General features: G+C 64.7%; 211 protein-coding genes, 4 pseudogenes and 1 riboswitch (2 of these 216 running past the window's edge). Of the genes and pseudogenes, 112 read left to right on the top strand and 103 right to left on the bottom strand.

The window, feature by feature from the left end:
• Positions 1-1,316 carry the 5' portion of an ABC transporter ATP-binding protein gene (locus IVB28_RS09665; RefSeq protein WP_247525838.1) on the bottom strand. Its footprint begins 487 nt before the window's first position, so only the first 1,316 of its 1,803 coding nucleotides appear in the window; the start codon lies at positions 1,314-1,316; its stop codon lies off the left edge, out of view.
• 118 nt (positions 1,317-1,434) lie between these two features.
• A complete protein-coding gene (gene galE / locus IVB28_RS09670) occupies positions 1,435-2,448 on the bottom strand; it encodes a UDP-glucose 4-epimerase GalE (RefSeq protein ID WP_247525839.1) in 1,014 nt (337 codons plus the stop codon).
• Between the two features lie 127 nt (positions 2,449-2,575).
• Between galE and IVB28_RS09675 the strand changes: the two genes are divergently transcribed.
• The gene (locus IVB28_RS09675; protein ID WP_247525840.1) at positions 2,576-3,613 is read left to right on the top strand and encodes a glycosyltransferase; all 1,038 of its coding nucleotides are present in this window, start codon (positions 2,576-2,578) and stop codon (positions 3,611-3,613) included.
• Positions 3,614-3,792: 179 nt separating this feature from the next.
• On the opposite strand, the gene waaF is transcribed toward IVB28_RS09675, so the two are convergent.
• Entirely contained in the window at positions 3,793-4,863 is a 1,071-nt protein-coding gene (waaF, locus tag IVB28_RS09680; RefSeq protein WP_247525841.1) for a lipopolysaccharide heptosyltransferase II, read from the bottom strand.
• Between the two features lie 160 nt (positions 4,864-5,023).
• Between waaF and rfaD the strand changes: the two genes are divergently transcribed.
• From rfaD to IVB28_RS09710, 6 genes are all read left to right on the top strand, one after another.
• Positions 5,024-6,004 carry an ADP-glyceromanno-heptose 6-epimerase gene (gene rfaD / locus IVB28_RS09685; RefSeq protein WP_247525842.1) on the top strand — a complete coding sequence of 327 codons (981 nt, stop codon included), beginning with the start codon at positions 5,024-5,026 and terminating at the stop codon, positions 6,002-6,004.
• A gap of 26 nt (positions 6,005-6,030) precedes the next feature.
• On the top strand, positions 6,031-7,515 hold the full coding sequence (gene rfaE1, locus IVB28_RS09690) for a D-glycero-beta-D-manno-heptose-7-phosphate kinase (RefSeq protein WP_247525843.1): 1,485 nt from the start codon (positions 6,031-6,033) through the stop codon (positions 7,513-7,515).
• Entirely contained in the window at positions 7,512-8,798 is a 1,287-nt protein-coding gene (locus IVB28_RS09695) for an O-antigen ligase family protein (RefSeq protein WP_247525844.1), read from the top strand. The genes rfaE1 and IVB28_RS09695 overlap by 4 nt, the downstream gene beginning before the upstream one ends.
• Positions 8,799-8,882: 84 nt before the next feature.
• Entirely contained in the window at positions 8,883-10,796 is a 1,914-nt protein-coding gene (locus IVB28_RS09700; RefSeq protein ID WP_247525845.1) for an SDR family NAD(P)-dependent oxidoreductase, read from the top strand.
• 2 nt (positions 10,797-10,798) lie between these two features.
• Positions 10,799-12,019 carry a glycosyltransferase family 4 protein gene (locus IVB28_RS09705; protein WP_247525846.1) on the top strand — a complete coding sequence of 407 codons (1,221 nt, stop codon included), beginning with the start codon at positions 10,799-10,801 and terminating at the stop codon, positions 12,017-12,019.
• Entirely contained in the window at positions 12,016-12,963 is a 948-nt protein-coding gene (locus IVB28_RS09710; RefSeq protein ID WP_247525847.1) for an NAD-dependent epimerase/dehydratase family protein, read from the top strand. The genes IVB28_RS09705 and IVB28_RS09710 overlap by 4 nt, the downstream gene beginning before the upstream one ends.
• Here IVB28_RS09710 and IVB28_RS09715 read toward each other — a convergent pair.
• Both IVB28_RS09715 and IVB28_RS09720 read right to left on the bottom strand, forming a co-directional pair.
• Complete coding sequence (locus IVB28_RS09715; protein WP_247528500.1) at positions 12,951-13,919, bottom strand: glycosyltransferase family 4 protein; 969 nt, start codon at positions 13,917-13,919, stop codon at positions 12,951-12,953. The two genes, IVB28_RS09710 and IVB28_RS09715, sit on opposite strands and share 13 nt — an antisense overlap.
• A gap of 47 nt (positions 13,920-13,966) precedes the next feature.
• Positions 13,967-14,926, bottom strand: coding sequence for a lysylphosphatidylglycerol synthase transmembrane domain-containing protein (locus tag IVB28_RS09720; protein ID WP_247525848.1), 960 nt, complete (start codon positions 14,924-14,926; stop codon positions 13,967-13,969).
• 220 nt (positions 14,927-15,146) lie between these two features.
• On the opposite strand from IVB28_RS09720, the gene IVB28_RS09725 reads away from it, so the two are divergent.
• The 10 genes from IVB28_RS09725 to IVB28_RS09770 all read left to right on the top strand — a co-directional run bounded on the left by IVB28_RS09725 (position 15,147) and on the right by IVB28_RS09770 (position 27,391).
• Positions 15,147-16,136, top strand: a complete 990-nt coding sequence (locus IVB28_RS09725) for an NAD-dependent epimerase (RefSeq protein WP_247525849.1) — start codon at positions 15,147-15,149, stop codon at positions 16,134-16,136.
• Between the two features lie 7 nt (positions 16,137-16,143).
• Positions 16,144-17,556 (top strand): mannose-1-phosphate guanylyltransferase/mannose-6-phosphate isomerase, encoded by a 1,413-nt coding sequence (locus IVB28_RS09730; RefSeq protein ID WP_247525850.1) that lies wholly within the window; start codon positions 16,144-16,146, stop codon positions 17,554-17,556.
• Positions 17,557-17,736: 180 nt separating this feature from the next.
• A complete protein-coding gene (locus IVB28_RS09735; protein WP_247525851.1) occupies positions 17,737-18,738 on the top strand; it encodes a Gfo/Idh/MocA family oxidoreductase in 1,002 nt (333 codons plus the stop codon).
• 9 nt (positions 18,739-18,747) lie between these two features.
• Positions 18,748-19,947 (top strand): DegT/DnrJ/EryC1/StrS family aminotransferase, encoded by a 1,200-nt coding sequence (locus tag IVB28_RS09740; RefSeq protein WP_276576210.1) that lies wholly within the window; start codon positions 18,748-18,750, stop codon positions 19,945-19,947.
• A gap of 189 nt (positions 19,948-20,136) precedes the next feature.
• Complete coding sequence (gene murJ / locus IVB28_RS09745) at positions 20,137-21,663, top strand: murein biosynthesis integral membrane protein MurJ (RefSeq protein ID WP_247525852.1); 1,527 nt, start codon at positions 20,137-20,139, stop codon at positions 21,661-21,663.
• 260 nt (positions 21,664-21,923) lie between these two features.
• The gene (locus tag IVB28_RS09750) at positions 21,924-22,199 is read left to right on the top strand and encodes a DUF1127 domain-containing protein (RefSeq protein WP_247525853.1); all 276 of its coding nucleotides are present in this window, start codon (positions 21,924-21,926) and stop codon (positions 22,197-22,199) included.
• A gap of 49 nt (positions 22,200-22,248) precedes the next feature.
• Entirely contained in the window at positions 22,249-22,773 is a 525-nt protein-coding gene (locus IVB28_RS09755) for a GNAT family N-acetyltransferase (protein ID WP_247525854.1), read from the top strand.
• A 160-nt stretch (positions 22,774-22,933) separates the two neighbouring features.
• Positions 22,934-25,243 (top strand): xanthine dehydrogenase family protein molybdopterin-binding subunit, encoded by a 2,310-nt coding sequence (locus IVB28_RS09760; protein WP_247525855.1) that lies wholly within the window; start codon positions 22,934-22,936, stop codon positions 25,241-25,243.
• Positions 25,244-25,396: 153 nt separating this feature from the next.
• Complete coding sequence (locus IVB28_RS09765) at positions 25,397-25,843, top strand: cytochrome c (protein ID WP_247525856.1); 447 nt, start codon at positions 25,397-25,399, stop codon at positions 25,841-25,843.
• Positions 25,844-26,107: 264 nt separating this feature from the next.
• Complete coding sequence (locus IVB28_RS09770) at positions 26,108-27,391, top strand: cystathionine gamma-synthase family protein (protein ID WP_247525857.1); 1,284 nt, start codon at positions 26,108-26,110, stop codon at positions 27,389-27,391.
• A gap of 73 nt (positions 27,392-27,464) precedes the next feature.
• On the opposite strand, the gene IVB28_RS09775 is transcribed toward IVB28_RS09770, so the two are convergent.
• Positions 27,465-27,881: a CHRD domain-containing protein gene (locus IVB28_RS09775; protein ID WP_247525858.1), complete on the bottom strand. Its 417-nt coding sequence runs from the start codon at positions 27,879-27,881 to the stop codon at positions 27,465-27,467.
• Positions 27,882-28,037: 156 nt separating this feature from the next.
• Between IVB28_RS09775 and IVB28_RS09780 the strand changes: the two genes are divergently transcribed.
• Both IVB28_RS09780 and IVB28_RS09785 read left to right on the top strand, forming a co-directional pair.
• Positions 28,038-28,967 (top strand): cytochrome c, encoded by a 930-nt coding sequence (locus tag IVB28_RS09780; protein ID WP_247525860.1) that lies wholly within the window; start codon positions 28,038-28,040, stop codon positions 28,965-28,967.
• A gap of 152 nt (positions 28,968-29,119) precedes the next feature.
• On the top strand, positions 29,120-30,715 hold the full coding sequence (locus IVB28_RS09785; protein WP_247525861.1) for a nucleotidyltransferase family protein: 1,596 nt from the start codon (positions 29,120-29,122) through the stop codon (positions 30,713-30,715).
• Here the strand turns inward: IVB28_RS09785 and IVB28_RS09790 are convergent.
• The 5 genes from IVB28_RS09790 to IVB28_RS09810 form a co-directional block, all read right to left on the bottom strand.
• Entirely contained in the window at positions 30,690-31,370 is a 681-nt protein-coding gene (locus IVB28_RS09790; protein WP_247525862.1) for a glycosyltransferase family A protein, read from the bottom strand. The two genes, IVB28_RS09785 and IVB28_RS09790, sit on opposite strands and share 26 nt — an antisense overlap.
• A gap of 6 nt (positions 31,371-31,376) precedes the next feature.
• Positions 31,377-32,366 carry a hypothetical protein gene (locus tag IVB28_RS09795; protein WP_247525863.1) on the bottom strand — a complete coding sequence of 330 codons (990 nt, stop codon included), beginning with the start codon at positions 32,364-32,366 and terminating at the stop codon, positions 31,377-31,379.
• The gene (locus IVB28_RS09800) at positions 32,356-32,778 is read right to left on the bottom strand and encodes a PqqD family protein (RefSeq protein WP_247525864.1); all 423 of its coding nucleotides are present in this window, start codon (positions 32,776-32,778) and stop codon (positions 32,356-32,358) included. Before IVB28_RS09800 ends, IVB28_RS09795 begins: the two co-directional genes overlap by 11 nt.
• Positions 32,779-32,868: 90 nt before the next feature.
• Positions 32,869-33,114, bottom strand: a complete 246-nt coding sequence (locus IVB28_RS09805; RefSeq protein ID WP_018317369.1) for an Lrp/AsnC family transcriptional regulator — start codon at positions 33,112-33,114, stop codon at positions 32,869-32,871.
• Between the two features lie 95 nt (positions 33,115-33,209).
• Positions 33,210-35,153: a PAS domain-containing sensor histidine kinase gene (locus IVB28_RS09810; RefSeq protein ID WP_247525865.1), complete on the bottom strand. Its 1,944-nt coding sequence runs from the start codon at positions 35,151-35,153 to the stop codon at positions 33,210-33,212.
• Positions 35,154-35,497: 344 nt separating this feature from the next.
• Here IVB28_RS09810 and thiD point away from each other — a divergent pair, with 344 nt between their 5' ends.
• The 4 genes and pseudogenes from thiD to IVB28_RS09830 all read left to right on the top strand — a co-directional run bounded on the left by thiD (position 35,498) and on the right by IVB28_RS09830 (position 39,092).
• Entirely contained in the window at positions 35,498-36,298 is an 801-nt protein-coding gene (gene thiD / locus IVB28_RS09815; RefSeq protein WP_247525866.1) for a bifunctional hydroxymethylpyrimidine kinase/phosphomethylpyrimidine kinase, read from the top strand.
• A 368-nt stretch (positions 36,299-36,666) separates the two neighbouring features.
• On the top strand, positions 36,667-37,479 hold the full coding sequence (locus tag IVB28_RS09820; protein ID WP_247525867.1) for a UDP-2,3-diacylglucosamine diphosphatase: 813 nt from the start codon (positions 36,667-36,669) through the stop codon (positions 37,477-37,479).
• An 8-nt stretch (positions 37,480-37,487) separates the two neighbouring features.
• Positions 37,488-38,046, top strand: a pseudogene (locus IVB28_RS09825) (glycosyltransferase).
• Positions 38,047-38,108: 62 nt separating this feature from the next.
• Entirely contained in the window at positions 38,109-39,092 is a 984-nt protein-coding gene (locus IVB28_RS09830) for a threonine/serine dehydratase (RefSeq protein ID WP_247525868.1), read from the top strand.
• Positions 39,093-39,261: 169 nt separating this feature from the next.
• On the opposite strand, the gene IVB28_RS09835 is transcribed toward IVB28_RS09830, so the two are convergent.
• Positions 39,262-41,058: a caspase family protein gene (locus tag IVB28_RS09835; protein WP_247525869.1), complete on the bottom strand. Its 1,797-nt coding sequence runs from the start codon at positions 41,056-41,058 to the stop codon at positions 39,262-39,264.
• 165 nt (positions 41,059-41,223) lie between these two features.
• Between IVB28_RS09835 and IVB28_RS09840 the strand changes: the two genes are divergently transcribed.
• Entirely contained in the window at positions 41,224-41,667 is a 444-nt protein-coding gene (locus tag IVB28_RS09840) for an RbsD/FucU domain-containing protein (RefSeq protein ID WP_247525870.1), read from the top strand.
• A gap of 139 nt (positions 41,668-41,806) precedes the next feature.
• A complete protein-coding gene (locus tag IVB28_RS09845) occupies positions 41,807-42,163 on the top strand; it encodes a hypothetical protein (protein ID WP_247525871.1) in 357 nt (118 codons plus the stop codon).
• Between the two features lie 310 nt (positions 42,164-42,473).
• Here the strand turns inward: IVB28_RS09845 and IVB28_RS09850 are convergent, their stop codons facing one another.
• On the bottom strand, positions 42,474-43,970 hold the full coding sequence (locus tag IVB28_RS09850) for a hypothetical protein (RefSeq protein WP_247525872.1): 1,497 nt from the start codon (positions 43,968-43,970) through the stop codon (positions 42,474-42,476).
• A 75-nt stretch (positions 43,971-44,045) separates the two neighbouring features.
• Here IVB28_RS09850 and IVB28_RS09855 point away from each other — a divergent pair, with 75 nt between their 5' ends.
• On the top strand, positions 44,046-45,242 hold the full coding sequence (locus IVB28_RS09855; protein ID WP_247525873.1) for a major facilitator superfamily domain-containing protein 6: 1,197 nt from the start codon (positions 44,046-44,048) through the stop codon (positions 45,240-45,242).
• Here IVB28_RS09855 and dgcA read toward each other — a convergent pair.
• Entirely contained in the window at positions 45,212-46,207 is a 996-nt protein-coding gene (gene dgcA, locus IVB28_RS09860; RefSeq protein WP_247525874.1) for an N-acetyl-D-Glu racemase DgcA, read from the bottom strand. The genes IVB28_RS09855 and dgcA overlap by 31 nt on opposite strands.
• Before the next feature lie 127 nt (positions 46,208-46,334).
• On the opposite strand from dgcA, the gene IVB28_RS09865 reads away from it, so the two are divergent.
• From IVB28_RS09865 to IVB28_RS09875, 3 genes are read left to right on the top strand one after another with little or no spacing between them, the layout of a single operon-like run.
• Complete coding sequence (locus tag IVB28_RS09865) at positions 46,335-47,468, top strand: ABC transporter permease (RefSeq protein ID WP_247525875.1); 1,134 nt, start codon at positions 46,335-46,337, stop codon at positions 47,466-47,468.
• Between the two features lie 2 nt (positions 47,469-47,470).
• Entirely contained in the window at positions 47,471-48,241 is a 771-nt protein-coding gene (locus IVB28_RS09870) for an ABC transporter ATP-binding protein (protein ID WP_247525876.1), read from the top strand.
• 29 nt (positions 48,242-48,270) lie between these two features.
• Positions 48,271-49,146 carry an MlaD family protein gene (locus IVB28_RS09875; RefSeq protein ID WP_247525877.1) on the top strand — a complete coding sequence of 292 codons (876 nt, stop codon included), beginning with the start codon at positions 48,271-48,273 and terminating at the stop codon, positions 49,144-49,146.
• Positions 49,147-49,582: 436 nt separating this feature from the next.
• On the opposite strand, the gene IVB28_RS09880 is transcribed toward IVB28_RS09875, so the two are convergent.
• Positions 49,583-55,414, bottom strand: coding sequence for an apolipoprotein A1/A4/E family protein (locus IVB28_RS09880; RefSeq protein ID WP_247525878.1), 5,832 nt, complete (start codon positions 55,412-55,414; stop codon positions 49,583-49,585).
• Positions 55,415-55,812: 398 nt separating this feature from the next.
• On the opposite strand from IVB28_RS09880, the gene IVB28_RS09885 reads away from it, so the two are divergent.
• Complete coding sequence (locus IVB28_RS09885) at positions 55,813-56,187, top strand: Hpt domain-containing protein (protein WP_247525879.1); 375 nt, start codon at positions 55,813-55,815, stop codon at positions 56,185-56,187.
• Positions 56,188-56,350: 163 nt separating this feature from the next.
• Entirely contained in the window at positions 56,351-56,671 is a 321-nt protein-coding gene (locus IVB28_RS09890) for a 2Fe-2S iron-sulfur cluster-binding protein (protein ID WP_063203190.1), read from the top strand.
• Positions 56,672-56,685: 14 nt separating this feature from the next.
• Here IVB28_RS09890 and IVB28_RS09895 read toward each other — a convergent pair whose 3' ends face one another.
• Complete coding sequence (locus IVB28_RS09895; protein WP_247525880.1) at positions 56,686-57,153, bottom strand: thioesterase family protein; 468 nt, start codon at positions 57,151-57,153, stop codon at positions 56,686-56,688.
• 180 nt (positions 57,154-57,333) lie between these two features.
• Between IVB28_RS09895 and IVB28_RS09900 the strand changes: the two genes are divergently transcribed.
• The 3 genes from IVB28_RS09900 to IVB28_RS09910 all read left to right on the top strand — a co-directional run bounded on the left by IVB28_RS09900 (position 57,334) and on the right by IVB28_RS09910 (position 59,751).
• Complete coding sequence (locus IVB28_RS09900; protein WP_247525881.1) at positions 57,334-58,362, top strand: NAD(P)/FAD-dependent oxidoreductase; 1,029 nt, start codon at positions 57,334-57,336, stop codon at positions 58,360-58,362.
• Between the two features lie 124 nt (positions 58,363-58,486).
• Positions 58,487-59,086, top strand: a complete 600-nt coding sequence (locus IVB28_RS09905; RefSeq protein ID WP_247525882.1) for a DUF2147 domain-containing protein — start codon at positions 58,487-58,489, stop codon at positions 59,084-59,086.
• A 293-nt stretch (positions 59,087-59,379) separates the two neighbouring features.
• The gene (locus tag IVB28_RS09910) at positions 59,380-59,751 is read left to right on the top strand and encodes a hypothetical protein (protein ID WP_247525883.1); all 372 of its coding nucleotides are present in this window, start codon (positions 59,380-59,382) and stop codon (positions 59,749-59,751) included.
• A 9-nt stretch (positions 59,752-59,760) separates the two neighbouring features.
• Here the strand turns inward: IVB28_RS09910 and IVB28_RS09915 are convergent, their stop codons facing one another.
• The 9 genes from IVB28_RS09915 to IVB28_RS09955 all read right to left on the bottom strand — a co-directional run bounded on the left by IVB28_RS09915 (position 59,761) and on the right by IVB28_RS09955 (position 71,758).
• Complete coding sequence (locus tag IVB28_RS09915) at positions 59,761-60,078, bottom strand: hypothetical protein (protein ID WP_247525884.1); 318 nt, start codon at positions 60,076-60,078, stop codon at positions 59,761-59,763.
• A 183-nt stretch (positions 60,079-60,261) separates the two neighbouring features.
• Positions 60,262-61,803, bottom strand: a complete 1,542-nt coding sequence (gene garD, locus IVB28_RS09920) for a galactarate dehydratase (protein ID WP_247525885.1) — start codon at positions 61,801-61,803, stop codon at positions 60,262-60,264.
• Positions 61,804-61,926: 123 nt separating this feature from the next.
• A complete protein-coding gene (locus IVB28_RS09925; protein WP_247525886.1) occupies positions 61,927-63,375 on the bottom strand; it encodes an aldehyde dehydrogenase family protein in 1,449 nt (482 codons plus the stop codon).
• 18 nt (positions 63,376-63,393) lie between these two features.
• Positions 63,394-64,737 (bottom strand): glucarate dehydratase, encoded by a 1,344-nt coding sequence (gene gudD, locus IVB28_RS09930; RefSeq protein WP_247525887.1) that lies wholly within the window; start codon positions 64,735-64,737, stop codon positions 63,394-63,396.
• A gap of 24 nt (positions 64,738-64,761) precedes the next feature.
• A complete protein-coding gene (gene kdgD / locus IVB28_RS09935) occupies positions 64,762-65,706 on the bottom strand; it encodes a 5-dehydro-4-deoxyglucarate dehydratase (RefSeq protein WP_247525888.1) in 945 nt (314 codons plus the stop codon).
• Between the two features lie 130 nt (positions 65,707-65,836).
• On the bottom strand, positions 65,837-66,742 hold the full coding sequence (locus tag IVB28_RS09940; protein ID WP_247525889.1) for a LysR substrate-binding domain-containing protein: 906 nt from the start codon (positions 66,740-66,742) through the stop codon (positions 65,837-65,839).
• A gap of 122 nt (positions 66,743-66,864) precedes the next feature.
• Positions 66,865-68,217: an MFS transporter gene (locus tag IVB28_RS09945; protein ID WP_247525890.1), complete on the bottom strand. Its 1,353-nt coding sequence runs from the start codon at positions 68,215-68,217 to the stop codon at positions 66,865-66,867.
• A 415-nt stretch (positions 68,218-68,632) separates the two neighbouring features.
• On the bottom strand, positions 68,633-70,585 hold the full coding sequence (locus IVB28_RS09950) for a hypothetical protein (RefSeq protein ID WP_247525891.1): 1,953 nt from the start codon (positions 70,583-70,585) through the stop codon (positions 68,633-68,635).
• Positions 70,586-70,675: 90 nt separating this feature from the next.
• On the bottom strand, positions 70,676-71,758 hold the full coding sequence (locus IVB28_RS09955; RefSeq protein WP_247525892.1) for a YbhN family protein: 1,083 nt from the start codon (positions 71,756-71,758) through the stop codon (positions 70,676-70,678).
• A 425-nt stretch (positions 71,759-72,183) separates the two neighbouring features.
• Here IVB28_RS09955 and IVB28_RS09960 point away from each other — a divergent pair, with 425 nt between their 5' ends.
• Together IVB28_RS09960 and IVB28_RS09965 are read left to right on the top strand one after the other, a co-directional pair.
• Positions 72,184-72,690 (top strand): ferritin-like domain-containing protein, encoded by a 507-nt coding sequence (locus IVB28_RS09960; protein ID WP_247525893.1) that lies wholly within the window; start codon positions 72,184-72,186, stop codon positions 72,688-72,690.
• Between the two features lie 50 nt (positions 72,691-72,740).
• On the top strand, positions 72,741-72,905 hold the full coding sequence (locus tag IVB28_RS09965) for a hypothetical protein (protein WP_247525894.1): 165 nt from the start codon (positions 72,741-72,743) through the stop codon (positions 72,903-72,905).
• Positions 72,906-72,907: 2 nt separating this feature from the next.
• On the opposite strand, the gene IVB28_RS09970 is transcribed toward IVB28_RS09965, so the two are convergent.
• Positions 72,908-73,342 carry a hypothetical protein gene (locus IVB28_RS09970; RefSeq protein WP_247525895.1) on the bottom strand — a complete coding sequence of 145 codons (435 nt, stop codon included), beginning with the start codon at positions 73,340-73,342 and terminating at the stop codon, positions 72,908-72,910.
• A gap of 65 nt (positions 73,343-73,407) precedes the next feature.
• On the opposite strand from IVB28_RS09970, the gene IVB28_RS09975 reads away from it, so the two are divergent.
• Entirely contained in the window at positions 73,408-73,995 is a 588-nt protein-coding gene (locus IVB28_RS09975) for a hypothetical protein (protein ID WP_247528502.1), read from the top strand.
• An 8-nt stretch (positions 73,996-74,003) separates the two neighbouring features.
• On the opposite strand, the gene IVB28_RS09980 is transcribed toward IVB28_RS09975, so the two are convergent.
• Positions 74,004-75,347 carry a PLP-dependent aminotransferase family protein gene (locus IVB28_RS09980; RefSeq protein WP_247525896.1) on the bottom strand — a complete coding sequence of 448 codons (1,344 nt, stop codon included), beginning with the start codon at positions 75,345-75,347 and terminating at the stop codon, positions 74,004-74,006.
• A gap of 182 nt (positions 75,348-75,529) precedes the next feature.
• On the opposite strand from IVB28_RS09980, the gene IVB28_RS09985 reads away from it, so the two are divergent.
• Entirely contained in the window at positions 75,530-75,766 is a 237-nt protein-coding gene (locus IVB28_RS09985; RefSeq protein WP_247525897.1) for a DUF1127 domain-containing protein, read from the top strand.
• Positions 75,767-76,275: 509 nt separating this feature from the next.
• Here IVB28_RS09985 and IVB28_RS09990 read toward each other — a convergent pair.
• The 6 genes and pseudogenes from IVB28_RS09990 to IVB28_RS10015 all read right to left on the bottom strand — a co-directional run bounded on the left by IVB28_RS09990 (position 76,276) and on the right by IVB28_RS10015 (position 81,052).
• Complete coding sequence (locus IVB28_RS09990) at positions 76,276-76,470, bottom strand: hypothetical protein (protein WP_247525898.1); 195 nt, start codon at positions 76,468-76,470, stop codon at positions 76,276-76,278.
• Between the two features lie 398 nt (positions 76,471-76,868).
• Complete coding sequence (locus IVB28_RS09995; RefSeq protein WP_247525899.1) at positions 76,869-77,675, bottom strand: transglutaminase family protein; 807 nt, start codon at positions 77,673-77,675, stop codon at positions 76,869-76,871.
• Positions 77,676-77,915: 240 nt separating this feature from the next.
• Positions 77,916-78,920 (bottom strand): alpha/beta hydrolase, encoded by a 1,005-nt coding sequence (locus IVB28_RS10000; protein WP_247525901.1) that lies wholly within the window; start codon positions 78,918-78,920, stop codon positions 77,916-77,918.
• A gap of 286 nt (positions 78,921-79,206) precedes the next feature.
• Positions 79,207-79,891: pseudogene (plsY, locus tag IVB28_RS10005) on the bottom strand (glycerol-3-phosphate 1-O-acyltransferase PlsY).
• A gap of 148 nt (positions 79,892-80,039) precedes the next feature.
• On the bottom strand, positions 80,040-80,465 hold the full coding sequence (locus IVB28_RS10010; protein WP_247525902.1) for a universal stress protein: 426 nt from the start codon (positions 80,463-80,465) through the stop codon (positions 80,040-80,042).
• Positions 80,466-80,515: 50 nt separating this feature from the next.
• Complete coding sequence (locus IVB28_RS10015) at positions 80,516-81,052, bottom strand: histidine phosphatase family protein (protein ID WP_247525903.1); 537 nt, start codon at positions 81,050-81,052, stop codon at positions 80,516-80,518.
• 177 nt (positions 81,053-81,229) lie between these two features.
• Between IVB28_RS10015 and IVB28_RS10020 the strand changes: the two genes are divergently transcribed.
• From IVB28_RS10020 to IVB28_RS10055, 8 genes are all read left to right on the top strand, one after another.
• A complete protein-coding gene (locus IVB28_RS10020; protein ID WP_247525905.1) occupies positions 81,230-82,699 on the top strand; it encodes an FAD-dependent oxidoreductase in 1,470 nt (489 codons plus the stop codon).
• A gap of 87 nt (positions 82,700-82,786) precedes the next feature.
• Complete coding sequence (gene msrB, locus IVB28_RS10025) at positions 82,787-83,299, top strand: peptide-methionine (R)-S-oxide reductase MsrB (protein ID WP_246926655.1); 513 nt, start codon at positions 82,787-82,789, stop codon at positions 83,297-83,299.
• 269 nt (positions 83,300-83,568) lie between these two features.
• Positions 83,569-85,821, top strand: a complete 2,253-nt coding sequence (locus IVB28_RS10030; protein WP_247525906.1) for a flagellar hook-basal body complex protein — start codon at positions 83,569-83,571, stop codon at positions 85,819-85,821.
• A gap of 35 nt (positions 85,822-85,856) precedes the next feature.
• Positions 85,857-87,740: a flagellar hook-associated protein FlgK gene (flgK, locus tag IVB28_RS10035; protein WP_247525907.1), complete on the top strand. Its 1,884-nt coding sequence runs from the start codon at positions 85,857-85,859 to the stop codon at positions 87,738-87,740.
• Between the two features lie 21 nt (positions 87,741-87,761).
• Positions 87,762-89,651, top strand: coding sequence for a flagellar protein (locus IVB28_RS10040; protein WP_247525908.1), 1,890 nt, complete (start codon positions 87,762-87,764; stop codon positions 89,649-89,651).
• Positions 89,652-89,723: 72 nt separating this feature from the next.
• Positions 89,724-90,509 (top strand): hypothetical protein, encoded by a 786-nt coding sequence (locus IVB28_RS10045; RefSeq protein WP_247525909.1) that lies wholly within the window; start codon positions 89,724-89,726, stop codon positions 90,507-90,509.
• A gap of 137 nt (positions 90,510-90,646) precedes the next feature.
• Entirely contained in the window at positions 90,647-91,900 is a 1,254-nt protein-coding gene (locus IVB28_RS10050; protein WP_247525910.1) for a hypothetical protein, read from the top strand.
• Positions 91,897-93,396, top strand: coding sequence for an aspartate aminotransferase family protein (locus IVB28_RS10055; protein ID WP_247525911.1), 1,500 nt, complete (start codon positions 91,897-91,899; stop codon positions 93,394-93,396). The genes IVB28_RS10050 and IVB28_RS10055 overlap by 4 nt, the downstream gene beginning before the upstream one ends.
• A 73-nt stretch (positions 93,397-93,469) precedes the next feature.
• Here the strand turns inward: IVB28_RS10055 and flbT are convergent, their stop codons facing one another.
• Positions 93,470-93,910 (bottom strand): flagellar biosynthesis repressor FlbT, encoded by a 441-nt coding sequence (gene flbT, locus IVB28_RS10060; RefSeq protein ID WP_247525912.1) that lies wholly within the window; start codon positions 93,908-93,910, stop codon positions 93,470-93,472.
• A gap of 314 nt (positions 93,911-94,224) precedes the next feature.
• On the opposite strand from flbT, the gene IVB28_RS10065 reads away from it, so the two are divergent.
• The 4 genes from IVB28_RS10065 (at position 94,225) to flaF (ending at position 102,289) form a co-directional block, all read left to right on the top strand.
• Positions 94,225-96,504: a DUF1522 domain-containing protein gene (locus tag IVB28_RS10065; RefSeq protein ID WP_247525913.1), complete on the top strand. Its 2,280-nt coding sequence runs from the start codon at positions 94,225-94,227 to the stop codon at positions 96,502-96,504.
• A 326-nt stretch (positions 96,505-96,830) separates the two neighbouring features.
• A complete protein-coding gene (locus IVB28_RS10070) occupies positions 96,831-99,119 on the top strand; it encodes a DUF1522 domain-containing protein (RefSeq protein ID WP_247525915.1) in 2,289 nt (762 codons plus the stop codon).
• Positions 99,120-99,338: 219 nt separating this feature from the next.
• A complete protein-coding gene (locus IVB28_RS10075; RefSeq protein ID WP_247525916.1) occupies positions 99,339-101,630 on the top strand; it encodes a DUF1522 domain-containing protein in 2,292 nt (763 codons plus the stop codon).
• Positions 101,631-101,920: 290 nt separating this feature from the next.
• A complete protein-coding gene (gene flaF, locus IVB28_RS10080; RefSeq protein ID WP_247326691.1) occupies positions 101,921-102,289 on the top strand; it encodes a flagellar biosynthesis regulator FlaF in 369 nt (122 codons plus the stop codon).
• A gap of 219 nt (positions 102,290-102,508) precedes the next feature.
• Here the strand turns inward: flaF and IVB28_RS10085 are convergent, their stop codons facing one another.
• The 4 genes from IVB28_RS10085 to IVB28_RS10100 all read right to left on the bottom strand — a co-directional run bounded on the left by IVB28_RS10085 (position 102,509) and on the right by IVB28_RS10100 (position 105,026).
• Positions 102,509-102,865 carry a hypothetical protein gene (locus IVB28_RS10085; protein ID WP_247525917.1) on the bottom strand — a complete coding sequence of 119 codons (357 nt, stop codon included), beginning with the start codon at positions 102,863-102,865 and terminating at the stop codon, positions 102,509-102,511.
• A 159-nt stretch (positions 102,866-103,024) separates the two neighbouring features.
• Positions 103,025-103,522: a hypothetical protein gene (locus IVB28_RS10090; RefSeq protein ID WP_247525918.1), complete on the bottom strand. Its 498-nt coding sequence runs from the start codon at positions 103,520-103,522 to the stop codon at positions 103,025-103,027.
• An 11-nt stretch (positions 103,523-103,533) separates the two neighbouring features.
• A complete protein-coding gene (gene flgJ / locus IVB28_RS10095; RefSeq protein WP_247525919.1) occupies positions 103,534-103,902 on the bottom strand; it encodes a flagellar assembly peptidoglycan hydrolase FlgJ in 369 nt (122 codons plus the stop codon).
• Positions 103,902-105,026 carry a flagellar basal body P-ring protein FlgI gene (locus IVB28_RS10100; protein WP_247525920.1) on the bottom strand — a complete coding sequence of 375 codons (1,125 nt, stop codon included), beginning with the start codon at positions 105,024-105,026 and terminating at the stop codon, positions 103,902-103,904. The genes flgJ and IVB28_RS10100 overlap by 1 nt, the downstream gene beginning before the upstream one ends.
• Before the next feature lie 282 nt (positions 105,027-105,308).
• Here IVB28_RS10100 and IVB28_RS10105 point away from each other — a divergent pair, with 282 nt between their 5' ends.
• A complete protein-coding gene (locus IVB28_RS10105; protein WP_247525922.1) occupies positions 105,309-105,722 on the top strand; it encodes a flagellar assembly protein FliX in 414 nt (137 codons plus the stop codon).
• Between the two features lie 150 nt (positions 105,723-105,872).
• Here IVB28_RS10105 and IVB28_RS10110 read toward each other — a convergent pair whose 3' ends face one another.
• On the bottom strand, positions 105,873-106,244 hold the full coding sequence (locus IVB28_RS10110; RefSeq protein ID WP_247525923.1) for a helix-turn-helix domain-containing protein: 372 nt from the start codon (positions 106,242-106,244) through the stop codon (positions 105,873-105,875).
• A gap of 151 nt (positions 106,245-106,395) precedes the next feature.
• Here IVB28_RS10110 and IVB28_RS10115 point away from each other — a divergent pair, with 151 nt between their 5' ends.
• From IVB28_RS10115 to IVB28_RS10125, 3 genes are all read left to right on the top strand, one after another.
• A complete protein-coding gene (locus tag IVB28_RS10115; protein ID WP_247525924.1) occupies positions 106,396-107,007 on the top strand; it encodes an NAD(P)-dependent oxidoreductase in 612 nt (203 codons plus the stop codon).
• A gap of 217 nt (positions 107,008-107,224) precedes the next feature.
• Complete coding sequence (dksA, locus tag IVB28_RS10120; protein ID WP_008554760.1) at positions 107,225-107,590, top strand: RNA polymerase-binding protein DksA; 366 nt, start codon at positions 107,225-107,227, stop codon at positions 107,588-107,590.
• Positions 107,591-108,053: 463 nt separating this feature from the next.
• The gene (locus IVB28_RS10125) at positions 108,054-108,833 is read left to right on the top strand and encodes a fumarylacetoacetate hydrolase family protein (protein WP_247525925.1); all 780 of its coding nucleotides are present in this window, start codon (positions 108,054-108,056) and stop codon (positions 108,831-108,833) included.
• Between the two features lie 303 nt (positions 108,834-109,136).
• Here IVB28_RS10125 and flgH read toward each other — a convergent pair whose 3' ends face one another.
• The 4 genes from flgH to flgF are packed head-to-tail and all read right to left on the bottom strand — an operon-like array spanning position 109,137 to position 112,618.
• Positions 109,137-109,901: a flagellar basal body L-ring protein FlgH gene (gene flgH / locus IVB28_RS10130; protein WP_247525926.1), complete on the bottom strand. Its 765-nt coding sequence runs from the start codon at positions 109,899-109,901 to the stop codon at positions 109,137-109,139.
• Positions 109,902-109,904: 3 nt separating this feature from the next.
• Positions 109,905-111,041 (bottom strand): flagellar basal body P-ring formation chaperone FlgA, encoded by a 1,137-nt coding sequence (flgA, locus tag IVB28_RS10135; protein WP_247525927.1) that lies wholly within the window; start codon positions 111,039-111,041, stop codon positions 109,905-109,907.
• 10 nt (positions 111,042-111,051) lie between these two features.
• Positions 111,052-111,840 (bottom strand): flagellar basal-body rod protein FlgG, encoded by a 789-nt coding sequence (gene flgG / locus IVB28_RS10140; protein WP_247525928.1) that lies wholly within the window; start codon positions 111,838-111,840, stop codon positions 111,052-111,054.
• A 16-nt stretch (positions 111,841-111,856) separates the two neighbouring features.
• Entirely contained in the window at positions 111,857-112,618 is a 762-nt protein-coding gene (flgF, locus tag IVB28_RS10145; RefSeq protein ID WP_247525929.1) for a flagellar basal-body rod protein FlgF, read from the bottom strand.
• Positions 112,619-112,995: 377 nt separating this feature from the next.
• On the opposite strand from flgF, the gene fliL reads away from it, so the two are divergent.
• The 5 genes from fliL (at position 112,996) to IVB28_RS10170 (ending at position 119,756) form a co-directional block, all read left to right on the top strand.
• Positions 112,996-113,496, top strand: coding sequence for a flagellar basal body-associated protein FliL (gene fliL, locus IVB28_RS10150; protein WP_247525930.1), 501 nt, complete (start codon positions 112,996-112,998; stop codon positions 113,494-113,496).
• Between the two features lie 30 nt (positions 113,497-113,526).
• Positions 113,527-114,729 (top strand): flagellar motor switch protein FliM, encoded by a 1,203-nt coding sequence (fliM, locus tag IVB28_RS10155; RefSeq protein ID WP_247525933.1) that lies wholly within the window; start codon positions 113,527-113,529, stop codon positions 114,727-114,729.
• A complete protein-coding gene (locus IVB28_RS10160; RefSeq protein ID WP_247525935.1) occupies positions 114,726-115,172 on the top strand; it encodes a DUF6468 domain-containing protein in 447 nt (148 codons plus the stop codon). The genes fliM and IVB28_RS10160 overlap by 4 nt, the downstream gene beginning before the upstream one ends.
• Before the next feature lie 10 nt (positions 115,173-115,182).
• Positions 115,183-115,947, top strand: a complete 765-nt coding sequence (locus IVB28_RS10165; RefSeq protein WP_247525936.1) for a flagellar protein FlbB — start codon at positions 115,183-115,185, stop codon at positions 115,945-115,947.
• A gap of 101 nt (positions 115,948-116,048) precedes the next feature.
• Entirely contained in the window at positions 116,049-119,756 is a 3,708-nt protein-coding gene (locus IVB28_RS10170) for a tetratricopeptide repeat protein (protein WP_247525937.1), read from the top strand.
• 185 nt (positions 119,757-119,941) lie between these two features.
• Here the strand turns inward: IVB28_RS10170 and fliP are convergent, their stop codons facing one another.
• Together fliP and IVB28_RS10180 are read right to left on the bottom strand one after the other, a co-directional pair.
• Positions 119,942-120,700 carry a flagellar type III secretion system pore protein FliP gene (gene fliP / locus IVB28_RS10175; protein ID WP_247525938.1) on the bottom strand — a complete coding sequence of 253 codons (759 nt, stop codon included), beginning with the start codon at positions 120,698-120,700 and terminating at the stop codon, positions 119,942-119,944.
• Positions 120,697-121,665 (bottom strand): flagellar biosynthetic protein FliO, encoded by a 969-nt coding sequence (locus tag IVB28_RS10180; RefSeq protein WP_247525939.1) that lies wholly within the window; start codon positions 121,663-121,665, stop codon positions 120,697-120,699. The genes fliP and IVB28_RS10180 overlap by 4 nt, the downstream gene beginning before the upstream one ends.
• A 351-nt stretch (positions 121,666-122,016) precedes the next feature.
• On the opposite strand from IVB28_RS10180, the gene flgB reads away from it, so the two are divergent.
• From flgB to IVB28_RS10230, 10 genes are all read left to right on the top strand, one after another.
• Positions 122,017-122,421, top strand: coding sequence for a flagellar basal body rod protein FlgB (flgB, locus tag IVB28_RS10185; RefSeq protein WP_246931034.1), 405 nt, complete (start codon positions 122,017-122,019; stop codon positions 122,419-122,421).
• Between the two features lie 40 nt (positions 122,422-122,461).
• Positions 122,462-122,887: a flagellar basal body rod protein FlgC gene (gene flgC, locus IVB28_RS10190; RefSeq protein ID WP_063195430.1), complete on the top strand. Its 426-nt coding sequence runs from the start codon at positions 122,462-122,464 to the stop codon at positions 122,885-122,887.
• Between the two features lie 16 nt (positions 122,888-122,903).
• Complete coding sequence (fliE, locus tag IVB28_RS10195; RefSeq protein WP_247525940.1) at positions 122,904-123,212, top strand: flagellar hook-basal body complex protein FliE; 309 nt, start codon at positions 122,904-122,906, stop codon at positions 123,210-123,212.
• Between the two features lie 114 nt (positions 123,213-123,326).
• On the top strand, positions 123,327-123,590 hold the full coding sequence (fliQ, locus tag IVB28_RS10200) for a flagellar biosynthesis protein FliQ (RefSeq protein WP_007612284.1): 264 nt from the start codon (positions 123,327-123,329) through the stop codon (positions 123,588-123,590).
• A gap of 17 nt (positions 123,591-123,607) precedes the next feature.
• Positions 123,608-124,378, top strand: a complete 771-nt coding sequence (gene fliR, locus IVB28_RS10205) for a flagellar biosynthetic protein FliR (protein WP_247525941.1) — start codon at positions 123,608-123,610, stop codon at positions 124,376-124,378.
• A gap of 10 nt (positions 124,379-124,388) precedes the next feature.
• The gene (flhB, locus tag IVB28_RS10210; protein ID WP_247525942.1) at positions 124,389-125,468 is read left to right on the top strand and encodes a flagellar biosynthesis protein FlhB; all 1,080 of its coding nucleotides are present in this window, start codon (positions 124,389-124,391) and stop codon (positions 125,466-125,468) included.
• A gap of 154 nt (positions 125,469-125,622) precedes the next feature.
• On the top strand, positions 125,623-128,202 hold the full coding sequence (locus IVB28_RS10215) for a PAS domain-containing protein (protein WP_247525943.1): 2,580 nt from the start codon (positions 125,623-125,625) through the stop codon (positions 128,200-128,202).
• 227 nt (positions 128,203-128,429) lie between these two features.
• Positions 128,430-129,431, top strand: coding sequence for a Tim44 domain-containing protein (locus IVB28_RS10220; RefSeq protein WP_247525944.1), 1,002 nt, complete (start codon positions 128,430-128,432; stop codon positions 129,429-129,431).
• Positions 129,432-129,574: 143 nt separating this feature from the next.
• Positions 129,575-130,255, top strand: a complete 681-nt coding sequence (locus tag IVB28_RS10225) for a lectin (RefSeq protein ID WP_247525945.1) — start codon at positions 129,575-129,577, stop codon at positions 130,253-130,255.
• Between the two features lie 297 nt (positions 130,256-130,552).
• Complete coding sequence (locus tag IVB28_RS10230) at positions 130,553-131,260, top strand: glutathione S-transferase (protein ID WP_247525946.1); 708 nt, start codon at positions 130,553-130,555, stop codon at positions 131,258-131,260.
• Between the two features lie 168 nt (positions 131,261-131,428).
• Here the strand turns inward: IVB28_RS10230 and IVB28_RS10235 are convergent, their stop codons facing one another.
• Positions 131,429-131,602, bottom strand: coding sequence for a hypothetical protein (locus tag IVB28_RS10235; protein ID WP_018321873.1), 174 nt, complete (start codon positions 131,600-131,602; stop codon positions 131,429-131,431).
• Between the two features lie 313 nt (positions 131,603-131,915).
• Positions 131,916-132,389, bottom strand: coding sequence for a hypothetical protein (locus IVB28_RS10240; protein WP_247525947.1), 474 nt, complete (start codon positions 132,387-132,389; stop codon positions 131,916-131,918).
• Between the two features lie 211 nt (positions 132,390-132,600).
• Here IVB28_RS10240 and IVB28_RS10245 point away from each other — a divergent pair, with 211 nt between their 5' ends.
• Positions 132,601-134,256, top strand: coding sequence for a fumarate hydratase (locus IVB28_RS10245; protein ID WP_247525948.1), 1,656 nt, complete (start codon positions 132,601-132,603; stop codon positions 134,254-134,256).
• A gap of 182 nt (positions 134,257-134,438) precedes the next feature.
• Here IVB28_RS10245 and IVB28_RS10250 read toward each other — a convergent pair whose 3' ends face one another.
• The 6 genes from IVB28_RS10250 to IVB28_RS10275 form a co-directional block, all read right to left on the bottom strand.
• The gene (locus IVB28_RS10250) at positions 134,439-135,362 is read right to left on the bottom strand and encodes an SH3 domain-containing protein (RefSeq protein ID WP_247525949.1); all 924 of its coding nucleotides are present in this window, start codon (positions 135,360-135,362) and stop codon (positions 134,439-134,441) included.
• Between the two features lie 17 nt (positions 135,363-135,379).
• Positions 135,380-135,676, bottom strand: a complete 297-nt coding sequence (locus tag IVB28_RS10255; protein ID WP_247525950.1) for a hypothetical protein — start codon at positions 135,674-135,676, stop codon at positions 135,380-135,382.
• A 105-nt stretch (positions 135,677-135,781) separates the two neighbouring features.
• Positions 135,782-136,336, bottom strand: a complete 555-nt coding sequence (locus IVB28_RS10260) for a septation protein IspZ (protein WP_247525951.1) — start codon at positions 136,334-136,336, stop codon at positions 135,782-135,784.
• A gap of 12 nt (positions 136,337-136,348) precedes the next feature.
• Positions 136,349-136,924 carry a hypothetical protein gene (locus tag IVB28_RS10265; protein ID WP_247525952.1) on the bottom strand — a complete coding sequence of 192 codons (576 nt, stop codon included), beginning with the start codon at positions 136,922-136,924 and terminating at the stop codon, positions 136,349-136,351.
• A gap of 76 nt (positions 136,925-137,000) precedes the next feature.
• Complete coding sequence (locus IVB28_RS10270; RefSeq protein ID WP_247525953.1) at positions 137,001-137,267, bottom strand: hypothetical protein; 267 nt, start codon at positions 137,265-137,267, stop codon at positions 137,001-137,003.
• A gap of 44 nt (positions 137,268-137,311) precedes the next feature.
• Entirely contained in the window at positions 137,312-138,706 is a 1,395-nt protein-coding gene (locus tag IVB28_RS10275) for a carotenoid oxygenase family protein (protein WP_247525954.1), read from the bottom strand.
• Positions 138,707-138,812: 106 nt separating this feature from the next.
• Here IVB28_RS10275 and IVB28_RS10280 point away from each other — a divergent pair, with 106 nt between their 5' ends.
• Positions 138,813-139,544: a TetR-like C-terminal domain-containing protein gene (locus IVB28_RS10280; RefSeq protein ID WP_247525955.1), complete on the top strand. Its 732-nt coding sequence runs from the start codon at positions 138,813-138,815 to the stop codon at positions 139,542-139,544.
• A 15-nt stretch (positions 139,545-139,559) separates the two neighbouring features.
• Here IVB28_RS10280 and IVB28_RS10285 read toward each other — a convergent pair whose 3' ends face one another.
• On the bottom strand, positions 139,560-140,165 hold the full coding sequence (locus IVB28_RS10285; protein WP_247528503.1) for a hypothetical protein: 606 nt from the start codon (positions 140,163-140,165) through the stop codon (positions 139,560-139,562).
• A 161-nt stretch (positions 140,166-140,326) separates the two neighbouring features.
• Here IVB28_RS10285 and IVB28_RS10290 point away from each other — a divergent pair, with 161 nt between their 5' ends.
• Complete coding sequence (locus IVB28_RS10290) at positions 140,327-140,899, top strand: SET domain-containing protein (RefSeq protein ID WP_247525956.1); 573 nt, start codon at positions 140,327-140,329, stop codon at positions 140,897-140,899.
• A gap of 138 nt (positions 140,900-141,037) precedes the next feature.
• On the opposite strand, the gene IVB28_RS10295 is transcribed toward IVB28_RS10290, so the two are convergent.
• Positions 141,038-141,436 carry a hypothetical protein gene (locus tag IVB28_RS10295; protein WP_247525957.1) on the bottom strand — a complete coding sequence of 133 codons (399 nt, stop codon included), beginning with the start codon at positions 141,434-141,436 and terminating at the stop codon, positions 141,038-141,040.
• A 36-nt stretch (positions 141,437-141,472) separates the two neighbouring features.
• Positions 141,473-141,703: a hypothetical protein gene (locus IVB28_RS10300; RefSeq protein WP_247525958.1), complete on the bottom strand. Its 231-nt coding sequence runs from the start codon at positions 141,701-141,703 to the stop codon at positions 141,473-141,475.
• A 101-nt stretch (positions 141,704-141,804) separates the two neighbouring features.
• On the opposite strand from IVB28_RS10300, the gene IVB28_RS10305 reads away from it, so the two are divergent.
• Positions 141,805-142,626, top strand: a complete 822-nt coding sequence (locus tag IVB28_RS10305; protein WP_247525959.1) for a helix-turn-helix transcriptional regulator — start codon at positions 141,805-141,807, stop codon at positions 142,624-142,626.
• A gap of 68 nt (positions 142,627-142,694) precedes the next feature.
• Positions 142,695-143,360 carry a DsbA family oxidoreductase gene (locus tag IVB28_RS10310; protein WP_247525960.1) on the top strand — a complete coding sequence of 222 codons (666 nt, stop codon included), beginning with the start codon at positions 142,695-142,697 and terminating at the stop codon, positions 143,358-143,360.
• Between the two features lie 6 nt (positions 143,361-143,366).
• Here the strand turns inward: IVB28_RS10310 and IVB28_RS10315 are convergent, their stop codons facing one another.
• Complete coding sequence (locus IVB28_RS10315; RefSeq protein ID WP_247525961.1) at positions 143,367-144,536, bottom strand: GNAT family N-acetyltransferase; 1,170 nt, start codon at positions 144,534-144,536, stop codon at positions 143,367-143,369.
• Between the two features lie 306 nt (positions 144,537-144,842).
• Between IVB28_RS10315 and IVB28_RS10320 the strand changes: the two genes are divergently transcribed.
• Entirely contained in the window at positions 144,843-145,271 is a 429-nt protein-coding gene (locus IVB28_RS10320) for a YeeE/YedE family protein (protein ID WP_247525962.1), read from the top strand.
• A 5-nt stretch (positions 145,272-145,276) separates the two neighbouring features.
• Positions 145,277-145,745 (top strand): annotated as a pseudogene (locus tag IVB28_RS10325) (DUF6691 family protein).
• Positions 145,746-145,902: 157 nt separating this feature from the next.
• On the opposite strand, the gene IVB28_RS10330 reads toward IVB28_RS10325, so the two are convergent.
• Both IVB28_RS10330 and IVB28_RS10335 read right to left on the bottom strand, forming a co-directional pair.
• Entirely contained in the window at positions 145,903-146,235 is a 333-nt protein-coding gene (locus tag IVB28_RS10330; protein WP_247525963.1) for a hypothetical protein, read from the bottom strand.
• Positions 146,236-146,342: 107 nt separating this feature from the next.
• Entirely contained in the window at positions 146,343-146,747 is a 405-nt protein-coding gene (locus tag IVB28_RS10335; RefSeq protein ID WP_247525964.1) for a hypothetical protein, read from the bottom strand.
• Positions 146,748-146,900: 153 nt separating this feature from the next.
• Here IVB28_RS10335 and IVB28_RS10340 point away from each other — a divergent pair, with 153 nt between their 5' ends.
• Positions 146,901-147,125: a hypothetical protein gene (locus IVB28_RS10340; protein WP_247525965.1), complete on the top strand. Its 225-nt coding sequence runs from the start codon at positions 146,901-146,903 to the stop codon at positions 147,123-147,125.
• 232 nt (positions 147,126-147,357) lie between these two features.
• On the opposite strand, the gene IVB28_RS10345 is transcribed toward IVB28_RS10340, so the two are convergent.
• Positions 147,358-147,600 carry a PilZ domain-containing protein gene (locus IVB28_RS10345; RefSeq protein ID WP_247525966.1) on the bottom strand — a complete coding sequence of 81 codons (243 nt, stop codon included), beginning with the start codon at positions 147,598-147,600 and terminating at the stop codon, positions 147,358-147,360.
• A 178-nt stretch (positions 147,601-147,778) separates the two neighbouring features.
• On the bottom strand, positions 147,779-148,243 hold the full coding sequence (locus tag IVB28_RS10350) for a PaaI family thioesterase (protein WP_247525967.1): 465 nt from the start codon (positions 148,241-148,243) through the stop codon (positions 147,779-147,781).
• Positions 148,244-148,615: 372 nt separating this feature from the next.
• On the opposite strand from IVB28_RS10350, the gene IVB28_RS10355 reads away from it, so the two are divergent.
• The gene (locus IVB28_RS10355; protein ID WP_247525968.1) at positions 148,616-148,909 is read left to right on the top strand and encodes a hypothetical protein; all 294 of its coding nucleotides are present in this window, start codon (positions 148,616-148,618) and stop codon (positions 148,907-148,909) included.
• Positions 148,910-149,017: 108 nt separating this feature from the next.
• A complete protein-coding gene (locus tag IVB28_RS10360) occupies positions 149,018-149,263 on the top strand; it encodes a hypothetical protein (protein ID WP_247525969.1) in 246 nt (81 codons plus the stop codon).
• A gap of 24 nt (positions 149,264-149,287) precedes the next feature.
• Here the strand turns inward: IVB28_RS10360 and IVB28_RS10365 are convergent, their stop codons facing one another.
• Complete coding sequence (locus tag IVB28_RS10365; protein ID WP_247525970.1) at positions 149,288-149,521, bottom strand: hypothetical protein; 234 nt, start codon at positions 149,519-149,521, stop codon at positions 149,288-149,290.
• Positions 149,522-149,636: 115 nt separating this feature from the next.
• A complete protein-coding gene (locus tag IVB28_RS10370) occupies positions 149,637-149,840 on the bottom strand; it encodes a hypothetical protein (RefSeq protein WP_247525971.1) in 204 nt (67 codons plus the stop codon).
• A gap of 260 nt (positions 149,841-150,100) precedes the next feature.
• On the opposite strand from IVB28_RS10370, the gene IVB28_RS10375 reads away from it, so the two are divergent.
• Entirely contained in the window at positions 150,101-150,358 is a 258-nt protein-coding gene (locus IVB28_RS10375) for a DUF2798 domain-containing protein (RefSeq protein WP_247525972.1), read from the top strand.
• A gap of 582 nt (positions 150,359-150,940) precedes the next feature.
• On the opposite strand, the gene IVB28_RS10380 is transcribed toward IVB28_RS10375, so the two are convergent.
• Positions 150,941-151,141 (bottom strand): hypothetical protein, encoded by a 201-nt coding sequence (locus IVB28_RS10380; protein ID WP_247525973.1) that lies wholly within the window; start codon positions 151,139-151,141, stop codon positions 150,941-150,943.
• Between the two features lie 268 nt (positions 151,142-151,409).
• On the opposite strand from IVB28_RS10380, the gene recA reads away from it, so the two are divergent.
• From recA to IVB28_RS10395, 3 genes are all read left to right on the top strand, one after another.
• Complete coding sequence (recA, locus tag IVB28_RS10385) at positions 151,410-152,498, top strand: recombinase RecA (protein ID WP_247525974.1); 1,089 nt, start codon at positions 151,410-151,412, stop codon at positions 152,496-152,498.
• A 316-nt stretch (positions 152,499-152,814) separates the two neighbouring features.
• Positions 152,815-153,813 (top strand): hypothetical protein, encoded by a 999-nt coding sequence (locus tag IVB28_RS10390; protein WP_247525975.1) that lies wholly within the window; start codon positions 152,815-152,817, stop codon positions 153,811-153,813.
• Between the two features lie 55 nt (positions 153,814-153,868).
• Positions 153,869-154,843 carry a hypothetical protein gene (locus tag IVB28_RS10395; RefSeq protein ID WP_247525976.1) on the top strand — a complete coding sequence of 325 codons (975 nt, stop codon included), beginning with the start codon at positions 153,869-153,871 and terminating at the stop codon, positions 154,841-154,843.
• A 222-nt stretch (positions 154,844-155,065) separates the two neighbouring features.
• Here the strand turns inward: IVB28_RS10395 and gcvP are convergent, their stop codons facing one another.
• The 3 genes from gcvP to gcvT form a co-directional block, all read right to left on the bottom strand.
• Positions 155,066-157,933, bottom strand: a complete 2,868-nt coding sequence (gene gcvP, locus IVB28_RS10400; RefSeq protein ID WP_247525977.1) for an aminomethyl-transferring glycine dehydrogenase — start codon at positions 157,931-157,933, stop codon at positions 155,066-155,068.
• 17 nt (positions 157,934-157,950) lie between these two features.
• Positions 157,951-158,319 (bottom strand): glycine cleavage system protein GcvH, encoded by a 369-nt coding sequence (gene gcvH, locus IVB28_RS10405; protein ID WP_247525978.1) that lies wholly within the window; start codon positions 158,317-158,319, stop codon positions 157,951-157,953.
• Between the two features lie 245 nt (positions 158,320-158,564).
• Positions 158,565-159,713 carry a glycine cleavage system aminomethyltransferase GcvT gene (gcvT, locus tag IVB28_RS10410; protein ID WP_247525979.1) on the bottom strand — a complete coding sequence of 383 codons (1,149 nt, stop codon included), beginning with the start codon at positions 159,711-159,713 and terminating at the stop codon, positions 158,565-158,567.
• Between the two features lie 144 nt (positions 159,714-159,857).
• Positions 159,858-159,948: riboswitch (glycine riboswitch) on the bottom strand.
• A gap of 222 nt (positions 159,949-160,170) precedes the next feature.
• Between gcvT and alaS the strand changes: the two genes are divergently transcribed.
• Complete coding sequence (gene alaS / locus IVB28_RS10415; RefSeq protein ID WP_247525980.1) at positions 160,171-162,849, top strand: alanine--tRNA ligase; 2,679 nt, start codon at positions 160,171-160,173, stop codon at positions 162,847-162,849.
• Between the two features lie 129 nt (positions 162,850-162,978).
• Here alaS and IVB28_RS10420 read toward each other — a convergent pair whose 3' ends face one another.
• Both IVB28_RS10420 and IVB28_RS10425 read right to left on the bottom strand, forming a co-directional pair.
• Complete coding sequence (locus IVB28_RS10420) at positions 162,979-163,473, bottom strand: DUF3455 domain-containing protein (protein ID WP_247525981.1); 495 nt, start codon at positions 163,471-163,473, stop codon at positions 162,979-162,981.
• Positions 163,474-163,572: 99 nt separating this feature from the next.
• Positions 163,573-164,787 carry an NADP-dependent isocitrate dehydrogenase gene (locus IVB28_RS10425; protein ID WP_247525982.1) on the bottom strand — a complete coding sequence of 405 codons (1,215 nt, stop codon included), beginning with the start codon at positions 164,785-164,787 and terminating at the stop codon, positions 163,573-163,575.
• A gap of 336 nt (positions 164,788-165,123) precedes the next feature.
• Here IVB28_RS10425 and IVB28_RS10430 point away from each other — a divergent pair, with 336 nt between their 5' ends.
• Complete coding sequence (locus tag IVB28_RS10430) at positions 165,124-166,314, top strand: TrmJ/YjtD family RNA methyltransferase (RefSeq protein ID WP_247528504.1); 1,191 nt, start codon at positions 165,124-165,126, stop codon at positions 166,312-166,314.
• A 4-nt stretch (positions 166,315-166,318) separates the two neighbouring features.
• On the opposite strand, the gene IVB28_RS10435 is transcribed toward IVB28_RS10430, so the two are convergent.
• Complete coding sequence (locus tag IVB28_RS10435) at positions 166,319-167,470, bottom strand: MFS transporter (protein WP_247525983.1); 1,152 nt, start codon at positions 167,468-167,470, stop codon at positions 166,319-166,321.
• Positions 167,471-167,517: 47 nt separating this feature from the next.
• Complete coding sequence (wrbA, locus tag IVB28_RS10440) at positions 167,518-168,144, bottom strand: NAD(P)H:quinone oxidoreductase (RefSeq protein WP_247525984.1); 627 nt, start codon at positions 168,142-168,144, stop codon at positions 167,518-167,520.
• Between the two features lie 105 nt (positions 168,145-168,249).
• On the opposite strand from wrbA, the gene IVB28_RS10445 reads away from it, so the two are divergent.
• Positions 168,250-169,158, top strand: coding sequence for a LysR family transcriptional regulator (locus IVB28_RS10445; RefSeq protein WP_247525985.1), 909 nt, complete (start codon positions 168,250-168,252; stop codon positions 169,156-169,158).
• 214 nt (positions 169,159-169,372) lie between these two features.
• The gene (gene cynS / locus IVB28_RS10450) at positions 169,373-169,861 is read left to right on the top strand and encodes a cyanase (RefSeq protein WP_247525986.1); all 489 of its coding nucleotides are present in this window, start codon (positions 169,373-169,375) and stop codon (positions 169,859-169,861) included.
• Positions 169,862-170,008: 147 nt separating this feature from the next.
• On the opposite strand, the gene IVB28_RS10455 is transcribed toward cynS, so the two are convergent.
• Positions 170,009-170,332 carry a DUF1476 domain-containing protein gene (locus IVB28_RS10455; RefSeq protein WP_247525987.1) on the bottom strand — a complete coding sequence of 108 codons (324 nt, stop codon included), beginning with the start codon at positions 170,330-170,332 and terminating at the stop codon, positions 170,009-170,011.
• Positions 170,333-170,651: 319 nt separating this feature from the next.
• On the opposite strand from IVB28_RS10455, the gene purC reads away from it, so the two are divergent.
• Positions 170,652-171,419 carry a phosphoribosylaminoimidazolesuccinocarboxamide synthase gene (gene purC, locus IVB28_RS10460; RefSeq protein WP_173015815.1) on the top strand — a complete coding sequence of 256 codons (768 nt, stop codon included), beginning with the start codon at positions 170,652-170,654 and terminating at the stop codon, positions 171,417-171,419.
• Between the two features lie 11 nt (positions 171,420-171,430).
• On the top strand, positions 171,431-171,670 hold the full coding sequence (gene purS / locus IVB28_RS10465; RefSeq protein WP_247525988.1) for a phosphoribosylformylglycinamidine synthase subunit PurS: 240 nt from the start codon (positions 171,431-171,433) through the stop codon (positions 171,668-171,670).
• Positions 171,671-171,826: 156 nt separating this feature from the next.
• On the opposite strand, the gene IVB28_RS10470 is transcribed toward purS, so the two are convergent.
• Entirely contained in the window at positions 171,827-172,843 is a 1,017-nt protein-coding gene (locus IVB28_RS10470; protein WP_247525989.1) for a magnesium and cobalt transport protein CorA, read from the bottom strand.
• 165 nt (positions 172,844-173,008) lie between these two features.
• Between IVB28_RS10470 and purQ the strand changes: the two genes are divergently transcribed.
• Both purQ and IVB28_RS10480 read left to right on the top strand, forming a co-directional pair.
• A complete protein-coding gene (gene purQ, locus IVB28_RS10475) occupies positions 173,009-173,710 on the top strand; it encodes a phosphoribosylformylglycinamidine synthase subunit PurQ (protein WP_247525990.1) in 702 nt (233 codons plus the stop codon).
• On the top strand, positions 173,707-174,678 hold the full coding sequence (locus IVB28_RS10480) for a tripartite tricarboxylate transporter substrate binding protein BugD (RefSeq protein ID WP_247525991.1): 972 nt from the start codon (positions 173,707-173,709) through the stop codon (positions 174,676-174,678). Before purQ ends, IVB28_RS10480 begins: the two co-directional genes overlap by 4 nt.
• Before the next feature lie 37 nt (positions 174,679-174,715).
• Here the strand turns inward: IVB28_RS10480 and IVB28_RS10485 are convergent.
• Positions 174,716-175,104: pseudogene (locus tag IVB28_RS10485) on the bottom strand (RidA family protein).
• 147 nt (positions 175,105-175,251) lie between these two features.
• On the opposite strand from IVB28_RS10485, the gene IVB28_RS10490 reads away from it, so the two are divergent.
• Positions 175,252-175,848 (top strand): TetR/AcrR family transcriptional regulator, encoded by a 597-nt coding sequence (locus IVB28_RS10490; protein ID WP_247525992.1) that lies wholly within the window; start codon positions 175,252-175,254, stop codon positions 175,846-175,848.
• A 24-nt stretch (positions 175,849-175,872) separates the two neighbouring features.
• On the opposite strand, the gene IVB28_RS10495 is transcribed toward IVB28_RS10490, so the two are convergent.
• Together IVB28_RS10495 and IVB28_RS10500 are read right to left on the bottom strand one after the other, a co-directional pair.
• On the bottom strand, positions 175,873-176,841 hold the full coding sequence (locus IVB28_RS10495) for a DMT family transporter (RefSeq protein ID WP_247525993.1): 969 nt from the start codon (positions 176,839-176,841) through the stop codon (positions 175,873-175,875).
• Between the two features lie 76 nt (positions 176,842-176,917).
• Positions 176,918-177,397, bottom strand: a complete 480-nt coding sequence (locus IVB28_RS10500; RefSeq protein ID WP_247525994.1) for a PaaI family thioesterase — start codon at positions 177,395-177,397, stop codon at positions 176,918-176,920.
• A 186-nt stretch (positions 177,398-177,583) separates the two neighbouring features.
• On the opposite strand from IVB28_RS10500, the gene purL reads away from it, so the two are divergent.
• The gene (gene purL / locus IVB28_RS10505; protein WP_247525995.1) at positions 177,584-179,794 is read left to right on the top strand and encodes a phosphoribosylformylglycinamidine synthase subunit PurL; all 2,211 of its coding nucleotides are present in this window, start codon (positions 177,584-177,586) and stop codon (positions 179,792-179,794) included.
• Between the two features lie 118 nt (positions 179,795-179,912).
• Here the strand turns inward: purL and IVB28_RS10510 are convergent, their stop codons facing one another.
• Entirely contained in the window at positions 179,913-181,100 is a 1,188-nt protein-coding gene (locus tag IVB28_RS10510) for an acyltransferase (protein WP_247525996.1), read from the bottom strand.
• A gap of 189 nt (positions 181,101-181,289) precedes the next feature.
• On the opposite strand from IVB28_RS10510, the gene IVB28_RS10515 reads away from it, so the two are divergent.
• Positions 181,290-181,463, top strand: a complete 174-nt coding sequence (locus IVB28_RS10515) for a DUF1328 domain-containing protein (protein WP_092228199.1) — start codon at positions 181,290-181,292, stop codon at positions 181,461-181,463.
• A gap of 83 nt (positions 181,464-181,546) precedes the next feature.
• Here the strand turns inward: IVB28_RS10515 and IVB28_RS10520 are convergent, their stop codons facing one another.
• Positions 181,547-181,906, bottom strand: a complete 360-nt coding sequence (locus IVB28_RS10520) for a DUF427 domain-containing protein (protein WP_247525997.1) — start codon at positions 181,904-181,906, stop codon at positions 181,547-181,549.
• Positions 181,907-182,083: 177 nt separating this feature from the next.
• On the opposite strand from IVB28_RS10520, the gene IVB28_RS10525 reads away from it, so the two are divergent.
• Together IVB28_RS10525 and IVB28_RS10530 are read left to right on the top strand one after the other, a co-directional pair.
• The gene (locus IVB28_RS10525) at positions 182,084-182,320 is read left to right on the top strand and encodes a BolA family transcriptional regulator (RefSeq protein WP_018316584.1); all 237 of its coding nucleotides are present in this window, start codon (positions 182,084-182,086) and stop codon (positions 182,318-182,320) included.
• A 25-nt stretch (positions 182,321-182,345) separates the two neighbouring features.
• Complete coding sequence (locus tag IVB28_RS10530; RefSeq protein WP_247525998.1) at positions 182,346-183,539, top strand: low temperature requirement protein A; 1,194 nt, start codon at positions 182,346-182,348, stop codon at positions 183,537-183,539.
• A gap of 25 nt (positions 183,540-183,564) precedes the next feature.
• On the opposite strand, the gene egtD is transcribed toward IVB28_RS10530, so the two are convergent.
• Complete coding sequence (gene egtD / locus IVB28_RS10535) at positions 183,565-184,536, bottom strand: L-histidine N(alpha)-methyltransferase (RefSeq protein WP_247525999.1); 972 nt, start codon at positions 184,534-184,536, stop codon at positions 183,565-183,567.
• 136 nt (positions 184,537-184,672) lie between these two features.
• Positions 184,673-185,968 carry an ergothioneine biosynthesis protein EgtB gene (egtB, locus tag IVB28_RS10540; RefSeq protein ID WP_247526000.1) on the bottom strand — a complete coding sequence of 432 codons (1,296 nt, stop codon included), beginning with the start codon at positions 185,966-185,968 and terminating at the stop codon, positions 184,673-184,675.
• A gap of 239 nt (positions 185,969-186,207) precedes the next feature.
• Between egtB and grxD the strand changes: the two genes are divergently transcribed.
• The 4 genes from grxD to IVB28_RS10560 are packed head-to-tail and all read left to right on the top strand — an operon-like array spanning position 186,208 to position 189,686.
• Positions 186,208-186,534 carry a Grx4 family monothiol glutaredoxin gene (gene grxD, locus IVB28_RS10545; RefSeq protein WP_094972247.1) on the top strand — a complete coding sequence of 109 codons (327 nt, stop codon included), beginning with the start codon at positions 186,208-186,210 and terminating at the stop codon, positions 186,532-186,534.
• Positions 186,535-186,537: 3 nt separating this feature from the next.
• On the top strand, positions 186,538-187,089 hold the full coding sequence (locus tag IVB28_RS10550) for an O-acetyl-ADP-ribose deacetylase (protein ID WP_247526001.1): 552 nt from the start codon (positions 186,538-186,540) through the stop codon (positions 187,087-187,089).
• Between the two features lie 46 nt (positions 187,090-187,135).
• Positions 187,136-188,422, top strand: a complete 1,287-nt coding sequence (locus IVB28_RS10555; RefSeq protein ID WP_247526002.1) for a serine hydrolase domain-containing protein — start codon at positions 187,136-187,138, stop codon at positions 188,420-188,422.
• Position 188,423: 1 nt separating this feature from the next.
• Positions 188,424-189,686: a serine hydrolase domain-containing protein gene (locus IVB28_RS10560; RefSeq protein ID WP_247526003.1), complete on the top strand. Its 1,263-nt coding sequence runs from the start codon at positions 188,424-188,426 to the stop codon at positions 189,684-189,686.
• Here IVB28_RS10560 and IVB28_RS10565 read toward each other — a convergent pair whose 3' ends face one another.
• From IVB28_RS10565 to murI, 6 genes are all read right to left on the bottom strand, one after another.
• Positions 189,687-190,754, bottom strand: coding sequence for a threonine aldolase family protein (locus tag IVB28_RS10565; RefSeq protein WP_247526004.1), 1,068 nt, complete (start codon positions 190,752-190,754; stop codon positions 189,687-189,689). It abuts the gene before it with no gap.
• An 89-nt stretch (positions 190,755-190,843) separates the two neighbouring features.
• Positions 190,844-191,461 carry a 30S ribosomal protein S4 gene (gene rpsD / locus IVB28_RS10570; protein WP_247497774.1) on the bottom strand — a complete coding sequence of 206 codons (618 nt, stop codon included), beginning with the start codon at positions 191,459-191,461 and terminating at the stop codon, positions 190,844-190,846.
• A 198-nt stretch (positions 191,462-191,659) separates the two neighbouring features.
• Positions 191,660-192,427, bottom strand: a complete 768-nt coding sequence (locus tag IVB28_RS10575) for an acyltransferase (protein ID WP_247526005.1) — start codon at positions 192,425-192,427, stop codon at positions 191,660-191,662.
• 109 nt (positions 192,428-192,536) lie between these two features.
• Positions 192,537-192,920: a cupin domain-containing protein gene (locus IVB28_RS10580; RefSeq protein ID WP_247526006.1), complete on the bottom strand. Its 384-nt coding sequence runs from the start codon at positions 192,918-192,920 to the stop codon at positions 192,537-192,539.
• 67 nt (positions 192,921-192,987) lie between these two features.
• Positions 192,988-193,761 carry an aldolase/citrate lyase family protein gene (locus IVB28_RS10585; protein ID WP_247526007.1) on the bottom strand — a complete coding sequence of 258 codons (774 nt, stop codon included), beginning with the start codon at positions 193,759-193,761 and terminating at the stop codon, positions 192,988-192,990.
• Positions 193,762-193,823: 62 nt separating this feature from the next.
• Complete coding sequence (murI, locus tag IVB28_RS10590; protein ID WP_247526008.1) at positions 193,824-194,621, bottom strand: glutamate racemase; 798 nt, start codon at positions 194,619-194,621, stop codon at positions 193,824-193,826.
• Between the two features lie 184 nt (positions 194,622-194,805).
• Here murI and IVB28_RS10595 point away from each other — a divergent pair, with 184 nt between their 5' ends.
• Complete coding sequence (locus tag IVB28_RS10595; protein WP_247526009.1) at positions 194,806-195,447, top strand: glutathione S-transferase family protein; 642 nt, start codon at positions 194,806-194,808, stop codon at positions 195,445-195,447.
• A 7-nt stretch (positions 195,448-195,454) separates the two neighbouring features.
• Here IVB28_RS10595 and IVB28_RS10600 read toward each other — a convergent pair whose 3' ends face one another.
• A complete protein-coding gene (locus IVB28_RS10600) occupies positions 195,455-196,261 on the bottom strand; it encodes a cyclic nucleotide-binding domain-containing protein (RefSeq protein WP_247526010.1) in 807 nt (268 codons plus the stop codon).
• Between the two features lie 253 nt (positions 196,262-196,514).
• Positions 196,515-197,594, bottom strand: a complete 1,080-nt coding sequence (locus tag IVB28_RS10605; RefSeq protein ID WP_247526011.1) for a preprotein translocase subunit SecD — start codon at positions 197,592-197,594, stop codon at positions 196,515-196,517.
• A gap of 223 nt (positions 197,595-197,817) precedes the next feature.
• Between IVB28_RS10605 and IVB28_RS10610 the strand changes: the two genes are divergently transcribed.
• The 3 genes from IVB28_RS10610 to IVB28_RS10620 all read left to right on the top strand — a co-directional run bounded on the left by IVB28_RS10610 (position 197,818) and on the right by IVB28_RS10620 (position 203,631).
• A complete protein-coding gene (locus IVB28_RS10610; protein WP_247526012.1) occupies positions 197,818-199,725 on the top strand; it encodes an acyl-CoA synthetase in 1,908 nt (635 codons plus the stop codon).
• A gap of 192 nt (positions 199,726-199,917) precedes the next feature.
• Positions 199,918-201,738: a caspase family protein gene (locus IVB28_RS10615; RefSeq protein WP_247526013.1), complete on the top strand. Its 1,821-nt coding sequence runs from the start codon at positions 199,918-199,920 to the stop codon at positions 201,736-201,738.
• A 60-nt stretch (positions 201,739-201,798) separates the two neighbouring features.
• The gene (locus IVB28_RS10620) at positions 201,799-203,631 is read left to right on the top strand and encodes a caspase family protein (RefSeq protein ID WP_247528505.1); all 1,833 of its coding nucleotides are present in this window, start codon (positions 201,799-201,801) and stop codon (positions 203,629-203,631) included.
• 20 nt (positions 203,632-203,651) lie between these two features.
• Here IVB28_RS10620 and IVB28_RS10625 read toward each other — a convergent pair whose 3' ends face one another.
• A complete protein-coding gene (locus IVB28_RS10625) occupies positions 203,652-204,824 on the bottom strand; it encodes a M20 aminoacylase family protein (protein WP_247526014.1) in 1,173 nt (390 codons plus the stop codon).
• 129 nt (positions 204,825-204,953) lie between these two features.
• On the bottom strand, positions 204,954-206,261 hold the full coding sequence (gene purB / locus IVB28_RS10630) for an adenylosuccinate lyase (protein WP_247526015.1): 1,308 nt from the start codon (positions 206,259-206,261) through the stop codon (positions 204,954-204,956).
• A 573-nt stretch (positions 206,262-206,834) separates the two neighbouring features.
• Between purB and IVB28_RS10635 the strand changes: the two genes are divergently transcribed.
• On the top strand, positions 206,835-207,422 hold the full coding sequence (locus tag IVB28_RS10635) for a TetR family transcriptional regulator (protein ID WP_247526016.1): 588 nt from the start codon (positions 206,835-206,837) through the stop codon (positions 207,420-207,422).
• Between the two features lie 28 nt (positions 207,423-207,450).
• Here the strand turns inward: IVB28_RS10635 and IVB28_RS10640 are convergent, their stop codons facing one another.
• The 3 genes from IVB28_RS10640 to IVB28_RS10650 all read right to left on the bottom strand — a co-directional run bounded on the left by IVB28_RS10640 (position 207,451) and on the right by IVB28_RS10650 (position 209,897).
• Complete coding sequence (locus IVB28_RS10640) at positions 207,451-207,756, bottom strand: hypothetical protein (protein WP_247526017.1); 306 nt, start codon at positions 207,754-207,756, stop codon at positions 207,451-207,453.
• Between the two features lie 112 nt (positions 207,757-207,868).
• Positions 207,869-208,519 carry a response regulator transcription factor gene (locus IVB28_RS10645; RefSeq protein WP_247526018.1) on the bottom strand — a complete coding sequence of 217 codons (651 nt, stop codon included), beginning with the start codon at positions 208,517-208,519 and terminating at the stop codon, positions 207,869-207,871.
• Between the two features lie 7 nt (positions 208,520-208,526).
• The gene (locus IVB28_RS10650) at positions 208,527-209,897 is read right to left on the bottom strand and encodes a histidine kinase (protein ID WP_247526019.1); all 1,371 of its coding nucleotides are present in this window, start codon (positions 209,895-209,897) and stop codon (positions 208,527-208,529) included.
• Between the two features lie 186 nt (positions 209,898-210,083).
• Here IVB28_RS10650 and IVB28_RS10655 point away from each other — a divergent pair, with 186 nt between their 5' ends.
• The 5 genes from IVB28_RS10655 (at position 210,084) to IVB28_RS10675 (ending at position 214,434) form a co-directional block, all read left to right on the top strand.
• Positions 210,084-210,869: a MotA/TolQ/ExbB proton channel family protein gene (locus IVB28_RS10655; RefSeq protein WP_247526020.1), complete on the top strand. Its 786-nt coding sequence runs from the start codon at positions 210,084-210,086 to the stop codon at positions 210,867-210,869.
• A complete protein-coding gene (locus IVB28_RS10660) occupies positions 210,866-211,552 on the top strand; it encodes a hypothetical protein (protein WP_247526021.1) in 687 nt (228 codons plus the stop codon). The genes IVB28_RS10655 and IVB28_RS10660 overlap by 4 nt, the downstream gene beginning before the upstream one ends.
• Positions 211,545-212,150: a hypothetical protein gene (locus IVB28_RS10665; protein WP_247526022.1), complete on the top strand. Its 606-nt coding sequence runs from the start codon at positions 211,545-211,547 to the stop codon at positions 212,148-212,150. Before IVB28_RS10660 ends, IVB28_RS10665 begins: the two co-directional genes overlap by 8 nt.
• A gap of 116 nt (positions 212,151-212,266) precedes the next feature.
• A complete protein-coding gene (locus IVB28_RS10670) occupies positions 212,267-213,007 on the top strand; it encodes a metallophosphoesterase family protein (RefSeq protein ID WP_247526023.1) in 741 nt (246 codons plus the stop codon).
• A 5-nt stretch (positions 213,008-213,012) separates the two neighbouring features.
• Positions 213,013-214,434 (top strand): bifunctional serine/threonine-protein kinase/universal stress protein, encoded by a 1,422-nt coding sequence (locus IVB28_RS10675; protein WP_247526024.1) that lies wholly within the window; start codon positions 213,013-213,015, stop codon positions 214,432-214,434.
• Positions 214,435-214,440: 6 nt separating this feature from the next.
• Here IVB28_RS10675 and IVB28_RS10680 read toward each other — a convergent pair whose 3' ends face one another.
• Together IVB28_RS10680 and rpe are read right to left on the bottom strand one after the other, a co-directional pair.
• A complete protein-coding gene (locus IVB28_RS10680; protein WP_247526025.1) occupies positions 214,441-214,833 on the bottom strand; it encodes a hypothetical protein in 393 nt (130 codons plus the stop codon).
• A 314-nt stretch (positions 214,834-215,147) separates the two neighbouring features.
• Positions 215,148-215,849 (bottom strand): ribulose-phosphate 3-epimerase, encoded by a 702-nt coding sequence (gene rpe, locus IVB28_RS10685; RefSeq protein WP_247526026.1) that lies wholly within the window; start codon positions 215,847-215,849, stop codon positions 215,148-215,150.
• Between the two features lie 254 nt (positions 215,850-216,103).
• Between rpe and IVB28_RS10690 the strand changes: the two genes are divergently transcribed.
• A complete protein-coding gene (locus IVB28_RS10690; protein ID WP_247526027.1) occupies positions 216,104-216,901 on the top strand; it encodes an EF-hand domain-containing protein in 798 nt (265 codons plus the stop codon).
• A 13-nt stretch (positions 216,902-216,914) separates the two neighbouring features.
• Here the strand turns inward: IVB28_RS10690 and IVB28_RS10695 are convergent, their stop codons facing one another.
• From IVB28_RS10695 to IVB28_RS10705, 3 genes are read right to left on the bottom strand one after another with little or no spacing between them, the layout of a single operon-like run.
• Complete coding sequence (locus IVB28_RS10695; RefSeq protein WP_247526028.1) at positions 216,915-217,127, bottom strand: KTSC domain-containing protein; 213 nt, start codon at positions 217,125-217,127, stop codon at positions 216,915-216,917.
• A 50-nt stretch (positions 217,128-217,177) separates the two neighbouring features.
• A complete protein-coding gene (locus tag IVB28_RS10700; RefSeq protein WP_247526029.1) occupies positions 217,178-218,173 on the bottom strand; it encodes a P1 family peptidase in 996 nt (331 codons plus the stop codon).
• Between the two features lie 58 nt (positions 218,174-218,231).
• A complete protein-coding gene (locus IVB28_RS10705) occupies positions 218,232-221,039 on the bottom strand; it encodes a PAS domain S-box protein (RefSeq protein ID WP_247526030.1) in 2,808 nt (935 codons plus the stop codon).
• Between the two features lie 232 nt (positions 221,040-221,271).
• On the opposite strand from IVB28_RS10705, the gene IVB28_RS10710 reads away from it, so the two are divergent.
• On the top strand, positions 221,272-221,658 hold the full coding sequence (locus tag IVB28_RS10710; RefSeq protein WP_247528506.1) for a response regulator: 387 nt from the start codon (positions 221,272-221,274) through the stop codon (positions 221,656-221,658).
• An 80-nt stretch (positions 221,659-221,738) separates the two neighbouring features.
• Here IVB28_RS10710 and IVB28_RS10715 read toward each other — a convergent pair whose 3' ends face one another.
• The 5 genes from IVB28_RS10715 to IVB28_RS10735 all read right to left on the bottom strand — a co-directional run.
• Positions 221,739-222,857, bottom strand: a complete 1,119-nt coding sequence (locus IVB28_RS10715; protein WP_247526031.1) for a branched-chain amino acid ABC transporter substrate-binding protein — start codon at positions 222,855-222,857, stop codon at positions 221,739-221,741.
• 161 nt (positions 222,858-223,018) lie between these two features.
• On the bottom strand, positions 223,019-223,762 hold the full coding sequence (locus IVB28_RS10720) for an ABC transporter ATP-binding protein (protein ID WP_247526032.1): 744 nt from the start codon (positions 223,760-223,762) through the stop codon (positions 223,019-223,021).
• Entirely contained in the window at positions 223,759-224,592 is an 834-nt protein-coding gene (locus IVB28_RS10725; protein WP_247526033.1) for an ATP-binding cassette domain-containing protein, read from the bottom strand. Before IVB28_RS10725 ends, IVB28_RS10720 begins: the two co-directional genes overlap by 4 nt.
• Complete coding sequence (livM, locus tag IVB28_RS10730) at positions 224,589-225,884, bottom strand: high-affinity branched-chain amino acid ABC transporter permease LivM (protein WP_247526034.1); 1,296 nt, start codon at positions 225,882-225,884, stop codon at positions 224,589-224,591. Before livM ends, IVB28_RS10725 begins: the two co-directional genes overlap by 4 nt.
• A gap of 27 nt (positions 225,885-225,911) precedes the next feature.
• A protein-coding gene (locus IVB28_RS10735) for a branched-chain amino acid ABC transporter permease LivH (protein ID WP_247526036.1) crosses the window boundary here: on the bottom strand, positions 225,912-225,923 show its end. Its footprint extends 906 nt past the window's final position; the window shows 12 of its 918 coding nt (coding positions 907-918); its start codon lies beyond the right edge, outside the window; its stop codon occupies positions 225,912-225,914.

A 225,923-nucleotide genomic window follows, 5' to 3' on the forward strand; every position in this document is an offset into this window, starting at 1 on the left:
TCGCGGAACAGGTAGACGTCCTGGCCGACATAGGCGGTCTGCGCGCGCAGCGATTTGCGCGAGACCGCGCCGATCGACTGGCCGTCGATCACGATGTCGCCTTGCGTTACCTCGTAGAAGCGCAGCAGCAGCCCCAGCACGGTCGACTTGCCGCCGCCGGAGGGGCCGACCAGCGCGGTGACCTTGCCCGGCTCGGCAACGAAGCTCATGCGGTTGAGCACGGTCTCGCCGGTGCGGTAGGCGAAGCTGACGTCGCGCAGCTCGATGCGTGCGTCGGAGAGCTTCAGCGCTGGCCTGTCGTCGTCGGAGTGCTCGCTCGCCGGGCTGTCGACCACCTCGAGCAGCATGCGGGCGCCGACAAGCTGGCTGTTCAAATCGATGTTGAGCCGCGCCAGCCGCTTGGCCGGTTCGGTGGCCATCAGGAAAGCCGTCATGAAGGAGAAGAACGCGCCGGGCGTGGCGTTGAGCGCGACCACGCTGTAGCCGCCGTACATCAGGCAGCCTGCGACGGCGAAACCGCCGAGCATTTCCATCAGCGGATTGGAACGGTTGGCGACGCGCGCCATCTTATTTGCGTTGCGCTCGACGATCGCGATGTTCTCGTCGATGCGCTTCTGCATCGTGTCTTCGAGCGTGAATGCCTTCACGGTGCGGATGCCCTGCAGCGATTCCTGCATCGTCTCCATGATGTCGGCAGTGCCGGTGAACTGGTTGAAGGCGAGGCCCTTGATGCGCTTGACCAGCTTGCGCAGCACCAGCATCGCGGGCGGCACCACGACGAGGCCGATGAACGACATCACGGGGTCCTGCCACACCATGACGCCGATCATGGCGAGCAGCATCAACAGGTCGCGCCCGATGGCGTTGACTAGCATGTTGAGCACGTCGGTGATCGACTTGGCGCCGGCCGTCAGCCGCGCCAGGAATTCGGAGGAATGGCGCTCGGAGAAGAAGCCGACGCTCTCGCGCATCAGCTTGGCGAAGAGCTGACGCTGGTTGGTAGCGAGGATCGCGTTGCTGATCTTGGTCAGGATCACCATGTGGCCGTAGGTCGCCACGCCCTTGATGAAGAGCAGGATCACAGTGATGCCGGAGAACATCGCGATGCCCGGGATGTTCTTGTCGACGTAGGCCTGGTTGATGACCTGGCCGAGCACATAGGTCGCGCATGCGGTCGCGCCCGCGGCGACCGCCATCAGCGCGAAGGCGACGAGGTAGCGCCGCCAGTAGACGACTCCCTGTTCCGTGACGAGGCGGCGAATCAGGGTCGCTGCCGCATACGGATCGTCGGTGATTTTCTTTGGAAACTGGGCCATCCGCAGTCCATTGACGGCACAGGGAAAGCCTGCCCGCGCGTCAGGGATCGATGCGGCCTCTGTGCCCGCTAAAGCGGGGCTTTTCAAGCCCAATTAAGGGCTTGCGCCGGGATGGAATCTAGGCCGAGGCGGCGTGGCGGACTTCGCCGTGGCGCTCGTGGAACAGCTTGTCCTCCCACGCCAGAGCGTGGGCCGCGATCGTCTCGAGGTCGTCGTATTGCGGCTTCCAGTCGAGCAGTCCGCGGATGCGGCTGGTGTCGGCGACCATGGTCATGATGTCGCCCGGCCGGCGCGGGGCGTATTGCACGGCGAAGCTGCGGCCCGAAACCCGGCGCACGGCGTCGATGGTCTCCAGCACGGAATAGCCGCGACCATAGCCGCAATTGAGCGTCGTCGAGGCGCCGCCATTGCGCAAGTAGGCAAGGGCCGAGCGATGCGCCTGCGAGAGGTCGCTGACGTGGATGAAATCGCGAATGCAGCTTCCGTCCGGGGTCGGATAGTCGGTGCCGAATACGTCGATCTTGGCGCGCTGGCCGGTCGCCGCTTCCACGGCGATCTTGAGCAGATGCGTGGCGCCCGCGGTGGCGAGCCCGATGCGGGCCTGCGGATCGGCGCCGGCGACGTTGAAATAGCGCAAGGTGACGTACTGCATGCCGTAGGCGGCGGCGACGTCGTGCAGCATGATCTCGGTCATCAGCTTCGAGGAGCCATAGGGCGAGAGCGGCCGCGTCGGCGCGTGCTCGGGCACCGGGACCTGGTCCGGATTGCCGTAGACGGCGGCGGTCGAGGAGAAGATGAAGCGATTGATGCCGCGCTTGACTGCGACGTTGAGCAGGTTGCGCGCGGTCATGAAGTTGTTGCGGTAGTAGCCGAGCGGATCGCGCATCGAATCCGGCACGACGACGGAGCCCGCGAAATGGATGATGCTCTCGATGTTGTGCTGCGCGATCACGCCTTCGAGCAGGTTCTCGTCGCCGGCATCGCCGATGAACAGCGGCACGCCCTCAGGCAGATAGGCGGAGAAACCCGTCGAGAGATCGTCGATCACGACGACGTCTTCGCCGGCTTCCGCCAGCGCGAGGACCGTGTGACTTCCGATATAACCGGCGCCGCCGGTGACTAGCACAGTCATGATCTCACCCGTCTTCGATCAACGCGCAAAGCCTAGCGCTTGCGTGGTGAAGAGGGGGTATCGGTGCGGCTGAACTGGTCACTATGCTTAATGTTGCGTATAGGGGATCTTCGAAACGGAGCGTGACGTGGCGAACTTCCGAGGCGATCTCGAAGTAATCGTGCCAAATCTGCACAGGCGCTATTCCGGGGTCACCGCGACCAACCGGATGGTGGCCCCGCGACTGGCGAAACTGTATCGCGCCGCCTGGCTCGGCTCCGATGCGCCGGCGGGCATCGCGCGGCTGACCGTTGCCGATTTCCTGATGCTGTGGCGCCGCAAGCTGCCGCTGATCTGGCACGCGCGGCGCAACAATGAGATGATCGCGGGCGTTGCGTTGCGCGGGCTCGGCTGGCCGTTGAAACTCGTGTTCACCTCGGCAGCGCAGCGGCACCATAGCTGGATCACGCGCTGGTTGATCCGGCGCATGGACGCGATCATCGCGACGTCAGATCTCTCCGCATCGTTCCTGAAGGTGAAAGCGACCGTGATCCCGCACGGCGTCGACACCGAAATCTATGCGCCGCCGACTGACCGCGCCGCCGCCTTCGCGGAAACCGCGCTGCCGGGCCGCTACGCCATCGGGTGCTTCGGCCGCGTGCGGGCGCAGAAGGGCACCGATGTGTTCGTCGATGCGATGTGTCGGTTGTTGCCGCACTATCCGGATTTCACCGCCGTCATCGTCGGTCAGGTCACGGCCGAGCAGACGCCCTTTGCCAATGACCTCAAAAAGCGGATCGAGGCCGCCGGCCTGCAATCGCGCATCGTCATCACCGGCGAGCTGCCGATCGAAGCGGTGCAGCGCTGGTATCAGCGGCTAACGATCTACGCCTTCACCTCGCGCAACGAAGGCTTTGGCCTGACGCTGATCGAGGCGATGGCGGCGGGCAGTGCGCTCGTCGCCGCACGCGCGGGCGCGGCCGAGCTCGTGGTCGAGGATGGCGTGAGCGGCGTGCTGATCCCGACGGGGGACGCAGATGCGCTCGCCGCGGCACTCGAGCCGCTGATGCGCGACGTGGCCGCCGCGGCGGCGATGGGCGAGCGTGGACGGGCGCGGGTGCTCGAACGATTCAGCCTCGATGCCGAAGCGGTGCGGATCGGGGACGTCTATCGGCCGCTGCTCTGAGCACTGCTCTTGGGGCTGTGAAACAAATACTGCGAAAACAACCCCATGCACAGTAGCCGAGGAGAATGAAATCAATGGCTTGGCGGCTGGTGCGATGTGTTGCGGATTTTACGAAATAAATTTGACTCGTCGGGCAAAACACGGGCATGATGTCATCATCGGCGCAGCCTCGACGGCCGTCAGGTCATGACCCGCATGCCAGCCTCACCCAGCACCCGCTGCGCAATCTCCACCACCTCGCTCGCCGCAATATCGCGCATGCAGCGGTGGTCGTTCATCTTGCAGATCGTGCTCTGGCACGGCTGGCACGACAATACGCTCTTGTCCTGGACGACGGTCGCGGCAAGGCCATTGAGCGGTGCCCAGAGATAGGGGCTGGTCGGGCCGAAGATGCCCATGGTGGGTGTGCCCAGGGCCGCGGCGATGTGCATCAGGCCTGAGTCGTTGGAGATCGCGACGCCGGCCGCCGCCATGGCGAGGACGCCGTTGCGCAAATCATTGCCGGTGAGGTCACGCACGCCCGGGCCGCCTGCCGCGCCGATCTCCTGGGCGAGGCCCTTTTCCGAGGGGCCGCCGACCACCCAGACCTCCAGCCCGCGTTCGACCAGGAGCCGGGCCGCCTGCGGATAGTACGTCCAGCGTTTTGAGACCCCGACCGAGCCTGGGGCGAGCGCCACCGCGGCTCCGGCGCCGAGGCCGTTGGCCTGCCGCCAGCGGACGACGTCCTCGGCCGGGACCCGCAATTGCGGCACCGGCCATTCCGGGGGCAGGGGGGCCCCGTCGGGCTGGGCCAGGGCGGCGTTCTTGTCGATGAAACGGGGCAGCTTCTTCTCGCCCCAGCGCCAGCGGTTGAGCAGGCCGAACCGGAACTCACCGACGAAGCCGACCCTTTCAGGGATACCGGCGAGGGCGGGCGCGATGGCCGCCTTCCAGGTCCGCGGCAGCACCAGGGCCGTGCCATAGTTCCGCTCGCGCAGCAGCTTCCCCAGGGCGAGCTGGCGGGCGACGGCCAGGCGGCCGCGCGGCAGGTCCCAGACGATGCCCTCGCGCACGCCGGGCATGTAATCGACCAGCGGGGCGCATAGGGATGTGGTGAGGAGATCGACCGGCCGGTTGGGCCAGCGCTCCTTCAGGACGCGGACCACGGTGTGATTCCGCACGAAATCACCGATCCACATGTAGGGAACGATCAGGATCGGGCGTGTGTCGTCCCGATCAACATCTCCACTTAACTGCGAATCGTTATTCATTTTTTGATAGGGGCCGAGGCGAACCGGTTATAACGGTTCGGTAGCCGCTCCGGCCCGGCAGGTAAAGCCGGCAGCCGTTCAATCCCAAAACCGCTTACACTTTGGCGGCTCATGCGCTAGGGCAGGATCGGGCCGCATAAAGTCGGGCAGGGATTTCGGAATGTTGCTGGTGACCGGCGGGGCCGGTTTTATCGGGTCGAACGTCGTGGCCGCGCTCAATGACGCCGGCCGCAGCGACGTCGTGGTTTGCGACCTGCTGGGCAACGACGGCAAATGGCGCAATCTCGCCAAGCGCCAGCTTGTGGATATCGTTCCGCCGCCCGAGCTGTTGGACTGGCTGAAAGGCCGCAAGCTCGATGCTGTGATCCATCTCGGGGCCATTTCGGCGACCACCGCGACCGACGGCGACCTCGTGATCGAGACCAACTTCCGTCTGTCGATGCGCCTTTTGGACTGGTGCACGATGAACGCGGTGCCGTTCGTCTACGCCTCCTCGGCGGCGACCTATGGCGACGGAACGGAAGGCTTTGACGACGACGCCTCACTGCGGGCGCTGAAGAAACTGCGGCCGATGAATCTCTATGGCTGGAGCAAACACCTGTTCGATCTGGCTGTTGCCGAGCGCGTAGCGAACCGCGATCGGCTGCCACCGCAATGGGCTGGGCTAAAATTCTTCAACGTGTTCGGCCCCAACGAATACCACAAGGGCTCGATGATGAGCGTGCTGGCGCGCCGCTTCGACGACGTCAAGGCCGGCCGCGTCGTGCAACTGTTCAAGTCGCATCGCGAAGGCATCGAAGACGGCGACCAGCGTCGGGATTTCATCTATGTCGACGACGTCGTGCGCGTCCTCATGTGGCTGCTCGCGACGCCGTCGGTGTCCGGCCTCTTCAACGTCGGAACCGGCAAAGCGCGCAGCTTCAGGGACCTGATGCTGGCGGCCTATGCGGCGCTCGGCACCAGCCCCAACATCGAATACATCGACATGCCCGAGCCGATCCGCGACAGTTACCAGTACTTCACCCAGAGCGAGGTCGATCGCCTCCACCGCGCCGGCTATAACGGCGGCTTCACGACGCTCGAGGACGCGGTGAAGGCCTATGTCGGGGATTATCTCGACCGGCCCGACCGCTTCCGCTGAGGCCAAGGACCTGAGGCCCAAAGACCATGCCGACGCCTATTCTCGATTTCGACGCTCTCGCGCAAGCCATTTCGGGCCGCACGGTGCTCTGCGTCGGTGACATCATGCTGGACGAATTCGTCTATGGCGAGGTGTCGCGAATCTCGCCGGAAGCGCCGACGCCCGTCATCGCCGCACAGCGTAGCGAGATCCATATCGGCGGCGCCGGCAATGTCGCGCGCAACGTCGCTTCTCTCGGCGCGCGCTGCATCTTCGTCGGCCTCGTCGGCGAGGACGATGCCGGTGCACGGCTCAAGGCGGCGCTGGATGAGTTCGCTGCAATCGAAAACCTGCTGGTGTGCGACCCGTCGCGGCCGACCACGCGAAAAGTCCGCTTTGTCTCAGAACATTTTTCCACGCACATGCTGCGCGCGGATTGGGAACAGGCGCTGCCTGCCTCCGACGAGATCGAGACCAGGCTGATCGAGACGATCCTGCCGCAGATCGCGCGCGCCGACATCGTGCTGCTTTCGGACTACGCCAAGGGCGTGCTGACGGCGCGCGTGATCCGCCACACCATCGATGCCGCGCGAAAACTCGGCAAGCCCGTGATCGTCGATCCCAAGAGCCTGAACTGGGCGATCTATCGCGGCGCCACGCTGCTCACGCCCAACCGCAAGGAATTTTCGGAAGCGACGCGCAGCCGCGCCGATACGCTGCGGAGCATCGTCGATGCCAGCGAGGACGTGATGCGGCTCGCCGATTGCGAGGCGATCCTGGTCACTCAGGGCGAGCACGGCATGACGCTGGTGCCGCGGCGCGGCGAGGCCGTTCACGTTCCGGCTTTTCCGGTGAAAGTGCGCGATGTTTCCGGCGCGGGCGACACCGTCGCCGCCGCGCTCGCGGTGTCGCTTGCGACCGGCGCGGACTGGGATACGGCGCTGCGCATCGCCAACGCGGCCGCCGCCGTCGCCGTCGGCCAGCAAGGCACCGTCAGCGTGAGCGCGGCCGAGTTGCGCCGTAAGATCCTTCCGCATGCCAGTCTCGCGGCCGAGGAGAAGATCGTGATCGAGCCTGATACGCTCGACGCGCGGCTAGCCGAATGGAAGCGGCAGGGGCAGCGCGTCGGCTTCACCAATGGTTGTTTCGACATCCTGCATCCCGGCCACGTCAAGGTGCTGACCGCAGCGCGCGCCGCCTGCGACCGACTGATCGTGGGGCTCAACAGCGACGCCTCGGTGCGGCGGCTCAAGGGCGCCGAGCGGCCGGTGCAGGACGAGCGCGCGCGTGCCGAGGTGCTCGCCGCGCTCGAGGCCGTCGATCTCGTCGTCATCTTCGAAGAGGACACGCCGATCGACCTGATCAGGCGGATCAAGCCCGGCGTGCTGGTGAAGGGCGGCGACTACAGCCGCGAGCAGGTGGTCGGCCACGAGGTCGTCGAGGAAGCCGGCGGAAAGGTCGTGCTGGTCGACATCCTCCAGGGCTTCAGCACCACGGCGCTGGTGCACCGCGCCCGGGGAGGCGACAAGTGACCGCGCTCGCACGCGAGACGACCGGCGGAATGTTGCTCCGCCGCCTGCGCAGCCCGGCCGCCTGGCGCGAGACCGTCGATATATTCGCGGTCCTGACCGCAGCCTCGCTGCCCTGGTCGACTTCGCTGGCGGGAATCTTCAGTGCGCTGATGCTGCTTTGCATGGTGCCGTTCCTCGACGTCCGCGCGTTCCTGCAATCGCTGAAGCGTCCGATCTGCATTGCGCCGATCGCGCTGGTGCTGCTTGCGCTGGTGGGGACGCTCTGGTCGGACGCGAGTTGGGGCGCACGCTTTTATGCGGTCAGTCCGACCATCAAGCTGCTCGTGTTGCCGGTCCTGCTCTATCATTTCGAGCGCTCGCCGCGCGGCCACTGGATATTCATCGCCTTCCTGGTGTCCTGCGCCTTGCTGTCGGTGATGTCCTGGCTGGTCGCCTTCTATCCGCATCTCGCGCTCAAGACCGATCCGCCCGAACGCGGCATCTTCGTCAAGAACTACATCGACCAGAGCCAGGAATTCGCGCTTTGCGCCGTCGCGCTCGCCTATCCGATCGTGACGCTGCTGCGCGAGAAGCGATACTGGTTCGCCGGGCTCCTCACCGTCCTGGCGCTGAGCTTCTTCGTCAATATGACCTTCGTGGTGGTATCGCGCACGGCGCTTGTCACCGTTCCGATCATGTTCGGTGTGTTCGCGCTGCTTCACCTCAGATGGCGCAGCATTGCGCTCATCTGTGCCGCCTTGCTTGCCGGTGCCGTTCTCGCCTGGCAGACCTCGCCGCAATTGCGCAGTACCGCCGAGACGTTTGGCAGCGACTATACGCGTTATGTGGAAAGGGGCGAGCCGAGCTCGGCGGGCCTGCGGCTCGAATTCTGGCGGAAGTCGCTCGGCTTCTTCGCGGAGGCGCCGATCAAGGGGCACGGCACTGGCTCGACGCGCGGATTGTTCGAGCGCGCCGCGACGCCCGGCGGTCTGTACCAGGCCTCCGCCGAGGTGATCGGCAACCCGCATAACCAGACGCTCAACATTGCCGTGCAATGGGGCGTGATCGGCGTCGCCGTTCTCTACGCGATCTGGATTCTGCATCTGCTGCTGTTTCGAGGCGACGGGGTCGTCAACTGGATCGGGCTCCTGGTGGTGGTGCAGAACGTCTTCAGCTCGCTGTTCAACTCCCATCTGTTCGACTTCCATGAGGGCTGGATGTACGTCATCGGCGTCGGCGTCGCCGGCGGCATGGTGATCGGGGCACAACAGGGCGAGGCGAAGATGGGGGAAGCCGGTTCCTGAGCGGCCGCGCGGCTGGCAAGTCTGGTCCAGATGGGCTATCAGCGCGGTCAGGTTGCATCTAACTGGGTTTTCATCGGTCGGCGGATGACGCGTCTTTCGCATCTCACCTTGCGCAATTTCCTGATCGCGCTCCACGACCTGCTGGCGACCGCGGCAGCGCTTTTTGCCGCCTTCTATCTGCGATTCGAGGGGGGCGACGGCTTCTTCGACCGCTTGCCGCTGCTGTTCCAGATCCTGCCGTACTTCCTCGCCTTCAGCGTGGTCGTGTTCTTCATCTTCAATCTGACCACGACGAAATGGCGCTTCATCTCGCTGCCTGACGCGCTGAACATCATCCGCGTCGCGACCGTGCTGACCGTCGCCCTGCTCGTGCTCGACTACATCTTCGTCGCCCCCAACGTCCGCGGCGCCTTCTTCCTCGGCAAGGTGACGATCGTCCTCTATTGGTTCCTCGAGATCTCTTTCCTCTGCGCGCTGCGCATGGCCTACCGCTACTTCCGCTACACGCGGGTGCGGCGTCACGCGAGAGGCGAGGATGCGGCGCCGACGCTGCTGATCGGCCGGGCCGCGGATGCCGAGGTGCTGCTCCGCGGAATCGAGAGCGGAGCGATCAAGCGCATCTGGCCGGTCGGCGTGCTGTCGCCGTCGAGTTCCGACCGCGGCCAGTTCATCCGCAACGTACCGGTGCTCGGCGGCATCGACGACGTCGAGGATATCGTCGCGGACTTCGCCAAGCGCAACAAGCCGATCGCGCGCCTCGTCATGACGCCGTCGGCATTCGAGCCGGAAGCACACCCGGAATCGATCCTGATGCGGGCGCGCAAGCTGGGTGTCATCGTCAACCGGATGCCCTCGCTCGAAAGCGGCGATACGCCGCGGCTCACCGCCGTTGCGGTCGAGGATCTCCTGCTGCGGCCGAGCGAGACGATCGATTATGCCCGCCTGGAGGCCCTGATCAACGGCAAGGCGGTGATCGTCACCGGTGGTGGCGGCTCGATCGGTTCGGAGATCTGCGAGCGCGTCGTTGCCTTCGGCGCCGCGCGACTCCTGATCGTGGAAAACTCGGAGCCGGCGCTCTACGCCATCACGGAAGCGCTTGCCGCGCGAGGCGCGACCGCCGAAATCGAAGGGCGGATCGCCGACATTCGCGACCGCGAGCGCATCATGCGCCTGATGGCCGGGTTCAAGCCGGACATCGTGTTCCACGCCGCCGCACTCAAGCACGTGCCGATCCTCGAACGTGACTGGAGCGAGGGCGTCAAGACCAACATCTTCGGCTCCATCAACGTCGCGGATGCTGCCGTTGCCGCCGGCGCCGAAGCCATGGTGATGATTTCGACCGACAAGGCGATCGAACCGGTGTCGATGCTCGGCCTGACCAAGCGTTTTGCCGAGATGTACTGCCAGGCGCTGGATCACGACCTCGCAGCGGCGGCGCACGGCGCCAAGCCGCCAATGCGGCTGATCTCGGTACGGTTCGGCAATGTGCTGGCCTCGAACGGCTCGGTGGTGCCGAAATTCAAGGCGCAGATCGAGGCCGGCGGCCCGGTGACGGTGACGCATCCCGACATGGTCCGCTACTTCATGACCATCCGCGAGGCCTGCGACCTCGTCATCACCGCGGCCACGCATGCGCTCGGAACACAGCGTCCCGACGTTTCGGTCTACGTGCTCAACATGGGCCAGCCGGTGAAGATCGTCGATCTCGCCGAGCGCATGATCCGCCTTTCCGGATTGCAACCCGGCTACGACATCGAGATCGTGTTCACCGGCATGCGGCCGGGCGAACGTCTCCACGAGATCCTGTTCGCCTCCGAGGAGCCGACCCGCGAGATCGGCGTTGCCGGCATCATGGCCGCGCAGCCGAACGAGCCGCCGATGCAGACGCTGCGCAAATGGACCGCGGCGCTGGAGCAGGCGATCGCGCGCGACGATCGCACCACCATCAGGACCATCCTCAAGGATGCGGTGCCCGAATTCGGGTCGACCGCGGCCTGACCATGCAGCCTTCCGGCAAGATCGTCGTCGCGAGCCAGCATTATCCGCCGGATACCAGCACGACCGCGGCGATCATGGCCGAGATCGCCTGCCGTCTCGCCGCCGGGCACGACGTCGTCGTGCTCTCGGGCTGGCCGGGTGCATTGCCGGCCTCGCAGACCGGCCCGGGCAAGCCGCGCGTCGTCGCAATCGAGAACCGGATGGCAGGCAAGGCGGCGCTGGTGCGGCGCGGAATGTCCGAGCTTCTGTTCGCCGCGCGCACGTTCTTCGCGTTGATCCGGGAGTTGAGGCGAGGGGACGTCGTGCTCACGGTCACCGCGCCGTTCATGCTGCCTTACGCGGTGGCGGCAGCAGCCAGGTTCAAGGGAGCGCGCTCGGCGCTGATCCTGCACGACCTCTTTCCCGACGTGCTGGTGATGGCCGGCCTATTGAAGCCCGGCTCGCTCGTGACGCGGATGATGCGGGCTGCCAACAGCCTGATGTTCCGCGCGCTCAATGCCGTCATCACCATCGGCCGCGACGCGGAGCGGCCGCTGCTGAGCTATTCCGGAATGAGGCGCAACAAGATCCGCTTCATCCCGAACTGGGCGACGCTGGTGCCCGCGCCGCGGCCGGTCACGCCGGATAATCCGTTCCGCAAGGCGATTCCGGCGCGCTTCATCGTCGGCCTGTCGGGCAATCTCGGCTTCACCCATGATCCGGAGGTCGTGTTCGAGGCGGCGCGGCTTCTCAAGCAAGAGGCGGACATTCACTTCCTGCTGTCCGGCTGGGGCATCGGCTTTGATCGGCTGAAGGAGTTGCAGGCGGCGGCGAGCCTGCCCAATGTCTCCTTTGTCGCGCGCGTCGAGGATTCCGAGCTCGAGGCGCTTCTGGCGTCCGCCGATCTCTGGATCATTCCGTACCGGAAGGACGTTGCGGGGGTGTCGGTGCCAAGCCGGTTCTACAATCTGCTGGCGGTCGGCCGTCCCGTCGTGCTGGTGTCCGAGCCGGAGGCCGAGGCCGCCTTGACGGTGGTGGAGAACGGGCTCGGCTGGGTGGTGACGCCGGGCCGTGCCGATCAGCTCGCTGAAGCGATCCGCGCGGCGTCTCGGTCCGACGACGGCGCCATCGCGGCGCGCGCGGTGAAGGCGGCATCGCGATTCGACAGGGCGAGCGCGATGAATGCCTATGCGGCGCTGATCGATGAATTGTTGCGCAACCCGGATCTGTCGGAGCAACGATGAACGAGAAGAAACCGGTCGTGCTGGTGACGGGAGCGAGCGGCTTCGTCGGCCGTCATATCATACCGGCGCTCGCTCGCGGGGGATGGTCGGTCCGCCGCGCGGTCCGCAGCCCGGAGTGTGTCGACGATGAGGTCGTGATCGAAACGATCGGCCCAGAGACCGATTGGCAGGCCGCGCTGGAAGGCGTCGATGCCGTCGTCCATCTCGCCGCGCGCGTGCACCACAAGCACGAGGAGCACGCGGTCCAGCTCTACCGCAACGTCAACATCGCCGGCACGCTGCATTTGGCGCGCTGCGCGGCGACGTCCGGCGTGCGCCAGTTCATCTTCGTCAGCACCGTGCTTGTGCACGGCCGCAGCAACGACGGCCGCGCCCCGTTCAGCGAGAACGATATCCTGACGCCGCGCGGCCTCTACGGCATGTCCAAGGCGGCGGCCGAGGCGGGCTTGAGAACGCTGGCGCGCGACAATGACATGAAGATCTCGGTGATCCGGCCACCGCTGGTCTATGGCGCGGGCGCCAAGGGCAATTTCGCGCTGTTGACGCGCGCGGTCAATCTCGGGCTGCCGCTGCCCTTTGCGGCGATCCGCAACCAACGGGCCTTCCTCGCCGTGCAAAACCTGTCGTCGTTCATCCTGCGCCGGCTCGGTCATCCCGATCCCGCCAGCAATTTCGAGATCTTCCTCGTGGCCGACAAGGAGCAGGTCTCGACACCCGAATTCATCACCCGTCTGGCCGATGCGTCCGGCAAGAACTTGCGGCTGTTTGCCATGCCGCCGGGCTTGCTCAGCACGCTGCTCAGCGTCATGGGCCGGCAGGATACGCATGACAGCCTGATCGGCTCGCTCGAGCTCGATATCTCCAAGGCGATCGCGACCGGTTGGGAGCCGCAGGTCTCCCTCAACGAAGGCTTACGGCTGGCGCTATCGGCTCAGGATGCCTGAGGGCGCGAGAAGCGCTGCAGCACCAAAGCGACCGCGACCGCGCCTGCGAACAGGGACACGATCGTGAGCGTCAGCGATCCGGCGCGAACGGTGACGATGGCAAGCAACGCCAGCACGAGATTGAGCGCGAACACCTCGCCGATCACCCTCTTGACCGTGAACCCGTTGTCGGTTGCACGTTGATAAAAGTGCGTGCGGTGGGCCGACCAGAACGGCTCGCGCCTGATGATACGCCGAAACAGCGTGAGGGTGGAATCCGCAAGGTAATAGGCCGGCAGCAGCAGCGCCGCAGCGGGGTGCCCGTGCCAGGCAAGCTCCAGCAGGCACCAGCCGAGCAACAGGCCGATCGGCAGGCTGCCGACATCGCCCAAGAACACCTTCGCGAGCGGCTTGTTGAACGGTGCAAAGCCGAGCATGGCACCGCACAGGGCCATAGCGAGCCACGTTGCGGACGGAGAGAGGTCGCCATACCATCCGAGCAATCCGAGCGCGGCCGTTACGGGCACCACCTCCGCCACCGTCATGAGGTCGAGCCCGTCCATGAAATTGACAAGGTTCACGAACCAGACGCCGCCGACGAGAAGGAGGATGCGTTCAACGGCGAGCGGCAGGGCTGGAACGATCCGCAGCGCCTCCGATATCGTGAACACGACGGCGGCCACAGCCCCCGCCTGCAACAGCAGCCGAACCACGACCGGCAGTGGCCTGATGTCGTCGACGAGGCCCACCACAGCGATCAGTACGGCGGAGCCGATCAGGGGCAGGGGAATCCAGGCGTAAATCCAGCCCACAAGCAGGGTAGCGGCGACAACCGCGATGCCCGCACCCTGCGGCGTTGGAAGCTTGTGTGATGAGCGTGCGTTCGGACGCGCCAACGCATAGCGTTGCAGCAGCGGCATGCTGCACCAGGTGATGCCGGCGGAGATCAGTGCAGCCAGCCCGGCTGGCGCAAGCATTAGCAGCAACAGTCCGGCCGCAGGGTCCGGACCCGAGACGAGGGTCGTCACTCCGGCACTCCGATCGGAGCCGAGCCTTGCGCGGCCTTCTCCGCGCTGAGGATCCAGACGAGGCCGCCGAACGCGCCGACGATGAAGGACACGGCGCCGAATAGCAGCGACACGTTGACGCCCTCATTGGCGGCAAGTCCGGCGAAGCCGAACGCCAGCCCCATCGTGGCTTCACGCACGCCCCAGCCGGCGATCGAGATCGGCATCATCGTGATCAGCATCACGGGCGGCACCAGCAGAAAGACGTCGCTGAAGCGAACCGGGGCCGCAATCGACTGCACCACGCACCAGGCGATGACGACGGCGAGCACGTGAACGAGCACCGACAGGATCGCGATGATCGGTCCGCGGCTGCGGTTGAAGATCACGCGGTTCGCGATCACCGCACAGGCGTGAAGGTGATGCGTGGCCCACCAGGTCTTCAGCCAGCGCCAGTTCAGCGCGCCGAAGATCAGGAAGCCGAGGCCGCCGGCGAGCGCCAGGAGATCGACGAACAGGAGCGCCGAGCGTCCGTGCGGATCGGTGATCAGGGTGTAGCTCCAGGGCAGGCTCGCGACGATCACGATGGCGAGCGCGATCAAGCCGATGGCGCGGTCGACGAAGATCGAGTAGGTCGCCGCGCGCCAGCCGGCGCCGGCGCGCGCGACGAGCCAGAGCCGGACTGCATCGCCCCCGATCGCCGACGGCAGGGTCTGGTTGAAGAAGGAGCCGATCACGTTGTAGCGCATGGCGCGGCCGAGCTCGAGCGGCGCGCCGCAGACGGCGCTGATCTCGCGCCAGCGCAGCACGCCGACGAAGATCTGCAGGAACGTGATCGCGATCGCCACGCCGATCCAGAACAGGCTGGTCACGGTAAAGCGCGAAAATAGTTCGGATAGATCGACCTTGCGCAGCGCCAGATAGAGCAGCGCCGCGGAAATCAGGATTTTGGCCGTCGACAGCAGGATTCGGCGCATCTCGTCCGCATGAACAGGGTTTGCGAAGATTTGAGGCAACCCGACGCGAGCGCCGAATTCGGCCGCTTTGGTATGGTTTTGGCGCCGATCTTGCAATAGCCCTGCTTGCAATAGCCCTCGTGGAGGGGCGTTATGGAGTGCATGAGGCGAGGCGGGCCCATTGCGACCGTATCGAGGCAGCGGCTAAACAGGATCGGGCGAGGGATCCCCAGGGAACAGGATGACGGATCAGGCGATTTTGGTTACGGGGGCCGCCGGATTCATCGGCTTTCACGTCGCCCGGCAGCTCCTGGGCGAAGGCCGGTCCGTCGTTGGGCTGGACAATCTCAACGCCTATTACGATCCGGCATTGAAGCGGGCGCGTCTGGCGCTGCTGCAGTCCGACTCCCGCTTTTCCTTCGTCGAGGCTGATCTTGCCGACCGCGAGGCGATGGCGGCGCTGTTTGCGCAGCATCGCTTTACAGAGGTCGTGCATCTGGCGGCGCAGGCCGGCGTGCGCTACTCGATCGAGCAGCCGCACGCCTACGCTGATTCCAATCTGCAGGGCTTTCTCAACGTGCTCGAGGGCTGCCGCAACAACGGCTGTCGTCATCTCGTCTACGCCTCGTCATCCTCGGTTTATGGCGCCAACACAAAACTGCCATTTGCGGTTGCGGACCGCACCGACCATCCCGTGAGCTTCTACGCCGCGACCAAGAAGGCGAACGAGGTGATGGCGCAGTCCTACAGCCATCTCTATCGCCTGCCGGTCACGGGGCTGCGCTTCTTTACCATTTACGGCCCGTGGGGTCGGCCCGACATGGCCATGTTTCTGTTCGTGAACGCCATCCTGGCGGGCAAGCCGATCCGGCTCTTTAACCATGGCAAGATGCGTCGCGACTTCACCTATATTGATGATGTGACGCGTGTAGTATCCAGGCTGATCGATCTTGTGCCCGCGGACGATCCGGCTGCCGCAAATGCGCCGTTTAAGGTCTACAATGTCGGCAATCACCGTCCGGAGGAACTGATGCACGTCGTCGGTCTTCTGGAGCGGGAGCTGGGCCGGACGGCGATCAAAGAATTGCTGCCGATGCAGCCGGGAGATGTGCTGGAAACGTTCGCGGATGTCGAGGATTTGATGCGCGACACCGGCTTTGCACCGTCAACGCCGATCGAGCATGGGGTCCACAATTTTGTCACCTGGTATCGGGACTACTTCAAGGTTTGAGATGACGATGGACAAACGCATAATCCCCCTGATCATGTGCGGCGGTGCCGGCACGCGGCTGTGGCCGGCTTCGCGCGAGGTACGGCCCAAGCAGTTTCTGCCGCTGTTCGGCACCCGCTCGACTTTCCAGGACACGCTGCAGCGCGTCTCCGATCCCCAACTGTTCGACCGGCCGATCGTCATCACCAACGCGTCCTATCGCTTCATGGTGCTGGAGCAGCTCGCCGAGATCGGCATCGAGGCCGACGTGATCCTCGAGCCGATGCGGCGCGATTCAGGACCTGCGATCGCCGCGGGCGCGGTGTTCGCGCAGAACCGCGCCAGTGAAGCCATCGTGCTCGCGCTCGCCGCCGATCACGTCGTGCAGGATACTGCCGCTTTCGTTGCTGCCTGCCGCGAGGGTCTTGTGGCCGCGAGCACCGGGCGCATCGTCACTTTCGGCATCAAGCCGGAGCGGCCGGCAACCGAATATGGCTACATCAACCCGGGCGAGGTGATCTCCGGGGAGGTGCATGCGGTCGCGCGCTTCGTCGAGAAGCCGGACGCAGTGAAGGCATCCGACTACGTCAATTCGGGCTATCTCTGGAACAGCGGCAACTTCATGTTCCCGGCCAGCGTGCTGCTCGACGAATACCGCAGGGTTGATGCGGCAAGCGTCGAGGCGGTCAGCAATGCGGTCAACAATGCCGGCCGCGATCTCGGCTTCGTGACGCTGGAGCCCGAGGCGTTCGGCTCGGCGAAGGCGATCTCGATCGATTATGCCGTGATGGAGAAGACCTCACGCGCCGCTGTCGTGCCGGTGTCGTGCGGCTGGTCCGACGTCGGCTCCTGGCACGCGGTGTGGGAGCTCTCCGACAAGGACGCGCAAGGCAATGCCGCGCACGGCGCCGCGGTGTTCGAGGATTCCCGCAACTGCAACGTCACCACCGACCAGGCGCTGGTCGCGCTCGAAGGCGTGGATGATCTCGTCGTGGTCGCCACCGCGGATGCGGTTCTGGTCTCGCGCCAGAAGGATGCCAACGGCCTGAAGCGTCTCGTGACCAAACTGAAGACGGTCGCGCCGAAGGTCACCGAGGAGCATCTCAAGGTACACCGGCCCTGGGGCAGCTATCAGTCCGTCGACAATGGCGAGCGCCACCAGGTCAAACGCATCGTGGTGAAGCCGGGCGGGCGGCTGTCGCTGCAGAAGCACCATCATCGTGCCGAGCACTGGATCGTGGTCCGCGGCGCAGCCCGCGTCACCGTCAACGAGACCGTGAAGACCGTGCACGAGAACGAGTCGATCTACATCCCGATGGGCGCCGTCCACCGGATGGAGAACCCCGGTAAAATCATGCTGGAACTGATCGAGGTCCAGACCGGAAGCTATCTCGGGGAAGACGACATCATCCGGATTGAAGACGACTACCAAAGGTCGTAACCAGCAAACTCCGAATCACGCGACCCGGGCCAAAGAGGCGGCAATTTTCGGCTTAAGGCCCGGGGAACGTGTAACTTTTTGAATCAAATCGTGTCCGGCCCAGCAGGGCGGCATTCGCCACAAGGTGGCGTCCGTGCTAGAAGCGCGCCGGGGATTTGCGTTAAATCGGGGTTTGCTCAAATGAATTCCAAAGGATCTGCACCGGCAAAGGCCGGCTTGCGCGTCGGCGTCATTGGCGCTGGCGTGATGGGCAGCAACCACGCGCGTGTGCTTAGCGGCCTCCCCGGCGTCAGCCTCGTCGGCATCGTCGATCCCTCGCCGGCGCACCGGATGCGCACCACCGAGCTTGCGAGCTGCCAAGGCTTCGAGACGCTGGACCAGCTCGTTGCCGAAGGCGTCGACGCGGTCACCATCGCAGCTCCGACCCATCTGCATCACGAGGTCGCGCTCGCCTGCATCGCCAAGAACATTCACGTCCTGGTCGAAAAGCCGATCGCGTCGACGGTCGCAGAGGGCCGCGAGATCGTCGCCGCCGCGCAAAAGGCCGGCGTGACGCTGATGGTCGGCCATGTCGAGCGCTTCAATCCGGCAGTCGCCGCCGTCAAGCAGGCGATCGCGGGCGAGGATATTCTCTCCATCGCGATCACGCGCGTCGGCCCGTTCCCGCCGCGCATGTCCAATGTCGGCGTCGTCATCGACCTCGCCGTGCACGACATCGATCTGATCCGCTGGTTCACCGAGTCCGACATCGTCGAGGTGCAGCCGCAATTGTCGAGCGCGGTCGCCGAGCGCGAGGACATCGCGCTTTTGCAGTTCCGCACTGCCAACGGCGTGCTCGCGCACATCAACACCAATTGGCTGACGCCGTTCAAGGCGCGCAGCGTCACGGTCGCGACCCGCGGCAAATACGTGATGGGCGATCTGCTCACGCGCCAGGTCACGGAGTGCTTCGGATTCAAGCCCGATGGCAGCTATTCGATGCGGCATCTGCCGGTCGGCCATGACGAGCCGCTCCGCGCCGAGCTCATCGCGTTCCTCAAGGCGGTGCGCAACGGCGAGACGCCGGCGGTCACCGGCGACGAAGGCGTCGCCAGCCTCGAGATCGCCACGCAGTGCCTCGAAACGCCGTCGCAGCCCGCCGCGTCATCCGCCCGCAAGGGTCCGCGCCGCGTTGCCGGCTGATCATTTTCCATGTCGACCAGTCAAGAAGCCGCCAAGAACCAGACCAAGAACCAGACCATGAACCAGCATCTGCGTTCCGAACCCATTCCCTTCATCGACGTCGCCTCGCAGCGCCGCCGGCTCGGCGCTTCGCTGGATGCCGCGGTCAAGCGCGTTCTCGACCATTGCCAGTTCGTCAATGGCCCTGAAGTCGCCGAGCTCGAAAAGCAGCTTGCGACCTATACCGGTGCCAAGCATGTGATCGGCTGCGCCAGCGGCACCGACGCGATCCTGATGGTGATGATGGCCAAGAATGTCGGGCCGGGCGATGCCGTGCTGTGTCCGTCCTTCACCTTCATCGCGACCGCCTCGCCGGTGGCGCGGACCGGCGCGACGCCTGTTTATGTCGACGTCGACGAAGCGACCTTCAACATGAGCCCGGAGTCGCTGAAGCGTGGCATCGCGACGGCCCGGAAAGCAGGCCTCAAACCGGTCGCGGTCATTGCGGTCGATCTGTTCGGCCAGCCCGCCGATCACGACGCCATCGCGGAGATCGCCAAGGACGAGGGCCTGTTCGTGCTCGACGACGCCGCGCAAGGGTTCGGCGCGAGCTACAAGGGCCGCAAGCTCGGCACTTTCGGGCTCGCCACCGCGACCAGCTTCTTCCCGGCAAAGCCGCTCGGCTGCTTCGGCGATGGCGGCGCGATCTTCACCGATGACGACGAGCTCGCGGCCACACTGCGCAGCATCCGCGTGCACGGGCAGGGCGTCGATAAATACGACAACGTCCGCCTCGGCCTGACCGGCCGGCTCGACACCATGCAGGCCGCGGTCCTGATTGAGAAGCTGAAGATTTTCGACGACGAGATCGCCGCCCGCAATAGGGTCGCGGAGCGCTACGCGCGTGGCCTGTCCAACGTCGTCACCGTGCCGCGTCTGGCGCCCGGCAACACCTCGGTCTGGGCGCAGTACACGATCCGCCTGCCTGAGGGCACCGACCGCGACGGCTTCGCTGCCGCGCTGAAGGCCCACGGCGTGCCGACCGCGATCTATTACGGCAAGTCGATGCATCAGCAGACCGCCTACAAGCAGTATCCGGTCGCCGACGGCGGTCTGCCTGCTTGCGAAAGCCTGTCGCGGGACGTCATCAGTCTGCCGATGCACGCCTATTTGACCGAGTCCGATCAGGAGCGCGTGATCGCCGCCGTGCGCGGCGCGCTGGCGGGCTGATTCTTGCTTCACCTCTCCCGCTTGCGGGAGAGGTCGGCGCGTAGCGACGGGTGAGGCTTCTTTCCTCTTGGGGATTGTCCAGTTGTGGAGACACCCTCTCCCCAACCCTCTCCAGCAGGCGGGAGAGGGGGCGCACCTTCCCCGCCGCTTCCACCTAGACCTAATCGCGCCATGCTCTAAAACAGACGCATGCTCGGACGCATCTTCACGGTTGGTGGTTACACGCTGCTCTCGCGGCTGACGGGATTTGCCCGCGACATCATGCTCGCGGCGATCCTCGGCGCCGGCCCGGTGGCCGACGCCTTTTTCGTGGCGCTGCGGCTGCCCAACCACTTCCGCGCGATCTTCGCCGAGGGCGCCTTCAACGCCGCCTGGGTGCCGGCCTATGCGCATGTCCATGGCGAGAAGGGCGAGGCGGCGGCAAAATTATTCGCCGACCGCATCTTCACGCTGCTGCTGGCCTCGCAAGTCCTGCTGCTGATCGTCGCCTGGCTGTTCATGCCGCAGGCCATGAGCATTTTGGCGCCGGGCTTCGGTGAGGATGCCGAGCAGCGGAAGCTCGCGATCGAGCTGACCCGGATCACCTTTCCTTATCTCTTGCTGATCACGCTGGTGACGCTCTATGGCGGCATGCTCAACGTGATGCAGCGCTTTGCCAGCGCCGCGGCGGCGTCGATCTTCCTCAACGTCGCGATGATGATGACGCTGGCGGTTGCCGTCTGGTTTCCGACCGCGGGCCACGCCGCGGCCTGGGGCGTCCTCATCTCGGGCTTCCTGCAATATTTCCTGCTCGCCGGCGATCTCGCGCGACATGGGGGCCTGCCGCGCTTTGCACCCTTGAAGCTCGACGAAGACGTTCGCGGCTTCTTCAGGGCACTGGGCCCAGCGACGCTGGGCTCGATGGGCACGCAGGTCGCGCTGTTCGCCGATACCATCATCGCGACCTTCCTGCCCGCGGGCGCGCTGTCGGCGCTCTATTATGCCGACCGCCTCAACCAGCTGCCGATCGGCGTCATCGGCATCGCCATCGGCACCGTGCTGCTGCCGGAGATGTCGCGGCGGATCACCGCCAACGACCATGACGGCGCGATGAAGGCACAGCGCCGCGCCTTCGATTTCACGCTGCTGTTCTCGATCCCGTTCGTGGCGGCCTTCCTCACCGTGCCCGACGCGATCATGCGCGCGCTGTTCGCCCGCGGTGCGTTCTCCAAGGCCGATGCCGCTGCCGCCGGCGCCACGCTCGCGGCGTACGCCATCGGTCTGATTCCTTTCGTGCTGATCCGCAGCGCGGTCGCGACGTTCTATGCGCGCAAGGATACCGCGACGCCGGTTCGGGCGTCGCTGACCGGCATTGCGGTCAACGTCGCGCTGAAGGTCGCCCTGATGGGATCGCTCGCCCAGATCGGCCTTGCGCTCGCGACCGCCGTCGGCGTCTGGACTAATCTCTTGCTGGTGTTGTTCTTCGCCGTGCGGCGAGGCTTTCTCGTGCTGGACCGTGCCTGGCTGATATCGCTGAGCAAATTCCTGCTGAGCGGAGTCATCCTCGCCGCCACATTCTGGCTGATCGCGCGCTTCGGCGGTCCCGCGCTAAGTGCGATGCGCTTCCACGATGAGTTCACCCTGGCCCTGCTCGCGATCGGCGGCACGATCATCTATGCGCTCGCGATCCTCATCTTGTTCGGCCGCAAGTGGCTGGTTTCGCTGGTGCGCGGCTAGACGAGCCGGGTACTCGCCTCCAGGCTGCAACCAACGTTCTCACATCTCTTGAATTCGCGCGATCGCCGTGCTATCGACAGCACATGACCAAATGCTCGCGCAACGTTATCCGCAACCACATGACCCGCTTCGGCTGGGCCGTGGGAGGAGTCGTGCGCTAGAAGTTCGACGAGGACATCTCTTCCACCAGGCCCCGCCGGCATCGGACGGGGCCTTTTTCATGGCCACGCTCCCTGCCGGCTCAACAGCAGGAGCATCCGATGCCACCCCAACAGACGAACATTTCACCCGCGATTGAGCGCGACGCCGCGGGGCGCGGACTCGACCTCTCCATCGTCCTGAGCCTGCTCAGGGGATACTGGCTTGCGTTTCAGGAGCGGCGGCTGCGCTCACGGATCACCTTGCAGGACCTCAGCGACAGGGAGCTGATGGACATCGGCTTGACGCGGGGCGAGATCGACAGCATCGCGCCTGAACGCGCCATCGACAGGTTAAGAGACAATGCCCGAACTCTGTTGGGCCGTGGTGGGATGTGATGACCACCAATCCCGGTCGACTTCGCTGCGGCGAGGAGAGGAGGCGATCATGATATCGCATGCTGCGCGTGCTCCGGCGGATGTGGACATCCGCCGATTGACGGTCGACGATCTCGAACTCTTTCGCGACATTCGCGCGGAGGCGCTTCGGACGCACCCCCAAACGTTTGGTTCTCGTGAAGAGGATGAGGGCGGAGAGGCGATGCTGGCGGCCTATCGCCATTGGCTGAGTGGCGTAATCCTTGGCGTCTTCGGGCGCGGAAGCCTGATCGGGGTTGCGGGATTCTACGTCTCGCCGGATCGGCGGTCGAGGCACAGGGGCCACATCTTCACGGTTTACGTCAGGGAAGATGGTCGAGGTCAAGGCGCCGGAAATCGCCTCATCAAGGAGCTTCTCGCCCATGCCGAGGCATGCGTCGAGCAGGTCCATCTTGAGGTCCTGCTCGAAGCAACCGCTGCGATCAGGACCTACAGGCGCAATGAGTTCGAAATCTACGGCACGGATCCGGCTGCCGTCCGTATAGGTGATGCCAACTATGATAAATTTCTTATGGTCAGGAAGTTCGGCCGCTGACACGGCTCTGGCATAGTTACGCGGCATCGTTGCTCCAGAACCGCCGAAGGTGACCTCGAATCATCGATATCCATGGAAAAGCCCCACCTAAACCCGTTTGCCTTGCCAGTTTTTCCACGGCAATATGCCGGCAAAACAACCATGAGAACGGGAAGATAAAATGGCGGCTCCCATCAAGTTCGGCGTTGGCCAAAGCGTGCTGCGCAAGGAGGATGACGCGCTCATCCGCGGCAAGGGCCGCTATACCGACGATTACGCGCCGCAGGCTGCGCTGCGCTGCCTGATGCTGCGCTCGCCGCACGCGCATGCCAAATACACCATCGATGTGAGCCGTGCCCGCGGGCTTCCCGGCGTTGCGCTGATCCTCACCGCCGACGACGTGAAGGATCTCGGCAATCTGCCCTGCCTGTTCAATCTCGAGACCGATCCGTTCACCGGCCCGCCTTACCCGATCCTGGCCAAGGACGAGGTGCGCCATGTCGGCGATGCCGTCGCCTTCGTCGTCGCCGAGACCATCGACCAGGCACGCGACGCGATCGAGGCGATCGACGTCAAATGGAGCTCGCTGCCCTCAGTGACCGGCGTCGTCAACGCCGTCAAGAAGGGCGCGCCGCAGGTCTGGCCGGACAAGCCGGGTAACGTGCTGTTCGACGTCTCGATCGGTGACAAGGCGGCGACGGAAGCTGCCTTCGCCAAGGCGCATACGGTCGCCGAAATCTCGATCGTCAACCCGCGCGTGGTCGCGAACTTCATGGAGACGCGCGCAGCGGTCTGCGAATACGACGCTAAGCGTGACCATCTGACGCTGACGGTCGGCAGCCAGGGCAGCCACCGCCTGCGCGATATCCTGTGCCAGAACGTGCTCAACATCCCGACCGACAAGATGCGGGTGATCTGCCCGGACGTCGGCGGCGGGTTCGGCACGAAGCTGTTTCCTTACAGGGAATACGCCCTGATGGCGGTCGCGGCGCGGCAGCTGAAGAAGGCGGTGAAATGGGCGGCCGACCGCACCGAGCATTTTGTGGGCGATGCGCAGGGCCGCGACAACGTCACCACCGCGAAGATGGCGCTGACTGAAGACGGCAAGTTCCTCGCGATGGATTGCGACTTGATGGGCGACATGGGCGCGTATCTTTCGACCTTCGGCCCCTACATTCCCCATGGCGGCGCCGGCATGCTGCCGGGCCTCTACGACATCCAGGCCTTCCATTGCCGGGTGCGCACTATCTTCACCAACAGCGTGCCGGTCGACGCCTATCGCGGCGCGGGGCGCCCCGAGGCGGCCTATGTCATCGAGCGCCTCGTTGACGCCTGCGCGCGCAAACTCGACATGACGCCAGATGCCGTCCGTCGCAAGAACTTCATCCAGCCGAAGGCGCTGCCCTACAAGACCGCGACCGGCAAGGTCTATGACTCCGGCGACTTCGCCGCGCATCTCAAGCGCGCGATGGAGATCGCCGAGTGGAAGGAGTTTCCAAAGCGCGCCAAGGCGGTCAAGAAGGACGGCCTGATCCGCGGGATTGGTCTTGCCAGTTACGTCGAGGTGTGCGGCACCATGGGTGAGGAGACCGCCAATGTGCGGATGGACCCCAACGGCGACATCACCGTCCTGATCGGCACGCAGTCGAGTGGGCAGGGCCACCAGACCGCCTATGCGCAGATCGTCGCCGAGCAGTTCGGCGTTGCGCCCGAGCGCGTGCACATACACCAGGGTGACACCGACATGATCGCAACCGGCCTCGGCACCGGCGGCTCGGCCTCGATCCCGTCAGGCGGCGTCAGCGTCGAGCGGGCCACGCGCGAGCTCGGGCAAAAGCTCAAGGAGATCGCGGCACAGGCGCTCGAGGCCAGCGCCGGCGACCTCGAGATCTCGGAAGGCGTGGTGCGGATCGCCGGTACCGACCGTTCGATCTCGTTCGCCGATCTCGCCAAGCGGCCCGGCGCCGATCCGTCGAAGCTGAATGCCAGCGCGACCTTCGCCAGCGCCGACGGCACCTATCCCAACGGCACGCATGTGGCGGAGGTCGAGATCGATCCGGCCACCGGCATCATCAAGATCGTCAATTACGTGATCGTCGATGATTTCGGCAAGACGCTCAATCCGCTGCTGTTGGCGGGCCAGGTGCATGGGGGCGCCATGCAGGGCATCGGCCAGGCGCTGATGGAGCAGGTGGTCTATGGGCCCAGTGACGGCCAGCTCATCACCGCGACCTTCATGGACTACGCGCTTCCGCGGGCGGCGGACGGGCCGGCCTTCGTGTTCGAGACTGCCAACGTCCCCTGCAAGACCAATCCGATGGGCGTGAAGGGGGCGGGCGAGGCTGGTGCGATCGGCTCCTGTCCGGCCGTCGTCAACGCCATCGTCGACGCCCTCTGGCGCGAATACAAGATCGACCACATCGACATGCCGGCAACGCCCGAGCGGGTGTGGATCGCGATCAACGAGCACCATCGCCGCCACAGCCTGTAATCCAAGCAAATGCGGAACGCGTTTTGCGGCCCAGCCAAATGCTCCGGAGTGCGACGATTTATCGTCGCGCTCTGGATGGAATGAAATATGCCAATCGGGGTTGGTCCAATGTGGGGTCAGCACGATCCTGTGTCAGCGAAAGGGATTTTGCGAATGAAGCGAGTATTGGCTGTTATGGGCGCGCTGCTGCTCGGTATGGGCGCGGTTTGGGCGCAACAGGACTCCCTCAAGGAGGTCCAGACTCTCATGAAGGGCAACGGCAAGAACGCCGGTGCGGTGTCGGCGATGGTCAAGGGCGAGAAACCCTACGACCAGGCCACGGTGGACAGCGCGCTGGCGCAATTCGAAGATACCGCCAAGAAGCTGCCGAACCTTTTTCCGGCCAGCGCCAAGGGCGTGAAGCTCGACGGCGACTACTCGCCCTCGCCGAAGGTCTGGGAGGACAAGGCCGGCTTCGACGCCAAGGTCGCAAGCTTCGCCAAGGTCGTCAGCGAAGCCAAGGGCAAGATCAAGGATCTGGACTCGCTCAAGGCGAACTTCCCGGCGGTCGGCAAGGAATGCGGCGGCTGCCACGAGACGTTCCGTGTGAAGAACGGCTGAGGCGGAGCAAATTCGTAGTCCGGATGGAAGCAAAAGCCGGGTTCTCTCCTGGCTGAAAGTCTGCCCCGGATTTTGCTTGCGTCTTCGCTCTTGAGCTACGGCGGACAAGTCGCTCCATCACGCTAACGGGACTCAAAAAGGGCGGTTGCGAAAGCAGCCGCCTTTTTCTTCGGCCTTGCACCGCGGGAAATTCTGTTCTCAAGGCCTGACGATTTGCCGTCAGAGCAGTTATCTCTGCTCAATCAGGAACCAGCGAGACAGGCCATGGCAAAACCGTTTCCGTCGAAGACGCACATCGGCAATCACATGCTCCATCCCGAGACGCTGATGCTAACCTATGGCTATGATCCGCAGCTGTCGGAAGGCGCCATCAAGCCGCCGGTGTTCCTGACCTCCACCTTCGTATTCAAGACGGCCGATGACGGGCAGGACTTCTTCGATTTCGTCGCCGGCCGGCGCGAGCCGCCGGAAGGGATGGGCGCGGGCCTGGTCTATTCTCGCTTCAATCATCCCAACAGCGAGATCGTGGAGGACCGGCTCTCGATCTACGAGCGCACCGAGAGCTGCGCGCTGTTCTCGTCCGGCATGGCGGCCATCGCGACCACGATCCTCGCCTTCGTTCGGCCCGGCGACGTCATCCTGCACTCCCAGCCGCTCTATGGCGGGACGGAAACGCTGCTGACGAATACGCTTGCTCGTCTATCGATCGGCGCCGTCGGCTTCGCCGACGGGATCGATGAGGCGGCGGTCAAGCAGGCCGCGGAGGAGGCGATGGCCAAAGGCCGTGTATCCATGATCCTGATCGAGACTCCGGCCAATCCGACTAACGGCTTGGTCGACATCGCGATGATCCGCCGTGTCGCCGATTCCATCGGAAAGACGCAAGGCAATACACCGATCATCGCCTGCGACAATACGCTGCTCGGGCCGGTGTTTCAGCGGCCGATCGAACACGGCGCGGACCTTTCGCTGTACTCGCTCACCAAATATGTCGGCGGTCATTCCGATCTGATCGCGGGCGCAGCGCTCGGCTCGAAGGCGATCATGAAGGGCATCAAGGCGCTGCGCGGCGCCATCGGCACCCAGCTCGATCCGCATTCCTGCTGGATGATCAACCGCTCGCTCGAGACGTTGAGCCTGCGCATGGAGAAGGCCAACGACAATGCGCGCCTCGTCGCGGACTTCTTGCGCGATCATCCCAAAGTCGCCAAGGTCCATTACCTCGGTCATCACGAGGAGTCTTCGCCAGCGGGGCGTGCGTTCGCGCGGCAGTGCCTGGGGGCGGGATCCACCTTCTCGTTCGACATCGTCGGCGGCAAGGAGGCAGCCGTGAAATTCCTCAACGCCCTGCAAATCCTCAAGCTGGCGGTGAGTCTCGGCGGCACCGAGTCGCTCGCGAGCCTGCCTGCGACCATGACCCATTCCGGCGTTCCCGCCGACATCCGCCAGAAAATCGGCGTGCTCGATTCCACCATCCGGCTGTCGATCGGCATCGAGAACCCGTCGGACCTGATCGCCGACCTCACGCAGGCGCTGAATGCGGCTTGAGCGCGGCCCGAATCGAAAAGGCCGGACGCCTCCTCCTGCGCCCGGCCTTCCCGCGACGAAGCAGCGCTGAGGCTTACTTCGTGACCTGACCGCGAATCTCGCCGCCCGGATTGGCCGCGGTGTGGATGTTGACGTAGAGCTTGCCGCCGAGCAGATCGGCGGCCTGCGCGTCGGTGAGCGTCGCTTCGCCCTTGACCGGGCTTGAGGTCGCATTCGGGATCGCAACCGCGACCCCGGCGTTCTTGCCGGCCTCGGCAGGCCCATGGAAATGCGCCGCAGTGGCGGGGCCGGAGAGCCCGGAATAGGTAACGGTCCACGACAGCTTCTTGCTGGCGGCATCATAGTCCAGATCGGCGGTTCCGCTGCCGTTGCTGGTGGTTGCCGGCACTTCCGACTTGCCGTCGAGCGTTGCTTTCAGCTTTTCGGCGCTGGCCGGCCCCGCAAAAGCGACGGCGCCGAGCGCTAACACGGCGATGACGGTGTTGTTCATGACATTCTCCCTGCTGAACCCGTTTGGGCTGTCAAACTTCCAACAGCCGGCATTTCAGTTTATTCCCGTCTCCGAACAGGGCCGGCTAAATTCTTCGTGGCTGGAGCCGCGACGACATTGGTTTTAGGGTTCGCCGCGACGAGTGAATGGATCTGCATGTTGCAACGAACAATTCTCGCAGGGCTGCTCGCGCTGGTCGCTGGCACCGGCACCTATTGGTGGCTCAGCGCGCCGCTTGTGGCAGACGCGGGCAATGCGCCGGCCCATGTGGCTAACCTTGCCAACGGCGAGACGATGTTCAATGCCGGGGGCTGTGCGTCCTGCCATGCCACTCCCGACCAGCCCGATCGTGTCAGGCTTGGTGGCGGCGTTGCGATCAAGTCGCCGTTCGGAACGTTCTACGCGCCGAACATCTCTCCCGATCCGAACGACGGCATCGGCAAATGGACAGACGCCGCTTTCGTCAACGCGGTGATGCACGGCGTTTCGCCGGGCGGGCAGCATTATTTTCCTGCCTTTCCCTACACGTCCTATCGGCACGCAAGACGGGAGGACGTGCTCGATCTCTTCGCCTATTTGAAGACGCTTCCGCCTGTGACCGGCAGGGTGCGCGACCATGACATGCGCTTTCCTTTCGATATCCGGCGCAACGTCGGCATCTGGAAATTCCTGTTTCTGGACGACAAGCCGCTCATTGCCGACGGTACGAAGTCGCCGCAATGGAATCGCGGCGCCTATCTCGTCAACAGTTTCGGCCATTGCGCCGAATGCCACAGCCCGCGCAACGCACTTGGCGGCATTATCTCGCAGCAGCGCTTTGCCGGCGGGCCCAATCCGGAAGGCGAGGGCTGGGTGCCCAACATCACCCAGAAGCGCCTCGGCGAGTGGAGCGTGAAGGATATCGCCTATTTCCTCAAGAACGGCGAATTGCCCGACGGCGACAGCGTCGGCGGCGCGATGACGCGTGTGATCAAGAACACCTCGCAATTGTCCGACGAAGACCTCGCAGCGATGGCGGACTATCTCAAATCGCTGCCGCCGGTGGACGGTCCGCCGCGCCCCAAGCGCAAGGAAGCTGGCGGCTGAAGCCCGCCTTTCCCGATTGACAGGGAGGGGTCGCGCCCGGCATCCTTTACTGCCGGTCGAAAATTGGAAGCGCGTGACAATGCAGTGTCGAATCTGTGCGCGATTGGCCGTTTCGACATTGTCCGGCCTGGCGATCGTGACGCGCAGCTGAGATGGCACCCACATCGATCCTGCCGGCGGTGCTGAATCCGCGCTTTCTGATGCTATTCCAGGCTGCGCTCGGTGAGGGCCAGACGGCCATCGATGCCTATCAGGCCTGGCGCGCCTCCGAGCCGCTCGATGCGGCGGATGAGGTCGTCTACCGCACCATGCCGCTGCTCGTCGCCACCGCCGACAGGGCGGGCATCGTTGATGCCGACACGAGCCGGATGCGCGGCGTCGTCAAGCACGTCTGGCTGTCCAACGCGACACGGGTCCGCGACGTCGTCGAGGCCTGCGCGGCGCTGAAGGCGGTCGGCATCGCCGCGCTGCTGATCAAGGGCGGCGCGCTGTTCGCGCGCGATGCGAGCTATATGGCCAAGCGCATGACCGGAGATTACGATCTCCTGGTTCACCGCGTTGACGCGCCGCGCGCGATCGAGGCGCTGCGCCAGGCCTCGTTCCGCAGCCACGGCATGCGGGTGGAGTTGTTTTCCGAGTCCGATTTCGACCGCGACATCCATGCGGTCGCGATGTCGCGGGCCGGCCTCAACCGCGCCATCGACCTGCACTGGCGCGCGCTGTTCTGGCTCGACGACGAGAGCTTTACCCAGGAGCTGTTTCGTACCGCCGAGCCGGCGAGCTTGCTGACGCACGAGGTGCTGATCCCCGGCCTTGCCGAGCATCTGGCGATTGCGGCGATGCGGCCGGAGCCTGCCGACCAGAAGGAGATGGTGTTCCGCGCGATCGAGGTCGTTCACGTCCTCGAAAGCGCCGCGACCAAGGTCGATTGGGATCGCTTTCGCGCCATCGTGACCCGCTACAATGGCAGCCTGTTCGCGGCGCAATTGCTCGACGTCGTCGCGCGGGAGATGCCGAAGCTGGTGCCGGAGGGACTCGTGGAGCAGCTGTGGCGCTACGCACCGCCCGGGAAATCCGCCGAGATCGCCGTCCGCGCCGTGCCGCGGGCGCAGCGCACCGAATGGCAGCAATTTCGGATCGCCTTCTTCACCGCGCTGCGCGCGCAGTTCAAGGTGCCCTTTCGGCGTGTGGACTGGCTGAGGCTGCCGACCGCCGCCGTGGCGGCGTTCGACGCCAGTATCGTGCATTTTCCTCTGTTTCGGAATGCGATCCTGAAGCGGGTCTGGCAGCAGGCCGCAGGCGCGACCCATCCGCTGCGCGGGAAGGACGTCTGGTTCGGGCAGGGCTTCTCGATTCCGGAGGACGAGGGACGGTGGACCGACCATCAGTTCGCCGTCATCGAAGTGCCGATCGAGACGACGGCGCAGGCCCTTGCTGCTGTCGAGCTCGCGGTGGTGCCGTTCCTGCCGCCGGGCGCGGACAGCTTTCGCTTTGCGGCCTATGGCGGGACGGGTGAAGTTTCACGGGTTACCGCTGGGCGTAGCGATCCGATGCCGTTCAAGCTGGCGCTGAAGGCTGCGATCGTCGGTCAAGACCGGCAGAAGATCGTCGTCTCGCTGCGCATGCTTGATACCAAACGGCCGAGGGATATCGGCCATTCGATCGACTATCGCCTGCTCGGGCTGTTCGTGAAATCGGTGTCGATCGACGGCGTGCCGGTCTTCACTCCTGAGGGCGCCGCGCCTTGATGGCTTGGCGCAGCGCCATCAACGTCTGAAGGTTCTGCGCCTCCGTATGGAGGCGGCCGCCATTGCCGAGATGCAGCCGGCGCCGGACGACGACCTCGTCGACATGCGCGAACTTCAGTCCGCTCTGCTTGGCGCGACCGAGCCAGGCGATGAAGAAGGTCGCGGGCAGGCTCTCGTCGAAGGGGCCGATCCGATCCAGCGTGGCGCGGCGGATCAGCATGCATTGCTTGAGCTCGCCCGGCATGATCTCGACCGCCGGCTCGAGGCGCGCGCGATGCGTCTGCGGCACGTCGGGGCTGACGAATTGCTGCACCATGCCGAACGCGGCCTCGATGTCGCTGTCGTGCGCCAGCAGCGACAGCTGCATCGAAAGCTTGTGCGCGGTCCAGAGATCGTCCGCATCGCAGAAGCCGATCAGCTCGCCGCGCGCCGTCGCGACGCCCCTGTTGACGGCGACGGCCTGGCCGCTGTTGGTCTGGCTCAGCGCGACGATATGGTCACCGAAGCGGTCGAGGCTGGCGCGGGTGCCGTCGGTCGAGCCGTCGTCGAGGACGATGACTTCGAAGGGCGGGACCGTCTGGCCGAGCACGCTCTCGATCGCCTCCGCGATGTAGGCCTCGGCGTTGTAGGCGGCGATGATCACGGAGACGCGCATGCGGCCTCAGAGCCGTTCCAGCTGGCGGGTGAAGGCGGCGGGAATCTCCATCGGCGCGGTGCCGGTGTCGGCGAAGAACACCGGTGCGAGGCCCGCGATCCGCGCCACCTTCTCCGCGATCTCGTTCGGCCAGCCCGGCAGCTCATAGGCCGTGGTCGGCAGCAGTGCGCGAAATGCGTCCGACTGCCGCGCCGGCGTGAACTCAAGCGTTGCAGCGCCGCGCCTTCGCGGGATGAAGATCGCGCGCAGCCGGCCACCGCCGATGCGATCGCCGAGATCGGCAAGGCTCAGCTCGTGGCGCGGCTCGCCGTTGAAGTCGGAGACTTCAGTGGTTTCGCCGATGAAGCTCCGAAAGGTCTCGACCAGGGCAGGGCGCAGCCGGGCCGAGCAGAACAGCGGCTCGATCTGGCCGGTCTCGCTGTTGACTGCAATGAAATCATCGCCGGCATAGAGCCAGCCGGCTTTCGCGCAGGCCAGTGCCGCGGTGGTCTTGCCGCTGTGCCCTTCACCGGCGAGCAGCGTGAAACCTGCGCCGCTTCCCACGGCCGCGCCATGGACTGCGCACCAGGGCGTCTCATGCATCATGGCATGGATCAGCGAGATCGCCGGCCGGCTGCGGATCCACGGCGGCGCTTCACCCTGCGGTAGCCACGCGACGCCGCGCTTTGCCGCGAGGTCGACCGCGAACAGCACGGGAATGACAGCCGGCTGCCACACCGAATAGATGCCGTCCTCGATCAACAGGCGCGGCTTCTCGGCGGCTTCCGGCACCAGCGCGGAGAAATCATGGTGATCCGCGGCACTGAAGCACAGGTCGAGATCGATGGTCTCGGGCGTGCACTGGATGTAGGCCGGCAGGAAGGTGCCGGCCAATTCGCGAGAGGAAAACCCGAGGCGCAAGCCGAACGGGCCGCAGCGGGCCTGGGCTTCGATCGGCATGGCCGTGTTGGCGAAGACCGCCGCGATCTCCTGCCGGATGCGTTGGCTAGCCTTCATGAGGCTCGCGCAGCGGCCAGCCTTCCTCGCCGGAATCATGCACGGGATCCATCAGCAACAGCTCCCGTAGATTGTCGAAGCGCTGGAATTCCGGAGTGACGAATGCGCCGGGTAGCACCGGCGCCCAGGTCTCGACGCGCGCATCGGCGGTCCCTTTGGCAATGAGGCCTTCCGCGAGCATGCCGTCGGTGAATGCCTGCACCGCTTGCGCGATGGAGGCCGGATCGTCGCCGGTCGCATCGGCCAAAGCGCGCGAGATCTCCTCAACAGTTCGGTTGGCCTTAAGGCCGAGCCAGATTTGCGCGGCGCTGCCGTCGAGGTTGTAATAGACGCCGTTCTGATAGTTGGCGAGCACCACTTCGCTATCGAATTGCTGGCTGATCAGCAGCGGCACCGTGGTTGTGAGGGCCATGGTTTGTTCGGTACTCGGTTCAATTCCAAAGACGACGCTAACACAGGCCGCGGGCTGCGCAACCGGGGCCGGTTGCGTCAATCCGGGCAGTCAGCTGGCGCCAAACGCCTTGAAGGTGATGATAGTGAGGGTGTCCTGGATGCCCGGCAGCACCTGCACCTTCTCGTTGACGAAATGGCCGATGTCGGTGTCCTTGTCGACGTAGAACTTCACCAGCAGGTCGTATTGGCCGGCCGTGGAGTAGATCTCGGAAGCGATCTCCGCTTCGGCAAGCGCATTGGCGACCGTATAGGACTGGCCGAGTTTGCATTTGATCTGGACGAAAAAAGGAACCATCGCGGGCACTCCGAAAGCGCATCTGGCGGCTAATAGGCCAAAACCGGCACGGTTTAGCAAGCGGACTTGCCGCCCGCCAGATGCCGGTCAGGCATTCAGGACGTCACGACCGCCGCGGCAAATGCATCCCTGAGCCGCTGGGCGAGCTCGATCTTGCGATAGGGCTTGGTCAGCACGATCGCCTGTGCAGGCGCGCGGCCCTGCTCGACCAGGGTCTCCAGTGCGTAGCCGGAAGTGAACAGGACCGGCAGACCGGGACGGATCCGCCGCGCCTGATCGGAGAGCTCCCAGCCATTCATGCCGCCCGGCATCACGATGTCGGTGAACAGCATGTCGATGCCGGGTTCGGTGCGCAGCTGCTGCAAGGCCTCCTTGCCGTTGACCGCGGCGACGACGCGATATCCGAGCGCTTCCACCCTGCGAATGACGGAGGAGCGGACGAACGGATCGTCCTCGGCGATCAGGATCGTCTCGTATCCTCGCGGCGCCGCGTCCTCCCCATCGGACAGGTCGGCCTGTGATTGTCCGGTGTCCGCGCGCGGGAGATAGATTCGGACCGTCGTGCCAAGGCCTGTCTCGCTGTAGATCGAGACATGGCCGCCCGATTGCTTCGCAAAACCATAGACCATGCTCAGACCGAGGCCCGAGCCCTTGCCGACTTCCTTGGTGGTGAAGAACGGCTCGAAGGCGCGTGCGATGACATCTGGTGTCATGCCTTCGCCGCCGTCAGTGATCGAGATCAATGCGTAGCTGCCTGCTGCGACTTCGGGGTGAAGGGCGCGATAGTCGTCATCGATCGCGGTCAGCTCAGTGCTCAGCGTCAAATGTCCTCCTGCCGGCATGGCGTCCTGCGCGTTGAGCGCGAGATTGAGCACGGCGGATTCGAGCTGGGCGCGATCGGCAAACGCCACAATCGTACCGGGGCCGGTGCTTGTCCTGATCTCGATATCTTCACGCAAGGTGCGCTTGAGCAGCTTGAACATGGAATCGAGCAGTCCGCGGCAGTCGATCATCTGAGGCTGCAGCAACTGGCGGCGGCTGAAGGCGAGCAGCCGCTGCGTCAACTCAGCGCCCCGTTCGCCCGACTGGCAGATGTCGTCGGCGAAGCGCCGCAGATCGGGCCGAGCCTTGAGCTGCTCGCTCAGATGCTCGGCATTTCCGACAATGACGGTCAACAGATTGTTGAAGTCGTGCGCGATGCCGCCGGAGAGTTGACCGACCGTCTCCATCTTCTGCGCTTGCTGGAGCTGCTGCTCAGTCAGCTTGCGCGCGGACAGGTCGTGGACGATGCCGACGAAGATCAGTTCGCCATCCTGCCGCGCCTGGCCGACCGACACGTCCATCGGAAAGGTCGACCCGTCCTTGCGCAGGCCAATGGCCTCGCCGGCGGTCGCGAAATGGCTCGCGGGGCTGTCGGGCGCAGCGCTCGCCTCGGGCATCAGCATCCCGACGTTCCGGCCCATCACCTCGTCGGCGGAGTAGCCGAACAAGTGCTCGCAGGCCGGATTGAACAGCAAAATGCGGTCCTGCGCATCCAACAGGATGACGCCGTCCACCGCGGTTTCGACGATTGCGGTGAGGCGCGCCACGCTCTCGCGCATCGCACGCTGCGCGTCCCTGACTTGCTGGAGCAGCAGCGTGGCGTCCCGGGTCTTGATTTCCTCCTCCTCGAGCGCGGCCTGGACCTGCCGCAGCTCGAACGGCGAGGGGATCGTCAGGATCTTCGGCAGCAGCGGCCAGAGTGCGCCCGCCGTGACCACGGATGCCACCGCGGTCGCCGCCTTGACGATGCCCTCGATGCCGTAGACCGGAACCCAGAGCGTGTAGATCGACAGCACATGGGTCAGGCCGCACGCCATGATGAAGATCGCGAATGCCCAGTAGACCCAGCCGAATTTGAGATCGCGCCGCTTGGTGACCAGAATCGCGAGGGCAAACGGGATCGAAAAATAGGCGGCGGCAATGCAGGCGTCGGCAACGACGTGGAGCCAGATCAGCTCAGGCTCCCACAACAGGCAGATGCCGTGAGGCGAAAGCATGGACGAGTCGAGGAGACGTTCAAAAAAGGCCCACATCGTTTCACCCCAAATTCCGTTCCAGGCGGCTTGTGGGCCGGGGCGGCCCGCAGCATCGGTGAATGGTTCCACCACCTGTCGTCTCACTCATCGGCCAAGCGGTTCGCGAGTCTATCAAGGGTCCGGCGCGGTTGCATTTTCAAGCCCGCGCCTTTGCGGGGCGAAGCCCGCAACATCCGCCTGATTCGGCGTGCGCGTCACGATATCGCGAATGACGGTCGATCGCGTCACAGCGGCGCTTGCCGGTGTTCCAAGGTCGCGCTAGGACAGGCCATGGCGATGTCCCTATCCAGCAAACGTGTCCGGCGATGACGACTCCGGTCGCACTCACCATCGCCGGTTCCGATTCGAGCGGCGGCGCCGGCATCCAGGCCGACCTGAAGACTTTTGCCGCGCTCGGCGTCTATGGCGCTTCTGCCATCACGGCACTGACGGCTCAGAACACGCGCGGCGTCACCGGCATTCACGCCGTGCCTGCCGATTTCGTCACCGCGCAGATCGATGCCGTATTTGCCGATCTCGAGGTCGGAGCAGTGAAGATCGGGATGGTGGCCCAGGTCGCCAGCATCGATGCGATCGCGGCGGCGCTTTCGCGCTGGAAGCCGGGACAAGTGGTGCTCGATCCCGTGATGGTGGCGACATCGGGTGACCGCCTGCTGGCGTCCGAAGCCGTCGACGCGCTGCGCACCAGGCTGATGCCGCTGGCGTCCGTGATCACCCCCAATCTGCCGGAAGCCGCGGCTCTGCTCGACGAGCCGATCGCGGCAAGCGAGGCCGAGATCGAAAAGCAGGGCCGGCGCCTGCTGGCGCTCGGCTGCCGCGCGGTCCTGATCAAGGGCGGGCACGGCGAGGGCGCGGACAGCACCGACTATCTCATCGACGCCGACAACACGATCGCGCTCGCCGCGCCCCGCGTTGCGACCCGCAACACCCATGGCACCGGCTGCTCGCTGTCCTCGGCGGTCGCGGCGGGGCTGGCCAAAGGCGAGGATCTGGAAAGCGCGGTGCGCAACGCCAAGGCCTGGATCAGCGCCGCGATTGCAGCCGCCGACCGCTTCAGCGTCGGCCATGGCCATGGTCCGATCCATCATTTCCACAAGTTCTACTGACGAGAGCCGTCGCGGACGCGATTTCGCCTGCGGCCATCCTTCGAGACGCCCGCCGTGGGCGGGCCCTCAGGATGAGGACTGAGCGCGCGGCTGCAACTTCACAGAAACCGATCCTGCTTAGCCTCATCCTGAGGAGACCGATAAACGGTCGTCTCGAAGGGCGAGGCGCGCGTCAGGTGACGCCAGGCGCCATCCGCAATAGGCGTGCCTCCAGCGGCGAGGACACCCCCTGCGGCGCCATGTCGCCTGATCGTCGCATGCGACTGATATTCGCGGGTGGGCGAGGCAAGGCGTGATTCGTATCTGAAGGTGCCTCAAAAATTCAACTGGTCATCCCCCTGTCACGGGACATTGTTACAGGCTGGTGCATGGGAAGCTACGATGTGAGTGACGAAAGCCCGGAGCGGCGCTTTCGCACCTTGTTCATCTCCGACGTTCATCTCGGAGCCCGCGGTTCTCAAGCCGACCTTCTGCTCGATTTCCTGCGTTTCCACGATGCGGACACGATCTATCTCGTTGGCGACATCGTCGACGGCTGGGCGCTGAAATCGAGCTGGAACTGGCCGCAATCCCATAACGACCTCGTCCAGAAGCTTTTGCGCAAGGCGCGCAAGGGCGCCAAGGTCATCTACATCCCCGGCAATCACGACGAGTTCCTGCGCAACTATTACGGCACCCATTTCGGCGGCATCGATGTGGTCGAGAACACAGTGCACGCCGGCGCGGACGGCAAGCGTTATCTCGTCATCCACGGCGACATCTTCGATCTCGTGGTGCAGAACGCGCGCTGGCTCGCCCATCTCGGCGACAAGGCCTACGACTTCGCGATCCAGATGAATCGCTTCGTCAACTTCTTCCGCCGCCTGTTCAAGGTGCCCTATTGGTCGCTGTCGCAATGGGCCAAGAAGAAGGTCAAGAACGCCGTCAATTACATCGGTGCGTTCGAGCAGGCGCTTGCCGCCGAGGCGCGGCGTCACGACGCCGACGGTGTGATCTGCGGCCACATCCACTACGCCGTGATCCGCGACGAGGGCGGCATTCGCTACATGAATTGCGGCGACTGGGTCGAGAGCTGCACCGCGCTCGTCGAGCATGACGACGGTCATTTCGAGATCATCACCTGGGCGGATCATTTGCAGAAGCCGGCAGCCGTCCCGCAGGTTGCAGCCAGGGCTGCATAGAAGAGGCCATCCTGGTCGCGACCGATGCCTGCACCCGCAAGTCAACGGTGTGGTTCGGACGCTCACCAAGCTCGCTGATGCTGCCGAGACGCTCGGTGTCGAGTTTGCGTTCCCGACGCCGCAATCGTTCCGCACCTTCGTGATGCCGAGCTGTCGCGACGTGCAGCTGGCCATGCCGCGCCCCGCCAGAATCGCGAGGCTGATCGAGGAGGCGCGCCCGGACAGCATCCACATTGCGACGGAAGGGCCGATCGGCCTGATGGTCCGCCGCTATTGCCGCCAGCGCAGGCTGCTGTTCACGACCAGCTTCCATACCCGCTTTCCCGAATATGTCCGCGCCCGCGTGCCGGTTCCGACGTCATTGGCGATGCGCCGGTCGGCACGCTCGATCACGATCTGCGCAGCGCCTGCTTCGCCGCGCTGGACGTCTCCCGGCAGGACTGCGTCCAATTCGCGGCCAACTACACCTGGGAGGCCTCAGCCCGGGCCTTTATCGACAGCATCCAGGCGGTCGGTGCGGTGCTCCCGGGCCGGAACGGGGCGGACCCGGCGCGATTCGTCGCCTGAGAGCCCAAATGCTCGCGCGGAGATGTCTTGCCCGCGCCTCATCCGCCGCGATAACATCTGATATGACCGAACAGCTTCTCCCGATCGGCCCTGCCGATATTGATGCCGCAGCGCGCGTCATCGCGCCCTTCGCCGTCCGCACCCCGCTGCTGTCCTTTCCCGTGCTCAACGAGCGGGTCGGCGCGAAAGTCTATCTCAAGCCGGAGATGCTCCAACGCACCGGCTCGTTCAAGTTCCGCGGTGCCTTCAACAAGGTCGCCTCGATCCCGCAGGACAAGCGCGCCGGCGGCGTCGTAGCGTTCTCCTCCGGCAACCATGCGCAGGGCGTGGCGGCCGCGGCAAAAATCCTCGACATGCAGGCGACCATCGTGATGCCGGCGGATGCGCCGTTGTCGAAGCGTGAGCGCACCAGATCCTATGGCGCCGAGGTCGTGCTGTATGACCGCGACCGCGACGACCGCGAAGCAATCTCGCATGGCATCGCCGAGAAGCGTGGTGCAACGCTGGTCAGGCCCTATGACGATCCCTTCGTGATTGCCGGCCAGGGCACCGCAGGCCGCGAGATCGCGGAAGACATGGCGGCGCTCGGTCTCGCCCCTGATATCGTGGTGGCGCCGGCCTCCGGCGGCGGTCTGATCGCGGGCGTCGCGACGGCCGTGAAAGCGCGCTATCCGCTGGCCGAGATCGTCGTGGCCGAGCCCGAGGCGTTCGACGACCACGGCCTGTCGCTGACCGCAGGTCATCGCGAGCCGCATGGGCCGGCAGGCCGCACCATCTGCGATGCGCTGATGGCCCTGATCCCCGGCGAGATGACGTTTGCGATCAACAGCAAGCTGCTCGCGCGCGGTGTCACTGCATCGGACAAGGAAGTCGGCGCGGCCGTAGCGTTTGCCTATCGCGAACTGAAGCTCGTGGTCGAGCCCGGCGGTGCCGTCGGTCTTGCTGCGCTGCTTGCGGGACGCCTCGACGTTGCTGGCAAGAACGTCATCATCGTGCTCTCCGGCGGCAACGTCGATGCCGATCTGTTCGCGGAGCTGGTGGCCTAGTCGTCATTCCGGGGCGCGCGTTAGCGCGAACCCGGTATCCGTTTCCCGCCGACTCTGCCGCACAATGGATTCCGGGCCGGCGCATCCCGGTATGACGATGGGAAGAGCTGACATGAAGAAGGGGCGGAGCATCGTTGCTCCGCCCCTTGTTTTGCGTACGCTTGCCCGATCAGTGCATGAAGCCCCGGTGGTTGTTGCCGCCACTCATGCTTGGCGCCTGGTTCATCGACTGGCGGAAGTTGTTGCCGCTGTTGACCATGCGGGTCGGCGTCGTGGTGAGCTGGGGACGCTTGTTTTGCACGTTGTTCTGCACTTGCACCTTGTTCACGGGGGTGTTGTCGATCTTCGCACCGTTGTTGATGCGGATCGGGTGGTTCTGCGTCGGAACATTGACCGGCTTCGTCTCGACATTCGTGCCGCCCTTGCCGACATTCACCGGCATGCTCACGATCTTGCCCGAGTTGCCGTTGCCGGCATTCGGCGTGTTGGTGGTCGGGGGCAGGGTCACGATCTTGCCGATGCCGCCATTAATCTTGGTGTTGGTCGGCGCAGGCAGGGTGACGACCTTGCCCGGGGTCTGCGACGGCGTACCGTCCTGCTGGCTCGGCTGGTTGTTGTTGCCCAGGGGCAGGTTGCCGATCTGGCCGCCATTGCCGAGCTTGCCGATGACATTGCCCTCGACCGCCTTCTGCACGACCGGCAGATTGCCGCCCATCTGCGGCCCACCATTGCCCTGCTGCAAGGGCATGTATTTGGGCTGGCCGAGATTGCCGATCTTGAAGGTCGGGGCGATGTTCTGCGGCGCCAGGAACTTGGTCGCCTGCATCAAGGGGATCTGCTTCGGCTGCGCTTGCAGCTTCAGCGCGACTTGCGCATAGGGGCTGTTGCCGTAGCTGTCGTAGAAGCTCTTGTACGCCACGGGCGAGTTCACGAGCACCGCCTTGTGCCAAGCCTGCGAGAGCAGCAGGTTGTTGAGCAGCCAGCGGACGTGGTCGCACAGCGGGTCGTGCGGATACATCCGGATGAACTCCTGATAGTATTCCGGTTGTCCCTCGGACACGACGTAGTCATAGGCCTGGCGCGTCGAGCGGCTCGGCAGGTTGGAAGCCATCTGCACCACCGGCGCCTTGACCGGCGCGCGGTTGGCCGCGACGGCGGTGTCGCCGAAGAAGGTGAAGTCGCTCGTGAGCGAGGAGCTCTCCCACGGAATCTGCGCGCCGCTGGTGGTCTGGTTCACCTGCAGACGCACGCGCTTGAACAGCTGCTCGATCGGCACGTTGGGCTCGCGCGCGACGTTCAGGAAGGCTTGCGTATACGGGCTGTGGCCGTTGGTGCCGTCGAGCGCCTCGGTGCCGGGCGCGGTCGAGTAACCGACGATCGAGCCGTTCGGCGCGTCGACGATCGCAAGGCCGCGGCCGGCGTCGTTCACGCTCGGGAACGGATTGTTGCGGCAGGCATCGAGGATGACGATGCGCATGCGGCTCGGGATCGTCTCCAGCGTCGACATCACGTCGACGAGGCGCACCGAATTGCTGACGAGCTCGGTGGGGCTGGAGACCTTCGCATCGACGGGAACGAGATAGTTCTCCCCGGCGAGCTGCACGCCGTGACCGGCGTAATAGACCATCGCCACCGTGTTCGGGCCGCGCGAAGCAACCTTGGCGGAGAAGTCCTGGACGACGCGGAGCATGTCGTTCTGGGTCAAATCGGTTGCTGAGACCACTTCGAAGCCGGCGGAGTTCAGGAACTGCGCCATCGATTGCGCGTCGTCGTCGGGGTTCGCAAGCTGCGGTGCGTTCTGGTAGTTCGCATTGCCGATCACCAGCGCCACCCGCTGCTCCGGGCCTTGTAGCGCGGTTGGGGCAGGCTGGACCGGGGCGACCTGCGCGGAAGCGGGCCCGCAGGCGAAGCCGAACAGGCTTCCCACGAGGCTCGCAGTCATCAGGAAAGGCTTTAGGTGGAACATGGCGTGCTCCTTTGGCACTGATCTCGATACGAGATTGGTTGCGGAGAAGCCTGGCCGCGTTCGAGTTTGAAGTCCGTGATCGGTGTCACCATCGCGGACAACGTGATCTGAATCACGCTCGGAACCTGCTATGGTTAGCGATCGATTGGGAGGATAGTCCGTCACATGCTGAAATCGATCGATCCGATCCTGACGCCCGATCTGCTCTGGCTGCTGGCCTCCATGGGCCACGGCGACGACCTCGTGGTCGTCGACGCCAACCACCCGGCCACCCGCATCGCCCGCAGCACATCGTCGCAGCGTCTGGTTCAGTTGCCGGGCCTGCCCATGGAGACGGTCGTCCGCGCCATCATGACGCTTTATCCGCTCGATGATTTCGATCCCGATCCGGTGCGCGTGATGACGCCGGTCGATGATCCCGACCGCGTGCCCGAGGTGCAGCGCGCGGTGCTGGCCGAAATCGAACGCGCGGTCGGCCGCCTCATCGCGCCGGGAAAACTCTCGCGGGCGGATTTCTATCGCGCGGCGGCGGCAAGCTTCGGTGTCGTGCAGGTCGGCGACAGCAGGAGCTACGGCTGTTTCCTGATCCGCAAGGGCGTGATCAGCTAGGGCACCTTGCGCTCCGTCACGCACCGCGTTGAAGCGGAGCGGACACGATCCTCGGCTGCGCTATTGTGCGAATGGCGACACACGGCCCTGCACCCGAATTTGAATGGTCTTCGCGCAATCGCCTGTCTATGGTCGATCCATGTGTCGCCTTGCGTGTCTAACTGTTGCCATCATGCTGTCGCTGCTGCCGACCACGGCGTCCGCTGCGTCAAACAAGCCTCCCAAGCCGGTCTGGAAAGGCTACGGCTTCCTGCCGGGCTATCGGCAACCACTGAGCAACAGCATTCCGCTCTACAAGCAGAAGGACGCGATGCGCCGAATGTCGCGCGCCGACCGGCGGCATTGGTACATCGACCCGGTTCCGCAATATTACCGCTGGAACGGTGAGTGGCACTATTTCGGCCGCCCCGGCTTCACCGGCGGCCGCTACAATGGCGGCAGTTTTGGTCCGTGCTGGACGCGGACCCCGATCGGGGCGGTGTGGAACTGCGGATGATCAAGTTGGCGAACGGTCGTTAGTTCGTCATTGCGAGGAGCGAAGCGACGAAGCAAATCCAGAGCCGTTCCGCGAAGAGATTCTGGATTGCTGCCGCCTCGCCAAGGCTCCGGCGGACCAGTCGCTGCGCTCGCAATGAAGATGCGAAGAGACTACGTGCGCGGCATATCGCTCTCGTGTCCCGGACGCAGCGCAACGCTCCTTCAGCGGTGCGCTGCTGAGCCAGGGCCCATGTTGCGGTAGAGGCCGTGGCTCCTGGGTCCCGGCTCTGCGCTTCGCTTGTCCGGGACAGGAGAGTGGGTGCGTTCCCTTACGAGAAGAACGCGATCTTTTCGGCCTGGGTCATGCGGCGGATCGGCGCGAGGGGATCGTTGGCGGGCGCGCGGGGTCTCTGCAGAATGCCGCTGGCGAGGATGGTGGCGCCGAGCGAGGACTCGGGCAAGGATGCGGACAAGGACGCCGACAGGGGCGAGGGCATCGGTGGCAGCGTGGCGGTTGGCGCTGCGGTGAATGTCGCCGTTGCCGCCGCAGCCATGGCCGGGGCCTGCTGCTCCATCACTTCGGCGGCGGCTTCCGCAATGGCGTCGGTGAGGCGCGCGAGCGAGTCCATCGCGATCGGCGCGTCCGCAGCGGGCTCTTCCACGGGGGCAACGACCGGCTGAGATGCGACCGGCTCCGGAAGCTCGGCGGCCACGGACGCTGCGGGCTCGGCTGGTCTCGGCTCCGGAACGGCCGTTTCCATCTCGACCGCTGCGATGATCTCGTCGAACTCCGGATCGGGCGCCGCCATCTCCAGCGCGATGGCCTCGAGCACGGCGTCGTCCTCGGCTTGCGCGGCCGCGTCGTGCGCGAATGCGTCAGCAACGTCCGCGAAGGCAGCGGTGTCCGTGACCGGTTCTTCAAACGACACGTCTTCAGGCGCGGTATCTTCAGGCGCGACAGTCCCAATCGCGACACTCCCGATCGCGACAGGGTCGAGCGCGGCAGTTTCGACGGCGATCTCGCTTTCGGCCGCAATCTCCGGCGCGATCGCCGCATCCATTGCCTGCTCGGCCTCGGCGAACGCTTCGGTGGCGACGGCCGCTTCAACGGCGGCCTCGGGCTCGGCAGCTGCTGCGACGTCCTGCGGCGGCTCCGTAAAAGCCGCGGGGGCGTCGCTGGCCATCGGCGCGGCGGCGGTCGGGGCAGGCGCGGTCTCGGCAGGCGGAGCTTCAGCGGTGGATGAGGACGCCTCCTGCACCGGAGCCGGAGGCGCCGCCTGCGGCGTTGCGCCGCCATCGGTCTGCTCGACCCGATCCCTCAGCAGATCGAAGGCAATCTTGAGCTCGACGCGGGGGTCGATGGCCGAAACCTGTCCGCAGGCGGCCTCGATCGAGGCGAGCTGCGAATCAATGAGGTCGCAGATTCGCCCGTCGGCGCCGATCTCGCGCCAGCGCCAGGAGATCTCCTTGATGATGCGTACCCCGCGCGGAATCGCGGCGAGGCTCGCCTCGAGCGCCGCGGGGTCGCACGCGGCGATCGCGATCGTCTCGGCCTCGCGGATAGCGCGGCGGATCTCGACCAATGCTTCGGGGAGGCGGTCTTCGACGACAGGTTGTCGCTGCGCCGCAAGGGTTTCTTCGATCTTCGCGACCGCATCGAGCACCATGCGCGTGTCGGCATTGCGGTTGCGCTTGGCGTATTCGCCAAGGAACCAGCGGCCGCGCGCGGTCTCCATGAAGGCTTCGCGGATCGCGTCGTAATCCTGCTCGTTCGGCTCGGCCGCGCGGGCAGACATAGGCGAGAGGGCGAATGCTTCGTTGGCCATGGCAATCTCGTCGCGCAAATCACTACGCGGTATTGTAACGATCACCACGATATCGACCGAATCGCAATTGGTTTGATGCAGTCCGAATCACAAATCCCCATCGCGGCATCCAGCAAGCGGCGATTCGCCGTCAGCCTCGCCCTGTTCTATTCGGCCGTGTTCGCGGTCTCGGGCACGCATCTGCCCTTCTTCCCGGTCTGGCTGAAGGCGATCGGCATCGATGCGGCCTGGATCGGGCTCATCAACGCGCTGCCGGCGATCACGCGCTTCACCACGCTGCCGCAAGTGACGGCCTTTGCCGAAAAGCGGCATGCCATCCGCGCCGCCATGATGGTGTCGGTGCTGGCGACGGCAGTCGGATTTACGGCGGTCGGCCTGCAGCAGCAGCCGCTGGCGCTATTCCTGATCTATGCGCTGACCTGCATGATGTGGACGCCGACGATGCCGCTGACCGATGCCTATGCGCTGCGCGGTGTTGCCCGTTACGGGCTCGATTACGGACCGCTGCGGCTGTGGGGCTCCGCGGCGTTCGCCGCCGGCTCGCTCGCCTGCGGCTATCTCATCGACAGCATCGCCGCGCGCGACCTGATCTGGATCATCGTTGCATGGGCGGTCGTCGCGGTCGCAGCCAGCCTGCTGCTTCAGCCCCTCGACGACGTCAGGCGCAAGACGACGGAGCGGCATGCCAACAAGGCGCTGCTGCGCGACGCCGGCTTCCGGGCGATCATCGCATCGGCCGCGCTGATCCAGGGCAGCCACGTCGCCTACTACACCTTCTCGGCCATCAACTGGCAGCTCCATGGGATCAGCGGGTTGACGATCGCGGGACTGTGGACGCTTGGCGTAATCGCCGAAATCGTCGTGTTCGCGCTGTCGCCGCGCTTCTCGCTGCATCCATCCACGATGATCGCGATCGGAGGCGTGAGCGCCGTGGTGCGCTGGATCGTCACCGCGAGCGAGCCGCCACTGGCGCTGCTCGCAATCGTGCAGCTCGGCCACGGCCTCACTTTCGGCATGACGATTGTCGGCACCATGAATCTGCTGGTGCAGCGCGTGCCCTCGCATCAGATCGCGCGCGGGCAGGGCTATTATGCCGCCTGCAACGGCCTCTTGGGCGCCACGACCTCGATTGTGTCGGGCGCGATCTACGCCCGCATCGGCGACGGCCTGTATTACGTCATGGCCGCGATGGCCGCTGGCGGCGCGCTTGTGATCTGGTCGGCGCGGCACCGGCTCAAGGTTCACCCCCAGAGCGAAGCGTCCGGCGGATAGATCAGGCTGTCGTCATAGCGCAGGGCGTGATCGCGGTCGCGTGCCAGCAGCAGCGGGCCGTCGAGATCGACGAAGCGGGCCTGCGGTGTCACCAGCATCGCCGGGGCCATCGACAGCGAGGTTGCGACCATGCAGCCGATCATGATCTCGAAGCCCAGCGCCTGGGCGGCGTCCGCCATGGCGAGCGCCTCGGTGAGGCCGCCGGTCTTGTCGAGCTTGATGTTCACGGCGTCGTAGCGCTCGCGCAAGGGGGCAAGCGAAGAGCGGTCGTGCACGCTTTCGTCGGCGCAGACCGCGAGCGGCCGCTTGATCCGCGCCAGCGCCTCATCCTTCCCGGCCGGCAGCGGCTGCTCGACCAGGGTGACGCCGACAGCCTCGCAGGCGGCGAGATTGTGCTCCAGATTGGCCTCGGTCCAGGCCTCGTTGGCATCGACGATCAGCTCGGATTCGGGTGCGGCCTTGCGCACGGCCGCGATCCGCTGGGGATCGCCGTCGCCGCCGAGCTTGATCTTGAGCAGCGGCCGGTGCGCCGCCTTGGCGGTCGCGGCCGCCATGGCCTCGGGGGTCCCCAACGAGATCGTGTAGGCGGTGGTGCGCTCGCCCGGCACCGGGCGGTCGAGCAGGTCCCAGGCCCGCAGGCCTGCCGCCTTGGCCTCCAGGTCGATCAAGGCGCAATCCAGGGCGTTGCGGGCCGCACCGGGCGGCATGGCGGCCTGCAAGGCCTGCCGGGTGATACCACCGGCGACGGCCTCCTGCATCGCCTGGACGGCGATAAGGGTCGCTTCGGGCGTCTCGCCATAGCGGGGATAGGGCACGCACTCGCCGCGGCCGGTCAGCCCGTGCCGGCTGACCTCCGCCACGACAGTCACGGCCTCGGTTTTGGCCCCCCGGCTGATGGTAAAGCTGCCCGCGATCGGGAAGCGCTCGATTCGCGACGACAGGGAAGCAAATTTTATGGAAGTCATTTTGAACTCTGGCGAAATCTGAACCTGCTAGTTACCTCTAGCAACTAACAATTGGGGACACCTTCTCCGGGTAAGGGCGCGTGCGCAACTCTCTGATTTTCTCTGCCCCGGCACGGGAGCGGACATCTTGAACAGCGATCCGAAGCTGGAACGGATTGCCAAGGGCAAGGCGCTGGCACTTTGCGCCACTGGGACCTGGACCGCGAGCTTCGCACCGGTCCTGGAGCGGATGGTGGCCGACGCCGAGAAGCTCGCCGGCGGCCCCCAGAGCATCTTCATCGACGTCTCCGAGGTCGCCAAGCTCGACACTTTCGGCGCATGGCTGATCGAGCGGCTGCGCCGCAGCCTGACCAAAGGGCCCGTCGAGGCGCAGATCGCGGGGCTCTCCGCCAATTATTCGAGCCTTGTCGACGAGGTGCGGCGGGTCAGGGCGGGGGCCGTGGTCGAGGGCGGCACGGTGACCATCACCGGCATGCTGGAGCAGATCGGCCGGACCGTGGCCGGCGTCGGCGGAACAATCGCGGGCCTCGTCGACATGCTCGGTGCCGTGCTCGCGGCGTGGTTTCGTGTCCTGATCCACCCGCGCACGCTTCGCCTGACCTCGACGGTCCATCACATGGAGCAGGTCTGCTGGCGTGCGGTGCCGATCATCGTGCTGATCACCTTCCTGATCGGCTGCATCATCGCCCAGCAGGGCATCTTCCATTTCCGCCGCTTCGGCGCCGACATCTTCGTGGTCGACATGCTGGGCGTGCTGGTGCTGCGGGAGATCGGCGTGCTCCTGGTCGCGATCATGGTCGCCGGACGCTCGGGCAGCGCCTACACCGCCGAGCTCGGCTCGATGAAGATGCGCGAGGAGATCGACGCGCTGCGCACCATGGGGTTCGATCCGATCGAGGTTCTGGTGCTGCCGCGCATGATGGCCCTCGTGCTCGCGCTGCCGATCCTCGCATTCCTCGGCGCGATGGCCGCGCTCTATGGCGGCGGGCTCGTGGCCTGGCTCTATGGCGGGGTCGAGCCAGAGGCCTTCCTGCTGCGGCTGCGCGATGCCATCTCGATCGACCATTTCATCGTCGGCATCGTCAAGGCGCCGGTCATGGCCGCGGTGATCGGCATCGTCGCCTGCGTCGAAGGGCTCGCCGTGCAGGGCAGCGCGGAATCGCTCGGGCAGCACACCACGGCCTCGGTGGTGAAGGGCATTTTCTTCGTCATCGTCATGGATGGCGTGTTCGCGATCTTCTTCGCCTCGATCGGGATGTGACGATGGCAGGCGAGATGCAAGATCCCATCATCCGCGTTCGCGACATCACCGTGCAGTTCGGCAGCACACGCGTGCTCGACGGCCTCAACCTTGACGTCAAGCGCGGCGAGATTTTGGGATTTGTCGGCCCATCGGGCGCGGGCAAGTCCGTGCTGACGCGCACCATCATCGGCCTCGTTCCGAAGGTCGCAGGCTCCATCGAAGTGTTCGGTGTCGATCTGGATTCCTCCAACACCTCGCAGCGCCGCAACGTCGAGCGGCGCTGGGGCGTCTTGTTTCAGCAGGGCGCGCTGTTCTCCTCGCTCACGGTGCGGCAGAACATCCAGTTTCCGATGCGCGAATATTTGCGCGTTTCGCAGCGGCTGATGGACGAGATCACCATGGCCAAGCTCACCATGGTCGGCCTCAAGCCTGAGGTCTCCGATCGCTTCCCGTCCGAGCTCTCCGGCGGCATGATCAAGCGCGTGGCGCTGGCGCGCGCGCTCTCGCTCGATCCGGACCTCGTATTCCTGGACGAGCCGACCTCGGGTCTCGACCCGATCGGCGCCGGCGACTTCGACGAGCTGGTCCGGACGCTCCAGCGCACTTTGGGGTTGACCGTTTTCATGGTAACCCACGATCTCGACAGCCTTTACACCGCATGCGACCGCATCGCCGTTTTAGGGAACGGTAAGATCATTGCGGCAGGGTCGATCGCCGACATGCAGGCCTCGCAGCATCCCTGGCTGAGGCAGTATTTCCATGGCAAGCGCGCCCGCGCGGTCATGGGGTGAGAAGCTGGGATGAGTAACCGGAGCACCTGATGGAAACGCGGGCGAACTACGTCTTGATCGGGTCGTTCACGCTGGCCGTCATCGCCGCGGCGATCGGCTTCGTGCTGTGGTTTCAGTCGCTGCACACCACCAAGCAGCGCAGCCCCCTGCGCGTCGTGTTCGAGGGCCCGGCGGCGGGCCTGCGCAATGGCGGCAGCGTCAATTTCAACGGTATCAGGGTGGGCGAGGTGGTCTCGGTGAAGCTGGACAACCCGCGGCGGGTTGTCGCACTCGCCATGATCGAGAACAACGCCCCGATCCGCAAGGACACCTTAGTCGGTCTCGAATTCCAGGGACTCACCGGCGTCGCCGCGATTTCGCTCAAGGGGGGCGACGAAGCGGCGGCTCCGGCGCCGCTCGACCAGGACGGCATCCCGACCCTGACCGCCGACCCCAACAAGCTCCAGGACGTCACCGAGGCGATCCGCGGCACGCTGCAGAACATCAACAAGATCGTCGCCGACAATCAGGAATCGGTGAAGAATTCGCTGAAGAATCTGGAGACCTTCACCAACTCGCTCGCCCGCAATTCCGAGAAGATCGACGGCGTGATGGCAAAGGTCGATGGCGTCATGCTCAAGGCCGACAATCTCATGGTCGGCCTCAACACGCTCGCCGGCGGCAAGGATGGCGGCGAGCTGTTCCAGGCGGTGAAGTCGATCCGCGAGCTCGCCGACGATTTCGACAAGCGCTCCGGCGCGCTGATGGCCGACGGCCGTCGTACCCTCGGTGACATCAGCCGCGCCGTGAACAACTTTGACCGCAACCCCACCCGCGTGCTGTTCGGCGCCAGCAACAGCAGCGCGCCGGCCGCCGCTCCGCCGCCGGCCGAGCCGCCGAAGCCGGCCGCAGCGCCCAGGCGGTAGGAGCGGGTAATTTCTCCTCCGTCATTGCGAGCGCAGCGAAGCAATCCAGATTGTCTCCGCAGGGGCAGCCTGGATTGCTTCGTCGCAAGGGCTCCTCGCAATGACGATGTGGAGAGAGTGTGCGCCACTCTCGTGTCCCGGACGCGCTGCAGCGTGAAACGCTGCTGCGCAGAGCCGGGACCTAGAAGCAACGCAGCAATGCCGCGAGATGGGCCCCGGTTCTGCAGCGCACCGCTGAAGAAGCGCTGCGCTGCGTCCGGGGCACGACAGCCTCGTGGCCGGGATGGAGCGCAAGCGTCATAGGAGACTCCTTGCTTGTCCCCCGGTGCCGCTGCGCTCCCGGTCTACGATTCTCCTCGCAACGAGGAGCCCAAACAAAAACGGAGCCCGTGAGGGCTCCGTTCGCTGTTCGCAACTCGCTATTCGCGAGTCTGCCTTACCCGAGCCGTCCAGCCGCGTGCGCGAGCAGCGTGTAGACCAGACCCGTCTCCGAGGTCAGGTGGCTGCGCAGCTCCTGCGGGCCGCGGCCGTCGCGGGCGACTTCGTCGAGCAGGCGCTCGAACTCGGCGACATAGCGGTCGACCGTGCCCTTGAAGCTGCGGTCGGCGCGGTACTTGCGGGCGACCTCGTCGAAGGCCTTCTGGCCGGCGGGCGTATAGAGGCGCTTGGTGAAGGCCTTGTTCTCGCCGCGCTGGTAGCGGTCCCACATCTCGGCGGCGAGGTTGCGGTCCATCAGCCGGCCGATGTCGAGCGACAGCGACTCCAGCGGATTGCTGCTGGCCTGCGGCGCCTGCGGCTGCGGCGCGGGCGCGGCGCGGCCACGGGAGGCCTGACCGGTCGGGGCGCCCTGATTGGCGTCGGTCCGGCTGAGCAGGTCCGACAGCCAGCCGTCGCGGCCCTGGTCGTTGCCTGCAGGCGCGACCGGCGGCGCTTCCGTGCGGCGTGCGGCCGGCATGCCGAGGTCGGGCGGCGGCAGCGTCGAGGCGCTGCCGGTGTCCCGCATCCGGGTCTCGGTGGCGCGGACGCCGACGGCTGCCAGCACCGGCTCTTCCTGGCGCTGCACGCTGGCACGGCTCGTCGTGGTGACGTCGAGGCCGCGGCCATGCTGGGCCACGATGCGGTTGAGCTCGGCCAGAGCCTCGATCTGGTCGACGATCACCTTGCGCATCTGCGCCGTGCTCTCGGCGGCCTCTTGCGGCATCTCGAGCACGCCGCGGCGCAGCTCGTTGCGGGTGGCTTCGAGCTCGTTGTGCATCTCGAAGGCCATCTGCTTCATGCTGGAGACCAGATTGGTGAACTTCTCGGTCGACTGCTTGAACATCGCATCCGCCTCGTCCGTGGTCTGGCGGTAGATGTCGTGCATCGCCTCGACGGTCTGGCGATGCTCCTCCTCGGACGCTGCGCGCACCGCCTCGAACTGGCGGGTGATCGCGGCGGAGCCTGCGCCGGCGGTTTCGGCGACGACACGGGCGATGTCGCGGGCGCGCTCTTCAGCCGCCGCCAGCGATTCATCGAGCAGGCCGGTGAAGCGCGACAGCCGCTGGTCGAGATCGGCCGTGCGCAGGTCGATCGTGGTGACGAGCGATTCCAGCGCCTCCTTGCGCTCGGCGAGCGAGGCGGTGGTGTTCTTGTTGCTCTGCTCGACGACCTGCGCGGCGTCAACCAGCGCCTTGCCGTGCGCGTCGAACTGGGTCGACAGCTCGCCGAGATCCTGGAGCGCCTTCGTGGTCTTGCTGTTGAAGACGTTGAGCTGCTCTTCCAGGTTCTGCGTCGCCGCGCCGTTGCGCGAGGTGACGTCGTTCATCGCCGAGACGAAGTCGGCGACGCGCGTCACCAGCGCCCGCTCGAGCGAGTTGAGGTTGTCGTGCGCACCGGTCAGCACCTCCTGGAGCAGGATGTTGCCTTCGCGCAGACGTTCGAACAGCGCCACCGTGTCGGTGCGCAGGATCTTGCTGGTCTCCTGCATCTCGGTGACGGCCGCGATCGAGACCTGGCGCGACTGGTCGATCGCGGAACGCGAGGCCTGCTCGAGGTCCTTGAGCGACTTGCCGACCGCGCTGGTGGCGATCTCGCTCGCAGCGTTGATGGTGCGGGCGACTTCCGAGCCGTTGCCCATCATGGTCTGCGAGAAGGCCTGGCCGCGCGTCTCGATCGACTTCAGCGCGTCCGAGGTGACGCGGTCGATGTCGAGCGTGAGCTGGCTGCTCTTCGAGCCGATCGCATCGACCAGCGCACCGCGCTTGGCGTCGATCATGTTCGACAGACGGTCCGCCTGCTGCTGCACATAGGTGACGATCTCGTCGGTCTTGCCGGTCATGGCCTGGCCGAAGCTGGAGCTGGCGGCGAGCACCGAACGCTCGACTTCGGACGAGCTCGACTTGACCCGCGAGCTCGCCTCATTCGAGGCCGTGATCAGCGCGTTCTGGGCGTTGAGCGCGCTGGTCTGGATGTCGTTGGTCGCGTTCGCGGTGGCCGCGCTCAGCGTGCGCTCGATCTCGGTCGAGATCGTGCGGATCTGGCTCGCGGCGTCCGCCGAGGTCGAGGTCAGCGAGGTCTGGGCCTCGCGTGCGCTGTTGAGGATGGTCGAGGCGGTGTCGGCGCCGACCGCGGTCAGCGTACGCTCGATGTCCGTGGTCAGCGACTTGATCTGGCTCGCCGCGTCGGTCGAGGCGGAGATCAGCGATCCCTGGGCCTCGCGCACGCCGCTGGTGAGCGCCTCGATGGTGGCGCCGCCGGCGGTTGCCAGCGCGCGCTGCATCTCGGCGGCGAGCGAACGGACCTGGCTGGTCTGTTCGGCCGAAACCGTGAGCAGGGTGCTCTGGGCGTCGCGAGCGCTGGTGGTGATGGTCTCCGCTGTCGACTGGCCGACCTGCGAGAGCGAACGATGCACTTCGGCCGCGAGCGATTTGACCTGGCTCGCCGCCTCGGAGGACGCCGTCACCAGCATGTTCTGCGCCTCGCGAGCGCCAGCGGTGATGGTTTCGGCGGTCGAGGTGCCCGCCATCGTGAGCGAGCGCTGCACATCGGCCGTGAGCGACTTGACCTGGGCCGCCGCATCCGAGGATCCGGCAACCAGGGTGTTCTGGGCTTCGCGCGCGCCGGTGGTGAGGATCTCGGCGGTCGAGGTGCCCGCCATCGTGAGCGAACGCTGCACGTCGGAGGACAGCGCCTTGATCTGGTTGGCGGTCTCGGTCGAGGTCGCGATCAGCGTGCTCTGCGCATCGCGGGCGCCGGCGGTGATCGATTCCGCCGTGGTGGAGCCGGCCATCGACAGCGAGCGCTGCACGTCGGCGGTGAGCGTCTTGACGTGGTTGGCCGCATCCGAGGACGCGGTGACGAGGGTGGTCTGGACTTCGCGGGCGCCGGCCAGGATCGAGGCCGCGGTGGCCGAGCCTGCCGCCGACAACGTGCGTTCGACGTCGGCCGCGAGCCCCTTGATCTGGCTGGAAGCTTCGCTCGACGCTGCGACCAGCGTCGACTGCGCCTCGCGGGCGCTGCTCAGGATCGAGTTCGCCGAACCGGTGCCGACCGCAGTCAGCGCGCGCTCGACCTCGGCGGAGGTCATCTTGAGCTGGGCGTTGACGTCGGAAGAGACCGTCATCAGCGACTGCTGGGCGGTGCGCGCACCGGTCTGGATCGTCTCGCTGGTGTTGACGACGAGGTTGGTGAGCGAGCGCTCGGCGTCCTCGACATGCGAGCGGATCGCGGTCGAGATCATCTCGGCGCGGGACATCATGTCCTCGCTGGCCTGGCGGCCGCTGCTTTCGATGCGGCCGGCGACGGCCTCGACGCGCGAGCCGAGCAGGTCCTCGAACTGCGCCACACGCACGTCGATGTCGCTCGCGACCGAGCCGACCTTGGTCTCGATGGCCTGATGGATCTCCTGGAAGCGCGCCGTGACCGTGTCGGTCAGGTGCGTGCTGCGGCCGTCGATGACTTCGGTGACCCCGGTGATGCGGCGGTCGACCGCCTCGATCGCCTGCGCGGTGCCGTCCGTGAGCGTCGAGGTCAGGAGGGTCAGGCGGGTGTCGATCGACTGCACGGCCTGCGATGCGCCGTTCGTCACCGCGGTGGTGAGGTAGGTGAGGCGGGAGTCGATGGACTCGAGCGCCTGCGAGGCGCCGCCGGTGAGCGTCGTCGTGAGGTGGGTCAGCCTCGTATCGATCGACTGGATGGTCTGGGTTGCGCCATCGGTCAGCGAGGTCGTGAGGTGGGTGAGGCGCGCATCGATGGTTTCGATGGCCTGCGATGCGCCGCCGGTCAGCGACGTCGTGAGGTGGGTGAGGCGGGAGTCGACTGACTGGATCGCCTGCGCGGCACCGTCGGTCAGCGACGAGGCGAGCGTGTTGAGGCGCTCGTCAATGGTCTCGGTGACGGACTTCGCACGGATGTCGAACGACTGTTCGAGCGCGGTGACGCGGCCGCCGAGCTGCTCGTCGAAGGTCTTGATGTGGCCTTCGATCGTCGAGTCGAGGCTGGAGATCTTGCCGTTCAGCGAGGTGTCGAGATTGCTGACACGTTCGCCGATCGTGGTCTCGAACTGTACCAAACGCTGGTCGAGCGCGGCCGTGATCTCGCCGCCGTTGGCGGTGAAGCGGGTGTCGAAATTGTCGACATAGGTCTTCAGCGACTCATGGATGTCCTGCGTGCGCTGGCCCATGCGCTCGACGATCTCGCCGCCGAAGGTCTTCACGGTGCGGTCGAACTCGGAAATGTGGCGCGTGATCAGGGCGCCCAGCGTACCGGAGTCGCGGGCGAACTTCTCGACCAGCTCGGTACCCTGGTTCCGCACCAGCTCGTCGAACGCGCTCATCTGCAGCGACAGCGAGTCGTGCGCGGTCTCGGTCTGGCTGACCACCTTGGCGACAAGCGTGTTGACGGTGGCGTCGAGCGCCTCGCTCGCCTTGTCGCCGCTGGTCAAGATCTGGCCGGCGAGGCGGTTGCCGGCGTCGTCGATCTTGGAGGACAGATCGTTGGAGCGCAGCTCGAGCTCGAGCAGCAGCGAGTCCGAGGAATTCTTCAAGCTGTCGTGCACCTGCTCGGTGCGCTCGGAGATGCCGTCGACGATCGCGGCGGAGCGCTGCTCGAATTCGCCGGTGATGCGGTCGATGCGCTCGTTCAGCATCTCGTGAACGCGGTCGGCGAGGTCGACGAACTCGTCGTGGACGTGGCCGGTCTTGAAGTTGAGGCTGGTGGTCAGACGCTCGCTGGCGTCGAGCACGGCGCGCGTGGTCTCGTTGCTGGCTTCCTCGAGACGGTCGAGCAGGTCGCCGCCGCGTTCGCCGAGCGCCAGGATCATGTTGTCGCCGGCATTGCTCAGTGCGCTGGTGATGTGGGCGCCGCGCTCCTCGAGCGCACCGGTGATGGACTTGGCGACTTCGTCGACGCGCGAGGCGATTGCGTCCGAGATCAGCGCAATGTCGTGGCGCAAATCGATCTGCACGCCGGAGATGGCGCTGCGGACCTGCTCGGCCTGGCCGACCAGATTGTCGCGCTGATGCGCGATGTCCTGGAGCAGGGCGCGGATGCGCACTTCGTTGTCGGAATAGGCGCGTTCGAGCGCGGCGACCTCGTTAGCGACCAGCGTCTCGAGCTCACCGGCGCGTGCGATCGCGCGCTCGATGCCGTCGCCCATCGCCGCGACCTCGCGGCGGATGGCCTGGCCGACGGTGACCATGGAATCGGAGGCCGAGCCCTCGGGCTCGGAGAAGCGGATCGCGACCTGCGCCATCGCCTGCGCGATCATGCGCATTTCCTGGCCGCGCCAAACGAGGCTGGCGAGGAAGTAGAACAGCATGATCGGCGCGAAGAACATCGCGATCAGGCCGGCGATCACGAGCACGCCGCCGCTCTGGCCCATGGCGGCCTGGATCGAGGGCAGGAAGCCGAACGTCAGCGCGGCGCAGGCGGCAAGCCAGACGCCGGCGAAAATGGTGGCGAAGGTATAGACGCTGCGGGCGGGGCGGCCCTTCTGCAGCGCCTGGAGCAACTGGCCGATGGTTTCCCGGTCGTCATTGGCGGCGCGGCGCGAGGTGCGCGGCTCCTCGATCGGGTCGAACACGTTGGCCCGCTGGTTGGCGGCGGGGCGCGCCTCGAAGCTCGGCTCGTCGAAGATCGGGGGCGGCGGCGCCACCGAGGACGCCGTCTCGTTGCGCATCGAGGCGTTGCGGCTGGTGTCCGCAGCCGTGTCGCTGATGTTGAGGGCTTCCTGGATCGCAGAAAGCGCAACTTCTGTGGGGTCTTTGACCTTTTTCGGAGTGTTCGCCATGTTCAGTCCGAGCCCTCGTTACTTGTACGCGTCCCCCCGCGAGCCCTGCGCGCTACGCAAGCCCACAGACCGGATCATGCCGCTTGCGCGGATCTCCGAGCCGTCCCCACCCGGACGGCTTGTCCGCCAATTTCTGCAACATCCTATTGGCAGAGCGTCGCGAATGAAATGCCCGCGATTAAGACATTCTTAATCATCGTTAACAGGATCGCGCCCTAACGCCTTAGCAATAAATGCAATTCTCCACCGGCCGTGACCGATTGCGGCAACTTTTCGTCAATAAACCGGCAGATCTGCGTCAAACGGCCCAAACATTTCGGTAACCATTTCCATGCTTGGGTGAGGTGAAATTCGCCGCCGGACCGGCGGAACCGTCGCGCGATGCCGGGGCCTGCGCCATGACGCCTGAACTGCAACGGATGGACTGGATGCCCTCGCCCCCGCTTGCGCCCATCGACAGTCCGCTCGACCTCGACCATCTCTCCCGGATGACGCTCGGCGACGCGGAGCTGGAACAGGAAGTGCTGGCCATGTTCGCCGAGCAGGCGGTCCGCCTGATGGCGGCGATGGCGACGCTGCCGGCCGAGGCCGGTGCACTCGCCCACAAGCTCAAGGGCTCCGCCCGCGGGATCGGCGCTTTTGCGGTGGCCGATGCGGCAGCCAGCCTGGAGACCGCGATTCAGACCGGCCACAACCAGCGCCACGCCTTCGCCGCGCTGAAGGAGGCCGTGACCGAAGCCCGCGCCGCCATCAAGGCGATCTTGAAGGCTTGAGGCCAAGCGGCCAAGCCGGAGTCTAGTCGCTTGTTTTGACGGATTTTCTTGCCGCAAAGCGGGATTCACGTCGCATCAAAACCCTATGGCGCCCGGCTGATCGACCCGTTATAGGACAGCCCGGACCCTCCTTCATTCCAGCACCGCGGCAGCACGAGCACACATGGCCAAGATTCACTTTGTCGACCACAAGGGCGAAACCCGCACGGTGGAAATCGAGAACGGCGCAACGGTGATGGAAGCCGCGATCCGCAACAGCATTCCCGGCGTCGAGGCCGAATGCGGCGGCGCCTGCGCCTGCGCGACCTGCCATGTGTATGTCGACGAAGCCTGGCGCGAGAAGGTCGGCAGCCCGACACCGATGGAAGAGGACATGCTCGATTTCGGTTTCGACGTGCGCCCGAATTCGCGCCTGTCCTGCCAGATCAAGGTCTCCGACGAGCTCGACGGTCTCGTCGTGACGACGCCGGAACGCCAAGCCTGATCGTCCTCAATAGACTAACTGCTCGGCGGCGCGACCTCGATGCCGCGCTTGTGCCAGGGTCTGAGCTTCTCGACGATCTCCGCGCTGAGCGGCGCAGGCCGCCGCGTCGCCTCGTCGAGCATGACGCCGACCGACATCGCCGAGGCGATGCACTTTTCTTTCGAGAACACCACCTGCTCGAACGTCACTGAGGTTCGCCCCAGCTTCACCACGCCGAGGCCGAGCTCGATCGTGCCCGGCCAGTGCAGCTCGGCGCGGAAATGCATGTCGAGCCGCACCATGATCCACGCAAGCCCCGGCGGGGTCAGGCCGTACTGGGGAAGCTTCATCAGCGTGACACGGCCGGTCTCGAAATAGGTGGCGTAGACCGCATTGTTGACGTGCTGGTTGGGATCGAGATCGCCGAAGCGGACGTTGTCGCTGAGGCGGTAGGGAAAGTCCTCCAGGCGCGGCGTCGTATCGAGGCGACTTGGTGCGTTCACCGATTGATCTCCGTCATATCCTTGCTCGTTACAGCCCAGTTATCCTGCTCCGGCAAGAGGGTGCGGCTGCGGGGCGCTCCCGCTTTTATGCCTTCCCTGATCCATTGCCGTTGGCTAGACAGGCAGGGTCACCTCTGCCCAAGGCGCCGTCCAACTGATAACGACAGACAAAGAGACGACATGAGCGACGCGATCAAAACCGATGTGTTGATTATTGGCGCCGGCCCCTGCGGTCTGTTCGCCGCCTTCGAGCTCGGCCTTCTCGACATGAAGGCGCATTTCGTCGACATCCTCGACAAGGTCGGCGGCCAATGCGCCGAGCTCTATCCGGAAAAGCCGATCTACGACATTCCCGGCATTCCGCAGGTTTCGGGGCAGGGCCTCACCGACGCGCTGATGGAGCAGATCAAGCCGTTCCATCCGGTCTTCCATCTCGGCGAGATGATCGAGACCGTGGAGAAGATCGGCGATCCCCTGTTTCGCTGCACCACGGATGCGGGCAAGGTGTTCGAATGCAAGGTGTTGGTGATCGCGGCCGGTGGCGGCTCGTTTCAGCCCAAGCGTCCGCCGGTGCCGGGCATCGAGGCCTATGAAGGCACTTCGGTCCATTACGCCGTGCGCAAGATGGAAACGTTCCGCGACAAGAACGTGCTGATTGTCGGCGGCGGCGATTCCGCGCTCGACTGGACGCTCAATCTGCATCCAATCGCCAAGCGTATCACGCTGCTGCACCGGCGCGACGAGTTTCGCGCCGCGCCCCACAGCGTCGAGCAGATGCGCGCGCTGGTTGCCGCCGGCAGGATGGATCTGCGGCTCGGCCAGGTCACCGCTCTCTCCGGCGCCGAGGGCAAGCTCGCCGGTGCCACCATCAAGGGCAACGACAACAGTGTGAGCGACATTTCCTGCGACACCTTGCTGCCGTTCTTCGGACTGACCATGAAGCTCGGTCCGGTCGCGAACTGGGGCATTGCGCTGGAGAACAATCTGGTGCCGGTCGAGACCTCCGCGTTCGAGACCAACGTACCAGGCATCTTCGCGATCGGCGACATCAACACCTATCCCGGCAAGATCAAGCTGATCCTGTGCGGCTTCCACGAGGGCGCGCTGATGTCGCAAAAAGCCCATCGCTACGTCTATCCGGAGAAGCGGCTCGTGTTCCAGTACACGACCTCGTCCTCCAGCCTGCAAAAGAAGCTGGGTGTCAACTAACGACGTCCGAGGGGGCGCGCGATGCTCCATGTTTCTGGTGCTGGAACCGTTCGCGAAATCGCCGTAGTCTGCGGCCATTCCGGTCGTGGCTTGGCAACGTGATTGGCTCAGCAAGGTGATGATAATGCGGACTCTCTTTTCCAGCTTTCGGCTGCTCCCCTTCCTCGCGCTCGCATTGTCGCTGGCGGCGGTGACACCGTCTGCGGCGCAGACCGCCGAGCCGACGGCGGCCGGCCTCTGGCAGAAGGTCGAAGACGGCAAGACGGTCGGATGGTTCCTCTTCATCGACCATAACGGCATCTTCGAAGGCGTGATCGCAAAGACCTTCCCGCGACCCGGCGACGATCCGAACGAGATCTGCAGCAAGTGCACCGACGACCGCAAGAACGCGCCCGTGCTCGGCATCTCCTTCGTTCGCAACATGAAGCGCGAAGGCATGAAGTACGAAGGCGGCAACGTGCTCAATCCGCGCGATGGCCAGATCTGGAAGGCCAACATGAAGGTCAGTCCTGATGGCCAGACCCTGACGCTGCGCGGCTATCTCGGATTTTCGCTGCTCGGCAAGGACGAGACCTGGACGCGACTGCCTGACGCCAACATCGCCCAGGTCGATCCCGCCATCGTCGCAAAATATCTGCCCGCGCAGGCCGCGGCCACCAAGCCGCCGGCACCGACGACGAAGAAGAGCGGCGGCGGGATGATGGCGCCGGCGCCCAAGCAGTAAAGGCGTTCGTCGCGCACTGTGCCGCCTGATCGGCGGTAGCTCCGCGCATCGCCATCATTCCTCGTGCAGGCGGGCAAGGGCGAAAGTCGTCGGCGGCCATATCGGCCGAAAGACGAATGCGCCGCGGGCGCGCTCCAGTAGTTGCCCGGAATGCATGCTGGCGCTGGATTTGCATAGCTATCGCAGAGCTGCTGGGGGAATGAGTCGCTGCCCTCCGTGCCTTTCGCCGAGCCGCGGAGGGCGGTCGGTGCACGTTGTCCCAAGCGGCGATCGCTTCGGCCCGCGGAGACGACATGCGACTTGCAGGATTGTGTGTGGCGCCATTGCTGGGCCTGACTGCACTGGGCCTGACAGCAGTTTTTGCGACATCGGCGATGGCGCGCGACGACGGGCGCTACGCCAACTCGCCGTTAAAACCCTGGTTCGAAAGCCTGCACAGCGAATTCGGTCAGTGCTGCACCGACGCCGACGGCTACGTCATTGCCGACGTTGATTGGGAGTCCGATCGCGGCCGCTTCCGCGTTCGCAGCGACGAGGAGTGGGTCGTAGTGCCAGATGGCGCCGTGATCACCGTGCCGAACAAGATCGGCCGCACCATGGTATGGAAGCACTATATCGACGGCCATCCGCGCGTGCGCTGCTTCATGCCGGGCAGCATGACGTAAGCGCGAATGTCATTCCAGTCGGCACCGACCGCCGAACCCGGAACGACAGAACGACGCTTTGCGCGCTTCGCTTCCCGATATCGCGCTCGCGAGCCGCTGGACGCGCGGCGCCAACACCGACAGCTGCGCGGGCGAGGCGGGCATGCCGGCGACGATCATGGTGGGTGCGGCCGACTGCTCCTCGACGCCGGCACCGCCGAGCACCTGCACTTGCGTCGTCGAGATCGGAAACGATGTCACTTCGTAAGAGGGAAGCTCACCAGCGAAGGCGCCGGTCGAACTCGCAATCACGGTGCTCGCGACGGCGATCATGGTGAGAACACGCATTGGAAAATCTCCGTTGAAGACGTCAATCGGAGGTCTGGTCGTGGCGATGCCGGCACAGGTTCGCTCGTGTGCGAACAATCGATTGGCGGTCGGCGCAATAGTGGTTGCGTGATGCGAAAGGACGAACCGATGAAGAAGCTTTTCGCACCAATGTTTCCGGACGGTTTCGCGGCGTCGCAAGCCTCAGGTCACCGGTGCCGGATTGAACAACGTGAGATCGTTGTGGATGCCCCAGCGATCCGACCACGGTTTTGTGCGGCCGGAGGCGACGTCGAGGATCAGGCGGAACAGGTCCCAGCCGGTCTCCTCGATGGTCTTCTCACCGGTGGCGATGCGGCCGGCGTCGAAGTCGATCAGGTCCTTCCAGCGTCGGGCGAGCTCGCTGCGGGTCGCGACCTTGATGACGGGCGCGGCCGCAAGCCCATAAGGCGTGCCACGGCCAGTAGTGAACACCTGCAGCGTCATGCCGGAGGCGAGCTGGAGCGTGCCGCAGATGAAGTCGGACGCCGGCGTTGCCGCGAACAGCATGCCCTTCTGCGTCGCCTTCTCGCCGGGCGAGAGCACGCCGGTGATGGCGGATGATCCGGACTTGACGATCGAGCCCAATGACTTCTCGACGATGTTGGCGAGGCCGCCCTTCTTGTTGCCGGGGGTGGTGTTGGCGCTGCGGTCGGCGCCGCCACGGGCCAGATAAGAATCGTACCAGGCCATCTCGCGCACCAGCGCGCGGCCGACGTCCTCGTTGATTGCGCGCCGCGTGAGCAGTTGGATGGCGTCGCGCACCTCGGTCACTTCCGAGAACATCACGGTGGCGCCGGCGCGCACCAGCAGGTCCGCGGCGAAGCCGACGGCGGGATTGGCGGTGACGCCGGAGAACGCGTCGCTGCCGCCGCATTGCAGGCCGATGACGAGATCGGAGGCCGGGCAGGTCTCGCGGGTGCGTTTGTTGAGGATCTTCAGGCGCGCTTCGGCCTGGGTCATGATCGTATCGACGATCGCGCCAAAACCGTCGAAGGTTTCGTCCTGCATCCGCACGATGGCATCGCTGACGCCTTCCGGCACCAGCCGCTCGGGCGCGAGCTTTTCACAGCCGAGGCTGATGACCAGAATCTCGCCGCCGAAATTGGGGTTGAGCGCGAGGTTCTGCAGCGTGCGGATGGGCACCACTGCGTCGGGCGCGTTGATGGCGACGCCGCAGCCATAGGCATGCGTCAGCGGCACCACGTCGTCGACGTTGGGATACTTCGGCAGCAGCTCGGTGCGGATGCGCTTGACCGCATATTCCATCGTGCCCTTGACGCATTGCACGGAGGAGGAGATGCCCAAAATGTTTTTCGTGCCGACCGAGCCGTCCCGATTGCGATAGCCCTCGAAGGTGAAGCCTTCGAGCGGCGGCAGCGGCGCCGGCACGGCAGTCGAGATTTCGAGCTCGTCGAGGTCAGGGGCCTCCGGCATGCGGATGCGCGCCTCGTCCACCCATTCGCCGGCCAGGATCGGCGACAACGCATAGCCGATGATTTCGCCATAGCGGATGATCGGCGCGCCTTCCGCGATATCGACCAGCGCCGTCTTGTGGCCCTGCGGCACGAAGGCGCGCAGCGTCAGCCCGCAGGCAAAGCGGGAGCCGGCGGGAAGCCCGAAATCATTGACCACGATCGCGACATTGTCGCGCTCGTTGAGCTTGATGTAGCGGGGCTGCTCTTTCGCTGCGACGTCCTGGTCCATCTGCACTTGCCTCCGAAGCCATAGGGTGGGCAGAGGCGCAACGCGCCGTGCCCACCATGCGCTTCACATCCAACGTAAGCGGTGGGCACGCTTCGCGTTGCCCACCCTACGATATCCTCGTCGTTAGCCGGGAAAGGTGTAAGCCGTCTTCACCGTCGTATAGAACTCGCGCGCATACGAGCCCTGCTCGCGGGCGCCGTAGCTCGAGCCCTTCCGGCCGCCGAACGGCACGTGATAGTCGACGCCGGCGGTCGGCAGATTCACCATCACCATGCCGGACTCGCTGTTGCGCTTGTAGTGCGAGGCGTATTTCAGGCTGGAGGTGCAGATGCCGGAGGCGAGGCCGAACTCGGTGTCGTTGGAGATTGCCAGCGCTTCCTCGTAGTTCTTCGCACGAATGACGGCGGCGACCGGTCCGAAGATTTCCTCACGCGCGATGCGCATGTTGTTGTTGGCTTCGGTGAACAGCGCCGGCTGGAGGTAGTGGCCGGGGCTCTCGCGCTTGAGCAGCTCGCCGCCGAAGGCGAGCTTGGCGCCCTCGTCCTGACCGATCTTGATGTAGCGCAGGTCCTGGTCGAGCTGGCTCTGGTCCACGACAGGGCCGATATGCACGCCGGCCTTGAGCGCATCGTCGACCGACAGGCTGTTGAGCCGCTCGGCCACCGCCGCGACGAAGCGGTCGTGGATGCCTTCGGTGACGATCAGGCGCGAGGAGGCGGTGCAGCGCTGGCCGGTGGAGAAATAGGCCCCGTTGACGGCGACCTCGACCGCGGTCTTGAGATCGGCGTCGTCGAGCACGACCAGCGGATTCTTGCCGCCCATCTCGAGCTGGAACTTCTTCATCGGGTTCGAGAGCACGCAGGCCTGCGCGATCTTGCGCCCCGTTTGCACCGAGCCGGTGAAGGAGATCGCGGCGACGTCCGGGTGGTCGAGCAGGGTCTGGCCGACAACGGAGCCGGAGCCGACCACGAGATTGAACACGCCGGCGGGGATGCCGGAGCGGGTGATGATCTCGGACAGCGCATGCGCCGAGCCCGGCACCAGCTCGGCCGGCTTGAACACCACGGTGTTGCCGTAGCAGAGCGCCGGGGCGATCTTCCAGGCCGGGATCGCGATTGGAAAATTCCAGGGCGTGATCATGCCGACGACGCCCATCGGCTCGCGCGTGAGCTCGACGTCGAGACCGGGGCGCACCGAGGCGCCCTTCTCGCCGATCAGGCGCAGCGCCTCGCCGGCGAAGAACGCGAAGATCTGGCCGGCGCGGGCGACCTCGCCGACGCCCTCGGGCAGGGTCTTGCCTTCCTCGCGCGCGAGCAGGCGGCCGAGCTCTTCCTTGCGGGCGAGGATCTCGAGCGAAATCTTGTTCAGGGCGTCATAGCGCGCCTGCGGCGTCGACTGCGCCCAGGCGGGGAAGGCGGCCTTGGCGGCGGCGATCGCCTTCTCGGTCTGCGCCTTGTCGGCCTTGGCGTATTCGCCGACGACGTCGTTGGTGTTGGAGGGGTTGATGTTCCTGGTGACGCCGGAGCCGTCGACCCATTCGCCGCCGATGAAGTTCTTCAGGATCGCAGTCATCGTTTCCTCCAGAGTGTTTTACCGTACGAGGCAGGGACGCTTGTCGTCGAAGGTCCAGCCGGGGATCAAATCCTGCATGGCAATAGCGTCATCACGGGCGCCAAGTCCATGCTGCTTGTAGAGGTCATGCGCCGCATCGATAGCGGCCCTGTCGATTTCGATACCCAGCCCCGGCCTGTCGGGGACGGCAATCTTGCCGCCCTTGATCTGGAGCGGCTCTTTGGTCAGGGCCTGGCCGTCCTGCCAGATCCAGTGGGTGTCGATGGCGGTGACCTTGCCGGGTGCGGCGGCGCCGACATGGGTGAACATGGCCAGCGAAATGTCGAAATGGTTGTTGGAGTGCGAGCCCCAGGTCAGGCCGTTGTCGCGGCAGGTCTGGGCGACGCGTACTGAGCCCTGCATGGTCCAGAAATGGGGATCGGCCAGCGGAATGTCCACCGCGCCCAGGCGCAGCGCATGGGAGAGCTGGCGCCAGTCGGTCGCGATCATGTTGGTCGCGGTCGGCAGCCCCGTGGCGCGGCGGAACTCGGCCATGATCTCGCGGCCCGAGAAGCCGGCCTCGGCGCCGCAGGGGTCCTCGGCATAGGCGAGGATGCCGTGCATGCCCTTGCAGAGGCCGATCGCCTCATCGAGCGACCAGGCGCCATTGGGGTCGAGCGTCACACGCGCGTTCGGGAAGCGTTTTGCGATGGCGGTGACGGCCTCGATCTCCTGCTCGCCGCGCAGCACGCCGCCCTTGAGCTTGAAATCGGCGAAGCCGTAATGGTCGTGGGTGGCTTCCGCCAGCCGCACCACGGTCTCCGGCGTCATCGCCTCCTGATGGCGCAGGTTGAACCATTCCGCCTTGCCGGTCTCTCCCGCGACATAGTCCAGCCTGCTCTTGCGGCGGTCGCCGACGAAGAAGAGATAGCCGAGCGTCTCCACGCTCTTGCGCTGCAGGCCTTCGCCGAGCAGCGCCGCGACCGGCAGGTTGAGGTGCTGGCCGAGCAAATCGAGCAACGCAGATTCGATCGCCGTCACCGCGTGGATCATGACGCGGAGATCAAACGTCTGTTTGCCGCGGCCGCCGGCATCGCGGTCGGCGAAAGCGGTGCGGACGTCGGCGAGGATGTTGTTCATCGCGCCGACGGTCTTGCCGATGACGAGATCGCGGGCGTCCTGGAGCGTCTGCCAGATTTTCTGTCCGCCCGGCACCTCACCGAGTCCGGTGTGACCGGCATTGTCGGTGAGGATGACGATGTTGCGGGTGAAGAACGGCGCGTGCGCACCGCTGAGGTTGAGGAGCATGCTGTCACGGCCCGCGACCGGGATCACCTGCATCGCCGTGATGACAGGTGCTCCGGAGATATTGGTTTCGGCCATTGCATGCTCCTCGCTGGTGTCGTCCTATTCTGCAGCCTGTTGTGACGATCGGATGCCGGGCAGATTCTTCACCAGCGCGGTCACTTCCGCGATCTCCTGCTCGGTGAGATCGGTCAGCGGCGGCCGGACCGGTCCTGAGTCGCGGCCGATGATCTTCATGCCGGCCTTGATGATCGAGACCGCATAGCCCTTCTTACGGTTGCGGATCGCGATCAGCGGCAGGATGAAATCCTTCAGCCCGGCCTGGATCGTGGCGTGGTCGCGCTTGCGCACGGCCGTGTAGAAATTGGTCGCGAATTCCGGGACGAAGTTGAACACGGCGGAGGAATAGGTCGTCACGCCCATGTCGAGATAGGGCAGGGCGAAGGTCTCGGCCGTCGGCAGGCCGCCGACATAGGTCAGGCGGTCGCCGAGCTTGGTGTAGACGCGCGTCATCAGCTCGATGTCGCCGATGCCGTCCTTGTAGCCGACGAGGTTCGGGCAGCGCTCGGCAAGGCGGGCGAGCGTGTCGGGCTGGAGGATAGCGTTGTCGCGGTTGTAGACGATGACGCCGATCTTCACCGAGGCGCAGACCGCCTCGACATGGGCGGCAAGGCCGTCCTGCTCGGCATGGGTGAGATAGGGCGGCAGCAGCAACAGGCCGTCGGCGCCGGCCTTTTCCGCGCCGATCGCGATCTCGCGGGCGATCGCGGTGCCGTAGCCGGTGCCGGCGAGCACGGGCACGCGGCCCTTGGTCTCGTCGACGGCGATCTTGACGACTTGCGGAACCTCGGTCGGCGTCAGCGAGAAGAATTCGCCGGTGCCGCCGGCGGCGAACAGGCCGGCAACGTCGTAGCCGCACAGCCAGTCCATGTTGGAGCGGTAGGTCGCTTCGTCGAAGGAGTAGTCAGCCTTAAACGGCGTGACGGGAAAGGACAGGAGGCCAGATCCGATCTTCCGGGCCATTTCCTGCGGGGTCATCTTGCTCACGGACGCTGCTCCCTTATCGCGTGTTGTGGAGGACGCGGGGCCAAAGCCTGCGGGTCCATGCGCCGTGGTTTAGGAGACCGTTCGATGCGGGTCCAAGCCAAAGCCTATATCGACCGATGCGAAATCAGCATCAATCATCCGATGGCTCCGCGGAAGCGAGTTCACCGGCGATTTTGACCAGCGCCGACAGCAGTGGATTCTCGTCGTCGCGGCGCCAGACCATGAACAACTCGACCGGGACGCGCGTGCGCAGCTTCAGCGGGCGCAAGCGCACGTCGGAAATCTTCAGGCTCGCAGCCGCCGCCGGCACGATGGCAAGACCGAGGCCGGCGCGCACCATGGCGAGGATCGAGTGGATCTGGCTCAAATGCTGGACGTAGCGCGGCAGCACGTCGGTGCGGGTGAACAGCGCCACCAGGAGATCGTGGAAGTAGCGGCTCTCATAGGGCGAATACATCACGAAGGGCTGGTCGTCGAAATCCTTGATGGTGACGCTGTCGGCATTCGCGAGCGGATGCTTCTTCGGGATCGCGGCGAGCAGGGGCTCGGCGACGACGCGGCGGCTGGCGAGTTCGGGCCGCGCGATCGGCGGCCTGAGCAGGCCCGCGTCGATCTGGCCCGAGGTCAGCGCCTCGAACTGGTCGCCCGACACCATCTCCTTCAGCGAGAAGTCGACCTCGGGCAGCCTGGCGCGGCACGCGGCGACGAGCTCGGGCAGGAAGCCATAGGCGGCCGCCGCGGTGAAGCCGATCTTCAGCGAGCCGGTCTTGCCGAGCGCGATGCGGCGGGCGACTTGCGAAGCGCTTTCGGCAAGCTTGAGGATGCGGCGCGCCTCCGGCAGGAAGCTGCGCCCCGCAGGGGTGAGACGGACCGAGCGGCTGGTGCGTTCGAGCAGAGGCGCGTCGATGATATGCTCGAGCACCTGGATCTGCCGCGACAGCGGCGGCTGGGTCATGTTCAGCCGCGCGGCGGCGCGGCCGAAATGCAATTCCTCCGCCACCGTGACGAAACAGCGGAGCTGGTTGAGGTCGAACATCGATACATGCCTTAGATGGATAAGGCGTTTCCCCGGCACTTCTAGCATCGATTACCCCCGAAACAAAGACGGCGGCTGTGAAGCCGCCGTTAAGTTGCCTGATCAAGCTCCCATGGGAGCCCTCAGGAGGAACGTTTGAGCGTCACCCGCTCGATCTTGCCCACGATCACGAGATAGGCGAATGCGGCCACCAGCGCGTTGGCGCCGACGAACACCAGCGCGCCGTTGAAGGAGCCGGTCGCGGCCAGGATGTAGCCGATCACGATCGGGGTGGTGATCGAGGAAAGATTGCCGAAGGTGTTGAACAGGCCGCCCGAGACACCGCCGGCTTCTTTTGGCGAGGTGTCGGAGACCACCGCCCAGCCGAGCGCACCGATGCCCTTGCCGAAGAAGGCGAGCGCCATGAAGCCGACCACCAGCGCCTGTCCGTCGACATAGTTGCAGGCGATGATCGACATCGACAGCAGCATGCCGCCGACGATCGGGATCTTGCGCGCCATGGTCAGCGAGCCGGTTTTGCGCAGGATGGCATCGGAGATGACACCGCCGAGCACGCCGCCGATGAAGCCGCACAGCGCTGGCAGCGTCGCGACGAAGCCGGCCTGCAGGATCGACAGGCCGCGCTCCTTGACCAGATAGACCGGAAACCAGGTCAGGAAAAAATAGGTCAGCGTGTTGATGCAGTACTGGCCGAGATAGACACCGAGCATCATGCGGTTGGAGAGCAGCTGGCGGATGTGGTCCCAGCCGGAGCCGGCCTCGGGCGAACGCGCGCGGGGCAGATCGTCCTTGGGCGCGTCGAGATCGACCAGCGCGCCGCCTTCCCTAATGTACTCGAACTCGGCGTCGTTGATCGAAGGATGCTCCTTCGGGCCATAGATGGTCTTGAGCCAGACGAAGCCCATGACAATGCCGAGCGCGCCCATCACGAAGAACACGAAGCGCCAGCCGTAAGAGTGCGCAATCCAGCCCATCAGCGGCGCGAAGATCACGGTGGCGAAATATTGTCCCGAGTTGAAGAAGGCCGACGCGGTGCCGCGCTCGCTGCTTGGAAACCAGGCCGCGACGATGCGGGCATTGGCGGGGAAGGAGGGCGCTTCCGCGACGCCGACCAGGAGGCGGAGCGCGAACAGCACGACGATGGCCGCGCCGGCGCTGAGGAAGCCGACCCAGCCCTGCATCAGCGTGAACAGCGACCAGATGATGATGCTGAAGGCATAGACGATGCGCGAGCCGTAACGGTCCAGCAGCCAGCCGCCCGGCACCTGCGCCACGACATAGGACCAGCCGAAAGCCGAGAAGATCCAGCCCATGGCGACGGGATCGAGATGCAGCTCCTTGGAGAGCGCCGGGCCTGCGATCGACAGCGTGGCGCGGTCGGCATAATTGACGGTGGTGACCAGGAACAACATGGTCACGATGAGCAGCCTGACGCGAGACCTCCTCGCATCCGTTGCGGACACCACTGCGCTCATCAGGCGCCTCCTTAGAACTCGAACCGTTTCCCCGAGACGAGTCCTAGAGGCGCACGCGGCAAAGTGTCCAAGCTCAAGGCAGTATCGATCGATGCCGTTTTTGGATTGATGGAACGGCAGGTCGGGGGGAACGTTACGCGGAGATCGCGAACCTGCTCGTCGCGCATTCTGCTGTCATTCCCCCCGAAGGCGGGGAATCCAGCACGCCGAGGCTTTTCGATTCAATCACTGCTGCCGCGGCTTACTGGATCGCCCGGTCAAGCCGGGCGATGACGCCGAGAGTGTGGACGGTGCTAGCCAAACTCGTCATTGCGAGCGTAGCGAAGCAATCCAGGAATCTTTCCGTGGAGGGACTCTGGATTGCTTCGTCGCAAGAGCTCCTTGCAATGACGCGTGGCGAAAGCTCGCGCCGGCCCTACTGCCTTGCGCTCGGCAACAGCTGCGGCAGGAATCCGCGCGTCACGCCCGGGGGCACGGCATCCAGACCAAGCACGGCGCTTGCGGCCGGCAGCGCCGCATCTGCCATCGCGGCGTGGCCCTCGGCGCTCGGATGCACGGCGCCGCCATAGACGGCGGAGAGCACGCCCCAGGTCGCGTCGTGGATGTCGGTCGGCTGGCTCGCCGCCGGCAATCCTTGCGGATAGGTCATCGCGGCAAAATAGCTGTCATTGGCGTCGCGGATCCAGCGCCCGCGGGGCAGGTAGGCGCGATATTCCGAGGCGCCGCGGCCGCACAGCATCGGCTGGCTCGCTGCGCTCACGATGTCAGGATTGAAGCTCGGGCCGTTCTCGGCAAAGCAGGCGCGGTCGAATTCCGGATCATTGCCCGAATGGGCGCAAAAACCGTGATCGGCGAACGCTGCCTGATGCGCATCGACGAAGGTCATGCGGTCGGCTTCGGGATCGCGGCACAGCGCACCGCGCGTGCAGGTGGCGAGCCCCTTCAGCTGCGGCAGGAATTCGGTGTCAACGAAGGTCGAGACGCGGGCAAGGCGCTGCGGATCGGCGTTGAAGGACGGATGAATGTCGAAGCCGGCCCGGCCGCCGCGACAGGGCACGCCGCCCTCGGCGAGCGCGGGATTGGCGTAGGAGACATAGACCACGTGCGAGAGGTCGCCGCCGACCAGCGGCTTCAGTGCCTCACGCAGCTTGACGAAATTCTGCGGCAGCTCGCGCGCCAGCGCGTCACGGGAATCGTCGACGCTCGCCATCACGCCGGAGCGGCGGAACAGCGTGCGCTCGGTCGCGGTCTCGACGATCACGTCGGCGACGAGACCGGAGAAATAGACGTCGTTGGCGCCAACCGAGAGCAGCACGAGGTCAAGCGTGCGGTCGGGCTGGCGTTTCTTCGCCGCGGTCAGCGCCTCGCGCAGCTCGGCGACCTGCGCGTTCACGCTGGTGTTGCATACGCCGGTCTTGCCGGGCGGGCATTCGCGGGCGCGCTGCGAGCCGAGCAGCCCGTCGCCGATGCTGGCGCCGGTGCAGGCAAGCGGCAGATAGGTCACCGCGATGTGGGTGTAGCGCACCGCGAGCGCCAGCGCGGTGCGTGTCTGGTAGCTGTACAGCGAGCGGTGGCAGGGCGCGTTGAACCAGAGCGCGCTGTAGCGTTGCCAGTTGGCGAGCGTATCCGGCGCCTCGCAGGCGCGGCCGCCCCTGAAGCCGTGGCGGCTCGGACGGTAGTACTGTGCTCCGGCGGTGCCGAGATAGGAGCGGAAGCAGAAGCCTTCGTCCGAGAGCGCCAGCGGCCGGTCCGGATTGCCTTCGCCTGAAGCGATGCTGTCGCCGAGACCGGCGACGAAAATGTCGCGGACCTGGATCTCGGTCTGGACGCGCTGGCCCGGATCGGAGCCGGAGGAGACGTCGACGGTTGCGACCGTCTGCTTGCCGTAGCGGACACGCAAGTTGATCGGCTCGGCGCAGTCGAAGGTCGATTGTTGCGGGCCGTCGCCGTCGTCGAACGACCAGGCGCAAGTGGCGCCGACCGGCACGGCGCCGACAAGGCGCACGGTGACGGGGTGGTCGATCGGGGTGAGGTAGTTTTCCTTGGTGTTATCGCGGGTGCAGGGCTGGTTGACCCGGCCCTGCAGGTCGATGCAGAGGCGGTTGACCATGTTGCGGGCCCAGCCGCGGCCTTCGCTCTGGAGCTCCAGCGATTGTTCAGCGGCCAGGATGTTGCGGTTGCGCGCGTTCTCGACGTGGAGCAGGAAGTCGCGCTCCTCGCGGAACAGCCGGAAGCGGTTGCGCACCTCCCAGGTGATCTGCAGGGCGCCGGCATCCTGAGCGGCAGCGCGCTCGGGCGGCAAGACGACCAGAATTGCCGCAAGCAGGAGGGCGCCAGCGGAAAGAGTACGAAGGGGATGAGGGATCATGGCCCGCTGTTCAACGGCAAAGTTGAGGCGGAAATAAGAGAGGATTGCTCCCCCGCCTGCAACCTTGGTCTTACGGATTCGAGGATCCGCCTACCGCTTGCCGGCCTGCCGCAGCGCCCGTTCACGCTCGATCGCGGCCACCTGCTTGGGCAGATTAGCCTGGGCACAGGCTTCGGCCAGCCGTCGTCGCTCCTGCCACGGCGCGACCACGTTCATCCAGAGCTCGCGCGTGCCCATGATGGAGATGGCGAGGCCGAACGGGATCACGAAATAGAGGATGCGGAACACCAGCAGCGTCGCCAGAAGCTCCTCGCGGCCGAATTGGGGCAGCGCCACCAGCATGGCGGCATCGAACACGCCGATCGAGCCGGGCGCATGGCTTGCAAAGCCGATCAGCGTCGCCAGGATGAACACCACGGCAAGCGACATGAAGTCGATCGGTGGATTGGCAGGCATCAGCAGATACATTGCCAGGGCGCAGAAGCCGAGATCGACCACGCCGATCAGGATCTGGACCAGCGTCAGCGGCGCCGACGGCAGCACCACCTTCCAGCCCTTTTGGCCGAGCTCCCGTCGCTTCTCGCCCATGCAGAGCCAGACCAGATACGCGCCGATCGCGGCAAGGCCCCCGAGCGCGATCAGCCGGTTGATCGACGACGGCAGCTGATCCATCGAGGACGCCGCATCCGGATGGATGGCCAGGCCGATCGAGAGCACGAAGATGTTACCGAGCCAGAAGGTCAGGCCCGACAGGAAGCAGATCTTGGCGACGTCGATCGCATTCAGCCCGTAATCCGAATAGATTCGGAAGCGGATCGCGCCGCCGGTGAAGACGGTGGCGCCGATGTTGTGGCCGATCGAATAGGACGTGAAGCTGGAGAGCGCCGCAATGCGATAGGGCACGTGCTTCTTGCCGATCGTTCGCAGCGCAAAAAAGTCGTAAAATGTCAGCGTACAGAACGCGAAGAAGACGCAGATCGCCGCCAGCCCGATGCTCCCGCGGGGAATCTCGGTCAACGCGGTCAGGATGACCCCGGTGTCGATGCCCTTGAGGGTCCGCACCAGCGTGGTGATCGCGAAGGCGATGATGAAGACGCTCGCGGCAATGCCGAGCCGTCGCCAGCCGATCCATCTCGTGAAGCCGCGTTTCAGCGCGGTCAGCAGTCCGTGCATTCATCCTCCCGGCGGGGGGCAAGACCGACCGGGCCAGACATTGGCCAGTCGGGTGCGATGATGGCCAAAGCAGGCACCGATCGCTAGGCATGATCAAGCTCATTTAAGGCAAAAACAGCGGCTTGTGCAGCCCTTGACAACAATAGGTTCTGCGCTGGACGGCTACTTTTGTCATACGCGGTTCACATCGCAAGCGCGTTAAGCATAGGAGTCGTGAAACCCGCCGGCTCGCGCATCTCGTGTGCTGACATGATTTCGGATCCCGGCCTCATCCGCCTTGTTCCAGCGCAAGCCTTTTACGAGCCATTTTGGAACGTCGCTGCTGCCCGCTCGTTGTGCCCCATCAGCAATCGAACATGGCGGAATAAGCGGCTTTTCCTGCAAGCTGCTGCCTTCGTGTTCCTGAAACCGAAAGAGGACGAACGATGGGACTGTTCACAAAAGATATCAAAACCATGAACGACCTGTTCGTGCACCAGCTCCAGGACATCTATTACGCCGAGCAGCAGCTGACCAAGGCGCTGCCGAAAATGGCAGACAAGGCCACCGATCCGCAGCTGAAGCAAAGCTTTTTGACGCACCTCGAGGAAACCAAGCAGCACGTCGCGCGGCTCGAGGAAGTATTCAAGATGCATGGCGTCGCGGTGAAGGCGGTCGACTGTCCGGCGATCGACGGCATCATCGAGGAGGCCGACGAGACCGCCGGGGAGGTCGCCGACAAGGCGGTGCTCGACGCCGCGCTGATCAACGCGGCGCAGGCCGCCGAGCATTACGAGATCGTGCGCTACGGCAGCCTGATTGCATGGGCCAAGCAGCTCGGCCGCAACGACTGCGCCAGCGTGCTCGCCAAGACGCTCGAGGAAGAGAAGGCGACCGATAAAAAGTTGACGACACTCGCCGAGAGCAAGGTGAACCTGCGCGCGGCGAGCTAAGCTCAAGACTGACCGGAATGGCGCCGCGCGGTCATCCGCGCGGCGCTTGCATGCCCTGCATCATCGTTGGCGCCGAGTATTCATCGCCGAGCTGTCTGCGCAGCTTCCCGTTCGACAATATCAAGATCGACTGCTCCTTCGTGTCGGAGCTAGCGACGCGCGAGGATTCGATGGCGGTCATGCTGGACCGCGCGCGGCTGTGGGCGTCGGCTTAGGGTTAGCCGCGGCGCAGCGCGAAATGGGCGCCGCAGAATGCCATCACGGCGCCGAGGCACAGCGCGGCGAGGCCGGTCAGCACGCTCGAGACGGTCGGGATCGGGCTCGGTGCCGACGCCACCTGGCCCGCACCCGCAAGCAGCAGCACGCCGACCGCGATCAGGAATTGCCGCATCCGTTGCGGGATCTGGCCGTCGGCGGCGCTCTGCATCAATGTTGCCGCGAAATAGCCGCCGGAGAAGCCGATCGAGGCAATCAGCCACCACGCGATCGCCGCGCCAGCGGGGATGAACTCGTGCGTGTCGGAGCGCCAGAGCCCGCCGAGGTCGAGCCCGTAACGCGCGCCCAGCATGTGCACCGCGAGCGCGAGCAGCACGCCCGATATCACGGCGGCGCCGAGAATCAGGTGGCGCGGAAAAAATGTCGTCTCAGCCATGCCCCGCTTGTAGGATGGGCGAGGGCGCTCGCGCAAGCGGATCGCGGACGGGATTGATTGTGAAGATGCAGGGTTCGCAAGCTGAGGCCACTGCGGCCACGAGCTACGCCTACAAGGCGTCGCTGATCGGCTCGGCGCATCGCTTCGAGCTGACCGAGGACGGGCTTTCCTGGCACATCGCCGGTCGCTCGGGCCTGTGGCCTTATGACGAGATCTCCGCGATCCGGCTGTCGTTCCGCCCGGTCTCGATGCAGCAGCACCGCTTTCGCGCCGACGTCAGTCACAGCAGTGGCCGCCGTATCGCCATCCTGTCGACGAGCTGGCAGACCGCGGCGCTGATGGCGCCGCAGGACTACGGCTTTCGCGCGTTCATCGTCGCGCTGCACGCGCGGATGGCGAAGGCGGGCAGCCGCGCGGCGCTGACCGCCGGGCTTGGCCGCGCGGCCTATGCGGCGGTGCTGGCGTTCCTGGCGGTGCTGACAGTGGCGATGGCGGGCCTGTTGATCCGCGCGCTGGTGATCGGCGAGTTCGCCGGCGCCCTGTTCATTCTCGGTTTTGCTGCGCTGTTCGCCTGGCAGGTCGGCGGCTTCGTGAGGCGCAACCAGCCGCGGAGCTATAGCTTCGATCAATTGCCCCGGTCCTTGCTGCCATAGACCGGTCGCTATTCCGTCGAGTCGAAATCCTCTTCCTTGGTGCCGAGCAGCGACACGATCGTGCGCAGGCCGGAATCGAGCTGCTCGAGGGTGGGCGGGGCGAGTGCGAGGCGCACTGCGTTCGGTGCATGGCCGTGGGCGATGGCGAAGGTGGAGGACGGCGTCAGCGCGATGCCGCGCCGGGCCGCAGCCGCCACGAAGGTCTGCGAGCGCCAGTGCGGCGGCAGCGTCAGCCACAGATGATAGGAGCGCGGGTCGGCGGCGAGCTGGTAGCCGGCCAGCAGCCTTGCGGCGGTCTGCTGGCGCCGCGCGGCGTCGATCCGCTTCAGCCGCGTCAGTTCGGCAACGGTGCCGTCGGCCATCAACCGCTGCCCGGATGCGAGCGCGTGCCCGGAGGCGATCCAGCCGCCGGTCCGCACCGCGCTCATCACGCTTTCGCGCAAATGAGGCGGCGCCACGAGGATACCGAGCGCAAGGCCCGGCGCGACCTTCTTGGACAGGCTGTCGACCACGATGCAGCGGTCGGGCCCGAGTGCCGCCAGCGGCGTATCGTCCGCGAGGAAGCCGTAGACGGCGTCCTCGATGATGGTGAGGTCGAGCTTTTCGGCGACGCGCATGATGTCGGCGCGCCGCGTCGCGCTCATGGTGACGCCGAGCGGGTTCTGGATGATGGGCTGGAGATACAGCGCCGACAGATGCGCCTCGCGGTGCGCCTTCTGGATGGCGTCGGGCCGCGCGCCATGCTCGTCCATGGGAATCGGGACCAGCGTCACACCCAGCCGCGCCGCGATGCTTTTGACGTAAGGGTAGGTCAGCGCCTCGACGCCGCAGCGGCCTCCGGTGGGAACGAGCGCGGCGATCGCGGCCGCGAGCGATTGCTTGCCGTTGGCGGTGAAGACGATCTGCTCCGCCTGCGGCGCGAAATCCTTGCGGGCAAGATAGGCGGCCGCAGCATTGCGTGCGCTCTTGGTACCGGTGCTGGTTGAGACGCGCAGCGCGGATTCAAGCGCCTCGGCGCGCTCGAGGCCCGCAAGGCTCTTGGCGATCATCGCCCATTGCTGGGGCAGCAGGGGATAATTGACCTCGAAATCGATCCGCGCATCGCGCGGTTCGCTCAGTGCCTCGACCTCGCGCCTGATGTCGCCGGAGATGAAGGTGCCGCGGCCGACCTCGCCGACGACGAGCCCACGGCGGAGCAATTCCGTATAGACCCGGCTTGCGGTCGAGACCGCGATGCCACGGTCATAGGCAAAATTGCGCTGCGGCGGCAACCGGTCGCCGGGCCTTAACCTGCCGTTAGCGATATCGACCGCAATGGCATCGGCAAGCTTCACGTACTCGAATTTGGACATTATTGCACCGAGAGCAATGTTTTACTTGCTCCGAGAAGTGTACTGGAGCATTTAAGTTCCATCAAGTTCCGCGATTGAGCCGAGGTGAGCGAGAGCAATCCGACGGCAATGAGGTGCAAGCGCTTGGCGCTTGCGCCAACGGCATCGGCTTTGCCGCGCGGGACGACTGCCGGAGAAGAAAAATGACCCTGATCTCACAAACTGCCGGGCGGAGCTTACGCCCATCCTCATCGAGCGGATTTTTTGCAACTCTCGCCAGTGCCGCCTACGCGCTGTTCGGACGCCTGGAGCGCCGCTCCGCTGTCAAGACATTGAACGAGCTCGACGACCGCGCCCTGCGCGACATCGGCATCACGCGCAGCCAGATCGAGGACGCCGTCTATGGACAGGTCAAGGCCGAGCTGACGCGATATCTGTAGGACGCTTCGAAGATCATCATGCTTGGCCAGGCCGGGCATGATGATCTCTCGTGTGACAATGCCTCCGCATCGTCATTGCGAGCGCAGCGAAGCAATCCAGAATTGTTCCGAGGCGGCAGTCTTGATTGCTTCGCTGCGCTCGCAACGACGGTGTTTGTGGCACTGGCGTCGTTCTCAATTCCTCTTCGAGCGCGGCAGATACCGGATGTCATCCCTTCAGCAGCCGCGGCAAATATTCCTCAGTTTCGCGGCAGTTCGGGCTTCTTCCGCAAGAAATGGATCCTTGTGGGCTGGCGACAAGCCGACGCTGGATTCGGCGGGCTTTCCTGTTCTTGGAGGAAATGCCGCATCGTAACAGGAAAGGCGCGCGCTGGTGCTTTCGATCGCGCGGCAGTTTGGCTCCGCGGCCAAAGCTGCGGGCGTGGATGTGCCGAGTGCACAAGCCAGCAGAAGCAGCGTTGCGATCCATGTGCCTGTTCGAGCCGCCTTCATGGTGAAACACTCCATCGCTACTTGGTTCTACTCGCCCCATTGGGCCGCTCGCCGGTCCAGGCCGGAAGCGCATCCCATTCGGACCAGCGCATCCTGCGTTCCTCGTCTCCGACCCTCACGAAGACAAAGGGCGCATCGTCCCGGCCGGTTTTCGAACCGACGAAAACGGCCGGAACGCCGTAGGCATCCCTGATGGTTGCTGTGTTTGCCATTCCCGCCTCCTGTCTCGGCTCGCGCCCGGCTCGAGTCTTGGTTTTGAGTCCTGGCTTTGAGTTTTGGCTCTGAGTTTTGGCTCTGAGTTTTGGAAGAGCCGCGCCTGTGTTTTGGCGCGGGGCAATTGAACGGACCTGTTGCTATAGAATGGCGACGATCGCGATCAGTAGCCCGAGGAAGATCGGCACTAATAATGGTGGGATGAGCCACTCACGAATGTCGAATTTGACGAATGGGACATCTGACCGCCTTCTTTCGATTGAGGCGGGAGCGCGATGCTCTCAGTCACCGATAACAGCCAGGAAGCGCGCGGTGATGCCAGCTTTGTAGCACCCGCACTGCCGATTAGCGAGGTCAATCTGGTCCGGTTTGCGCGCAATCGACCACAACGAACGGCTCACACAAGTTCATCGGTCCACACCTTGAAGCTGATGAGCTCGCTTGGTCCGAACGTTTGGACAATTGGAACATCCGCCGCATCGCGCCCCTGGGCGATCAGGACTCGGCCGATCCGCGGAGTGTTGTTGCGTGCATCGAAGGTGTGCCAGCGTCCCCCGAGGTAGGCGTCGAACCAACCTGCAAAGTCGCCGGGGGCGTGAGGCGGCGGAATGCCGATGTCGCCGAGATAGCCGGTGCAGTAGCGCGCTGGAATGTTCATGCAGCGGCAGAACGCGATGGCGAGATGCGCATAGTCCCGGCACACGCCTTTTCGCTCGTTGAAGACCTCCCACGCCGTCATGGTCGCCCGCGCGTGCTCGTATCCAAACGCGATGTGATCGTGAACAAAATCGCAGATAGCCTGGACGCGCGGCCAACCGGGCGCCGTTTTCTCGAACAGCTTCCATGCGATGTCGGAAAGCCGATCGGTCTCGCAATACCGGCTGCCGAGCAGATAGAGGATGGTGTCCGACGGAAGCCCCTCCACCGCATGCTGCGCAGCTGAAGGCACGATCACATCGGGCAAACCGCTATCCCGCACGATGCCATCGGCAGAAAGGCGCATACGGCCGGGGGGCGCAACGATCCGGCTGCACCAGTTCCCGAAGCTGTCGCGGTAGGGCGTGACCGGAACAGAAGGCGAGGTGATGAGGTGATCCGGTACAACAATATCGGATGCCCGCGTGTAATGCGTGCCGACCATTGCGATCAATGGCGTGACTTGCTGGAAGTCGTACACCATTTCGAAGCCGACACGGATTTGCATGCTTAGGCCCCGCTCCAACTGCACCGACTGGAATCGGCCGCGAGTCGTGTTGACTCGAATCCTGATCGGCGTCGCGGCGACAGCTCGGTCTGCGTCGTCCCTGAAGAGCAAATGGCTACCCGGCTGGCCGAATGCAATGCCAAGCCCCACAAGACGCTGCGTCCCGTCACCAAAGTATGCCGCATCCCATCATTCCGGCAGCGGAGGCCGCGCGCTGCAGCATTTCGCGGCACCGGTTGCCTAGTGCAACGTCGCGGCAGCGGCTTCGTCGATGGCCGCCATCAAATCCGGCGTCGCAGATTGATGGACCATGTGACCCACGCCGGCGATCCGGTGCAGCTTGCTCTGCTTGATCTCTTCGTGGAGCCTGACCGATTGCTTTTCGGTGTCGATCAGACGGTCGTCCTCACCCCCGATGATGATCGTGGGCATCCTGAGTTCGCTATAGGTCTTCGCAGCGACAAAGGCCGCTGGCACCATCAATGCCGCTTCTGCCGCACTGGCACGCATCTGTGCTGGCCGTACTGCCATTGCTTTAGGGAAGTCGGCGAACTTCTCGGGGACTGCTCGCGGGCCGAATAGTTTTCGCAACATCACAGGCCACATCAACCGCCCGAAAATCGGGGAAACGGTGTAACTGATGAGATCGCCGAGCCCCGGAATTGCAGGTGCCAACGAGACGGCGGCGTCGGTGCGGGCGGTCGGGAAATAATATCCCGACGCCAGCACCAATGCTTCGACCAGTGACGGATGTCTGATCGCCAGCGCCACTGAGACCGATGCTCCCCATGAATGTCCAAGCACTATCGCGCCCTGAACGCCCAGACGGCCGAGAGCCTCCTTGAACAAATCTGCCTGCGTCTCTGGGGTCCAAACCGCATTGCGGGGCCGCAAGCTATGTCCGAATCCCGGGCGGTCGAAGACGATCACCCGATAGTTTTCGGCGGCCAGATCGATCAAGCCGCTCGACTCGAAATCCTGGATCATGCTGCCGTTGCCGTGAAAGAGAACCAGCGGCCGGCCGTTGCCGCGTTCCACATAGTGCAGACGCACGCCATTGACCTCGATGAACCGTCCTTTTGGCGGATTGTCTCGCTGGGCCTTCCTGGCAAGCTGCCGATTGATGAGGGCTACCCCCGCCATCACCATTACTGCCCCAGTAAGCGCGGTAAGCGCGGGATATCGCCTCACGGCGCTGAGGCAGCTGGAGACGAGTGAGGTTGAACGAGATTGCAGCAACGTCATCGGCAGTACCTCATAGGGGGTCTGCACGATGCCTCAGGGCAAAATGAGAAATGTTGCAGGTAACGCAAACGAGCGCCGCGTGCGTTTGGTTCCTGCGCGCAACCGCGATTCCCACTGCGATCGGCGCCCGGCATCGCGTCAGCCTCGCTGTACGGCGGACATGTCGCTGACCGGGGCTTTACTCATCAATCCGGTAGGGCTGTGTCCGTTTAATCCTCACCGGACCTCGCCAGTTTGCCCTGGCTAGTGCGCTAAGGGCCAAAGGCGGCCCCCAGATATGCCTGTGCTAAACCTGCGCTTCCGGTTTCGTATCTCGGCCATTTCGACCCAGCCGCGGCTCCGTTCCCGCCAAAAGTCTTTGGATGTTGGCACGATGGCGGATGATCACTTAGAAGCCGCCTCCGATCACCAGTAACCGATACGGCAATGCGTGCTCGACCGCGCAGACAAGAACGATTGCCGTCAACGCCGCGAGCATCGAGCTCAAGGAAACGATCTGGGTCACAGCCAGCACTACGCCAAAGACGGTTGCAGCCCCCAATCCCACGCGCCACGACAGCGCCAGCAACACACCAAGCCCGGTCGCAGCCGACTTGCCGCCCGTGAAATTCAGCCAGATCGATCGGTTATGTCCTAACAGCACGGCAATTCCAGCCAGACAAACAGCCCATGGCACCCAGATTTGCAGATCAGACGCTGTCGGCGGCGGGGATAGTTCTGCATAGAGCCAAGGACAGAACGAGCGCGCGACGATGATGGCACCCACGCCCTTCAGCACATCGCCGACGAGCACGAACAAGGCAGGCCATTTACCGAGGGTCCGGAAGACATTCGTTGCCCCGGTGGACTTGGAGCCATGCCTTCGAATGTCGATGCCCCCTGAGCAGTTTCCCCGCCAGATAGCCCGTGGGGACCGAGCCGAGTAGATAGGCGATCACCAACCCGACCGGGCTCGCTGTCCAAAAAGCCATGGGTTTATGTCCAGTTTTCTGAACGCTGTTTTATCCCGACTTCGTCTGACCGCTATGGGTCACAAACCGCCAACCGAACTACGGTGGCGGAGTTCGGCTTTGAACTGGCGAGCCGACGTTTGTGAGTCGACGTCCTAGGCAGCGCTCCTCAGTGCCTCACCACCAATACCGAGCATTTGGCGTAGCGGACCACATGCCCGGCGTTGGAGCCGAGGAAATAGGTGCGCATTGCCGGCCGGTGCGAGGTCATCACGATCAAATCGGCCTTCATGTGCGCGGCTTCCTCCAGAATCTCGTGGTAGATGCCGCCCTGGCGCACCACGCTTGAGATCCGCGCTTGCTCGATGCCGGATTCGCGGGCGACGATGGCGAGCGCCTCTTCCGAGGTCTGGCGCTGCTGCTCGTCGAAATCGGCCGGTACATATTCGGCCAGCATCACCGGCGTCATCGGCAGCACGTTGAGCAGGCGCACGACGCCGCTCCAGGTCTGCGACAGCGTTGCCGCAGTCGCGATCGCCGGCTTGGCCAGATCGGTGTCGGCGAGGTCGATGGGCACGAGAATGGACTTGAACATCTGCGCCTCCATATCTTCCGGTCAGCACGCCTTGTCGGCACGTCGCGCGGTCATCCCGATCGAAGCAGCCTGGGGCTGGTGAACAGCACCAGCTTGCCGCGGCGGTAGGCCACGTCACTCCAATCCTTGACGTCAAAGTCGAAGATCGCAAGCCCCGAGGTGGGCAGGTTGTCGGCGAGCGCCCTGGCGCTGGCCGGATCGCCGCTGCCCATCAGCATCAGCGCGGCCTCGTGCATGCCGGGGTTATGGGCGACCAGCAGCAGCTGCTGCGGGTCGGCCGGGGCGGTTGCAGTGCGAATGCAATCCAGGATCTGCGCGGGATCGGCGCCGTAGAGTTCCGGCAGGATCTCGACCTGCGGCGTCGGGACGCGGTCCTTCATCGCCTCCCAGGCGATGTCCCAGGTCTGCCGGGCCCGGACGGCGTGCGACACCAGCACGGCATCGGGGAAGGGCGGATGGGCGGCGATCCAGTCGCCGATCTCGGCGGCATCCTTGCGGCCGCGGTCGTCGAGCCGACGGTCCTGGTCACGGCCGCTCGGCGCGTCAGTTTCTGTCTTGGCGTGACGCAGCAACATCAAACGACGCATGGCATTCTCGAATCGTTCCACGTCCAGAATAATCTACAGGCGCCGGCTGAGGACAAGGTGGCAGGCGCCCGCTACCAGGTTGTTATTTTGAGCATGATCTCCGCGCAAACGCATTTTGTGTTTGTCGCGAGGAAAAACCGCTGCGCGCTTTTCCGGATCATGCTCTAAGAAAGCGATATGAGCGAGACTTTCACAAGCGTGTCCCAGGAAGAAGCCGGCTTTCGCGACCGCACGCGGCTGTCGTTCGACCTCGACGCCGACATCTGCGTCATCGGTGCGGGGCTTGCCGGACTCACCATCGCGCTGGAGGCGGCTCGGCTCGGGGCCAGTGTCGCGGTGCTCGAGGGCCGCCACATCGGCTGGAACGCGTCCGGCAACCAGCTCGGCACCGTGATGCCGGGCTTTGCGCTGCCGCTCACCGATCTGATCGAGCGCGTCGGCTTCGAGGACGCGCGGGAATTGTGGACGCTGTCGAGGGAGGGCGCCGCGTTCGTCCGGGCCGTCGCCACGGAAGAGAACATGCCCGGAATTGCCCCGAGCGACGGCGTCTTGGAGGTCTCCAACGGCGATGCCGGCGACCGGCTGATCAGCCGCTTGCAGATGCTGAATGAGGATTTCGACACCGAGGTCGAGGGTTGGCAGGTCGATCGCGTTCGCGAGGTGCTCAAGACCGATCGCTACTTCCACGGTGTGTATTATCCGAGGGCGTTCCAGGTCGACGGCCGCAAATACGTGCACGGCCTGGCGGCGCTGGCCCGGCGAGCAGGGGCCCGCATCTTCGAGGACACGCCCGTCGTCAGTATCGATCATTCCGGCATCCGCAAACGCATTGTCACGCCCTCGGCGCGGCTGCGCGCAACCCATATCGTGCTGGCGGGCAACATTCATCTCGGCGCGCCCCTGCGGCGCCTGTCGGAGACGCTGCTGCCGGTCTGGCGCTATGCCGGAATCACCGCGCCGCTCGGCGAGCGCGTGCACGAGCTCATCGCCTTCAAGGGATCGGTGATGGATTCCGACGGCGTCGACCATTTCCGCATCGTCGACGGCGACCGGCTGATGTGGGAGAGCCCGGAGACCACCTGGGCCGCGCGTCCGCAGCGCTTTGCAGGCGCCGTCAGGCGGCGGATCCGTACGATCTTTCCGGCGCTCGGCAATGTCGAGATCACCGAGATGTTCGGCGGCGCCACAGGCCAGACCGTGCACGGCATGCCGCAGATCGGCCAGTTGCGCAAAGGCCTGTGGGTGGCGAGCGGGTTCGGCCGCCAGGGCATGAACACCTCGGCCATGGCCGGGCAGTTGATCGCGCGCGGCATCCTGTGGGGCGATGAGCGCTGGAAGCTGTTCTCGCCGTTCGAGCTGGTCTGGGCAGGCGGTGCCACGGGGCGCGTTGCGGGCCAGTTGGTGGGGGTCTGGGGCAGGGCGAGTTCCGCCGCCGCAGGCTCGCTCGCCCGTTACCGCGAACGCGCCAGGGTGAAGGACAGGGAGCGCGAGGCACGCCTCGCCGAAGCCAACCGGGCCGCCGGCACCGGTCCGCGCCGCCAACCGCCCGGCGTCAGGCCACGGCCGGTCCCGCCGCCACAACCTGCGGCCCAAGAAGGAGAACAGGTCACGGAACCGGCCTCGCAGGACGCCGACGCCTCCCGATAAGCCTGAGAAAAATTCCGCCCACAGGTGTAACTTCGGCCACCACAAGCCCGTATCTCAGAGCATAGACGCTCCCGCACGGAGAATGAGATGTTCGACCGCCGCATCCTGTTGACGACAGCCGCCGGCCTGTTCGGCCTTGCGGCCTTCCGCTGGCTCAAGGGAACGCCTGCCGAGGCCGGCGAGAAGGCCGCGGAAAAGTTCGAGATCACAAAGACGGAAGCCGAATGGCGCGCCCAGCTCACGCCGCAGCAATATGAGATCTTGCGCAAGCACGGCACCGAGCGGCCCGGCTCCAGCCCGCTGCTGAAAGAGCATCGCAAGGGCACCTTCGCCTGCGCCGGCTGTGACCTGCCGCTGTTTGCCTCCGAGACCAAATTCGAGAGCGGCACCGGTTGGCCGAGCTTCTACCAGCCAATCGAAGGCAATGTCGGCAAGACCGAGGACCGGGCCTACGGCATGGTTCGCACCGAGGTGCATTGCCGGCGCTGCGGCGGCCACCTCGGCCACGTCTTCGACGATGGTCCGAAGCCGACCGGCTTGCGCTACTGCATCGACGGTTTCGGGCTGGTCTTCCACCCCGCGGCAGCGTCGGCGACATAGCCAATTGGGTGTCATTCCGGAGCGATGCGTCAGCATCGAATCCGGAATCCCGAGATTCCGGATTCGGTCCTTCGGACCGCTCCGGAATGACACCACGTCCCGGCAATTGTTGCCGGTCCCGGCAATTGTGCCCCGGTCATCAGGCCGGGGCTTTTTCATTAAGTCATTGATTTCATGAGAATACCCGCATTGGCATAGGCCTTGCGACTGTCTCCCCCGACTGCGGCCTTGGTCGACCGGCCGCCGAGATCGGATTTGGAGACAAAGTTATGGGTATCTTCGATGCAATGAACACCTCGGTGGGTGGCCTGCAGGCGCAGTCCTACGCCCTGCAGAACATTTCCGGCAACATCGCGAACTCATCTACCACCGGTTACAAGGGCATCGGCACCAGCTTCGTCGATCTCATTCCCGACTCCTCGGTGCCGAGCAAGCAGGTCGCGGGCGGCGTGACGGCCAATGCGAAGGCCACCATCACCACGCAGGGCACGATCTCCGGCTCCAGCGTCGCCACCAACATGGCGATCACCGGCGACGGCTTCTTCTCGATCCAGAAGGCGAGCGGCGTGGTCGACAACGTGCCTGTGTTCACCGGGGTCACCTATTACACGAGGCGCGGCGACTTCCAGCTCAATGCCAACGGCAATCTGGTCAACGGCGCCGGCTACTACCTGATGGGCGTCACGGTCGATCCGAAAACCGGCAACCCGACCGGCAGCGTGGCAAACGTGCTGCAGTTCCAGAACAACTTCGTTCCGGCGCAGGCCACCACCTCGATCGAGTACGCCGCGAACCTGCCGACCCAGCCGAACACGGTGGCGAAAACGACCGCGGCGGCCGGCACGCTGCTGGCGGCCGGCGGGCTGAACCCGTCCGACTTCTCCGCCAACCCGTTGCCGGTCGGCACGCCTCCGGCGCCCTATGCCAACGCCACGGTCTCAGGCGCAGCCGCCACGGGCAACATCCGTTCGCCCTACTCCTCGACGTCGGCCACGGGCACGGTCGCTCTCCAGAACAATTCGTCTGCGGTGGCCTCGACCACGACGTCCCTCGACAATGCGGTCGGCACGCATCTCGCCTCCAGCATTCTCACCGCGTTGAGCGGCCAGACCCTGACCGTCAACGGCAACACGATCACCTTCAACGCCGGCACGACGGTCTCGACGGTCGGCAACAACACCACCATCGGTCTCGGTGCGGGCACGACGGCCACCGTTGCGGACATCCTGAACGGGATCCAGACCGCGGGCGGCGCCGGCGTCACGGCCTCGCTCTCCGCCAGCGGTAACATCGTGATCTCCAGCGGCACCGGCACCGACGTGGCTGTCGGCAGCGGTACGGCGGCCACTGCGCTCGGCATCAGCAGCGTGATCCGTGGCGGCAACGTGCTGTCATCGCCCGCGATCTCGGGCGCGACGGTCCTGAGCGGCAGCGCGACGGCCGGCGGCGCCCAGGTGCTCTCGTCCAGCTTCGTTGCCGGCGACACCATCACGGTGGATGGTCAGACACTGACCTTCATGGCCTCCGGTGCATCGGGCAACAACCAGATCAACGTCACCGACAACATCACGACGCTGCTCGGCAAAATCGACGCCTTGTCCGGCGCGTCGGGATCGACGGTCAGCAGCGGCGGCGTCATCACGCTGAATACCGGCACCGTCTCCAACCTGTCGGTCGCCAGCTCGAACAGCGCTGCCTTCGCCGCTCTCGGCTTCACCTCGACCATCACCAAGAATCGCGACGGCGGTGGCACCGCGGGCACGGGCGGAGTGATCGGCAACGACATCGCGATCTTCACCAAAGAATCGATCAGCGGCGGTGCGGTAACCGCCTACAACGCCGCCGGCACGCCGGTGAACCTGCAATTGCGTTGGGCCAAGACCGACAGCGCCTCGCTGGGCGCGGGCCATTCCGATACCTGGAACCTGTTCTACCAGACCGATCCGAATGCGACCGGCACGACGGTCGGCTGGGTCAATACCGGCCAGGCCTTCGCGTTTGCCGCCGACGGCTCGCTGACCTCGCCAAGCGGATCGGGCATCACCATCAACAACGTCAGCGTCAGCGGTCAGTCGCTCGGCTCCGTCTCCTTCAACATCTCCTCGGGCGGACTGACGCAATATGCCAGCACCAGCGGCGCGGTGACCATCAACACCATCACGCAGAACGGCTATGCCGCCGGTCAGCTTCGCTCGGTCGCTGTCAACAACAACGGCATCGTGGTCGGAACCTTCTCGAATGGCCAGAACCTCAACCTCGCTCAGGTTCAGCTGTCGCACTTCAACGGCACCAACTATCTGAAGGCGTTGGACGGCGGCGCCTATGCCGCGACCGAGCAGTCAGGTGACGCCATCGACGGTGCTTCGGGGAACATCAGCGGCTCGTCGCTGGAGGGATCCAACACCGACATTGCCGACGAGTTCACCAAGTTGATCGTGACCCAGCAGGCCTATTCGGCCAACACCAAGGTGATCACGACCGCGAATTCGATGGTGCAGGATCTCTTGAACGTGTTGCGCTGATCAGCGCGTAACGTAACCAAAGGCGGGTCAGTGATATGGGTTTGAGTTCAGCCCTCGCCAGTGCGATGAGCGGTCTGCGTGCCAACCAGGCCGCGCTCTCGATTGTCTCCTCGAACGTCGCCAATTCGCAGACGCCGGGTTACGTCGTCCAGAGGCCGAACCAGATCGAGGTCACCACCGGCGAGTTCGGCTCGACGGCGATGACCACCGGCGTCAGCCGGGAGCTCGACACCTATGTACTGAACCAGCTGCGCACCGAGACCGGCGGCAGCGGTTATGCCGACCAGATGGCCAACATCCTGAAGCAGCTTCAGAATGTCTATGGCACGCCCGGCAACAGCGGCACGCTCGAAACCGCGCTGAACAAGTTCACCACCGCGTTGCAGGCGCTGTCGACCAGCTCGGGCGCGTCGTCAGCGCAGACCGTTGCGCTTGGCGCGGCACAGGCGCTGGCGCAGCAGCTCAACCTCACCACCAAAGGTATCCAGTCGCTGCGCTCCAACGTCGAGCAGGATCTCGGCACCTCGTCGCTGGCCGCCAACGCGGCGATGAAGCAGATCGCCGACATCAACACCAAGCTCCAGGGCCTGGCCGCCACCGATCCCTCGGCGGCCACGCTGATGGACCAGCGCGACCAGGCTATCAACACGCTGTCGAACTATGTCGACGTCCGCGTCACCACCGATGGTTCGAACCAGGCCAATATCTACACCACGACCGGCATTCAGCTGGTCGGCGCCGGTCTTGCATCGGAATTCTCCTTTGCGTCCGCCGGCGCATTGTCGGCGACCTCGGTCTACAACATCGATCCGGCCAAGTCCGGCGTCGGCGCGTTCAACATCAAGCTTCCGAACGGCTCGCAGGTCGACGTCGTCGCCAACAACGTGGTGTCGTCGGGCCAGATCGCGGCCGACCTGAAGCTGCGCGACGAGATGCTGGTGCAGGCGCAGAATCAGATCGACCAGTTCGCCGCCACGATGTCGAGTGCACTGTCCGACAAGACCACGGCCGGCAGCACCGTCTCCGGTCCGCCGGCCGGGTTCGATCTCGACCTCGCTGGCGCCCTGCCGGGCAATACGGTCAACATCACCTACACGGACACCGCGACCAACACGCAGCGTCAGGTCACGCTCGTCAACGTGACCGATCCGGCGGCGCTGCCGCTTCAGAACGCCGCGAACGCCAATCCGATGCGGATCGGCATCAATTTCGCCGGCGGCATGGGCGCGATCGCATCCGCGCTCAACACCGCGCTGTCAGGCTCGCACCTGACCTTCTCAGCCCCCCCGTCGCCGGCGACAGCCACGACATTGCGGGTGACCGACGACAATTCCGCCCTCGCCAAGGTCAACTCGGCCTCGACCAGCAAGACGATCTCGTCGTTGACCTCGGGCAATCCGCAACTGCCGCTGTTCACCGACGGCGGACAGGCGCTTTACACCGGCGCGATCACCGCCTCGGGCTCGCAGATGACCGGCCTTGCCGGACGCATCGCCGTGAATACGCAGCTGGTCAACGATCCGACCAGGATGTCGGTGTACAACACCTCGCCTGTGACGCCCGCGGGCGACACCACACGTTCCGACTATCTCTACGCGCAGCTGACTTCGGCGGTGTTCACCTATTCGCCGCAGAGCGGTCTCGGCTCGGCGAGCCAGCCCTTCAGCGGCAGCGTCTCGAACTATCTCCAGCAGTTCCTGAGCGTGCAGGCCAACGCCGCGACCCAGGCCACCCAGCTCCAGCAGGGCCAGAGCGTCGTGGTCTCGACGCTCCAGGCCAAGTTCAGCTCGACCTCCAGCGTCAATCTCGACTCCGAGATGTCGAACCTGATCCAGCTCCAGAATGCCTACGCCGCCAATGCTCACGTCATGTCGGTGGTGCAGAGCATGATGAACACGTTGATCCAGGCTCAACTGTAACAAGTAACAGGGCTCTGAAACATGTCGATCAGCAGCATCAACTACTCCTCGTCGGTTCTCGGCTCGCAGATCCGCAACATCAATCAGCAGCTCACCGATTTGTCGACGCAGCTCTCGACCGGGAAGCTGTCGCAGAACTATTCCGGGATGGGCACCAACGAGGGCTTTGCGATCGCCGGGCGCGCGCAGCTCTCCAACATCGCCGCCTATACCGACACGATCACCAACGTCAATGTCAGCATCAACCTCGCCAACACCGCGCTGCAGTCGCTGACCAAGATCCGCAGCACGGTGCAGACAGGCGCCGCCAATACCGCGCAGGATCTCAACGTCAACGGCCAGACCATCGCGCAGAACACCGCCGCCGCCCAATTCGGCTCGATGGTCGGCGTGCTCAACACGCAGACGGGCAACCGCTATCTGTTCTCCGGAACGGCCGTCAACACGCCGTCGGTTGCGAATGCCGGCGACATCATCAACGGCACCACGACTCAAGCGGGATTCAAGACCGTGATGGCGGAGCGCCAGGCCGCCGACTTGGGGGCCAACGGCATGGGCCGGCTGGTGCTCGCAACGCCACAGCCGACCCCGAGCTCGGTCCAGGTCTCCGAAGACGTCGCGGGCTCGCCGTTCGGCCTCAAGATCAAGGCGGTCTCCTCGACGCTGACGGGCGCGACGGTCACCGGCCCGAGCGGCTCGCCGGTGTCGTTCTCGGTCGATCTCAACGGCGTCAATCCGAACAACGGCGACAAGCTCAGCGTCCAGTTCACGCTGCCCGATGGCACGACCGAGCAGATCGACCTGACCGCGTCGACGGCGACGCCGACGCCGCTCGGCAGCTTCGCGATCGATGCGAGCACGCCGGTCAACCCGAACAACACGGCCTTGAACCTCAACAACGCGCTGGACGTCGCGATCAAGAAGCTCGCGGGCACCTCGCTGGTGGCGGCATCCGCGGTCACGGCGGGCGACAATTTCTTCAACACCGCCAGCTCCGCGATCGGCACGCCCGAGACCAGCCAGGCGGGCCCACTCGTACCGATCAGCGGAGCGACGGCGCTGTCCGGTGCGAGCCCCACCGACTCGATCTCGCCGGGTTTCGTCGCAGGCGACACCATCACCGTCAACGGCACCACGCTCACCTTCGTGGCCTCGGGCGCGACCGGCAACCAGCTCAACGTCGGCGACAGCGTCCAGACGCTGATGAGCAAGATCGACGCGATCACGGGGACGCCGAAGCCGTCGACAATTCATGGCGGTTCGATCACGATCAACACCGACGATGCGGCCAGCCTGAACATCACCAGCTCGAATACGGCAGCGCTGGGTTCGCTCGGTTTTGCCTCGACGCCCGTGACCGCCACGCAGCCGCCGCTCCGCGTCGGCTCCTCGCCCGCGAACTCGGCGACGACGCTGGTCAACGGCTCGGCCACTACCGTGAAATGGTACTTGGGCAATGAAGGGCCCGGCTCGCCGCGCTCGACCGCGATGGCGCGGGTCGACGATTCTCTCACGGTGCAGTATGGCGCCCAGGCGAATGAGGATGCGATCCGCCGGCAAATGCAGGCGACCGCGGTGTTCGGGACCTTCTCGACCTCGCCGACCGGACAGTATTCGGGCGGACAGGTCGCCGCGCTGAGCCTGCGGGTGACCCAGGCGCTGACCCAGCAGCCCGGTCAGCAGCGCATCGAGGACATCCAGACCGACATCGCGATGGCTCAGAACACGATGAAGGACGCAAGCACGCGCCAGACCCAGGCCAAGGCGCAGCTCCAGACCATCATCGACCAGGCGGAATCGGCCTCGCCCGACCAGGTCGCGAGCGAGATCCTGGCGCTCCAGAACGCGCTTCAGGCCTCCTACCAGGTGACCTCGAACCTGGCACAGCTCTCGCTCGTCAAGTTCCTGTAGCGCGGCGTTAAGACGCCGTTAACCATGCCTCTTTACCTCTTGGTGAGGATTGGAGCGGGGGCGGAGCTGTCGATGTCGGACAAGATGCAACTGGTGGTGGCCACGCCGTGCTTCGGCGGGCAGGTGTCGAGCATCTATGCGAGCTCGATCTTCGCGCTGCAGCGCGCGGTGCACGGCATGTCCAATCTCGAGCTCAAGGTGCTCCTGCGCGACGGCGACGCGCTGATCACCCGCGCACGGGCCAATCTGGCCGCGATGTTCCTGGACGACCCCAAGGCGACGCATTTCCTGTTCATCGACGCCGACATCGGCTTCAAGCCGGAGCAGGTGTTCCGGCTGATGGAATGCGGCGCCGACGTCGTCGCCGGCTGTTATCCGATCAAGCGAATCAACTGGGACAAGGCCGCGCGGGCGATCCAGTCCGGCCGGGCCGACGTGCCGGCGGCTTCGCTGGATTATGTGCTCGAGATCGAGGATCCCGACCGTATCGTCGTGGTCAACGGCTTTACCCGCGTGCGCTATGCCGGCACGGGCTTCCTGATGATCCGGCGCCACGTGCTGGAGGCGATGTGCCGCCATCCGCACTACGCGAACCTGCAGTTCTTCCGCGAGCATTCGCACGATACGCTTGTGGCGAGCCAGAACCGGTTCGCGCTGTTCGAATGCATGATCGATCCGGCGACCGGCACCTATCTCTCCGAGGACTTCGCCTTCTGCAAGCGCTGGACCGATATCGGCGGCGAGATCTGGGCCGACATCCAGAGCTCGCTCGATCACGTCGGGCCGTCGGTGTTCCACGGCGACATCGCCTCGCAATTCGCAGCCGCGCCCGCGGCGGCGGCAGATGCTGCGGCGTGAGCCTGCCGGAATGAGCGCCGGCGCATCCCGTCTGCCGGCATTGGAGCGCGCATCCGTCGGCGGCTCTGAGATCGTGTTGTGCCCGGCGGAGGCCAACCTCGCGCAAGGGCCGGTAAACTCCGCGTTCGAGGTGTGAGATGCAGCATCCGGTTTCCGCACCAATCGGCATGACCGCGGCGAACTATGCCGACCGCATCGGCTTTGCGCAGCTGACGCGCCAGGCCTTCGAAGGCGTCGACCTGCATCCGTTGCGCGACCGATTGGTGGCGCGGATCGCGGCGGGGACCGCGCTGGCCGGCGAAGCGCTGGATCTGTCCTTGATCAACCAGCTTCTCGGCGACAAGGATCAGGGGCTCGCGATCCAGTCGGAGGTGCTCGCCTTCCATCAATTGTTTCGCACGCCGAGCGCTGCTCCGAAACCGGGCCTGCGCGTGCTCGCGCTTGCAGCCGACATCGACATGGGCGGCAACACGCCGATCGATTTTCTGCTCGAAGGCTCCGACATCGAATTGTTGACGCTCTATGTGATGAAGAGCGTCGGTCTGCCCGAGAGTTTGCCCGAGCACGATGTTGCCATCGTGGTCGCCTCCGATTCCGACGAATGCCGCGAGGCGCTCGCCTTGATCGAGAAGGCCGCGCCGCACTGGCCGCGGCCGCTGCTTAATCGCCCTGATCGCATCGGCAACCTCGATCGCGACAAGCTGCATCGGCTGCTGGCCGGCGTGGCGGGTCTCGACATTCCCGCGACCATCCACGCGACGCGCGCGCAATTGCTGGACCTTTCGCGAGGGCAGATCGCTTGCGAAGACATTGCGGATGAACTGCGCCTTCCGATGATCGCGCGGCCGCGCGGCTCGCATGCCGGCGTCGGGCTCGCGAAGCTCGACGATGCGGCGGCGCTCGCAGCTTATCTTTCCGAGCGGGGCGAACAGGATTTCTTCGTCGCGCGCTTCGTCGATTATGTGAACGCGGACGGGCTCTACCGCAAATATCGTCTCGCGATGGTCGACGGCAAACCTTACGCCTGTCATATGGCGATCGCCGACCGCTGGGATATCTGGTATCTCAACGCCTACATGGCGTTTAGCGAGGAGAAGCGGGCCGAGGAAGCCCTCTTCATGCGCGAATTCGACGACACCTTCGCAGTGCGCCACAGAAACGCGCTCGACGAGATGAGCAGGCGCGTCGGCCTCGATTATTTCATCGTCGATTGCGCCGAGAACCAGGATAACGAGCTCCTGGTCTTCGAAGCCGACAACACCGCCGTCGTGCACAACATGGATTCGCCGGACGTGTTTCCTTACAAGCCTCCGCAGATGCGCAAGATCTTTGCGGCGTTCTCGGCGATGCTGTCGCGGCATGAAAGAGCAGGCGAGGGGAGTGCAACATGAACGAGATCGTCCGCACCGCGCAAAGCTCTGTCGCGCACGCCTCGCTCGACCCGCAGGACTGGAGCGCATTTCGCGCGCTCGCCCATCGCATGCTGGACGAGACGATCGATGGCATCGCCAACGTTCGGACCCGCCCTGTCTGGCAGCCGATCCCCGACGGCGTTCGCGCAGTATTCAAGGCCGACGTGCCGCGCGAGGCGAGCGACCTCGCCGAGGTCTATCGCGAATTCGCCGAGCACGTCGCGCCGTATGCGACCGGCAACCTCCATCCCGGCTTCATGGGCTGGGTGCATGGCGGCGGCACCGCGGTTGGTATGCTGGCCGAGATGCTCGCAGCCGGCCTCAACGCCAATCTCGGTGGACGAGACCACATGCCGATCGAGGTCGAGCGCCAGATTGTCGATTGGATGCGCCGCCTGTTTGCGTTTCCGGACAGCGCGAGTGGCATCTTCGTCACGGGTACGTCGATGGCCAATCTGATGGCCGTGCTGGTGGCGCGCACGGCTGCGCTTGGCACGCTGGCGCGGCAGCACGGCCTCGGCAATGACGGCGCGCTGCTGACGGCCTATACCTCGCACGCCGCGCATGGCTGCGTCTCCAGGGCGATGGACATTGCCGGGCTCGGCACTGATGCGCTGCGCAAGATCGGTGTCGATGCCGATCATCGCATCGATGTAGCGGCGCTACGCGCGCAGATCGCTGTTGATCGCGAGGTCGGCTTCAAGCCGTTCCTGGTGGTCGCGTCTGCCGGTACCGTCGACATCGGTGCGGTCGACGACCTCAAGGCGATCGCGGAGCTGTGCCGCGAGGAGGGGATCTGGTTTCACGTAGACGGTGCTTTCGGTGCGCTCGCGATCTTCTCGCCCGAGCTTGCGCCCAAGCTCGGCGGCATCGAGCTCGCCGATTCCATTGCGCTCGACTTCCACAAATGGGGACAGGTGCCCTACGATGCCGGCTTCCTGCTGGTGCGCGACGGCGAGCAGCATCGACAGGCTTTCGCGCAGCCGGCGGCCTATCTGCGCCGCGAGGCGAGGGGCCTTGCGGCGGGAGCGGTCTGGCCCTGCGATCTCGGACCTGATCTGTCGCGTGGCTTCCGTGCGTTGAAGACGTGGTTCACGCTGAAGACGTTCGGCACCGACCGGCTGGGTGCAACGATCACGCGAAGCTGCGCGCTGGCGAAGTATCTCGAAGCGCGCGTGCTGGCCGAACCGCGGCTGGAATCGCTGGCGCCGGTCAACCTCAACATCGTCTGCTTCCGCTACCGTGCCGATGATGCGATCAATCGCGAGATCGTGGCCGACATCCAGGAGTCCGGAATAGCGGCGCCGTCGAGCACGACGCTGAACGGCAAGTTTGCGATCCGTGCCGCGATCGTCAATCATCGCACGGAGGAGGCGGACATCGATGCGCTGGTCGCGGCCGTGCTGGACCTTGGCCGACGGCGGTGCGGCGACGGCGTGATCGAGGTCGAGGCGCCGCCACTCGCGGCGCAATAGCACTGGCAGGCCTGAAACGACAACGGCCCCGGAGGCGATCCGGGGCCGTTGTCGTTTGCGGGAACGTGCGCGGTCAGGCGGCGGAGCTCACGTCGTCCTTGTCCGCTTCCATCTTGGGATGGGTGGCCTCGAATTGGGTTCGCAGCTTCTCTTCATAGGCGATCAGCTTGCGGGCATCCTTCAGCGCCCGGTAGAGGTCGCCGTTCAGTATGTTGTTGTTGATGGCCTCGATGATCGGCCAGGCGCTCGGCACCGCGGTGACGATGTCGCGCACCAGGTTGAAATAGGTGCCGTGCTGGGTCTGCGGATCCGGCGAGATGTACATCAGCTGGACCGCCAGATAGACGAGCTTGGCGGGCGTATCGGCAGTCTCCGGCGTGAGGATGTCGCGCTCGCGCAGGATCGGCACGTTGTCGCCGTCGATCAGGAGGCGGGCGCGCTGGTCCGTGTTGGTAATCACGCAGTTACCGACGATGATACGTTCGTGCGGTCTGAGCTCGACCTTGAGGGCCATGCCTGTTCTCCATCAACGCTTTCGTAACCGAGCGTTCGTTGCGGCCTATCAGGGCCTGATTCTCGCTCGGAATTAGTTAACGAGTTCTAAATCCCCGCCGTTTGCGCAGAAAAACTCAGCTTTCCCAATGGTGTAGCTGTGTGGCGGCGCAGCGACGCGCGCAGCTTCCCCGGGCGAATCACGCGCGGTCCGGCGAAAGCGCCGGTTTCATTTCATGTTTCGTTAGAGGACTCCGTCCCACCGTCCGCCGGTCGCTGGGTCAGTCTCGATCCAAGCAGACAAGTAACACCGTTTACCAGAAAGGTAACACAGTCATGTCCGGTATCGTCCTCTCCTCCTCGGTTCGCCAGAACCTGCTCTCCCTCCAGTCCACCGCTGACCTCCTCGCCACCACGCAGAATCGTCTGTCGACCGGCAAGAGCGTCAACTCGGCCCTGGACAATCCCACCAACTTCTTCACGGCACAGTCGCTCGACAACCGCGCCAGCGACATCAACAATCTGCTCGACGGCATCGCCAACGGCGTGCAGGTGCTGCAGGCTGCCAACACCGGCATCACCTCGCTGCAGAAGCTGATCGACAGCGCCAAGTCGATCGCCAACCAGGCGCTGCAGACCACCGTCGGCTACTCCACCAAGTCCAACGTCTCCGCCACCATCGCGGGTGCGACGGCGGCCGACCTGCGTGGCACGACTTCGTTCGCCAGCGCCACCGCATCCAGCAACGTCGTGTTCAGCGGCGCGGCGGGCGGCACCACGGCGGCGACCGGCACCACCACGCTCGGCGCCACCATCGGTTCCTTCGCCAGCACGGGCGCAACGGCCGGTGACGGCACCACGGCCCTGACCGGCACCATCACCCTGATCGCCACCAACGGCACGACCGCAACCGGTCTGGCCAGCAACGCCCAGCCCGCGGACGGCGACACGCTGACCGTGAACGGCAAGACCATCACGTTCCGCTCGGGTTCTGCTCCGGCATCGACTGCGGTTGCGTCCGGTTCGGGCGTCAGCGGCAACCTCGTCACCGACGGCAGCGGCAACACCACCGTCTATCTCGGCACCGCGGGTACTCCGGCGGCCAACGTCAACGATCTGTTGACCGCGATCGATCTCGCCAGCGGCGTGAAGACGGTATCCATCACCGCGGGTGCTGCGACGATTGCCACGAGCGTCGGCCAGACTGCCTCGAGCGCTGCTGGCGGTGCCGTCACGCTGAAGAGCTCGACGGGTGCGGATCTGAGCGTCACCGGCAAGGCTGACCTGCTCAAGGCGCTCACCCTGACCACGGCCGTGGGCGGCGGCAACGCCACCGTGAACGTCAACCGGACCACGAGCTCGGGCTCGCTCGGTGCGACGATCGCGGACGGCTCGACGCTGAACGTCGACGGTCACGTCATCACCTTCAAGAACGCGCCGATCCCGGGCTCGACCGGTGCTCCGAGCGTTCCGAGCGGTTATGGTGCGAGCGGTAACGTCCTCACCGACGGCAACGGCAACTCGACGGTCTATCTGCAGGCTGGCACGGTCAACGACGTGCTGAAGGCGATCGACCTTGCCACCGGCGTGCAGACCGCGACGGTCAATGCCAACGGCACCGCGACGCTTGCGACCGCCACTGGCCAGACCAACTCGTCGATCAACGCCTCGGGTCAGTTCAAGATCTCGACCGGCGTCAATGCCGACCTGTCGATCACCGGCACCGGCAATGCGCTGAATGCGCTTGGCCTTGCCGGCAACACCGGCACTGCGACCGCCTTCACCGCGGCCCGTACCTCCGGCGTCGGCGGCATTACCGGCAAGACCTTGACCTTCTCGTCCTTCAATGGCGGCACGGCGGTCACCGCCACCTTCGGCGACGGCACCAACGGCACGGTCAAGACGCTCGATCAGCTCAACACCAAGCTTCAGGCTAACAACCTGACGGCGACGATCGACGCCAACGGCCTGCTGACGGTCTCGACCACCAACGATTACGCGTCCTCGACCATTGGTTCGAGCGCCGCGGGTGGTGCGATCGGCGGCACGCTGACCTCGTCCCTGACGTTCTCGACGGCTTCCAGCCCCGTCCAGGACACGGTTGCCCAGACCTCGCGTGCCAATCTGGTCAACCAGTACAACAACATCCTCAACCAGATCGACTCGACGGCTCAGGACTCTTCGTTCAACGGCGTCAACCTCTTGAACGGCGACCAGCTCAAGCTGGTGTTCGACGAGACTGCCAAGTCGAGCCTGAGCATCACTGGCGTGACCTACAACTCCAAGGGTCTGGGCCTTGCTGCGCTGACCAGCGGTGTCGACTTCATCGACAACGCTGCCACCAACAAGGTGCTGACCAACCTGAACGCGGCATCGAGCACGCTGCGCTCGGAAGCCTCGGCTCTCGGCTCGAACCTGACCATCGTGCAGGTCCGTCAGGACTTCAACAAGAACCTGATCAACGTGCTGCAGACCGGTTCGGCCAACCTGACCCTGGCCGACACCAACGTCGAGGCGGCCAACAGCCAGGCGCTGTCGACCCGCCAGTCGATCGCGGTCTCCGCGCTGTCGCTGGCCAACCAGTCGCAGCAGAGCGTGCTGCAGCTGCTCCGCTAACAAGCGGACGACTTCGCAAAGCAAGATCCGGCGGCGGGGCTTCGGCCCCGCCGCTTTCTTTTTGGCTCGTCTCGCGCCCGTCGCCTTCGGTAGGGCTTTGGAAAAGTAACCAGCGGTTATGGTTAATGGAGCGTAAGCGCAAAGAAACGCCAATGATTTCAGGCTGATTTACCAACCGGCGCGCGGCTGTCGTTCGTTTATGGTGAACCCGCGCTTATGCAGGCGATGTTCGCTTCACCCTTTGTTAGCCATGTCGCGGCACGCTGGCCCCGTCACTCGATCTGAAGCGATCGAACGAAGACGCGTAAGCCAGAAGGGTAAGAGTCATGTCAGGTATCGTTCTCTCTGCGTCGGTTCGCCAGAACCTCCTCTCTCTCCAGTCCACCGCCGATCTCCTCGCCACCACGCAGAACCGTCTCTCGACCGGCAAGAGCGTCAACTCGGCCCTGGACAATCCCACCAACTTCTTCACGGCACAGTCGCTCGACAACCGCGCCAGCGACATCAACAATTTGCTCGACGGCATCGCCAATGGCGTGCAGGTCCTGCAGGCCGCCAACACCGGCCTGACCTCGCTGCAGAAGCTGATCGACAGCGCCAAGTCGATCGCCAACCAGGCGCTGCAGACCACCGTCGGCTACTCCACCAAGTCGAACGTCTCGACCACAATCGCCGGGGCCACCGCAGCCGATTTGCGCGGCACGACTTCATTTGCCAGTGCGACGGCGAGCAGCAACGTGCTGTATAACGGCACGGCCGGCGGCACCACCGCGGCGACCGGCACCACCACGCTCGGCGCCACCATCGGGTCCTTCGCCAGCACGGGCGCAACGGCCGGTGACGGCACCACGGCCCTGACCGGCACCATCACCCTGATCGCCACCAACGGCACGACCGCAACCGGCCTCGCCACCAACGCCCAGCCCGCCGACGGCGACACGCTGACCGTGAACGGCAAGACCATCACCTTCCGTAGCGGCTCGGCTCCGGCAACGGCTTCCGTTCCGGCCGGTTCGGGCGTCAGCGGCAATCTCGTCACCGACGGTAACGGCAACACCACCGTTTATCTCGGCACCGCGGGCACCCCGGCTGCGACTGTCAACGATTTGTTGTCCGCGATCGATCTCGCCAGCGGCGTCAAGACCGTATCCATCACTGCCGGTGCTGCGACGATCACCGTGAGCGCCAGCCAGCCAGGTGCTGCCGTCTCGACCGCTGCTGGCGGCGCCGTCACGCTGAAGAGCTCGACGGGTGCCGATCTGAGCGTCACCGGCAAGGCTGACCTGCTCAAGGCGCTTGCCCTGACCACGTCTACCGGTGCGGGCAATGCCACCATCAGCGTCAACCGGACCACGAGCGCGGCCTCGCTCGGCGCGACCATCGCGGACGGCTCGACGCTGAATGTCGACGGTCACGTCATCACCTTCAAGAACGCGCCGATCCCGGGCTCGACCGGTGCTCCCAGCGTTCCGAGCGGTTATGGTGCGAGCGGTAACGTCCTCACCGACGGCAACGGCAACTCGACGGTCTATCTGCAGGCCGGCACGGTCAACGACGTGCTGAAGGCGATCGACCTTGCCACCGGCGTGCAGACCGCGACGATCAACGCCAACGGCACCGCGACGCTTGCGACCGCCACCGGCCAGTCGAACTCGACGATCAACTCGTCCGGCGCGCTCAAGATCTCGACCGGCATCAACGCCGACCTGTCGATCACCGGCACCGGCAACGCGCTTAACGTGTTCGGGCTCGCCGGCAACACCGGAAACGCAACGGCGTTCTCCGCTGCCCGCACCTCGGGCATCGGCGGCATTGCCGGCAAGTCCTTGACCTTCTCGTCCTTCAATGGCGGCACGGCGGTCAACGTCACCTTCGGCGACGGCACCAACGGCACGGTCAAGACGCTCGACCAGCTCAACACCAAGCTCACGGCCAACAACCTGGCGGCGACGATCGACGCCAACGGCCTGCTGACCATCACCGCGTCCAACGATTACGCCTCTTCGACGCTCGGCTCGACGACCGCCGGCGGCGCGATCGGCGGCACGCTGACTTCGGCGCTCACGTTCTCGACGGCTTCCACTCCCATCCAGGATGGCGTTGCCCAGACGGCCCGCGCCAACCTGGTGTCTCAGTACAACAACATCCTGAACCAGATCGACACGACCTCGCAGGACTCCTCGTTCAACGGCGTCAACCTCTTGAACGGCGACCAGCTCAAGCTGGTGTTCGACGAGACCGGCAAGTCGAGCCTGAACATCACCGGCGTGACCTACAACTCCAAGGGTCTGGGCCTCGCCTCGCTGACCGTCGGCGTCGACTTCATCGACAACGCCGCCGCCAACAGGGTGCTGACCAATCTGAACGCGGCGTCGAGCACGCTGCGCTCGGAAGCGTCGAGCCTCGGTTCGAATCTCTCGGTGGTGCAGATCCGTCAGGACTTCAACAAGAACCTGATCAATGTGCTGCAGACCGGCTCGGCCAACCTGACCCTGGCCGACACCAACGTCGAGGCGGCCAACAGCCAGGCGCTGTCGACCCGCCAGTCTATCGCGGTCTCCGCGCTCTCGCTGGCCAACACCTCGCAGCAGAGCGTGCTTCAGTTGCTCCGCTGATAAGCAACTGAAACTGCTAAATAAAATCGAGCGGCGGGGCCATTTGCCCCGCCGTTCTTTTTTGCGTCCGCAGGCGGGCAGGGGTGTTCACCCGCCCTTAACCCTGTCCCTTAAACCGGCGTTAACCATACTTTAAAGGACAGCCTCTAAGACTGGACAAAGCCCGCTTTCCAGACCCGCGCGGCCGATTCGTATCCGGTTCAAGAGGAAGACTCGCCAATGTCCAACATCGTTCTCTCGGCGTCCGTTCGCCAGAACCTGTTGTCGCTGCAGTCGACGGCCGACTTGCTGGCCACGACGCAGGAGCGGCTGTCGACCGGTAAGAAGGTCAACACAGCGCTCGACAATCCCACCAACTTCTTCACCGCCCAGGGGTTGGACAACCGGGCGAGTGACATCAGTAACCTGCTCGACGGCATCAACAACGGTGTGCAGGTGCTCCAGGCGGCCAACACCGGCATCACCTCGCTGCAGAAGCTGATCGACAGCGCGAAATCGATCGCCAACCAGGCGCTGCAGACCACGGTCGGCTATTCGACCAAGTCGAACGTCTCCACCACCATTCCCGGCGCGACGCCCGCCGATCTTCGCGGCACGACCTCCTATGCGAGCGCGACCGCCAAGAGCAACGTGCTCTATACCGGTGCAGCCGGTGGCACTACCCCGGTCACCGGGACCGCAGCGCTGGGCGCATCGCTCGGCTCGAGCGCCGGCACCTTTACCGGCACGGCGGCGCTTGCCGCCGACGGCACCACCGCGCTATCCGGCACCGCGACCTTGGTTGGCACCACCACGTCCACCACGTTCGGGGCCGCGCCGGCCGACGGCGACACGCTGACGGTGAACGGCAAGACCATCACCTTCCGCACCGGCGCCGCTCCGAGCACCCAGCCGACCGGCTGGGGCCTCGATGCCAGCGGGCACATCGCCACCGATGGCAGCGGCAATTCGATCGTCTATGAGGGAACGGCGGCTGCGCCCGGGGCGACCATCAACGACGTGCTCACTGCGATCGACCTCGCCAGTGGCGTCAAGACCGCCACGATCAGCGCGAGCGCGGCCACCATCGCGGTCAGCGGTTCGGCCGGACCCGTCGGCACGCTTCAGACGGCATCGTCGATCTCGGGCGGCGGCCTGGTCACGCTGAAGAGCTCGACCGGCTCCGATCTGAGCGTGACGGGCAAGGCCGACTTCCTCAACAAGCTCGGTCTGACCCCGGCGACCGGCGCAGGCAATGCGAGCGTGACCGCGGCCCGGTCGACCACCGCCGGCTCGCTGGGCACTCTCGTTCAGGACGGCTCGACCCTGAACATCGACGGCCATACCATCACCTTCAAGAACGCGCAGACGCCGCAATCGGCGGCGAGCGTCACCTCGGGCGGGGTTAGCGGCAACATCGTCACCGACGGCAACGGCAACTCCACCGTCTATATCCAGAGCGCGACGCTGACCGACCTGCTCAACGCGGTCGATCTGGCCACCGGTGTCAAGACCGCGAGCCTCTTCAACGGCGCGGCGACGTTGACCCCGACCGCGGGCCAGATCCCCTCGTCGGTCAACAGCAGCGGCCAGCTTGCGCTCTCCACCGGCATCAATGCCGACCTGTCGATCACCGGCACCGGCAATGCACTGAGCGCGTTCGGCCTCAGCGGCAACACGGGAACGGCGACCGCCTTCACCGCAGCGCGCACCTCGGGCGTCGGCGGCGTCAGCGGCAAGACGCTGACCTTCTCGTCCTTCAACGGCGGTACGCCGGTGAACGTCACGTTCGGCGACGGCACCAACGGCACGGTCAAGACGCTCGATCAGCTCAATGTGCAGCTGCAGGCGAACCACCTGACGGCGACCATCGATGCCAACGGCGTGCTGACGGTCACCACCGTCAACGAATACGCGTCCTCGACCCTCGGTTCGACTGCCGCGGGCGGCGCGGTCGGCGGGACGCTCACAAGCGTGCTCGCCTTTACCACCGCGCAGCCGCCGATTCAGGACCCCGTCGCGCAGACGGCGCGTTCGAGCCTGGTCAGCCAGTTCAACAACATCCTGGCGCAGATCGACACGACGTCGCAGGACTCGTCCTTCAACGGCATCAACCTGCTCAACGGCGACACGCTGAAGCTGGTTTTCAACGAGACCGGCAGCTCGACGCTCGGCATCAACGGCGTGGTGTTCAACGCGGCGGGTCTCGGTCTCAGCAATCTCGTTCCCGGCACGGACTTCATCGACAACGGCGCCACCAACAAGGTGCTGGCCAGCCTGAATGCCGCCTCGAGCAGGCTGCGCTCGGAAGGCTCCTCGCTCGGTTCGAACCTCTCGATCGTGCAGGTGCGCCAGGACTTCTCCAAGAACCTGATCAACGTGCTGCAGACCGGCTCGTCCAACCTGACGCTCGCCGACACCAACGAGGAAGCGGCGAACAGCCAGGCGCTGTCGACCCGCCAGTCGATCGCGGTGTCGGCGCTGTCGCTCGCGAACCAGTCGCAGCAGAGCGTGCTGCAGCTGCTCCGCTAATTCGAGAGCCAAGCTCACCAGTTGAGATTTCGCGGCGGGGCTAATGCTCCGCCGTTCTTTTGAGGGAGATCGCTAAGACAAGATTAGCTGAGATCAGCACGCATCGCGCGAGCGAGTTTACATCGTGCGTGCGTGGATCTAGCGTTGCGCTGACGAAGAGCTCCGCGAACCGTAATTATCCGGAGTGCTTCCAAGCACACACGTAAGCAAATCTTAAGCGGTGCTGCCTAGGGTTGGGAACAAATCCTTAAGCGCTTACAACGCGCTAGGTAACCTCCAGGGTGTGATTGATGTCGAATTCCGCTGCCTCGGCTTATGCGCGTGTTGCAACCACCACCGCATCTCCTCGCGACATCGAGGCGCAGACCCTGCTCAAGGCCGCGAACAAGCTCCAGGATGCCGTGAACGCCGCCGATCCGCTCAGCGAGCAGACCATGCAGGCCCTGATGTTCAACCGCAAGCTCTGGACCATCTTCTTGAGCGAGGCGATGCGCGACAATAATCCGCAGCCGATCGACGTGCGGCAGAAGATCGCCAACATCAGCGTGTTCGTGCTGAGCCAGACCGCCGCGCTCCAGATGAGCCCGCAGTTCGATCACTTCCGTCCGCTGATCGAGATCAACCGCAACATCGCTGCTGGTCTGTCCGGACGCCCGTGACGGGTGGGGGCTGATCACGGCTTGTCGGCTTGCTTCGGGCAACACGACTTTAAAGCGCGATGCGATCTGGATGAATCGCCATCGCGCTTTCGGTTGTTGTTCAAGCATGGTCTTTTCGGAAAACCGCCGCGCACTTTTCCGGATCATGCTTGAGCGCTGACCGGGGCCGGTCAGGCACAGGGCAAGAACATCGTCAAGAATTCCGTCGTCTCGTAAGCGTCAGGCGCTGACGTCCGTGCTGAGCGGACGCGAAGGCTCGGACTGCATATCCAACGCATGAAAATAGGCTCGCCGGCGCAGCATCGCTTCGTCGGGGAACTGGTTGACCACTGCGTCGGTCCTGTCGTTGACGACCTGGAAGACAAAGGACGCGGCCGCCTGGTTGAACACGACCTGGCGCGAGATGTTCTCGCGGTTCGGTAGATCATTGCGCACGGGCGCGCTCGTATCGCTCGCGGCGACCGTCTGGCTCACCGGAAGATCGGTTTGCACGGCCTCGTTCGCCACGTTGGACGTCGTTACGATCTGCACGGGGGCCGGGATCCCCACCGGCCTGATGCTGAAATCTGTACTCATGGCAGCCTCCTGGTTGCCTAGCGTGAGTCAAATCCCAACCCCTCCAATAACGCAACCATGGAACACCAGGACTGAAGACCGGGTAAGTAAACGTACCTAACCGCGCGACGATATCGTCGCGCGGTTTTTCGTAAAATCGTCTCTTGTTTTTGTGTGCGCTCAGAGCGAGCGGCTGACCGCAAGCGGGGTGATGTGGCGCGGGCCTGGAGCTGCGCGCCGACCTGCAGCCGTATAGGTGTTCGGCACGTTGCGCTTCTGGATCTCGGCGTTGACGCCGCGCACGACGCTTTCGGAGACCGCGTGCGCGGTGGCGAGCACGGTGAGATTGACCTGGAGCATCGCGCGGAACGCATCGTGGTGGCGATGCAGCGTCGAGAGCAGCTCCGGCGCGGATTTCGCGAGTTGGGGCTGGTTCGCCTTCAACTGGCTGACGGCGCCGACATAGTTTCGCGACAGCTCCTGCTTCTTGCTCTCGAGCATCATTGCCTCGCGGACCTTGCCGGCGCGAACGAGCTCGGTCTCGCGCTCGATCAATCCGAGCAGGGCGTTCATCGCATCCATCAGGTCTTCGGCGAGCTTGCGCGCCTCGGCGCTGCCGGGCGCGGTGTTCGGACGCTGGGCTTGCACCGGCTGACGTGAGGCGTTGAACTGGTTCATCTCGTTTGACCTTATGCCGTGCGGATCGTTTTCGCCTGCTGCAGGATGAGGGTGCGGTAGACTTCGGTGGCAACGCCGACGCCGCCGGCCTTGGCGAAGTTCTTGGAATATTGCTCGGTCAGCATCGAGCGCCACACGCCGGTGCCGGGCGTGTCGCCGAACGGGCCTTCGCCCTTCAGCCCCGAGGTCATCTGCGAGAACATGCTGTTGAGAAACATCGCCTCGAAGTCGGTGGCGGTCTTCTGCGCCCTGGCCTGCTGCTTCGGCGAGACCTTTTGCAGCGCGCTCGCCAGCTCGAAGTCCGGCCGGCCGTTGCGGCTTTCCACCGAAAAGGCCGAGGAGGTGGCGAGGCGCGGAGTGTTGATCGTGCCGGTCTGCATCACATCACCTCGATATCGGCTTCGATCGCGCCGGCGGCCTTGATCGCCTGGAGAATGCTGATCATGTCGCGCGGGCCAATGCCGAGGCCGTTGAGGCCATCCACGAGCTGCTGGAGCGAGACGCCGTCCTTGACGAGCGCCAGCTTCTTGCCGTCCTCGGTGACGGTGACGCTGCTGCGCGGCGCCACCACGGTGCGGCCGCGCGACAACGGGTTGGGCTGGCTCACCTGCGGGCTCTCGGAGATCGTGACGGTGAGGTTGCCCTGCGCCACCGCGACGGTGGCAACACGGACGTCGCGGCCCATCACGATGATGCCGCTGCGCTCGTCGATGACGATCTTGGCGGCGAGATCGGGATCGACCTGGAGCTGCTCGATCTCGGTGAGAAAGGCGACGACGTTGCCCTTGAACTCCGGCGGGACCGACAGCTGCACCGTGGAGGGATCGATGGGCTCGGCGGTCTTGACGCCGAGATAGTCGTTGATCGCGGCCGCGATCCGTTTCGCCGTGGTGAAGTCGGCGTTGCGCAGCGCCAGGCGCACGTTCGGCAGCCGATTGAGCGCGAACTCGATCTCGCGCTCGATGATGGCTCCGTTGACGATGCGTCCCACGGTCGGAACGCCGCGCACGATTTTCGCGGCTTCGCCCTCGGCCTGGAAGCCGGAGATCGCGAGCGAGCCCTGCGCCACCGCATAGACGTTACCGTCGGCGCCGAGCAGGGGGGTGACGAGCAGCGTGCCGCCCTGGAGGTTCTTGGCATCGCCGAGCGCGGAGACCGTGACGTCCATGCGCGTACCCTGGGTGGCGAAGGCCGGCAGGTTGCCGGTGACCATCACGGCGGCGACGTTGCCGGTGCGGATGGTGGCGCCGCGGATGTTGACGCCCATGCGCTCGAGCATCGCCTGCAGCGACTGCTTGGTGAAGGGGATGTTGTTGAGGGTGTCGCCGGTGCCGTTGAGGCCGACGACGAGTCCGTAGCCGATCAGCTGGTTCTGCCGCACGCCTTCGATGTTGGCGAGGTCCTTGATGCGCGAGGTCGCAGCTGCCGGCGCGACCGACAGCGCCAGCGCCGACAGCGCCGCGCAGGCCACCCCGACAATCCTCACCCAACGAACGCCTGGCATGCTCTGCTCCCCAAGCCTCCTGAAAAGGCCCTCACATCGGAAAGACCTGCACGACACTCCCATGACGAGCCGGTCCGGCGCTGTCCTTGCGAGTGCTGTGCCAACCGGCGCCGGCGAGGTAGGTGGCTGAATAGGTTGAATAAATCTGTTTCGACCGGTGTCAGCGGTCATTCGCCCTGAGGAGCGAAACTGCCGCCGGTCGGCAGATTTTGCCGGGCTGTTTACGCCCCGTTAACCATAAGGCGGCGAAGGTGCTGGCATCGATCACCCGGATTCCTTCCGATGCGCATCTACGGACCGAACGGCACCACGCTTGGAACGCCAGCCAGCCAGGCCAGGCGGACGGGCTCCGGCACCTTCGTGCTGCCCGACACGGCATCGGCGCAGGAGACGCGGAGCGCTGCCGCACCGAAGTCCGCCACCAACATCGATGGGCTGCTGGCCCTGCAAGGTGTCGAGGAGGATCCGGTCGAGCGCCGCAAGCGCTCGGTCGTGCGCGGCAGGACGGCGCTCGACGTGCTTGACGATCTCAAGATGGGTCTGTTGTCAGGCAATCTCGACGCCTCGACCGTGATGCGGCTGCGGGATGCTGCGGCGAACCTGAAATCGTCCTCGGGCGATCCCGGTCTGGATTCGGTGCTCTCCGAGATCGAGCTCCGCGTCGAGGTCGAACTCGCCAAGGCCGGGCAGGCTTAGCGCGCCATCGTCGCCCGGCTCGACCGGGCGACCCGGTATTCCCGAGAAAGCAGTGATTGAGCCGAGAAGCCTCGGCGTGCAGGATGCGCCGGTCAAGCCGGGGCGTGACAGCGCAGTTTCGGGCGAAACTGCGCGTCTCTTCACACACGCTTACGCCGCTTCCTGCTTCTGCTGCGCGTCATAGCGTTGTTGGGCGGCGAGAACGTCTTTCAGATTTTGCTCGGCCCAATCGCGCAGCGGATCGACCGCGCCGGCGAGCGTCAGTCCGAGCTGCGTGATCGAATACTCCACCGTGACAGGCACGGTCGCGATGGCATGGCGCCTGATCAGGCCGTCGCGTTCGAGCGATTTGAGAACCTGGCTCAGCATCTTCTGCGAAATGCCCTCGATCGTGCGGCGCAACTGATTGAAGCGCATCGCATCCTCGCGCAGCAGCAAGAGGATCAGCACCGCCCATTTGTCGCCGACGCGATCGAGGATCTGGCGGGTGGGGCAGTTCGCGGCATAGACGTCGGGTTTCATCGTCGGTCCTCGGAATCCGTTGTCGTCGGCTTGCTGTACGGGTGGGGAGTTACCCCTGTGTAATCAGGTAAGCGCAAAGTGCTCTCTTTACACCAACATTCTATACGATACTTAGTCGCCTTTAGTTACCACAGTAGCAAAGGAGCTTTCCATGAAAATCGCAGTCGCCGGCGCCTCGGGCCGGGCCGGGTCGGAGATCACCAAGGAACTGTCGCGCCGCGGCCACGCGGTCACGGCCATCGCCCGAAACCCGGAGAAGATCGCCGCCCTGCCGAACGTCGCGCCGACCAAGGGAGACGTGCTCGACCAGGCTGGCCTTGCCAAGCTGTGGGCGGGGCACGACGTCGCCGTGAGTTCCGTGCACTTCCTGGCCAGCGACGCGCTCAAGCTGATCGGCGCCGCGAAGGAGGCCAAGGTTGGTCGTTACCTCGTCGTCGGGGGCGCCGGCAGCCTTGAGGTCGCGCCAGGCGTGAAGCTGGTCACGACTCCGAATTTTCCGGCCCAATACAAGGCCGAAGCGGAAGCTGGCTCGGCCTTCCTCGACCTCCTGCGGCAGGAAAAGGAGCTGAATTGGACCTTCATTTCGCCGTCGGCACTGTTCGTCGAGGGCGAGCGCACGGGCAAGTTCCGGCTCGGCACCGACCAGCTTCTCGCAGATGCGAACGGCAAGAGCTGGATCAGCTTCGCCGACTACGCCATTGCGCTTGCCGACGAGATCGAGCGCCCGGCCCATGTGAGGCAGCGCTTCACGGTCGGCTACTAGGCCTTCGGCCGCCCCCGGGTCCCTCCAGGATAAACCTTCCTGTGCAAGGGCTTGGGGGCGCCGATCGGGCAGTGAGGGAAACATTGTCTGTCACAGGAGGCCGCTATATAACGCCCCGCTCAACGGACCCCGTTCCGTTATGCGAGTCGTTGCTTAGACAGATAGGCCGCCCTTGGAAAAGTTGAAAAACTACCGACCGACCGAAAAAGAGCCTTTCATGAACGACCGGCAGAAGGAGTACTTCCGTTTGAAGCTCCTCGCCTGGAAGGATGAGATCCTCAAAGAGTCCAAGCTCACCCTGCAAGCCTTGCAGGAGGAGAACGTGAACCACCCCGATCTCGCCGATCGGGCATCGTCCGAAACCGACCGCGCCATCGAACTCCGTGCCCGCGACCGCCAGCGCAAGTTGATCGCCAAGATCGACGCCGCGCTCCAGCGTATCGAGGACAACACCTACGGCTATTGCGAGGACACCGGCGAGCCGATCTCGTTGAAGCGGCTCGAGGCCCGGCCCATCGCGACGCTCTCGGTGGAGGCGCAGGAGCGCCACGAGAAACGCGAGAAGGTCTATCGCGACGAATAGAGTCCGAGCCGCAGCGATGCGGCTCTTTGTTTTTGGACGCAAGGCGCCGTTTCGCGTCGTGATCAGCATTTTGCCGGTCGCTTGTGCTCGCATGCCTCGGCGCGCGAGCGCAATCGCGAAAACTGAATCGCGATCAATGAGCTAGACTCGATTCCTCCGAGCTCACGTGAGTTCGGATCAGAAACAGCCTTCACTTCAGGTGCGAGAGATTTCGCGAGTCGCATCAACAGGATCGACTCGGAAGTTGAAGCGCCGATCCAGCTGCATCAAGCATCGCTGCAATCGTGGCTCTTGCGCTGTTCGCAGGAGCTGCGAGGCGCGTTTCCTCCATAGAGCCTCCACCAGCTCAATATTTCCTTAAACGCGGGCGAGCCACCGCAATCCTCCGGCCGGGCGCGCTTGTCAGGCCGGAGCGGGGATGCTGAAGTGCCGCCTGCGATTGCGTAGCGTGGAGGCGGCGCCGATGGACAGGATTCTCGAAGCCGCAAAGGCGATCGCGCTGGCGCGCCGCAACCATGCGCCGCTCGCGGCGCTGGAACGTCCGCCCGCTGATGAAGCCGAGGGTTATCAGGTCCAGCGCGCGCTGCATGATCTCCTGCTGCCGCATGCCGGGCCGCTGGTCGGCTACAAGATCGGCTGCACCAGCCAGGTGATGCAGGACTATATCGGCATCCCGCATCCCTGCGCCGGCGGCGTGTTCCAGAAGGGCCTGCATGACAGCGGCGCCAAGCTTGCGGCCTCAAAATATGTCCGGGTCGGTGTCGAATGCGAGATCGCGGTGCGGCTGAAGCGCGACCTCGCCGCCGGCGAGGCGCCGTTCACGGCCGAATGGGTCGGTGAGGCGGTCGAGGCCTATCATCCCGCCATCGAGATCGTCGACGACCGCTACGTGAAGTGGGAGACGATGGGCGCCCCGACGCTGATCGCCGACGATTTCTTCGCCGCAGGCTGCGTGCTGGCACCCCGGGTTGCGCGCTCGTCGGTGCCGGACCTGAAGACGGTCAAGGGCCGCGCCATCCTCAACGGCGAGGAGGTCAGCCACGGCACCGGCGCCGACGTGCTCGGTCATCCCCACAACGCGCTCGCCTGGCTCGCCAACCATCTCGCCGCCGAGGGCAAGGGCCTGCACGCGGGGCAACTCGTGCTCACCGGCAGCCTGGTCAAGACGCTGTGGCTCAAGGCCGGCGACAAGGTGCGGATGGAGCTGGATGGCCTGGGGGCGGTGGAGGCGGAGTTTACGTGAGGGGCGGCGCTTTGGCACTCTCTGTCATTGCGAGGAGCTCTTGCGACGAAGCAATCCAGAATCTTTCCGCGGAGGGATTCTGGATTGCTTCCGCTTTCGCTAAAGCTACGGCGGACGAGTCGCTGCGCTCGCAATGACGGCGTTTGAGCGCGCGATGTAGCGACTCTGGCGCGGACCTGTCTCACAGGCGCTCCACCACCCCGCCAAAATAGATGCGGCCTCCGGCAGGGGAGCTACCGGAGGCCGCGTCGTACATCGTCGTTCGCGCCTAGGTTCGCGAACACGATGTGGGAGCTCTTGAGGCTAGAAGGGCAGCAGCACGTCCATGACCTGCTGGCCGTAGCGCGGCTGTTGCACGTCCATGATCTGGCCGCGGCCACCATAGGCGATGCGGGCCTGCGCGATCTTGGTGGAATCGATGGTGTTGTCGCTCTGGATGTCTTCGGGGCGGACGATGCCGGCGACCACGAGCTCGCGGATCTCGTAGTTGACGCGGATCTCCTGCTTGCCCTCGACCACGAGGTTGCCGTTCGGCAGCACTTGCGTCACCACGGCGGCAACGTTGGTCTGCAGCGCTTCCTGGCGGTTGACCGAGCCCTTGCCGTCGCTGGAGGCGGTGGAGTCGGCGGTGAGGATGCGGCCGGGCAGCACCTTCTGCGCCTGCGCGCCGAGCGTCTTGGCGCCGATGAAGTCGGTGATTCCGGAATCTTCCGAATTGGTGCGGCTGCGTTGGGTCTCGTTGGCGATGTTGGCCTTGTCGGTGATGTTCACGGTCACGGTCAGGAGGTCGCCGACCTGGCGGGCGCGCTGGTCCTTGAAGAAGGCGCGGCTGCCGTTGCGCCACAGCGAGTTCGGATTGTAGGAGGCGACTTCCGGCTTCGGCATCGGCATCTGCACCGGCTTGTAGCCCGGCTGCGTCGTCGGATTGTCGATCGCCGACAGCTTCGGCTGCTCGCCGATCTGCGACAGCCGGTCGATCGAGGAGCAGCCGCCCAGCGCGCAAGAGGCCAGCAGCAGGGCAGAGATCGCGATGCGACGAAGGCGGGAGGCCGAACTGAACGAGGACATGACTTACTCTGACTTGGCTGGAGCTTGCGAGGCGCGAACTTGCGGGATCTGGGCTTGGGCGATTTGAGCCGGCGAGGCGGGAGCCTGGACCAGGCTCCGGACGATGGCTGCAGTGTCGACGGGCGCGGGCGCTTCGCGCTGGAGCGAGGAGGTCTGCTCGACCGCGGCCGCCATCGGTGCGGATTGGCTCGCGCCCTGGATCGTCACCTGGCCGCGTCCGGTGACGACACCGGTCAGCGTGCGCTTGGATTGCAGATTGATCACGCTGACGCTGTCGCCCTCGGCGCCGCTCTCGATCGCCTTGCCGCGCGTGGTGAGATAGACGCCGGGCACCTGGTAGATGATGGTGACGGCCTGATCGCGCGCCACGAAGTCGGGCTTGACCATGTCGGCGACACGGAGCGGCGTGCCCGCCCGCATCGGCCGGCGCAGCTGCATGCCGACGCTGCGATCCCGCGAGGCGGGCTCGCCGGTGACTTCGGCCTTCGGCCGGCGCTCCAGCGCGACGTCCGATGACTTCAGGAGATCGTTACGGTCGATGTCGCGCGTCAGCACGGCCACGTCCACCGTCTCGATCGCGGTGCCGGTGAAGCGGAGCTTGGTCAGTGCCGAATTGTTGTCGTTGGCAATCTCGAAGGCGAGATCGAAACGGCCGCTGCGGGCGTCATAGCGGGTTGCGACCGGCTGCAGCGCGCCGGTGTTGGAGGCGTCCAGCCGCATCTCGGCAACGCTGCGGTCGAACGTGACGGTGATGTTGGCGGCGTCCCCGAGGCCGAAGCGGCGCTCGAGTGCGGCGGCGACGGCGTTTTCGAGATCCTTGCTCGCGAGCGTGCGGGCGAGGCGGGTGACCTGGACTTCCTTGATGTCGCCGGTCATCACGCCGATCACCTGCTTGGCGCGGAGCACCGACAGCACGTGCGCGACCGGCAGCGCGCCGGTGGTGCCGAGATCGGGCGAGCGGTAGACCGGAATCAGCGCCGTCGATCCGGCATTGTCGATGAGATCGCCGACCCGCACCACGTCCGAGGTCACGGTGACGCTCGCGCGCAGCGTCGGCGAGGCGATGAAATCGTCGGCGGCCGCGGCCGGCAAGGCCAGCGCGACAAGAGCGGAGATCGTAGCGAGGCTGGCGCGGATCATCGTTATCACCTCAGCGGAACATCGCCGTGGTCGATTGCATCATCTGGTCGGCGGCGCTGATCACCTTGGCGTTCATCTCGTAGGCGCGCTGGGCGGCGATCAGGTCGCTCATTTCCGAGACGACGTCGACATTGGCCTGCTCGAGGCTGCCTTGCGTGATGTTGCCGTAACCTTCGGCCGTTGCCGTGCCGTCCTGCGGCGGGCCGGAAGAGGGCGTCTCGGTGAACTGATTGTTGCCGACGGGCTGCAGGCCGGCCTTGTTGATGAAGCGGGTCAGGCCGATCTGGCCCTGGATGGTCGAGGTCGACGAGCCCGGCAGCGTCACCGAGACCTGGCCCTGCACGTTGACGGTCAGGCCCGAGGCGTTGTTCGGGATCGTGATCGTCGGCTGCACCGGGTTGCCCTGCGCGGTGACGACGCGGCCCTGATTGTCCATCTGGAAGGTGCCGTCGCGGGTGTACTGGTAGGTGCCGTCGGGCATCAGGATCTTGAAGAAACCTTCGCCGGAGACCGCAAGGTCGAGATCGTTGCCGGTCTGCGACAGCGTGCCCTGCGTCATGCTGCGCGGCGTGCCGACGGTCTTGACGCCGCCGCCGATGTCGACGCCGACCGGCACGATGGTGCCCTGGTCCGACGACTGCGCGCCGACGCGGCGGACGTGCTCGTAGATCAGGTCCTGGAACGCCGCGGTCTGCTTCTTGAAGCCGGTGGTGCGCAAATTGGCGATGTTGTTGGAGATCACCTGAACGTTGAGTTCCTGTGCCGCCATTCCGGTCGCCGCGGTGTGAAGCGCCTGCATGTCAGTTCTCCCTCAATCAGGCCGGAACGTCGGCGAGCTTTTCGATCGCCGATTTGTGAAGGTCGCTCTGCTGCTGGAGCAGGTTGGCGATGGCGGTGTAGCTGCGCATGACTTCGACCATGCGGGTCATCTCGCCGACCGAATTCACGTTCGACTTCTCGACATAGCCCTGGCGGACGGTCGACTTGGTGTCGGGCTGCGCGACGGCGGAGCCGGCGGCGTAGAGATTGGCGCCGAGCTTGGTCAGCTTGGCCGGCGCGTCGAACGAGGCCATGCGGATCTTGCCGCGGATCGAGTCGGTCTTGGCCGTGCCCTCGAGCACCGTGACGGTGCCGTCGGGCGCGATGTTGATGTCGTGGTCGGTCGGCTGGAAGGTGATCGGACCGCCAGTGCCGAGCACCAGATTGCCGTTCGAGGTGACGAGCTGGCCGGTGCTGTTGAGCGAGAATTTGCCGTCTCGGGTGAAGAACTCGCCGCCATTGGCCTGCACCGCGAAATAGGCGTTGCCGTCGATCGCCAAGTCGAGCGGGTTGTTGGTCGCCTCCATCGGCCCCTGGCCGATGTCGCGGAAGGTGCCGCGGTCCTGCACATAGGAGACCCGGCGGTCGGCGCCGACGAAATTGTCCTCACGCGCGTTCGAGTTGAGAAACTCCTCGAACAGCGAGTGGTCGGCCTTGAAGCCGTTGGTGTTGGCATTGGCGACGTTGTTGGCGATGACATCCATCTGCCGTTCCAACGTCATCTGCCGTGACAAGCCGATCAGAAGCGCGTTCTGCATCGGAAATCTCCCCTGAGAGGGATCTGCCATTTCGCTCTCCCAAGCGCCTTGGCGGATCCGTGAACGAGACCTTCAGGTTCTCCCAAACCGTTGGGTCTCGGTCCTCTCTCAGCGAAAGCCATGCCAACTCGGAAAATCAGGCGATTTCAATGCCTTGACGATTTTTGTTGGGCGCGGGAGGGCGGCAGAAAGGTTCTGTTAGCCATGTCTGCCCGGCAGATTTTTCCTAGTGGAGGCCCAATTGAAAGATTCCGTTAACCATTATTACCGTAGCGTTTGCCGTGAAGAGGAGCGCACTCCGCCGGGGCATTTGTATCGCGTCACTGTCTTGAGGCTTCGCTCTTTCGACCCCTTTTAGAGATCCGGGCGCGGCGATCATGGCAGAGAATGAAGCAGAAGGCGGCGCGGCCAGTGAGGGCGCGGAAGCCGCTCCGCCGAAGAACAAGCTGAAGCTCATCATCATGGTCGTCGGCCTGCTCGCCGTCCTCGGCGGCGGCGCTGCGACCTGGTTCTTCTTCTTCCGTCATGGCGACAACGAGCATCATGCCGAGGCAGCCCCTCCACCGAAGCCGCCGTCCTTCGTCGACGTTCCCGACATCATGGTCAACCTCGCCGGCGCGCCGGGCGAGCGCGTGCAATATCTGCGGCTGAAGATCGTGCTGGAGCTGAAGGAAGAGAAGCAGATCGAGGCGATCAAGCCGACGATGCCGCGCGTCACCGACATCTTCCAGACCTATGTGCGCGAGCTGCGCCCCTCCGACCTCAATGGGTCCGCGGGCATCTTCCGCCTCAAGGAGGAGCTGACCAAGCGCGTCAACGCGGCGGTCGCCCCGGTCCAGGTCAGCGCGGTGCTGTTCAAGGAAGTCGTGGTCCAGTGAGCACGCTGCGGAAGGCAATGGGCTAGCGTCATGGCCGGCAACGAGCAAATGGACCAGGATGCGATTGCCGCCCAATGGGAGGCGTCGCTCGATTCCGAGGATCCCGCGGAGGCCGCAAAGGCTGCCGCCGAGAACGAGCTGTCGGAGACCATGGCCCTGCAATGGGCGGCCATGGTCGAGGACGGCAGCCGCGATCTCGGCAGCGGCAAGAACTCCGGTGAGCGGGTGCTGTCGCAGGAGGAGATCGACAATCTCCTTGGCTTCGCCGTCGGCGACGTCACGCTCGACGACCATTCCGGCATTCGCGCCATCATCGATTCGGCGATGGTCTCCTACGAGCGTTTGCCGATGCTCGAAATCGTCTTCGACCGCCTGGTGCGGCTGATGACGACAAGCTTGCGCAATTTCACCTCCGACAACGTCGAAGTCTCGCTCGACCGCATCACCTCGGTGCGTTTCGGCGATTACATGAATTCGATCCCGCTGCCCGCCGTCCTCACGGTCTTCAAGGCCGAGGAGTGGGAAAACTTCGGCATGGCGACGGTCGATTCCAACCTGATCTATTCGATGATCGACGTGCTGCTCGGCGGCCGCCGCGGCACCAGCCAGCTCCGCATCGAGGGCCGGCCCTACACCACAATCGAGACTGAGCTGGTCAAGCGGCTGGTCGAGGTGGTGCTGGCCGACGCCGAGCAGGCGTTCCGGCCGCTGTCGCCGGTGACCTTCTCGATCGACCGGCTCGAGACCAATCCGCGTTTCGCCGCGATCAGCCGTCCTGCCAATGCCGCGATCCTGGTGCGCCTGCGCATCGACATGGAAGACCGCGGCGGCAATATCGAACTGCTGCTGCCTTATGCAACCATCGAGCCGATCCGGGGCGTCCTGCTCCAGATGTTCATGGGCGAAAAGTTCGGCCGCGACCCGGTCTGGGAAGGCCATTTCGCCACCGAGATCGTACAGGCCGAGATCGCCGTCGATGCCGTGCTCTACGAGGCCGACATTCCGCTCAAGCAGCTGATGCGACTCAAGGTCGGCGACACGCTGCCGCTGGACATGCGCGCCGACGCCAACGTCACCGTGCGCTGCGGCGACGTCACGCTGACCGAGGGGCGGATGGGCCGGGTCGGCGACCGCGTCGCGATCCGCGTGACGAAACCCTTGCGCAAGCCAAGTACGACACTTGCGATGTTCGAGAAGGTGGACGAGCAGAACAAGATGATGGAGGCCCCATGAACCACTCCCTGGGAATGGCGATCGAGACGCTGGTGGCTATCCTGCTGATGCTGACGATCGTCTACTGCGTCATGCTCAACAAGCGGCTGACGCGGCTGAAGGCGGACGAGCATTCGCTGAAGGCGGTGATCGGCGAGCTGATCACCGCGACCGAGATCGCCGAGCGGGCGATCGGCGGGCTGAAGCTGGCCGTGCGCGACGTCAACGAGAACCTCGGCAGCCAGCTCGCCGCGGCGACGCAGATGTCGGAGCAACTCCACAGGCAGCTCGGCGAAGCCGACAACGTGGTGCGGCGGCTGTCCAAGATCGCGATCGCCGCACGCCCCATGACCGGTCCGGAAACGGTCGCCGCGCCCGCGGCCAAGCCATCGACGGCGAAGGCGGTCGCGGCGGCAGCCGAAGCCTTCTCCGAGCGCCGACGATCCAACGGCCTTGCCGCATGAACCTCCGGGCATGAAGTCCTTTCGTAACATCCGCGTCATCCCGGTCGTCCTGGTTGCCGTCGCAGGCCTCGCCACGTTGAAAGTCGCGGGCCTCGCGATCAATGGCGGCTATGTGTTCGACTACAAGCCGAACCAGACCAAGAAATCCTGGGCGCAGGAGAATCTGAACTTCCCGAGCCGCCGGGAGGACCCGGAGATCATCACCGGCTCGACTCATGGTGCGCCGAAGGAGGCGCCCAAGCCCGCGGCGCCCGAGACCAAGCCGGAAGGCACCGTGATCAAGGTGGACGAAGCCCAGCCGCAGGTCTCGGCCTCCGAGCGCGCGATCCTCGAGCGGTTGCAGGCGCGCCGCCAGGAGATCGAGGCCCGCCAGCGCGAGATCGACATCCGCGAGAGCCTGCTCAAATCGGCCGAGAAGCGCATCGAGAACAAGGTCGAGGAGATGAAGGCGGTGGAAACCCGCATCTCCGCGACGCAGGCCGAGCAGAAGGCCGCCGAAGCCCAGCGCATGAAGGGCCTCGTCACCATGTACGAGGGCATGAAGCCCAAGGACGCAGCGCGGGTGTTCGACCGGCTGGAGATGGGCGTGCTGATCGAGATCGCCTCGGCCATCGCGCCGCGAAAGATGTCGGACATCATGGGGGTGATGTCGCCGGAGGCGGCCGAGAAGCTGACGGTCGAGATGGCTCGCCGGGCCAATGGCGGCGGCGATCAGTCGGCTTCAGCCGCTGAGCTGCCCAAGATCGACGGCAAGCCGACGCAAAAGCCGAATTGAGAGCTCATACTTAAGAAGTCCTTAATTGGCAAAACCTTAAAGTCGAGGGCAGGGCCGGCATCAATGCCGGCTAAACCGTCGAACCGGAAGACATGCCGCCAATGGCGCGAGAGGCTGCCGATGGATTGTGGTCGCGAGCCCGCGCGTTGGCGCCGGGGCTGTCGCGTCATGTCCGAAAAGCGGGCGTGCTGGCAGTCTGCCTGCTGGTCGGTCTCGGTGCGCCTGCCCGGGCGGCCGATCCTGTCAGGGGCGAGGCGAGTTTTTCGGCCGGCGGCGGCTTTGCCCGCCTCGTCATCAAGCTCGGCGAGGACGTTCCCTCCGAGGTGACGACTGCGGGCTCCATCCTCATCATCCGCTTCGACCGGCCCGTCGACGTCCCTGTCGACCGCGTTCCGGAAGGCGCGCCCAATTACGTCAACTCCGCGCGCCGCGACCCCGATGGCGGCGCCATCCGCCTGTCGCTGGCACGGCGCGTCACCGTCAACACCATGAACGCCGGCGAGCGCACCTTCGTCGACCTCTTGCCCGAGGGCTGGAAGGGGCCGCCGCCGAGCCTGCCCATGGACGTGGTCAAGGAGCTCGCCGAGCGCGCCCGCGTGGCCGAGCGCGCGCTACGCGCCCAGCGCGCCGCGGCCGAGACCAAGAAGCGTCCGCAGATCCGCGTGCGTGCCTCGGTGCAGCCGACCTTCGTGCGCTTCGTGTTCGAGATGCCCGACGGTGTCGGCGTCTCCTCCGTGCTCAACGAACGGAAGCTCACGCTCGCTTTCAACGCCAACCTTAATTTCGATCTGGCGGACGCGGTCGTCGCGGCGCCGCCGAACGTCGCCTCGATCAAGCAGAAGGCCGACCTCGACCAGACCAATGTCGAGATCGCGCTGATCGGCGATTCCGACGTGCATTCGTTCCGCGACGAGAAGAATTACGTCGTCGACATCTCCTTCCAGCCCGACAAGGGCAAGACGGCAGCCGCGACTCCCGAGGCGGCGATCGCGCAGATGAAGCCTGCAGGGCACAGACCGGCGCCTGCGCCGGACAGGCCCGCGGCCGAGAAGCCGAAGGACGCCCATCGCGAGATCGCGCCGCCGACGTCGGAGACGATCGCGCGCGAAGCCAAAATCGGCGGCAAGCCCGAGCTGAAGCCGGAAGCGCCCGCCGCGATGCCGCCCGTTGAAGCTCCGAAACCGGCGCCGTCGACTGAGGCTGTGCACGCTCCGGAGGCGCCCAAGGAAGCTGCGGCGCCGCCTGTTGTCGAAGCCGCGCCAGCCAAGCCCTTGGCTGCCGAAGGGCCGAAAGAGCCCGCGAAGGAGCCGGTCAAGGAAGCCGCCAAGGCGGCGCCCGCCGAGGCCCCGGCCGCGCCGCAGCCGGCTGTCGCCAGCGTTGATGCGCGCCGCGACAGCGACGGCCTGCGCGTGACGTTCCCGATTCAGGTCGCAACGCCCGCGGCGGCGTTCCGTCGGGGCGATACGGTGTGGCTGGTGTTCGATACGCCGAAGCCGATCGATGTCGAGGCCATCCGCACCAAGGGCGGTGCGATGATCGGCGAGGTCGGCCGCATCCCGCTGGACAAGGGGCAGGCGCTGCGCATCCGTCTCACCCGCCCGCTGGTCTACTCGCTGGCGAGCGAAGAGGTCGGCAAGGAGACCAACTGGCTCTTGACGCTGGCCGACAAGATCCAGTCGACGCCGCTGCCGCTGATGATGTCGCGCAACATCACCGACCCCGCGCTCGCCAATATCGCGATCCCCTTCTCCAATCCGGGCGCGCTGCACAAGCTCACCGATCCCGACGCCGGGGACACGCTCTATGTCGTCACCGCGCAGCGGCCGGTGCGCGGCTTCATCAAGCGGCAGGACCTCGTTGATCTCTCGCTGCTGGAATCCGCGCACGGCATTGCGGTCCGGCCGAACTCGGATGAGATCGGCGTCGAGGTAGGCGCCGACAAGGTGATCCTCGGCAAGAAGGGTGGATTGACGCTGTCACCGGTCGACATCTCGGCCGAGCGGGCGCCGACCGCGGTGCGCCCGGTCTTCAGCCCCGAAGGCTGGCGCAAGGGCCAGTCGGAAAACTTCATGGCGCGCCAGGCCGAACTGATGACGGCGATCTCGGCCGTCGAGCCGGCGCTCCGCTCGCTGCCGCGGCTCGAGCTTGCGCAGTTCTACATGTCGCGCGCGATGTATCACGAGGCCAAGGCCGTGACCGAGTTGATGTTGAGCGATCCGCTCAACAAGGAGGAGAGCGGTGCGCTGATCATGCATGCCATCGCCAGCATCCTGATCGGCCGGCCGGCGCAGGGCCTGAAGGACCTCGCCAATCCCGTGATCGGCAACAGTCACGACTCCCAGCTCTGGAAGGCCCTCGCCTATGCGCGCCAGGGTAAGTGGGCCGACGCGCGCGAGAAGTTCAAGAATGTCGAATTCGCCATCGCCTCGCTGCCGCTCGACATCCAGCGCATCGTGACGATGGACGCGATGCGCGCGGCCCTCGAGGTGAAGGACTATGCCGGCGCGTCCAAGCGCCGCAGCGAACTCGAAGTGGTCGGTGTCCCGCCTGAGGCTGCGCCAGGCTTCGCCGTGCTGCGCGGCCGGCTCGCCGAGGCGCTCGGCCACGACAAGGACGCGCTCGACGACTACAAGCTCGCGGCCGCCTCAAGCGATCGGGCGGCTGCGGCCGAGGCCAAGCAGCTCGAGGTCGCGCTGCGGCAGAAGCGCGACGAGATCGGCAAGGAAGACGCGCTGCGCGAGCTCGAGACCCTGTCCATGACCTGGCGCGGCGACTCGATCGAGGTCAAGACGCTCCAGATGCTGTCGCGGATGTTTGCCGAGAACGCGCGCTACCGCGATGCGCTCACCGCGGCGCGCACCGCAACGAAGCTCCAGCCGAACGCCGAAGCCTCGCGTCAGGCGCAGGATCTCGCCTCCGATCTGTTCACGCAGATCTTCCTCGGACCGAAGGGTGACGAACTGCCGCCGGTCGAGGCGCTCGGGATGTTCTACGAATTCCGCGAGCTGACGCCGATCGGCCGCCGCGGCGACGAGCTGATCCGCCGGCTCGCCGACCGTCTCGCCTCGATCGATCTGCTCGACCAGGCCGCCGAGCTGTTGCAATACCAGGTCGATCACCGCCTCGAAGGCGCCGCCCGCGCCCAGGTCGCCGCGCGACTTTCCATGATCTACCTGGCGAACCGCAGACCGGATATGGCGATCACCGCGCTGCGCGCGAGCCGCATCAGTGACCTCTCCGGCGAGCTCAGGCAGCAGCGCCTGCTGCTGGAAGCGCGCGCGCAGAGCGACGTCGGCCGTCACGATCTCGCGCTCGACATCGTCTCCAACGTCTCCGGGCGCGAAGTGCTCCGCCTGCGCTCCGACATCTTCTGGGCGGCCCGGCGCTGGCGCGAATCCGCCGAGCAGATCGAACTCTATTACGGCGAGCGCTTCCGCGACTTCAAGCCGCTCAACACGGTGGAGAAGAGCGACATCATCCGCGCCGCCGTCGGCTATGCGCTCGCCGACGACTCGATTGGCCTGTCGCGCTTTCGCGAGAAATACGCGCCGCTGATGAGCGAGAGCGCCGACCGTCTCGCCTTCGACATCGCCAGCAAGCCGGCCGGGGCCTCCAGCGCCGAATTCGCCGAGATCGCCAAGCTCGCCGCCAGCGTCGATACGCTCGACGGCTTCCTGCGCGAGATGAAGCAGCGCTTCCCCGACGCCACCGCCCGCGCGCCGGGCTCGCCGCAGGCCAAGGAACAGAGCGACCACACCGGTTCGCTGCCGACGATTCCCGTCGTGCGGCAGATCAAGATGGCGCGGTAGACTGCCGCGCGAAGCGCGGCCCAGGACGACGCCAGATCCTCCGCCATTACGAGCGCCGCGAATGCTTCGTCGCATCAGCGCAAAAATTGCTTTGCAATTTTTGTCGCGAGTTCCTCGCAATGACGGGGAGGAGGCTATCCGCGAGAGCGGAGAGGATGTGCCGGCGGGGTGTCGCCGAGCCGGCCTCAGCCCCCGTAGCTCTGCACCAGGCTTCCTGCCACCAGCGACCAGCCGTCGACCAGGACGAAGAAGATCAGCTTGAACGGCAGCGAGATCGTTGCCGGGGGCAGCATCATCATGCCCATCGACATCAGCACGGAGGCGACGACGAGGTCGATGATCAGGAACGGCAGGAACAACAGGAATCCGATCTCGAAGGCGCGCTTCAGCTCGGAGATCATGAAGGCGGGGACGAGGATGCGAAGTGCGAGGTCGTCGGGGGTGGCCGGCAGCGGTTCGCCCGAGAGATCCAGGAACAGCTTGAGGTCTTTCTCGCGCACGTTCTTCTGCATGAAGCCGCGCAAGGGCACCGAGGCGCGCTGGAGCGCATCCTCGACGCCGATCTGGTTGGCGACGAGCGGGCGGATGCCGTCGTCGTAGGATTTCTGCAGCACCGGTCCCATCACGAAGAAGGTGAGGAACATCGCGAGCGCGATGATCACCGAGTTCGGCGGCGCGGTCGCCGTGCCCATCGCGGTGCGCAGCAGCGACAGCACGACCACGATGCGCGTGAACGACGTCATCATGATCAGGATCGACGGCGCGATGGACAGCACGGTGAGCAGCGCGATGAGCTGGATCGCGCGCTCGGTGACGCCACCACCGCCGGCGCCACCGCCGAGATTGATGCTGATGTCCTGCGCATGCGCAAGGCCTGCGAGCGAAGTCGCACCGAACAGGACAGAAAGGAAAAGAACTCTACGCGGGAGGGACGGCAGTCTCACGAAGACGGCTTCGGACGGCCGAGCAGCGAGGCCATCTCGTCTTCGAGGTTTTCAAAGCTGGTCTTTTCCGTGGCCGGCTTCGGCGGCGGGGGCGCCGCCGGCTCGCTGCGAGCCGCCCGCGGGGGAGCGGCCGGCGGCTCAGGTGCGACGGGAGGCGCGACCGTTTCGCCGGCGGGGCGGCGCAACGCAGCCTCGAGCCGCTGTGCCATTTCGGCGAGATTCTGCTCGGCGCTCGACGGGCTCGCGGCGGGCGCCGGCGGTGGAACGGGCGGTGCCGGCGGCATGGGCGGAGGAGGCGGCGGTGCAGGGACACGTTCGGCGCGCGGCGGCGGCATCTTCATCGGCTCGCTCTGGCGCGGCGGACGCGGCATCAGTGGCGACTCGCTGCGCGGAGCGCGCGGCGGCAGCGGCTCGGGCCGCGGTTCGCGCTCGGGACGGGGCGCGACCGGCTCCGGCGGAAAGCCGCCCATCGGCGGTTCGCTGCGGCGCTCGGCCAGCGCGGGAGCGGGCCGGCGCATCTCGTCGGCGAAGGACGGGCGCGCGGACCGCGGCGGCGGCTCGGGCATTTGCGGCTCGGGATGGTCGAGCAGTTCGGGCCGCGGCGCTTCGTCGGCCCAGCCGCCGGCATCAGGCATGGGGGCAAGGCGCGGCGGCTCGGCGGCGTTGGGACGCTGGGGGAGCTGGTCGCGGCCATGCGCGGCGCGAACAATGTTGGGCTCGACGACGATGTCGGTGGGGCCGCCGATCATCAGCAGGTGCTCGACATTGTCACGCCGGACCAGCACCAGGCGGCGGCGTCCGTCGACGGCGGCAGCATCGATCACGGCGAGCCGGGGCATCCTGCCGCGCTGGGTGTTGGCGCCGAGCCGGCTGCTGGCGAATCGGCGAACCAGCCAAGCAGCGACACCGATCAACGCCAGAACGACGATGAACGCGACGATGAAGGTGATAGGGCTGCCTTGCATACTTGTCCCCGACAAATGGCGCTTTTCTCGTGCCCATGGTCAGATGTGCCAACCACCGGCCTACGATGCCCCAAACTTCGATTTCTTAACGTCCCACGGCAAGTTTTGCCGTCCCCAGCTCTTAATAACCTATGAATCGCTCGATCCAAAACGACTTCTTGGCCTGTGCACGCGCCGCCAAACGGTTGGGTTAATGCCACTTTTGGAGGCGTAGAATCACGGGGCGCAAAATCGTGTCCCGCGCGGGGACATGTGTCGGGAACGTTCTTAACCAGCTGTTAACCATACACGCGGCAAATTCTGCCTAGCTTCGGACCCCAAGGTCCGCAAGAGGCGGAAGGAGCCGCGACGATGTCCATCAACGACCTCCCTGTGCTGTCGGCGCTTCGCACCAAGATGCAATGGCACCAGGAACGCCAGCGCGTCCTGTCCGAAAACGTCTCCAATTCCGACACGCCCAAATTCCGGCCGCGCGACCTGGTCGAGCCGAAACTCGACAAAGCCGGGGCCGTCACGGGCTCGATGGGGCCCCTGGCGCTCGCCCGCACCAGCGGGTCTCACATGACGCCATCGGGCGCGGCTTCCGGTTTCGACCAGAACAAGAATGCGGGTTTCGAGACCCGCCCCGCGGGCAATGCCGTCAATCTCGAAGAAGAGATGATGAAGGCCGCCAGCAACCAGATGGATTACGCGGCGGCGACCTCGCTCTATTCGAAGAGCCTGCATCTGCTCAAGACCGCGATCGGCAAGGGCTAGAGCATGATCCGGGAACAAAAAGAGCTAGAGGAGGCGCATCATGGCCAATGACAGCAGCGACTTTGCCCGCTCGATGGCGATCGCGACCTCCGGTCTGCGGGCGCAAGCCGGCCGCATGCGGGTGATTTCGGAAAACATCGCGAACGCCGATTCGACCGCGCAGACATCAGGCGGCGATCCCTACCGCCGCAAGGTTCCGACCTTCTCCTCCGCGCTCGACCGCACGCTAGACGCGCAGGTCGTCACGCTCGGCAAGATCAAGCCCGACCAGTCCAACTTCCGCGTCAAATACGAGCCGAACAATCCGGTCGCGGACGCCAGCGGCAACGTCAAATATCCCAACGTGAACTCGGTGGTCGAGATGACCGACATGCGCGACGCGCAGCGGTCCTACGAGGCCAATCTCAACATCATCAGTGCGACGCGCCGGATGATCCAGCGCACGCTCGACATTCTCAAGAGCTGAACAGGACAATTGAGCCATGGCATCACCGACAATCGCAGCCAATGCTTATGCCAACCTTGCCCGGGTGTTGGAGAACAGCGGTGCCGGCAAAGGCACCGAGGCCAGCGGGCAATCCTTTGCTTCGCTGCTGAAGGACGCCGTCGGCAGCGTCATGGAGTCCGGCCGCAAGTCGGATGCGCAGACCGTCGCGATGGCCGCCGGCAAGGCCAACGTGATGGACGTGGTGACGGCGGTCGCCGACACCGACGTCGCGGTGTCCACGCTGGTGTCAGTCCGCGACCGCGTGATCGCGGCGTATGAGGACATCATGAAGATGCCGATCTGATCGATCCTGTCATTCCGGGGCGGTGCCAAGCACCGAACCCGGAATCTCGAGATTCCGGGTTCTCGCTTCGCGAGCCCCCGAATGACCGAAATTCCTGGAAGTGAGAATTCGCAAATGACCGGCCCCGAAACCCTCGACGTTGCGCGCGATGCGATCTGGACCATCGTGATCGTGTCCTCACCCCTGATGGTGGTCGGTCTGGTCGTCGGCGTCGTCGTGTCGCTGTTCCAGGCGCTGACGCAGATCCAGGAACAGACGCTGATCTACGTGCCGAAGATCCTGGCCATCTTTGCCACGATGCTGCTGGCGCTGCCGTTCATGGCCGACGCGCTTCATTCCCATATGCTGCGGATCTCGTCGCGAATCATCGGCGGCTGAGGCAAGATGCGTCGATTATGCGCATCGACGTCTCGCTGCTGCCGGCGCTCGCCGCTTCCTTCATGCTCGCCTTTGCCCGGGTCGGCGCGATGGTGATGCTGCTGCCTGGGCTGGGCGAGACCAATATTCCGACGCGGATCAAGCTGTCGATCGCGCTGCTGCTCACCCTGATCATCCTGCCGCTGCACCGCAACGCCTACCAGGTCGACATGGGCTCGCTCGCGCCGCTGCTGGTCCTCATGCTGCATGAGATCGCGATCGGCATCGTGCTGGGAGCGACCGCGCGCGTGACGCTGTCGGCGCTGCAGGTCGCGGGCTCGGTGATCGCGCAGCAGATGGGACTCGGTTTCGTCACCTCGGTCGATCCGACGCAGGGGCAGCAGGGCGTGCTGGTCGGCAACTTCCTGACCATGCTGGGGGTGACGCTGCTGTTTGCCACCGACAGCCATCACCTGGTGATCGCCGCGCTGAACGACAGCTACAGGATCTTCTCGCCGGGGGAGACCGTGTCGAGCGGCGACGTCGCCTCGCTCGCGACGCGCGCCTTTGCCGCCGCGTTCCGCCTGGGCTTGCAACTCTCGGGGCCGTTCCTGGTGTTCGGCCTGGTCTTCAACATCGGGCTCGGCGTGCTGGCGCGCCTGATGCCGCAGATGCAGGTCTATTTCGTCGGTGTTCCGCTCTCGATCTTCGCGGGCTTCCTGGTGCTCGCGGTGGTGCTGACGGCGATGATGGGCACGTATCTGGATTACTTCATCGGTGTCATGCACCAATTGATGCCGCTCAGGTAACGAGGGATCGATGGCGGAAGACAACGATCCAGAAAGTCAAACAGAAGACCCGACGCAAAAGCGTCTGGACGACGCTCTCGAACGCGGCGACGTCGCCAAGAGCCAGGAGATCAACACCTGGTTCATGATGGCGGGCGGCACGCTCGTGGTCTCGACCTTCTCGGGCTCGGTGGGCAGCGGGCTGCTGACGCCGATGCGCAATTTGCTCGCCAATTCCTGGATGATCAAGACCGACGGCAAGGCTCTGCTCGCGCTGATGCAGCAGATCGAAGTCGCCTTGCTTGCGGCGATCGGCGTTCCGTTGTTGATGCTGGTGCTGGCGGCGATTGCCGGCAACATGCTGCAGCACCGTATGGTCTGGTCGACCGAATCCCTGACACCGAAGTTCAGCAAGATCTCGCCCGGCGCCGGCTTCAAGCGCATCTTCGGCAAGCAGGCGGCGGCGAATTTTCTCAAGGGCATCGGCAAGCTGGTGCTGCTCGCCGTGGTCATGACCATGATCCTGTGGCCGGAGCGGCATCGCATGGAGGCGATGGTCAGGCTCGATCCGGCCGCCATGCTCGGTGCCAGCACCAGCATGACCATTCATCTGCTCGGCGCGGTGGTCGCGGCGCTCGCGGTGATCGCCATCGCCGATTATTTCTTCCAATACCGCAGCTGGTTCCAGCGGCAGAAGATGTCGCTGCAGGAGATCAAGGAAGAGTTCAAGCAGTCCGAGGGCGATCCGCACATCAAGGGCAAGATCAGGCAATTGCGGCACCAGCGCGCCAAGAAGCGCATGATGGCGGCGGTTCCCAAGGCCTCGGTGATCATCACGAACCCGACCCACTATTCGGTGGCGCTGTCCTACCAGCGCGGCATGTCGGCTCCGATCTGCGTCGCCAAGGGCGTCGACAACCTCGCCTTCAAGATCCGGGAGATCGCGCGCGAGCACGACATCCCCATCGTGGAGAACGTGCCGCTCGCCCGCGCGCTCTACGCGACCGTCGAGATCGACCAGGAAATCCCGACCGAGCACTATCACGCGGTCGCCGAAGTGATCGGCTACGTCATGCGGCTGAAGCAGGGATTCAGCGCAGGGCGGGGATAAGACACCCGAAAAGTACCGGAAATGGCCGTAATCTGGGAATCAGCGTACCTTTCGCCTCCGCTGCCCTTGCACCTCAGGGTCCGATTCAGGCAGGGAGGACCCCACGCGCCCCTTGGCGCGTTGATTCTCTGCCGACAGGCCGCGCCAGCTTGAGATGACAGCCGAGACCGACCACGATCTCCCACGCGAGCCCGTTGCGGCGCACGAGCCGTCGCCGCGCTCGGGCAGCATTGCCCTGGTGCTGCTGGTGGCCGCCGGCCTCGTCGCCGTCGCCATCGGGCTGATGACCCTCGGGCGCGCGCAGGCGCAGCCCTACATTCTCGGCATCCTCGCCGTGCTGGCCATGGTCGGCCTGTTCAATCTGTTCGCCTTCGCCGCCGGCATCATCCGCTTCGCCGACCGCAGTCTCGATGATCCCGTCGTGGGGCGGATCGCCGATCATGGATTCGACGGGCTCGCGGTCACCGATGCCCGCGGCCACGTCGTCTATTCCAATGCCGCCTATCTGACCCTGACCGGGGCCACCGGCCCCCAGGACGTGCGCCCGGTGGAACGCGTCTTCATCGGCAACCCCGATGTCTCCGAAGCCGTGTTCCGTCTGCTGAAGGCCGCGCGCGAGGGCAAGCGTCAGCAGGAAGAGGTGCGCATCTCCGGCCAGGACGGCAGCCAGGGCCGCTGGCTGCGCATGCGGGTTCGTCCGCTCGGCACCGGCAAGCGCGAGTCGAAATACGCGGTGTGGTCGATCGCCGACATCACCCGCGACCGTGAGCGCCAGGAGGACGTGTTCCAGGAGCTTCAGCACGCGATCGAATATCTGGATCACGCGCCTTGCGGCTTCTTCTCGGTCAATCCGGCCGGCGAACTCGCTTATGTCAACGCGACGCTGGCGAACTGGCTCGACTACGACCTCGCCGAGATCGGCTCGGGCGGCCTGAAGCTGACCGACATCGTCTCGGGCGACGGCGCCTCGCTGCTGACCTCGATCGTGGCGGTGCCGGGCGAGGTGAAGACCGAGGTCTTCGACATCGATCTGCGCATGCGCACCGGCAAGACCATGCCGGTGCGGCTCTATCACAAGCTCGCCTTCGGCGCGGACGGGGCGCCGGGGCCCTCGCGCACGCTCGTCATCAGCCGTGCCCGCGACGAGCGCAGCGACCCTGATCGTGCCGCCGAGGTGCGCTTCATGCGCTTCTTCGACCACACGCCGATGGCGATCGCGACTGTCGATCGCGGCGGCAACGTCGTGCGCGCCAATGCGCGCTATGCCAAGCTCGGACAGGCTCTTGGGCTCGACAGCGCCTCCAAGTCGATCTTCCGCGCGGTCAATTCGCGCGACCGGCACCTCCTGATCGCCGCCATCAACCAGGCCGCCGAAGGCAAGGCCGACATCGCGCCGGTCGAGGTGGCGCTGGAAGGGACCAAGGAGCGCTGGGGCCAGTTCTTCGTCACGCCGGTCGATTCGGCCGAGAACGATGCGGAAGCCGCCATCGTGCACATGCTCGAGACCACCGAGCGGCGCGCGCTGGAGAACCAGATCAACCAGTCGCAGAAGATGGAGACCGTCGGCCAGCTCGCCGGCGGCATCGCCCACGACTTCAACAACGTGCTCTCCGCCATCATGATGGCGAACGACTTCCTGCTGAACGCGCACAAGCCGACCGATCCGTCGTTCCAGGACATCATGCAGATCAAGCAGAACGCGACGCGCGCTGCGACGCTGGTGCGGCAGCTGCTGGCGTTCTCGCGGCGGCAGACGCTGCGGCCGCAGGTGCTCGATCTCGGCGACGCCTTGAGCGACCTTGCGATGCTGCTGCGCCGCCTGATCGGCGAGAAGGTCAAGCACGAGACCATCCACGGCCGCGATCTCTGGCCGGTCAAGGTCGACGTCTCCCAGTTCGAGCAGGTGATCGTCAATCTCGCGGTCAATGCCCGCGACGCCATGCCCGACGGCGGCAAGCTGATCATCCGCACCGCAAACGTTACCACCGAAGAAGCGGCCAAGCTCGCCCACAAGGGCATGCCGGCCGCGGATTATGTCCGGATCGAGGTCGCCGACACCGGCACCGGCATTCCCGCCGACATTCGCGACAAGATTTTCGAGCCGTTCTTCTCGACGAAGGAAGTGGGCAAAGGCACTGGCCTCGGCCTTTCGACGGTCTACGGCATCGTCAAGCAGACCGGCGGTTTCATCTACGTGGACTCCGAGCCGGGGCAGGGCACCTCGTTCCACATTTTCCTGCCGCGCCACCATGCCGAGCCCGAAGCGCAGGTCGAGCAGCCGGCGGCTGCGGTCAGCGCGACCAACGGTGCTGGCAAGGAAGCCGCGGGCGTCGAAGCCAAGCCGCGGACCGATCTTACGGGGCAGGGCACCATCCTGCTGGTCGAGGACGAAGAGGGTCTGCGCGCGCTGAACGCACGTGGCCTGCGCTCGCGCGGCTATACCGTGGTCGAAGCCGAGAACGGCGTCGAGGCCATGGAAGTGCTGGAGCAGCAGAGCGGCGCGATCGATCTCGTCGTCTCCGACGTCGTCATGCCCGAGATGGACGGCCCGACGCTCTTGAAGGCGATGCGGGAGGAGAATCCCGACATCAAGTTCATCTTCGTTTCCGGCTATGCCGAGGACGCTTTCGAGAAGAGCCTGCCCGAAGGCCAGCAATTCGACTTCCTGCCGAAGCCATTCACGCTCAGCCAGCTCGTGGCGGCGGTGAAGGAGACGATGACGAAGCAAGGGTGAGGTTTCGTCATGATGGCGTGGTGAGAGGGCTGCGCCCCGCAATGACGGGGAAGGGAATTCCTGCCCAAAACCGCCCGTAACGGGCGACCGTGGTTCCCTTCCGCGACCGGCCATATCCCCGCCCAATACGGGCTTTCTCCACATCCCCGCGACTGAGGGCCGCAGCCACAAGTTCCGAAACCGGCTTCCCTTTTCGGGAAGTCTGCCCATCTTAAGCCCACGTCCCCATGCCGGGGATTTGGGAAACGCACATGAATTTCTCGCTACGCTCCCGCAACCTCGTCAAGACGATCGCCGTCGTGCTGGCGCTTGCGCTCCCGACTGCGCTGGCGATCTCGTCCGCTGATGCGCGCGTCGGCGGCGGCTCCTCCTCGGGTTCGCGCGGCTCGCGCACCTATTCGGCCCCGCCCTCGACCACGACGGCGCCGGGATCGGCCTCGCAATTCAACCGCACCTACACCCAGCCGGGTGCAGGCATGAACTCGGCCGCAGCCGCGCCCGCGCGTGGCGGCCTGTTCGGCCGCGCCGGCGGCTTCATGGGCGGCCTTGCGGCCGGCTTCCTCGGCGCTGGCCTGCTCGGCATGCTGTTCGGCGGCGGCCTGTTCGGCGGCCTCGGCGGCTTGTCGTCGATCATCGGCCTGATCATCCAGATCGCGCTCGTGGTGCTGGTGGTGCGGCTGGCGATGTCCTGGTGGCAGCGCCGTCACACGCCGCAGGCGGCTTATGCCAATGCCAATGCCGATGCTGGCGCAGGTCCCGGACCGCAGCCGAACCAGCGCAGCGGCCTCGGTGGCTTCGGCTTCGGCGCCAATGCCAATAACGCGCCGCTCGAGATCAAGCCGGACGATTACGAGTCGTTCGAGCGCCTGCTCGGCGAGGTCCAGGCGGCCTGGTCGAACGAGGACGTGGCCAAGCTGCACACGCTCGCGACGCCGGAGATGGTCTCTTATTTCGAGCAGGACCTCGCCCAGAACCGCGCGCGCAACGTCGTCAACAAGGTGACCGACGTCAAGCTTCTGCAGGGCGACCTCGCCGAAGCCTGGCGCGAAGGCGAGACCGACTATGCCACGGTGGCGCTGCGCTTTGCGCTCACCGACAAGACGCTGGACCGCAACAGCGCCACGATCGTCGCCGGCAGCGAGCAGCCGGGCGAAGTCACCGAGGTCTGGACGTTTGCCCGGCGGCCCGGCAGCGGCTGGGAATTGTCGGCGATCCAGCAGACCAACTGATCGCGAGCGATTTGAACAAGAAGGGGCGTCGTGCTTCCCGCACGGCGCCCTTTTTCTTTTCGGCTCTCGCGCGGCATTGGAATAAGCGGATGCGCCTTGGGTTGAAATCAGGCGGCCAACGACAAGCACAATGGGAGGACAACATGATCCGCATCGAGAGAACCGTGACGATTTCAGGCCTTGCGCTGGCAATGGCCTTCCTGGCGACGCCATCGGCGCAAGCGCAGTCGGCCGATATGACGTTCTTCGTGACCTCCAGCGGCCCGGGCAAGGGCGCCGATCTCGGCGGGCTCGAGGGAGCGGACGCGCAATGCCAGAAGCTGGCTCAAGCCGGCGGCGCCGGTGCGAAGACCTGGCGCGCCTATCTCTCGACACAGGCCGCCGACGGCAAGCCGGCCGTCAACGCCAAGGACCGCATCGGCAAGGGACCGTGGCAGAACGCCAAGGGCACGGTGATCGCCAAGGATGCAGCCGAGCTGCATGGCGCGGCCAACAACCTCACCAAGCAGACGGCGCTCAGTGAGAAGGGCGAGGTCATCAACGGCCGCGGTGACACGCCGAACCGTCACGATATCCTGACGGGAACGCAACCCGACGGTACCGCGTTCGCCGCCGGTGAAGACAAGACCTGCAAGAACTGGACGTCGAGCACGCAAGGCGCCGCGGTGGTCGGCCACGCCGATCGTCAAGGCCTGCGCGACGATGAGCCCTCGAAATCATGGAACAGCTCCCATCCTTCGCGCGGTCCCGAGGGCGGCTGCTCGCAGGCCGATCTGAAGAGCACCGGCGGTGACGGCCTGCTGTATTGCTTCGCTGCGAATTGAGTAGCTGACTTTCTCCTCTCGTCAGGGCGAGGAGCTCTTGCGACGAAATCCAGAGAATCTCCGCAGAGGGATTCTGGATTGCTTTGCTACGCTAAAGCGCGATGCGATCAGGATGAGTGGTCATCGCGCTTTAGGTTGTTGTTTAAGCATGATCTTTTCGGAAAACCGCTGCGCACTTTTCCGGATCATGCTTTAGGAATGACGGCGTATGTGGCGCCGTCGTTCCGTCTCGCTCTCATGACACCTTCGGTCACATGCTACATTGGTCCGATCGTCCCCACGCTCACGGACTCTCTCATGAAATACGAGCTCTATTACTGGCCCGAGATCCAGGGCCGCGGCGAATATGTGCGGCTGGCGCTGGAGGAGGCGGGGGCCGCTTATGCCGACGTCGCGCGCGGAGCGCGCGGCACGGCTGCGATGATGAAAATGATGGACGCGCAGAAGGATACGCCGCCCTTTGCGCCGCCGTTCCTGAAAGCGGGCAAGCTCGTCATCGGCCAGACCGCCAATATCCTGCTCTATCTCGGCGCCCGTCATGGGCTTGCGCCCAAGACTGAATCCGGCCGGCTCTGGGTGAACCAGCTTCAGCTCACCATTGCCGACCTCGTGGTCGAGATCCACGACACGCATCATCCGCTCGGGCCCTCGCTCTATTACGAGGACCAGAAGCCGCCGGCAAAGAAGCGCACCGCCGATTTCTGGAGCGAGCGCGTGCCGAAATATCTCGGCTATTTCGAGCAGCTTCTCAACGAGAATGGCGGCGCCTATGTCACCGGCCGCAGGCTGACCTATGTCGATCTGTCCTTGTTCCAGATCGTCGCGGGGCTGCGCTATGCCTTCCCCAAGCGCATGACTGCGTTCGAGACAGACATTCCGGGGCTCCTCGGTCTGCACGATCGGGTCGCTGCGCGGCCGAACATCAAGGCCTATCTCGAAAGCCGGCGCCGCATTCCCTTCAATGAGCAGGGCATCTTCCGCCGCTATCGCGAGTTGGATGGCTAGAGCGTTTGCGAGCGAAGTGGATACCGGTTCGGCAACTTCGTTGTTGCGATCATGCGCAGGTCCCCGGGTGAGCGCGCACGATGTTGATCCCGCTATCCGGCGAAGATGCGGCCGGAAGGAGACAGGCCGGATCGACCTGATCGGGCGATCCGTCTTCGAGAGGATCGATCAGGCGAGCTGATCGATCCGCGTGCCCTGACCCGGCGGCAGTGGCGCGGGCGGCTGCGGCTTGTAGGTCGGGTCGGCGTCCTTGGTCTTGGTCTGATCGTCCTGCTGCTTGGTCGTATCGTAGCTCGGAACCACGATCGCGATCGGCGGCGGCGCAACGGTAGAAACCTTCATCCGCAAATCCTCACACATGGAGACAATTCAGCCTGCGCTGTGAGGAGCGAAAATTCCTTCAAGCCAATCGTTAAAATGCGAAGGATTTGGTGCAGTGAGGTGCGCTGTTATTGCGCGTCATCCACGCAGTATGAAGACGAAGCCAAATCTCTCCTCGTCATTACGAGGAGCGCTTGCGACGAAGCAATCCGGAATCCCCCTCTTGGAAAGATTTCGGGATTACTTCGCTTCGCCCGCAATGACAGAGTCCGCGGCAGGCTCCGTCGCACTACAAATGTACGGCATCCGCAGCCGGCGAGGAGGAGAGCCTCGCCTATTCGTCCTTGCCGCGCGTGATCGCGATCGCCGCGTCCTTCTTGGTGCGGGTGCATTCCATGTTGAGCCGCCGATAGCGCATGCTGACCTTGTCGCCGCGGAGCAGGCCCATCCGCTTCAGGCAGCGTGTCGCGCCCGTCGTGGTATCGTCCTTGGTCACGGTGAAGACGATCGCCGCCATCGACCCCACCAGCGCATAGAACTCCGGCGTGGGCTTGCGATCGCCCTTGGCATAAAGCTCGATGGAATATTTGTCGCCGCGGCAGCCGACCGACAGCTCCTTGGCGGCCGGATGCGCCAGGTAAACGACGTTGGCGGCGCGGAAATTCACCTTGAGGCGATCGACCTGGTTCGCCAGCTCCTTGGCGCTGTCGTCGCAGCGGTCGGCGCGCGCAGGCGTGGCGAGGGTCACAAGGCCGGTGATGGCGGCGGCGACCAGGATCGCGCCGCGGACGTTCAGTTTCAATGTCATGATGAAAGCCCCTTAGGGCGCGCATTCAACCGTCGTCGCGCCCGGAGCGCAAGGGTGGATGAGGGCATTTCGCGTGCTGTGTCAGTGCCTTCCCCAGCCCAGGCTGGCCTCCGCCATGCGCGCCGTTCACCTTTCCTTTCCGCTCAAAATGGGCTTAGAACCCTTCTATGCTTAGAGGCCCGCCAGGGCTCCAAACCCCGAGATTCGCTCCATGAACGCTCCCATCGCTTTTCCGGACCAGTCAAAACCCGTTCCGCCCTATAAGCACACCCCGCTGTTCCCGCTGGGCAAGGACGAGACGCCCTACAAGAAGATCACGGCCGAGGGCGTGCGGATCGAGAAGGTCTTAGGGAAAGACATGCTGGTGGTGTCGCGCGAGGCGCTGCGGGCGTTGTCGGAGGCGGCCTTCGGCGACATCAATCATTACCTGCGGCCGGGCCATCTGAAGCAGCTTCGCGCCATCCTGGAGGACGGCGAGGCCAGCCCCAACGACAAGTTCGTCGCGCTGGACTTTTTGAAGAACGCCAATATCGCCGCCGGCGGCGTGCTGCCGATGTGCCAGGACACCGGCACCGCGATCATCATGGGCAAGAAGGGCTGCAACGTCATCACTGACGGTGACGACGAGGCGGCGCTCTCGGAAGGCGCGCGCGATGCTTACCTGCGCCGCAATCTGCGCTACTCGCAGGTGGCGCCGCTCTCGATGTACGAGGAGAAGAACACCGCCAACAACATGCCGGCACAATGCGAGATCTACGCCGAGGGCCACGACGCCTACAAGTTCATGTTCATGGCGAAGGGCGGCGGCAGCGCCAACAAGAGCTTCCTCTTCCAGGCGACGCCTTCGGTTCTGACCAAGGATCGGCTGCTCGCGTTTCTCAAGGAAAAGATTCTCACTCTCGGGACTGCTGCGTGCCCACCCTATCACCTCGCCATCGTGATCGGCGGCACCTCGGCCGAGTTGTGCATGAAGACGGTGAAGCTCGCCTCCGCCCGCTATCTCGATGCGCTGCCGACCCAGGGCTCGCCGGACGGCAACGCCTTCCGCGACGTCGAGATGGAGAAGGAAATCCATGAGATGACGCAGTCGCTCGGCGTTGGCGCGCAGTTCGGCGGAAAATATTTCTGCCACGACGTGCGCGTGATCCGCATGCCGCGTCACGGCGCATCGCTTCCCATCGGGCTTGGCGTGTCCTGCTCGGCCGACCGTCAGGTGCTCGGCAAGATCACCAGGGATGGCGTCTATCTCGAAGAGCTTGAGCATAACCCGGCGCAATATCTGCCTGAGGTCGAAGAGGCGCTCGGCGGCGAGGTCGTCAAGATCGACCTCAACCAGCCGATGAAGGACATCCTGGCGGCGTTCTCGCAGCACCCGATCAAGACGCGGGTCTCGATGACCGGCACCATGATCGTGGCGCGCGATTCGGCCCATGCCAAGCTGCGCAAGCGGCTGGAGAGGGGCGAGCCGCTGCCGGATTATTTCAAGAACCATCCGGTCTACTACGCCGGCCCCGCCAAGACGCCCGACGGCTACGCTTCCGGTGCGTTCGGTCCGACCACAGCGGGCCGCATGGATTCCTTCGTCGATCAGTTTCAGGCCGCCGGCGGCTCGATGGTGATGGTGGCCAAAGGCAACCGGGCGCCTGCCGTACGCGAGGCCTGCAAGAAGTATGGCGGCTTCTATCTCGGTTCGATCGGCGGCGCGGCGGCGAACCTCGCCGAGCACTGCATCAAGAAGGTCGAAGTGCTCGAATATCCCGAGCTCGGCATGGAGGCGATCTGGCGCATCGAAGTCGTCGACTTCCCGGCGTTCATCATCGTCGACGACAAAGGCAACGACTTCTTCAAGGAGCTGAATTTGGGCTGAGGCCACGTTCCCTAGATGCTGCGCAGCACCACAAGCGCGTTCAAGCTGGTCTTCGCCGCGCTATGGTGATGCGCTGCTGATCCGGGCTCCATGGCCGATGCATCGGGGCCGGCTCCGCGGAGCAGCGCTATGCGCTGCATCGCGCCCCGGAACACCCGAGGGTGCCTGGTCGCTCTATTTGCCTAACTGCAATTCGTGACCTGATTCGAGCACAGCGAGCGCCACCAGCCGCGGACGCCGTCATGGCTCTCGACGAGACCCCAGAAGCCGCTGCAGGCCAAGAGGCGCTTCGGGCCGCCGTCGGTGTCGAGCGCGCCGCCGAGCTCGCGCTCGGCTGGCATCCATTTGGCGTCGACGAAGGGGGCCTGAAAGAGTCCGCCCATGCGCGTGGCGCCATTGGCGTAGGACGCGCCCACCTTGTTGGAAGCGACCCAGCCGCGCCCGGCATAGGGCTTTGGTGCGCTGCGCGGATATTGCTTCTCGTCCTCGTAGTCCTTGCCCGGCGGCGTGGCGCCTTCGATCAGGAACCAGCCGTCCTTGAAGCCGATGATGCGGAATTCGGTGAGCCAGCCGCCGTCGGGCGTGTTCTCCCGGCCTCCTAGCTTCAGCCGGTAGGGCGCTGGCAGCGTGCCGAGCACGCGCGCCTTCGCTGACGGCTCGGCGCGCACGTTGAGACCGCTGGTGTCCTTGTCGATCGACCAGGCGCCGAGATCGCAGGGCTCGGTGCCACCGGGCAGCGTTGCGCGCTTGGCGGCGAGATCGGCGTGCAGCTTGGCGAAATCACTGTCGTCGTTATCAGGATCCGGCCCGGTGCGCGGCTTCAGCTCGGCTGACACTGCGCGCGTCGCATCCGGCGTCAGTGTCACGACCAGAGCCTGACGTGCAGCAAAGACGCTTCCCGGTGTCTTCGGATCGTTCGATGTCACGGGATAGACGGCGAGGTAGCCGGACGAGCCATCAGTCCGATAGGCGGCGCCGGCCACAAAGCCCGACGGCACCATGGCGATCGCGCTTGCGCGCCACGCCGGTTCGGTTTCTTCCGCGCGTGCCACCGCCGCTGCTGCGACACACAGCATCGACGCCACGAAGAGTCGGATGGTGGGCATGTGGCGAGGGCGTGGCCTTACGCCCGTACGCCCGTGAAGGGAAAGCTGCCCATCGGACCGATGCCCATCTCGCCGCTGATGCTGTCGCCGGAGACGGTGCCGGCGAATTCGAGCGTGAGCGGCATCGGGTTGGTGATCGAGACCTTCCACGAAACGTTGTCGCCAGAGACGGTGCCGTCGAAGATCTCGGCGGTATTACCTTCCGCGCCTTGCGTACCCGTGAGCGTGCCGCCGGCGGCCTTGAGGCTCAGCGTCGCTTGGCGCTCGCCCATCGGCGTCGTCATGGTTAGATTCCAGTTGCCGTCTACGGCCATTCCCGTCTCCCGAACAAATCCCGGCGGGCCACGACCATCCGCGGCCAGTCCCGGATCAGCCTATAGCGCAACTCCCAGCTCCTGCCTAACGCTCCGACAGGGCATTTAGGCGCGGGCGGCGGCGCGCCTGCGGCTGGTGACGACGAGCCTGAGAACGACGTACTGCACGGCAAAGGCGAGGATCTTGCCGCCGCCTGCGACCACCGTCAGGTAAAACGCCCATAGCTTCAGATCGCCGGTGGAGGCAACCATGATCACGCCGGCGCCGATCACGAACATCAGCGCCGCCCAGGCATAGCCCGCGGCCGTCACATATTCCGGAACGGTCTCGACGACGATCGGTGGCATGTAGCGCAGCATCCAGCCGCGCTTGAGCATGATCAGACCGATCGCGAAATGCGCGATCGCGGGCTTTGCCAGCATGAAGCGGGGATCATTGGTCAGGAGCGTGACCGTGCCCAGCACGACGACGAGCGCCAGGCTCGCATAAGTCATGTAGTTGAGCTGCTGCCCCTTGATGCGCGCGTAGACCACCTGTCCGAATGCGCCAGCGATCGCCACCGACGTCGCCAGTATGACGTTGTCGGTGACGAGGTAGACGACCAGGAAGACGATGGCAGAGAAGAGATCGGCACCGAGGCGGGCGAATACGTCCTTCATCGTCAATCCTGTTCAGCGACCGTTGGGCAATGTGGGGGCGGGCGTACCGTACTTGATCTGGCGATATCCGGGATACCACTTTGTGAAGTAAACCGCGCTGTTGCGCGCGGCAAAGGCGACCGCAAGGCTCGACCACAGCGGCAGGCCCGGGACGTAGAGCAGCACGACATTGGCCGCCGCCATCAAGAGTGTGGCCGCGGTCCAGGCGCCGGTGATGACGTAATTGGCGCGGAGAAAGCCGGGCAGCGCTGCGGTCTCGGCCGGCACCGCTTCGAGCGCATATTGCAGCGTGAAGGGACGGCGGACCAGCATCGAGCCGAGCGAGATCGCGAAGATGCCGAGATCGACCGACAGCTTGACGCCGAGCGCTCCCAGCGTCGGGTCGAGCAGCGCGAGGTAGAAGCCGATTGCGGCGAACACGACCGCCGAGCCCGCCGCCAGCGTCTTTACCGAACGGCCGCACGCGACATCGATGCCGACGGTGGCGAGGCAGATTGTGGCGGCCGCGAACACGCTGATGGTGGCCGAGGTCACCAGCATCAGGAAGGTGTAAGCGCCGTAGGGCGCGAGGATCAGGAAAATCGCCATTGCCCACCTCTGAGAGGCCGATCTTTACGATGTAAAGATCATTAGTCAAGGAAGGGTGCCGGGTTAAGCCAAATCTTTACAGTGTCAAAATAGCGTAAGCAACCTCCAGAAAATGAAGTGCCGCAACGGCTTGATCGGACGCCCCGTCCGCCAATTCCCCCCAAGACAGGCGCGACAGGATCGGCAGCGCGGCGGCGATGAGAAGGAAGGCGGCGAGCAGGATGCCGCCGTCGAAGATGACGTGGCTGCTCCGCCGCCGCCGCCGGATCATCTGGAGCGCGAGCGCAACGCAAGCCAGGGCGAGGACAGCGAGATAGTTCACAGTGATCGAGGGCATGTGCATGCGATATCTCTTTGCTGATGCGTCTGCGCCGTCATTCCGGCGCGCTAAGCCGCGCCCACCCAATTGCCGTGAAAACCATCGGGTACGCGGTGGCCGAGCTGCACCAGCGCGACGGGGCCCGCCTCGACATCGGTGGCGTTGAACACGGCGAGGTCGCTGCGGTTCTCCCGCGCGCGCCAGACCACGGCGAGCAGCCAGCCATCGCCCTCATTCGCATCCTTCGATCGCTCGACGAACACCGGCTCGGAGATGGTGTCGCCGGCGGGCAGCAGATAATGGCCGAGCCGGCGGCCGTCGCCGTCGACATGGACGACGCCGGAGAGCGCGCCGAACATCGGCAGCCGCGGATTGGCGCAGGCGTACCAGCCGTGACGGTTTTTCAGCCCGGCGCGGCGATCGTCGATGCGCGGGAATTCGCCGGTGAGATCGTCCAGATAAGTCTGCTGGAAGCGGTCGGTATGCCCTGAGAGGTCGAAGGTCCAGCGGCAGTGCCGGGCGCGCGACTTCTCCGGATCGGTCGGCCGGCCGTCGGGATGCGGAAACAGCGGCGCCTGCTCGAACTGCATGACGTCGGCGATGATGCGGTTCTGGTCCTCCCACGCATTCATGACGTGGAAGACGTAGCAGGCCTCGCTGCGAAACCAGACGATGTCTTTGGCCGTGCCGCTCCGCTTCATCACGCCGACATAGGCGCCCTTGTCCGGCTCCCAGGCGTAGGGCCGTCCGCTCATGGCGCGCTCCATGCTGCCGGTGATGGGGAGGATCGGAAACAGCACATGGTTCGCGGTGACGATGAAGTCGTGCACCATGCTGGCATAGGGCGCCTCGAACCGCTCGAACCGCGTCGCCTTGCCGGAGGCATCGATCGAGCCGTAGGAGAGGGCAGGCGTCAGCGGACCGGCCGCATTGTAGCCGAAGAACACCAGCTCACCGGTCAGAGGATCGATCTTGGGGTGCGCCGTAAAAGTGCCGGCGACGCGGCCCTGATAGTTGTGATAGCCGCGCGTTGCCAGCGTGCCCGGCTCGATCTCGGTCGGCAGATGCGCTTCTTCCAGCGCCAGCAGCTTGCCGGCATGGAAGATGATGCTGGTGTTGGCGACGCCGCCATCGGTGAGATCAGCCGGGGCATCCGGCAGCTTGCGGCCGAAGCCGCCGAACAAAGCGCGGCCGGCATCGTGCTCGGCGAGCCATTTCGGGGTACGGACCCAGCGGTTGCGGTAGCTCGCGCGCCCGTTCTCGAGCTGGAATGCGTGCAGCATGCCGTCGCCGACGAACCAGTGCGCGCCGGGCGAAGCGAACTGCGGATTGGGGCCATTGCGATAGAGGGTGCCGTTCAGCTCGCGCGGCAATTCGCCGACGATCTTCAGGAATGGCGCGTCCGCTTCGAACGGGATCGGCGCGATATTATTGCGGCTCTCGGTGATGGAGTCGTGCAGCACGGCAGATCCTCCCTTATCTTTACATCGTAAAGATGAGATAGCGCCGATTGCCGCATCGGTCAAGCGAAATCTTTACAGTGTCAATATTGCGTCATATAGCTTGCAAATGACCAAGCCCGAGACCAAGAGCGAAACCGCGCGAAGCTCGCGTGCCCCCAGAAGAACGAGGTCGGCCGCGGCATCGCGTCCACCACGCCGCCCGGGAAGCGCGAAGACCGAGACGCCGTACCATCACGGTGCCCTGCGCGAGGCGCTGCTCCAGGCCGCCGAACGGGTGCTGGAACGCGATGGGCTCGCCGGCCTTACATTGCGCGCGGTGGCGCGCGAGGCGGGTGTCTCGCATGCCGCTCCGACCCATCATTTCGGTGATCTCACCGGCCTTCTCAGCGAGCTTGCGGCGGTCGGCTTTCGCCAGTTCAACGCGGCGATGGCGGCCTCGTCCGATGCCGCCTCCACGCCGCTCGAGCATGCGCTGGCGCGCCCGAAAGCCTATGTTGCCTACGCGCAGGCTCATCCCGGCATGTACGGCATCATGTTCCGCACCGAGCGTCTCGATTATACCAGGCCCTCGCTGCACGAGGCAGCCGAAGCCTCCTTCGCCGGACTTGCAAACGCGGTCGGCATGATGCGGCAAGAGCAGATCAGCGAGGATGCGCTGACGCTGAACCAGGGCGCCGCGATCGCACGTGCCTGGTCGATGGTGCACGGCTTCACTACGCTGCTGCTCGATGGACGGCTAAAGGATATTCTGGAGCGGCTGCCTGAAGGGACCACGGCCGAGCGGCTCCTGGAAGCGATGCTGACCGCACCCATAACGGCAAAGCTGCCAAGCCGCTGATCGATCCGCGGAACCCTAGCGCATCGTCGCAAGCTCGACCGCGCGGCCGCGCGCGCCGACGACCTTCACCTCGTCCTTGCCGCACGTGAAGCCGCGGGCGAAATCATCGGCGGCCTTGCGCGCGAGCTCGTTGGCGGTGGGGTTGGCGACCGCGTCGACATAGGCGACGTGGCAGACTGGGCCTGGGGGCAGCCGGGTCACGACCAGCATGGCCTTGGTGGTCGGCCGCCCCTGCTTGTCGGGATCGGTGCTGTCGGCGATGTGCCAGCGCTGGATGATCGCGAACGGCTTTCCGCCCACGGCGCGCCACTCGACGGTGGTCTCGGATGAATTGAACGGGGGAAACCAGACCTTTGCCGCAGGTTCCGCGGCCGCTTCCTTGCGATTGCGCCCGACCGAGACGATTTCGCGAAGATCGTCCTCGGCAATCAGCACCAGGAGGCCGTCCTTACCCGAACATGCCCTCGTGGTGCTGCCGTCGAGCTCGCTAGGCTTGCTGATCTGGCGGCAATTCTTCGGCGCCGTCGAGGTGTAGGTGCTGCCCACGGATTGGGCGTCGGCCCTGTTCAGGCCGATGCAAATCATCAAGGCAGCGAGGCCAATGCGGGTGATATGGTTCATCAGGGCTTTGACGGTACGGGAACTCCGTACCATCAGACGTCTTCATTGTGGGCAAGGTTCAAACAGGGCCGGGATATACCTGACAGCCGCGCGGAATCGTTCTAGAAGAGCGGCTTCGCTTGGGCTCTTCCAGCCTCGTTCGCGTCCTCGTTTACTAGATCATGCCAGCCACATCGTCGAACAAACCCTATCGCGTCGGCCGCTCCAAGACTGGACTCGGCCTCTTCGCCACCAAGCCGATCAAGAAGGGCACCCGGATCGTCCGCTATTTCGGACCCATCCTGGACTCGCGCATTCCGGCGCACGACGACATCGAGAACAAATATCTGTTCGAGCTCAACGGGCGCTGGACCATCGACGGCTCGGTGCGCAAGAACCTCGCCCGCTATATCAATCATTCCTGCCGGCCCAACGCCGAATCCGACGTCCGGCCGCGCGAGCGCAAGGTGTTCATCCGCGCCATCAAGAACATCGAGCCGGGTGACGAGATCAACTACGATTACGGCACCGACTATTTCAAGGCCTATCTGAAACCGATCGGCTGCAAGTGCGACTCCTGCGAGAAGAAGCGCAAGAAGCTGCGCGCCGAGGCGCGGGCCGAACGTGCCAAGGTGAAGGCGCGCGACGAACGCAAGGCCAAGAAGACGGGGGCCAAGAGCCCTAAAAACAAGGCCGCCAAAAAGAAGAAGCTCAGCGGCCACGCGGTTGGCAAGAAGAACGGCGCGCGGGCGTAGCTCCCGTGCCCCGGACGCAGCGCCGCTGCCGCCGTGCGCTGCAGAGCCGCGGCCAATCCGGCGCGATCCGTACAATCCGCGTCCCGGCTCTGCGCCGCAGCGCCAAAAGCGTTGCAGCGCGTCCGGGACACGAATGGCTCACGCCACCGCCACACTGCCGCTCTTCCGCAATCCCACATATTGCAGCTCGGCGAACACGCCCGTCGCGATGGCCTGCGCCACGACCATGAGTTCGCCGGAGATATTCGGGGACACCGCGCCGGAGAGCAGCAGACCGATGCTGCCGACCGTCCATGCGGCGTTGCCGATGACGACCAGCAGCACGAGCGCCCTGGAAACGGATGGGCGGGACGCGAGCCAGCCGACCAGCGCGGTATAGGCGATCAGGAACAGGCCGGTCTCGCGCAGCAGCGCCTCGGGCAGGTTGAAGAGCGCAGCGAACGCGCTCGCGCCGAAGGTGAAACCGAGAGCGGCAACGCCGCTGAAGATGGCGTCGGCGAGCAGGGCACGGCGCAGGAAAGTGGATGCGTTGATCATCGTGGTTCTCCTTGGTTGGGTTGGGCTCGGGGGAGTTCAGCGCAATCCGCGCCACCAGGCGCGGAGCAGGCGGGCGAGGCGGAACGGACAGAGGCTCCTGCCGACGCCGTGCTCGAAGGCGATGACCTGCGCGACCACATAATCGCCGGTCGAATGCACCAGGGGCTCGGGCATGTTGAGGCTGCGCGCCAGCATCCGGGTTGCTAATGCCATCGCCCAGGGCAAGACGTGGTCTGCGACGGTCCGATAGAGCAGCAGCGCGATCATGGTCATCTCCTGTTGCAACCGAAGATGCGCTGGCCCGAGGAGCAATTCGATTACCTCGCGGGTAATGGAAGGGCCGAAATCCGCATGATAGGTTTCTGGTCATGAACGCACATGCATCTACCGCCCAGGCCGAACGCAGCCAGCCGATCCATATCGGCGATCATTTGCGCGAATGGCGGCAGCGCCGCCGCATGAGCCAGCTCGATCTCGCCGGCGAGGCCGAGATCTCCGCGCGGCATCTGAGTTTCGTCGAGACCGGCCGCGCCGCGCCGTCACGCGACATGGTGCTCAGGCTCGCCGAGCGTCTCGACGTGCCCCTGCGCGAACGCAACGTGCTGCTGGTCGCCGCCGGCTACGCGCCGGCATTCCCGCAGCGCCAGCTGGAGGATCCGGCCTTGAAATCAGCACGCCAGGCGATCGACCTTGTCCTTAGGGCGCACGAGCCCAATCCCGCCCTTGCGGTAGACAGGCACTGGAACCTGGTCTCCGCCAATCGCATGGTGGCGCCGCTGCTCGACGGCATCCCACAGCGTCTGCTCGGCCAACCCTTCAACGTGCTGCGGCTCGCCTTCCATCCCGAGGCGCTGGCGTCGCGCACAGTCAACCTTGCAGAATGGTGCGGGCACCTGTTGGAGCGCCTGCACCGGCAATGCGAGGCGACCGCCGATCCTGAGCTGATCAAGCTCTATAACGAACTGAAGAGCTATCCGATTCCGGCGCGCGCGGCGCCGCTGTCGAGCGACAATGTCGCGATCCCGTTCAAGCTGCGACATGACGGCGAGATCCTCAGTTTCTTCTCCACCACCATGGTATTCGGCACGCCGGTCGACATCACGCTGTCCGAGTTGGCCCTGGAAACCTTCTTCCCGGCCGACGAGCGCACGGCCGAGCGGCTCCGACAAATGGCAGCAGCCATGAGCTAGCGGCCTTGCCTCGGAAAGGGTTCGGCTTATCTTTGGCCACAAACCCGCAACGCCCGAAGGAGGCGCTCATGAGCACCCTAAAGCCGCTCCAGATTGACGTCGTCTCCGACGTGGTGTGCCCGTGGTGCTATATCGGCAAACACCGGATCGAGAGCGCGCTGGCACTGGTTCCCGACGTGCCGGTCAAGCTCAATTTCCGCCCGTTCTTCCTCAATCCCTGGGTGCCGCGCGAGGGCATCAGCCGAGAGGCCTATCTCACCCAGAAGTTCGGCTCGGTCGAGGCCTACAAGGGCATTGCGGGGCGCGTCGTTGCGGCCGCAGGCGAAGAGGGCCTCCTTTACAAGCCCGAACTGGTCGCCCGTCAGCCCAACACGACCGACTGCCATCGCCTCATCCTGTGGGCGGAAGCGATCGGCAAGGCGCCGGAGATGAAGCAGCGCCTGATGGAGCTGTATTTCCGCGACGGCGGCGATCTCACCGATATGGACGTGCTGGTGCAGGCGGCCGCCGACATTGGCCTCGATGCGGACGATGTGCGCAAGCGTCTTGCCACCGACGAGGACGTCGCGCGGGTCTCGGCGGACGCGCAGGAAGCTGCCGAGAAGGGTATCTCCGGCGTGCCGACCTACGTCTTCGCGCAGAAATACGCCGTCTCCGGCGCGCAGGACCCGGACTTGCTCGCGCGCGCCATCCGCCAGGTCTCGGCGGAGATCAACGCGCAGGCGGCGGAGTAGCTTTCGCTATTTGCGGAGCCTGCGAACCGCGGCTCGCGCAGCCTCATGCGCGGCATTGACGCCGACCAGCGCTCCGTGAATGAGCGCCACGACCGGATCGTGCCGCCGGAGCGGGACCAGCACGTCACCAATTGCGAAGCGCCCGCGCCAGATCGGGTTGATCATGGGGTGGTCGGCGCCTGCGGTGGAATCCGCGCTGGCGATGGCGGGATCGGCGCAGAGATGGCGGGTGAGCTCGAGGGTGAGCTGCACGCCCGGCGAATATCTTGCAAAGCGCTCGTCGATGCCGAGCTTGAAGAAGAAAGCGCGGTCCTGGTGGCGCAGCACGATGCCGGCGGCGATCGGCGTTGCGCCGGCGCGAAGCGTGATGATCTCGCATTGCGCGGTCTCCGCCAGGGCCGGGACGGCGCGGCGAATGAAGGTCGCATCGCCCGCATGCTGGACCAGTGCGGTGCCGCGCTTGCCTTTCCAGCCGCTGGCCTCGAGCTGCAAGAATGCTTCGAGCGCAGGCCCGATCTCGTCAGGCCGGCGTGCGACGTCGAACGTAACAGGGCCGTGCTCTTCGAGGCGATGGCGCAGGCGGCGCAGCTCCTTGAGCTTTTTGGTGCCGAGCGCGTCGCGCAGCAGCGTTTCGGCATCCTGCGTCGCGTCGAGGCTGGCACGGATGTAGGACGAAAGTACGCGCGGCCTCAGGCCGTCGCGGCTCAGGACCTGATCGAGTGCGCTCATCGCAGCGCCTTCGAGCGCGATGTCGTTCAGCACGAGCGCATGCGCGCCGGCGTTGCGCGCCTGCTGCAACAGTGACGTAGCCGCCTCGATCGACGCGTCGCGGTCGATCAGCGGACTGCACAATGTGCCGTAAGGATGCGCGCTCACCAGCGCGGGCAGGGGGATCTTCCAGGCCTGCCACAGCGAGATCACCGGCATCAGCCCGATCAGCCGCGTCGAAGAACCGTCGAATGCTGGCAGTGCCGAGGCTTTGGTGCGGCCGCGCGCGGTTGCGCTGACGGCGAGCTCCCAGGCAGGCAGGTAATATCCGTTCGGCTCGACCGCGCGCTGCGCGAGTGCGCGCCATTGGCCGGGGTCGATCGTCGTGAGCGGGACACACGCGCGCGCGGCCGCGGCATCACTTGCCGATGCCGGATTGATCGCCGCCTGCTGCGCGATGTCGACCACGTCCCGTCGTCCCCAATCACGCGGGCCGAGCCCGTGTTACGCGGGTCATCCTTAGCGCAAAGAGTGAAAAATACCGTTGGGACGCCGCTTCAATTCGAGCAACAATATTAACGCCTCGTTGAGCATGCGGCGGCAGGCCCCTGGATGCGCATGCTGCCTTATCGTCTGGCCGTCCCGCCTGGATTTGACCAAGCTGAATGCGCGCATTCTTGCCGAGATGCTGCGAAGCGCCGCCGCGGGTAGGCACGACAACTGATATAATGGTCTTCGCTGCGCGCGAGAGGTGCGCTCGGTCCGGAGGGTCGAATGGTTGCAACGTCTTTCACGCCAATGGCTTCGCTTGTGGGCGGCGCACTGATCGGCCTGTCCGCAGTCCTGCTGATGTGGGCGAGGGGACGGGTCGCCGGGGTCAGCGGCATCGCGGCACGGCTGTTTCCGCCCTACGAGGACGGTGAATTCGCGGGTCGGCTGGCCTTCGTCGCGGGGCTTGTCGCCGCACCCGTGCTGGTGCGGCTCGCCACGGGAAGCCTGCCGCTACAGACGATCGAGGCGGGAACAGTCATCCTGATTGTCGGCGGACTGCTCACCGGCTTTGGCTCGGTGTGGGGCAGCGGCTGCACCTCCGGCCACGGCGTCTGCGGCCTGTCGCGGCTCTCGCCGCGCTCATTGGCTGCGACCGGCATCTTCATGGCAGCCGGCATGGCGACCGTCTTCGTCATGCGGCACTGGAGCTGACGCCGATGGCCATCTTCATTCAATTCGTGATCGGCCTGATCTTTGGTCTCGGTCTCATCGTCTCCGGCATGTCCGACCCAGCGAAGGTTCTGAACTTCCTCGACGTTGGTGGCATTCCGGCGGGGACATGGGATGCGAGCCTTGCCTTCGTGATGGCCGGTGCGGTGGCTGTGACCTTCATCGGCTTTGGCCGTATCCTGCGGCGCGCGCGTCCGTTTTTGGCCGAACGGTTCTATCTCCCAACGCGAACCGACATCGACTCCAGAATCGTCGCAGGTCCCGCGATCCTTCGGGATCGGCTGGGGATTGGCGGGGTTCTGTCCGGGGCCGGCGCTGACGGCGCTCGGATTCGGTTCTTCTTCCGCCCTCATCTTCGTCGCGGCGATGTGTGCCGGCATGATGCTCGCGCGCTTTGTCGCCAACCTGCCGTCGCTGACGCGCTTCGTCGCGCCGGCCGATCCACTCGAAACCTGAGGTCATTGCAGAGAGTAGAGATCACGGACGAGAACTATCCTGAATCGTCAGCCAGATCTCCGCCAACATGCAGAAAGATGCGGAACGACATTCCCGATGACACGAAACGGACCGGACGACGATCTTCGTCCGGTCCCTTTTGCCTTACCTCGCGGTACTACCAGCGGTCGTCGCCGACACCCACGCCGACGCTGACGCCAGGCGCCCGAATGCCGACGCCGGCGCGCGGGCCGTCATCCCAGTCGCGATGATACGACCGGCGCTCGTAATAACGCTCGCGCGGCATGGAATTATAGGACTCGCGCACGATCACGCGCGAACCCCCGCGCGTGCGATAGCAGCGGCCGGCGTCGTCGCAGACAAGCCGTACCTGCTGGACCAGATCCGGATTGGCGTACTCGCTGCTTGTGTAAATATCGGACGCCTTCGCACTGGACGCGGCTGCCAAAGCAGCGACGCCCGCCAAAAGCGCAATCGTAAATGTCTTCATCCTGTCCTCCTCGAAACTGCCCTCGGCGGTAACAAGAAGGGGAGGCGGTGATCGTTCCCGTCCGCGATGCCGGTTTTTCCCGGAACTGCCCGTCTTCGAGGCGGTTCCTAGATCGGCTCGTAAGTCTCGGTCCCGCAGATGTCGTCGGCTTCCGCACGCCGGCGGTCGACGACCTTTCCGCCTGTTATGGTCACGATGTAGGTCTGGGCAGCGAGCGAAGTGCCGGTGGCGGAAGTGAGCTGGGCGCGCACGCAGGAGGTCCAGCCCGGTCCGCGCACCTCACGATGGGGCGGAGCGACGTGCACCTCGCGCGGATAGGAGGTGGTCAGGAAGACGACATCGATCTGCTCGCGTACCACGCGCCTGACGTCGGGAGGCGCTTCGGGCGGCGGCTGCTCGACCTCCTTCATGCGCATGAACTCAGGCACAGGCGCGCGGCTGTCGGCAAAGCCGCAGGCACCGAGCGCGAGCGCGCTGGCGAGCAGCGCCGCATGAGCAATAATCCGCAACATCCGTGAAGGTCCCCTGCGGGCCAACAGATAGGCAGCAATGCGATCCGGCGAAGTCCCTGGCGATCAGGATTTGCTGAAGTGCTGGAATTCGCGGCATTTCATATTCCGGGATTGCAGGCTAAGTTTGTACCCCAGTCGAGGGGGATTGCAGCAATGAGGATTTTGGTCATAGCGGCCGCCGTGCTGGCGCTGACGGTTGCCTCCGCCCAGGCGCAGGGCCGGCGGCCAGCAGCTGACCCGGCCAAGCCGACGGACAACAAGCCCAAGGTCGACGAGAAGGCCTACAAGGCCGCGCTCGAGCGCATTCCCGAGCCTAAGGACAAGTACGACCCCTGGGGCGGAGCCCGCCCGAGCGAACCCGCCAAGAAGCCGAAATAGGCGGCCTCTGGTTCGGATCATTCGAATTCCGCAGCGGCGATCCCCCCGTGCGCCCGCCCGAGGTGACGCGACGAGCAGATCGAGGCGAGCCGGCTGTCCGCGGACGGCACCTGATCTCCTGCTCGCGCTTCAACGAGCTGATTGCGCTCGCCGTGCCTGCAAGGCTGCGCTGACGTCCATCACGCAATCTATCCTGCTGTGGATGCGATGCGAACCGTTCACATCGCGCGCGCTATTGCACGAAGGCGAGGCCGATGCGCTTGTCACTGCGCCAAACTGTGCGGCAATTCCGCACGACATCGTCGCACGCGATCGAAAGCGTGAACGAGGGCGGCAATTTGAGGGGGGCGTCGAGGTCGATGGCCGCGCCGCCCGCCGACATGTTTCGCACCGTGCAAGGGATGCCGTTGTTTTGAAAGGTGATCGTTCCACCTTTGAAAACACGGTAACGCTGTGCAGCACGTTTCTCGATCATCGCGTCGATCCATTACGATGATTGTGAAATAGTGCATAGAAATTACGTTGAACTAAACTCAATACTGGCGCTACTTGCACCGCGCTTCAGACTTCGTTTACGACGTTGGAGCGGCCAGGCAAATGGAGAGCCGCGGTGCGCTTTGCGCTCACGCGGCTCTCTTCTTTTGAGATGATGTTCAGCCCGGCAGCATTGCGAACGCGCTCGACACCATCGCCACCGGCTTGTTGTCGCCAGCCGAGAGCAGCGTGACGCGGCCAAAGCTCATGGTGCGTCCGAGCCGCACCACGCGCGCGTCCGCCAGTACGTCCATTGAGGAGACCGCGCGCATGAAATGCGTGGTCTGGTCGACCGTGGTCATGGGGCGATAACCGCGATTGGCAGCGAGGATCGCGATCACCATCGCGGTGTCGGCGAGCGCCATCAGGGCCTGGCCGCAGACCACGCCGCCGTTCCGGCACAGCCGCTCCGAAAACGGCATGCGCAGGAGCGCGCCTGGCTGCCAGTCCGGCACATCCGCCGGCTGCGCGTGCTCGATGCGCTCGACGGCGAGGTTGAGATCCTGGACCCAGGGCGCAAAAACCTCGCCGAGGATGCGTTTGGCGTCAGGGAGGCCGAATTCGGCGTCTGGCTGCATTTGCATTGCTGTCGCACTCTCCTGTATTGCCTGATGTCTCGGGCATTGTGCGCGCATTGGCGCGGCAAAGTCACCGGTCTCGCGCCGGTCCCGTCGGCTTGAAAATGCCTGACTTGGGCCGGTATGATGCCTGGCTTGGGCAGGGGTGAATGATGTTGCGTCAGTGTGTCCTCATCTTCTCTATGGTCGCGCTCGGCCTCGCGCTGAGCGGGTGCACCAAATGCGGCCCGATCTGGGATGACTGGCTGCACGGGCCCAAATCGTGCCGATCGGATCGGCTCTAGCGGGCCCCAAACTGCTCCGGCGGTCACGACCGGCCGCGACAAGGATGACAAGGCGCGGGCGATCCGTGCCTCATGGATGATCAAGGAGTAGACGATGAAGCTTTTCCGTTTGGCCGCGGTGCTGGCTGTGGTGGCGGGACCTGCCTACGCGCAAATGCCCCAACTCAATTTGCTGCAGGATGCCCCGAGCAAGACGCCGGAGGAGAGGGCCGCCGAAGCCGAGCGTGACAAGGCGTACAAGGAAACGCTGAAGAAGATTCCGGACACCAAGGCGTCCAACGATCCCTGGGGCGGCATGCGCTCCGATCCCCCGAAACAGTCGGCGGCGCCGAAGGCCTCGGCCGCGACTGGCGCGCCGAAGAAGAAGTCCGGCACGGCTGCCAACTGACGCAGCCCCGTTCCGGGGGCGGCAAGGACGCCTTTCGAACAGGACTCCTCTTCATCCGTCCCGCACCCTACATTGGCTGCGAGCGTATTGCGTAGAGGAGGGCGGGGCATGGCCGATCGTCCGCGGGATCTTGCCGAGCGGATGGCGCGCCGGCGCAAGCCGGCCGGCCAGCCGGTCGGCGACGGCTATCTGCGCGAGACCTTCACGCTGCCGCGCGCGGCGGCGCGGGAGCGGGCGCAGGCGTTCTTCGCCCGCTACCCCAAGGCCGGCTATATGAGCGCCGTCGAGACCTGGCGCGAACTGCCCGGCGGCGACATCGAGTTCACCATGCGGCGGCTGCCCAGCGCGGACTGAAGCGGGCTTGATCCGGAGGCGTTGCTAGTCGAGGGTTTCGGCGACGATGCGGATCCGGAACACCGGCTCCTTGGCCTCGTCCAGCAGCTCCATATGCCATTCGGAGTTTTCCTGGAGCTTGCGGGCAAGGCCGGCGGTCATGTCGGCGCAGACGCTCGTCATCTCTTTCCAGGCCGAATCGCGGTCGACAAATTCCGTCGCCTGGTCAGCGCAGCCGGAATAACGGCCATTCCGGATTCGAAAGAAATAGCGTGGCATGCTGGCACCGAATTGCGCGCGGGATGGCCTCGTCCCCAAGGCCATGGGCGCGCGCACTCCAATCACAAACCAGCGTCAGATCAATTCCGGTCGGCTACGGATGAGACCGCCGATCTCATCTGGCCGGCGGTTCAGGGGGCCGTCCGACCCATCGCTTCAGCTCCCGATCGATGCGCAGCTGCACGCGGCGGATCGCGAGCAGGTCGATTTTCGTCTCGGTCCTGCCGGACTTGATCTGCTCGCCGATGCGGAACTGCCACTGCCAGATGCCGGGTATCGCCGTCTTGGCAACGGTGAACTCGATGCCCCTGTGATTCATGGTGGCCTCCACGATTCACGTCCACGGTTGCTAACATGCTGGCCGGCATAATATTCCCGAGACGAGAAAAATCCGTCAGGCGACCTGTCAGGCCCCCGTGGTTCTCCGACCATGAACAGAGTTCCTGGGCTCCGGCCCGGTTGTGTTCGTGCACCGATCGAGCCCGCCCAGGGGTGGTTCCCGCCAAGGCGCGCGTTCCCCGTGCAAGCTGCGGCATGTGCTTTGCTTGGCGTGATGACCGGAAGCAACATGGGCCCGTCATGCTCGGCATTCCCCGCCGCTACAGTCACTTCGTCTTCGGAATCATCCAGTCCGGACTGACCTCGCTGATCGCGGCGGGGATCGCCAGCCTTCCCGCAGGCGGCGCGATGATCTGCGTTGCGCACTGGATGGCGTCGTGGCTGATCGCCTGGGCCGCGATGCTGCCGATCGTGCTGCTGGCGGCGCCTGCGATCCGCGCCTTCGCGCTGCGTCTGACGCTGGAGGAAAGTGATCCGCGCGCCGGCAGCCAGGCATGAAAAAGCCCCGCCTGGGAGAGCCAAGCGGGGCAGAGAGTTATTGGAGGCTGAGGTGCTGGGCTGCAACACCATAGCCGCATCATCCTAGCGGGCTCCGCTTACGGCAGCCTGACAGGCGGCCAATTTCCGCGCGCCTCCCGGGACCGCAGACTGGCCCCGCACCCGTCCAAATTTCGACATCCGTTCGCACAACTGCGGACACACCCGTCGGCAAGATTCCACAGCGCTCGGCGCAGCCATGGGGGAAACGTGGCACGCCGGCAATGGGGTGGCATGATGGATAACGTAGAGCGGTCATTCGCCGCCGCGACAGCGGCTGGCTTCGCGGTGCTGGTCCTCGGCCTCGTGCTGCTGGCGCTGCTGTAGGACAGCGGGCGGGCGGCCGTGTCCCCGCGATGATGGGGGCAGGCGTGCCGCCATTCTCAAAACTGGAAAACAACCCCATGCACAGTAGGGCGCATGGAAATTCCGTTGCACTTTCAGCAACTTGCAGGTAGTATTAAGATACCATTGAATGTGCCCCACGCCTTTGCGCATCTCCCGCCCCAGGGGGACCGGACGAGAGGCACGCCTGTGGCCGCGCTATTTCGGCGGTTGCAGCCCGGAGGAACTGACCCAGTCGTGCAGATGATTTGCCAGCTCGGCCTGGCGCGCCTTCTTGAGCAGAGCGTCCCTTTCAGGGCCGGCTGGAAGCCTGGAGGCGTCTTCCTTGACCTGCTTCACCCATGCGGAGAGCCGGTCTTGAAGGGTCAGTTGTTGCTTGAAACGTCGTCGCTTGAACATGGCGCGCTCCTTTCCGTGGGGAGGACGGCGGGAGCGGAATCAGCGTTCGCATCCCCGATGCAGCCACGGCCCGTGCGGTGACGATCGATTAGGATCCATAAACGGAACGGCGTCTGTTCAGTTGTGCGCAGAATGCGCCTGGGGGGTGAAAGGCCGCAAAAGAACATATTGCGAACCTGGAACAAATGGGGTACATTGCTTTTGTCGCCGAGCCGCCTCGCAACCGTTTGTCCCTCACGCGAATCCTCGCCATAAGGAGCACGACCCAATGTCCACCACTGCCCTGCGTATCGTCGAAGGATCTTCCATGGACAAGAGTAAAGCTCTGGCCGCCGCGCTCTCGCAGATCGAGCGGCAGTTCGGCAAGGGCTCGGTGATGAAGCTCGGCAAGAACGACCGCTCGATGGATGTCGAGGCGGTGTCGTCAGGCTCGCTCGGGCTGGATATCGCGCTTGGCATCGGCGGCCTGCCGAAGGGACGCGTCGTCGAGATCTACGGGCCGGAATCCTCGGGCAAGACCACGCTGGCATTGCATACGGTGGCGGAAGCGCAGAAGAAGGGCGGCATCTGCGCCTTCATCGATGCCGAGCACGCGCTCGACCCGGTCTATGCGAGGAAGCTCGGGGTCAACATCGACGAGCTCCTGATCTCCCAGCCGGACACCGGCGAACAGGCGCTGGAAATCTGCGACACCTTGGTGCGCTCCGGCGCCGTCGACGTACTGGTGGTCGATTCGGTCGCGGCGTTGGTGCCGAAGGCTGAGCTCGAGGGTGAGATGGGCGATGCGCTGCCGGGTCTTCAGGCCCGTTTGATGAGCCAGGCGCTGCGCAAGCTGACGGCCTCGATCAACAAGTCCAACACCATGGTGATCTTCATCAACCAGATCCGGATGAAGATCGGTGTGATGTACGGTTCGCCCGAGACCACGACCGGCGGCAACGCGCTGAAGTTCTACGCCTCAGTCCGCCTCGACATCCGCCGCATCGGCGCGATCAAGGAGCGCGACGAGGTGGTCGGCAACACCACCCGCGTCAAGGTGGTGAAGAACAAGCTGGCGCCGCCCTTCAAGCAGGTCGAGTTCGACATCATGTACGGCGAGGGCGTCTCCAAGATGGGCGAGATCCTCGATCTCGGCGTCAAGGCCGGCATCGTCGAGAAATCAGGCGCCTGGTTCTCCTATGACAGCCAGCGTCTCGGCCAGGGCCGCGAGAACTCGAAAGCGTTCTTGAAGGCCAATCCCGACATCACAGCCAAAATCGAGACCTCGATCCGCCAGAACTCCGGCCTGATCGCCGAGCAGATCCTCGCCGGCCCCCCCGAGCGTGATGCCGACGGCGAGGAGCCGGCGGAGGACTAACCTTAAACGCGGATAGTTTCGCGAGGAGCGGGCGCTGAGGACGTTGAGTTGCCGACGTCATCGGCGCCTGTTTTCGTTTGGCATTGCGTTGATCGGGTGATGCGATGAAGCGTCTGATCTTGACCAGTTCGTCCGGACATCAGCTTGCCACATCGGGGTTGGCGGAAATTGTCGTTGCGTTTTCATTTCGCTTTCCGTGGGGGCCATTGCCTTCATCCGAAATGCTCGCCGCATATTTTGCAGCGCGTTCGGAATCGCTTCCACCCGGTGATCATTGGTCTGACTGGGGCATTCGCTGGCCTGGCGCCATCCGCCCATGACGCGCCTTATTCTGACAACGGATTCGTCCTCTGCTGGTGCCCTGCAATGCGCCGGCCTGGCCGATGTCGTCATTGCGATCGAGCGCCGGCTTGTCTGGGGACCGCTGCCGTCAGAGACGGAGCTGGCGGCGTTCTTCGCGCCGCGCAGCATGCAGCGTCGCGGTCTTCATTGGTTGCATGATACGCCGCCCTGGCGCCTGGAAATGTCCGCAGTGAAAGACCGTGGGCTGATCGAGCTGCTGTCGGAATGCGAGTCGGCCGAATTGTGGATCGGGCCCGAGCCAAATGCGCAATTGATTCTGCTGTGGCTGCTCGACCTCTGCGGCGGCGAGAAAGAGGCGGCTTCCAAGCTCGTGATGCGTCAGCTGGACGGCGCCGCGAGCGACGCCGGCCCCGAGCGATTTGCGAAGCTGAACCCGCCGATTGTCGAGCTCACGCAGGATCGCCTTGAACTGGCGCGTCGTGCGTGGCGGGCCTATCGCGCGTCGACGCCGCAGGCCTGGTTCGACCTCATCGACGCGGATTTGAGTCGGCTTCCGCGGCTGCAGCATTGCGCCCTTGACCTGCTCGAAGAGCTTCCGGGCGTCACAAATGGTCTTGGCGCAACGGAAATGCGGATACTGCAATTGATCGCACCGGGCGAGGTGCATCCCTTTGACGTCTTCCCGGGACATCAGAAACTCAACGAGCGGCGCGCTTTCGACTACTGGGAGGTCGGAGCGCTGCTCGATGGGCTCGCGCGATGTCCGGTGCCGGCCGTATCCGGACTGGAGGAGGGGCCATTCACGTTGGCCCTACATGATGATCCCCTCCGTTACGCAAGATACAAGCAGTCCCGCTTGCGGCTCACGGATCTCGGGAAGGCGGTGTTGGCAGGAGAAGAGGATTTCGGCGGCGACAACCCCATCCACCGCTGGTGGGGCGCCACCGAGTTGACCAACGCACGGCTCTGGCGGTGGGATCGCGAACGCCGATTGTTGGTCGCGCCTGACTGAGCGTGCGTGTGGCTCCAGGTGTTGCTGCATTGCATAATCAATTCTGAGAGGCAACGTGTCACATTTGATCCTGGCAACGAACCATGGAGCGGCCGCTGTGCTTGGCCGCTCCAACTTGGCAAATATCGCCCTCGGCTTTTCCGTGCGCTTCGTCTGGGGCCGATTGCCGTCCGAGGAAGAACTCGCGATAGCGCTGGAGCCACGTTCTGCGAAGCATTCCAGAACGGGCGATCATTGGCTCGACGATGTGGAACGAAATTCGCTGATCGGCTTCGGCTCGCCGGACATCGGCTTTCTTCAGCTCTGCGAGAAGTTCGACTCGATCGAAGTGTGGGCCGACGTGCGGCCGAACGATCAACTCGTGCTGGTCTGGCTGCTCGACTTGCTTCGTCCCTACAGGGAGATCACGACCAAGCTGAGCCTGGTGCATACAGACGACATGGTTGCAAACTATGCTCCGGAGGCGGTCGCAAAATGGAAACTGCCGGTCGTCAAGGTGACCGAGAATCATTTGGTGACGGCAAGCCGCGCCTGGCGGGCCTATCGGGCTGACACGCCGGGCCCCTGTTTCGATCTGCTGATGACGGATATGACGGTCCTGCCGAGACTTCGATCGGCACTTATTGCGATGTTCGAAGAGCTTCCGGACAGCACCACGGGACTCAGTGCCAGCGAAATGGATTTGTTGGAATTTGTGAACGACGGGTACACCGACCCAAGGGTCGTCGAAGAGGCGAGGTGGCTTCGCAATGTGCTCGAAGAACACGAAGCGCGCGAGGCCTTGCTCGAACTTGCGGAACATTCGGTGCCGCCAGTCATGTTGGGCGATCCGGCGTTCGACAATGAGGACCGCTACTTCGGCAGGAGCGAGTGGAAGGTCACGCTGACTGAACTCGGGCGTTCGCTTCTAGCCCGCGAGGAAGACATGTGGCGGCACAACCCGATCAGACGTTGGTGGGGCGGCACCGAGTTGACCAACGAGCGGCTCTGGCGGTGGGATCGCGAATGCCGGTTGTTGATTGCGCCGTAAAGGGCGATGCGATTAGGATGAATCGCCATCGCGCTTCAGGTTGTTGTTCAAGCATGATCTTTTCGGAAAACCGCTGCGCACTTTTCCGGATCATGCTTTAGCGGCGCATTCGGTGCCGTAGGGTGGGCAAAGGCGCGCAAGCGCCGTGCCCACGATCTTTCACTGCATGCAAAGGTGGTGGGCACGCTGTCGCTTTGCCCGCCTTACGAGACCTTCCGGGTCCTACTCCGCCGCTTCCGCGTAATCGCTCACCGGCGGGCAGGAGCACACCAGATTGCGATCACCATAGACGTTGTCGACCCGCCCCACAGGGCTCCAGTATTTGTCGATGCGTGAGCTGCCTGCGGGGAAGCAGCCCTCGGCGCGGGTGTAGGCCCGGCTCCAATTGTCGTCCGCGATGTCGTGCACGGTGTGCGGGGCGTTGCGCAACGGCGAGGCTTCGATCTTGAAGCGGCCGTCTTCGACCTCGGCGATTTCTTTCCGGATCGCGATCATGGCATCGCAGAAGCGGTCGAGCTCGGCCTTGGATTCCGACTCGGTCGGCTCGATCATCAGCGTGCCCGGCACCGGAAAGCTCATGGTCGGCGCGTGGAAGCCGTAGTCGATCAGGCGCTTTGCGATGTCGTCGACGGTGACGCCGGACGTCGTCTTCAGCGCGCGGGGATCGACGATGCATTCATGCGCGACGCGGCCCTTTTCGTTCTTGTAGAGCACCGGGAAGTGCGGATCGAGCCTTGCTGCGATGTAATTGGCGTTGAGGATCGCGATCTCGGTCGCGCGCTTCAGGCCTTCGCCGCCCATCATCAGAATGTAGATGTAGGAGATGGTGAGGATCGACGCCGAGCCGAACGGCGCGGCCGAGACCGGGCCGACCGGCGCGTCTGCCCGCGTCACGGGATGACCCGGAAGGAACGGCGCGAGATGCGCTCTTACGCCGATCGGGCCCATGCCCGGGCCGCCGCCGCCATGCGGGATGCAGAAGGTCTTGTGCAGATTGAGATGGCTGACATCGGCGCCGTAGTCGCCGGGCCTGCTCAGGCCGACCTGCGCGTTGAGGTTGGCGCCGTCGAGATACACCTGGCCGCCATGGCGGTGCACGATGTCGCAGATCTCGCGGATATGCTCCTCGAACACGCCGTGGGTCGAGGGATAGGTGATCATGACCGCGGCGAGATCCTTGGAGTGCTTCTCGGCCTTGGCGCGGAGATCATTGACGTCGACGTCGCCGTTCTTCTCACAGGCGACCACCACCACGTCCATGCCGACCATCGCGGCCGAAGCCGGGTTGGTGCCATGGGCGGAGGAGGGGATCAGGCAGATTTTGCGGTGTGTCTCGCCGCGCGCGGCATGATAGCCGCGGATGGCCAAAAGCCCGGCATATTCGCCCTGCGCGCCCGAATTCGGCTGCAGCGAGATCGCGTCATAGCCGGTGATGTCACACAGCCACTTTTCCAGGCGCGCGAACAACGCGTAATAGCCGCGTGCCTGCTCGGGCGGGGCGAAAGGATGCAACGAGCCGAACTCAGGCCAGGTCAGCGGCATCATCTCGGTGGTCGCGTTCAGCTTCATGGTGCAGGATCCCAGCGGGATCATGGCGCGGTCAAGCGCAAGGTCGCGGTCACTGAGCTTACGCATGTAACGCAGCATCTCGGTCTCCGAGCGATGCGCGTGGAACACGGGATGAGTGAGGAAAGGCGTCGCGCGCTTCAAGCCGTCCGGCAGCGCCTCGCGCGTCTCCGCGTCGATCTCGGCATAGGCAAGCGTGCCGCCGAAGGCGCGCCAGACCGCTTCGACCGTCGCGGGCGTGGTGGTCTCGTCGAGCGCGATGCGCAAGCTGGTCTCGCTGACACCGAGATTGATCTTCTCGGCCGCGGCCCGGGCGATGATCTCGGCGCGCCTGGCGCCAGCATCGACGCTGAGCGTGTCGAAGAAAGTGTCGGACTGCAGCGCAAAGCCGAGCTTGCGCAGGCCGCTCGCGAGCACGGCGGTGCGACGATGGACGTTCCGCGCGATCTGCGAAAGGCCTTCGGGGCCGTGATAGACCGCGTACATCGAGGCGATCACGGCGAGCAGCACCTGCGCGGTGCAGATGTTGGAGGTCGCCTTCTCGCGCCGGATGTGCTGCTCGCGGGTTTGCAGCGCGAGGCGATAGGCCGGCATGCCGCGCGAATCCACGGAGAGGCCGACGATGCGGCCGGGCAGCGAGCGCTTCAGCGCATCGCGCACCGCCATATAGGCAGCGTGTGGTCCGCCATAGCCCATCGGCACGCCAAAGCGCTGCGCCGAACCGATCGCGATGTCGGCACCGAGCTCGCCGGGCGAGGCAAGCAGCGTGAGCGCCAAGAGATCGGCGGCCATGATCGCGAGCGCGCCCTTGGCCTTCAGTGCCGCGATCGCAGGCCGGAGGTCACGCACGGCGCCCGAGCTTCCAGGATATTGCAGCAGCGCGCCAAGCACCTCGCTCTTCTCGAGATCTGTGAGGGGATCGCCGACGATCAGCTCCCAGCCCAGCGGCTCGGCGCGGGTGCGCATCACAGCCAGCGTCTGCGGACGCACGTCCTTGTCGACGAAGAAAGCCTTTGCCTTTACCTGCGAGTGCCGCTCGGCGAGCGCCATGGCTTCGGCGGCGGCGGTGGCTTCATCGAGCAGCGAGGCGTTGGCGACGTCGAGCCCGGTGAGATCGCAGATCATGGTCTGGAAGTTGAGCAGCGCTTCCAGCCGGCCCTGGCTGATCTCAGGCTGATAGGGCGTATAGGCCGTGTACCAGGCCGGGTTCTCCAAAATGTTGCGCTGGATCACCGCGGGCAAAATCGTGCCGGAATAGCCCTGGCCGATCAGCGAGGTGAAGACCTGGTTCAGGCTTGCGAGCTCGCTCATGTGCGCAATCGCCTCGGGCTCGCTGAGCGCCTTGCCGAGGTCGAGCGGAGCGGCCTGCCGGATCGAGGCGGGCAGCGTCTCCGCCATCAAGGCATCGACGCTCTTGGCGCTGACCGTTTCGAGCATTGCGGTGACGTCGCGCGCCGACGGGCCGATGTGGCGGCGAACGAAACTTGCGGCGGGGTCGCCGTTGGTCTTGCGGTGCGCGGTCATCGCTTGCTCCATCGTCCTTAAGCCGTGTGTGCCTTGTAGGCGGCTTCATCCATCAGGCCGCCGAGCTCGCTCTTGTCGGCAATCTTGATCTTGAAGAACCAGGCCTTGCCTTGCGCGTCCGAGTTCACCAGCGCCGGCTCGGCGGCGAGCTCGGCATTGGCCTCAAGCACCTCGCCCGTCACAGGGGCGTAGACGTCGGATGCGGCCTTCACCGATTCCACGACGGCGGCGGCTTCCGCCTTCTTCAGCGCGCGGCCGGCCTTGGGCAGTTCGACGAACACGACGTCGCCGAGCTGCTGCTGGGCGTAGTCGGTGATGCCGATTGTGGCGACATCGCCCTCAATGGCCAGCCATTCATGGTCGGAGGTGTACAGCGTCGTGGTCATTGTCGTTTCCTTGGAGCGGTGAAGTTTGGCTGAAAGCGGCGGGCTGGGTTTACCTCTCCCATAGGGAGAGGTCGTATCGCATCGAGAGATGCGATACGGGTGAGGGGATCCGGTCTCCCTGAGGGTTGCGGCCCCTCACCCGGATTGCACTGGACGATGCTTCGCATCGCCAGGCGCAATCCGACCTCTCCCCGCTGGGGAGAGGTGACCTTGGGGCCGCCAGCTGTGCTCAATCCCATCATGTATCAGCGTTTGTAGGTGTTTTTGACGAAGGGCATGGCGGCGACCTGCAGCGGCAGTCGCTGGCCGCGCACTTCGGCGAACAGTTTTGTGCCGAGTGCGGCGAGGCTCACAGGCACGTAGCCCATCGCCACCGGCGCATTCAGGCTCGGGCCGAAGCCGCCTGATGTGACTTGTCCGACCGGCGCGCCTGCCGCCTCATCCGCGAACAGGAGCGCGCCCTCGCGCACCGGTGCGCGGCCCAGGGCAAGCAGACCGACGCGGCGGCGAGATGCACCGTTATCAAAATGAGCGAGGATTTTTTCCGCGCCAGGGAAGCCGCCGGCACGCGCGCCGCCGCTGCGGCGGCTCTTCTGCACCGACCATTCCAGCGCGGCCTCGACCGGCGTTGTGGCGGTGTCGATGTCGTGGCCGTAGAGGCAGAGCCCAGCTTCCAGCCGCAGGCTGTCGCGCGCGCCCAGCCCGATCGGCAGCACGTCGGGACTTTCGAGCAGCATCTTTGAGAGACGTTCGGCGTCGCCTGCGGGAACCGAAATTTCAAAACCGTCTTCACCGGTGTAGCCGGAGCGCGAGACGAAGCAGTCGATGCCGGCAATCTTGCGCGGGCCGGCATCCATGAATGTCATGGACGGCGCCTCTGCACATAATTTCGCCAGCACCGCTTCCGCCTTCGGGCCCTGCAGCGCGATCAACGCGCGGTCGGCGAGGGACTCGATGACGCAATCATCCGAGAGATTCGCGCGCAGATGCGCCTCGTCTTCGGCCTTGCAGGCGGCGTTGACGACCAGGAACAGGTGATCGCCGAAATTTGCGACCATGAGATCGTCGAGAATGCCGCCATCCGCATTGGTGAACTGGGCGTAGCGCTGCCGCCACTCGGCAATCGCCACGACATCCTGCGGCACCAGCCGCTCCAGCGCGCGGGCCGCGTCCTCGACCTTGCCGGACTTCGGCCGCAGCGCGAGCTGGCCCATGTGGGAGACGTCGAACAGGCCGGCGGCGGCTCGGGTATGGAGGTGCTCCTTCAGCACGCCCGCGGGGTATTGCACGGGCATGTCATAGCCCGCGAACGGCACCATCTTGCCGCCGAGGGAGACATGAAGCCCGTGAAGGGGCGTACGTTTCAGGGAGTCTTGGTCGTCGCGAGCTAGCATCACAGGGGCCCTCGGCGGTTCCCCAGGGACGATTCCCTGAGCCAACCAGTCGAAGCCCCATCTGTCGCTGTGCCTGAGAGTATTATCCCGTCGGCGGGTGCCATCCGGGTCTAGACCCGTCGGCGCCTCTTTCCAGATGCTGTCAAAGCCACGCGGTCCTTTTGCCTGAGAGTTTCCGGGGCGGTTGCTCCTTCGGCGCCGGCTGCCTAAAGCCGGTCTCTCCCGACGTGGCCGTACGATACAGATGGGTACAGACCACAGGGCGGCCAAGCCTGTCAACGCGACTTCTGTGCCTTTCAACCGGATTGCGCTGATACGGCAACCCTCTGATCTCTCTGCACAGTTTCTGGACAGCGAAGCTGGCCTTGTCTAAAAGCGCTTTGGCCCGCAGATATCAGCCTTAACGTTACGGTTTGGATGGCGAGAAGCGGGTCCAAGCACACCCGATTGGATGAACATGAGCGGCGTCAACGAGATCAGGTCGACCTTTCTGAACTTCTTTGCCGAGAACGGCCACGAGATCGTGTCGTCCTCGCCATTGGTGCCGCGCAACGACCCGACCTTGATGTTCACCAATGCCGGCATGGTGCAGTTCAAGAACGTCTTCACCGGCGTCGAGAAGCGGCCCTATCAGCGCGCCACCACGTCGCAAAAATGCGTGCGCGCCGGCGGCAAGCACAACGATCTCGACAATGTCGGCTACACCGCGCGCCATCTCACCTTCTTCGAGATGCTCGGCAACTTCTCCTTCGGCGACTACTTCAAGGAGCGGGCGATCGAGCTCGCCTGGACGCTGATCACCAAGGAGTTCGGGCTCAAGAAGGACAAGCTGCTGGTCACGGTCTACCACACCGACGACGAGGCGGCCGGTCTGTGGAAGAAGATCGCGGGCTTCTCCGACGACCGCATCATCCGCATTCCGACGTCGGACAATTTCTGGGCGATGGGCGACACCGGCCCGTGCGGCCCGTGCTCGGAGATCTTCATCGACCGCGGCGAGCACATCTGGGGCGGGCCTCCGGGCTCGCCGGAAGAGGATGGCGACCGCTTCCTCGAATTCTGGAATCTCGTGTTCATGCAGTACGAGCAGGTGACGAAGGAGGAGCGCGTGCCTCTGCCGCGTCCCTCGATCGACACTGGCATGGGCCTGGAGCGCATGGCCTGCATCATGCAGGGCGTCGACAGCGTGTTCGAGACCGATCTGTTCCGTCATTTAATCGATGCGACGTCGTCCGCGCTCGGCAGCGGGCCGAACGAGCAGACCGTGGCCTCGTTCCGGGTCATCGCTGACCACTTACGCTCCTCGGCCTTCCTGGTCGCGGATGGCGTGCTGCCCTCGAACGAGGGCCGCGGCTATGTGCTGCGCCGGATCATGCGCCGCGCGATGCGCCATGCGCAGCTGCTCGGTGCGCAAGAACCGCTGATGCATCGGCTGGTCTGGGCGCTGGTGCGCGAGATGGGCCAGGCCTATCCCGATTTGATGCGCGCGGAGAATCTGATCGAGGAAACGCTGCGGCTGGAAGAGACCCGCTTCCGCAAGACGCTGGTTCGCGGCCTTACCATCCTCGACGAGAAGAGCGCGTCCCTGAAGAAGGGCGACATGTTCGACGGCGATGTCGCCTTCACGCTGTACGACACCTACGGCTTCCCGCTCGACCTGACGCAGGACGCGCTGAAGTCGCGCGGCATCGGCGTCGACCAGGCTTCCTTCTCCGATGCGATGGAGCGCCAGAAGGCCAAGGCGCGCGAGTCCTGGAAGGGGTCTGGCGAGGCGGCGTCCGAAGCGATCTGGTTCCCGCTGCGCGAGAAGCTCGGCGCCACCGAATTCCTGGGCTACGAGACCGAGAGCGCCGAGGGCGTCGTTTCCGCATTGGTCAAGGACGGCCGGGAGGTTGCCAGCCTCAACGCCGGCGACACCGGCGCGATCGTGCTGAACCAGACGCCGTTCTATGCAGAATCCGGCGGTCAGGTCGGCGACACCGGCGTGCTGACAGGTGAGGGCGGGATCAAGTTCCGCGTCACCGACACGCAGAAGAAGCTCGGCGATTTCTTCGTTCACGTCGGCACGGTCGAGAGCGGCGAGCTGAAGCTCGGCACCGCGCTGCAGCTCGAGGTCGAGCATTCCAGGCGGTCCTCGATCCGCGCGCATCATTCGGCAACGCATCTCATTCATGAGGCGCTGCGCCAGGTGCTCGGCGACCACATTGCCCAGCGCGGCTCGATGGTCGCGCCGGATCGCCTGCGCTTCGACTTCGTGCATCCCAAGCCGATCACGGCCGAGGAACTCGCGCGTGTCGAGGACATCGCCAACGACGTGGTGCTGGAGAACGACGAGGTCACCACGCGCGTCATGGGCGTGGACGAGGCCCGCGAAGCCGGCGCGCGCGCTCTGTTCGGCGAAAAATACGGCGACGAGGTCCGCGTCGTCTCGATGGGCAGGACCGCGCGCGAGCGCGGCGCCAATGCGCTCGGCTGGTCGGTCGAGCTCTGCGGCGGCACCCATGTGCGGCGCACCGGCGATATCGGCCTGATCACGCTGACGGGCGAGAGCGCGGTGGCCTCCGGCGTGCGCCGCATCGAGGCGCTGACCGGCAATTATGCGCGCAGGCACGCCAACGAGACCATGGCGCTGGCGAAGACTGCGGCGAACGAGCTGCGCACGTCCATCGACGACGTGCCGGCGCGCATTGCCGCGCTGATGGAGGAGCGCAAGAAGCTCGAGCGTGAGCTCTCCGATGCCCGCAAGAAGCTGGCGATGGGCGGCGGCGCGGCTGCAAGCAATGGCGCGGCAGCGGGCGTGCGCGAGGTCGGCGACGTCAAGCTGATGGCGCGCGCGGTCGAGGGCATCGAGATGAAGGATCTCAAGAGCCTCGCCGACGACGGCAAGAAGCAGATCGGATCCGGCGTCGTCGCCATCGTCGGCGTCACCGAGGACGGCAAGGCCGGTGTCGTGGTCGGCGTCACCGCCGATCTTACCGCGCGTTTCAGCGCCGTGAATCTGGTGCGCGTCGCCTCCGAAGCGCTGGGCGGCAAGGGCGGCGGTGGCCGGCCCGACATGGCGCAGGCCGGCGGCCCCGACGGCGCCAAGGCGGCCGAGGCGCTGAGCGCGATCGAAAAAGCCATGACTGGCGCGTGAGCCCGTGCGCCCCGTTTGGCGAGGACGTGGCTTGCGCGATCCCAACCTGAGGGATCGCCTCTGCGACTTGCTGGAGCGCTGAGCTGGCGCTCGATTGTGCCGGCAGTCGGAGCAGCCGGTCGGCTGCGATCATCCCCTGCGAAGGAAAATGTAGTCCGCCGAGTAGGGCGCGTTCTTGAACTCGCCGGCCTTCCCGCAAGCGCCGTCAAGCTTGCCGCCATTTGTGTTGATGCGCTGGACGGTGGTGACTGATGTGAGCACGCCGTTGCCGCGGTGGGTGGTGACTTCCAGCTTCAGCCAGGGAATATCGGCGGCCGCTTGGCCCGGCGCGTTGCCGATGGCCTTGCCCACCACGGCGCTGCCGTCGGCGTGCTCCCAGTTCGGCCCGGCATAGTGGCGGCCAATGGTCTTGCCGTCCGAGAGCAGCGTCGCAATCGGTTCGCGGAAAGCCCAGGCGAGCTTGCCGTCAGCGCCCGCCTTGCATTCGTAGACCTGCGCGCCCTCGGCGTGGACGCTGAGCACGACGCTTTCGCCCGGTGCCGCGACGGCGTCCGGGAGCGGTTCGGCGCCCGCAGCCGACCCAGCGAGCAGCAACAGGCACGGGACGGCAAGCTTGATCGACATGGTCGTATCTCCGCGAAAGCTCTCAAAAAAGAAATAGGCCGCGCTTTGAGGCGCGGCCCGTGATGATGTTAGGCCCAGTCGGGCGAAATTGCGGACGGCTTACGCCGCCAGCGCCTTCCCGAGGTTCTCGGCGACCTTGTCGAGGAAGCCGGTGGTCGAGAGCCAGCGCTGGTCGGCGCCGACCAGGAGCGCGAGGTCCTTGGTCATGTAGCCTTCCTCGACAGTGTCGACGCAGACCTTCTCCAGCGTGTTCGCGAACTTGGCGAGCTCGGCATTGTTGTCGAGCTTGGCGCGGTGGGCGAGGCCGCGGGTCCAGGCGAAGATCGACGCGATCGAGTTGGTCGAGGTCTCCTTGCCCTTCTGGTGCTCGCGGTAGTGGCGCGTCACGGTGCCATGGGCAGCTTCGGCCTCCACCGTCTTGCCGTCGGGAGTGAGCAGGACCGAGGTCATCAGGCCGAGCGAGCCGTAGCCCTGCGCCACCGTGTCGGACTGCACGTCGCCGTCGTAGTTCTTGCAGGCCCAGACATAGCCGCCGGACCATTTCAGCGCCGAGGCCACCATGTCGTCGATCAGGCGGTGCTCGTAGGTCAGGCCCTTGGCGTCGAACTCCTTCTTGAATTCGCGCTCGTAGATGTCCTGGAAGATGTCCTTGAACCGGCCGTCATAGATCTTCATGATCGTGTTCTTGGTCGAGAGATAGACCGGGTAGTTGCGCAGCAGGCCGTAGTTCAACGAAGCGCGGGCGAAGTCGATGATCGAGTCGTCGAGATTGTACATCTGCATCGCGACGCCGGCGCCCGGGGTCTTGAACACTTCCTTCTCGATGACGGTGCCGTCCTCGCCGACGAACTTCATCGTCAGCGTACCCTTGCCGGGGAACTTGATGTCGGTGGCACGATACTGGTCGCCATAGGCGTGGCGGCCGATGATGATCGGCTTGGTCCAGCCGGGAACCAGGCGCGGCACGTTCTTGCAGATAATCGGCTCGCGGAAGATCACGCCGCCGAGGATGTTGCGGATCGTGCCGTTCGGCGACTTCCACATCTGCTTGAGGTTGAACTCCTTCACCCGCGCTTCGTCCGGGGTGATGGTGGCGCACTTGACGCCGACGCCGACCTTCTTGATGGCCTCGGCGGCGTCGATGGTCACCTGATCGTTGGTGTGGTCGCGGTACTCCATTCCCAGGTCGAAATACTGCAGCTCGACATCCAGGAACGGGTTGATCAGCTTGTCCTTGATGTACTGCCAGATGATCCGGGTCATCTCGTCGCCATCGAGCTCGACGACGGGATTGGATACCTTGATTTTTGCCATGATCGGGGAAGCCTCTTGGAACGGCGCTTTCGGCGCGCCACGGGAATATCCGCCGCCTCTTAGCACCCGGAGCCGGCGGGCGAAAGCCAAGGGATTATGCAGTTTTAGCTCATCCAGCTTGCCCGGATGGGGGCGGTAGCCGGCCTTCGGCCGAGCCCGGGGAGCACGATCCCGGCGAGATTCAAAAGTCGAATCCAACCCGTTATTTCCCTTGAGAATTTTGTCAGGACAGGCAAACGACAGGCGAGCGGGACGAGGTCGTCCGGAAGGGCGGCTTGAATCAATTCCTAAGGCGGCCTTGCCAAGGCCTTGAGACGAAGAGTGAAAGCGAATCAGATGTCGGGGACTGACAAGAGCAAAGCGGGTTTGTCCCTCGGCGGTCCCATCGTCATCCTGGTCGAGCCGCAGCTGGGCGAAAACATCGGCATGGCCGCGCGCGCCATGGGCAATTTTGCGCTTTCCGCGCTGCGCATCGTCAACCCCAGGGACGGCTGGCCCAACATCGCCGCTCAGCGCGCCGCGGCCGGTGCCGACCACATTCTGGAAAAGGTCGAATTGTTCGACACGGTGGAGCAGGCGGTCGCCGACCTCGACCTGCTGTTCGCCACAACGGCGCGCCCCCACGATCAGGCCAAGCCCGTGGTTGGCCCGGAGGCCGCGGCGAGCGAGATCGCGGGGCACGTCGCGACCGGCGGCAAGGCCGGCATCCTGTTCGGCCGCGAGCGCTGGGGGCTAACCAACGAGGAGGTGGGGCTCTCCAACCGCATCATCACCTTCCCGGTCAATCCGGGCTTCGCCTCGCTCAACCTCGCCCAGGCCGTGCTGCTGGTCGGCTATGAATGGTTCAAGCGGGCGACGTCCGGCGAACTGCCGCACGCCATGCCTGAGCGCTCCGAGCGCGCCTCGCAGCACCAGATGCAGGCCTTCTTCGACAATCTCATCCGCGAACTCGACAAAGTCGAGTTCCTGCGGCCGGCCGAGAAGCGCGACACCATGCTGGTGAACCTGCGCAACATCTTCACCCGCATGGAGCCGACCAAGCAGGACATGCACACGCTCCACGGCGTGGTGATGGCGATCGCGGAAGGGCGCAAGGGCCCGGCCAAGGGCGGCGTGCTCGACGGCGAGCAGGCCACGCGTCTGCGCGCGCTGCTGGCCGAGCACGGCCAAGGCGGCGTGCCCGACAGTGGCTCGACCGTGCGCGGCCTCGCCCGCCTGCTCCGCCGCAACCCGACCGATGCCGAGCGCCTGCTCTGGCAGGCACTGACCCGCGACCGCCGCTTCGCAGGCGGGTTCAAGCGCCAGACCCCGGTCGGGCGGCACATCCCGGACTTCGTCTCGTTCCCGCATCGGATCGCGATCGAGCTGGTCAACCCGGGGGAGGGCGAGGCGATCGCGGCAGACCGCGCGTCAAGGCGGGCGTGGCTGGAAGCGCGGGATTATCGCGTGCTGGAGATCCGCGCGGCGGATGTGGAGCGGGATCTCGAGGCCGAGCTGGTGCGGCTGCAGGCGATGGTCGAGCAGTAGCTTCTCAGCGCCTCGCGCCGTCATTGAAGCGGATGGACAGTGCGGCTACCGCGGCAATCAGCGCAGAGATCAGGATGATGGCCGCTGCGGCTGTCCACCCGTGGGCCTTGACCGCACTTCCCACTGCCACAGGTCCGACCACTTGGCCGAGATTGCTCCCTTGCATCACCAGACCAGTGACCACAGCAACGAGTGTGGCGGACGGCGCGAGCAACGGGATCGATGAGATCAGGACGGCCGGGATCAAGCCTCCAACCGCCGCGAAGAGGATACATAGCAGAAGAGTGGGCATATCGCCGAAGACCTGCAGGAAGATTCCGAGACCCGACAGCCCCATGATCAGATAGGGGGCGACGAGCAGTGCTGAACGCCGGGCGCCACGCGCGAGCAGGTAGCCGGCCGCAACGTTGCCGATGATGTTGCTTGCGGTGGCCAGAGCACTGAGCGAGCCGGCCGCGGCGTGCGGGATCTTCATCCGCTCCATCAGCAGCACCGGAACGAAGCTGAAGAGCGCGAAGAACATCAGGCTGTAAAGGGCAAAACATCCGGCCAGCAGAAGCGGCCCCTTGCCTGCCGCCACTTGCATTGCATCCCGCATCGTGCCCCTCAACGATGCTGAGATGCGCTTTGGGGCAGCCGGGATACCTATCCACACTGCCGTGATAGCGACGGCCGCAAGACCGGCGCTGCCCCACCACAGAGCGCGCCAGTCGCTGAACAACGTTCCGCCGAGCATGGCGAGCGCCATCCCCGCCGGCATGAAACAACTCCACAGAGCAAGCGCAAACTGTTGTTGGTCGGGCCGGACCATCCTGTACAGGATCGCCGGCCCAGCAACGGCGACCATAAGGAATCCAAGGCCTTCCAGGAGGCGCGAGGCGAGAAGTGTTGCATAACCCGTCGCCATCGCGCCGATCACGGCTCCCAGCATGAGTGATGCGAGCCCGAGGGTCAGGATCCGGCGGTCTCCGGCACGAGCGATCAGCGAGCCGGCGGGAATACCGCCCACGACGCCGAGAATCGCAAATATCCCGCTCAGCCAACCGGCAGCCGCGAGATCCAGGCCCAAGTCCTTTTGCAGCATGGGCGTAGCGATGGCGGCTTTCCCAACCTGGATCGCGGCGACCACGCCGGACCCCACCACGATGCTGACCACAGACCAGTGTCGATCTCGCAAGCGCGGGGCAGATGCTGCGATTGCCATCACGCCGCCGCTTTCAGCCGCGCAGCGGCCAGCGCGCGAGCAATCTCGGCCACATGGCGCCCCTGAAAGCGCGCCCCTGCCAGTTCGTTGGCGCTTGGCTGACGGTCCCCGCCGCCGCCGTCGTCGGCCAGGGTAGCCGCGCCGTAGGGCGATCCGCCTGTGACCTCGTCCATGCGCATCTGCCCCTTGAATGTATAGGGCAGCCCGACCACAACCATGCCCAGGTGCAACAGGACGGTATGAACAGACAGAATTGTACTTTCCTGGCCACCATGCTGGCTGCCGGTGGATGTAAAGACACTGCCGACCTTGCCCACCAGCCTGTTCTCGAACCAGAGGCTACCGCACTGGTCCAGAAAGTTCTTCATCTGCGAGGCCATGTTGCCGAAACGCGTCGGCGTCCCGAAGATGATCGCGTCATAATCCGGTAGCTCAGTTACGGCAGCGATCTCGGCTCGCTGATCGCGCTTGTATCCTGCCTTTTGTGCAACATGGTCCGGAACAAGCTCCGGAACCCGCTTGATTGTGACTTGGGCTTCAGCGTCCCGGGACCCTCGGGCGATCTCTTCAGCCATCGCTTCGATGTGACCGTACGACGAGTAGTACAGCACCAACACCTTCGTCATTGTGGTTTCCTTTGTTGTCTCAGAAGGGAGTGCCGGACAACATAGGTCTGTATTTGATTAGCGGGAGCGGCATAAGATCGATGAGTCTGATCGATCGGATAGATCATGCTGGACGTGCTCACGCTGGATCAGTTGCGAACATTCGTCACGGTGGCGGAAAGTGGAAGCTTCCGCTCGGCCGCTGCTCGACTTTCGCGTGTTCAGTCCGCCATCAGCCACGCCATTGCCAACCTGGAGGCTGAACTGGGTCTGGCGCTGTTCGACCGCACGGGTCATCGTCCGGTGCTGACCCCTGAGGGGCAGTCACTGCTCGAGAACGCTCGTGACGTTCTCCTCAGGGTCGATGCGATGCGCGCGAGAGCCCGAGGGCTCGGCGACGGAGTCGAACTCGAGCTCTCATTGACGGTCGACACGTTGTTTCCGATCGGCATGGTTGGATCTGCGCTGACGAAGATGCGCGCTACCTATCCTTCGGTTTCGATCAGGCTTGCCGTCGAGCCGCTGGGTGGACCGATCACGTCGCTGATGGAAAAACGCAGTTCGCTGGCCATCGTGGTCGGCGAGGATTTCCGTGATCCGCGGATCGCACTCGAGGCGATCTCGTCCGTTGAACAGGTTGCGGTCGTCTCAGCTGAGCACCCACTGGCACGGCAGCAATCGAATAAGAAGATCAGACTTCAGGATTTGGCCGATCATCTGCAGATCGTCCTCTCCGATCCGACGCCGTTAACCGAAGGGCGCATGTTCGGCGTTCTGTCGCCGCAGACCTGCCGGGTGACCAACCAGGATACAAAACACGCGATGATTCTCGCTGGACTCGGCTGGGGCCGCCTGCCGTCCTGGCAGGTCGAGCGCGACCTGAGCAAAGGGCGTCTTGTGCGCCTTGCTACCAGCGCGCTTGGCCGAAACAGCCAGGTTGCTGCCGAGGCCTATCTCGCACATCGGCTTGATGAGCCATTCGGACCGGCCGCGCTGGCCTTCCGCCAAGCCTTGATGCGGCTCATTGGGATTTAGAAGTCGCGGGAGGAGTGGAGAACTCGGAGGGCGGCAAAAACCTGAGGTCGCTGCCTTCGCCCGATGTGATCGACTTGACGCGGTCGCGGAGATCCTCGCCGCGAGAATTGCCGCGGAAGGCTCGCCGGTGTGAGGCCTTAGCCTTATTTATTGGCACGTTTCATGCCTCCCAAAGCGGCAGCCCGCCTCAATGTCCAACCAAGGAGACCCTGACATGAAACGCGAAGACCTCACCGAAAAGCTGCTCGACATCAAGCGCGAGAAGGGATGGAGCTGGAAGCACATCTGCGACAAGATCGGAGACTATTCCGAGGTCCTCATCGTCGGCGCCATTCTCGGTCAGATGAAATTGACAAAACCGCAGGCCGCCAATGCCGGCGAGCTGTTCGGCCTCTCAAAGGCGGAAGTTGCGATGCTCAATGAGGTGCCGATGCGTGGCACCGGCACGCCGATGCCGCCGACCGACCCGCTGATCTACCGCTTCTACGAGATGGTGATGGTGAACGGTCCGGCCTGGAAGGCGCTGATCGAGGAGGAGTTCGGCGACGGCATCATGTCGGCAATCGACTTCGACATGGCGATCGAGCGCGTGGCGAACCCGAAGGGCGACCGCGTCAAGTTCACCATGAGCGGCAAATTCCTGCCGTACAAATATTACGGCGCCAGCGGCAACGTGCCGGAATACGGATTCAAGGAGGAGTAGGGCTTCGAAACCGTGCCAAGATCGACAGCACCATTCGTGGCGGCGAGGCGACGAACTTGCTCCCGGTTTTGCGAGGCGTTCGACATTCCGGTAAGGCGCCGCCGGCGCGCAAGACTTGCACGCCGGCGTGCGTTGGCAAGGGAAGGATTATTTCCCCGCCTTCACCTCGGCGGCTGCCACCGCGAGCAGCTCGCTCATCTTGGCGCGAATCGCCTGTTCGGTGACGACGACGTTCTTGGCGGCGAAATCGGCCGTGAGCTTGCGCACGACGTCGGCATCGCCGGCCTCCTCGAAATCGGCCGCGACCACCTCCTTGGCATAGGCGGTGGCGGCATCGCCTGATATGCCGAGTTTTTCAGCCGCCCATAGCCCGAGCAGCCGGTTGCGGCGGGCCTCCGCCTTGAATTTCTGCTCCTCGTCGAGGGCGTATTTTTTCTCGAAACCTTCCTGGCGCTTGTCGAACTCGCTCATGCCTTGTTCCAAATCCCTCTGAATGGCGCGGGGGCCTTCCGTTGCGACCACCCGGCTGCGTGCCTACATAGATAGCACATATCGGCAAAACAACGGGCCGTTAAGCCGCAGGCGAGACGGTATAAGTTGGCGCCGGAGAGTCGGATCGATTGTGCTCGGTCAGCCAATCGGATAGGTTGCCTGAAGGCTTGGTTCCCGTTCTGTTTCCAAGGGTTCTAGACGGGTTCCTGGCCCTTCACGGCAGCTCCGCCGTGGGTCTAAGTCCTGGTAACCGGAGCACACCAAATACATGGATTTCAACAAAACACGGTACATCCCCATGAGCCGTCGGCGTCGCATTTATGAAGGCAAGGCAAAGGTTCTCTATGAAGGCCCGGAGCCCGGTACTCTGATCCAGCACTTCAAGGACGACGCCACCGCGTTCAATGCGAAAAAGCATCAGGTGATCGAGGGCAAGGGTGTCCTCAACAACCGGATCTCGGAGTACCTGTTTCAGCACCTCAACGACATCGGGGTGCCGACCCATTTCATTCGCCGTCTCAACATGCGCGAGCAGTTGATTCGCGAGGTCGAGATCGTGCCGCTCGAGGTGGTGGTGCGGAACGTCGCCGCCGGCTCGCTGTCGCAGCGCCTCGGCATCGAGGAGGGCACGCAGCTGCCCCGTTCGATCATCGAATTCTACTACAAGAACGACCAGCTCAACGACCCCATGGTGTCGGAAGAGCACATCACCGCCTTCGGCTGGGCGACGCCGCAGGAGATCGACGACATCATGGCGCTCGCCATCCGTGTCAACGACTTCCTCACCGGCCTCTTCCTCGGCATCGGGATCCGCCTCGTCGACTTCAAGATGGAGTGCGGGCGCCTGTTCGAGAACGAGATGATGCGCATCATCGTCGCCGACGAGATCTCGCCGGACAGCTGCCGTCTGTGGGACATCAAGTCGAACGAGAAGCTCGACAAGGATCGCTTCCGCAGGGATCTCGGCGGTCTGCTCGAGGCCTATACCGAAGTTGCAAAGCGCCTCGGCATCCTCATGGAGAACGAGCGTCCGCAGGGCTCCGGCCCGGTGCTGGTGAAGAGCTGAGGGGATCTGACGTGAAGGCACGTGTTACCGTTACCTTGAAGACGGGCATCCTCGATCCGCAAGGCAAGGCCATCGAAGGCGCGCTGAAGTCGCTCGGCGTCGAAGGCGTCGCCAGTGTCCGCCAGGGCAAGGTGTTCGACATCGAGCTCGCGGTCGCCGACAAGGCCAAGGCGGAAGCCGCGCTGAAGGATGCCGCAGACAAGCTGCTGGCGAATACCGTGATCGAGAATTATCGGGTCGAGATCGTCTGAGTCTGCCCTGCAGACCCTCATGGTGAGGAGCGCGAGGCGCGTCTCGAACCATGCAGGCCCGGCTCTCACATCTTGGCCTTCATCCTTCGAGACGCGCGCGAAGAGCGCGCTGCTCAGGATGAGGAGCTGGACCGCCGTGACGCAGCCGTCATTCACTTACAGCCAGCCGGCTCTGCGAAAACGCAAGTACAGCGCGGTGCAGGCCGTCAGCATCACGCCGAGCAGCATGTAATAGCCGTAGTCCCATTCCAGCTCCGGCATGTGCTTGAAGTTCATGCCGTAGATGCCGGCCAGCGCGGTCGGGATCGCGATGATCGCAAGCCAGGAGGCGAGCTTCTTGGACACCGCCGTCTCCTGCGCCTGGCCAACCAGCAGGCTCGCCTCGAAGGCGAAGGCCAGCACCTCGCGCATGGAATCGATGCGCTCCTGGATGTTGCGGACGTGGTCGGTGACGTCGCGGAACAGCGGCTGCATGGCCTGCCGCACCATCGACAGCTCGTCATGCTCCAGCCGGCGACAGACTTCCACCAGCGGTCCGATCGCATTGCGCAGCCGCAACAGGTCGCGGCGCAGCATGTAGAGCCGCTCGATCTGGGCCTTGCTGATCGGCTTGGACAGCACGTCATCCTCGATGCCCTCGACCTCGTCGTGAATGCTCTCGAGCACGGGCGAGTAATTGTCGACGATGAAATCGAGGATGGCGTAGAGGATGTAATCCTCGCCCCGGGCGAGCGCCCGCGGACAGCTCTCGCAACGCTCGCGCACCGGCGTGTAAGACGTCGAAGCGCCGTGGCGCACCGAGACCAGGTAACCTTCGCCGACGAAAATGTGCGTCTCGCCGAAGGCGATGCGGCCCTCGATCAATTGCGCGGTGCGGGCCACGATGAACAGGGCTTCGCCATATTGCTCGATCTTGGGCCGCTGGTGGGCGTGGTTGGCGTCCTCGATCGCGAGCTCGTGCAGGTCGAACTGCTTCTGCACCGCGCCAAGCAGCGCCATGTCGGGCTCGTGCAGCCCGATCCAGACCACGTGGCCGGGCTTGGCCCGCCAGCTCGAGGCCTCGCTGATCGCGATATTGGCAATGCGCCGGCCGTCGACATAGGCGCCGGCGGCGATGACGCCCTCGGTGGACACCGGCTCGGAGAGGGATGCGGGCAGCGACGGGACATTCATGGCTTCAATCCCGGGCAAGTCGATCGGCCGAATGGCGCGCTATAGCCTGTGCACAACGCTCGCTGGCAAGGCTAGCACTGGTAAAATCCCCGTCAAATGGTTATGTCTGCTGGCGATTTGGCAGCAGTGCCAGCCCCATTTCAATCCTCGTTCGGAACCTCTGCCATGAAAGCCGCCATCCTCGTCTTTCCCGGAATCAACCGTGAGCGCGACATGGCGCGTGCGCTGAGGTTGATCTCCGGCAGCGAGCCGGCGATGGTCTGGCATGCCGAGACGTCGCTGCCTGCGGGCACGGATCTCGTGGTGGTGCCGGGCGGTTTCTCCTATGGCGATTATTTGCGCTGCGGTGCCATCGCGGCACGCTCGCCGGTGATGGACGCGGTGCGCAATTATGCTGCGAACGGCGGCCTCGTGCTCGGCGTCTGCAACGGTTTTCAGATCCTCTGCGAGTCCGGCCTCCTGCCGGGCGTCTTGATGCGCAACGCGCGGCTGAAATTCATCTGCCACGACGTGCATCTGCGCGTCGAGCGTTCCGACACGCCGTTCACCCGCGGCTACAATGCCGGCCAGGTGATCCGCGTGCCCGTCGCCCACGGCGAGGGCAATTACGCGGCGGACGCGGAAACCATCAAGCGGCTCGAAGGCGAGGGGCGGGTGCTCTATCGCTACTGCTCGGCTGACGGCACGATCGACGACATCAGCAACATCAACGGCGCTGCGCAGTCGATCGCCGGGATAGTCAACGACAAGGGCAACGTGCTCGGCATGATGCCGCATCCGGAAAACCACGTCGAAGACATCATGGGCTGCACCGACGGGCGCGGTCTGTTCGCGGGCCTCACCGCGCATCTGGAAAAGGCCGCGTGATCCGGTTCGTGGCGAAGCGGGCGCTCGCCGCGATCGCGGCGCTGTCGCTTGCGAGCGCTGCGTTCGCGCAGGATTTCCCCAAGCGCCCCATCACCATGATCGTGCCGTTCGCGGCCGGCGGCACTTCGGACGTGATCGCGCGCACGGTCGCCGAGCAGATGGGCATCGCGCTCGGCCAGACCATCGTGATCGAGAACGTTGCGGGTGCCGGCGGCTCGACCGCGCTGGCGCGCGCCTCCCGCGCCGAGCCCGACGGCTACACCATCGCGATCGGCAATGCCGGCACCAATGCCGCGAGCTACACGATCTATCCAAAACTGCCGTTCACGCCGGAGTCCTTCGTGCCGATCGCGATGGTCGCGAAGACGTTCGGCATCGTCGCCCTGCGCAAGGATTTTCCGGCGAAGGACCTGAAAGAGTTCATCGCCTACGCCAAGGCAAATCCCGGCAAGATCAATCTCGGCCATGCCGGCGTCGGCTCCTCGAACTATTTGATCTGCAAGAGCTTCGTGACATCAGCCGGCATCGACACGACGCTGGTCGGCTATCGCGGTGCCGCGCCTGCGCTGACAGATGCCGTCGGCGGCCAGATCGACGGCGTCTGCGATGCCGCAGCCTCCGTCTCGCAGTCGATCAACGAGAAACTGGTGAAGGGGCTCGTGGTCGGCTCGACCGTGCGCCTCGCCACGCTGCCCGATCTGCCGACGTCCGCAGAAGCGGGCCTGCCGGAATTCGAGGCACAGGGCTGGAACGGCCTGTTCGCGCCCAAGGGCACGCCGCCGGCGGTCATCGCCAAGCTCAATGCCGCCGCGCGCACCGCCGTCGAGACCGATGCGGTGAAGAAGCGCTTTGCCGACCTCTCCACCGTTGCACCTGACCCCGACGAGCATGCGCCGGACGTGCTTCAGAAGCTCGTGACGCGAGACGTCGAGAAGTACCGGAAGATGCTGGCGGACGACGCCAAGTAATCGCGCCTTCCGTCGAGCGCATTCCCACCGAGAACGCTCACCCGGCTGCAGGAATGCGGGCGATTGCCTTGATCTCGAAGTCGAAGCCGGCCAGCCAATTCACACCAACGGCGGTCCAGTTCGGATAGGGAGCCTCGCCAATCTCGGTAGCGCGAACGGCCATCACCGTCTCGATCTGCGTGGCCGGATCGGTGTGGAAGGTGGTGACATCAACCACGTGCATCCGGCAGCGGCGAGAACGGCACGCAAATTGGCAAAGGCGAGCCGGACCTGGTCCTCGAACACCGGTTCGGGTGAGCCGTCCTCGCGACTTCCAACCTGCCCCGAGACGAAGAGCAGGTCGCCGGAGCGGACCGCGGCCGAATAACGATGCGCTTCGTACAACGCGTGGCGGTTGGCGGGGAAAATGGCCTGACGCTGGAGCATGTTTAAGCCTTTCGATCGGCGGTGAGGCGGGCAGCGGATGCAGATTGCGTGGCGATGCCGTCCGTGGCATTGATGGGTTTCATATACGCCCCGTATGTGAGATATCGCTCACATACGGGGCGTATGTCAACAGGAAACTGAGCTGGCATGGAAAAGGGGAAGCGCGCTGCCGCCATGGCGGAAAATCGGGCCAAGCTCATCCGCGCTGCGCGCGCGGCATTTGCCACGCAAGGCTATGCAGAGGCCTCCATGGACGAATTGACAGCCTCCGTAGGCCTGACGCGGGGCGCGCTGTATCACAACTTCGAAGACAAGAAGGGGCTGCTCTGGGCGGTTGTCGAGCAGATCGATGGCGAAATGGCGGAACGGCTCCGCATTGCCCGGGAGCAGGCGCCCACCCCCTGGCAAGGCCTGCTCGCAGAGGGGAGCGCCTATATCGAGATGGCGCTCGACCCTGAAATTCAGCGTATCATGCTTCTGGATGGACCTGCCGTGCTCGGTGATCCCTCCAAATGGCCCGGCGAGAACGCCTGCCTCGACATCACCATGCGAACGATCGCCTCGCTGATCGAACAAGGCGTGGTGAAGCCGGTCGATGTCGAAGCGGCGGGGCGATTGCTCAACGGCGCCGCGCTCAGTGCCGCCTTATGGGTCGCCGCAGCCGACGATCCGCCAAGTGTACTGACCAAGGCCGTTGACGCGTTTCGAGAGTTGGCGAGCGGATTGCTGCGCAAGGCGATTTGACTGCGTGTGATACGACTGGTCACATCACCCGCTCTTCCGCAGCTTTAGCCGCTCCGCCGGCACGGTCATGGCCGCAACGCCGGCCATGACCAGCAATAGCCCCAGCGCGAGGTTCGACGGCACGCTCTCGCCGAGCAGCAGCACGGACAGGCCCACGCCGATCGGGATGCGCAAGTACCCTTGCGCATTGGTGGTCAGCGTGCCGAGGCGTCCGAGGCAAACATAGAACAGCATCAAACCCAGCGCGCTCGAGACGATGCCCATGACGATGGTGGCGATGATCGCTGTTTGCGTCGGGTGCAGCGTCCAGGGCTGGTCGATGATCAGCGAGGGCGGCAGCAGGATGAGGCCGCCGAACAGCAGCGAGCCGGCCGCCACGACCATCGGGTCGTATTCCGACAGCCGGAGGCCGAAGATCGTGGCGCAGGCAAAGGAGATGGTGGCGAGCAGGATCGCGATCTCCGCCACAATCTCGCTACCGAAGCCGCGCAGCGCGTCGAGCCCGACGATGGCGACAGTGCCGGCGAGTCCCAAAATCGCGCCGGCGAGCTTGAGCAGCGTTGCCGGCTCGTGCCGGGTGATCAGCGAGGTGATCAGGAAGGCGAAGATCGGCGTGGTCGAGGCCAGCACCACCGTGTTCGAGGCCGGCACATATAGCTGCGACCACGTGATGATCAGGAACGGGAAGGTCGAGTTGATCAATTGCTGTGTGGCGAACAGCTTCCAGGCCCTGGCGTCGGTCGGGATCCTGATGCCGCGCATCCACAGGATCGCGAACAGGAAGGCGGCCGCGATCAGCGAGCGCGCGGAGATGAAAGTGATGGGCGGGATGGTGGGAAGCGCCAGCTTGGCCAACGGATAGGTCGAACTCCAGCAGCAGGCGAGCGCGAACAGGAGCGCATAGTCGCGCCAATTGCGTGCGCCGGTCATGGCAATGGGCGACAGTGGTGCGGCGACCGCCGCGCCCCTCGCGTCCGATGTGCTCTGCGGCACCTTGTTCTTGCTCCACGGCGCGATAGCGCTTGCCCGGAAGTCTGGGCGAGGGCGCGCGAAAAGGGAAGGCGTCGAGCTATGCGTTTGGCTGGGGTTGCGGCTTCCGCTTCATTCGCTTGATCGTGCCGGAAAAGGTGAGCAGCAGGCGCTCGCCGGACATCATCTGGCCGCGCAGGAAGATCAGCGAACCGCCGGCCCGGCTTACTTCTCCGGTGCATTCGATCAGCTCGCCCTCCCGTGCCGCGTCGAGGAATTCGCAGGAAAAATTGGTGGTCACGGCCGGGCTGTCCAGGGCATGGGTGGCGATCGCAAACAGGGAATAGTCGGCAAAGGCCATGTAGCAGCCGCCATGGACATTCCCGGAGCCGTTGAGGTGCTTCTTCTCCACCCGGAAGGCGCCACGGACGCTGCCGTCCGCTTCGATCCGGTGCCAAAAGGGGCCGACATGGGACTCAAAACTGTCGCGAATCCAGGTCCGCCAGCCCTCAAATTCACCCTCGGTGGCGACGTGGAGGTCAGGGCGGCGGGGCGGGGGCGCTTTGGTCAATTCGTGCAAGGAAATGGGCCTTCAATTGCGGGTCTTGAGCCCTTAAATCCGATCCGTCGGCGCCGCGCAATTCCTGTTCCCGCAGGCGGCCTGCCGCAAAATGTGGGACAGCGGGAAAATGCGCCATAAAGAGCTTTTCGCGAGCCCCGGATCTTCCTAAGAACGGCCAAACCGCCGTCGAAAGCCCCTGAAGCCATGAAGAACGAACCCAAGATCACCCCCGAACTGGTTGCCGCCCACGGGCTCAAGCCCGACGAGTACGAGCGCATCCTGAAGCTGATCGGGCGGGAGCCGAGCTTCACGGAGCTTGGCATCTTCTCGGCGATGTGGAACGAGCACTGCTCGTATAAATCCTCGCGCATCCATCTCAAGGGGCTGCCGACCAAGGCGCCCTGGGTGATCCAGGGCCCCGGCGAGAATGCCGGCGTGATCGACATCGGCGACGGCCAGGCCGTGGTCTTCAAGATGGAGAGCCACAACCACCCGAGCTATATCGAGCCCTACCAGGGCGCGACCACCGGCGTCGGCGGCATTTTGCGCGACGTCTTCACCATGGGCGCGCGCCCGATCGCGTGTCTCAATGCGCTGAGCTTCGGTGCGCCCGAGCACGCCAAGACCCGGCATCTCGTCTCCGGCGTCGTCGCCGGCGTCGGCGGCTACGGCAATTCCTTCGGCGTGCCGACGGTCGGCGGCCAGGTGCGCTTCCACACCCGCTACGACGGCAACATCCTCGTCAACGCGATGGCGGTGGGCCTCGCAGACACCGACAAGATCTTCTATGCGGCCGCCTCCGGCGTGAACATGCCGATCGTCTATCTCGGCTCCAAGACCGGGCGCGACGGCATTCACGGCGCCTCGATGGCCTCGGCCGAGTTCGACGACAAATCCGAGGAGAAGCGCCCGACGGTGCAGGTCGGCGATCCCTTCGCCGAAAAGCTGCTGCTGGAAGCCTGCCTCGAGATCATGGAGACGGGCTGCGTCATCGCGATCCAGGACATGGGCGCGGCGGGCCTGACCTGCTCGGCGGTGGAGATGGGCGCCAAGGGCGACCTCGGCGTCGACCTCGATCTCGACGCGGTGCCGACCCGCGAAACCGGTATGAGCGCCTACGAGATGATGCTCTCGGAAAGCCAGGAGCGCATGCTCATGGTGCTCAAGCCCGAGAAGGAAAAGGAAGCCGAGGCGATCTTCAAAAAGTGGGGCCTCGACTTCGCCGTCGTCGGTTACACCACACCGAGCAAGCGTTTCGTGGTCAAGCATGGCGGCGACGTCATGGCCGACCTGCCGATCAAGGAGCTCGGCGACGAGGCGCCGCTCTATGACCGTCCGCACGTCCCCTCCGCCGCTCTGCCGGTCGTGCATGCGCGCGAGGTGCCGGCGCCGACCAGCCTTGGTGCCGCGCTGGAGAAGCTGATCGGCACGCCCGATATGTGCTCCAAGCGCTGGGTATGGGAGCAGTACGACCACGTCATTCTCGGCAACACGATGCAGCGGCCCGGCGGCGATGCCGCCGTGGTGCGCGTCGAGGACGGGCCGAAGGGACTTGCGCTGACCGTCGACGTTACGCCGCGCTATTGCGAGGCCGACCCGTTCGAGGGCGGCAAGCAGGCGGTGGCGGAAGCCTGGCGCAACATCACCGCCGTCGGCGGCAAGCCGCTCGCGATCACCGACAATCTCAACTTCGGCAACCCTGAGCGGGCCGAGATCATGGGCCAGTTCGTCGGCTGCCTGAAGGGCATCTCGGAGGCCTGCCGCACGCTGGACTTCCCGGTCGTCTCAGGCAACGTCTCGCTCTACAACGAGACCAATGGCCGCGCCATCCTGCCGACGCCCTCGATCGGCGGTGTCGGCCTGCTCGACGACTTCACCAAGTCAGCCTCGCTCGCCTTCAAGGCGGAGGGCGAGGCGATCCTGCTGGTCGGAGAGACGCACGGCTGGCTCGGCCAATCCGTTTATTTGCGCGACATCTGCGGTCGCGAGGAGGGCGCGCCGCCGCCGGTCGATCTCGCCGCCGAGAAGCGCAATGGCGATTGCGTGCGCGGCATGATCCATGGCGGTACCGCGACTGCCGTGCATGACCTCTCCGATGGCGGCCTCTTGATCGCGCTCGCCGAGATGGCGATGGCGAGCGGCATCGGCGCAAAATTGCTGGCGGCGCCGACCGCGCTGGTGCCGCAAGCCTATTGGTTCGGCGAGGATCAGGCGCGCTACCTCGTCACAGTGCCGGAAACGGAAGCCGGCCGCGTGCTCGCCAAGATGCGTGGCTGCGAGGTGCCCTGCGTGCGCATCGGCACCACCGGCGGGGATGCGATCGCGATCGCGGGCGAAGCGCCGGTTGCGATCGACGAGTTGCGGAAATCGTTCGAGCGTTGGCTGCCGGAGTATATGGGCGGGAAGGCGGCGTAGGCGCCGCCAGATACTCCGTCATTGCGAGCGCAGCGAAGCAATCCAGACTATCTCCGCAGTGGGATTCTGGATTGCTTCGTCGCAAGGGCTCCTCGCAATGACGTGGAGAGACCTTGGCCTACAACACATGCGACGCCCCCGGAATCTTCCGCAAGGCCGCCGTCAGGCCCCAGCTCAGGATCACCGTGAGCACGAAGCCGACCGTGGCCTTCACGATCGCCGGCAGGCTGTAGTCGAACAACGCGTACTGGATCCACAGCGCGATCGGGTAATGCAGCAGGAAGATGCCGTAGGCGTCCGCCTGCATGCGGTCGAGCAGGTTGGGCCCCGGCGCTTTCGAGTGCAGGAAGAAGGCGAGGATCGCGAGCAGGATCGAGGCCGAGAACAGCACCAGGAACGTGCCGTAGAACACATGATACCAGTGCGGCAGTGGATTGGGATTACCGAGAATCTCGCGCTTGATGTAGATCATGCACCACATCAGGCAGTAGGGGATCAGCGTGACGATCACCCATAGCCAGCGGCTTTCAGGTAACCGGCCGTCGGCGCTGAGGATGCCGCGATCGAAGTTCGCCGAACCGACGCTGGCGCCAATGAAGAAATAGCTGAAGTAGAGGAGGATGCGGCTCGCCTGCACCGAGAACGGCCCGAACTCGAACCATTTGTTGGCGCCGAAATAGACCAGCGCCGGCACGTAGACCAAAACGCTGATCGCGGCGAGCACCAGCCAGAACGCGGCCGGCTGATCGAATCCGCGAAGCGAGACGCGGTTGATAGGGTCGACCAGATGCGCCGAGACCCGGTACAGCAGGCTTGCGGTGAGGTCGAAGGCGAGCAGCACCCACACGAACCAGATCGGGCCGCTCGGCCACGGCCCTGCCGTCACCGTCTTCCACCAGAACGACGTGAAGGTCAGCTCCGGCTCCTGGCGCAGCGCGATGGCGTAATAGGCGAGCGGGATGACGGTGAGGGCCGCGATCGCGAACGGCAGCCCGAGCCGCAACAGGCGGTCGCGCAGGAAGACCTGCGGCGCCTTGCGCGCGATGCCGGGCCAGGTGAACAGACCGGACAGGAAGAAGAACATCGCCATGAAGAAGCTGTCAGTGGCGAGCACGATCACGTCGAAGCCGGCAAAGGAGGCCGGATCGGTGTGACCGAAATGCGTGTAGGGAATCACCGCATGATGCAGCAGCACCACGAGCGTCAGGAAGGTGCGGGCGCGATCGAGCGACAAATTGCGCGCCTTGGCTCTCGGCGCAGCCTGCGCCGCCACGCCGATCGTCGCTGAATGTGACATCGTCATCATGCTGGCCCCGCGCTCCCATCCCCGGCGGGACTGTGCCGCCGGGAACTGGATTCAGCAAGGGTCGTTTGGGCCGGACTTGAGGCCTGATCTGGGGCCCCGGACGTCCTTAGGAACCAGTTCCGCGCAGCGAAGTTAGCGTTCGCCAAAGAGGTGTTAGGGCCGGGAGAACGCGGCAATTCGGAGCTGGCGATGACGATCCTGAAATGGGCGCTGATCTTTCTCTTGATCTCGATCGTGGCCGGCGTGCTCGGCTTCACCGGCATTTCGGCGGCCTCGGCCGATGTCGCCCGCTTCCTGTTCTACGTCTTCGTCGTGATCTTCCTGGTGTTGCTGATACTGGGGCTCACGATCTTCAGGGCGTAGTCTCGCTGCGTCAGCACTCTCAGTCGTCATGCGCGGGCTTGTCCTGGACCAGCCCGGCCATGACGGCGACGCCACAACGTGGCCTACCCCACTTCCTCGATCTTCACCCTGTCCGGATAGAAGGCGAGATGCCCCGAAATCTCCGTCATCGCGGGGAAGGGTGTCTCATAGGTCCAGATTGCGTTGTCCAGCGTCTTGCCCTCGGCCTTGACGCTGTAATAGCTCGCATCCCCCTTATACGGGCAATGCGTGATGCGGTCGGTGCGCTCGAGCAGGGCCATGTTGGTGTCCTCCCGCGGTACATATTGCACCGCCGGATATTTGGCCTCCTTTAGGGTCAGCGCCTTGCTGGTCTCGGCGATCACGATGTCGCCCGCCGTGACGCGGACGCGCCTCGGGTTGTGGGTGATGGTGATGGGGTGGTCGGGCCCTGGGAGCTTCATGATTTCACGCCTTTTCGATCAATCTGCCGCGCGCGGCACTTTGTCGTGCCTTTATCCTGATGGGATCATCGATATAGTGCCGGAAAGCGTGACGCAGAAGGCCGATCACGCTAAGTTTGAGCCTGCCGGCGAGGGGACCTCCGGCGCCGATTCGAGACCAGAAGGAGCCAGACCCGAATGCCCATGGACGCCCACGATATCGAGGCGATGATCAAGGCAGCGATCCCCGATGCCGAGGTGACCATCCGTGACCTCGCCGGCGACGGCGACCACTATGCCGCGACCGTGATCTCCGAATCCTTCCGCGGCAAGTCCCGCGTCCAGCAGCACCAGATCGTCTATCAGTCCCTGCGCGGCCAGATGGGCGGCGTGCTGCATGCGCTGGCGCTGCAAACCGGCGTGCCGGGCGCTTGATCTGATCGCGCGACGAGGGACGACGATGGCTGCGGACAATCCTCGCGGCGCGATGTTTCGCGTCATCGTGCCGAACCAGCACAGCCGCGTCACCAATGTCGAGCTGTTCTTCGACCTCGTCTTCGTCTTCGCCGTCACGCAGGTGTCGCACACCCTGCTGCACCATTTCACGCCACTCGGCGCAGTGCACGTCGCCGTGCTGTTCCTCGCGGTGTGGTGGGTGTGGGTCTATACCGCCTGGGTGACCAACTGGCTCAATCCCGAGCTGACGCCGGTCCGCGTCATGCTCTTCCTGATGATGCTGGGCGGCCTCGTGCTGTCGACGACGATCCCGACCGCGTTCGAGGGACGGGGCCTGTGGTTTGCACTCGCCTACGCGACGATGCAACTCGGGCGCACCGCGTTCTGGCTGTTCGCAACCCCGCGGCATCGGACCGCGGTGCGCCACAACGCGATCCGCATCCTGACCTGGCTCTCGATCTCGGCGATGTTGTGGATCGCAGGCGGCCTGTCCGACGGCGAGACCCGGCTATGGCTGTGGATTGCTGCCGTCGTGTTGGAGTACATTTCACCGGCGGCACGCTTTTGGGTCCCCAAGCTCGGCTTCTCGTCGGTCGAGGCCTGGGCGGTCGAAGGCGGCCACATGGCCGAGCGCTGTTCTCTCTTCGTCATCATCGCGCTCGGCGAAGCCGTCGTCGTCAACGGCGCGACCTTTGCCGAGCTGGCGTGGACCGGGGACAATATCCTGGCCTTCGTCTCGGCGCTGGTCGGCGCCATCGCGATGTGGTGGGTCTACTTCCACAGGGGGGCGGAGGCCGGTGCCGAGCGGATCTCGAAGTCCGCCGAATCCGGTCGCCTGGCGCGGCTCGCCTATACCTATCTGCACATGCCGATCATCGCCGGCATCATCCTGACCGCGGTGTCGGACGAACTGGTGGTGAAGCACCCGAGCGGCCATTCCGATATCAGGACGATCGTGAGCACGATCGGGGGACCGCTGGTGTTCCTGATCGGCACCATCCTGTTCAAGCACGCGATCCGCGGCTTCCTCCAGCTCTCGCACGGCGTGGGCATCATCCTGCTGCTGACGCTGTGGTGGTTCGCCGCCGATCTCTCCCCGCTCGGGCTATCGGTCGCCACGACGGTGATCATGATCGTGGTTGCGGTGTGGGAATCGATGTCGCTGGGATCGAGCCCGGAAGAGGCCGAGGAACATTGAGCCGGCGCCAATGGCGCCGGAACGTTTACTCCGCCACCTCCAGCGCGTGCACCGAGAACATCTTGGCTGCATCGGTCCAGCTCTCGCGCACCCGCCAGCCGGCGCCCTGCGCCAGCGCGGCGAAGCGCTCGAGGCTGTATTTGTAGCTGTTCTCGGTGTGGATGCTCTCGCCCGCACGGAACGAGAAGCTGGTGCCGAGCAGGCGCACGGTCTGGCTCTTCCTGCTGATCAGGTGCATCTCGATGCGGTGCCGCTCGCGATTGTAGATCGCACGATGGGTAAAGGCGGAGAGATCGAAATTGCCGCCGAGCTCGCGGTTGATGCGCACGAGAACATTGAGGTTGAAGCGCGCGGTGATGCCGGCGGCATCGTTATAGGCGTCATGCAGCACGCGCTCTTCCTTTTCGAGGTCGGCGCCGATGATCATCTGCGCGCCCCGGCCCAGGATGGCGCGCGCGCTCTTCAGGAAAGCCTGCGCTTCATGCGGCTCGAAATTGCCGATGGTCGAGCCCGGGAAGAAGCCGACCTTGGGCAGGGAGGCGACCTGCCTGGGCAGTTCGAACGGCGTCGTGAAGTCGGCCGCGACCGGATAGATGCCGAGCGTCGGGAAGTCACGCTTCAGGCCGCTCGCCTGCGCCTTCAGGAACTCGCCGGAGATGTCCACGGGCACGTAGGCCGCGAACTTGCAGTGGCCCAGCAGCAGGCGGACCTTCGTGGTGGCGCCAGCGCCGAACTCGACCAGAGCGGCGTGCTCCGGAATGATCTTGGCGATCTCGCTGCCGCGCTCCTTCAGAATTGCAAGCTCGGTGCGCGTCGGATAATATTCCGGCAGCTTCGTGATCGCCTCGAACAGCTCCGACCCGGTCGCATCGTAAAAATATTTCGGCGACAGCTTTTTCGGTTGCTGCGACAGGTCCTCGATGGCCTCGCGCGCGAAGGCGGTGGTCTGCTCGTCGGGAAGATGGGCTTCGGCCAAAGCGCTGGCGTGCACATTCATGATACTCTCCTGAACGCGCTGTCCGGCGCGCATCTGTCGTCGGATGATCCTAAAACGCGACGAGGTCGCCCTTTAGGGTTTGTTGCCTGCGCATGGTCTTTTCGCAAAACCGCTGCACAGTTTTCCGGATCATGCTCTACTCGTAGTCGGCGAGCCGCAGCCCCGTGAATTGCCAGCGGTGGTGCGGATAGAAGAAGTTCCGATAGGTGATACGGCTGTGGCCTTCCGGAGTTGCAAGCGAGGAGCCGCGCAGCACGAATTGGTTGACCATGAACTTGCCGTTGTACTCGCCGAGCGCGCCCTCGATGGCGCGGTAGCCGGGGTAGGGTGCGTACGCGCTACGGCTCCACTGCCAGACGATGCCGAAGGCGTCGTTGAGCTGGCCTGCGCGGGCCGCGACTTCCCATTCCATTTCGGTCGGCAGATGCTTTCCCGCCCAGCGCGCGAAGGCGTCGGCCTCGTAATAACTGACGTGGCAGACCGGCGCGTCGGGGTCGACCGGCTTGAGGCCGGCGAGCGTCATCACTTGCCACGCGCCATCGACTTCGCGCCAATGGCCCGGGGCCTGCCAGTCTTCCTTGCTGGCTGCGGCAAAGCCGTCCATCAGCCACAGCGTCGCGGTCCGGTAGCCGCCGTCGCGCATGAAGGCGAGCCACTCGCCGTTGGTGACGAGATTGCGCGCGACCTTGACCGGGCCGACCAGGGCGCGGTGCGCCGGCTTCTCGTTGTCGAAATGAAAGTCGTCGTCGACGTGACCGACGGTATGGATGCCTTCGTTCAGCATCAGCCAATCCTCGCCCGAGCGTGTCGCGGCGGGGAAGCGCCAGTCGGGGTCGTAGGCTGGATAGACCGGATTCTGCGCAAAGGCGTGCAGGATGTCGGTGAACATCAACTCCTGATGCTGCTGCTCGTGGTTCAGCCCGACCTCGACCAGCGGCGCGATCTGGTGAAGCGTGTCCGCGCCCGCCTCGCGGAAGAAATTGACGACGGCCGCATCGACATATTTGCGATAGGCGCCGACCTGATCGGCGCTGGGACGGGTGATATCGCCGCGATGATTGCGGGCATGACGCGGGCCGGCGCTGACGTAATAGGAATTGAACAGGAACGCGAAGTCGGGGTGGAAGGGCCGATAGTCCGCAGCGTGTTCGCCGAGCAGGAATTGCTCCCAGAACCAGGTGGTATGCGCCCGATGCCATTTTGTCGGGCTCGCATCGGGCATGGACTGGATCTGCTGGTCCTCCGGCGAGAGCGGCGCGGCCCGGCGTTCGGTCTCGTTGCGGACGGCCATAAACGCGTCTTCCAGCCTCTGGGCGAGGCCGCCCTGACCGGACGGTGACGAAAGCGGGACGGTGGCCGTAGCGGAGGCTGGTTTCGTCACGTTTTTCTCCAGACAGGACAAGAGAACGTTGTTGGCGTTGCCCGGTTCCAAAACCAGGGTTCGTCCTAGATAGGGGCTCCGTTACGGTATGAAAGTCCTCCCGGGCGATGATATTGATGTCATCAGTCTATGGACCGGCTCACTTCAAAATCGGCCACCGGGGACCTGTCGCCGCCATTTTACTTTGGATGCACAACGGTTTGGGCTACATATATGGGCAGGTATCGGTTAGATCGGCTGAGCCGGCCCCGAAGCGATCGGTAAGGGCTCCGCCCCAGAAGGACACGGATATGAGCATTGAGGAATTCATCGCGAACGAAGTGAAGTCGAACGACGTGGTTCTGTTCATGAAGGGCACGCCACAGTTTCCGCAGTGCGGTTTCTCCGGCCAGGTCGTCCAGATCCTCGACCATGTCGGCGTCGGCTATAAGGGCCTCAACGTCCTCGAATCCGCCGAACTGCGCGACGGCATCAAGACCTTCTCCAACTGGCCGACAATCCCGCAGCTCTATGTCAAGGGCGAGTTCGTCGGCGGCTGCGATATCGTCCGCGAGATGTTCCAGGCTGGCGAATTGCAGCAGCTCCTTACCGAGAAGGGCGTCGTCGTCGCGGCTTGATGCGTGACGGGGCTGACGCGCCGGATCGGCGGCGCCGAGCTCGAGGTCGTCGTTGCCGACATCACCACACTGAGCGTTGACGCCATCGTCAACGCGGCCAACACGTCGCTCCTTGGCGGGGGCGGCGTGGACGGTGCGATCCATCGGGCCGCCGGGCCCGATCTGCTCGCCGAATGCCGCATGCTTCACGGCTGCAAGACCGGCGATGCCAAGATCACCAAAGGCTACCGGCTCAAGGCCGCTCATGTGATCCACACCGTCGGGCCGGTCTGGAATGGCGGGACGCTGGGCGAAGACGATCTGCTCGCCTCCTGTTATCGCCGGTCGATGGAGCTGTGCGGGAAGCACAAGCTAACCTCCGTGGCATTCCCCGCGATTTCGACCGGCGTTTTCCGCTTCCCCGCTGACCGGGCCGCCGATATTGCCGTTCGCGCGACGGTCGAAGGGCTTGCTGCCGCGCCATCCCTGGCCCGCGTCGTGTTCTGCTGCTTCTCGGAGCCGAGCGCCACCCTGCATACCGAGGCGCTTGCACGGTACGGCAGCCCTTGTGCGTGATGGGGCGGTCGGTACACTCCGCCGGACCATGTTCCGGGGAGGGGATATGATTTTACAGTCTGGACTGCGTGCGCTGCTCTGCGGCGCGCTGGTGTCGCTCGGCGCAATGTCGCTGGCGCAGGCCGAGGGCACCTACGAGATTCCGGCCGGCGCGCATTTCAATCAGGACAAGCTCGCGAGGATCAGCGACTTCTTCAAGAACGAGGTCGCGACCGGCAAGATCGCCGGCGCGACCGTCCTGATCCAGCAGCGGGGCAAGCCGGTCTATCACGAAGCCTTTGGCGTGCAGGACGTGGTCAGCAAGGCGCCGATCACGGACAAGACGATCTTCCGCCTGTTCTCGATGAGCAAGGCGATCACTTCGGTGGTCGCGGTGCAGATGATCGAGGACGGCAAGATCAAGCTCGATGATCCCGTCTCGAAATACATTCCGTCCTTCGCCAATGTGAAGGTCGGCGTCGAGAAGAAGGCCGAGGACGGCACCAAGTCGCTCGAACTGGTGCCGCCCAACCGGCCGATGACGGTGCACGATTTGATGACGCACACCTCGGGCATCACCTATGGCTTCTATGGCGACAGCCTGGTCCGCAAGGCCTATCGTGACGCCAATATCTATGCCGGCGATTTCGATCTCGCCGAGTTCGCCGAGCGCCTCGCAAAACTGCCACTGCACAACCAGCCGGGCGCGCTGTGGCAATACGGCCATTCCACCGACGTTCTCGCGCGTGTGATGGAGGTCGCGGCCGGCAAGCCGCTGATCGACATCATGCGCGAGAAGCTGCTCGATCCGCTCGGCATGGTCGACACGGGCTTTTTCGTTACCGCCCCGGAAAAGCAGAAGCTTCTGGCGCAGCCGGTGCCGAATGACAGCGATTTCCGGGTCGGCCGGACCAACGATCCAACGGTGGTCAAGAAGATCCAGTTCGCCAGCGGCGGCATGGTGACGACCATGGCGGATTACCAGCGCTTTGCGCAGATGCTGCTCAATGGCGGCAGCCTCGACGGCAAGACCATTCTCAAACCTGAGACGTTCAAGTTGATGGCGACCGATCAGATCGGCCCGGGTTCGGGCGTCGATCGCGATTATTTCTACTTCCCCGGTGACGGTTTTGGCTTCGGCCTCGGGCTCGCGGTCCGCACCGATCCCGGCAACGCCAAGCCGCCACCACCGGGTGATCTCGGTGAATTGAAGTGGGACGGTGCCTCCGGCTGCTATTTCGTGATCGACCCGAAGCAGGACATGTTCTTCGTGCTGCTGGAGCAAACCCCGACCGAGCGCCAGCGCGTGCAGCGGACCTTGAAGCAGTTGGTCTATGAAGCGATGGAGAAATGATATGAGCGGGCGCCGCGCGTTGATCGCGGCGCTCGTTCTTCTGGTCGGCGTGGTCGTTGCGAAGGCGGGCTCCGAGCAGCGCAATCCCCGCACGCTCTCGGCCGAAGGGCTGGCGAAGGTTTCCGACTACATCAGGAACGAGGTCGCGACCGGGAAGATTCCGGGCGCCATCCTGCTGCTCCAGCAACATGGCAAGCCGGTTTACTACGAGAACTTCGGCGTTCGCGACATCGCAACCGAGTTATCGATGAGCGCGGATACGATCTTCCGCCTCTACTCGATGTCGAAGCCGATCACGTCGGTGATGGCGATGATGCTGGTCGAGGACGGCAAGCTGTCGCTCGATGATCCCGTCTCGAAATACATTCCGGCCTTTGCCGACATGAAGGTCGGTGTCGAGAAGAAAGCCGGGGACGGCAAGGTTACGCTGGCGCTGGAGCCGCTCGCGCGCCCGGTTACCATCAAGGACCTGCTGCGCCACACCTCGGGCCTGCCCTATGGCTATCATGGTGGCGACCTGGTGAGCCAGCTCTATGCCGACGCCAACCTGTTCCAAAGCAATCTCAGCAATGCTGACTTCGTTGCGAAGATCGTCACGCTGCCGCTGGCCGAGCAGCCCAGTACGGTGTGGGACTATGGCTTCTCCACCGACGTGCTCGGCCGTGTTGTCGAGGTGGTCTCGGGCAAGACGCTGCTCCAGTTCGAGAAGGAGCGGCTGCTCGATCCGCTCGGCATGACGGAGACGGCGTTCTTCGTCGCCGATCCCGCTAAATTCCCGCGCATTGCCGAGCCGATGCCAGAGGATCGCAACATCAACCCGACAACGCCGGTTCGCGACATCAGGCGGCCGCTGCAGTGGGAATCGGGCGGCGGCGGCATGGTCGGTACAATCAGCGACTATGCCCGGTTCGCCCAGATGCTGCTGAATGGCGGCAGCTACGAGGGGCGGCGCTATCTCAAGCCCGAGACCATTGCGCTGATGGCATCGGACCACATCGGCCCCGAGACCAGGATCACGCGCGACCAGAACTATTATCCGGGCGGCAGTTCCGGCTTCGGCCTCGGCTTCGCGGTACGCACCTCGGTGCCGCCGGGTACGTCGTGGCCGCTTGGCGAGTATCGCTGGGACGGCGTCGGCGGCACTTTCTTCTTCATCGATCCCGAAGATGATCTGTTCGGGATCTTCATGGTGCAGACGCCCTCGCAACGTGGGCGGATTCAGCTGGCGCTGAAGACGCTGATTTACCAGGCGATGGGGCGGTAGCTACGCTCCGCGCACGATCTCGCGCACGTATCCGATCGTCTCCTCGATCTGACTCGCGTCGACATCGAGATGGGTGCAGGCGCGGATGCGGCCGTCCATCATCGCAAGCGTCACGCCGCGCTGGCGCAGGGCCGCGACCATCTTGTCGCCGGCAATGCCGGCGCCGTCGGGCTTGAAGAACACGAGATTGGTCTCGGGCTCCTGCACCTCGATGCCTGAAATCTGCGACAGCCCCCGGGCGAGCGCGCGCGCATTGGCGTGATCGTCGGCGAGGCGCTCGACGTGATGGTCGAGCGCGTAGATGCAGGCCGCGGCGCAAACACCAGCCTGCCGCATCGAGCCGCCGAGGCGCTGCTTCCACTGCCACACCGCGTCGATGAAGGCGCGCGAACCCGCCAGCACACCGCCGATCGGCGCACCCAGGCCCTTGGAAAAGTCGATCCAGGCCGAATCCCAGCCTGCACTCATGTCGCGCGGAGAAATCCCGCTTGCCACGGTGGCGTTGAGCAGGCGCGCGCCGTCCATGTGGGTGACGAGGCCGTGTTGTTTGGCGATTGCGACGATCTCGTCGAGATCAGCCTTCTTCCAGATCGTGCCGCCGCCGATATTGGCGGTCTGCTCGACGCTGACGACGGTCTGCGGCGGCTGGTAGCGCGTGCGCGGGTGCAGCGCTTTCCGGAACGTCTCCGGCGTGAACTGGCCATCGGGGCCCTTGAGCTGGGTGACCTGGAAGCCGCCGATCGCGGCATGTGCGCCGCCTTCGCGAGCAATGATGTGCGCGGTCTCATGCGCCAGGATCTCGTCGCCCGGGCGGCAATGCACCAGCGTCGCGGTGACGTTGCACATCGTGCCCGAAGGCATGTAGACCGCCGCTTCCTTGCCGAGCAGATCGGCCACGCGCTCGCACAGCGCATTCACGGTCGGATCGTCGCCGACCTGCTCGTCGCCGACCTCCGCCCGCGCCATCGCCTCGCGCATCGCAGCCGTCGGCTTGGTCTGCGTGTCCGAGAGCAGATTGATGCGCACGGGCGGCGCCTTGGGATCGATCAGGGGAGGGGTGTAGAGCATGCGACGCCTCCTGCAAGCATGACGGCCACTGAAATGTGGCTCTTAAGCAAAAAGGCCCCGGCGAACCGGGGCCTTTCGATATTCAGATCTTAGCGCGAATAGAATTCGACCACCAGATGCGGCTCCATCTGCACCGGGAACGGCACGTCGGAGAGGTGGGGGATCCGAATGTATTTCGCAGTCATCTTGCCGTGGTCGACTTCGATGTAGTCGGGGGTGTCACGCTCGGGGAGCTGGCTGGCTTCGAGGACGTGGGCGAGCTGCTTGGAGGCTTCCTTGACCTCGATCACGTCGCCAAGCTTGACCTGGTAGCTCGAGATGTTGACCTTGCGGCCGTTCACCTTGACGTGGCCGTGATTGACGAACTGGCGCGCGGCGAAGATCGTCGAGACGAACTTGGCGCGGTAGACCACCATGTCGAGACGGCGCTCCAGCAGGCCGATCAGGTTCTCGCCGGTGTCGCCCTTGAGGCGGCTCGCCTCGACATAGACGCCGTGGAACTGACGCTCGCTGATGTTGGCGTAGTAGCCTTTCAGCTTCTGCTTGGCGCGCAGCTGCACGCCGAAGTCGGAGAGCTTGCCCTTGCGGCGCTGGCCGTGCTGGCCGGGGCCGTACTCGCGGCGGTTGACGGGGCTCTTCGGGCGGCCCCAGATGTTCTGGCCCATACGGCGGTCGAGCTTGTACTTGGCTTCACTGCGCTTAGTCATCGCGTCCTCTTGGGTTCACGGTTTGAGGAAACGCGCCCTCCTGTGTGACAGGCCAAAGCCCGGCACCGACAGGTCCGATCCCCAAAGCGTAGGGGGCAGGACCACGGGTCGCGAAACGCTTCGCGGGCCGAAATCGGCCCGCGAGCAGGGGGCTTTTAGGGGAGTTTGGGGCTCGCTGTCAATGCGAATGGCCCGGAATCAAGTCCCCACCGCCCGGATGGGCTTCGACCCGGCCGCCCGCAATTCGGCAGCGATTTCAGTGTTCAGGACCTGTTCCAGCCGGGTCAGGACCCGGGCGATCGGCGCGGCATCGGTCACCCGGTGATCCCAGCGGACCACGACATGAATGGTCTGGTCCGCCTCGATCGTCCCATAGCTGACGACAAAGGGGCCTGGCGTGATGGGGTGGAGCTCGCCGCCGCCATAGGCGGCCACCGAGCTTACCGCAAAGCTGCCGAACCAATTGCCGCGCTGCCGGCCGAAATTCAGGCCGATTGCCCAGGACAGGCGCCGCAGCGGTAACGGGAGGCGTGTCGCCCGCATGATCTTGCGGAACATGGGGATGTCCTCGGGCGGCGCCGTCTTGGCGCGCCGGATCTCGGCGTCGATCGCTGCCAGCGCCATGATTTCAGGGGCCGCGATTCGCTGCGGGATCACGCATTCCTCTCCATCGTCGACCCGGGCGATGGCCACCAGCGCCACGCTCTTGGGCAGCTCATAGAGGGTCGGCCAAGGCCATTTGGCGTAGACGGTGCGCAGGATCGGCTCGTCCCTGGCCACCAGGGCAAAGGCTTTGACGAACATTGCGGCCCAGCCGGAAGGCGCGGTTGCGCCGGCACGGGCCTCCAGCACAGTGCGGATGTTGAGCGAACGGGATAGCGAAACGAACGGCACGCCCATCGAGGCATGCATGAGGTCGCAAATCAAACGGCGCCGCAGCGAGATGGTCTTGGGCGTCCCGCGCATGGGTCTCCGGTTCCGGATCAAAGATTAAAATATGTGCAGCGAGCGGGCTTCCCACTCGCTGCCTGCTCTAGCATGAACCAACCCGCTTGGGGCCGGTCGGTTCGCCGCATCAGGGCGCCGGCGAGGCCAGCGGCTTGGTCTTGTCGACGACGTAAACTCCCAGCACTTTCATGGCCTTATCACCATGAGCCTTGGCGTCATGCACGACGCCTGCGGGGATCTGGTAGGAATCACCGGCTTTCAGGGTCTTGTCCGGCTGCCCGTCGACGAGGAGGTTGAGCTCGCCTTCCAGGACGTAGCCCGTCTCAATTCCGGGATGGGTATGGCGTCCGGCCGCGCCGCCCGCCGGGACTTCCGCGATTGCGATGATGGTGTTGTAGCCGTCCGGGAACTCGACCTTCTGAAGCGGGGTGCGCTTGATGCCGGGCTGCTGAGCGAAGGCCGCAAAGGCAAGCCCGGCAAAGGACAGGGCGAGCAAAGTCTTTTTGAGCATGGTTTTTCCTCCCTGGAACGACCCTAGCAGCGCGGCTGCTCCCGGCAAGGTGGTATAATCGTCTGGTTCAGCGCCTGATCCCCTCGAACGCCGCCATGATGCCGCGCTGGAACAGCGACCAGTCGAAGCCGAGCGCGATCGCGCGGTAGCCGCGGTCGACGAGGGCATTGGCCTGGTCGGCGGTGCGGGCCACGCCGCCGATCGGCACGCCGCTTCTGAGGATGCCGGCCTCGGCGCGGGCGACCAGCTCCAGCAACTCCGGGTCGTCCATCTGGCCGCGCTTGTTGATTGAGGTCGCGAGATCGCCGGGGCCGATCACCGCGACGTCGATGCCGGGCGTTGCCATGATTTCGTCGATGCGGTTGACGGCATCGACATGCTCGATGGTGATCATGCAGATCATCTCGTCATCGGCTGATGCCATGTAGTCCGGCATCGACTGGCCCCAGCGGAATGGCGCGTGGAACGGTCCCCAGAGGCGATCGCCGCGCGGCGGGTAGCGCACGCTGCGCACCGCCTTCTGGGCATCGGCGCGGTTGGTGATCATCGGAAAGTTGATGCCGAAGGCGCCGATGTCCATCGGCGCCTTCGCAAGCCATGGCTCGTTCGCCGCGATCCGGACCAGGGGCGTGCACGGCGTGCCCGTCGTCGCCGCGATCATCGCATGCGCTTCGGTCAGCCCGATCGGCCCGTGCTCGAGATCGACGATGATCCAGTCCAGCGAGCGCGCCATGATCTGCACGGTCTGCACGCTCGGGATGGTCGCAATGGCGCCGAAGGCGGGACGGCCCTCGCGCCACAGCTGACGGAGGCGGTTGAGCGGCGTGGTCGGGACCAACATGATAAAGGCCTGCGGCTAGGTGACGACGGCAAAACCTAGCAGCGCGCCGTTGCCGCGCAAAGTCAGGCCACGGCGCGACCGCCGAAGAACGGCGTCAGGACGGTCGAAAGCCCGTGCACGCGGTTCGAGGTGAAGATCATCTCGGCGCCCGACTGCGCGATGTCGCAGCTAGGCGGGCCGAGCAGATCCGAGACGCGGCGGGCGATCGCCGGCGCCGGATCGATCCAGTCGACAGGCCAGGGGGCCAGCCGCGTCAGGCGGTCGAGCAGCAGCGGATAATGGGTGCAGGCGAGCACCACGGTGTCGGTGCGTGCGCCGCCGTCCTCGGCATCGCCGACGAAGCAGGGAGCGAGCTCGGCAAGGATGGCCTCGTCGCTAACCGGAGCGCCACTGAGCTCGGCTTCAGCCAGCGAGGCGAGCTCGGGCGAGCCGACCAGCGTCACCTCGCATCCTTGCGCGAAGTCGCGGATCAGAGCCTTGGTGTATTCGCGCTTCACCGTGCCCTTGGTGCCGAGCACAGAGACGCGGCGGGTCCTCGACTGAGCGCAGGCCGGCTTGATCGCCGGCACCGTGCCGACAAAGGGCACGGAATAAGCGGCGCGCAGGTGCGACAGGACCAGGGTGGACGCCGTGTTGCAGGCGATGACGATAAGGTCGGGATCATGCGTGCCGATGAACTCCCCCATCAGCGGCACCACGCGGGCGATGATCTCGTTCTCGCCGTGGTGGCCATAAGGGAAGAAGGCGTCGTCAGCGACGTAGACAAAGTGAGCGTCCGGCCGCGCAGCAACGACCTCGCGGAGCACCGTGAGCCCGCCAAGGCCGGAATCGAACACCAGGATGGTCGGAGTATCGGTCACAGAATTTACCCTAGGCCGCCATGGTTACCATTCGGTTTTTAGGGCCATTTTGCGGCAGGGGACGCTTGGGGCGATTTGGAAGGCTTGAATGTGCCCCGACATATCCGCAAAATTCCGGGAAGCCAGCAATCACGAGCTATGATGCGGCGTCACAGCACTGCCATTCGAGTTCGCAGGAGGCCCCATGCTCACCGTGCATCATCTCGGCAAGTCTCAGTCCGAGCGCATCGTCTGGCTGTGCGAGGAGCTGGGAATCCCATACGAGCTGAAGCGCTACACGCGTGATGCCGCGACCATGCTGGCGCCGGCCGAGTACAAGGCGCTGCATCCGGCCGGCACGGCACCGGTCATCACCGACGGCGAGCTGGCGCTCGCGGAATCCGGCGCCGTCGTCGACTACATCGTTGCAACACACGGGAGCGGTCGACTCGTGCTCGGCCCCGATGACCCAGCCTTCACGCAATTTCTGTATTGGCTTCATTTCGCCAACGGCACCTTGCAACCCGGCATGGGGCGGATGATGATCCTGAGCCGGCTCGATCTCGCCAAGGACAACCCGACGCTGCGCGCAATGAAGGGGCGCCTCGATCGCGCCTACGACCTTCTCGACGCCAGGCTTCGCGAGGCCGAATATCTGGCGGGCAGCGCCTTCACCACCGCCGACATCATGACGGTGTTCTCGCTCACCACCATGCGCTACTTCCAGCCCTATGATCTCCAGCGCTGTCCGAACGTGCTCAGATATCTCGGCCGCATCGGGGACCGTCCGGCCTACCGGCGCGCGATGGAGAAGGGCGATCCGGGCATGGCGCTGCTGCTGAGCTGAGCTGCGGTCACGCGATGCGGTTCGTGGTGGCCGACCGCGCCGTCGCCAGCTGCTTCTGCAGGCGGTCGATATTTTGCAGCAGGCGCTGGCTGGTCAGCACCAGGAAGTAATAGCCGAACTGCGGATCCTGGAAGTAGATCTCGAGCAGCCGGTCATAGGTAATCGTCAGCACATGGCCGTCCTCGATGCATTCGATCGTTCCGGTGCGGCGATTGTCCGGCGTGAGGAAGCCGAGCTCGCCCATCAGCGCTCCGGGCCCGATCTCGACGTTGATCTCCTTGACCAGGAACTTGCCGGTGACTGTGAGCAGCATCTCATTGGCGGGATCGCCCAGCTTGAACAACGTGTCGCCCCGGCGGTATTTGCGCTCGGTCATGAATGGCTTGAGCCATTCGATCGACATGTCGCCTTCGGCGGCGTGGCGTGCCTTCTTGACCAGCTTGAGCATCTGCCGCAGACGCAGGGCGTTGATCGGAAGCAGCAGGAGATAGAGCAGGAACGTCGCGGCGTTGGCAGTAAGCGCGCCGAACACGGCGAAGAACGCGCAGCCGATCATGTTGGCGACGCGCAAGGGTACCATCGTTCGCATCAAGAGGGTGGCGACGAAGAAGCCGGCGCCGACCGCGGCGAACAGATTGGCGAACGTGATGTTATGGACAAAGATCTCCAGCAGCCGGTTGAAGATCGCGTCATAGGTGACGTTGTTGGGATCGAGGCCCATCTGGATCAGGATCTTCGCGATCCTGAGATTATCCGTCGCCGCATCGAGAATGCGGTCGAGGATCGAGGAAATGTCTGCGCTGCCGGACGGCATGGTACTAACCCCGCGTAAGGCCTTCAGTCCTGGTCGGTATGCTCGACACATATAGCCGAAATCGAATGACGGCCGCCTGAAATGAAGCCTTCTGCCGTCATGCCGCAAGAGGCAAATTTTAGCCTGATCGGGCATTTCGGCAATTGCCCGTTGGTTGTGCCTCTGGCTTCCGCGCGACCGTGATTCGGAGGGGTCTCGGCGCTGGTGAGGGGGCCGGATGCCCCAAGGGGCGGGGGCGCGGACGATTGTTGCCTTACGGCTTGGCGGGTTGCACGACCTGCTGCTCGACGAGGCGAAGACGTCCGGGCAGCGAGCCGGCGCGCAGCATCATGGCGACGCTGCTCGCTTCCTCCAGGGTGAAATTGCCGGAGATCTGGCCCGAGCCGCCGGTGATAGGCTCGCGGATCACGGGGGCGGAGATCACCTTGTCGTCCAGCACGATGGCGAACGGCTTTCCGACGTTCTCTGCGGTGATGTGGGCGAAGCGCCGCGTGCCGCGCCCGTTGAAGCGGAACGAGGCGATCGGCTCCCTCGTCCCGCTCGCAAAGCCCGGGCCTGCATAGCTGATGTCGTCGCCTTCGAGCGCGCTGTCCTTGGCGACGAGATAAGCAAGCTTGTCCTTGAAGCCGAGCAGGACTTCCGTGCCCGTGGGCGGCGCGCCGGATTGCGCCTGCTCCGCCGACATCGTGACATCGATCAGGCGGAAGCTGACCTTGACGTTCCTGGCGAAGATCGCGGTGATGCGCTCGGGCTCCATCGCGCCCGGCAGGAAGATGCGGATGCGGTGCGATCCCTCAGGCTGGACGCTGGCGAGTGTGATGCCGGCATCCTTAAGGCGCTGTTCGATCATCGCGATGGAATCTTCGACGAGATCGCGCAGCCGCGCGGCCAATGCGGCATCCGTCGGCGCGAGCCTGATCAGCCCGTCTCCTGCGTCGGTCACAGTGAGCGCGTTGGTGTGCAATCCCTCTGCCGCCGAGGCGAGCTTGCGCGTGAGCAGGTCGCGACCCTTGGCGTCCGCAATCTTCGATTCGACGCCGCCGTCACGGACGGCAAGGCCGGAGAAGGCGATCCGGCCCTCGCGCAGGGTCTTGTACACCTCGTCGCGCAGATCCGCGACGACCACCTCCCGCAAGGCGTCGCTGTCCACCTTGTAGATGATGCGCGAGCCGCCCAGCTTCTCCATCTTGCCGGCGATGAAGTCCGCGACCTTCGCGCGCATCTTGTCGAGCTGGGTGTCCGCGGCGAATGTTGCGGAGGGCATGGCCATCGTGGATGCGATGGTGAACGCAGCGATCAGCCGGTTGACGCGGTTCCGCGCGGGCGTCGTCATGATGACCTCAAGTCTTGCGGCAGGGCGCTGGCGAGCGAATTCCGGCGCCAGTTCTTGGTCCCGGAATCGGCCCCTGAGGTTCAAGCGTCGCAGGTCTCGGCAATGGACGAACGCCAAATCATCCATCATTCTGTCGGCTCGGCCAACCATCGGCCGAGGCCTCGCCGCAGCAAAAATGTCAAAGACAGGGGCGGGGACGTGCATCTGGGGGAGGACGGAATTCATGGCGGGTATCCACGCGCTCGATCGGTTTATCGGCAACGACTATCCGGACCTGGCGACGGACGCGGAGGTACGGGCCTTTGAGCAGGTCCCCTACGCCGACCGCATCGCGGCCGACAGCACCTATGACGCCATCACCTTAGGTGCCGCGCGCAATCCCGACGGCGCGGCGATCCAGTTCCTGCAAAACGCTGATCCCGCCGACACGCCGTTGGTGGTCACCTACCGCGATTTCATCGCGCGCGTCACGCAGGCCGCCAACATGTTCCACGCGCTCGGTGCGGAGAAGGGCGACGTCATCAGCTTCATGCTGCCGCTGGTGCCGGATTCGTTCGTGACGCTGTTCGGCGCCGAGGCCGCGGGCATCGCCAATCCCGTCAATCCGCTGCTGGAACCGCACCAGATCGCGGAAATCCTGCAGGCGGCGAACACCAAGATCCTGGTGGCGCTCGGGCCAATGCCGGGAACGGACATCTGGCAGAAGGTCGAGCAGATCCGCCCGCAGCTCAAACATCTCAAGGCGATCGTGCAGGTGTTCGGCGGCGGCGATCCCGCCAAGGGCATCTTTGCCTTCAGCGACCTGATCAAGCAGCAGCCGTCCGACCGGCTCGTCAGCGGGCGCAAGATTTCGGGTGCCGACATCGCCGCCTATTTCCACACCGGCGGCACCACCGGCACGCCAAAACTGGTGCGGCACACCCATACCAATCAAGTCTATCAGGCCTGGGCGCTCAACCTGCTGCTGAAGGCCAGACCGGGCGGCAATCTGCTGTTCGGCATGCCGCTGTTTCACGTCGGGGGCTCGCTGACACAGGTGCTGCTGACGCTGTCGGCCGGCGGCTCGCTGGTCGTGCTGTCGCCGAGTGGCTGGCGTAATCCGAATGCGGTGAAGAATATCTGGGGACTGGTCGAACGCTTCAAGCCGGAGGCGCTGTCGAGCGTGCCGACGGTGCTCGCCGCGACGCTCGCGGTGCCGCCTGGCAACGCTGATATCTCCAGCCTGAAATACGCCGCCGGCGGCGGCTCGGCCATCCCCGTCGCCGTGGGCTCGGCGATCCAGGACAAGCTGAAGCTGCCCGTGATCGAGGTCTACGGCATGACCGAGACCTCGAGCGTGCACACGCTCGCCTATCCGTCACGGCCGATCCGGCTCGGGTCGGTCGGCCTGCCTATGCCTTATTCGCGCGTGCGCATCGTACAGCTCGACGCCGACGGCCGCCTGATCCGCGACTGCAAGCCGGATGAAATCGGTGTTGTCATCATGGCCGGGCCCGGCGTGTTCGGCGGCTATCTCAACGACGAGCACAACAAGAGCGCCTTCGTCGACGAGGTCTGGGTCAATTCCGGCGATCTCGGCCGGCTCGATGCCGACGGCTATCTCTGGATCACCGGTCGCGCCAAGGACCTCGTGATCCGCGGCGGCCACAACATCGATCCAGCGCCGATCGAAGAGATCATGTTTCGCCATCCCGCGGTTGGCTTCGCCGCCGTAGTCGGCCAGCCCGACGCCTATGCCGGCGAGTTGCCGGTCGGATACGTGCAGCTGAAACCGGGCGCCAAGGTCGAGCCGGGAGAATTGGAGACGTGGGTGCGCGAGCGCACGCCGGAGCGCGCCGCCGTTCCGGTGCAGGTCATTCCGATCGATCCGATGCCGGTAACCGGCGTCGGCAAGGTGTTCAAGCCGCAGCTGCGCCGGGACGCGGCCGAGCGCGTGTTCACCAAGGTGCTGGCGCCGCTGGTCGAGCGCGGCATCGATTGCAAGGTCAAAGTCGGGGCCCATGGCAGTCATGGATCAATCGCGACTGTGACGCTTGCCGGTCTGCCGGGCGACCAGCGCGAGCAGGTCGCGAGCGAGGTGCACGCATTGCTTGCACCGTTCGTGATGCGGCACGAGGTGGTGCAGATGTAGCGCGATTTCTGCATACCTCGACAGCAGGGCACGCTTCGCCGATTATCCTTACCCCCGTCCGAGGAGCCCTATGTGACAGGTGTCACATAGGAAGAATTAGCAATCTGCGACGCTACCGAATAGTCTCGTGGAATTGCATCCGGGGGGACGCAAGTGATTCCGTTTCGGTTATTTGCATTGTTAATATTGGCGATGGGACTTGCCTGCGGATCGGCGCATGCCGACCGCCGGGTGGCGCTCGTTATTGGCAATTCAGCTTACAAAAGCGCTCCCAAGCTCGGTAACCCTGCGAACGATGCCACTCTGGTCGGCGGCATGTTCAAGAAGGCCGGCTTCGATTCCGTCGATGTCAGGCTTGATCTCAGCGCCAGCGAGATGCGGCGCATGTTGCGTGAGTTCGCCGGCAGGACGCGCGATGCGGAGATGGCGGTGATCTACTATGCCGGCCACGGCATCGAGCTCGACGGAACCAACTATCTGATTCCGACCGACGCGACGCTGGAGACCGACGGCGACGTTCTCGACGAGACGATTCCAGTGGAGCGCGCGCTGTTCGCGGTCGAGCCGGCCAAGCAACTGCGCCTCATCATCCTGGATGCTTGCCGCGACAACCCGTTCGCGAAGACGATGAAGCGCACGTTGGCTTCGCGCGCGATCGGACGGGGCCTCGCCAAGGTCGAGCCGACCAGCCCCAACACCATGATTGCTTTCGCGGCAAAGGCGGGATCGACCGCATCCGACGGCGATTCCAGAAACAGCCCGTTCGCCGCCGCACTGGTCGAGCATCTGCCGAAGCCGGGCCTTGATTTGCGCAAGGCCTTCGGCTTCGTGCGCGACGATGTGCTCAAGAGCACAGGCTACAAGCAGGAGCCCTATGTGTACGGCTCGCTTGGCGGCGACGACGTGCCCCTGGTTGCGGTCAAGCCGGCTGCGACCGGTCCTCAGGCCAACCCGCAGGAGGCCGTGCGCAGGGACTATGAGCTCGCGCTTCAGCTGGCGACACGCGATGGCTGGGAAGCGTTTCTGGCGGCGTATCCCGACGGTTTCTACGCCAACCTCGCCAAGGGTCAGCTGAACAAGATCGGCGCCGAAGAGACGCGCGCTGCGGCCGAACAGAAAGCTAGGGCAGCCGAGCAGGAAAAGGCGAGACTCATCTCCGAGCGCGCACAGAAGGCCGAGCAGGAGAAGGCGGCAGCTGCCGCCAAGGCTGCCGAAGAAGCGCGGATCGCGGCGGAAAAGCAGAAACAGCTCGAGCAGGCGAAGGCCGAGGCGGCCGAGCACCAGCGCAAGTTGGCCGAGGCTGCGGCTGCGAAAGTGCAAGCCGAGAAACAGGCGGCGGAGAAGGCCAGGGCCGAGCTTGCCGCGAAGCACGCCGCGGAGAAGGCATCGGCAGACCCGGCCGCAAAGCCGACGGCCGATCGGCAGATTCCCGAGGCCGAGCAAAAAGTTGCAGCCCTTTCGCCGCCCACGGTATCGACACTCACGGCGGCTGATCTGGCCAAATCCGTGCAGAGCGAATTGCGCCGTGTCGGCTGCCTGTCCGCGGCCGCCGAGGGCGACTGGAATTCGGCCGCGCAGCGCTCGCTGACGCTGTTCAACAAATATGCCGGCACCCAGTTCGACGTGAAGCTCGCCAGCGTCGACGCGCTCGATGCGTTGAAGGCGAAGCCCGGACGGGTCTGCCCGCTGGTGTGCAATTTCGGCTTCAAGGCCGACGGTGATCAATGCGTCAAGATCACCTGCCGTGCCGGCTATCGCGTCGGTGACGACAATGAGTGCGAGAAGATCCCGGAGAAGAAGCCTGTTGCGACGCGGGAGAACTCGTCAAGGCGCGACGCGGAGCGGAGGGCGACGGAGTCCTCTCCTCCCAAGCCCGAGGCGAGCGGTCAGATCATTTGCAGCTCGACAGGCTGCCGCCCGGTGCAGAAAGGATGTCGGCTCGTGAGCGGAGTCATCCCTGGTCGGGTCAGCTCGAATACCGCTACCGGGGGATCCTACGAGGTGTGCAATTAGCCTTTCCCGATCGACACGTTCCAGGCAGTTCATTAAGGTCCGCGGGTTATTTACGTGAATATCGTTCGCTCTTTCTCCGCATTGATCTTTGCATCTCTCGTCACCTGCTCGTCCGCGCAGGCCGAGAAGCGGGTCGCGCTCGTCATCGGCAATTCCGCCTACAAGAACACGCTGCGGCTCACCAATCCCGTGAACGATGCCACCCTTGTCGGTGACATGTTCAAAAAGTCCGGCTTCGATGCGGTCGACGTCAAAACAGACCTGAACGCCTCCGAGATGCGGCGGACACTGCGTGACTTTGCAGGCAGGGTCCGTGACGCCGACATGGCGGTGATCTATTACGCCGGCCACGGCATCGAGCTCGACGGCAACAACTACCTCATCCCGACCGATGCGATGCTGGAGACCGACGGCGACGTTCTCGACGAGGCGGTTGCGCTCGACCGTGCGCTCTTCGCCGTCGAGCCGGCCAAGCGGCTGCGCCTCGTCATCCTCGACGCCTGCCGCGACAATCCCTTCGCCAAGACGATGAAGCGCATGGTGGCCTCGCGCGCGATCGGGCGAGGGCTTGCCAAGGTCGAGCCGACCAGCCCGAACACCATGATCGCGTTCGCGGCCAAGGCGGGATCGACCGCGTCCGACGGCGATTCCCGCAACAGTCCGTTCGCCAGGGCGCTGGTCGAGCACCTGCCCAAGCCCGGCCTTGATCTGCGCAAGGCGTTCGGCTTCGTGCGTGACGATGTCCTGAAGAACACCGGCAACAGGCAGGAGCCCTATGTCTATGGTTCGCTCGGCGGCGACGACGTGCCGCTGGTGCAGGCGAAGCCGGCCGCCGTCGCGGGGCCGCAGGCCAATCCACAGGACAGCGTGCGCAGGGACTATGAGCTTGCGCTTCAGGCGGGCCTGCGCGAGGCCTGGGAAGCGTTCCTGCAAACCTACCCAGACGGCTTCTATGCCAACCTTGCGCGCGTGCAGTTGAAGAAGATTGCGGCTGAGGAAGATCGTGCACAGGCGACGGAAAAGGCGCGGCTGGCCGAGCAGGAGAAGGTGAAGCTCGCCGCTGACCGTGCCCAGAAGGCGGAGCTCGAAAAGGCTGCCGCCGCTGCCAAGGTCGCCGAAGATGCGAGGATCGCTGCGGAGAGGCATAAGCAGGCCGAGCAGGCGAAGGCTGAGGCCGCCGAGCGCGAGCGCAAGGCAGCCGAGGCGGCGGCAGCCAAAACGCTTGCGGAGAAGCAGGCGATCGAGAAGGCGGCAGCTGAGGCTGCGGCAAAGCAGGCTGCGGAGAAGCAGGCCATCGATGCCGAGAGCAAGAAGGTTGCGGCGCTCTCCCCGCCGCCAAGCACTCCGCCGTCCGTTGATCTCTCAAGATCGGTCCAGCTCGAACTGCGGCGCGTCGGCTGCATGAAGGCTGAGGCGAACGCCAATTGGGGCGAGACGGCGCAACGCTCGTTGACGCTGTTCAACAAATACGCCGGCACCAAATTCGACGCGAAGCTTGCGAATGTAGACGTGCTCGACGCGCTGAAGGCCAAGCCCGGACGTGTTTGTCCGCTGGTTTGCGAGCACGGCTTCAGGGCTGATGGCGATGCCTGCGCAAAGATCACCTGCCGCGCTGGTTATCGCGTCAACGACGACAATGAATGCGACAAGACGCCCGAGAAGAAGCCGGTTGCGAGACGGGACGACGTGCAGAGGCGCGATTCCGATCGTCAACAGAAGGAAGCTTCACCGGCGGGTCAGCAGGCCCGTTCGTCGGGCCAAGTCATTTGCAACTCGGCCGGCTGTCGTCCGGTTCGGTCAGGATGCAGATTGGTGACCCCGACTGCTGGGCCGGGAACCGGTGGCGCCGGCGCCGGCGTCGCCGGCCAGAATGCCGTCGAGGTTTGCAACTGAAGGCCCGCTCCCACGATCAATCAACCCGCCGGCATCCGCGTCTCGACCAGCCGCGCCCAAAACGAGGCGCCGTGGCCAAGGATGTTGTCGTTGAAGACGTAGGACGGGTGATGGCATTCGTTGCCGTCGCCCATGCCGACCAGCACCATCGCGCCGGGACGCGCCTCAAGCATGAAGGAGAAGTCCTCGGCGCCCATCATCGGGATGAACTTGTCATTGACGCGGTCAGTGCCGACGATGTCGCGGGCGACGTCGGCGGCAAGCCCGGCTTCGCGCGCATGGTTCATCGTCACCGGATACATCCGCGTGTATTTCGTCTCGGCTGAGCCGCCATAGGCGCGGGCGACGCTCTCGGCAACCTCGCCGATGCGGCGCTCGACGAGATCGCGCACCTCAGGATCGAGCGTGCGCACGGTCCCGCCGAGCTCGGCGATTTCAGGGATGATGTTGAAGGCCGTGCCGGAGTGGAATTGCGTGATCGAGATGACCGCCGACTTGAGCGGATCGACGTTGCGCGCGACGATCGATTGCAGCGCATTGACGATCTGCGAGCCGATCAGCACGCTGTCGACGGATTTGTGCGGACCGGCGCCGGCGTGGCCGCCCTTGCCATGGACGGTGATCTGGATGTTGTCGGAGGAAGCGAGCATCGCGCCGGGCGTGGTTGCGAAATGGCCTTCCGGCAGGCCGGGCATGTTGTGCATGCCGTAGACCTCCTGGATGTTCCAGCGCGTCATAAGCCCGTCCTCGACCATGGCCTTGCCACCGCCGCCGCCTTCTTCGGCGGGCTGGAAAATCACGATCGCGGTGCCGTCGAAATTGCGGGTCTCGGAGAGGTATTTGGCGGCACCCAGGAGCATCGCGGTGTGGCCGTCATGGCCGCAGGCATGCATCTTGCCGGGGACCTTCGACGCATAAGGCACGCCCGAGGTCTCCATGATCGGCAGCGCGTCCATATCGGCGCGCAGGCCGATGGTCTTGCCGGAGGCGGACTTGCGGCCGCGGATCACGCCAACGACTCCGGTGCGGCCGATGCCCGTCACCACCTCGTCGCAGCCGAACTCCCGCAGCTTGTCGGCGACGATGCCGGCGGTGCGGTGGACCTCGTAGAGCAATTCGGGATTCTCGTGGAAGTCATGGCGCCAGGCGGCCATTTCGTCGGAGAGGGCGGCAACGCGGTTGACGATGGGCATGAGGGAGATCCGGTTTTTGCGGGTTTCGTCGTCATTCCGGGGCGATGCGACGCATCGAACCCGGAATCTGGAGATTGTAGCGCGAAATTCCGGGTTCACGCTTCGCGTGCCCCGGAATGACGAAGAATGTCAGCTCTCCCCGAAGACGCGCTTGAAGATCGTGTCGACGTGCTTGAAGTGATAGCCGAGGTCGAACTGCTCGTCGATCTCGGCGTCGGTGAGATACTTCTTCACTTCAGCGTCCTTCTTCAGCAGCTGCAGGAAGTCGCCCTCGCCGCGCCAGACCGGCATGGCGTTGCGCTGCACGAGCTTGTAGGCGTCCTCGCGGCTCGCGCCCTTCTGCGTCAGCGCCAGCAGCACGCGCTGGGAGTGCACGAGGCCGCCGAGGCGGTCGAGATTCTTCTGCATGTTGGCGGGATACACCAGGAGCTTGTCGATCAGGCCGGCGAGGCGCACCAGCGCGAAGTCGAGCGTGACGGTCGCATCCGGACCCATCATGCGCTCGGCCGACGAGTGCGAGATGTCGCGCTCGTGCCAGAGCACGACGTTCTCCAGAGCCGGCGTCACATAGGCGCGGACCATGCGCGAGAGGCCGGTGAGGTTCTCCGACAGCACCGGGTTGCGCTTGTGCGGCATCGCGGAGGAGCCCTTCTGCCCCTCGGAGAAGAACTCCTCGGCCTCCAGCACCTCGGTGCGCTGCATGTGGCGGATCTCCACCGCGATGCGCTCGACCGAGGAGGCAATCACGCCAAGGGTCGAGAAGTACATCGCGTGGCGGTCGCGCGGGATCACCTGCGTCGAGATCGGCTCCGGCACGAGACCCATGGCCTTTGCGACATGCTCCTCGACGCGGGGATCGATCTGCGCAAATGTGCCGACAGCGCCGGAGATGGCGCAAGTCGCGACTTCCTTGCGCGCCGCGATCAGGCGCTCCTTGGCGCGCGTGAATTCGGCATAGGCATAAGCGAGCTTGAGACCAAAGGTCACGGGCTCGGCGTGGATGCCGTGGCTGCGACCGATGGTCGGGGTCATCTTGTGCTCGAAGGCGCGCTTCTTCAGCGCTGCCAACACCTTATCGAGATCGGCAAGCAGCAGGTCGGCGGCGCGGGTGAGCTGGACGTTGAGGCAGGTGTCGAGCACGTCGGAGGAGGTCATGCCCTGATGCACGAAACGCGCCTCGGGGCCGACGATCTCGGCAAGGTGAGTGAGGAAGGCGATGACGTCGTGCTTGGTCTCGCGCTCGATCTCGTCGATGCGGGCGACGTCGAAGGTGGCGTTCCTGGCTTTTTCCCAAACCGTCTTGGCGGCGTGCTTGGGGATGGTCCCCAGCTCGGCGAGGGCGTCCGCCGCGTGCGCCTCGATCTCGAACCAGATCTTGAACCGGGTCTGCGGCTCCCAGATGGAGGCCATTTCCGGGCGGGTATAGCGGGGGATCATCTGACGGCTCCAAAGAGGTGGGCGGGGACGCCCCAAGGGAGGCTAGGGGCGCAGGCTCCGGCCAAAATGCTTTTTACGCCGCGATTTAGCAGAGCGGCGAGGGCGAAACAAACGGTCCCGGCCCGCCGAGCGAGTTATGGAGCGGCTAATCCAGCGGTGGGGGGCTGAGACAGCCCGCCCCCGCAGATCAAAAAATGGATGTCAATCACGGATCATTGACTGACAGATATTGAAATCTGTCAGCGAGACGTGTATATCCGTTCTCGGACGCTCCGATTGGGCGTCTCGCGACAAGCCCCGGGGAGCCTGACATCCGAAGCAATCTCGGATCGGAGGGCGGATTGAAGAACGGGACCGCGGACGAATGGAGACTTGGACGATGACCACCGAAATCCTCAATTTGACCGGCGTGATTGGGCATTGGCTCAATGTGCTGGTCGCGCGCCAGATCGCGGCGCAGGCTGCAAAACTGCCTCATTAAGGCATAGGCTTTCCGAAACGACCGGTCAGGGCGCTTCGGAAGCGGCCCTACTGCCGGGGTAACTGAGCCCTCAACGGGAACATGGTGCTGGCATGAATGAAGCTGTTGTCTTGACGCCGGAGCGGATCCTCGAAGTCACCGAGGACGTGCTCAGGCGCTTCGGACTTGCCAAGGCCACCGTGGTCGACGTTGCCCGTGCGCTCGATGTGAGCCACGGTAGCGTCTACCGCCATTTTCCGAGCAAGGCCTCGCTGCGCGAGGCCGTCGCCAAACGCTGGCTCGACCGCATCGACGCGCCGTTGCGCGCGATCGTCGAGGAGCAGGGCCCGGCGCCGGCCAGGCTCGAACGCTGGCTGCGTACGCTCTTTGCTGCCAAGCGTTCGCGCGTCCTCGACGACCCCGAGATGTTCGACACCTATCTGACGCTGGCGCGCGAGGCATGCGCAGCCGTCAAGTGTCACAAGGATACCATGATCGACCAGATCGCGGCGATCCTGGGCGACGGCGTAAAGCAAGGCGTGTTCGCTGTGGACGACGTCAAGACCACCGCGCGTGCCGTCTTCGATGCCACCGTCCGCTTCCACCACCCGGCTCATGCCGACGAGTGGAGGGACGCCGATCTCTCCGCACGCGTGGATGCGACGCTGGCGCTGCTGCTGCGCGGGCTGAAGGCGGGATAGACCGCCGCACCTCCTCACCGCGTACCAGTCACACCCGCGCCTTCTGAAGATCGACGCCATTGTGAGCCGGCGTCGAGGACGCCGAGCGTCTCCGCGCATGGACGTTCGGCTCGGACGAGGGCACGACCGGGGGACTTTCCGGATAGGCATTGACCGCGATTTCGACGGCATCCTTTGACCGCTTGCGCAGGCGGTAGAAGGTCAGCTCCTGTTCGAGCATGGGGCAACGGAAGTGAACGACGGCGGTGTCCGGCAGACGGCAGAGTTCGTCGATAAGCTCGCCTACTGTGATGATTGGGGGATGGTCGACTGCGTTGTGATGACCCTTACTCATGACCTATGACTCCTTCACTCCGATACTAACCGGACAGGGATGGTCTCCGTTCCAATTTTGTTCAACAGATTGAGAAGCTTCCCGGGGCCGGCACGGTCTGGCAGCTCTGCTGCTAGATCCTCGTCAGCCCGCACGTCGCCGCGAGGCGCACCAGCTGCGCATCCGTGCGCGCGCCGGTCTTGGTTTTGATGAGGTAGTGATAATTCTGCACCGTCTTCACGCTGAGATTGAGGTGCGCCGCGATCTCCTCGGTGGTGGCGCCGCCGGCGAACTGGCGCAATATCTCGATCTCGCGTTCGCCCAGTTGATCCAGAACTGAGCCGGTCGACAGGCTGTCCTCGGCGAGGATATGCGCGATGTCGTCGCTCATCGCGCGTTCGCCGCGAGCAACACTGCGGATGGCACCTACCACTGCGGACGGCTCGCTGCTCTTGGTGACGAAGCCGCTCGCGCCTGCGCTGAAGGCGGCTTTCACCAGCACGGCCTCGTTGTGCATGGTGAAAACGAGGATCCGCGCCCGCGGGCTGCGCGCGCGGATGTTGCGGATCGCCTCCAGCCCGCTCGCGCCCGGCATCGAGATGTCGAGCACGACGACGTCGGGATCATGCGCCTTGAAGGCGCCGTAGGCGTCCGCGGCGTTGTCGGCTTCCGCCACGACATGCAGATCGCCCTGGCTTTCCAGCACGCGCCGATAGCCTTGCCGGACGATCGGATGGTCGTCGACGAGCAGCACGGAGATGCCTGTTGCTGCAACCTCGCTCATTTCGGCCTCACGCGGCGAGCGGGATGGTGGCGGCGACACTGAGGCCATTGCGGGCAGGCAGGATCGACAGCGATCCACCGGCGGCCGCAACGCGTTCGCGGATGCCGGTGAGGCCGAAGCCGGCCGATTGCGCGACGCGCTCCGCATCGCCGCCGCCGTCGTCCTCGACCCGGATCAGGAGCGCGTCATCGTCGCCGGCACGCCGTTCGATCCGCAAAGAGATCTCGCGTGCCGCACCGTGACGCAGCGCGTTGGTCAGACATTCCTGCGCCACGCGATAGGCGGTGGTGGCGGCCGGTCCGCGCACGTCCGTCAGATCACCCCTGAGGTCGAGCTGGATCGTCGGTCGCGCCGCGCTCTGCGAGCGCCAGCTGTCGACGAGATTGACGAGGCTCGCCTCGAGTCCGAGCTCCACGGGCAGGGGATTGCGCAGGCGTTTCAGCGCATCGCGGAGCGAGGCCATCAGATGATGGGTAGCCTGCGAGATCATGCGTGCATCCTGTGCGATGCCGTTGTCCCTCTTGTCTTTCGCGCTCGCCGTTTCGATCGTGTTGGCGAAGGCGAGAATGGCGGAGAGATTCTGTCCGAACTCGTCGTGGAGTTCGCGGGCGAGGGCGCGGCGCTCGTCGTCGCGGATCTCGATCAGGCGTCGCGTCAGGGCGGCGCGCTGCTCGGTCGCCTCCTCCAGCCGGGCGCCGAGCGCATCGACGGCGCTGCCGATCATCGCCAGCTCCATAGAGCGGAAGCGCGGCAGCTTGGTGCGATACTGTCCGCGAGCCATGCGCTGCAAGGCGGTCACGATCGCGCGCGCCGGTGCCAGCGCATGCGCGATCGCCAGCGAAGCCAGTAGCGCAATCGCTGCCGCCATCAATAGCGCGACGTCGATCACGTTGAGGATGTACTCCCAAGCGAGCGAGATGGCGGCTGCGGCATCCGGCGTCGCGACCACGGTGCCGGCAGAAGCGGCGCGGGGGCTGACCGGCCGCACCACTTCGGCATGGTTGCCGAGGAAGGTCGGCACAACAGCGGCGAACCAGCGTGGCGGCGCCTTGCCTAGCCCCTCGCTCTGTCCGCAGAGCGGCTTCTCGAACGTTGTAGCGGGCTGGAACTCGACGCAGACGCCGGGCGAGATCAGCTTCATGGTCTCCAGGGTGCGCCAGTCCGGAACGGGCAGGAGATGCTCGCGCGCTCTGCTGCTGCGCAACAAAAGCTCGCGCCAATACAGGGCCTGAAGCGCCTGCGCGACCCGCTGTGCCGAGGCCGCAGTCGCCCGGTCGACGCTGCGATAGGCGTCGAACGTGGCCCATAGGGTTGCCGCGCCAAGGCAGAGTGCCACGATAAGCAGCAGACGGGCGACGAGCTGAAGCACGAGGCGCATGCGATCACCCCCAACGTTTGATAAGCTCAGCCTAACAACGCCACCGCGCCTTGCCAATCGCGGGGTATGGCGGAATTGCAGCTCGGGCAAATTTCCCACGCCGGATTGGGCATGGGTCTTTGGACCGGACGCGGCGGCTTTGATCTAATCGGGTGGGGAATCGTTGCAAGCCAGGAGCGGTGCGGCATGAGTTCGATGACGATTGGACCGATCGCGCCGTCCGCGACCGACCCATCCGAGCGCAGCGCGCTCCTGTTCTGGATGATCTTCACGGGGCTGTCGATCTTCGCCGTCGTGCTGCTGTGGCGGTTCGGCCTGATCCGCCTGATGCTGACCTCGGACCGAACGTACATTTCGAGCGTCATCGCGTTGCTCTATGTCGTCACCTGCGGCCACTGCTTCCTGCGCACGCGCGCGATCGCCCGTGAGGGGGCCGCGGCGCGGCGCTGCCGGGCGATGCTATCGGCTACCGGCGGCAGCAAGGCGCTGGAGGCGGGGGCGACTGCGCTGCCGCGCGGCCTCGTACGCGATCACATCGAGAGCCTGGTGACCAAGGCCGCCGCGCAGGACTACCGGCCGGTCGACCAGACCCTGTTGCTGCGGACGCTCGCGGACCGGCTGCGCGGCTCCAACGGCTTTGGTGCCTTCGTCTCGGACACGCTGATGAAGCTCGGCCTGCTCGGCACCATCGTCGGCTTCATCATCATGCTGGCGCCGATCGCGGGGCTGGACGCCGCCGACAAGGTCGCGATGCGCTCCTCGATGGGGCTGATGAGCGACGGCATGGCGGTCGCGATGTACACGACGCTCGCCGGCCTCGTCGGCTCGATCCTGGTCCGCATCCAGTATTACATGCTCGACGCTGCAACCCAGCGGGTGTTCTCGGATGCGGTTGTGCTGACCGAGACCTATGTGACGCCGGTGCTTGAGCGCCAAGGTGCTGGAATCAAAGGCGACGGGACCTCGTCATGATGGATGATTTCGGTCTCTATCCACGCGAGGAGCCGTTCGATCCGCTGGGCGTGATGCTGTTCAAGGCGCTCCAGGTGATCGCGTTTCTCTTCTTCCTGGCGCTGCTCGCGGTCTCCCCGGACGCCAAGGAAGGCAAGATCGACTCCAAGGCCGAGTTCATGATCACGCTGGACTGGCCGGACAGCCACCCCGACGATCTCGACCTGTTCGTGCAGGATCCCGCGGGCAATATCGCCTGGTATCGCCACCGCGAGGCCGGCTTCCTCACGCTCGACCGCGACGACCGGGGCGGCGCCAACGACTTCATCATGGTCAACGGCAAGAAGATTGCCTCGCCGATCCGCGAGGAGATCGTCACGGTGCGCGGCATCGTGGCCGGCGAGTATACCGTCAACGTCTCGCATTTCGTGGCGACGACCGGCGAACCCGTGACAGCCAATGTGAAGGTGCAGAAGCTCAATCCGACGGCGCAGGTGGTCTTTGACAACAAGTTCACGCTCGATCACACCGGCGACGAGAAGACCGCCGTACGGTTCCGGCTCGATGCCGAGGGCAAGGTCGTCAATGTGGACCAGCGGCCGAAATCGCTGCTGGAGACGTTCCGCAGCGGTTGGCGCAACGGCGCCGATCTCGATCCGAGGACCGGTGTGAGCAATAACGCTGCGAGGGTGCGTCGTGACTAGCCTGCAAACGGTCATCCTGACGCTGTCGCTCGCCTACGCCGTAATCGGCTCGCTGCTGCTGGTCGTGCTGGTCTATGCGCGCCTGCACTGGTCGCTCAAGGCGGTCGCCGTGGTCGTGACCAGCGCCTTCTACGTGGTCAGCTTCACCGAAATGCGCGGGCTGCTCGGCTGGGCCAGCGCCGACCGGCTGCCGACCACCTTCAAGCTGCTGAAGGCCCGCATAGTCGAGCCGCATTCGCTTCAGGGCGATCCCGGCTCGATCTATCTGTGGGTCGAGCAGCTGGATGAAGACAATCGCCCGAGCGGCATCCCGCGGGCCTTCCGCGTGCCCTACAATGACAGGCTCGCCGACAAGACCCATGCTGCGGAGAACGAGATCGCGCTGGGACATCCGCAAGGCGGCCGCGCGGCCGATTTCGGCGGCGGCGATGGCAGCCTCATCGACATGGTCCGCGAATATGTGACCCCCAAGACGATTTTGGAGACGACCGGCGGCGATTCCTCGACCGGCGAGTTCATCGCCCCGCCTGCCGGTGCACAAGGCGCGGTGTTCACGCCGATCCCGCCGCCCCGGATGCCCCCGAAGGACGAGCAATAGGCCCTTCACCGTCGTGACAGTGGCGCGCTGGTAAACGGCGCGGCGCTGGCGCATCTCTTGACCTCCCTCAATTTGGCCTTATCGGCTTTCGATAAGAACCTGAGGGTGGAGGGTGCGTGCTCCTAGCTGTCTTCTCGGATATCCACGGCAACCGGCAGGCCTTCGAGGCCTGTCTGAAGGTCGCCCGTGCGAAGGGCGCCGAGCGGTTCGTCCTGCTCGGCGATTTCGTCGGTTATGGCGCCGACCCCGAATGGGTGGTGGATACCGCGATCGAGCTCGTTGCCCAGGGTGCTGTCGCCGTGCGTGGCAATCACGACCAGGCGGTCAATTCCTCGGCAGAGACCATGAATGCCGAGGCGCAAATCGCGATCGAGTGGACCCGCGGCCGGCTCGACACCGCGCAGCGGCGGTTCCTGGCGGAATTGCCGATGCTGATCGAGGACGGCGGTCGTGTCTTTGTGCATTCGGAAGCCTCGAGCCCGCAGCGGTGGCACTATGTCCGCTCGACGGCCGACGCCGCCAAGAGCCTGATTGCGACGCCGGCCCATGTCACGTTCTGCGGCCATATCCATCGTCCCGCGCTCTATTCGATGTCGGTGACGGCGAAGATGACGAGCTTCGTGCCGAAGACCGACGTCCCGGTGCAGCTGCTGAGCGGACGGCAATGGCTTGCCGTGCTCGGCTCGGTCGGCCAGCCCCGCGACGGCGATCCGTCGGCAGCCTTCGTCTTGTTCGACACCGACTCATGCCAGATCACCTATTGCCGCGCGCCTTATGACATCGCGACCGCAGCAAGCAGGATCCGCGACAACGGCCTGCCGCACTGGCTTGCCGACCGCTTGTCGCAGGGGCGCTGACGGCCATGCCCAAATCACTGGTCAAATCCGGCGCGGAGATCGACGGTTACACCATCGGTGAATGCGTTCATGCCGGCGGCATGGCGACGCTGTGGACGGTCACCCATCCCGGCATCGACGTGCCCTTGCTGATGAAGATCCCGCGGGTGTCGGAGGGCGAGGACCCCGCCGCGATCGTCTCCTTCGAGATGGAGATGATGATCCTGCCGCGGCTCGCGGGCCCGCACGTCCCGACCTGCTTCGGCACCGGCGATTTCGCGCGTCAGGCCTATGTCGTGCTCGAGCGCATCGGCGGCACCACGCTCTACAAGCGGCTGCCGGACCTGCCGCTGCCGTATGACGAGGCGCGCCAGCTCGTCGCCAAGATCGCAACCGCGCTTGCCGATCTGCATCGGCAGAACGTGATCCATCACGACATCAAGCCGAGCAGCATCATGTTCCGTGAAAGCGGCGAGGCGGTGCTGATCGACTACGGCCTGTCGCATCACAGCAATCTGCCGGATCTCTTGCAGGAGGAATTCCGCCTGCCTTACGGCACCGCGCCCTACATGGCACCCGAGCGGTTGTCTGGGGTGCGCGACGATCCGCGCAGCGATCTGTTTTCGCTCGGCGTGCTGCTGTATTTCTTCACCACCGGCGAGCGGCCGTTCGGCGAGGGCGAGACGCTGCGTGCGATGCGGCGCCGGCTGTGGCGCGATCCCTATCCGCCGCGCAAGCTCCGTGCCGACTACCCGCCCTGGCTTCAGGAGGTGGTGTTGCGCTGTCTCGAGATCGAGCCGGTGTGGCGCTATCCGACGGCGTCCCAGCTCGCCTTCGATCTCGCCCATCCGGACCAGGTCAAGCTCACCACGCGCTCGGAGCGGGTCAAACGGGATTCCCTCGGTGTCGCATGGCGCCGCCGCTTCAACCAGGGCGTCATGGCGCCGCACGCGAAGTCGGATGTCGCCGCCCAAATCGCTTCGAGCCCGATCCTCGCGGTTGCGCTCGACACGGTGGAGGGTACACCGGAGCTGACCGAGGCGCTGCGCGTGACCACCGAGCGCATTCTCGCCACCTTGCCGTCGGCGCGGCTTGCCTGCGTCAACGTGCTCAAGCTGAACCGGATCGCGATTGACCGGAGGCTGGACGAGCAGGGATCCAACAAGCATGTCGACCGTCTGGTGGCGCTCCGGCATTGGGCGACGCCGCTCAAATTGGACGAGAGCCGGCTGTCGGCTCATGTGCTGGAGGCGGTCGATCCCGCCGCCGCCATCCTGGAGTTTGTCGAGGTCAACCATGTCGACCACGTCATCATCGGCGCGCGGCAGGGCTCATTCAGGCGAACGCTGCTCGGCAGCGTCTCGGCCAAGGTGGCCTCGGAAGCGGCCTGCACCGTCACCGTGGTGCGGCCGCCGCGGATGGCCGGGGATGCGGAGGAGACCGTCTAGGCCGGATCAGGCCGCGTGAGCAGTGTGCGGGACGCGCTTGCGGCGGATCGGCCAGGAGAATTGCGGGCCGGGATCGCCATGATCCGCGCTGCCGCCAAAATACTGGATGATCTCGCGGCAGGGCTCGCAATTGAACAGGTTGCGCGAGGCGGATGCCTTGGTCATTTCCTTCAGGCAGTTCGGGCAGTGCGGTTTCATGGAGTTGTTCCGGAAAGGAATGTCAGTGTCGGCGCTGCGAGGGAACGAATGGTCGAGGTCCGTCGTGTCCGGCCCGGCGTCGTCGTCCAGCCCGCCGTCGGCGCGCTCGAGGCGGCCGAAGAAATAATCGAGGCCGGGATGCGGGCGACGCGGGATCCGGCACCTGCGCTTCGGCTGGCGCTTCACGAGTGCGATCTGCATGGCGCTCAGCCCCGCCGACGATGAAGGTGGATGACGCGGGCAGAAGCTGCGGCTTTCGCCGGTCGTGCCACGTAGAAGCTGCGAGCCGCAATCGCCGCATTGAACGCTAACCACAACGCTACGCCAGTCCAGATCAGGGTCGCCGTCATAAGGTCCTCCCGTCAAAAGCAGGCAGGAATCACTTGCGTTGATTTGCGCGAATCAGTGAAGTCCGGGTGAGTACGGATCAACACTGCAATTTTAGGCATTGCGCGTTGCAACAACCGTAAAAGCCGCGGCATTTCCTGTCATCCCCATGCGCCGCTTGATCCAGCTCAAATCGCTTCGCCGCGGGCCCCTAGCGCCGCGTTGCGGATCGCGGCGATGTTGGTCTTGTAGGCTTCCTGCGTGCCGCCCCTGAATACGGACGTGCCGGCGACGAAGGCGTTGGCACCGGCCGCGGCGAGCGCGCCCGCAACATCGGGCCCGACGCCGCCGTCGACCTCGATGTCGATCGGGCGTCCTGCCGTCATCGCGCGGATGTCGCGGATCTTGTCGATCGCGGAGGGAATGAAGGCCTGGCCGCCGAAGCCGGGATTGACCGACATCACCAGCACGAGGTCGACGAGGTCGAGGACATATTCGAGCGTGGTGACCGGCGTGCCGGGATTGAGCGAGACGCCGGCCTTCTTGCCGAGCGCGCGGATCGCCTGCAGCGAGCGGTGCAAATGTGGACCGGCCTCCGCATGCACGGTGATGTGGTCGCAGCCGGCTTTCGCAAAGGCCTCGAGATAGGGATCACAGGGCGAGATCATCAGATGCGCATCGAACACCTTCTTTGTGTGCGGGCGCATCGCCTTGATGACGTCGGGGCCGTAGGAAATGTTGGGAACGAAGTGACCATCCATCACGTCGAGATGGATCCAGTCGGCGCCGGCGGCGTCGACGCTACGCACCTCCTCGCCAAGCCTTGAGAAATCCGAAGCCAGGATCGAGGGCGCGATTGCCAGGGGGCGGGGGGCGAAGGCTTGGGTCATGGCGCTTTTTTCCCGTGGCGGCCGTGAAAGATGGGCCTCGCCTAACATGGGCCTCGGTAGCGGGCAATGCAGTGGAGGCGTGCTTCCTGTGGGCGGAAATTTCTGCCGCGACCGGCATGAATTGCCGGCGTTCCCGGGCCGTCCAAGGCGGGGTGGCGGCGGAATTCATTGAACTTTTTGCGCTGGCACGACGCTTGCTGACGTTACCTGAAAGAACATTGGCCGCGGCATGCCGCGTCGTTTGGAGTTGTGCAATGTTGTTAGCCCTTGGCGCGGTCTCCAGTGCCCTCGACGTGATCCAGTCGCTGACGAATTCGAAGGCGTCCTCGTCGACGCAGAAGGCCGGGTCAACGCAGAAGGCCGGATCTTCCCAAGGCGCAACCAACCCGTTCGCGGTCGACAGCGCGGGCAGCATGACGACCCCGTTGGTCAGCTCAGGCAGTCCTCCACAGATCGCGCCGGCGACCATGAGCGCGCTGCTCGCCGCGCAGAGCCAATCGACCGACGGCGCCAGCAGTTCGGCGACCTTGACCTCTTCGAATTCGTCCTCCCAGGCGTCGAAGGGCCGGGAGGCTGCGCTCAAGGATCTGTTCTCGCAGATCGATGCGGACGACGACGGCAGCATCAGCAAGTCCGAGTTTGAGGACGCGCTGGGCGCCGGCGGCACCAACCTTGCGCAGGCCGACGACGTGTTCTCGAAGCTCGACGCGAACTCCGACGGCAACGTCAGTCTCGATGAGATGTCGAAGGCCCTGAAGAGCGGCCACCACGGACACCATCACGCGCAAGGTGCCGGCGCTTCGGGCGATGGATCGGATTCCTCGTCGCAGTCCAAGGGCGGGTCGACCTCGACCACGACGACAGCTGCCGACGGCTCGACCACGACGACCGTCACCTATGCCGACGGCTTCAAGATGTCGACCACGGTGCCGGGCGCCTCCAGCCCGCGTAATTCGGCCTATGATCTGTTCGCGCAGTTGATGCAGCGGCAAGGCGGGCAGGGGCAGGGCTCTTCGGCGGCTGTCGGCTCATCCATGTCGATGAGCGTGTGAGCGTCATCCGAGCTTAGCCGGCATACTCGCGCGTGATGTCACGATAAGCATACCTGTCACGGATTTCGTGGTTGAAAAACGCTCCCTTCGAGCGCGCATCCCTGAACCTGGCGGCGACCTCGGGCGGAACATCCTCGTAAACATAGAGGCGTCCGCTGACAAAGGTCACCTGCAGCTCGCGCGTGTCGGGCGCATAGCGAAAGAAGCGGATCACGGAAGACGGCATGGCGGTACACCCTGGCCTGCCGGGGTAACGCCGTATCCGCCCTTTCGTTTCTAACCGTACGTGTCCTTCCACGCCGGCAGCGCCCCCGGAAATGGCAGCGCGGTCGCGTTGTACACGCCGCTTGCAATCGCGCGCGCGACCACGTTGGCGGCGACCATGCCAAGTTCGGTGAGCTCGACCAGCGGCTCGATCGGCTTCTCGCAGGTGGCCGCGGCGAACAGCACGTCCCCGTCGAGTGGCGCGTGCACCGGATAGATCGCGCGGGCAAATCCGGTCTGAGCGATCATCGCGAGCCGCTTGGCCTGTGCCTTGCTCAGAATCGCGTCGGTGACGACAAGGCCGATCGTCGTGTTCTCGCGCTCACTCGCGGCCGGACCGCCCTTGATGCGCATCGCCAGCATGTCGGGCGTGAAGCTTGGCGGCAGGCCCCGTCCGCCGAACTCGCCGTTTTCCTCGAATGGGGCGGCCCAGAACCAGGGGCCCTCGCCGACTGTGATGCTGCCGACCGCATTCACCACCATGATCGCGCCGACCTTGATGCCATTCGCAGTCAAGGCCGATGCCGAACCGATTCCACCCTTGAAGGTGGCGGTGGTGGCACCCAGGCCCGCGCCGACGCTGCCGAGCGCGAAGTCAGCGCCGGCGGAAGCCGCAGCGGCGTAGCCGAGGTCGCGATAGGGCGAAAAGCGGCCCCAGGCCTTGTCGCCGCCGTTGAGCAGATCGAACACGATCGCGCCGGGGACGACGGGGATCACGGCCTCTCTTACCCTGAAACCGCGGCCCTGTTCGGCGAGCCACGCCTGTACGCCGCCACCGGCATCGAGACCGAAGGCGGAGCCGCCGGAGAGTGCGATCGCGTCGATCCGCTCGACCGTATTGGCGACGTCGAGCAGCGAGACCTCGCGCGTGCCGGGTCCGCCGCCGCGAACATCTATGGCCGCGACCGCCGGGGAATCGAAGATGATCGCGGTCGTGCCGGAGGCAACTTTGGCATCCTCGGCATGACCGACGCGGACGCCGGCGATATCGGTGAGGAGGTTGTTCAAACTGGCCTCGCGAGCTCAAAGGAGTTCGCCTCTGCGATAGCGCAGAGAGGTCGCGGGCTCAACTGGCCAGCGCCGTTCTGAGCATCTTGGCGAGCTCGGACTTGCGATAGGGCTTCGCCAGCAGCAGCACGCCGGAATCGAGCCGGCCATGATGGACGATGGCATTTTCGGTGTAGCCCGAGGTGAACAGCGTCTTGAGGTCGGGGCGGCGCCGGGCCGCTTCGTCGGCAAGCTGGCGGCCGTTCATGTTGCCGGGCATGATGATGTCGGTGAAGAGCAGGTCGATGGCCTTGTCGCTGTCGATGATGGTAAGGGCCTCCGCGCCATTGGCGGCCTCGAGCGCGGTATAGCCGAGGCTCCTTATCTGCGTCACAACATATTGCCGCACCAGCGCGTCATCCTCGACGATCAGGATCCTCTCGTTGCCGCCGGTGATGGGCACGTTCTGGAGAACCTCGTATTCGGTCTCCTGCACCCCGGTCGAGCGCGGCAGGTAGATCTTCACGCTCGTGCCGTGGCCTACCTCGCTGTAGATCTTGATGTGGCCGCCCGACTGCTTGACGAAACCGAAGACCATGCTCAAGCCCAGGCCGGTGCCCTTGCCGACCTCCTTGGTGGTGAAGAACGGGTCGAAGACCCGGTCGATGAGGTCCGGCGGAATTCCGCTGCCGGTGTCGCTGACGGCAATCATGACGTAATTGCCGGCGACGACGTCGGGGTTCATGCTGGCATAGCCGTCGTCGAGGAAGATGTTGCGGGTCTCCAGCACCAGGGTGCCGCCGTCGGGCATGGCATCGCGCGCGTTCAATGCGAGATTGAGGATCGCGGTGGATAGCTGGCCAGGGTCGACCAGCGTCGGCCAGGCGTCCTCGGTAAGCTGCGGCATGATTGTGATCTGCTCGCCCAGGGTCGGGTGCAGCAGCTTGGCGGCTTCGAGCGCCAACGCGTTGACGTCGATCTCGCGCGGCTGCAGCGGCTGCTTGCGGGCGAAGGCGAGCAGATGCTTGGTCAGCTGCGCGCCGCGTTCGGCGGCGTCGTCGATCAGCTTGGTGATGGCGGCGAGCTCGGGACGATCAGCGACCGCGTCCGCCAAAATGCCGATCGTGCCGGTGATGACGGTCAGCACGTTGTTGAAGTCATGCGCGACACCGCCGGTCAATTGACCGATGGAATCCATCTTCTGCACTTGCCGGAACTGGGCTTCGGCGGCCTGCTTCTCAGTGAGATCTCGGCCGATGAAGAAATGGCGCTTCACCGGCTCGGACCATGTGCCCATCCAGTTCAGCGTGACCTCGTGACCGTCGTAGTGATAGTAGCGCGCCTCGAAGCTGCGCTTGACCGCGCCGCGCCGCGCCGCGCGCATCTCTTCCCTGGTCTTGTCGAGGTCGTCAGGATGAATGAACTCGGTCGCGCTGTGCCCGATCATGTCTTCCGGACTGAAGCCGAGGATGTCCTTTACGCTCGGGCTGACCTGAATGAAATTGCCGAAACCGTCGGTGACGAGGATCAGGTCCAGCGAGGTCTCGAAGATGCGCTGGCGCTCCTCGATCTCGCGGCGAAGCTTCTCCTGCGCCTGCTTCTCCTCGGTGATGTCATGGGCGATCTTGGAGGCTCCGATGATCTCTCCGTTGTACGATTTCAATGGAGAAACATTCAGGACGACGTTTATCGCGCGGCCGTCCTTGCGAATCCGCACCGTCTCGTGCTGGGCGATCGACTCGTTACCGGCGATCCGGTTGAGGATACTCCTGACTTCGCCCTTTCGCTCCGGGGGCACGATGATGTCGATCGACCTGCCGAGGGCCTCCGCGGCGGAATAGCCGAACAGGTGCTCCGCGGCCTTGTTCCACCCGGTGATGATGCCGTCGAGCGTCTTCGTGATGATCGCGTCGTTGGAGGATTCGACGACGGCGCCGTACAGCGCGAGGCGTTTGCCGTAGAAGTCGCGATCCGACGCCGATTGCTCGCGTAGCCTGCCGACGAGGCCCACCGTCCGGGCCTGAAGGCGGACGTTCTCGATCAGCAGCACCGCGAGTACGACGCTCGACGCGCAGAGGCCATAGAGACGGCCGGCGTAGAAACCGAGATCGAAGCGCGCGATGTTGACGACTGCAGACAGCGCGATGTCGAACAGCCATGCGCACATCACGACCATGAGCCAGACGTCGATCACCGAATGCGGGCGGCGGAACCAGAGCGAAACGAGCGCGGCAAAGCTCAGCGACCACACGAAGGACACGACCCCGATCATGGTCGGTGTGTAACGGCCGTCACGGAGCAGGACCGGCAACAGATCGTGCTGCGCGGTGACGATCCAGGTGAAGGCACCCGTGGCAGCGAAGACGCCGAGCACGATTGCGTAGATCGGACCGCTTGTCGCACCCCGGATCCTGGGGCCGCCGTCCTTTTCCTTCAGCCAGGCATAGCCCAGCACGAACAGCGGGAAGCCCCCGTGCCAGATCATGTAAAGCCAGACGGTGGTCTGGCTGCCCGCGCCAATCAGCCCGGTTGGCGCGAACAGGCCCGGGAAGGTGAGGGCATGGACCAGCGCTGCCGCGGCGGTGAACAGGTAGCCGGTCGACAACCACAGCAGCGCGCGGGTCCGCAGCACCGAAAACTGCGAGAGCAGCAGTACAGCCGTGATGATGTCGCTCACTGCTAGGGCGGATTGATAGCTCGCGACGAAGGCGGGGACCGGCGGCAGCGGGATACCTGCGAACGGAACGGCCAGTGCGAACAGGATCGACGAGACGCCAACGATCCACAGTGCCGCGGTCCGGTCGCCCGACGTGGCCGGCAGCGTTGAAAGAAATGTGCTTCGGTCAATCAAAGGCACGTTCATTTCTTGCATACCCGTTCTGAGCATCTCCGCAGTTCCAAGATCCGGCAGCCTTGACCTTCCGGCCGTCCACGGTAGCCCGTTCCGGGCGCATGTCGTGAACTGTTGCAGCGACGACTCAACCGAAGGTTACAGCTTACTTAATCTGGGTGGGAATGCGGAGTGGGGATCGGGTAAGATGCGCTTTACTGGGAAGTGTCATAATGCCTATCCGCCGCAGCGGGTTCCAGGATTGATTAATCTGCGGGAGTTGTTCCCTATGCCTCGCGTTCTCATCATCGACGACCAGAAGGACGTCCGCGCGATGATCGCCATCGTGCTTCGGGTCAACCATTACGAGGTCGCCGAGGCCGACAGCGGTACGGCCGGACTGAAGACCTTCGCGGAAAGCGCCTTTGACGCGGCGATCGTCGATATTTTCCTCGGCGACATCAGCGGCGTCGAGGTCATTGCGTCCCTGCGCGAGCGTGCGCCGGGGCTCCCCGTCATTGCGGTGTCCGGAATGACGGCGCTGGATTTCATGGAGCAGTCACCCCACCTCGCCAACGTGATTTGCCTGCAAAAGCCGTTTCGGCCGAGCGATCTGCTGCAAGCGCTGTGGAAGGTGCAGGCCGCAGCGGCCGGCCAACTGCCCACAGCCGTCTGACCTAAGTGCAAGAAGTCACGCCCCAGGCAAGCCGGGGCGTGATGATGGCTGGTTGTCGGCTCGAGGTCCGGCAAGCGCGCTCAGGTGCCGTTGCCCTTGATCTCGGAGTAGCCGCCCTTGGCGTCCCATTTGTAGACGACGTAGTCGATCTGCTTGATGTCACCCTTGGCGTCATACTCGATCGGGCCGATCACGGTATCCCACTTGCCGGCCTTGATCGCTTCCATGACCTTTTTGGCGTCGGTCGTGCCGGCCTTCTTGGCCGCCTGCGACCACACTTGCATTGCTGCATAGGTGTAGAGGGTGTAGCCCTCGGGATCGATGTTCTTGGCCTTGAAAGCCTCGACGATCTTCTTTGCGGTCGGCTTGTTGCGCGGATCGGGGCCGAAGGTGAACAAGGTGCCTTCGCCGGCCGGGCCGGTGATGGAGGCGTACTCCTTGTCGGCGAGCGCGTCGCCGGCCATCAGCACGGTCTTGAGACCCTGATCGCGCATCTGACGCAGGATCAGGCCGCTCTCCTGATGGTAACCGCCGATATAGACGAGGTCGATGTTGTCGCGCTTCAAGCGCGAGACGATCGCGTTGAAGTCCTTGTCACCCTTGTTGTACGATTCGTACAGCTTCTCGGTGACGCCGGCCTTGTTGAGCGCCTTCTTGGTCTCGTCGGCCAGACCCTTGCCGTAGGTGGTCTTGTCGTTGAGGATCGCGATGTTCTTGCCCTTGTAGTTCTTGGCGATGTACTGCGCCGCGATCAGGCCTTGCTGATCGTCACGGCCGCAGACGCGCGCCACGTTCCAGAGCTTGCGCTCGGTGAACAGCGGGTTGGTCGAGGCCGGCGTGATCTGGAGCACGTTGCCGTCAGCATAGGCTTCCGACGCCGGGATCGACGACGACGAGCAATAGTGCCCGGCCACGAACGGGATCTTCGCGCCGGCGATCTTTTCGGCGATCGAACGCGCTTGCTTCGGGTCGCAGGCGTCGTCCTCGACGGACAGCGCGAGCTTCTTGCCGTTGAGGCCGCCGGCCGCGTTGATGTCGGCCACGGCCATCTCGGCGCCGTTCTTCATCTGGCGGCCGAAGGCGGACTCGCCGCCGGTCATCGGACCGGCGACTGCGACGGTGACATCCTGCGCGAATGCCGCGCTCGATAGCGCGATCGATGCGCCGAATGCCAGACCGATGAGCTTCAGTGATTTCATGAGATACCTCGCGGGTGGTCGCCTGTGGACGTTGCCGGACATGCCCGGTTCGAACCGGCGCCATTCTTGAATGAATTCGCGGAGAAGTCACCGGCAAAATACGGGCATTGCCGCAGATATCTCACCGCATTCGGCCGCACGCGGACGGGCTTGCGGCCCGGTCAGCCGTGCCGGCCGCCTTCCAGGTAGGCGGCGCGAATCTCGGGGCGCTGCAACAATTCGGCGCCGGTGCCGGCGAGCGTGATCAGGCCATTGACCATGACATAGCCGCGATGGGCGAGTTTGAGGGCGTGGTTGGCGTTCTGCTCGACGATCAGGACGGTCAGGCCGTCCTGCCGGTTCAGGGTGCGGATCGCATCGAAGATCTGGCGCGCGATCAGCGGCGCCAGGCCCAGCGAGGGCTCGTCGAGCAGGAGTAGGCGGGGACGGCTCATCAAGGCGCGGCCGATCGCCAGCATCTGCTGCTCGCCGCCGGAGAGGGTGCCGCCGCGCTGGGCATAGCGTTCCTTCAGCCGCGGAAACAGCGTGAAGACGCGTTGGAGCGTCGCCTCGCGTTCGGCCTCGGTGCATTCGGTGGCATCCGCCCCCATCTGAAGGTTTTCCGCCACGCTCATGCGCGGGAAGATGCGGCGGCCCTCGGGCGATTGCGCGATGCGCAAATGCGCGATCTCGTGGGTGGGGACGTCGGTGATGTCGCGCCCTTCATACAGGATCTGGCCGGCGCGGGCGCGCGGCTTGCCGAAGATCGTCATCATCAGCGTCGACTTGCCGGCGCCGTTGGCGCCGATCAGCGCGACGATCTCGCCGGCATCGATCTCGACGTCGACGCCCTTCAGCGCTTCGATCTTGCCGTAGGCGGCGCGCAAGCCCCGGATCGCGAGCAGAGGAGAGGACGCCGAAGTCACGAGCCGCCCTCCATCACCGCCGCCGCCTCTTCCTCGTCGGCGCCGAGATAGGCGGCGATCACCTTGGGATCGTCGCGGACCTCGCGCGGCGTGCCTTCGGCGATCTTGACGCCATGATCCATCACCACGATGTGGTCGGAGATCTCCATCACCACCGACATGTCGTGCTCAATCAGGAGGATCGAGGTGCCGAGTTCGTCGCGGATCGAGAGCAGGAGTTCGCTCAAGGCCGCGCTCTCGCGCGCATTGAGGCCGGCAGCGGGCTCGTCCAGGCATAACAGAGCGGGTTCGGTGCACATGGCGCGTGCGATCTCGAGCCGGCGCTGGTCGCCATAGGCGAAGTTGCCGGCCGCATCGTCGGCGCGGTCGAGCAGGTTGACCCGCTTGAGCCAGTCGGTGGCAAGATCAATCGCGCGCTTTTCGGCGTCGCGATAGCGGGGGGCGCCGATGAGGCCGAGAAAGGTGAAGCCGGAGGCGCGCATCAGCGCGTTGTGCTGCGCCACCATCAGGTTTTCCAGCGCGGTCATGCCGGGAAACAGCCGGATGTTCTGGAAGGTGCGGGCCACCTTGGCTTGCTTGGCGATGCGGAAATCGTTCAGCCGCTCCAGCGCGATCGTGCTGCCACCGTCATGGCTGAGGCGAATGGCGCCGCCGCTCGGTTTGTAGAAGCCGGTGATGCAGTTGAACACGGTGGTCTTGCCGGCGCCGTTCGGCCCAATCAGCGCGGTGATTTTCTTCCGCTCGGCGGCAAAAGAAAGGTCCTGCACGGCCACGATGCCGCCGAAACGCATGGCGAGCCGGTCGACACTGAGAATCTTGTCGCCGCTCATCCGTGCCCTTCCTTGACCAGGTCGGAGGAGATCGCATTCGCCTTGGTCAGATACACGGTGGGCGCGCGATGACCGATTAGGCCGCGTGGCCGCCAGATCATGATCAGCACCATGGCCATTCCGAACACCAGCATGCGATAGGTCTCGAGGCTGCGGAATAGCTCGAAACCGCCGATCATGGCGAGCGCGGAGAGCGCGACGCCGAGCTGCGAGCCCATGCCGCCAAGGACGACGATGGCGAGCACCAGCGCCGATTCCTGGAAGGTGAAGGATTCCGGGCTGATGAAGCCCTGGCGGGTTGCGAAGAACGCGCCGGCAAAGCCGCCGAACATCGCCCCCGTCGCGAAAGCGGTGAGCTTGGTGGTCGTGGTGTTGATGCCGAGCGCGCGGCAGGCGACCTCGTCCTCGCGCAAGGCTTCCCAGGCCCGCCCGATCGGCAGTCGGCGCAGGCGGATCGTCGCCCAGTTGGTGAGCAGCGCAAGGGCCAGGATCAGATAGAACAGGAAGACGATCCGGTGCGTCGGCGAATATTCGATGCCGAGCTTGGCGGCGAGGCCGTCATCGCTGTTGTCGAGCGGGATGCCGAAGAAGGAAGGGCGGGGAATGCCGGAGACGCCGTTGGGGCCGCCGGTGAGCTCCTGCCAATTGATGATGACGAGGCGGATGATCTCGCCGAAGGCGAGCGTCACGATGGCGAGGTAGTCGCCGCGCAGGCGTAGCACGGGAAAGCCGAGAAGCACGCCCCAGAACGCTGCGAGGATGCCGGCGAGCGGCAGGCAGACCCAGAACGACCAGCCGAAATTGGTTGCAAGCAGTCCGTAGGAATAGGCGCCGACGGCATAAAAGGCGACGTAGCCGAGATCGAGCAGGCCGGCGAGCCCGACCACGACGTTCAGTCCCCAGCCAAGCATGACATAGGTGAGCACGAGGATCGCGAGGTCGAGGATGTAGCGCTGGTTATAAAAGATCACCGGCACCAGTAGCGTAAAGATCAGAAGCGCCGCCGCGACGTAGCGGCCGATGAACGACATGCCGCTCTTCACTGCCGGCGGCACCAGTTTCTCGGCACCGGTCGGGCCGATCCATTGCCGCAGCAGCTCGAGCACGATCGAGCCGCCGAATACCGCCGCGACCAGGGAGACAAGTTCGCCGAAGCGCGTCCAATAGGTGAGCTGGCCAGAAGCGCCTGCCTCGGTGCGGATGCCGACCATCAACGAGAACAGCACCAGCGCGATCAGCGCGTTGACGAAAGCCGTCTTCAGGATGGAGGGGATGCCTGGTCCGGCCTTCATGGGTGAGGAAGCTGCCACGCGCGACCGTCAGACTTTTTC

The organism is Bradyrhizobium sp. 199 (assembly GCF_023073355.1).
Taxonomy (GTDB): Bacteria; Pseudomonadota; Alphaproteobacteria; order Rhizobiales; family Xanthobacteraceae; genus Bradyrhizobium.

What these genes read in the sequence shown, in the direction of transcription:
- IVB28_RS10355 (WP_247525968.1), top strand. Translation starts at nt 148,616, where the DNA reads ATGAAGCTTTTCCGTTTGGCCGCGGTGCTGGCTGTGGTGGCGGGACCT.
- IVB28_RS10215 (WP_247525943.1), top strand. Translation starts at nt 125,623, where the DNA reads ATGACAGCCGAGACCGACCACGATCTCCCACGCGAGCCCGTTGCGGCG.
- IVB28_RS09725 (WP_247525849.1), top strand. Translation starts at nt 15,147, where the DNA reads ATGACGGATCAGGCGATTTTGGTTACGGGGGCCGCCGGATTCATCGGC.
- IVB28_RS10520 (WP_247525997.1), bottom strand. Translation starts at nt 181,906, where the DNA reads ATGAAGCTCCCAGGGCCCGACCACCCCATCACCATCACCCACAACCCG.
- rpe (WP_247526026.1), bottom strand. Translation starts at nt 215,849, where the DNA reads ATGACCCAAGCCTTCGCCCCCCGCCCCCTGGCAATCGCGCCCTCGATC.
- IVB28_RS10305 (WP_247525959.1), top strand. Translation starts at nt 141,805, where the DNA reads ATGAACGCACATGCATCTACCGCCCAGGCCGAACGCAGCCAGCCGATC.
- IVB28_RS10255 (WP_247525950.1), bottom strand. Translation starts at nt 135,676, where the DNA reads ATGGCCGTAGACGGCAACTGGAATCTAACCATGACGACGCCGATGGGC.
- flhB (WP_247525942.1), top strand. Translation starts at nt 124,389, where the DNA reads ATGGCGGAAGACAACGATCCAGAAAGTCAAACAGAAGACCCGACGCAA.
- IVB28_RS10445 (WP_247525985.1), top strand. Translation starts at nt 168,250, where the DNA reads ATGCTGGACGTGCTCACGCTGGATCAGTTGCGAACATTCGTCACGGTG.
- IVB28_RS09960 (WP_247525893.1), top strand. Translation starts at nt 72,184, where the DNA reads ATGGGACTGTTCACAAAAGATATCAAAACCATGAACGACCTGTTCGTG.
- fliR (WP_247525941.1), top strand. Translation starts at nt 123,608, where the DNA reads ATGCGCATCGACGTCTCGCTGCTGCCGGCGCTCGCCGCTTCCTTCATG.
- IVB28_RS09850 (WP_247525872.1), bottom strand. Translation starts at nt 43,970, where the DNA reads ATGGCCAACGAAGCATTCGCCCTCTCGCCTATGTCTGCCCGCGCGGCC.
- IVB28_RS09875 (WP_247525877.1), top strand. Translation starts at nt 48,271, where the DNA reads ATGGAAACGCGGGCGAACTACGTCTTGATCGGGTCGTTCACGCTGGCC.
- purL (WP_247525995.1), top strand. Translation starts at nt 177,584, where the DNA reads ATGAAGAACGAACCCAAGATCACCCCCGAACTGGTTGCCGCCCACGGG.
- flgA (WP_247525927.1), bottom strand. Translation starts at nt 111,041, where the DNA reads ATGATCCGCGCCAGCCTCGCTACGATCTCCGCTCTTGTCGCGCTGGCC.
- IVB28_RS10430 (WP_247528504.1), top strand. Translation starts at nt 165,124, where the DNA reads ATGTCGGGGACTGACAAGAGCAAAGCGGGTTTGTCCCTCGGCGGTCCC.
- IVB28_RS10425 (WP_247525982.1), bottom strand. Translation starts at nt 164,787, where the DNA reads ATGGCAAAAATCAAGGTATCCAATCCCGTCGTCGAGCTCGATGGCGAC.
- IVB28_RS09835 (WP_247525869.1), bottom strand. Translation starts at nt 41,058, where the DNA reads ATGTTCCACCTAAAGCCTTTCCTGATGACTGCGAGCCTCGTGGGAAGC.
- IVB28_RS10050 (WP_247525910.1), top strand. Translation starts at nt 90,647, where the DNA reads ATGCAGCATCCGGTTTCCGCACCAATCGGCATGACCGCGGCGAACTAT.
- dksA (WP_008554760.1), top strand. Translation starts at nt 107,225, where the DNA reads ATGAACGACCGGCAGAAGGAGTACTTCCGTTTGAAGCTCCTCGCCTGG.
- IVB28_RS09790 (WP_247525862.1), bottom strand. Translation starts at nt 31,370, where the DNA reads ATGCGCGTCTCCGTGATCATCGCCGCCTACAACGCCGAGGCCTACATC.
- IVB28_RS10615 (WP_247526013.1), top strand. Translation starts at nt 199,918, where the DNA reads ATGGGACTTGCCTGCGGATCGGCGCATGCCGACCGCCGGGTGGCGCTC.
- IVB28_RS10230 (WP_247525946.1), top strand. Translation starts at nt 130,553, where the DNA reads ATGAAATACGAGCTCTATTACTGGCCCGAGATCCAGGGCCGCGGCGAA.
- IVB28_RS10655 (WP_247526020.1), top strand. Translation starts at nt 210,084, where the DNA reads ATGAGTTCGATGACGATTGGACCGATCGCGCCGTCCGCGACCGACCCA.
- IVB28_RS10345 (WP_247525966.1), bottom strand. Translation starts at nt 147,600, where the DNA reads ATGATCGAGAAACGTGCTGCACAGCGTTACCGTGTTTTCAAAGGTGGA.
- flbT (WP_247525912.1), bottom strand. Translation starts at nt 93,910, where the DNA reads ATGGCCCTCAAGGTCGAGCTCAGACCGCACGAACGTATCATCGTCGGT.
- IVB28_RS09785 (WP_247525861.1), top strand. Translation starts at nt 29,120, where the DNA reads ATGGCACCCACATCGATCCTGCCGGCGGTGCTGAATCCGCGCTTTCTG.
- IVB28_RS09925 (WP_247525886.1), bottom strand. Translation starts at nt 63,375, where the DNA reads ATGACTGCGATCCTGAAGAACTTCATCGGCGGCGAATGGGTCGACGGC.
- IVB28_RS09710 (WP_247525847.1), top strand. Translation starts at nt 12,016, where the DNA reads ATGAACGAGAAGAAACCGGTCGTGCTGGTGACGGGAGCGAGCGGCTTC.
- IVB28_RS10390 (WP_247525975.1), top strand. Translation starts at nt 152,815, where the DNA reads ATGACGCGCCTTATTCTGACAACGGATTCGTCCTCTGCTGGTGCCCTG.
- IVB28_RS09910 (WP_247525883.1), top strand. Translation starts at nt 59,380, where the DNA reads ATGCGACTTGCAGGATTGTGTGTGGCGCCATTGCTGGGCCTGACTGCA.
- IVB28_RS10235 (WP_018321873.1), bottom strand. Translation starts at nt 131,602, where the DNA reads ATGAAGGTTTCTACCGTTGCGCCGCCGCCGATCGCGATCGTGGTTCCG.
- IVB28_RS10165 (WP_247525936.1), top strand. Translation starts at nt 115,183, where the DNA reads ATGAAGTCCTTTCGTAACATCCGCGTCATCCCGGTCGTCCTGGTTGCC.
- IVB28_RS10180 (WP_247525939.1), bottom strand. Translation starts at nt 121,665, where the DNA reads ATGCAAGGCAGCCCTATCACCTTCATCGTCGCGTTCATCGTCGTTCTG.
- IVB28_RS10650 (WP_247526019.1), bottom strand. Translation starts at nt 209,897, where the DNA reads ATGCGCCTCGTGCTTCAGCTCGTCGCCCGTCTGCTGCTTATCGTGGCA.
- flgK (WP_247525907.1), top strand. Translation starts at nt 85,857, where the DNA reads ATGGGTTTGAGTTCAGCCCTCGCCAGTGCGATGAGCGGTCTGCGTGCC.
- IVB28_RS10370 (WP_247525971.1), bottom strand. Translation starts at nt 149,840, where the DNA reads ATGAATCACAGGGGCATCGAGTTCACCGTTGCCAAGACGGCGATACCC.
- IVB28_RS10085 (WP_247525917.1), bottom strand. Translation starts at nt 102,865, where the DNA reads ATGAGTACAGATTTCAGCATCAGGCCGGTGGGGATCCCGGCCCCCGTG.
- IVB28_RS10705 (WP_247526030.1), bottom strand. Translation starts at nt 221,039, where the DNA reads ATGCTCAGAACGGGTATGCAAGAAATGAACGTGCCTTTGATTGACCGA.
- IVB28_RS10675 (WP_247526024.1), top strand. Translation starts at nt 213,013, where the DNA reads ATGCCCAAATCACTGGTCAAATCCGGCGCGGAGATCGACGGTTACACC.
- IVB28_RS10470 (WP_247525989.1), bottom strand. Translation starts at nt 172,843, where the DNA reads ATGAATGTCCCGTCGCTGCCCGCATCCCTCTCCGAGCCGGTGTCCACC.
- IVB28_RS09700 (WP_247525845.1), top strand. Translation starts at nt 8,883, where the DNA reads ATGACGCGTCTTTCGCATCTCACCTTGCGCAATTTCCTGATCGCGCTC.
- IVB28_RS09905 (WP_247525882.1), top strand. Translation starts at nt 58,487, where the DNA reads ATGCGGACTCTCTTTTCCAGCTTTCGGCTGCTCCCCTTCCTCGCGCTC.
- IVB28_RS09990 (WP_247525898.1), bottom strand. Translation starts at nt 76,470, where the DNA reads ATGGCAAACACAGCAACCATCAGGGATGCCTACGGCGTTCCGGCCGTT.
- IVB28_RS10170 (WP_247525937.1), top strand. Translation starts at nt 116,049, where the DNA reads ATGGCGCGAGAGGCTGCCGATGGATTGTGGTCGCGAGCCCGCGCGTTG.
- rpsD (WP_247497774.1), bottom strand. Translation starts at nt 191,461, where the DNA reads ATGACTAAGCGCAGTGAAGCCAAGTACAAGCTCGACCGCCGTATGGGC.
- IVB28_RS10560 (WP_247526003.1), top strand. Translation starts at nt 188,424, where the DNA reads ATGAGCGGGCGCCGCGCGTTGATCGCGGCGCTCGTTCTTCTGGTCGGC.
- IVB28_RS09915 (WP_247525884.1), bottom strand. Translation starts at nt 60,078, where the DNA reads ATGCGTGTTCTCACCATGATCGCCGTCGCGAGCACCGTGATTGCGAGT.
- IVB28_RS10490 (WP_247525992.1), top strand. Translation starts at nt 175,252, where the DNA reads ATGGAAAAGGGGAAGCGCGCTGCCGCCATGGCGGAAAATCGGGCCAAG.
- IVB28_RS10075 (WP_247525916.1), top strand. Translation starts at nt 99,339, where the DNA reads ATGTCCAACATCGTTCTCTCGGCGTCCGTTCGCCAGAACCTGTTGTCG.
- IVB28_RS10525 (WP_018316584.1), top strand. Translation starts at nt 182,084, where the DNA reads ATGCCCATGGACGCCCACGATATCGAGGCGATGATCAAGGCAGCGATC.
- IVB28_RS10360 (WP_247525969.1), top strand. Translation starts at nt 149,018, where the DNA reads ATGGCCGATCGTCCGCGGGATCTTGCCGAGCGGATGGCGCGCCGGCGC.
- IVB28_RS09755 (WP_247525854.1), top strand. Translation starts at nt 22,249, where the DNA reads ATGATATCGCATGCTGCGCGTGCTCCGGCGGATGTGGACATCCGCCGA.
- IVB28_RS09890 (WP_063203190.1), top strand. Translation starts at nt 56,351, where the DNA reads ATGGCCAAGATTCACTTTGTCGACCACAAGGGCGAAACCCGCACGGTG.
- IVB28_RS10015 (WP_247525903.1), bottom strand. Translation starts at nt 81,052, where the DNA reads ATGCGTCGTTTGATGTTGCTGCGTCACGCCAAGACAGAAACTGACGCG.
- IVB28_RS10380 (WP_247525973.1), bottom strand. Translation starts at nt 151,141, where the DNA reads ATGTTCAAGCGACGACGTTTCAAGCAACAACTGACCCTTCAAGACCGG.
- IVB28_RS09800 (WP_247525864.1), bottom strand. Translation starts at nt 32,778, where the DNA reads ATGGCCCTCACAACCACGGTGCCGCTGCTGATCAGCCAGCAATTCGAT.
- IVB28_RS10110 (WP_247525923.1), bottom strand. Translation starts at nt 106,244, where the DNA reads ATGAAACCCGACGTCTATGCCGCGAACTGCCCCACCCGCCAGATCCTC.
- IVB28_RS09830 (WP_247525868.1), top strand. Translation starts at nt 38,109, where the DNA reads ATGACCGAACAGCTTCTCCCGATCGGCCCTGCCGATATTGATGCCGCA.
- flgH (WP_247525926.1), bottom strand. Translation starts at nt 109,901, where the DNA reads ATGTCCTCGTTCAGTTCGGCCTCCCGCCTTCGTCGCATCGCGATCTCT.
- IVB28_RS09805 (WP_018317369.1), bottom strand. Translation starts at nt 33,114, where the DNA reads ATGGTTCCTTTTTTCGTCCAGATCAAATGCAAACTCGGCCAGTCCTAT.
- IVB28_RS10420 (WP_247525981.1), bottom strand. Translation starts at nt 163,473, where the DNA reads ATGTCGATCAAGCTTGCCGTCCCGTGCCTGTTGCTGCTCGCTGGGTCG.
- IVB28_RS10090 (WP_247525918.1), bottom strand. Translation starts at nt 103,522, where the DNA reads ATGAACCAGTTCAACGCCTCACGTCAGCCGGTGCAAGCCCAGCGTCCG.
- IVB28_RS10530 (WP_247525998.1), top strand. Translation starts at nt 182,346, where the DNA reads ATGGCTGCGGACAATCCTCGCGGCGCGATGTTTCGCGTCATCGTGCCG.
- IVB28_RS10115 (WP_247525924.1), top strand. Translation starts at nt 106,396, where the DNA reads ATGAAAATCGCAGTCGCCGGCGCCTCGGGCCGGGCCGGGTCGGAGATC.
- IVB28_RS10625 (WP_247526014.1), bottom strand. Translation starts at nt 204,824, where the DNA reads ATGCCCATCGTCAACCGCGTTGCCGCCCTCTCCGACGAAATGGCCGCC.
- IVB28_RS10010 (WP_247525902.1), bottom strand. Translation starts at nt 80,465, where the DNA reads ATGTTCAAGTCCATTCTCGTGCCCATCGACCTCGCCGACACCGATCTG.
- IVB28_RS10290 (WP_247525956.1), top strand. Translation starts at nt 140,327, where the DNA reads ATGCCAGCCACATCGTCGAACAAACCCTATCGCGTCGGCCGCTCCAAG.
- IVB28_RS10065 (WP_247525913.1), top strand. Translation starts at nt 94,225, where the DNA reads ATGTCCGGTATCGTCCTCTCCTCCTCGGTTCGCCAGAACCTGCTCTCC.
- wrbA (WP_247525984.1), bottom strand. Translation starts at nt 168,144, where the DNA reads ATGACGAAGGTGTTGGTGCTGTACTACTCGTCGTACGGTCACATCGAA.
- thiD (WP_247525866.1), top strand. Translation starts at nt 35,498, where the DNA reads ATGACGACTCCGGTCGCACTCACCATCGCCGGTTCCGATTCGAGCGGC.
- rfaE1 (WP_247525843.1), top strand. Translation starts at nt 6,031, where the DNA reads ATGCCGACGCCTATTCTCGATTTCGACGCTCTCGCGCAAGCCATTTCG.
- IVB28_RS10295 (WP_247525957.1), bottom strand. Translation starts at nt 141,436, where the DNA reads ATGATCAACGCATCCACTTTCCTGCGCCGTGCCCTGCTCGCCGACGCC.
- fliQ (WP_007612284.1), top strand. Translation starts at nt 123,327, where the DNA reads ATGACCGGCCCCGAAACCCTCGACGTTGCGCGCGATGCGATCTGGACC.
- IVB28_RS10595 (WP_247526009.1), top strand. Translation starts at nt 194,806, where the DNA reads ATGCTCACCGTGCATCATCTCGGCAAGTCTCAGTCCGAGCGCATCGTC.
- IVB28_RS10600 (WP_247526010.1), bottom strand. Translation starts at nt 196,261, where the DNA reads ATGCCGTCCGGCAGCGCAGACATTTCCTCGATCCTCGACCGCATTCTC.
- IVB28_RS09705 (WP_247525846.1), top strand. Translation starts at nt 10,799, where the DNA reads ATGCAGCCTTCCGGCAAGATCGTCGTCGCGAGCCAGCATTATCCGCCG.
- IVB28_RS10610 (WP_247526012.1), top strand. Translation starts at nt 197,818, where the DNA reads ATGGCGGGTATCCACGCGCTCGATCGGTTTATCGGCAACGACTATCCG.
- IVB28_RS09780 (WP_247525860.1), top strand. Translation starts at nt 28,038, where the DNA reads ATGTTGCAACGAACAATTCTCGCAGGGCTGCTCGCGCTGGTCGCTGGC.
- IVB28_RS09810 (WP_247525865.1), bottom strand. Translation starts at nt 35,153, where the DNA reads ATGCTTTCGCCTCACGGCATCTGCCTGTTGTGGGAGCCTGAGCTGATC.
- IVB28_RS10455 (WP_247525987.1), bottom strand. Translation starts at nt 170,332, where the DNA reads ATGAGCGAGTTCGACAAGCGCCAGGAAGGTTTCGAGAAAAAATACGCC.
- IVB28_RS10375 (WP_247525972.1), top strand. Translation starts at nt 150,101, where the DNA reads ATGCTCGGCATTCCCCGCCGCTACAGTCACTTCGTCTTCGGAATCATC.
- IVB28_RS09775 (WP_247525858.1), bottom strand. Translation starts at nt 27,881, where the DNA reads ATGAACAACACCGTCATCGCCGTGTTAGCGCTCGGCGCCGTCGCTTTT.
- galE (WP_247525839.1), bottom strand. Translation starts at nt 2,448, where the DNA reads ATGACTGTGCTAGTCACCGGCGGCGCCGGTTATATCGGAAGTCACACG.
- fliL (WP_247525930.1), top strand. Translation starts at nt 112,996, where the DNA reads ATGGCAGAGAATGAAGCAGAAGGCGGCGCGGCCAGTGAGGGCGCGGAA.
- gcvH (WP_247525978.1), bottom strand. Translation starts at nt 158,319, where the DNA reads ATGACCACGACGCTGTACACCTCCGACCATGAATGGCTGGCCATTGAG.
- grxD (WP_094972247.1), top strand. Translation starts at nt 186,208, where the DNA reads ATGAGCATTGAGGAATTCATCGCGAACGAAGTGAAGTCGAACGACGTG.
- waaF (WP_247525841.1), bottom strand. Translation starts at nt 4,863, where the DNA reads ATGAATAACGATTCGCAGTTAAGTGGAGATGTTGATCGGGACGACACA.
- IVB28_RS09720 (WP_247525848.1), bottom strand. Translation starts at nt 14,926, where the DNA reads ATGCGCCGAATCCTGCTGTCGACGGCCAAAATCCTGATTTCCGCGGCG.
- IVB28_RS09845 (WP_247525871.1), top strand. Translation starts at nt 41,807, where the DNA reads ATGTGTCGCCTTGCGTGTCTAACTGTTGCCATCATGCTGTCGCTGCTG.
- IVB28_RS10350 (WP_247525967.1), bottom strand. Translation starts at nt 148,243, where the DNA reads ATGCAAATGCAGCCAGACGCCGAATTCGGCCTCCCTGACGCCAAACGC.
- IVB28_RS10045 (WP_247525909.1), top strand. Translation starts at nt 89,724, where the DNA reads ATGTCGGACAAGATGCAACTGGTGGTGGCCACGCCGTGCTTCGGCGGG.
- IVB28_RS09730 (WP_247525850.1), top strand. Translation starts at nt 16,144, where the DNA reads ATGGACAAACGCATAATCCCCCTGATCATGTGCGGCGGTGCCGGCACG.
- IVB28_RS10710 (WP_247528506.1), top strand. Translation starts at nt 221,272, where the DNA reads ATGCCTCGCGTTCTCATCATCGACGACCAGAAGGACGTCCGCGCGATG.
- IVB28_RS10100 (WP_247525920.1), bottom strand. Translation starts at nt 105,026, where the DNA reads ATGCCAGGCGTTCGTTGGGTGAGGATTGTCGGGGTGGCCTGCGCGGCG.
- IVB28_RS09735 (WP_247525851.1), top strand. Translation starts at nt 17,737, where the DNA reads ATGAATTCCAAAGGATCTGCACCGGCAAAGGCCGGCTTGCGCGTCGGC.
- IVB28_RS10690 (WP_247526027.1), top strand. Translation starts at nt 216,104, where the DNA reads ATGTTGTTAGCCCTTGGCGCGGTCTCCAGTGCCCTCGACGTGATCCAG.
- IVB28_RS10605 (WP_247526011.1), bottom strand. Translation starts at nt 197,594, where the DNA reads ATGACGACGCCCGCGCGGAACCGCGTCAACCGGCTGATCGCTGCGTTC.
- IVB28_RS10365 (WP_247525970.1), bottom strand. Translation starts at nt 149,521, where the DNA reads ATGCCACGCTATTTCTTTCGAATCCGGAATGGCCGTTATTCCGGCTGC.
- IVB28_RS09950 (WP_247525891.1), bottom strand. Translation starts at nt 70,585, where the DNA reads ATGATCCCTCATCCCCTTCGTACTCTTTCCGCTGGCGCCCTCCTGCTT.
- IVB28_RS09840 (WP_247525870.1), top strand. Translation starts at nt 41,224, where the DNA reads ATGCTGAAATCGATCGATCCGATCCTGACGCCCGATCTGCTCTGGCTG.
- cynS (WP_247525986.1), top strand. Translation starts at nt 169,373, where the DNA reads ATGAAACGCGAAGACCTCACCGAAAAGCTGCTCGACATCAAGCGCGAG.
- IVB28_RS09870 (WP_247525876.1), top strand. Translation starts at nt 47,471, where the DNA reads ATGGCAGGCGAGATGCAAGATCCCATCATCCGCGTTCGCGACATCACC.
- alaS (WP_247525980.1), top strand. Translation starts at nt 160,171, where the DNA reads ATGAGCGGCGTCAACGAGATCAGGTCGACCTTTCTGAACTTCTTTGCC.
- IVB28_RS10565 (WP_247526004.1), bottom strand. Translation starts at nt 190,754, where the DNA reads ATGCTCTACACCCCTCCCCTGATCGATCCCAAGGCGCCGCCCGTGCGC.
- IVB28_RS09955 (WP_247525892.1), bottom strand. Translation starts at nt 71,758, where the DNA reads ATGCACGGACTGCTGACCGCGCTGAAACGCGGCTTCACGAGATGGATC.
- murJ (WP_247525852.1), top strand. Translation starts at nt 20,137, where the DNA reads ATGCTCGGACGCATCTTCACGGTTGGTGGTTACACGCTGCTCTCGCGG.
- IVB28_RS10575 (WP_247526005.1), bottom strand. Translation starts at nt 192,427, where the DNA reads ATGCGCGGGACGCCCAAGACCATCTCGCTGCGGCGCCGTTTGATTTGC.
- IVB28_RS10070 (WP_247525915.1), top strand. Translation starts at nt 96,831, where the DNA reads ATGTCAGGTATCGTTCTCTCTGCGTCGGTTCGCCAGAACCTCCTCTCT.
- gudD (WP_247525887.1), bottom strand. Translation starts at nt 64,737, where the DNA reads ATGGCCGAAACCAATATCTCCGGAGCACCTGTCATCACGGCGATGCAG.
- recA (WP_247525974.1), top strand. Translation starts at nt 151,410, where the DNA reads ATGTCCACCACTGCCCTGCGTATCGTCGAAGGATCTTCCATGGACAAG.
- IVB28_RS09765 (WP_247525856.1), top strand. Translation starts at nt 25,397, where the DNA reads ATGAAGCGAGTATTGGCTGTTATGGGCGCGCTGCTGCTCGGTATGGGC.
- IVB28_RS10695 (WP_247526028.1), bottom strand. Translation starts at nt 217,127, where the DNA reads ATGCCGTCTTCCGTGATCCGCTTCTTTCGCTATGCGCCCGACACGCGC.
- IVB28_RS10320 (WP_247525962.1), top strand. Translation starts at nt 144,843, where the DNA reads ATGGTTGCAACGTCTTTCACGCCAATGGCTTCGCTTGTGGGCGGCGCA.
- IVB28_RS10725 (WP_247526033.1), bottom strand. Translation starts at nt 224,592, where the DNA reads ATGAGCGGCGACAAGATTCTCAGTGTCGACCGGCTCGCCATGCGTTTC.
- IVB28_RS10250 (WP_247525949.1), bottom strand. Translation starts at nt 135,362, where the DNA reads ATGCCCACCATCCGACTCTTCGTGGCGTCGATGCTGTGTGTCGCAGCA.
- IVB28_RS09820 (WP_247525867.1), top strand. Translation starts at nt 36,667, where the DNA reads ATGGGAAGCTACGATGTGAGTGACGAAAGCCCGGAGCGGCGCTTTCGC.
- flaF (WP_247326691.1), top strand. Translation starts at nt 101,921, where the DNA reads ATGTCGAATTCCGCTGCCTCGGCTTATGCGCGTGTTGCAACCACCACC.
- IVB28_RS09940 (WP_247525889.1), bottom strand. Translation starts at nt 66,742, where the DNA reads ATGTTCGACCTCAACCAGCTCCGCTGTTTCGTCACGGTGGCGGAGGAA.
- garD (WP_247525885.1), bottom strand. Translation starts at nt 61,803, where the DNA reads ATGGACCAGGACGTCGCAGCGAAAGAGCAGCCCCGCTACATCAAGCTC.
- IVB28_RS10335 (WP_247525964.1), bottom strand. Translation starts at nt 146,747, where the DNA reads ATGTTGCGGATTATTGCTCATGCGGCGCTGCTCGCCAGCGCGCTCGCG.
- IVB28_RS10680 (WP_247526025.1), bottom strand. Translation starts at nt 214,833, where the DNA reads ATGCAGATCGCACTCGTGAAGCGCCAGCCGAAGCGCAGGTGCCGGATC.
- IVB28_RS09885 (WP_247525879.1), top strand. Translation starts at nt 55,813, where the DNA reads ATGACGCCTGAACTGCAACGGATGGACTGGATGCCCTCGCCCCCGCTT.
- IVB28_RS10300 (WP_247525958.1), bottom strand. Translation starts at nt 141,703, where the DNA reads ATGATCGCGCTGCTGCTCTATCGGACCGTCGCAGACCACGTCTTGCCC.
- IVB28_RS10660 (WP_247526021.1), top strand. Translation starts at nt 210,866, where the DNA reads ATGATGGATGATTTCGGTCTCTATCCACGCGAGGAGCCGTTCGATCCG.
- IVB28_RS10640 (WP_247526017.1), bottom strand. Translation starts at nt 207,756, where the DNA reads ATGAGTAAGGGTCATCACAACGCAGTCGACCATCCCCCAATCATCACA.
- IVB28_RS09985 (WP_247525897.1), top strand. Translation starts at nt 75,530, where the DNA reads ATGACCCTGATCTCACAAACTGCCGGGCGGAGCTTACGCCCATCCTCA.
- rfaD (WP_247525842.1), top strand. Translation starts at nt 5,024, where the DNA reads ATGTTGCTGGTGACCGGCGGGGCCGGTTTTATCGGGTCGAACGTCGTG.
- IVB28_RS10260 (WP_247525951.1), bottom strand. Translation starts at nt 136,336, where the DNA reads ATGAAGGACGTATTCGCCCGCCTCGGTGCCGATCTCTTCTCTGCCATC.
- flgC (WP_063195430.1), top strand. Translation starts at nt 122,462, where the DNA reads ATGGCCAATGACAGCAGCGACTTTGCCCGCTCGATGGCGATCGCGACC.
- flgF (WP_247525929.1), bottom strand. Translation starts at nt 112,618, where the DNA reads ATGCAGAACGCGCTTCTGATCGGCTTGTCACGGCAGATGACGTTGGAA.
- IVB28_RS09880 (WP_247525878.1), bottom strand. Translation starts at nt 55,414, where the DNA reads ATGGCGAACACTCCGAAAAAGGTCAAAGACCCCACAGAAGTTGCGCTT.
- IVB28_RS09715 (WP_247528500.1), bottom strand. Translation starts at nt 13,919, where the DNA reads ATGCTTGCGCCAGCCGGGCTGGCTGCACTGATCTCCGCCGGCATCACC.
- fliM (WP_247525933.1), top strand. Translation starts at nt 113,527, where the DNA reads ATGGCCGGCAACGAGCAAATGGACCAGGATGCGATTGCCGCCCAATGG.
- IVB28_RS10635 (WP_247526016.1), top strand. Translation starts at nt 206,835, where the DNA reads ATGAATGAAGCTGTTGTCTTGACGCCGGAGCGGATCCTCGAAGTCACC.
- IVB28_RS10280 (WP_247525955.1), top strand. Translation starts at nt 138,813, where the DNA reads ATGACCAAGCCCGAGACCAAGAGCGAAACCGCGCGAAGCTCGCGTGCC.
- livM (WP_247526034.1), bottom strand. Translation starts at nt 225,884, where the DNA reads ATGAAGGCCGGACCAGGCATCCCCTCCATCCTGAAGACGGCTTTCGTC.
- IVB28_RS10125 (WP_247525925.1), top strand. Translation starts at nt 108,054, where the DNA reads ATGGACAGGATTCTCGAAGCCGCAAAGGCGATCGCGCTGGCGCGCCGC.
- IVB28_RS10580 (WP_247526006.1), bottom strand. Translation starts at nt 192,920, where the DNA reads ATGCTCAAAAAGACTTTGCTCGCCCTGTCCTTTGCCGGGCTTGCCTTT.
- IVB28_RS10055 (WP_247525911.1), top strand. Translation starts at nt 91,897, where the DNA reads ATGAACGAGATCGTCCGCACCGCGCAAAGCTCTGTCGCGCACGCCTCG.
- IVB28_RS10245 (WP_247525948.1), top strand. Translation starts at nt 132,601, where the DNA reads ATGAACGCTCCCATCGCTTTTCCGGACCAGTCAAAACCCGTTCCGCCC.
- IVB28_RS10265 (WP_247525952.1), bottom strand. Translation starts at nt 136,924, where the DNA reads ATGGCGATTTTCCTGATCCTCGCGCCCTACGGCGCTTACACCTTCCTG.
- IVB28_RS09900 (WP_247525881.1), top strand. Translation starts at nt 57,334, where the DNA reads ATGAGCGACGCGATCAAAACCGATGTGTTGATTATTGGCGCCGGCCCC.
- purC (WP_173015815.1), top strand. Translation starts at nt 170,652, where the DNA reads ATGAGCCGTCGGCGTCGCATTTATGAAGGCAAGGCAAAGGTTCTCTAT.
- IVB28_RS10105 (WP_247525922.1), top strand. Translation starts at nt 105,309, where the DNA reads ATGCGCATCTACGGACCGAACGGCACCACGCTTGGAACGCCAGCCAGC.
- IVB28_RS10510 (WP_247525996.1), bottom strand. Translation starts at nt 181,100, where the DNA reads ATGATGACGATGTCACATTCAGCGACGATCGGCGTGGCGGCGCAGGCT.
- IVB28_RS10040 (WP_247525908.1), top strand. Translation starts at nt 87,762, where the DNA reads ATGTCGATCAGCAGCATCAACTACTCCTCGTCGGTTCTCGGCTCGCAG.
- IVB28_RS09975 (WP_247528502.1), top strand. Translation starts at nt 73,408, where the DNA reads ATGCAGGGTTCGCAAGCTGAGGCCACTGCGGCCACGAGCTACGCCTAC.
- IVB28_RS09980 (WP_247525896.1), bottom strand. Translation starts at nt 75,347, where the DNA reads ATGTCCAAATTCGAGTACGTGAAGCTTGCCGATGCCATTGCGGTCGAT.
- IVB28_RS09770 (WP_247525857.1), top strand. Translation starts at nt 26,108, where the DNA reads ATGGCAAAACCGTTTCCGTCGAAGACGCACATCGGCAATCACATGCTC.
- flgJ (WP_247525919.1), bottom strand. Translation starts at nt 103,902, where the DNA reads ATGCAGACCGGCACGATCAACACTCCGCGCCTCGCCACCTCCTCGGCC.
- IVB28_RS10555 (WP_247526002.1), top strand. Translation starts at nt 187,136, where the DNA reads ATGATTTTACAGTCTGGACTGCGTGCGCTGCTCTGCGGCGCGCTGGTG.
- IVB28_RS10000 (WP_247525901.1), bottom strand. Translation starts at nt 78,920, where the DNA reads ATGACGTTGCTGCAATCTCGTTCAACCTCACTCGTCTCCAGCTGCCTC.
- IVB28_RS09995 (WP_247525899.1), bottom strand. Translation starts at nt 77,675, where the DNA reads ATGCAAATCCGTGTCGGCTTCGAAATGGTGTACGACTTCCAGCAAGTC.
- IVB28_RS10585 (WP_247526007.1), bottom strand. Translation starts at nt 193,761, where the DNA reads ATGTTGGTCCCGACCACGCCGCTCAACCGCCTCCGTCAGCTGTGGCGC.
- gcvT (WP_247525979.1), bottom strand. Translation starts at nt 159,713, where the DNA reads ATGCTAGCTCGCGACGACCAAGACTCCCTGAAACGTACGCCCCTTCAC.
- IVB28_RS10160 (WP_247525935.1), top strand. Translation starts at nt 114,726, where the DNA reads ATGAACCACTCCCTGGGAATGGCGATCGAGACGCTGGTGGCTATCCTG.
- IVB28_RS09795 (WP_247525863.1), bottom strand. Translation starts at nt 32,366, where the DNA reads ATGAAGGCTAGCCAACGCATCCGGCAGGAGATCGCGGCGGTCTTCGCC.
- gcvP (WP_247525977.1), bottom strand. Translation starts at nt 157,933, where the DNA reads ATGACCGCGCACCGCAAGACCAACGGCGACCCCGCCGCAAGTTTCGTT.
- IVB28_RS09750 (WP_247525853.1), top strand. Translation starts at nt 21,924, where the DNA reads ATGCCACCCCAACAGACGAACATTTCACCCGCGATTGAGCGCGACGCC.
- IVB28_RS10340 (WP_247525965.1), top strand. Translation starts at nt 146,901, where the DNA reads ATGAGGATTTTGGTCATAGCGGCCGCCGTGCTGGCGCTGACGGTTGCC.
- IVB28_RS09760 (WP_247525855.1), top strand. Translation starts at nt 22,934, where the DNA reads ATGGCGGCTCCCATCAAGTTCGGCGTTGGCCAAAGCGTGCTGCGCAAG.
- IVB28_RS10715 (WP_247526031.1), bottom strand. Translation starts at nt 222,857, where the DNA reads ATGAAATCACTGAAGCTCATCGGTCTGGCATTCGGCGCATCGATCGCG.
- IVB28_RS10240 (WP_247525947.1), bottom strand. Translation starts at nt 132,389, where the DNA reads ATGACATTGAAACTGAACGTCCGCGGCGCGATCCTGGTCGCCGCCGCC.
- IVB28_RS10270 (WP_247525953.1), bottom strand. Translation starts at nt 137,267, where the DNA reads ATGCACATGCCCTCGATCACTGTGAACTATCTCGCTGTCCTCGCCCTG.
- IVB28_RS10285 (WP_247528503.1), bottom strand. Translation starts at nt 140,165, where the DNA reads ATGAACCATATCACCCGCATTGGCCTCGCTGCCTTGATGATTTGCATC.
- IVB28_RS10310 (WP_247525960.1), top strand. Translation starts at nt 142,695, where the DNA reads ATGAGCACCCTAAAGCCGCTCCAGATTGACGTCGTCTCCGACGTGGTG.
- purQ (WP_247525990.1), top strand. Translation starts at nt 173,009, where the DNA reads ATGAAAGCCGCCATCCTCGTCTTTCCCGGAATCAACCGTGAGCGCGAC.
- IVB28_RS10020 (WP_247525905.1), top strand. Translation starts at nt 81,230, where the DNA reads ATGAGCGAGACTTTCACAAGCGTGTCCCAGGAAGAAGCCGGCTTTCGC.
- IVB28_RS09970 (WP_247525895.1), bottom strand. Translation starts at nt 73,342, where the DNA reads ATGGCTGAGACGACATTTTTTCCGCGCCACCTGATTCTCGGCGCCGCC.
- IVB28_RS10225 (WP_247525945.1), top strand. Translation starts at nt 129,575, where the DNA reads ATGATCCGCATCGAGAGAACCGTGACGATTTCAGGCCTTGCGCTGGCA.
- IVB28_RS10645 (WP_247526018.1), bottom strand. Translation starts at nt 208,519, where the DNA reads ATGAGCGAGGTTGCAGCAACAGGCATCTCCGTGCTGCTCGTCGACGAC.
- egtD (WP_247525999.1), bottom strand. Translation starts at nt 184,536, where the DNA reads ATGAATGTGCACGCCAGCGCTTTGGCCGAAGCCCATCTTCCCGACGAG.
- fliE (WP_247525940.1), top strand. Translation starts at nt 122,904, where the DNA reads ATGGCATCACCGACAATCGCAGCCAATGCTTATGCCAACCTTGCCCGG.
- IVB28_RS09965 (WP_247525894.1), top strand. Translation starts at nt 72,741, where the DNA reads ATGCCCTGCATCATCGTTGGCGCCGAGTATTCATCGCCGAGCTGTCTG.
- IVB28_RS10330 (WP_247525963.1), bottom strand. Translation starts at nt 146,235, where the DNA reads ATGAAGACATTTACGATTGCGCTTTTGGCGGGCGTCGCTGCTTTGGCA.
- IVB28_RS09945 (WP_247525890.1), bottom strand. Translation starts at nt 68,217, where the DNA reads ATGAGCGCAGTGGTGTCCGCAACGGATGCGAGGAGGTCTCGCGTCAGG.
- IVB28_RS09740 (WP_276576210.1), top strand. Translation starts at nt 18,748, where the DNA reads ATGTCGACCAGTCAAGAAGCCGCCAAGAACCAGACCAAGAACCAGACC.
- dgcA (WP_247525874.1), bottom strand. Translation starts at nt 46,207, where the DNA reads ATGACTTCCATAAAATTTGCTTCCCTGTCGTCGCGAATCGAGCGCTTC.
- flgG (WP_247525928.1), bottom strand. Translation starts at nt 111,840, where the DNA reads ATGCAGGCGCTTCACACCGCGGCGACCGGAATGGCGGCACAGGAACTC.
- IVB28_RS10515 (WP_092228199.1), top strand. Translation starts at nt 181,290, where the DNA reads ATGACGATCCTGAAATGGGCGCTGATCTTTCTCTTGATCTCGATCGTG.
- IVB28_RS10030 (WP_247525906.1), top strand. Translation starts at nt 83,569, where the DNA reads ATGGGTATCTTCGATGCAATGAACACCTCGGTGGGTGGCCTGCAGGCG.
- IVB28_RS10220 (WP_247525944.1), top strand. Translation starts at nt 128,430, where the DNA reads ATGCCGGGGATTTGGGAAACGCACATGAATTTCTCGCTACGCTCCCGC.
- msrB (WP_246926655.1), top strand. Translation starts at nt 82,787, where the DNA reads ATGTTCGACCGCCGCATCCTGTTGACGACAGCCGCCGGCCTGTTCGGC.
- purB (WP_247526015.1), bottom strand. Translation starts at nt 206,261, where the DNA reads ATGATCCCCCGCTATACCCGCCCGGAAATGGCCTCCATCTGGGAGCCG.
- IVB28_RS09855 (WP_247525873.1), top strand. Translation starts at nt 44,046, where the DNA reads ATGCAGTCCGAATCACAAATCCCCATCGCGGCATCCAGCAAGCGGCGA.
- flgB (WP_246931034.1), top strand. Translation starts at nt 122,017, where the DNA reads ATGTCCATCAACGACCTCCCTGTGCTGTCGGCGCTTCGCACCAAGATG.